The organism is Micrococcus sp. iso_229 (assembly GCF_058072725.1).
Genome location: NZ_CM176514.1, coordinates 2,153,259 through 2,374,225 on the forward strand (window position 1 = coordinate 2,153,259; position 220,967 = coordinate 2,374,225).

At 72.6% G+C, this 220,967-nt stretch carries 214 protein-coding genes and 2 pseudogenes (1 of these 216 only partly in view); 87 read left to right on the forward strand and 129 right to left on the reverse strand.

The genetic code is table 11. The features are described 5' to 3' along the window. Window positions 1–15 precede the first annotated feature (15 nt). Both AC3RKA_RS09945 and AC3RKA_RS09950 read left to right on the forward strand, forming a co-directional pair. Window positions 16–1,029: a trimeric intracellular cation channel family protein gene (locus tag AC3RKA_RS09945; protein ID WP_489727207.1), complete on the forward strand. Its 1,014-nt coding sequence runs from the start codon at window positions 16–18 to the stop codon at window positions 1,027–1,029. Between the two features lie 66 nt (window positions 1,030–1,095). After that, window positions 1,096–2,652: a DUF1846 domain-containing protein gene (locus AC3RKA_RS09950; RefSeq protein WP_002858124.1), complete on the forward strand. Its 1,557-nt coding sequence runs from the start codon at window positions 1,096–1,098 to the stop codon at window positions 2,650–2,652. Window positions 2,653–2,795: 143 nt separating this feature from the next. Here the strand turns inward: AC3RKA_RS09950 and AC3RKA_RS09955 are convergent, their stop codons facing one another. The 3 genes from AC3RKA_RS09955 to AC3RKA_RS09965 form a co-directional block, all read right to left on the reverse strand. Beyond that, complete coding sequence (locus tag AC3RKA_RS09955; RefSeq protein ID WP_260840822.1) at window positions 2,796–5,975, reverse strand: DEAD/DEAH box helicase; 3,180 nt, start codon at window positions 5,973–5,975, stop codon at window positions 2,796–2,798. Continuing rightward, window positions 5,965–6,876, reverse strand: coding sequence for an LD-carboxypeptidase (locus AC3RKA_RS09960; protein WP_050773895.1), 912 nt, complete (start codon window positions 6,874–6,876; stop codon window positions 5,965–5,967). Before AC3RKA_RS09960 ends, AC3RKA_RS09955 begins: the two co-directional genes overlap by 11 nt. Window positions 6,877–6,961: 85 nt before the next feature. Continuing rightward, entirely contained in the window at window positions 6,962–8,194 is a 1,233-nt protein-coding gene (locus AC3RKA_RS09965; RefSeq protein WP_100069128.1) for an AMP-binding protein, read from the reverse strand. Window positions 8,195–8,497: 303 nt separating this feature from the next. Here AC3RKA_RS09965 and AC3RKA_RS09970 point away from each other — a divergent pair, with 303 nt between their 5' ends. Both AC3RKA_RS09970 and AC3RKA_RS09975 read left to right on the forward strand, forming a co-directional pair. Further along, complete coding sequence (locus AC3RKA_RS09970) at window positions 8,498–9,064, forward strand: DinB family protein (RefSeq protein WP_049159338.1); 567 nt, start codon at window positions 8,498–8,500, stop codon at window positions 9,062–9,064. 93 nt (window positions 9,065–9,157) lie between these two features. After that, a complete protein-coding gene (locus AC3RKA_RS09975) occupies window positions 9,158–11,689 on the forward strand; it encodes an HAD-IC family P-type ATPase (RefSeq protein ID WP_489727208.1) in 2,532 nt (843 codons plus the stop codon). A 5-nt stretch (window positions 11,690–11,694) separates the two neighbouring features. On the opposite strand, the gene AC3RKA_RS09980 is transcribed toward AC3RKA_RS09975, so the two are convergent. After that, window positions 11,695–12,516, reverse strand: coding sequence for a hypothetical protein (locus tag AC3RKA_RS09980; RefSeq protein ID WP_098470883.1), 822 nt, complete (start codon window positions 12,514–12,516; stop codon window positions 11,695–11,697). A gap of 125 nt (window positions 12,517–12,641) precedes the next feature. Here AC3RKA_RS09980 and AC3RKA_RS09985 point away from each other — a divergent pair, with 125 nt between their 5' ends. After that, window positions 12,642–13,094 carry an acyl-CoA thioesterase gene (locus AC3RKA_RS09985; protein ID WP_049147545.1) on the forward strand — a complete coding sequence of 151 codons (453 nt, stop codon included), beginning with the start codon at window positions 12,642–12,644 and terminating at the stop codon, window positions 13,092–13,094. A gap of 41 nt (window positions 13,095–13,135) precedes the next feature. On the opposite strand, the gene AC3RKA_RS09990 is transcribed toward AC3RKA_RS09985, so the two are convergent. From AC3RKA_RS09990 to AC3RKA_RS10000, 3 genes are read right to left on the reverse strand one after another with little or no spacing between them, the layout of a single operon-like run. Further along, on the reverse strand, window positions 13,136–13,771 hold the full coding sequence (locus AC3RKA_RS09990; protein WP_489727209.1) for an energy-coupling factor transporter transmembrane component T family protein: 636 nt from the start codon (window positions 13,769–13,771) through the stop codon (window positions 13,136–13,138). Further along, window positions 13,771–14,532, reverse strand: coding sequence for an energy-coupling factor ABC transporter ATP-binding protein (locus tag AC3RKA_RS09995; protein WP_489727210.1), 762 nt, complete (start codon window positions 14,530–14,532; stop codon window positions 13,771–13,773). The genes AC3RKA_RS09990 and AC3RKA_RS09995 overlap by 1 nt, the downstream gene beginning before the upstream one ends. Further along, window positions 14,529–15,194, reverse strand: coding sequence for a biotin transporter BioY (locus tag AC3RKA_RS10000; RefSeq protein ID WP_489727211.1), 666 nt, complete (start codon window positions 15,192–15,194; stop codon window positions 14,529–14,531). The genes AC3RKA_RS09995 and AC3RKA_RS10000 overlap by 4 nt, the downstream gene beginning before the upstream one ends. A gap of 289 nt (window positions 15,195–15,483) precedes the next feature. Between AC3RKA_RS10000 and AC3RKA_RS10005 the strand changes: the two genes are divergently transcribed. The 5 genes from AC3RKA_RS10005 (at window position 15,484) to AC3RKA_RS10025 (ending at window position 20,217) form a co-directional block, all read left to right on the forward strand. Continuing rightward, window positions 15,484–15,900: an SUMF1/EgtB/PvdO family nonheme iron enzyme gene (locus AC3RKA_RS10005; protein ID WP_227448837.1), complete on the forward strand. Its 417-nt coding sequence runs from the start codon at window positions 15,484–15,486 to the stop codon at window positions 15,898–15,900. Window positions 15,901–16,012: 112 nt separating this feature from the next. Continuing rightward, window positions 16,013–17,449, forward strand: coding sequence for a mercury(II) reductase (gene merA, locus AC3RKA_RS10010; protein WP_020624860.1), 1,437 nt, complete (start codon window positions 16,013–16,015; stop codon window positions 17,447–17,449). A 59-nt stretch (window positions 17,450–17,508) separates the two neighbouring features. Continuing rightward, the gene (gene merB / locus AC3RKA_RS10015; protein ID WP_036336638.1) at window positions 17,509–18,171 is read left to right on the forward strand and encodes an organomercurial lyase MerB; all 663 of its coding nucleotides are present in this window, start codon (window positions 17,509–17,511) and stop codon (window positions 18,169–18,171) included. Between the two features lie 163 nt (window positions 18,172–18,334). After that, a complete protein-coding gene (locus AC3RKA_RS10020; protein WP_098470886.1) occupies window positions 18,335–19,705 on the forward strand; it encodes a dihydrolipoyl dehydrogenase family protein in 1,371 nt (456 codons plus the stop codon). Between the two features lie 122 nt (window positions 19,706–19,827). Further along, window positions 19,828–20,217 carry a heavy metal-responsive transcriptional regulator gene (locus tag AC3RKA_RS10025; protein ID WP_036334145.1) on the forward strand — a complete coding sequence of 130 codons (390 nt, stop codon included), beginning with the start codon at window positions 19,828–19,830 and terminating at the stop codon, window positions 20,215–20,217. Window positions 20,218–20,835: 618 nt separating this feature from the next. Here AC3RKA_RS10025 and AC3RKA_RS10030 read toward each other — a convergent pair. From AC3RKA_RS10030 to AC3RKA_RS10060, 7 genes are all read right to left on the reverse strand, one after another. Continuing rightward, the gene (locus tag AC3RKA_RS10030) at window positions 20,836–21,438 is read right to left on the reverse strand and encodes a cadmium resistance transporter (RefSeq protein ID WP_036381382.1); all 603 of its coding nucleotides are present in this window, start codon (window positions 21,436–21,438) and stop codon (window positions 20,836–20,838) included. Then, window positions 21,435–21,794: a Cd(II)/Pb(II)-sensing metalloregulatory transcriptional regulator CmtR gene (gene cmtR / locus AC3RKA_RS10035; protein WP_017488126.1), complete on the reverse strand. Its 360-nt coding sequence runs from the start codon at window positions 21,792–21,794 to the stop codon at window positions 21,435–21,437. The genes AC3RKA_RS10030 and cmtR (AC3RKA_RS10035) overlap by 4 nt, the downstream gene beginning before the upstream one ends. Before the next feature lie 199 nt (window positions 21,795–21,993). Continuing rightward, complete coding sequence (locus AC3RKA_RS10040; RefSeq protein ID WP_036313825.1) at window positions 21,994–22,902, reverse strand: cation diffusion facilitator family transporter; 909 nt, start codon at window positions 22,900–22,902, stop codon at window positions 21,994–21,996. A 30-nt stretch (window positions 22,903–22,932) separates the two neighbouring features. Then, on the reverse strand, window positions 22,933–23,292 hold the full coding sequence (locus AC3RKA_RS10045; protein WP_246418674.1) for an ArsR/SmtB family transcription factor: 360 nt from the start codon (window positions 23,290–23,292) through the stop codon (window positions 22,933–22,935). A gap of 54 nt (window positions 23,293–23,346) precedes the next feature. After that, the gene (locus AC3RKA_RS10050; RefSeq protein WP_036313831.1) at window positions 23,347–24,006 is read right to left on the reverse strand and encodes a vitamin K epoxide reductase family protein; all 660 of its coding nucleotides are present in this window, start codon (window positions 24,004–24,006) and stop codon (window positions 23,347–23,349) included. 61 nt (window positions 24,007–24,067) lie between these two features. Then, window positions 24,068–24,808, reverse strand: a complete 741-nt coding sequence (locus AC3RKA_RS10055; protein WP_036313834.1) for a DsbA family protein — start codon at window positions 24,806–24,808, stop codon at window positions 24,068–24,070. Between the two features lie 42 nt (window positions 24,809–24,850). Continuing rightward, window positions 24,851–25,600: a cytochrome c biogenesis CcdA family protein gene (locus AC3RKA_RS10060; RefSeq protein WP_036313837.1), complete on the reverse strand. Its 750-nt coding sequence runs from the start codon at window positions 25,598–25,600 to the stop codon at window positions 24,851–24,853. Window positions 25,601–25,752: 152 nt separating this feature from the next. Here AC3RKA_RS10060 and cmtR (AC3RKA_RS10065) point away from each other — a divergent pair, with 152 nt between their 5' ends. The 3 genes from cmtR (AC3RKA_RS10065) to AC3RKA_RS10075 all read left to right on the forward strand — a co-directional run bounded on the left by cmtR (AC3RKA_RS10065) (window position 25,753) and on the right by AC3RKA_RS10075 (window position 28,721). After that, window positions 25,753–26,115 (forward strand): Cd(II)/Pb(II)-sensing metalloregulatory transcriptional regulator CmtR, encoded by a 363-nt coding sequence (gene cmtR, locus AC3RKA_RS10065; protein WP_060775722.1) that lies wholly within the window; start codon window positions 25,753–25,755, stop codon window positions 26,113–26,115. Then, window positions 26,112–28,067 (forward strand): heavy metal translocating P-type ATPase, encoded by a 1,956-nt coding sequence (locus tag AC3RKA_RS10070; RefSeq protein ID WP_186321706.1) that lies wholly within the window; start codon window positions 26,112–26,114, stop codon window positions 28,065–28,067. The genes cmtR (AC3RKA_RS10065) and AC3RKA_RS10070 overlap by 4 nt, the downstream gene beginning before the upstream one ends. A gap of 180 nt (window positions 28,068–28,247) precedes the next feature. Further along, on the forward strand, window positions 28,248–28,721 hold the full coding sequence (locus AC3RKA_RS10075) for a signal peptidase II (protein ID WP_227718746.1): 474 nt from the start codon (window positions 28,248–28,250) through the stop codon (window positions 28,719–28,721). 318 nt (window positions 28,722–29,039) lie between these two features. Here the strand turns inward: AC3RKA_RS10075 and AC3RKA_RS10080 are convergent, their stop codons facing one another. After that, entirely contained in the window at window positions 29,040–30,305 is a 1,266-nt protein-coding gene (locus tag AC3RKA_RS10080; protein WP_396831604.1) for a phenylacetate--CoA ligase family protein, read from the reverse strand. Window positions 30,306–30,673: 368 nt separating this feature from the next. On the opposite strand from AC3RKA_RS10080, the gene AC3RKA_RS10085 reads away from it, so the two are divergent. Further along, window positions 30,674–31,255 (forward strand): class I SAM-dependent methyltransferase, encoded by a 582-nt coding sequence (locus AC3RKA_RS10085; RefSeq protein ID WP_049161458.1) that lies wholly within the window; start codon window positions 30,674–30,676, stop codon window positions 31,253–31,255. A 212-nt stretch (window positions 31,256–31,467) separates the two neighbouring features. Here the strand turns inward: AC3RKA_RS10085 and AC3RKA_RS10090 are convergent, their stop codons facing one another. From AC3RKA_RS10090 to cmtR (AC3RKA_RS10100), 3 genes are all read right to left on the reverse strand, one after another. Continuing rightward, window positions 31,468–32,088 carry a TlpA family protein disulfide reductase gene (locus AC3RKA_RS10090; protein WP_396831605.1) on the reverse strand — a complete coding sequence of 207 codons (621 nt, stop codon included), beginning with the start codon at window positions 32,086–32,088 and terminating at the stop codon, window positions 31,468–31,470. A gap of 258 nt (window positions 32,089–32,346) precedes the next feature. Next, on the reverse strand, window positions 32,347–32,946 hold the full coding sequence (locus AC3RKA_RS10095; protein ID WP_060775716.1) for a cadmium resistance transporter: 600 nt from the start codon (window positions 32,944–32,946) through the stop codon (window positions 32,347–32,349). Further along, window positions 32,943–33,302 (reverse strand): Cd(II)/Pb(II)-sensing metalloregulatory transcriptional regulator CmtR, encoded by a 360-nt coding sequence (gene cmtR / locus AC3RKA_RS10100; RefSeq protein ID WP_049161028.1) that lies wholly within the window; start codon window positions 33,300–33,302, stop codon window positions 32,943–32,945. The genes AC3RKA_RS10095 and cmtR (AC3RKA_RS10100) overlap by 4 nt, the downstream gene beginning before the upstream one ends. 452 nt (window positions 33,303–33,754) lie before the next feature. Between cmtR (AC3RKA_RS10100) and AC3RKA_RS10105 the strand changes: the two are divergent. Next, a pseudogene (locus AC3RKA_RS10105) lies at window positions 33,755–34,324 on the forward strand (recombinase family protein); the annotation flags it as partial. A 278-nt stretch (window positions 34,325–34,602) separates the two neighbouring features. Here the strand turns inward: AC3RKA_RS10105 and AC3RKA_RS10110 are convergent. The 3 genes from AC3RKA_RS10110 to AC3RKA_RS10120 form a co-directional block, all read right to left on the reverse strand. After that, window positions 34,603–35,340 carry a hypothetical protein gene (locus tag AC3RKA_RS10110; protein WP_143741595.1) on the reverse strand — a complete coding sequence of 246 codons (738 nt, stop codon included), beginning with the start codon at window positions 35,338–35,340 and terminating at the stop codon, window positions 34,603–34,605. 284 nt (window positions 35,341–35,624) lie between these two features. Next, window positions 35,625–35,798, reverse strand: coding sequence for a hypothetical protein (locus AC3RKA_RS10115; protein ID WP_179891580.1), 174 nt, complete (start codon window positions 35,796–35,798; stop codon window positions 35,625–35,627). 265 nt (window positions 35,799–36,063) lie between these two features. After that, window positions 36,064–36,732, reverse strand: a complete 669-nt coding sequence (locus tag AC3RKA_RS10120) for a S41 family peptidase (RefSeq protein WP_396831608.1) — start codon at window positions 36,730–36,732, stop codon at window positions 36,064–36,066. 798 nt (window positions 36,733–37,530) lie between these two features. Between AC3RKA_RS10120 and AC3RKA_RS10125 the strand changes: the two genes are divergently transcribed. Together AC3RKA_RS10125 and AC3RKA_RS10130 are read left to right on the forward strand one after the other, a co-directional pair. Then, window positions 37,531–37,935 carry a GNAT family N-acetyltransferase gene (locus AC3RKA_RS10125; protein ID WP_206397498.1) on the forward strand — a complete coding sequence of 135 codons (405 nt, stop codon included), beginning with the start codon at window positions 37,531–37,533 and terminating at the stop codon, window positions 37,933–37,935. A gap of 417 nt (window positions 37,936–38,352) precedes the next feature. Beyond that, window positions 38,353–39,423, forward strand: coding sequence for a GNAT family N-acetyltransferase (locus AC3RKA_RS10130; RefSeq protein ID WP_489727212.1), 1,071 nt, complete (start codon window positions 38,353–38,355; stop codon window positions 39,421–39,423). Window positions 39,424–39,446: 23 nt separating this feature from the next. Here the strand turns inward: AC3RKA_RS10130 and AC3RKA_RS10135 are convergent, their stop codons facing one another. Beyond that, entirely contained in the window at window positions 39,447–40,322 is an 876-nt protein-coding gene (locus AC3RKA_RS10135; protein ID WP_250162072.1) for an ArgP/LysG family DNA-binding transcriptional regulator, read from the reverse strand. Window positions 40,323–40,393: 71 nt separating this feature from the next. On the opposite strand from AC3RKA_RS10135, the gene lysE reads away from it, so the two are divergent. Next, a complete protein-coding gene (gene lysE, locus AC3RKA_RS10140) occupies window positions 40,394–41,008 on the forward strand; it encodes an L-lysine exporter (RefSeq protein WP_250162071.1) in 615 nt (204 codons plus the stop codon). 15 nt (window positions 41,009–41,023) lie between these two features. Here the strand turns inward: lysE and AC3RKA_RS10145 are convergent, their stop codons facing one another. The 4 genes from AC3RKA_RS10145 to AC3RKA_RS10160 are packed head-to-tail and all read right to left on the reverse strand — an operon-like array spanning window position 41,024 to window position 45,756. Continuing rightward, window positions 41,024–42,055 carry a methionine synthase gene (locus tag AC3RKA_RS10145; protein WP_489727213.1) on the reverse strand — a complete coding sequence of 344 codons (1,032 nt, stop codon included), beginning with the start codon at window positions 42,053–42,055 and terminating at the stop codon, window positions 41,024–41,026. Further along, a complete protein-coding gene (locus AC3RKA_RS10150; protein ID WP_484679637.1) occupies window positions 42,052–43,098 on the reverse strand; it encodes a putative oxygenase MesX in 1,047 nt (348 codons plus the stop codon). The genes AC3RKA_RS10145 and AC3RKA_RS10150 overlap by 4 nt, the downstream gene beginning before the upstream one ends. Further along, complete coding sequence (locus AC3RKA_RS10155) at window positions 43,095–44,405, reverse strand: cystathionine gamma-synthase (protein WP_192593745.1); 1,311 nt, start codon at window positions 44,403–44,405, stop codon at window positions 43,095–43,097. The genes AC3RKA_RS10150 and AC3RKA_RS10155 overlap by 4 nt, the downstream gene beginning before the upstream one ends. Before the next feature lies 1 nt (window position 44,406). Continuing rightward, the gene (locus AC3RKA_RS10160; RefSeq protein ID WP_489727214.1) at window positions 44,407–45,756 is read right to left on the reverse strand and encodes an O-acetylhomoserine aminocarboxypropyltransferase/cysteine synthase family protein; all 1,350 of its coding nucleotides are present in this window, start codon (window positions 45,754–45,756) and stop codon (window positions 44,407–44,409) included. Window positions 45,757–46,049: 293 nt separating this feature from the next. Between AC3RKA_RS10160 and AC3RKA_RS10165 the strand changes: the two genes are divergently transcribed. The 7 genes from AC3RKA_RS10165 to AC3RKA_RS10195 all read left to right on the forward strand — a co-directional run bounded on the left by AC3RKA_RS10165 (window position 46,050) and on the right by AC3RKA_RS10195 (window position 51,189). Further along, complete coding sequence (locus AC3RKA_RS10165) at window positions 46,050–46,778, forward strand: class I SAM-dependent methyltransferase (RefSeq protein WP_134377369.1); 729 nt, start codon at window positions 46,050–46,052, stop codon at window positions 46,776–46,778. Next, entirely contained in the window at window positions 46,775–48,100 is a 1,326-nt protein-coding gene (locus AC3RKA_RS10170; protein WP_489727215.1) for an MFS transporter, read from the forward strand. Before AC3RKA_RS10165 ends, AC3RKA_RS10170 begins: the two co-directional genes overlap by 4 nt. Before the next feature lie 45 nt (window positions 48,101–48,145). Further along, the gene (locus AC3RKA_RS10175; protein ID WP_396745648.1) at window positions 48,146–48,559 is read left to right on the forward strand and encodes a VOC family protein; all 414 of its coding nucleotides are present in this window, start codon (window positions 48,146–48,148) and stop codon (window positions 48,557–48,559) included. A 79-nt stretch (window positions 48,560–48,638) separates the two neighbouring features. Then, window positions 48,639–49,151 (forward strand): GNAT family N-acetyltransferase, encoded by a 513-nt coding sequence (locus tag AC3RKA_RS10180; RefSeq protein WP_410992964.1) that lies wholly within the window; start codon window positions 48,639–48,641, stop codon window positions 49,149–49,151. A 190-nt stretch (window positions 49,152–49,341) separates the two neighbouring features. Continuing rightward, the gene (locus AC3RKA_RS10185) at window positions 49,342–50,103 is read left to right on the forward strand and encodes a class I SAM-dependent methyltransferase (protein WP_410992962.1); all 762 of its coding nucleotides are present in this window, start codon (window positions 49,342–49,344) and stop codon (window positions 50,101–50,103) included. A 56-nt stretch (window positions 50,104–50,159) separates the two neighbouring features. Then, window positions 50,160–50,765 carry a hypothetical protein gene (locus tag AC3RKA_RS10190; protein WP_489727216.1) on the forward strand — a complete coding sequence of 202 codons (606 nt, stop codon included), beginning with the start codon at window positions 50,160–50,162 and terminating at the stop codon, window positions 50,763–50,765. Window positions 50,766–50,775: 10 nt separating this feature from the next. Next, on the forward strand, window positions 50,776–51,189 hold the full coding sequence (locus AC3RKA_RS10195) for a DUF805 domain-containing protein (RefSeq protein ID WP_002857377.1): 414 nt from the start codon (window positions 50,776–50,778) through the stop codon (window positions 51,187–51,189). Window positions 51,190–51,213: 24 nt separating this feature from the next. Here AC3RKA_RS10195 and AC3RKA_RS10200 read toward each other — a convergent pair whose 3' ends face one another. Continuing rightward, on the reverse strand, window positions 51,214–52,650 hold the full coding sequence (locus AC3RKA_RS10200; protein ID WP_489727217.1) for an outer membrane protein assembly factor BamB family protein: 1,437 nt from the start codon (window positions 52,648–52,650) through the stop codon (window positions 51,214–51,216). A 219-nt stretch (window positions 52,651–52,869) separates the two neighbouring features. Between AC3RKA_RS10200 and AC3RKA_RS10205 the strand changes: the two genes are divergently transcribed. Then, the gene (locus tag AC3RKA_RS10205; RefSeq protein WP_489727218.1) at window positions 52,870–54,237 is read left to right on the forward strand and encodes an acyl-CoA dehydrogenase family protein; all 1,368 of its coding nucleotides are present in this window, start codon (window positions 52,870–52,872) and stop codon (window positions 54,235–54,237) included. A gap of 1 nt (window position 54,238) precedes the next feature. Beyond that, window positions 54,239–55,534 carry an acyl-CoA dehydrogenase family protein gene (locus tag AC3RKA_RS10210; RefSeq protein ID WP_489727219.1) on the forward strand — a complete coding sequence of 432 codons (1,296 nt, stop codon included), beginning with the start codon at window positions 54,239–54,241 and terminating at the stop codon, window positions 55,532–55,534. 33 nt (window positions 55,535–55,567) lie between these two features. On the opposite strand, the gene AC3RKA_RS10215 is transcribed toward AC3RKA_RS10210, so the two are convergent. Both AC3RKA_RS10215 and AC3RKA_RS10220 read right to left on the reverse strand, forming a co-directional pair. After that, window positions 55,568–56,818 (reverse strand): aminotransferase class I/II-fold pyridoxal phosphate-dependent enzyme, encoded by a 1,251-nt coding sequence (locus tag AC3RKA_RS10215; RefSeq protein ID WP_489727220.1) that lies wholly within the window; start codon window positions 56,816–56,818, stop codon window positions 55,568–55,570. 156 nt (window positions 56,819–56,974) lie between these two features. Then, complete coding sequence (locus AC3RKA_RS10220) at window positions 56,975–60,406, reverse strand: DEAD/DEAH box helicase (protein ID WP_489727221.1); 3,432 nt, start codon at window positions 60,404–60,406, stop codon at window positions 56,975–56,977. Between the two features lie 134 nt (window positions 60,407–60,540). Here AC3RKA_RS10220 and AC3RKA_RS10225 point away from each other — a divergent pair, with 134 nt between their 5' ends. Then, entirely contained in the window at window positions 60,541–62,226 is a 1,686-nt protein-coding gene (locus AC3RKA_RS10225; protein ID WP_489727222.1) for an SDR family oxidoreductase, read from the forward strand. Here the strand turns inward: AC3RKA_RS10225 and crtX are convergent. The 9 genes from crtX to AC3RKA_RS10270 form a co-directional block, all read right to left on the reverse strand. Continuing rightward, the gene (crtX, locus tag AC3RKA_RS10230; protein ID WP_489727223.1) at window positions 62,211–63,002 is read right to left on the reverse strand and encodes a C50 carotenoid glucosyltransferase CrtX; all 792 of its coding nucleotides are present in this window, start codon (window positions 63,000–63,002) and stop codon (window positions 62,211–62,213) included. The genes AC3RKA_RS10225 and crtX overlap by 16 nt on opposite strands. Beyond that, a complete protein-coding gene (locus AC3RKA_RS10235; protein WP_489727224.1) occupies window positions 62,999–63,550 on the reverse strand; it encodes a DUF2238 domain-containing protein in 552 nt (183 codons plus the stop codon). Before AC3RKA_RS10235 ends, crtX begins: the two co-directional genes overlap by 4 nt. A gap of 1 nt (window position 63,551) precedes the next feature. Further along, the gene (crtYh, locus tag AC3RKA_RS10240; protein ID WP_073117244.1) at window positions 63,552–63,908 is read right to left on the reverse strand and encodes a C50 carotenoid gamma-cyclase subunit beta CrtYh; all 357 of its coding nucleotides are present in this window, start codon (window positions 63,906–63,908) and stop codon (window positions 63,552–63,554) included. Then, a complete protein-coding gene (gene crtYg, locus AC3RKA_RS10245) occupies window positions 63,905–64,294 on the reverse strand; it encodes a C50 carotenoid gamma-cyclase subunit alpha CrtYg (RefSeq protein WP_036314902.1) in 390 nt (129 codons plus the stop codon). Before crtYg ends, crtYh begins: the two co-directional genes overlap by 4 nt. After that, on the reverse strand, window positions 64,264–65,148 hold the full coding sequence (locus AC3RKA_RS10250; RefSeq protein ID WP_036384345.1) for a prenyltransferase: 885 nt from the start codon (window positions 65,146–65,148) through the stop codon (window positions 64,264–64,266). Before AC3RKA_RS10250 ends, crtYg begins: the two co-directional genes overlap by 31 nt. Then, the gene (gene crtI, locus AC3RKA_RS10255) at window positions 65,145–66,845 is read right to left on the reverse strand and encodes a phytoene desaturase family protein (protein WP_489727225.1); all 1,701 of its coding nucleotides are present in this window, start codon (window positions 66,843–66,845) and stop codon (window positions 65,145–65,147) included. Before crtI ends, AC3RKA_RS10250 begins: the two co-directional genes overlap by 4 nt. After that, the gene (locus AC3RKA_RS10260) at window positions 66,842–67,738 is read right to left on the reverse strand and encodes a phytoene/squalene synthase family protein (protein WP_489727226.1); all 897 of its coding nucleotides are present in this window, start codon (window positions 67,736–67,738) and stop codon (window positions 66,842–66,844) included. Before AC3RKA_RS10260 ends, crtI begins: the two co-directional genes overlap by 4 nt. Before the next feature lies 1 nt (window position 67,739). After that, entirely contained in the window at window positions 67,740–68,816 is a 1,077-nt protein-coding gene (locus tag AC3RKA_RS10265; protein ID WP_489727227.1) for a polyprenyl synthetase family protein, read from the reverse strand. A 161-nt stretch (window positions 68,817–68,977) separates the two neighbouring features. Then, entirely contained in the window at window positions 68,978–69,526 is a 549-nt protein-coding gene (locus tag AC3RKA_RS10270; RefSeq protein WP_002857352.1) for a hypothetical protein, read from the reverse strand. Window positions 69,527–69,671: 145 nt separating this feature from the next. Here AC3RKA_RS10270 and idi point away from each other — a divergent pair, with 145 nt between their 5' ends. Next, on the forward strand, window positions 69,672–70,301 hold the full coding sequence (idi, locus tag AC3RKA_RS10275; protein WP_049158410.1) for an isopentenyl-diphosphate Delta-isomerase: 630 nt from the start codon (window positions 69,672–69,674) through the stop codon (window positions 70,299–70,301). 30 nt (window positions 70,302–70,331) lie between these two features. Here idi and trxA read toward each other — a convergent pair whose 3' ends face one another. Beyond that, on the reverse strand, window positions 70,332–70,772 hold the full coding sequence (gene trxA / locus AC3RKA_RS10280) for a thioredoxin (protein ID WP_049158411.1): 441 nt from the start codon (window positions 70,770–70,772) through the stop codon (window positions 70,332–70,334). A gap of 212 nt (window positions 70,773–70,984) precedes the next feature. Between trxA and aroQ the strand changes: the two genes are divergently transcribed. Then, complete coding sequence (gene aroQ, locus AC3RKA_RS10285; RefSeq protein WP_002857344.1) at window positions 70,985–71,437, forward strand: type II 3-dehydroquinate dehydratase; 453 nt, start codon at window positions 70,985–70,987, stop codon at window positions 71,435–71,437. Window positions 71,438–71,533: 96 nt separating this feature from the next. Beyond that, complete coding sequence (locus tag AC3RKA_RS10290) at window positions 71,534–72,016, forward strand: pyridoxamine 5'-phosphate oxidase family protein (protein WP_002857343.1); 483 nt, start codon at window positions 71,534–71,536, stop codon at window positions 72,014–72,016. Between the two features lie 175 nt (window positions 72,017–72,191). On the opposite strand, the gene rlmN is transcribed toward AC3RKA_RS10290, so the two are convergent. Both rlmN and AC3RKA_RS10300 read right to left on the reverse strand, forming a co-directional pair. After that, entirely contained in the window at window positions 72,192–73,364 is a 1,173-nt protein-coding gene (gene rlmN / locus AC3RKA_RS10295; protein ID WP_462138198.1) for a dual-specificity RNA methyltransferase RlmN, read from the reverse strand. A 217-nt stretch (window positions 73,365–73,581) separates the two neighbouring features. After that, on the reverse strand, window positions 73,582–74,454 hold the full coding sequence (locus AC3RKA_RS10300; RefSeq protein WP_206480747.1) for an oxygenase MpaB family protein: 873 nt from the start codon (window positions 74,452–74,454) through the stop codon (window positions 73,582–73,584). A gap of 345 nt (window positions 74,455–74,799) precedes the next feature. Between AC3RKA_RS10300 and AC3RKA_RS10305 the strand changes: the two genes are divergently transcribed. After that, window positions 74,800–75,072 carry a three-helix bundle dimerization domain-containing protein gene (locus AC3RKA_RS10305; RefSeq protein ID WP_002856873.1) on the forward strand — a complete coding sequence of 91 codons (273 nt, stop codon included), beginning with the start codon at window positions 74,800–74,802 and terminating at the stop codon, window positions 75,070–75,072. A gap of 242 nt (window positions 75,073–75,314) precedes the next feature. Here the strand turns inward: AC3RKA_RS10305 and AC3RKA_RS10310 are convergent, their stop codons facing one another. Then, window positions 75,315–76,559 carry an isochorismate synthase gene (locus AC3RKA_RS10310; protein WP_002856865.1) on the reverse strand — a complete coding sequence of 415 codons (1,245 nt, stop codon included), beginning with the start codon at window positions 76,557–76,559 and terminating at the stop codon, window positions 75,315–75,317. A gap of 197 nt (window positions 76,560–76,756) precedes the next feature. Between AC3RKA_RS10310 and AC3RKA_RS10315 the strand changes: the two genes are divergently transcribed. Genes AC3RKA_RS10315 through AC3RKA_RS10330 form a run of 4 tightly spaced genes read left to right on the forward strand, consistent with a single transcriptional unit; the run spans window position 76,757 to window position 80,684 of the window. Beyond that, window positions 76,757–77,527 (forward strand): arsenate-mycothiol transferase ArsC, encoded by a 771-nt coding sequence (locus AC3RKA_RS10315; RefSeq protein ID WP_002856862.1) that lies wholly within the window; start codon window positions 76,757–76,759, stop codon window positions 77,525–77,527. A gap of 39 nt (window positions 77,528–77,566) precedes the next feature. Further along, entirely contained in the window at window positions 77,567–77,947 is a 381-nt protein-coding gene (locus AC3RKA_RS10320) for a metal-sensitive transcriptional regulator (RefSeq protein WP_002856860.1), read from the forward strand. 41 nt (window positions 77,948–77,988) lie between these two features. Beyond that, a complete protein-coding gene (locus AC3RKA_RS10325; RefSeq protein WP_002856857.1) occupies window positions 77,989–78,207 on the forward strand; it encodes a heavy-metal-associated domain-containing protein in 219 nt (72 codons plus the stop codon). Window positions 78,208–78,212: 5 nt separating this feature from the next. Beyond that, window positions 78,213–80,684, forward strand: coding sequence for a heavy metal translocating P-type ATPase (locus AC3RKA_RS10330; RefSeq protein ID WP_002856852.1), 2,472 nt, complete (start codon window positions 78,213–78,215; stop codon window positions 80,682–80,684). A 49-nt stretch (window positions 80,685–80,733) separates the two neighbouring features. Here the strand turns inward: AC3RKA_RS10330 and AC3RKA_RS10335 are convergent, their stop codons facing one another. Then, window positions 80,734–81,147 (reverse strand): DUF4259 domain-containing protein, encoded by a 414-nt coding sequence (locus AC3RKA_RS10335; RefSeq protein WP_002856803.1) that lies wholly within the window; start codon window positions 81,145–81,147, stop codon window positions 80,734–80,736. A gap of 111 nt (window positions 81,148–81,258) precedes the next feature. On the opposite strand from AC3RKA_RS10335, the gene AC3RKA_RS10340 reads away from it, so the two are divergent. Beyond that, a complete protein-coding gene (locus AC3RKA_RS10340; RefSeq protein ID WP_002856801.1) occupies window positions 81,259–81,816 on the forward strand; it encodes an SRPBCC family protein in 558 nt (185 codons plus the stop codon). A 145-nt stretch (window positions 81,817–81,961) separates the two neighbouring features. Here AC3RKA_RS10340 and AC3RKA_RS10345 read toward each other — a convergent pair whose 3' ends face one another. Continuing rightward, a complete protein-coding gene (locus AC3RKA_RS10345; protein WP_002856799.1) occupies window positions 81,962–82,279 on the reverse strand; it encodes an antibiotic biosynthesis monooxygenase in 318 nt (105 codons plus the stop codon). Continuing rightward, window positions 82,276–82,716: a hotdog fold thioesterase gene (locus AC3RKA_RS10350; protein WP_002856793.1), complete on the reverse strand. Its 441-nt coding sequence runs from the start codon at window positions 82,714–82,716 to the stop codon at window positions 82,276–82,278. The genes AC3RKA_RS10345 and AC3RKA_RS10350 overlap by 4 nt, the downstream gene beginning before the upstream one ends. Before the next feature lie 48 nt (window positions 82,717–82,764). Between AC3RKA_RS10350 and AC3RKA_RS10355 the strand changes: the two genes are divergently transcribed. Further along, a complete protein-coding gene (locus AC3RKA_RS10355; protein WP_002856792.1) occupies window positions 82,765–83,670 on the forward strand; it encodes an alpha/beta hydrolase family protein in 906 nt (301 codons plus the stop codon). A gap of 154 nt (window positions 83,671–83,824) precedes the next feature. On the opposite strand, the gene adhP is transcribed toward AC3RKA_RS10355, so the two are convergent. The 4 genes from adhP to AC3RKA_RS10375 all read right to left on the reverse strand — a co-directional run bounded on the left by adhP (window position 83,825) and on the right by AC3RKA_RS10375 (window position 88,458). After that, window positions 83,825–84,856 (reverse strand): alcohol dehydrogenase AdhP, encoded by a 1,032-nt coding sequence (gene adhP, locus AC3RKA_RS10360; protein WP_002856791.1) that lies wholly within the window; start codon window positions 84,854–84,856, stop codon window positions 83,825–83,827. A gap of 52 nt (window positions 84,857–84,908) precedes the next feature. After that, window positions 84,909–86,432, reverse strand: a complete 1,524-nt coding sequence (gene exaC, locus AC3RKA_RS10365; RefSeq protein WP_002856790.1) for an acetaldehyde dehydrogenase ExaC — start codon at window positions 86,430–86,432, stop codon at window positions 84,909–84,911. Between the two features lie 122 nt (window positions 86,433–86,554). Beyond that, a complete protein-coding gene (locus AC3RKA_RS10370) occupies window positions 86,555–88,024 on the reverse strand; it encodes a helix-turn-helix domain-containing protein (protein ID WP_489727228.1) in 1,470 nt (489 codons plus the stop codon). After that, a complete protein-coding gene (locus AC3RKA_RS10375) occupies window positions 88,021–88,458 on the reverse strand; it encodes a DUF779 domain-containing protein (protein WP_095695078.1) in 438 nt (145 codons plus the stop codon). The genes AC3RKA_RS10370 and AC3RKA_RS10375 overlap by 4 nt, the downstream gene beginning before the upstream one ends. Window positions 88,459–88,753: 295 nt before the next feature. Here AC3RKA_RS10375 and AC3RKA_RS10380 point away from each other — a divergent pair, with 295 nt between their 5' ends. Continuing rightward, the gene (locus AC3RKA_RS10380) at window positions 88,754–89,317 is read left to right on the forward strand and encodes a GNAT family N-acetyltransferase (protein ID WP_002856783.1); all 564 of its coding nucleotides are present in this window, start codon (window positions 88,754–88,756) and stop codon (window positions 89,315–89,317) included. Between the two features lie 37 nt (window positions 89,318–89,354). On the opposite strand, the gene AC3RKA_RS10385 is transcribed toward AC3RKA_RS10380, so the two are convergent. Further along, window positions 89,355–91,010, reverse strand: a complete 1,656-nt coding sequence (locus tag AC3RKA_RS10385) for a thiamine pyrophosphate-dependent enzyme (RefSeq protein WP_002856782.1) — start codon at window positions 91,008–91,010, stop codon at window positions 89,355–89,357. A 167-nt stretch (window positions 91,011–91,177) separates the two neighbouring features. Between AC3RKA_RS10385 and AC3RKA_RS10390 the strand changes: the two genes are divergently transcribed. Further along, entirely contained in the window at window positions 91,178–91,942 is a 765-nt protein-coding gene (locus AC3RKA_RS10390) for a CGNR zinc finger domain-containing protein (protein ID WP_002856781.1), read from the forward strand. A gap of 95 nt (window positions 91,943–92,037) precedes the next feature. After that, on the forward strand, window positions 92,038–93,021 hold the full coding sequence (locus AC3RKA_RS10395) for an L-lactate dehydrogenase (RefSeq protein ID WP_002856780.1): 984 nt from the start codon (window positions 92,038–92,040) through the stop codon (window positions 93,019–93,021). Between the two features lie 10 nt (window positions 93,022–93,031). Here the strand turns inward: AC3RKA_RS10395 and AC3RKA_RS10400 are convergent, their stop codons facing one another. The 4 genes from AC3RKA_RS10400 to AC3RKA_RS10415 form a co-directional block, all read right to left on the reverse strand. Then, the gene (locus AC3RKA_RS10400; protein ID WP_002856779.1) at window positions 93,032–93,433 is read right to left on the reverse strand and encodes a hypothetical protein; all 402 of its coding nucleotides are present in this window, start codon (window positions 93,431–93,433) and stop codon (window positions 93,032–93,034) included. A 190-nt stretch (window positions 93,434–93,623) separates the two neighbouring features. Continuing rightward, complete coding sequence (locus tag AC3RKA_RS10405) at window positions 93,624–94,205, reverse strand: hypothetical protein (RefSeq protein ID WP_036334843.1); 582 nt, start codon at window positions 94,203–94,205, stop codon at window positions 93,624–93,626. 60 nt (window positions 94,206–94,265) lie between these two features. Further along, complete coding sequence (locus tag AC3RKA_RS10410; RefSeq protein ID WP_002856777.1) at window positions 94,266–95,678, reverse strand: MATE family efflux transporter; 1,413 nt, start codon at window positions 95,676–95,678, stop codon at window positions 94,266–94,268. Between the two features lies 1 nt (window position 95,679). Beyond that, window positions 95,680–96,633: a CPBP family intramembrane glutamic endopeptidase gene (locus AC3RKA_RS10415; RefSeq protein WP_036334841.1), complete on the reverse strand. Its 954-nt coding sequence runs from the start codon at window positions 96,631–96,633 to the stop codon at window positions 95,680–95,682. 143 nt (window positions 96,634–96,776) lie between these two features. Here AC3RKA_RS10415 and AC3RKA_RS10420 point away from each other — a divergent pair, with 143 nt between their 5' ends. Next, on the forward strand, window positions 96,777–97,190 hold the full coding sequence (locus AC3RKA_RS10420; RefSeq protein ID WP_002856773.1) for a VOC family protein: 414 nt from the start codon (window positions 96,777–96,779) through the stop codon (window positions 97,188–97,190). Window positions 97,191–97,200: 10 nt separating this feature from the next. On the opposite strand, the gene AC3RKA_RS10425 is transcribed toward AC3RKA_RS10420, so the two are convergent. The 10 genes from AC3RKA_RS10425 to AC3RKA_RS10470 form a co-directional block, all read right to left on the reverse strand. Beyond that, window positions 97,201–98,718, reverse strand: a complete 1,518-nt coding sequence (locus AC3RKA_RS10425) for a SulP family inorganic anion transporter (protein WP_002856771.1) — start codon at window positions 98,716–98,718, stop codon at window positions 97,201–97,203. 54 nt (window positions 98,719–98,772) lie between these two features. Further along, window positions 98,773–99,867: a hypothetical protein gene (locus AC3RKA_RS10430; RefSeq protein ID WP_002856769.1), complete on the reverse strand. Its 1,095-nt coding sequence runs from the start codon at window positions 99,865–99,867 to the stop codon at window positions 98,773–98,775. A 16-nt stretch (window positions 99,868–99,883) separates the two neighbouring features. After that, the gene (locus tag AC3RKA_RS10435) at window positions 99,884–100,570 is read right to left on the reverse strand and encodes an ABC transporter ATP-binding protein (RefSeq protein ID WP_002856767.1); all 687 of its coding nucleotides are present in this window, start codon (window positions 100,568–100,570) and stop codon (window positions 99,884–99,886) included. Then, a complete protein-coding gene (locus tag AC3RKA_RS10440; RefSeq protein WP_036334839.1) occupies window positions 100,567–101,622 on the reverse strand; it encodes a hypothetical protein in 1,056 nt (351 codons plus the stop codon). The genes AC3RKA_RS10435 and AC3RKA_RS10440 overlap by 4 nt, the downstream gene beginning before the upstream one ends. Beyond that, window positions 101,619–102,365: a hypothetical protein gene (locus tag AC3RKA_RS10445; RefSeq protein WP_489727229.1), complete on the reverse strand. Its 747-nt coding sequence runs from the start codon at window positions 102,363–102,365 to the stop codon at window positions 101,619–101,621. Before AC3RKA_RS10445 ends, AC3RKA_RS10440 begins: the two co-directional genes overlap by 4 nt. Window positions 102,366–102,378: 13 nt before the next feature. Continuing rightward, entirely contained in the window at window positions 102,379–102,549 is a 171-nt protein-coding gene (locus tag AC3RKA_RS10450) for a hypothetical protein (protein ID WP_157757317.1), read from the reverse strand. A gap of 372 nt (window positions 102,550–102,921) precedes the next feature. After that, window positions 102,922–105,015, reverse strand: a complete 2,094-nt coding sequence (locus AC3RKA_RS10455; RefSeq protein WP_369998191.1) for an ABC transporter ATP-binding protein — start codon at window positions 105,013–105,015, stop codon at window positions 102,922–102,924. Continuing rightward, window positions 105,012–106,769, reverse strand: coding sequence for an ABC transporter ATP-binding protein (locus AC3RKA_RS10460; RefSeq protein WP_489727230.1), 1,758 nt, complete (start codon window positions 106,767–106,769; stop codon window positions 105,012–105,014). Before AC3RKA_RS10460 ends, AC3RKA_RS10455 begins: the two co-directional genes overlap by 4 nt. 202 nt (window positions 106,770–106,971) lie before the next feature. Next, window positions 106,972–108,240, reverse strand: coding sequence for a phospholipase D-like domain-containing protein (locus AC3RKA_RS10465; protein ID WP_489727231.1), 1,269 nt, complete (start codon window positions 108,238–108,240; stop codon window positions 106,972–106,974). Window positions 108,241–108,264: 24 nt separating this feature from the next. Next, window positions 108,265–109,239: an acyl-CoA thioesterase gene (locus AC3RKA_RS10470; RefSeq protein WP_115165688.1), complete on the reverse strand. Its 975-nt coding sequence runs from the start codon at window positions 109,237–109,239 to the stop codon at window positions 108,265–108,267. A 120-nt stretch (window positions 109,240–109,359) separates the two neighbouring features. On the opposite strand from AC3RKA_RS10470, the gene AC3RKA_RS10475 reads away from it, so the two are divergent. Both AC3RKA_RS10475 and rlmC read left to right on the forward strand, forming a co-directional pair. Continuing rightward, complete coding sequence (locus AC3RKA_RS10475) at window positions 109,360–109,968, forward strand: HEAT repeat domain-containing protein (protein ID WP_489727232.1); 609 nt, start codon at window positions 109,360–109,362, stop codon at window positions 109,966–109,968. Window positions 109,969–109,978: 10 nt separating this feature from the next. Next, window positions 109,979–111,223 (forward strand): 23S rRNA (uracil(747)-C(5))-methyltransferase RlmC, encoded by a 1,245-nt coding sequence (gene rlmC / locus AC3RKA_RS10480; protein ID WP_369022688.1) that lies wholly within the window; start codon window positions 109,979–109,981, stop codon window positions 111,221–111,223. A gap of 16 nt (window positions 111,224–111,239) precedes the next feature. Here the strand turns inward: rlmC and AC3RKA_RS10485 are convergent, their stop codons facing one another. Continuing rightward, window positions 111,240–111,830, reverse strand: coding sequence for a hypothetical protein (locus tag AC3RKA_RS10485; protein ID WP_065572664.1), 591 nt, complete (start codon window positions 111,828–111,830; stop codon window positions 111,240–111,242). A 291-nt stretch (window positions 111,831–112,121) separates the two neighbouring features. Here AC3RKA_RS10485 and AC3RKA_RS10490 point away from each other — a divergent pair, with 291 nt between their 5' ends. Next, window positions 112,122–115,499, forward strand: a complete 3,378-nt coding sequence (locus AC3RKA_RS10490; RefSeq protein ID WP_136940556.1) for a beta-phosphoglucomutase family hydrolase — start codon at window positions 112,122–112,124, stop codon at window positions 115,497–115,499. Window positions 115,500–115,527: 28 nt separating this feature from the next. On the opposite strand, the gene AC3RKA_RS10495 is transcribed toward AC3RKA_RS10490, so the two are convergent. Together AC3RKA_RS10495 and AC3RKA_RS10500 are read right to left on the reverse strand one after the other, a co-directional pair. Beyond that, complete coding sequence (locus AC3RKA_RS10495; RefSeq protein ID WP_136940557.1) at window positions 115,528–116,874, reverse strand: sensor histidine kinase; 1,347 nt, start codon at window positions 116,872–116,874, stop codon at window positions 115,528–115,530. Then, window positions 116,871–117,536 (reverse strand): response regulator transcription factor, encoded by a 666-nt coding sequence (locus tag AC3RKA_RS10500; protein ID WP_002855366.1) that lies wholly within the window; start codon window positions 117,534–117,536, stop codon window positions 116,871–116,873. Before AC3RKA_RS10500 ends, AC3RKA_RS10495 begins: the two co-directional genes overlap by 4 nt. A 206-nt stretch (window positions 117,537–117,742) precedes the next feature. On the opposite strand from AC3RKA_RS10500, the gene AC3RKA_RS10505 reads away from it, so the two are divergent. Further along, window positions 117,743–117,973 (forward strand): hypothetical protein, encoded by a 231-nt coding sequence (locus tag AC3RKA_RS10505; RefSeq protein ID WP_136940558.1) that lies wholly within the window; start codon window positions 117,743–117,745, stop codon window positions 117,971–117,973. A gap of 23 nt (window positions 117,974–117,996) precedes the next feature. On the opposite strand, the gene AC3RKA_RS10510 is transcribed toward AC3RKA_RS10505, so the two are convergent. After that, window positions 117,997–119,451 (reverse strand): L-lactate permease, encoded by a 1,455-nt coding sequence (locus AC3RKA_RS10510; protein ID WP_136940559.1) that lies wholly within the window; start codon window positions 119,449–119,451, stop codon window positions 117,997–117,999. An 83-nt stretch (window positions 119,452–119,534) separates the two neighbouring features. Here AC3RKA_RS10510 and AC3RKA_RS10515 point away from each other — a divergent pair, with 83 nt between their 5' ends. The 4 genes from AC3RKA_RS10515 (at window position 119,535) to AC3RKA_RS10530 (ending at window position 123,548) form a co-directional block, all read left to right on the forward strand. After that, window positions 119,535–120,689, forward strand: coding sequence for an NAD(P)H-dependent flavin oxidoreductase (locus AC3RKA_RS10515; RefSeq protein WP_222958702.1), 1,155 nt, complete (start codon window positions 119,535–119,537; stop codon window positions 120,687–120,689). A 65-nt stretch (window positions 120,690–120,754) separates the two neighbouring features. Next, window positions 120,755–122,164: a DUF7134 domain-containing protein gene (locus tag AC3RKA_RS10520; protein ID WP_206399765.1), complete on the forward strand. Its 1,410-nt coding sequence runs from the start codon at window positions 120,755–120,757 to the stop codon at window positions 122,162–122,164. Window positions 122,165–122,220: 56 nt separating this feature from the next. Beyond that, a complete protein-coding gene (locus AC3RKA_RS10525; RefSeq protein ID WP_145033298.1) occupies window positions 122,221–122,913 on the forward strand; it encodes a response regulator in 693 nt (230 codons plus the stop codon). Between the two features lie 368 nt (window positions 122,914–123,281). After that, on the forward strand, window positions 123,282–123,548 hold the full coding sequence (locus tag AC3RKA_RS10530) for a hypothetical protein (protein WP_060775145.1): 267 nt from the start codon (window positions 123,282–123,284) through the stop codon (window positions 123,546–123,548). Between the two features lie 13 nt (window positions 123,549–123,561). Here the strand turns inward: AC3RKA_RS10530 and AC3RKA_RS10535 are convergent, their stop codons facing one another. Beyond that, window positions 123,562–124,134, reverse strand: coding sequence for a TetR/AcrR family transcriptional regulator (locus tag AC3RKA_RS10535; RefSeq protein ID WP_489727233.1), 573 nt, complete (start codon window positions 124,132–124,134; stop codon window positions 123,562–123,564). A 165-nt stretch (window positions 124,135–124,299) separates the two neighbouring features. Between AC3RKA_RS10535 and AC3RKA_RS10540 the strand changes: the two genes are divergently transcribed. Together AC3RKA_RS10540 and AC3RKA_RS10545 are read left to right on the forward strand one after the other, a co-directional pair. Beyond that, window positions 124,300–125,133: an ABC transporter ATP-binding protein gene (locus AC3RKA_RS10540; RefSeq protein ID WP_145033300.1), complete on the forward strand. Its 834-nt coding sequence runs from the start codon at window positions 124,300–124,302 to the stop codon at window positions 125,131–125,133. Then, a complete protein-coding gene (locus AC3RKA_RS10545; RefSeq protein ID WP_260979621.1) occupies window positions 125,130–127,724 on the forward strand; it encodes an ABC transporter permease in 2,595 nt (864 codons plus the stop codon). The genes AC3RKA_RS10540 and AC3RKA_RS10545 overlap by 4 nt, the downstream gene beginning before the upstream one ends. 124 nt (window positions 127,725–127,848) lie before the next feature. On the opposite strand, the gene AC3RKA_RS10550 is transcribed toward AC3RKA_RS10545, so the two are convergent. The 5 genes from AC3RKA_RS10550 to AC3RKA_RS10570 form a co-directional block, all read right to left on the reverse strand. After that, window positions 127,849–128,850, reverse strand: a complete 1,002-nt coding sequence (locus tag AC3RKA_RS10550; protein WP_489727234.1) for a bile acid:sodium symporter family protein — start codon at window positions 128,848–128,850, stop codon at window positions 127,849–127,851. Window positions 128,851–128,968: 118 nt separating this feature from the next. Beyond that, entirely contained in the window at window positions 128,969–129,964 is a 996-nt protein-coding gene (locus AC3RKA_RS10555; protein WP_489727235.1) for a hypothetical protein, read from the reverse strand. A gap of 178 nt (window positions 129,965–130,142) precedes the next feature. Further along, window positions 130,143–132,026: an ABC transporter ATP-binding protein gene (locus AC3RKA_RS10560; RefSeq protein ID WP_489727236.1), complete on the reverse strand. Its 1,884-nt coding sequence runs from the start codon at window positions 132,024–132,026 to the stop codon at window positions 130,143–130,145. 58 nt (window positions 132,027–132,084) lie between these two features. Beyond that, entirely contained in the window at window positions 132,085–132,555 is a 471-nt protein-coding gene (locus AC3RKA_RS10565) for an NUDIX hydrolase (protein WP_060775137.1), read from the reverse strand. A 25-nt stretch (window positions 132,556–132,580) separates the two neighbouring features. Beyond that, on the reverse strand, window positions 132,581–133,411 hold the full coding sequence (locus tag AC3RKA_RS10570; protein WP_489727237.1) for a LysE/ArgO family amino acid transporter: 831 nt from the start codon (window positions 133,409–133,411) through the stop codon (window positions 132,581–132,583). A 69-nt stretch (window positions 133,412–133,480) separates the two neighbouring features. Here AC3RKA_RS10570 and AC3RKA_RS10575 point away from each other — a divergent pair, with 69 nt between their 5' ends. Further along, window positions 133,481–134,404: an ArgP/LysG family DNA-binding transcriptional regulator gene (locus AC3RKA_RS10575; RefSeq protein WP_081304920.1), complete on the forward strand. Its 924-nt coding sequence runs from the start codon at window positions 133,481–133,483 to the stop codon at window positions 134,402–134,404. A 94-nt stretch (window positions 134,405–134,498) separates the two neighbouring features. Here the strand turns inward: AC3RKA_RS10575 and AC3RKA_RS10580 are convergent, their stop codons facing one another. The 4 genes from AC3RKA_RS10580 to AC3RKA_RS10595 form a co-directional block, all read right to left on the reverse strand. Then, window positions 134,499–134,924 (reverse strand): WGxxGxxG family protein, encoded by a 426-nt coding sequence (locus tag AC3RKA_RS10580; RefSeq protein ID WP_049158221.1) that lies wholly within the window; start codon window positions 134,922–134,924, stop codon window positions 134,499–134,501. Window positions 134,925–135,064: 140 nt separating this feature from the next. Then, window positions 135,065–136,642, reverse strand: coding sequence for a HAMP domain-containing sensor histidine kinase (locus AC3RKA_RS10585; RefSeq protein ID WP_400268701.1), 1,578 nt, complete (start codon window positions 136,640–136,642; stop codon window positions 135,065–135,067). 94 nt (window positions 136,643–136,736) lie between these two features. Continuing rightward, window positions 136,737–137,465 carry a response regulator transcription factor gene (locus AC3RKA_RS10590; protein WP_065572949.1) on the reverse strand — a complete coding sequence of 243 codons (729 nt, stop codon included), beginning with the start codon at window positions 137,463–137,465 and terminating at the stop codon, window positions 136,737–136,739. A 334-nt stretch (window positions 137,466–137,799) separates the two neighbouring features. Continuing rightward, window positions 137,800–138,543, reverse strand: coding sequence for a ubiquinone/menaquinone biosynthesis methyltransferase (locus tag AC3RKA_RS10595; protein ID WP_065572675.1), 744 nt, complete (start codon window positions 138,541–138,543; stop codon window positions 137,800–137,802). A 201-nt stretch (window positions 138,544–138,744) separates the two neighbouring features. Between AC3RKA_RS10595 and AC3RKA_RS10600 the strand changes: the two genes are divergently transcribed. From AC3RKA_RS10600 to AC3RKA_RS10625, 6 genes are all read left to right on the forward strand, one after another. Continuing rightward, a complete protein-coding gene (locus tag AC3RKA_RS10600) occupies window positions 138,745–139,821 on the forward strand; it encodes an iron-siderophore ABC transporter substrate-binding protein (protein WP_489727238.1) in 1,077 nt (358 codons plus the stop codon). Window positions 139,822–139,830: 9 nt separating this feature from the next. Then, the gene (locus tag AC3RKA_RS10605) at window positions 139,831–140,886 is read left to right on the forward strand and encodes a FecCD family ABC transporter permease (protein ID WP_065572677.1); all 1,056 of its coding nucleotides are present in this window, start codon (window positions 139,831–139,833) and stop codon (window positions 140,884–140,886) included. Continuing rightward, complete coding sequence (locus AC3RKA_RS10610) at window positions 140,883–141,953, forward strand: FecCD family ABC transporter permease (RefSeq protein WP_311795791.1); 1,071 nt, start codon at window positions 140,883–140,885, stop codon at window positions 141,951–141,953. The genes AC3RKA_RS10605 and AC3RKA_RS10610 overlap by 4 nt, the downstream gene beginning before the upstream one ends. After that, on the forward strand, window positions 141,950–142,819 hold the full coding sequence (locus AC3RKA_RS10615) for an ABC transporter ATP-binding protein (RefSeq protein WP_002855410.1): 870 nt from the start codon (window positions 141,950–141,952) through the stop codon (window positions 142,817–142,819). The genes AC3RKA_RS10610 and AC3RKA_RS10615 overlap by 4 nt, the downstream gene beginning before the upstream one ends. Further along, window positions 142,816–143,871, forward strand: a complete 1,056-nt coding sequence (locus AC3RKA_RS10620; protein WP_065572678.1) for a siderophore-interacting protein — start codon at window positions 142,816–142,818, stop codon at window positions 143,869–143,871. Before AC3RKA_RS10615 ends, AC3RKA_RS10620 begins: the two co-directional genes overlap by 4 nt. 101 nt (window positions 143,872–143,972) lie before the next feature. After that, complete coding sequence (locus AC3RKA_RS10625; RefSeq protein WP_065572679.1) at window positions 143,973–144,638, forward strand: SDR family oxidoreductase; 666 nt, start codon at window positions 143,973–143,975, stop codon at window positions 144,636–144,638. A gap of 143 nt (window positions 144,639–144,781) precedes the next feature. Here the strand turns inward: AC3RKA_RS10625 and AC3RKA_RS10630 are convergent, their stop codons facing one another. From AC3RKA_RS10630 to AC3RKA_RS10640, 3 genes are all read right to left on the reverse strand, one after another. Continuing rightward, a complete protein-coding gene (locus AC3RKA_RS10630) occupies window positions 144,782–145,561 on the reverse strand; it encodes a Pr6Pr family membrane protein (protein WP_002855416.1) in 780 nt (259 codons plus the stop codon). Between the two features lie 124 nt (window positions 145,562–145,685). Then, window positions 145,686–147,056 (reverse strand): glutaminase A, encoded by a 1,371-nt coding sequence (gene glsA, locus AC3RKA_RS10635; protein ID WP_136940569.1) that lies wholly within the window; start codon window positions 147,054–147,056, stop codon window positions 145,686–145,688. A 1-nt stretch (window position 147,057) separates the two neighbouring features. Beyond that, window positions 147,058–147,720, reverse strand: a complete 663-nt coding sequence (locus AC3RKA_RS10640; RefSeq protein WP_136940570.1) for a GNAT family N-acetyltransferase — start codon at window positions 147,718–147,720, stop codon at window positions 147,058–147,060. Window positions 147,721–147,806: 86 nt separating this feature from the next. Here AC3RKA_RS10640 and AC3RKA_RS10645 point away from each other — a divergent pair, with 86 nt between their 5' ends. From AC3RKA_RS10645 to AC3RKA_RS10660, 4 genes are all read left to right on the forward strand, one after another. Next, on the forward strand, window positions 147,807–149,267 hold the full coding sequence (locus tag AC3RKA_RS10645; protein WP_489727239.1) for an FAD-binding oxidoreductase: 1,461 nt from the start codon (window positions 147,807–147,809) through the stop codon (window positions 149,265–149,267). After that, on the forward strand, window positions 149,264–149,719 hold the full coding sequence (locus AC3RKA_RS10650) for an acyl-CoA thioesterase (protein ID WP_002855424.1): 456 nt from the start codon (window positions 149,264–149,266) through the stop codon (window positions 149,717–149,719). The genes AC3RKA_RS10645 and AC3RKA_RS10650 overlap by 4 nt, the downstream gene beginning before the upstream one ends. A gap of 65 nt (window positions 149,720–149,784) precedes the next feature. Then, the gene (locus tag AC3RKA_RS10655) at window positions 149,785–150,627 is read left to right on the forward strand and encodes a GTP pyrophosphokinase (RefSeq protein ID WP_227448881.1); all 843 of its coding nucleotides are present in this window, start codon (window positions 149,785–149,787) and stop codon (window positions 150,625–150,627) included. Between the two features lie 149 nt (window positions 150,628–150,776). Further along, on the forward strand, window positions 150,777–151,619 hold the full coding sequence (locus AC3RKA_RS10660) for a TVP38/TMEM64 family protein (RefSeq protein ID WP_489727240.1): 843 nt from the start codon (window positions 150,777–150,779) through the stop codon (window positions 151,617–151,619). On the opposite strand, the gene AC3RKA_RS10665 is transcribed toward AC3RKA_RS10660, so the two are convergent. From AC3RKA_RS10665 to AC3RKA_RS10680, 4 genes are all read right to left on the reverse strand, one after another. Continuing rightward, window positions 151,501–151,926 carry an iron chaperone gene (locus tag AC3RKA_RS10665; protein WP_060774812.1) on the reverse strand — a complete coding sequence of 142 codons (426 nt, stop codon included), beginning with the start codon at window positions 151,924–151,926 and terminating at the stop codon, window positions 151,501–151,503. The genes AC3RKA_RS10660 and AC3RKA_RS10665 overlap by 119 nt on opposite strands. 32 nt (window positions 151,927–151,958) lie before the next feature. Beyond that, window positions 151,959–152,513, reverse strand: a complete 555-nt coding sequence (locus tag AC3RKA_RS10670; RefSeq protein WP_049158233.1) for a TIGR03086 family metal-binding protein — start codon at window positions 152,511–152,513, stop codon at window positions 151,959–151,961. Between the two features lie 10 nt (window positions 152,514–152,523). Then, window positions 152,524–153,777: a polysaccharide deacetylase family protein gene (locus AC3RKA_RS10675; RefSeq protein ID WP_489727241.1), complete on the reverse strand. Its 1,254-nt coding sequence runs from the start codon at window positions 153,775–153,777 to the stop codon at window positions 152,524–152,526. Window positions 153,778–153,884: 107 nt separating this feature from the next. Then, entirely contained in the window at window positions 153,885–154,367 is a 483-nt protein-coding gene (locus AC3RKA_RS10680; protein ID WP_060774814.1) for a MarR family winged helix-turn-helix transcriptional regulator, read from the reverse strand. Window positions 154,368–154,482: 115 nt separating this feature from the next. Here AC3RKA_RS10680 and AC3RKA_RS10685 point away from each other — a divergent pair, with 115 nt between their 5' ends. The 4 genes from AC3RKA_RS10685 to AC3RKA_RS10700 all read left to right on the forward strand — a co-directional run bounded on the left by AC3RKA_RS10685 (window position 154,483) and on the right by AC3RKA_RS10700 (window position 157,663). Continuing rightward, window positions 154,483–155,361, forward strand: coding sequence for a DODA-type extradiol aromatic ring-opening family dioxygenase (locus AC3RKA_RS10685; RefSeq protein ID WP_489727242.1), 879 nt, complete (start codon window positions 154,483–154,485; stop codon window positions 155,359–155,361). Between the two features lie 77 nt (window positions 155,362–155,438). Beyond that, entirely contained in the window at window positions 155,439–155,579 is a 141-nt protein-coding gene (locus AC3RKA_RS10690) for a hypothetical protein (protein WP_002855432.1), read from the forward strand. Window positions 155,580–155,608: 29 nt separating this feature from the next. Beyond that, window positions 155,609–156,139 carry an SgcJ/EcaC family oxidoreductase gene (locus AC3RKA_RS10695; RefSeq protein WP_206396149.1) on the forward strand — a complete coding sequence of 177 codons (531 nt, stop codon included), beginning with the start codon at window positions 155,609–155,611 and terminating at the stop codon, window positions 156,137–156,139. 69 nt (window positions 156,140–156,208) lie between these two features. After that, window positions 156,209–157,663 (forward strand): FAD-binding oxidoreductase, encoded by a 1,455-nt coding sequence (locus AC3RKA_RS10700; RefSeq protein WP_409480453.1) that lies wholly within the window; start codon window positions 156,209–156,211, stop codon window positions 157,661–157,663. Between the two features lie 36 nt (window positions 157,664–157,699). On the opposite strand, the gene AC3RKA_RS10705 is transcribed toward AC3RKA_RS10700, so the two are convergent. The 4 genes from AC3RKA_RS10705 to AC3RKA_RS10720 form a co-directional block, all read right to left on the reverse strand. Beyond that, a complete protein-coding gene (locus AC3RKA_RS10705; protein ID WP_489727243.1) occupies window positions 157,700–158,719 on the reverse strand; it encodes a bile acid:sodium symporter family protein in 1,020 nt (339 codons plus the stop codon). A gap of 232 nt (window positions 158,720–158,951) precedes the next feature. Further along, on the reverse strand, window positions 158,952–159,512 hold the full coding sequence (locus tag AC3RKA_RS10710) for a GNAT family N-acetyltransferase (protein WP_409480455.1): 561 nt from the start codon (window positions 159,510–159,512) through the stop codon (window positions 158,952–158,954). Window positions 159,513–159,609: 97 nt separating this feature from the next. After that, the gene (locus tag AC3RKA_RS10715) at window positions 159,610–162,069 is read right to left on the reverse strand and encodes a YhgE/Pip family protein (RefSeq protein WP_065572684.1); all 2,460 of its coding nucleotides are present in this window, start codon (window positions 162,067–162,069) and stop codon (window positions 159,610–159,612) included. After that, complete coding sequence (locus AC3RKA_RS10720; RefSeq protein WP_049158240.1) at window positions 162,069–162,854, reverse strand: ATP-binding cassette domain-containing protein; 786 nt, start codon at window positions 162,852–162,854, stop codon at window positions 162,069–162,071. Before AC3RKA_RS10720 ends, AC3RKA_RS10715 begins: the two co-directional genes overlap by 1 nt. 72 nt (window positions 162,855–162,926) lie before the next feature. Here AC3RKA_RS10720 and AC3RKA_RS10725 point away from each other — a divergent pair, with 72 nt between their 5' ends. Then, window positions 162,927–163,535, forward strand: coding sequence for a TetR/AcrR family transcriptional regulator (locus AC3RKA_RS10725; RefSeq protein ID WP_020624715.1), 609 nt, complete (start codon window positions 162,927–162,929; stop codon window positions 163,533–163,535). A 21-nt stretch (window positions 163,536–163,556) separates the two neighbouring features. On the opposite strand, the gene AC3RKA_RS10730 is transcribed toward AC3RKA_RS10725, so the two are convergent. After that, window positions 163,557–164,324, reverse strand: a complete 768-nt coding sequence (locus AC3RKA_RS10730; protein ID WP_049158242.1) for a sulfite exporter TauE/SafE family protein — start codon at window positions 164,322–164,324, stop codon at window positions 163,557–163,559. Between the two features lie 72 nt (window positions 164,325–164,396). Between AC3RKA_RS10730 and AC3RKA_RS10735 the strand changes: the two genes are divergently transcribed. Then, window positions 164,397–165,677 (forward strand): NAD(P)/FAD-dependent oxidoreductase, encoded by a 1,281-nt coding sequence (locus AC3RKA_RS10735; protein WP_363739572.1) that lies wholly within the window; start codon window positions 164,397–164,399, stop codon window positions 165,675–165,677. 27 nt (window positions 165,678–165,704) lie between these two features. Here the strand turns inward: AC3RKA_RS10735 and AC3RKA_RS10740 are convergent, their stop codons facing one another. The 4 genes from AC3RKA_RS10740 to AC3RKA_RS10755 form a co-directional block, all read right to left on the reverse strand. Then, on the reverse strand, window positions 165,705–166,121 hold the full coding sequence (locus AC3RKA_RS10740; protein WP_489727244.1) for a sortase domain-containing protein: 417 nt from the start codon (window positions 166,119–166,121) through the stop codon (window positions 165,705–165,707). Further along, window positions 166,121–167,236 carry a type I restriction endonuclease gene (locus AC3RKA_RS10745; protein ID WP_060774824.1) on the reverse strand — a complete coding sequence of 372 codons (1,116 nt, stop codon included), beginning with the start codon at window positions 167,234–167,236 and terminating at the stop codon, window positions 166,121–166,123. Before AC3RKA_RS10745 ends, AC3RKA_RS10740 begins: the two co-directional genes overlap by 1 nt. Window positions 167,237–167,474: 238 nt before the next feature. Next, complete coding sequence (locus tag AC3RKA_RS10750; RefSeq protein ID WP_065572688.1) at window positions 167,475–167,687, reverse strand: hypothetical protein; 213 nt, start codon at window positions 167,685–167,687, stop codon at window positions 167,475–167,477. Continuing rightward, window positions 167,684–167,992 carry an RsbRD N-terminal domain-containing protein gene (locus AC3RKA_RS10755; protein WP_489727604.1) on the reverse strand — a complete coding sequence of 103 codons (309 nt, stop codon included), beginning with the start codon at window positions 167,990–167,992 and terminating at the stop codon, window positions 167,684–167,686. The genes AC3RKA_RS10750 and AC3RKA_RS10755 overlap by 4 nt, the downstream gene beginning before the upstream one ends. On the opposite strand from AC3RKA_RS10755, the pseudogene AC3RKA_RS10760 reads away from it, so the two are divergent. Then, a pseudogene (locus tag AC3RKA_RS10760) lies at window positions 167,929–168,158 on the forward strand (acyl-CoA desaturase); the annotation flags it as partial. The gene AC3RKA_RS10755 and the pseudogene AC3RKA_RS10760 sit on opposite strands and share 64 nt — an antisense overlap. Before the next feature lie 43 nt (window positions 168,159–168,201). Here AC3RKA_RS10760 and AC3RKA_RS10765 read toward each other — a convergent pair. The 3 genes from AC3RKA_RS10765 to AC3RKA_RS10775 all read right to left on the reverse strand — a co-directional run bounded on the left by AC3RKA_RS10765 (window position 168,202) and on the right by AC3RKA_RS10775 (window position 172,277). Further along, a complete protein-coding gene (locus AC3RKA_RS10765; RefSeq protein WP_049158252.1) occupies window positions 168,202–169,122 on the reverse strand; it encodes a sugar ABC transporter permease in 921 nt (306 codons plus the stop codon). Window positions 169,123–169,199: 77 nt separating this feature from the next. Further along, the gene (locus AC3RKA_RS10770) at window positions 169,200–170,837 is read right to left on the reverse strand and encodes an ABC transporter permease subunit (protein WP_489727245.1); all 1,638 of its coding nucleotides are present in this window, start codon (window positions 170,835–170,837) and stop codon (window positions 169,200–169,202) included. Window positions 170,838–170,951: 114 nt separating this feature from the next. After that, entirely contained in the window at window positions 170,952–172,277 is a 1,326-nt protein-coding gene (locus AC3RKA_RS10775) for a sugar ABC transporter substrate-binding protein (protein WP_387101327.1), read from the reverse strand. Between the two features lie 339 nt (window positions 172,278–172,616). Between AC3RKA_RS10775 and AC3RKA_RS10780 the strand changes: the two genes are divergently transcribed. Continuing rightward, a complete protein-coding gene (locus AC3RKA_RS10780; RefSeq protein WP_489727246.1) occupies window positions 172,617–173,636 on the forward strand; it encodes a LacI family DNA-binding transcriptional regulator in 1,020 nt (339 codons plus the stop codon). Between the two features lie 82 nt (window positions 173,637–173,718). Beyond that, the gene (locus tag AC3RKA_RS10785) at window positions 173,719–174,798 is read left to right on the forward strand and encodes an ABC transporter ATP-binding protein (RefSeq protein ID WP_020624545.1); all 1,080 of its coding nucleotides are present in this window, start codon (window positions 173,719–173,721) and stop codon (window positions 174,796–174,798) included. 42 nt (window positions 174,799–174,840) lie between these two features. On the opposite strand, the gene AC3RKA_RS10790 is transcribed toward AC3RKA_RS10785, so the two are convergent. After that, window positions 174,841–175,320, reverse strand: coding sequence for an SRPBCC family protein (locus AC3RKA_RS10790; protein WP_049158918.1), 480 nt, complete (start codon window positions 175,318–175,320; stop codon window positions 174,841–174,843). 79 nt (window positions 175,321–175,399) lie between these two features. Beyond that, a complete protein-coding gene (locus AC3RKA_RS10795; protein WP_098470991.1) occupies window positions 175,400–176,284 on the reverse strand; it encodes an Ltp family lipoprotein in 885 nt (294 codons plus the stop codon). A gap of 424 nt (window positions 176,285–176,708) precedes the next feature. On the opposite strand from AC3RKA_RS10795, the gene AC3RKA_RS10800 reads away from it, so the two are divergent. Continuing rightward, window positions 176,709–177,527, forward strand: coding sequence for a spermidine synthase (locus tag AC3RKA_RS10800; protein ID WP_002855478.1), 819 nt, complete (start codon window positions 176,709–176,711; stop codon window positions 177,525–177,527). Window positions 177,528–177,542: 15 nt separating this feature from the next. Here AC3RKA_RS10800 and AC3RKA_RS10805 read toward each other — a convergent pair whose 3' ends face one another. Then, window positions 177,543–178,052 carry a MarR family winged helix-turn-helix transcriptional regulator gene (locus tag AC3RKA_RS10805; protein WP_002855479.1) on the reverse strand — a complete coding sequence of 170 codons (510 nt, stop codon included), beginning with the start codon at window positions 178,050–178,052 and terminating at the stop codon, window positions 177,543–177,545. A gap of 24 nt (window positions 178,053–178,076) precedes the next feature. On the opposite strand from AC3RKA_RS10805, the gene AC3RKA_RS10810 reads away from it, so the two are divergent. Next, window positions 178,077–179,312, forward strand: a complete 1,236-nt coding sequence (locus AC3RKA_RS10810; protein WP_489727247.1) for an MFS transporter — start codon at window positions 178,077–178,079, stop codon at window positions 179,310–179,312. 40 nt (window positions 179,313–179,352) lie between these two features. On the opposite strand, the gene AC3RKA_RS10815 is transcribed toward AC3RKA_RS10810, so the two are convergent. Continuing rightward, a complete protein-coding gene (locus AC3RKA_RS10815; RefSeq protein ID WP_489727248.1) occupies window positions 179,353–180,417 on the reverse strand; it encodes a DMT family transporter in 1,065 nt (354 codons plus the stop codon). 83 nt (window positions 180,418–180,500) lie between these two features. Beyond that, a complete protein-coding gene (locus AC3RKA_RS10820; RefSeq protein WP_489727249.1) occupies window positions 180,501–180,998 on the reverse strand; it encodes a GNAT family N-acetyltransferase in 498 nt (165 codons plus the stop codon). Between the two features lie 26 nt (window positions 180,999–181,024). Between AC3RKA_RS10820 and AC3RKA_RS10825 the strand changes: the two genes are divergently transcribed. After that, window positions 181,025–181,216, forward strand: a complete 192-nt coding sequence (locus AC3RKA_RS10825; RefSeq protein WP_489727250.1) for a hypothetical protein — start codon at window positions 181,025–181,027, stop codon at window positions 181,214–181,216. Between the two features lie 627 nt (window positions 181,217–181,843). On the opposite strand, the gene AC3RKA_RS10830 is transcribed toward AC3RKA_RS10825, so the two are convergent. Together AC3RKA_RS10830 and AC3RKA_RS10835 are read right to left on the reverse strand one after the other, a co-directional pair. Further along, window positions 181,844–182,224 (reverse strand): hypothetical protein, encoded by a 381-nt coding sequence (locus AC3RKA_RS10830; RefSeq protein WP_489727251.1) that lies wholly within the window; start codon window positions 182,222–182,224, stop codon window positions 181,844–181,846. A 245-nt stretch (window positions 182,225–182,469) separates the two neighbouring features. Next, a complete protein-coding gene (locus tag AC3RKA_RS10835) occupies window positions 182,470–183,045 on the reverse strand; it encodes a hypothetical protein (RefSeq protein WP_489727252.1) in 576 nt (191 codons plus the stop codon). Between the two features lie 248 nt (window positions 183,046–183,293). Between AC3RKA_RS10835 and AC3RKA_RS10840 the strand changes: the two genes are divergently transcribed. Both AC3RKA_RS10840 and trpB read left to right on the forward strand, forming a co-directional pair. Continuing rightward, a complete protein-coding gene (locus tag AC3RKA_RS10840) occupies window positions 183,294–183,563 on the forward strand; it encodes a hypothetical protein (RefSeq protein WP_489727253.1) in 270 nt (89 codons plus the stop codon). Between the two features lie 44 nt (window positions 183,564–183,607). After that, complete coding sequence (gene trpB, locus AC3RKA_RS10845; RefSeq protein WP_489727254.1) at window positions 183,608–184,594, forward strand: tryptophan synthase subunit beta; 987 nt, start codon at window positions 183,608–183,610, stop codon at window positions 184,592–184,594. A gap of 30 nt (window positions 184,595–184,624) precedes the next feature. Here the strand turns inward: trpB and AC3RKA_RS10850 are convergent, their stop codons facing one another. Continuing rightward, on the reverse strand, window positions 184,625–184,885 hold the full coding sequence (locus AC3RKA_RS10850; RefSeq protein WP_489727255.1) for a cold-shock protein: 261 nt from the start codon (window positions 184,883–184,885) through the stop codon (window positions 184,625–184,627). 123 nt (window positions 184,886–185,008) lie between these two features. On the opposite strand from AC3RKA_RS10850, the gene AC3RKA_RS10855 reads away from it, so the two are divergent. Together AC3RKA_RS10855 and AC3RKA_RS10860 are read left to right on the forward strand one after the other, a co-directional pair. Next, window positions 185,009–185,903 (forward strand): IS5 family transposase gene (locus AC3RKA_RS10855; RefSeq protein ID WP_489727095.1). Its coding sequence is split into 2 segments (ribosomal slippage): window positions 185,009–185,365 and window positions 185,367–185,903, totalling 894 coding nucleotides; the frame shifts between segments, so codons are not numbered across the junction. Between the two features lie 65 nt (window positions 185,904–185,968). Beyond that, window positions 185,969–186,670: a ZIP family metal transporter gene (locus AC3RKA_RS10860; RefSeq protein ID WP_489727605.1), complete on the forward strand. Its 702-nt coding sequence runs from the start codon at window positions 185,969–185,971 to the stop codon at window positions 186,668–186,670. A gap of 30 nt (window positions 186,671–186,700) precedes the next feature. On the opposite strand, the gene AC3RKA_RS10865 is transcribed toward AC3RKA_RS10860, so the two are convergent. The 3 genes from AC3RKA_RS10865 to AC3RKA_RS10875 form a co-directional block, all read right to left on the reverse strand. Next, window positions 186,701–187,621 (reverse strand): SDR family oxidoreductase, encoded by a 921-nt coding sequence (locus tag AC3RKA_RS10865; protein ID WP_489727256.1) that lies wholly within the window; start codon window positions 187,619–187,621, stop codon window positions 186,701–186,703. Window positions 187,622–187,830: 209 nt separating this feature from the next. After that, a complete protein-coding gene (locus AC3RKA_RS10870; RefSeq protein WP_489727257.1) occupies window positions 187,831–189,462 on the reverse strand; it encodes an amidohydrolase in 1,632 nt (543 codons plus the stop codon). Between the two features lie 80 nt (window positions 189,463–189,542). Beyond that, complete coding sequence (locus AC3RKA_RS10875) at window positions 189,543–190,712, reverse strand: cystathionine gamma-lyase (protein ID WP_489727258.1); 1,170 nt, start codon at window positions 190,710–190,712, stop codon at window positions 189,543–189,545. A 303-nt stretch (window positions 190,713–191,015) separates the two neighbouring features. Here AC3RKA_RS10875 and AC3RKA_RS10880 point away from each other — a divergent pair, with 303 nt between their 5' ends. Both AC3RKA_RS10880 and AC3RKA_RS10885 read left to right on the forward strand, forming a co-directional pair. Continuing rightward, window positions 191,016–192,563 carry an alkaline phosphatase D family protein gene (locus AC3RKA_RS10880; protein ID WP_489727259.1) on the forward strand — a complete coding sequence of 516 codons (1,548 nt, stop codon included), beginning with the start codon at window positions 191,016–191,018 and terminating at the stop codon, window positions 192,561–192,563. An 11-nt stretch (window positions 192,564–192,574) separates the two neighbouring features. Next, window positions 192,575–193,423, forward strand: coding sequence for a polysaccharide lyase family protein (locus AC3RKA_RS10885; protein ID WP_489727260.1), 849 nt, complete (start codon window positions 192,575–192,577; stop codon window positions 193,421–193,423). Window positions 193,424–193,486: 63 nt separating this feature from the next. Here the strand turns inward: AC3RKA_RS10885 and AC3RKA_RS10890 are convergent, their stop codons facing one another. The 7 genes from AC3RKA_RS10890 to AC3RKA_RS10920 form a co-directional block, all read right to left on the reverse strand. Next, window positions 193,487–195,043, reverse strand: coding sequence for an alanine/glycine:cation symporter family protein (locus tag AC3RKA_RS10890; RefSeq protein WP_227448904.1), 1,557 nt, complete (start codon window positions 195,041–195,043; stop codon window positions 193,487–193,489). A 221-nt stretch (window positions 195,044–195,264) separates the two neighbouring features. Further along, window positions 195,265–196,269, reverse strand: coding sequence for an ABC transporter substrate-binding protein (locus AC3RKA_RS10895; RefSeq protein ID WP_081304925.1), 1,005 nt, complete (start codon window positions 196,267–196,269; stop codon window positions 195,265–195,267). A gap of 20 nt (window positions 196,270–196,289) precedes the next feature. After that, entirely contained in the window at window positions 196,290–196,964 is a 675-nt protein-coding gene (locus tag AC3RKA_RS10900; RefSeq protein WP_049159725.1) for an ABC transporter permease, read from the reverse strand. Beyond that, a complete protein-coding gene (locus AC3RKA_RS10905; RefSeq protein ID WP_049159722.1) occupies window positions 196,961–197,695 on the reverse strand; it encodes an ABC transporter permease in 735 nt (244 codons plus the stop codon). The genes AC3RKA_RS10900 and AC3RKA_RS10905 overlap by 4 nt, the downstream gene beginning before the upstream one ends. Beyond that, on the reverse strand, window positions 197,692–198,501 hold the full coding sequence (locus tag AC3RKA_RS10910; protein ID WP_098471003.1) for an ABC transporter ATP-binding protein: 810 nt from the start codon (window positions 198,499–198,501) through the stop codon (window positions 197,692–197,694). The genes AC3RKA_RS10905 and AC3RKA_RS10910 overlap by 4 nt, the downstream gene beginning before the upstream one ends. A 443-nt stretch (window positions 198,502–198,944) precedes the next feature. Continuing rightward, a complete protein-coding gene (locus AC3RKA_RS10915) occupies window positions 198,945–199,802 on the reverse strand; it encodes a MerR family transcriptional regulator (protein WP_489727261.1) in 858 nt (285 codons plus the stop codon). Between the two features lie 89 nt (window positions 199,803–199,891). After that, window positions 199,892–200,953, reverse strand: a complete 1,062-nt coding sequence (locus AC3RKA_RS10920; protein ID WP_489727262.1) for a zinc-binding dehydrogenase — start codon at window positions 200,951–200,953, stop codon at window positions 199,892–199,894. 261 nt (window positions 200,954–201,214) lie between these two features. Between AC3RKA_RS10920 and AC3RKA_RS10925 the strand changes: the two genes are divergently transcribed. Both AC3RKA_RS10925 and AC3RKA_RS10930 read left to right on the forward strand, forming a co-directional pair. Beyond that, a complete protein-coding gene (locus AC3RKA_RS10925; RefSeq protein ID WP_489727263.1) occupies window positions 201,215–202,717 on the forward strand; it encodes a long-chain-fatty-acid--CoA ligase in 1,503 nt (500 codons plus the stop codon). Window positions 202,718–202,724: 7 nt separating this feature from the next. Then, a complete protein-coding gene (locus tag AC3RKA_RS10930) occupies window positions 202,725–203,303 on the forward strand; it encodes a DUF6226 family protein (protein ID WP_489727264.1) in 579 nt (192 codons plus the stop codon). Window positions 203,304–203,331: 28 nt separating this feature from the next. On the opposite strand, the gene AC3RKA_RS10935 is transcribed toward AC3RKA_RS10930, so the two are convergent. The 12 genes from AC3RKA_RS10935 to AC3RKA_RS10990 all read right to left on the reverse strand — a co-directional run bounded on the left by AC3RKA_RS10935 (window position 203,332) and on the right by AC3RKA_RS10990 (window position 213,123). Beyond that, window positions 203,332–204,084 carry a metal-dependent hydrolase gene (locus AC3RKA_RS10935; protein ID WP_489727265.1) on the reverse strand — a complete coding sequence of 251 codons (753 nt, stop codon included), beginning with the start codon at window positions 204,082–204,084 and terminating at the stop codon, window positions 203,332–203,334. 177 nt (window positions 204,085–204,261) lie between these two features. Next, window positions 204,262–204,996, reverse strand: coding sequence for an LrgB family protein (locus tag AC3RKA_RS10940; protein WP_248074208.1), 735 nt, complete (start codon window positions 204,994–204,996; stop codon window positions 204,262–204,264). Beyond that, a complete protein-coding gene (locus AC3RKA_RS10945) occupies window positions 204,993–205,355 on the reverse strand; it encodes a CidA/LrgA family protein (protein WP_002855541.1) in 363 nt (120 codons plus the stop codon). Before AC3RKA_RS10945 ends, AC3RKA_RS10940 begins: the two co-directional genes overlap by 4 nt. Beyond that, window positions 205,352–206,059, reverse strand: coding sequence for a GntR family transcriptional regulator (locus tag AC3RKA_RS10950; protein WP_012751151.1), 708 nt, complete (start codon window positions 206,057–206,059; stop codon window positions 205,352–205,354). Before AC3RKA_RS10950 ends, AC3RKA_RS10945 begins: the two co-directional genes overlap by 4 nt. 179 nt (window positions 206,060–206,238) lie before the next feature. Beyond that, complete coding sequence (locus tag AC3RKA_RS10955; protein WP_336265210.1) at window positions 206,239–207,246, reverse strand: GIY-YIG nuclease family protein; 1,008 nt, start codon at window positions 207,244–207,246, stop codon at window positions 206,239–206,241. Between the two features lie 102 nt (window positions 207,247–207,348). Next, window positions 207,349–207,504 (reverse strand): hypothetical protein, encoded by a 156-nt coding sequence (locus AC3RKA_RS10960; protein WP_155643064.1) that lies wholly within the window; start codon window positions 207,502–207,504, stop codon window positions 207,349–207,351. 33 nt (window positions 207,505–207,537) lie between these two features. Next, window positions 207,538–208,404: an 8-oxoguanine DNA glycosylase OGG fold protein gene (locus AC3RKA_RS10965; RefSeq protein ID WP_336265209.1), complete on the reverse strand. Its 867-nt coding sequence runs from the start codon at window positions 208,402–208,404 to the stop codon at window positions 207,538–207,540. Between the two features lie 43 nt (window positions 208,405–208,447). Then, window positions 208,448–209,044 carry a DinB family protein gene (locus AC3RKA_RS10970; protein WP_489727266.1) on the reverse strand — a complete coding sequence of 199 codons (597 nt, stop codon included), beginning with the start codon at window positions 209,042–209,044 and terminating at the stop codon, window positions 208,448–208,450. Window positions 209,045–209,067: 23 nt separating this feature from the next. After that, window positions 209,068–209,559 carry an alpha/beta fold hydrolase gene (locus tag AC3RKA_RS10975; protein WP_489727267.1) on the reverse strand — a complete coding sequence of 164 codons (492 nt, stop codon included), beginning with the start codon at window positions 209,557–209,559 and terminating at the stop codon, window positions 209,068–209,070. A gap of 307 nt (window positions 209,560–209,866) precedes the next feature. Then, window positions 209,867–211,078: a Fic family protein gene (locus tag AC3RKA_RS10980; RefSeq protein ID WP_489727268.1), complete on the reverse strand. Its 1,212-nt coding sequence runs from the start codon at window positions 211,076–211,078 to the stop codon at window positions 209,867–209,869. A 115-nt stretch (window positions 211,079–211,193) separates the two neighbouring features. Continuing rightward, the gene (locus tag AC3RKA_RS10985; protein WP_489727269.1) at window positions 211,194–212,882 is read right to left on the reverse strand and encodes an RNA/DNA-binding domain-containing protein; all 1,689 of its coding nucleotides are present in this window, start codon (window positions 212,880–212,882) and stop codon (window positions 211,194–211,196) included. Window positions 212,883–212,949: 67 nt separating this feature from the next. Continuing rightward, the gene (locus AC3RKA_RS10990; RefSeq protein ID WP_489727606.1) at window positions 212,950–213,123 is read right to left on the reverse strand and encodes an LrgB family protein; all 174 of its coding nucleotides are present in this window, start codon (window positions 213,121–213,123) and stop codon (window positions 212,950–212,952) included. A gap of 521 nt (window positions 213,124–213,644) precedes the next feature. Between AC3RKA_RS10990 and AC3RKA_RS10995 the strand changes: the two genes are divergently transcribed. Continuing rightward, window positions 213,645–214,652 (forward strand): IS481 family transposase, encoded by a 1,008-nt coding sequence (locus AC3RKA_RS10995; protein WP_489727270.1) that lies wholly within the window; start codon window positions 213,645–213,647, stop codon window positions 214,650–214,652. A 488-nt stretch (window positions 214,653–215,140) separates the two neighbouring features. Beyond that, the gene (locus tag AC3RKA_RS11000; protein ID WP_489727271.1) at window positions 215,141–216,094 is read left to right on the forward strand and encodes a hypothetical protein; all 954 of its coding nucleotides are present in this window, start codon (window positions 215,141–215,143) and stop codon (window positions 216,092–216,094) included. A 237-nt stretch (window positions 216,095–216,331) separates the two neighbouring features. Here the strand turns inward: AC3RKA_RS11000 and AC3RKA_RS11005 are convergent, their stop codons facing one another. Continuing rightward, entirely contained in the window at window positions 216,332–217,183 is an 852-nt protein-coding gene (locus AC3RKA_RS11005; RefSeq protein WP_489727272.1) for a pentapeptide repeat-containing protein, read from the reverse strand. Window positions 217,184–217,422: 239 nt separating this feature from the next. Continuing rightward, window positions 217,423–218,808, reverse strand: coding sequence for a replicative DNA helicase (gene dnaB, locus AC3RKA_RS11010; protein ID WP_041102462.1), 1,386 nt, complete (start codon window positions 218,806–218,808; stop codon window positions 217,423–217,425). 732 nt (window positions 218,809–219,540) lie between these two features. On the opposite strand from dnaB, the gene AC3RKA_RS11015 reads away from it, so the two are divergent. Both AC3RKA_RS11015 and AC3RKA_RS11020 read left to right on the forward strand, forming a co-directional pair. After that, on the forward strand, window positions 219,541–220,716 hold the full coding sequence (locus AC3RKA_RS11015) for a CaiB/BaiF CoA transferase family protein (RefSeq protein WP_489727273.1): 1,176 nt from the start codon (window positions 219,541–219,543) through the stop codon (window positions 220,714–220,716). Window positions 220,717–220,741: 25 nt separating this feature from the next. Then, window positions 220,742–220,967, forward strand: the 5' end (the start) of a protein-coding gene (locus tag AC3RKA_RS11020; protein WP_489727274.1) for an acyl-CoA dehydrogenase family protein. It continues 1,001 nt past the right edge of the window; the window shows 226 of its 1,227 coding nt (coding positions 1–226); it begins with the start codon at window positions 220,742–220,744; the stop codon falls past the right edge of the window.

Below are 220,967 nucleotides of genomic sequence, written 5' to 3' on the forward strand. Positions count from 1 at the left end.
ACGGAAGGAGCCGCCGTGGACGTGCAGCAGTTCTTCGCCACCCTCACCGACGTCCCGTGGCTGCTCACGACCCTGGACCTGATCGGGATCTTCTTCTTCGCCACGTCGGGGGCGCTGCTGGCGGCACGCAAGCAGTTCGACCTGGTGGGCTCGCTGGCGCTGTCCCTGCTGGCGGGCCTGGGCGGCGGCTTCACGCGGGACATCCTGCTGGACCGCGGCCTGCCCGCGTCCCTGGAGAACCCGGTCTACCTGGCTCCGCCCGTGCTGGTGTCCCTGCTCGTGTACGTCAAGGTGATCCACCCGAATCGGCTGAACCTGACCATCACCCTGTTCGACGCCGCCGGGCTCGCCCTGTTCACGGTGTCCGGCGTGCTGCTGGCGCACTCGATGGGCGTGCACCCGGTGTCCACGGTGGTGATCGCGATGGTCACGGCGCTGGGCGGCGGCGTGCTGCGGGACATCGTCGCCAACGAGGTCCCGTCCATCTTCGACCCCCGCGGCGTCTACGTGCTCCCCACGTTCCTGGGCGCGGTGCTGGCGACCGTGGTGGCGATGAACGGCGCGCTCAACGCGTTCACGGGCTTCCTCATCGCGTTCCTGATCTTCGCGGTGCGGATGATCGCCTACCGCTACCAGTGGCGGTTCTTCGGCGCGGAGATCTCCCAGGACAAGGAGTCCCTCGAACGTCTGCGGCGCCTGGCCACGCAGGCGCAGGAGGCGGCCGCGCGCCGGGTGGAGCGCACCCTCGAACGCCGGCTTCGCTCCCCCGGCGCCCCCGCCTTCCCCGACGACGACACGCACGGGTCCTACGGCCCGCGGCAGGAGTACGAGGACCAGGTGCGGGTGGACGACTATGACCCGCAGACCCAGACGATCACCGTCGTCGACCCCGCCTCACACCAGCAGGTGCGCCTGGACCGCGGCACCGGCGTCATGGACGTCACCGACCTGCGCACCGGGCGCACGCGCAGCTTCGACGACCCCGAACACGACTGGATCGCGGACGACCCGGAGGACCCGAGGAACTGAGGGATGCGGGGGCTCGACGCCGGGCCGCGCACGCGCACCCCGCGGACAGGTCTATGCTGAGAGTCCATGACCGGCACGCATGAGACCGCCCGCCCCGCCAGCACGACCACGGAGGCCGCGGCCTCCGGCCCCCTCCACCGCGTCGGATTCGACCGCGCGAAGTACATCGAACTCCAGTCCCAGCACATCCAGGAACGCCGCCGCCAGATCGGCGGGAAGCTGTACCTCGAGATGGGCGGCAAGCTCTTCGACGACCTGCACGCCTCCCGCGTCCTGCCCGGCTTCACCCCGGACAACAAGATCGCGATGCTGGACCGCATCAAGGACGAGACCGAGATCCTGGTGTGCTTCAACGCCAAGGACCTCGAGCGGAACAAGGTCCGCGCGGACCTGGGCATCACGTACGAGGACGACGTCCTGCGCCTCGTGGACGTGTTCCGGGAGCGCGGGTTCCTGGTGGAGCACGTGGTGGTCACGCAGCTGGAGGACGCCAACCACCGTGCGCTGGCGTTCCTCGAGAAGCTCGAGCGCCTCGGCCTGAAGGTGGCCCGCCACCGCGTGATCCCCGGCTACCCGCACGCCATGTCCACGATCGTCTCGGAGCAGGGCTTCGGCGCCAACGAGTGGTCCGAGACCACGCGGGACCTCGTCGTCGTGACGGCCCCCGGCCCGGGCTCCGGCAAGCTGGCGACGTGCCTGAGCCAGGTGTACAACGATCGGCAGCGGGGCATCCCGGCCGGCTACGCGAAGTTCGAGACGTTCCCCATCTGGAACCTGCCGCTCGAGCACCCGGTGAACGCCGCCTACGAGGCCGCCACCGTGGACCTGGACGACATCAACCTGATCGACCCGTTCCACCTGGCCGAGTACGGCGAGCGGGTGACGAGCTACAACCGCGACGTCGAGGTGTTCCCGCTGCTGTCCGCGCTGCTGGAGAAGGTCACGGGCACCACCCCGTACAAGTCCCCCACGGACATGGGCGTGAACATGGCCGGCGCGGCGATCGTGGACGACGAGGTGTGCCAGGAGGCCGCGAAGCAGGAGATCATCCGGCGCTACTACAAGGCTCAGGTCAACGAGGCCCTGGAGGGCGCGGACGACACCGAGTCCGAGCGCGTGGCCCTGGTGATGTCCAAGCTGGGCCTGAGCTCGGAGGACCGCCCGGTGGTGGGTGCCGCGCAGTTGGTGGCCGAGCGCACCGGCGAGCCCGGCGCGGCCGTGCAGCTGGCGGATGGGACCCTGGTGACCGGCAAGACCTCGGAGCTGCTGGGCTGCTCCGCCGCGGTGCTGCTCAACGCCCTCAAGGTGCTGGCCGGCATCGAGGACGACGTGCACCTGCTCTCCCCCGCCTCGATCGAGCCGATCCAGACGCTCAAGACCGTGCACCTGGGCTCCAAGAACCCGCGGCTGCACACGGACGAGGTGCTGATCGCGCTGTCCGTGTCCGCGGCGACCGACGAGAACGCGAAGGCGGCCGTCGAGCAGCTGGCGAGCCTCGAGGGCTGCGACGTGCACACGACGACGATCCTCGGCTCCGTGGACGAGGGCATCTTCCGGTCCCTGGGGATGCTCGTGACGAGCGAGCCGAAGTTCCAGAAGAAGGGGCTGTACCGGAAGCGGTGACGGTGGGCCCGGATCTCGAACGCCTCCGTTTGAGATCCGGGCGACTCCCGGGCCGTTTCCGTTCGGGATCCGGACACCTCCGGAAAACTCGCGCCCGCGCCTATCGCGCACGACGACCGTCACACTCGACGCCCACTCCCTCCCTAGCTAGCGGCCCTCGCTTCCTGGTACGCCGAGGTAGGCATCTCGCGATCCAGTGCCCAAGTGATCTGCATCGGCCGTTCTGTGCCCGACCAATCCGCGAACTGCACCGTTCCCAGACACAGATAGGCAGCACCCTCTCCAATCGCATCCCTACCCGACCCTCGAACAAACATTAGGGTGTGCGACTCGCCGTGCTCCTTGCTGAGGTAGCGCTGGCCCGTGGGGGAGCGAGCGGTCGTGACGTTCTGACTCTCCCAGTGGAATGCGGACCGGCTGACGGCAAAGTCGCGGTACATCGTGCTGGGTGAGAACTGCCGAGCATCCTTTTTAAGGGTCACGAGGAGAGCATCGGTGTTGTAGTCCGGGGAGAAGGCCACGCCTTCCCGGTGACTCGACTGCGTGCGCTCCCACGATGAGATGTCCAGGCCGGCCAGAATCTCCGTCCGTCGATAGTGTGCATGGCTACGGAGGGCCGTCGGCTTCCCCAACCGCAGGTGCTCGGGAGCGGTCCGGGCGCTCGACACGACGACGTCGAGCAACTGGTCGACCTCCTCCACGAATGCGGGCAACCCCCGAACCCAGTCGAAAGCTTCGTCGAAATCGGAAAATGGGGCTGGCCCCGCCCCATGCAAGAGGGTGAAATACAGCATGCGCGCGTACTGCTGATCCTGCGGAGTCAGCTCTTCATAGCGTGTATTATTTGTGAGCAACCGGCGGTACGCATCGGCCCGCTCGGCATCGTCCACGTGGCGCAGCGTGATAGCACGGAGGGTCATCCCACGGTCGTCGGGAGTCATGATGACCCCGAGGTGGTTACCCATCGCGAGGTCTTTGACGGTACTCCAGCTCCGTCCCGATTTTCCTGGCCGGTACACGTCCTCCAGCCCACGGCCGGCCTCCTCGAGGTACCGCGCCAGCGCATAGTCGGCAAGTCCGACGCGCGCCGCAGTGGCGTGGTCCCGCACATCCCTGACTAGGTCCGACAGTTTCAAACCCACCTGATTCTTGAGATTGGCCAGGATGTTTTCCTCCGCCACCCGGTCCAACACGATCTGCGATCCCGGCGGGAGGTAGGGGAATCCTGCCTCAACGTCGTCGATCAACTGGCGCCGACCACTGCCCGTCAGCGCGCGCAGTTTGAGGTCGAAACGGAATTCTTTGCGCTGATGGCCCACAAAATCTAGCGCTGTCAGCACGCTCTTGGTGGGAGAGCGGCGGAGCCCTCGTCCGAGCTGCTGGAGGAAGATCGTGGCACTCTGCGTCGGTCGAAGAAAAAGGACCGTGTTGACCTCAGGGATGTCGAGCCCCTCATTGAACACATCGACGCCGAAGAGCACCTTCAGGGTCCCAGCACGGAGGTCTCTGAAGGCAGCGGCTCGTTCTTCTGACCCGGTGTCCCCCACCACCACGGCCGCCGGGACCTTCGCGCGGTTGAACACCTCGGCCATAAAGTGAGCATGGTCCACCGTGGCACAGAACCCCAGGGCCTTCATGGCATCGAGGTCAGATACCTTGTCGCTGAGCGCCGCCAGAATCTTCCGAGCACGGGCCTCGTCGCCGGTGTAGATCCGACCCAGTGCACCCACGTCGTACTGGCCATTACGCCATTCGATTCCTCGAAGGTCGACGTCGTCGTTCACGGCGAAGTAGTGGAAGGGCACAAGAATGTCCGCCTCAAGCGCGTCCCAGAGGCGCATTTCGGAGGCAATGCGTCCTTCAAACAGGTCCTTGACGTTGACCCCATCGGCGCGTTCCGGTGTCGCCGTCAGACCGAGGACCTCGCGTGGCCTGAGATGGCGGAGGAGTGCCTCGTAGGAGCTCGCAGAGGCGTGATGAAACTCGTCGATGACGACGACATCGAACAGGTCCGGAGACAACGTGGCGACACCTAGCCGAGCCAAGGACTGAACGGACGCAAACACGTGCTTCCACTGCGACGGATGCTCTCCCCCGACGAACAGCTCCCCGAAGGTGCCGTCGTTCAAAATGGCGCGGTAGGTCTTCCGGGCCTGGCGCAAAATCTCTTCCCGGTGCGCCACAAAGAGAAGAGTTGGGGGCGAACCGGCACGCAGTGCCATGTCCCGGTAGTCAAGGCCAGCTATCACCGTCTTGCCCGTGCCGGTGGCCGCGACGAGCAGGTTGCGGTGATGACCACGCGCGCGCTCAGCGTTGAGGTCATCAAGCATCCTCGCCTGGTGCGGATACGGGTGTACGTCCAGACCGCTGAGGTCGATGCGGTCCCCGCGGTCTGTGAATGATCCCTGTCGCAGTTCGCGGTCGAGGCGCTCGGCGTCCCGCTCCGGGTCGTAGGGCTCAAACGCCGGGTCGGCCCAGTACGTGTCGAACGTGGCCTGGAACTTCCTGACTAGTGATGGAGTCGCGATGGAGGACAACCGGACATTCCACTCCAAACCGTCCAGCATCGCGGCCTTGGATAGGTTGGATGATCCAACGTAAGCCGTGCTCCAGCCACTCTCGCGGTGGAACAGCCATGCCTTTGCATGGAGGCGCGTCGAGGCGGTCGTATAGTTCACGCGCACCTCGCCGCCGAACTCACCCACGATGCGATCCAGTGCTGCCCGTTCGGTCGCCCCCACGTAGGTCGTCGTGATGACGCGGAACGGCACCTGGCGCTCAGCCAAAGAGGCCAACTGTTTCTCTAAAGTGCGCAGCCCGTGCCATTTCACGAACGCGCACAACAGATCGACGCGGTCGGCCGAGGCTAGTTCGTCGCGAATCTCAGCGCCGATGCTGGGTTCCCCCACCGCGTTCGTCAGCAAGGCAACCTCGGAGAGAGGCGTCGCCGGCCGGGCCAGTCGCTCCTTGACGGGCGATGCGGCAGGTCGGATCTCCTGGAGCGTCCGCAGTCGTCCCGGTCGTCCGGGCTCTGAGACCGGAAGATCAGGCGCATAGTCCGCCCCCAAGGCTGCGATGACGCGTTGTACCAGCTCGACCTGCTTCTCCGGCGTTTTCGCCTGCGTCAGCGCATGCCGAAGCAGACCGCCGACATGAACGGCAAGTTGATGGGGCAAAGCAGTGTCACTGAGTGGTTCAAACCCCGGCTCGAGATTCTGCGCGGCGGCCAGCTGCTGCCGCACGTGCAGGGTTTCTACCTGCTCATATGCTCCCGCGGGCAGCCTAAGAAGACGCCCTGCGACCGCTTCGTCGTTAGTGCTCACGGTGCTGATTCTGACACCCCACCCGGGCACGTGGAGGAGTTCCCAAAGACGACCGATGAGTACTGCCCAGTGGCCTGCGCCGCCGCGCGCGCTCGACCGCGCCGCGCGGCACCTCGAAGGAGCTCGTCGGCGGCCGGGCCGCCAGCACGGCGTGCACAGCGCGCTCCCCCAGGATGCGCAGCATCCGACGCACCTCCCCGACCCACAGCAGCACCTCGAGGCAGCCGCCCCATGTCCGGCCGGTCACCGCGCGCCGCGGCCCGGCCCAGCGCCAGGGTGAGGCGCCGCCGACGCCGCGCGCGCCGTCGTCGTGCGGGCCTGGCACCGGCTCGCGCGTCCCGAACTCGCTGAGCGCCCGCGGGTCCAGCCAGTCGACGCCGTGGTCCTCCGACTCCCCCGGCTCCGTGATCTCCAGCCGCCCTCCCGTCAGCAGGGCGGCCCGCAGGGACGCGGCGTGCACCTCATCCACAGCCGGTCCCGGCCCCAGGTGCACCTGGGTGGAGCCTCCGTAGAAGCTCGCCACGCCGTTCGCCCACAGCCACTGGTGCAGGTTGGTGTTGTCGCTGTGACCGAGGAACGGCTTGGGGTCCGCGCGCACGGCGTCCGCGTCCAGGTGACCGATCACGGTGATCTGGTCCTCCCCGCCCACCGTGGCGATCACCGCACGGATCTGGGGGTCCGCGAACGCCGCGTTCAGGTCCCGCGCCCGGTCCTCGGCGCTCGCCCCGAGCTGCCGGGTGGTGGGGTACTCGACCGGCACCAGTCCGGTCACCTCGGCCAGGCGGCGCATCGCCTGCTCGTGCACCGCGGGCGCGAAGCCGGGAGCCGCGAACGACGGCGAGACGACGGCGATCCTGTCGCCCGGCTGGGCCTTGGGCGGGTGGACGAGCGGCTGAGTCATACCGGGAGCGTAGCGAGAGGCCATCTGTCCGTCGTTCCTCTCACTCAGACCAGACCACCCGCGCCCAGACCGCCCGGCACGCCCCTCACCCCTGACGCAGCTCGCGGCGCAGGATCTTGCCCGTGGCGTTCTTCGGCAACCCGTCCAGGACGGTCACCTCCCGCGGCTGCTTGTAGCGGGCCAGCCGCTCGGCCGCGAACGCCTGGAGCTGCTCCCCCGTGACGGCGCTGCCCGGGGCCAGCGAGACGAAGGCGGCGATCTCCTCGCCCAGCCGCTCGTCCGGCATACCCACCACAGCCGCCTCGACCACGTCCGGGTGCTCGTAGAGGACCTCCTCCACCTCGCGGGGGTACACGTTCATGCCGCCGCGGATGATCACGTCCTTGAGCCGGTCCACGATCATCACGTACCCGGCCTCGTCCCGGCGGGCGATGTCCCCGGTGCGGAACCAGCCGTCCTCGTCGAACGCCGCCTCCGTGTCCTCCGGGCGGCCCCAGTAGCCGGCCATGATGCCCTCACCCCGGATGCGCAGCTCACCGGAGGTCTCGCGGTCCTCCTCCGGCACCTCGGTGCCGTCCATCGCCACGATCCGGAACTCGAAGCCGTCCACCGGCCGGCCCACGGTGCCCGGGCGGGTCGGCACGTCCACGGGGTTGAAGAAGCACGCACCCGCGTTCTCGGACAGCCCGTAGCCCTCCAACACGGGCACGCCGAACAGCTTCTCCGCCGCGCGCAGCGTCTCCACCGGCAGGCTCGCACCGCCGGAGAGGGGCATGCGCAGCCTCGAGAAGTCCGCCGGCACGAACCGCGGCATCAGGGACAGGGTGGACCCGGCGAACACCGCCCCGTTGAGCACCACCGAGAGCCCGAACACGTGGAACATCGGCAGCGCCGCGAACACGACGTCGTCCGGGCCGAGCCGGCCCAGGCCGGTCGCCGTCGCCATGGCGTTGGAACGCAGGTTCGTGTGCGTCAGCCGGGCACCCTTGGGCCGCCCCGTGGTGCCCGAGGTGTAGAGCAGGACGGCGTCGTCGTCGGGGTCCCGCGGGGTGATTTGCGTGACCGGGGCGATGCCCTCGGCGGCGCACTCCCGCCCGACCGCTTCGAGGTCCAGGGTGACCACCTCGACGTCGACGTTCCCGGCCACCTCGTCCACGGCCGGCAGCCCGGGCATGGCCCAGAGCATGCGCGCCCCAGAGTCCTCGAGGAAGTACTCCAGCTCACGGGCCGTGAACAGCGGGTTGAGCGGCACCATCACCGCGCTCAGACGCATGAGCGCCTCGTAGACCGCCACGAAGGCCGGGACCTTGGGCAGCATCTGGCGCCGGATCGCCTCCCAGCGCAGCCGCCGTCCGCGTACGCCTGCACAGCCCAGTCCTCGGGCGCCCCGAAGAGCTCCTCCGGGCCCTCCTGGGTGCCGACGACGCCGGCCCACCCCCTTCCGGGAACGCGTGCGGTCGGTATGGGCGCACTTTTCAGGCTCAGACCGACCACACGCGTTCCAGGTCCGCGGGCCCGCACCCCGCCCCCGCCTCCGCCCCCGCTCCCTCCCGCCAGCTCACCCGCCCCCGGACGCGCCGTTTCCCGAACGACAACGCGGGTGGGGCGTAGCCTGGCCGCCATGACCACCGTGTTCTACGACGACCAGGGCCGCCCCGAGCCGCCCTTCGCCGCGGGCGAGGCCGCCACCCTGCTGGGCTTCCTCGACTTCCTGCGCGCCACGATCGAGTGGAAGACGGCGGACCTGGACACGGCCGCGCTGCACCGCCGGCTGCCGGGCCACCCGTCCGCGATGACGCTCGGCGGCCTGCTCAAGCACCTCGCGTTCGTCGAGTTCTGGTGGTTCGAGGCCGTCGCCCTCGGCGAGCCCACCTCGGCGCCCTGGGTGGGAGCGGACTTCGACGCCGACCCCGACTGGGACTGGCACAGCGCGGCGCAGGACTCCGCGGCGGACCTGCGCGCCCTCTGGCAGGGCCAGGTGGAGCGGTCCCGGCAGATCGTGGTGGACCTGCTCGCGGCGGACGGCGACGACGGCGCCGCGGCCCTGGCCCGCATCCACCGGATCCGGGAGGGGCGGGACCCGGTCTCGCTGCGGTGGATCCTCACCCACATGATCGAGGAGTACGGCCGCCACGCCGGCCACGCCGACCTGCTGCGCGAGGGGATCGACGGCCAGACCGGCGAGTGAGCCCGCCCCACCCGCAGTCCCGCCTGCGGTCGCACCCGGGTTCATCCCCTCGTCGGATGCCCGGCCCCGCACTGGCTGGGTAGATTCTGTGCCATGGCCTCCCCCTCCCCTGCGTCCGCGCACCCGTCCGCCCCCGAGAGCGGGACGGGCCTGGGGTTCACCGGCGCGGCGGGGATCACCGGGCTCACCGCCGCCGAGGTCGCCGAGCGGGAGGCCGCGGGCCTGGTCAACGTCCAGTCCCGGGACACGTCCCGCTCGCTGGGGCAGATCCTGCGTGTGCACGTGTTCACGCTGTTCAACCTGGCGATCGCGCTGTGTGCCGTCGTCGTGATCCTGATGGGCCGCTGGCTGGACCTGCTGTTCTCGCTGGCGGCCGTGGCCAACGTGGTGATCGGGGTGGTCCAGGAGTACTCGGCCAAGCGGAAGCTGGACCGGATCGCGCTGCTGCACCAGGACGACGTCCTCGTCATCCGGGACGGGGCGCGCGTGCCCCTGCCGATGGCGCGGATCGTGCGGGACGACGTCGTGGTGCTGCGCCGCGGCGACCAGGTGCCCGTGGACGGCGAGGTCCTCGTCTCGGACGGCCTGGACATGGACGAGGCGCTGCTCACCGGGGAGAACGACCCCGTGCCCAAGACCCCCGGGGACGCCGTGCTCTCGGGCTCGGCCGTCGTGGCCGGCGCGGGCCTGGTGCGCGCGACGGCGGTGGGCTCGGCCTCGCACGCCGCCCGGCTCAGCGCCGAGGCCCGCCGCTACTCCGCCATCCGCTCGGAGCTGCGCGGCGCCCTGGAGACGGTGGCCCGCTGGCTGACGATCGCCCTGGTGCCGATCATCGCGGTGATCGTGCACGGGCAGATGACGGCGGTCGGCGGCTGGTCCCACGCCCTGTCCCAGCCGCGCGAGGCCGCCCTGGAGCCCGCACTGATCGCGTCCGTGGCGGCGGTGACCAGCATGATCCCGCAGGGCCTGGCGCTCATGACGACCATCGCGTTCGCCGTGTCCGCGCTCAAGCTGGCCCAGCAGGAGGTCCTCATCCAGGAGCAGCCCGCCGTGGAGGTCCTGGCCCGCGTGGACACCGTCTGCCTGGACAAGACCGGCACCCTCACCGAGGGCGGCGTCCGGTTCGACCGGCTCGCCGCGCCCGCCTCGGCGGACGCGTCCCCGGACACCCACGACGACGGCGCCCCGGCCGAGGTCGGCGACGGGGCTCGGGCCGTGCTCGCCTGGTTCGGCGCGGACCCGGACGTGAACCCCACCGCGGCGGCCCTGCGCGAGCCCTTCACGGCCGTCCCGGCCGCGGACCCCACGGCCCAGGTGGCGTTCTCCTCCGCGCGCCGGTGGTCGGCGGTCACCTTCGGCCCCGAGGCCGGGGCGTCGGCCGGCACGTGGCTGCTGGGCGCGCCCGAGGCCCTCGTGGACGAGCGGCTCCTCGGGCACGACGCCGCCGAGGCCGTCCGCGCCCAGGTCCACGCCGACGCGGACGCCGGCCGCCGCGTGCTGCTGCTGGCCCGCACGGACGAGCCCCTCATCGGGGATGCGCTGCCCGCCGGAGGCGTCCCGGTCGCCGTCGTGACGTTCCGCGAGAACGTGCGCCCGGACGCCGCCGAGACCCTCGGCTACTTCCACGCGCAGGGCGTGCGGACCGTGGTGATCTCCGGGGACAGCCCGCGCACCGTGGCCGCCGTGGCCCGCGAGGTGGGCCTCGAGGTGACGGGCCAGGCCTACGACGGGCGCACCCTGCCGGACGAGCCCGGGGAGCTCGCCGACGTGATGGCCGAGCACGACGTGTTCGGCCGCGTCAGCCCGGACCAGAAGAAGGCGATGGTCCAGGCGCTGCAGTCGCGCGGGCACGTGGTGGCCATGACCGGCGACGGCGTGAACGACGCCCTGGCCCTGAAGACCGCGGACCTGGGCATCGCCATGGGCAACGCCGCCCCGGCCACCAAGGCGGTGTCCCGGATGGTGCTGCTGGACGGGCGCTTCGACCGCCTGCCGCGCGTGCTCGGCGAGGGCCGCCAGGTGATCGCGAACATGGAGCGGCTCGCCCACATCTACCTGACGAAGACGACGTACGCGCTGCTGTTCGGCGTGGTGTTCTCCCTGTTCGCGTGGCAGTTCCCGCTGCTGCCGCGGCAGGCCTCCACCGTGGACTTCATCATGATCGGCGCGCCCACGTTCTTCCTCGCCCTGCTGCCGAACCCGCGCCGCTACGTGCCCGGGTTCCTGGGGCGGGCGCTGCGGTTCGCGATCCCCTGCGGCGCGGTGATCCTGCTGTCCATGGTGGCGTTGCATTCGTACGTGCGCCTCACCGCCGGCGACGTCGACCCGGCCCGGCAGCAGGCCGCGTTCATGATCACCCTGACCCTGTTGGGCCTGTGGGTGCTCAGTGTGATGTCCAGGCCGCTGAGCGCGCGCGTGGTGGTCCTCATCCTGGCGATGTACGCGACGCTGGCCGCCGTCGTGCTGGTGCCGGCCTCCCGCTGGTACCACCAGATGGAGGTCCCGCCCACGGACGTGCTCGTGGCCGCGCTGGTGATCGCCGCACTCGGGTGCGGGCTGATCGAGCTGATCCACCAGGTGCACCGCCGCGACGTGGCGCGGGTGCTGGCCGCCGCGGGGGCCTGAGACCCTCAGCCGCGGGCGCGACGCACGGCGGCCCGGTAGTCGCGCCACTCCCACACCAGCACGACGACGGCGAGCAGCAGGTACGCGACGTCCCACGCGCTGGGCCGCTCCCCGGCCACCACGCCCGGGAGACGGGTGGCCAGGATGAGCACCACGAGCGCGGTGACCGCCCAGGCCTGCCGGCGGGGCGCGACGACCCGGTCCTTCTGGAAGCCCGCGGCGTACGCCTCCGGGGAGCCGAGCTCCTCGGCCAGCGGGCGCCCGGCTGCGGCCCCGCGTGCCCGCGCGTCACGGACGATCTCGGCCACCCGCGCGTCGGGCAGGTCCTTGCGCAGCCGCAGGACGCCGGCGAGGCGGCGGGCCCAGGCGTCGTCGTCGAGGGCGGCGGGGGGCTCTTCCACGGGACGGCGGGCCGCCGGGAGCAGCCGGTGCGCGAGCCAGGCGAGGGCCGCGCAGACCGGGGCGACGGCGAGCAGCCAGAACGTGCTCCCGGTGAACAGGTGCGTCCGCGCGTTCACCTCGACGAGCCACCAGGCGAGCACCAGCACGAAGGCCGGGAGGGCGACGGCGGCGACCAGCGTGGCGGCCAGCCGCGGGACGCGGGCGAGGAGCCGCTCCCAGAGGACCATCACCGCCACCCCGGCCACACCCATGAGCACCGGAGCCAGCAGGAGCCCCCACGTGTAATCGGTGGTGAGCCCGTCCCGGAGCAGCCAGACCAGGCAGAACAGGACGGCGATGCCGGCGGCGACCGTGAAGCCGACCACCGGCACATCGCGCCAGGTGGCGTCGGGTGTGGCGGGGTCGGGGTGGGGGCGGATGGTCATCGGTCGGGTCCCTCCTGTGTGCTCCGTTGCGGATCCCTTTCGGCGACCCTACGGCCTGGTCGAGCACGTCTCCGCGTCGGGTGCCCTCCCTCGTGCCGGCGTCGGCGTCGCTCTACCGTGGAGCCATGGACTCCACGCTCTTCACCCGTTCGGCCGACCGCGCCGCCCACGACGACGTCAACTTCCGCACCCGCAAGTGGGTCAAGCCGGAGGACCTCAACGCGAACAACACCCTCTTCGGCGGCTCGCTGCTGCGCTGGGTCGACGAGGAGGCGGCCATCTACGCGACCCTGCAGCTGGGCAACCCGCGGTGCGTGACGAAGCTGATCTCGGAGATCAACTTCCTGGCCTCGGCGAAGCAGGGCGACATGATCGAGATGGGCCTGCGCGCCACCGAGTTCGGGCGCACGTCCCTGACCATGCGGGCGAAGGTGCGGAACATCGTGACCGGCGAGATGATCCTGACCATCGACAAGATCGTGTTCGTGTCCCTGGGCGAGGACGGCAAGCCCGTGCCCCACGGCTTCACCGAGATCACCTACGACCGCGACCGTCTGCCCCTGGACAACCCCCTCTGAACCGGCCCGCCACCCCACGCGGTCCGGGAGGGCGGGCGGCTCTAGTCGATGCCGCGGGCGGCCAGGGCGTCCCCGACGTCGTCGGCGTGCTTGAAGCTGAGCACCAGCAGCGGCAGCACCCAGGCCCACGGCGCCATCCGCACCCCGCGGGCGGCCTGCGCATGCCGGATCTGCTCGGCCAGCGCGCGCAGGTGGCCGATCGAGGAGAGCACCAGGCCCATCGCCAGGCCCACGCGGTCGGCGCGGAACCCCGCCCGCGCCAGGCGTGGCCCCGCCCACGGGATCCGCTCGACCGGCCGCAGCACCGCCTCGGCCACCCCGGTCATGTCCGCGATCCGGGTGGTGCGCGTCAACACCTGCGCGGTGAGCACGAGCCCGAGCACGCGCGCCACCATGAGTCCGGCGGCGAACGCGTCGGCGAAGATCCACTGCGCCGCGAACAGGACCACGTAGAACAGCCACAGAGCGCGCAGGTCGGAGGCGATCATCGCCGCACCGCGCCGCAGCCCGAAGCCCACGAGATACGCGGTCACGGCACCCACGACGGCGGCGCCCGCCGTCCACCGGGACAGCGGCAGCAGGGTCAGGGCCAGCACCCACACCGCGAAGAGGCCCGTCTTGAGGCCGGCGCGGGCGTGGTGCAGGGGCGAGTCGCCGTGGATGTACAGGGAGAGCATCAGCGCAGCTCCGCCGCCACGGCGTGGTCCAGGAAGCGCTCGTACGCCTCGACCACGTCCTCGGCCGGGCCGGTCCGCTCCACACGGCCGCCGTGGATCCACACGGCCTCGTCGCACGCACGGGCCAGCTCGAGGTCGTGCGTCACCAGCAGCAGCTGGAACCCGTCCGGGGCCGAGGGGTCGGCGGCCAGCAGCCGGTCGGCCACGATCCGCCGGTGCCGGCCGTCCAGCAGGGAGGTCGGCTCGTCGGCGATCACCAGGGACGGCCCGGCGGTCATCACCGAGCACATCGCCAGCCGCTGCGCCTGCCCCGAGGACAGGGACAGGCACGCCCGGTCCGCGAGCGCGGTGAGCCGGTGCTCCTGGAGCGCCGCGGCCACGCGCGCGGCGACGTCGTCCGTGGTCAGGCGACGGCCGGCGTCGTCCCGGAGCGACTTCACGGTCAGCTCCACGTCCTCCCGGACGGTGGGCATGACCATCTGCGCGGCCGGGTTCGCGAACACGAAGCCGACGGTGCGGCGCAGCGCCTTCACGTCCCGGACGGCGTCCACCCCGTGCACGGTCACCTCCCCGGCGACGACGTCGGCCAGGCCGGCGATCGCGCGGGCCAGCGTGGACTTGCCGGAGCCGTTCTCCCCGATCACCGCCACGCGCGGGGCCGTGAGGGTGAGGTCCACGCCGTCGAGGAGGACGACGACGCCCTCGGGGCCGTCGGCCTCGACGCGGACGCCCGTGAGGGTGACGGAACGGTCCGGGCTCATCGGAAGGCGCGGGGGTAGGCCTTCCACAGGCCGACGATGAGGATGACGGCCACGACGAGCTTGAGCAGGTCACCGGGCACGAACGGGGCCATGGAGAGGACGGCGGCGCCGAACTCCATCCCGGCGATCCCGACGAAGCCGAGCGCGCCGAAGACGTAGACCATCACGACGCCGCCGATCAGCCCGGCGACGGCCGCCCCGAGCGCGACCCGTCCGGCACCGAGGCCGGGACGGGCCCGGGAGGTGAGGGCCCAGAAGATCAGGCCGACGATCAGCGCGGACGGGATCCAGCCGAGGATGAAGCCGGCCGTCGGGCCGGCGAACACGCCCAGGCCGCCGCGGCCGCCGCTGAGCAGCGGCAGGCCGAGCGCCACGAGGCCGGCGAACAGCGCCATCGAGGCGGCCCCACGCCACGGGCCGAGGATCACACCGGCCAGGATCACGGCGATGTTCTGCAGCACGATCGGGGCGGGCACACCGGCGACGGCGATCGGCGGCACCAGACCGAGGACGGCCATCAACGCGGTCATGACGGCGATGCGCGCGAGGCTGCCGCCGGCGGAAGCGCGACGGGGGCGGCCGGCGTCGGCGGGGCGGTCCGCCGTCGTGGTGGCCGCGGGGCGGACGTGGCCGTCGTGGGACGAGGGCACGGAAGTGCTCATGGAGGGACTCCTGGTGCGGAAGCGAGTGCGAGGGGGCGCTGCCGAGGCGCGGGGCGCATGGCGAGTGCCCGACGGGCTGAACAGTGTTCAGGAGTCTACTGCAGGGCGAAGGTGCGGGCGGCCGGGGTGCGCTCCCGGGCGATGGTGCGTGGATGTCGAGATGCAGCGAAGATTTCACAAACGCGCAAATATGTTTCATGCGACCATGAGTCACTTAGGTATTGACATTTGAACCTTGATCGACTAGGGGTCATAGTTCTCCAGTCAGCCCGTGTGCGACGCTGACACCATGAACCAGCCCTCCATGGCCACCCTGTCTTCGGGAAAAATCACCCTGCGCGACGCCCGCCGCGGGACCACACGGGATGTGGAACTGGAGCCCTTCGAGATGGCAGTGCACCCCCTCCATGACCGGAGCACCGGACGCCCGCTCACGCCTCTGACATGGTTCGAGACCATCAACCTCTGCAACGAGCTATCCAATGCCGAAGAGCTGCAGCCGGCCTACACGCGTGCTGGGGACGGACGCTCCGTTACCTGGAACACGAGCGCTGACGGGTACCGATTGCCCACCGAGGCCGAGTGGGAGTACGCCTGCCGCGCCGGAACGACCTCGCCCGCCTACGGGCCGCTTGAAGACATCGCCTGGACCGGCCTCGACCACCTCGAGGGCCCCCAGCCCGTCGTCCGTTCAGAGAACCCTTGACCTTCCCCCGTAGGGGAAGGTGCAGACTGAAGATCAACCACTGGAAAACCAGCCATCAGCTTCTGCCGTCACGCAATGAACCGGTGCCCGATGGCAGTGTAGGGAGATTCGCATGAACGAGGCAGTACCGCATTTCGATCTGGCGATCATCGGTTCCGGTGGTGGCGCGTTCGCTGCCGCGATCAGGGCAACGAACCTCGACAAACGGGTCGTCATGATCGAACGCGGGACCGTGGGCGGGACCTGCGTGAACACCGGATGCATCCCCTCCAAGGCTCTGCTCGCCGCAGCCGAGGCACGCCACACCGCCCAGGACGCCGGCAGGTTCCCCGGCCTCACCGCCACCGCGGGACCCGTGGACATGGAAGCACTCATCGCGGGAAAGCGCGCCTTGGTGGAGAACGTGCGCTCCGATAAGTACGTGGACCTCGTCGCGGACTACGGGTGGGAGCTGCGCCACGGCAATGCTGTATTCACCGGCACCGCCGCGGACCCTGCGCTGGAGGTCACCGCGCAGGACGGGACCAGGGAGACGATCACGGCCGCCCACTATCTGGTCGCGACCGGCTCCACCCCGTGGGCCGCACCGATCAATGGTCTGGACACGGTCGATTACCTGACATCGACCACGGCCATGGAACTCGACGAGGTACCCGAGTCCTTGCTGGTCATCGGCGGCGGGTACGTCGCCCTGGAACAGGCCCAACTCTTCGCCCGCCTCGGCTCGAAGGTCACCATGCTGGTGCGCTCTCGCCTGGCATCGGGTGAGGAACCCGAAGCATCCAGGGCATTGATGAGCGTCTTCGCCAACGAGGGCATCCGGGTCATCCGCCGCTCCACCGTCTCCTCCATCACCCAGGACACGGACGGCGGCATTGCCGCCCAGGCCGACATCGCCGGCGGGCGCGAAACCCTCCGGGCCTCCAAGGTCCTCATCGCCACGGGTCGGCGCCCGGTCACCGACGGGCTAAACCTGGCCGGGGTGAGCGTGAAGACCGGGGACAAGGGGGAAGTCGTCGTCGAGGACACCCTGGTGAGCTCTAACCCACGCGTTTGGGCTGCGGGGGACGTGACCGGGCACCCCGAATACGTGTACGTCGCCGCATCCCACGGCACCCTGATGGTCGACAACGCCTTCAGCGACGCCGGCCGCGCCGTGGACTACAGCCACCTGCCCCGCGTCACGTTCACCAGCCCTAACCTCGCGGTTGTCGGCATGACCGACAAGCAGGCAAGAGACGCCGGGATCAGGTGCGAATGCCGGGTTGTACCGCTGGAATACATACCCCGCGCCGTGGTGAACCGGGACACCCGCGGATTCATCAAGATGGTCGCAGACGCCGACACCGGCAGGATCGTCGGTATCACCGCCGTCGCGAAGGAAGCCGGCGACCTCGCTGCAACAGGCGTGTACATCCTGCAGGCCGGGATGACCGTCGATCAGGTCGCGAACCTCTGGAGCCCGTACCTGACCATGGCCGAGGGCATCAAGATCGTTGCCCAGTCCTTCAAGACGGATGTCTCCAAACTTTCCTGCTGCGCCGCCTGAACACCTGAACCACCGATCGCCGAACACTGACACACCATGCCTTGAAAGGAACGACCGCGATGAACAACATCAGCGAGGTCACTGACCGGCTTGCGTCCAACGAGACGGGGATGGAGCCCTGGCTGTGGATGCCCCTACTGAAACTCCTCGCCCTGGGCGACCCGGTCGACGTGAGCGACCTCGCCGCGGCGACCGGCCGTGCCGGGGAGGAAGTCCGCACTGCCCTCAAGGCGATGGGCGACACGGAGTACGACGGGTCCGGGCGGATCATCGGGCAGGGCCTGACGCAGCGCCCCACGCAGCACCGGTTCGAGGTAAACGGTGAGCAACTCTACACCTGGTGCGCGCTGGACACCCTGATCTTCCCGACCCTGCTGGGCGCATCCGCGCGTATCGAATCCTCACATCAGGCCACAGGCACCCCGGTACGGGTGGCTGTCACAGCGATGGGTGTCACCAGCGTGGAGCCGGCCACCGCCGTGGTGTCCCTGGTGAACCCGGAGGACATCAGCTCCGTCCGCTCATCGTTCTGCAACCAGGTCCACTTCTTCGCCTCACCCGACGACGCAGCGCCCTGGCTCGAAACCCACCCCGGCGGCACCATCATGCCTGTCAAAGAGGCCTACGAACTCGGATCCTCCATGGCTGAGAAGATGCTCACCCACACACCAGGACCCGCCACCGACCAGGTAAGCAACGGCGTCCAAAGCTGCGCCTGCTGAACCAACCGACCACCCACCACTACCCGCCGGACCACCATTGGCAACTGGAGGGCTTGCACGGGTTCAGTACCGGTGCAGGAGGCGGGCCGGGGCCGGTGCGAGATGTTGACGAAGGACCGGAAAGAGCCGGGAAAGATCCGCTGAATCTGAAGGAGAAATTCTCATGAGTGAACATTTCGATGTTGCCGTCCTCGGTCTGGGCCCAGGCGGGGAGGTCGCGGCCGACCGGCTTCTGAAAGCCGGGAAGAACGTCGTGGTCTTCGAGCGGGAACTAATCGGCGGGGAATGCGCCTACTGGGCGTGTATCCCTTCCAAGACCGTCCTGCGGCCGCCGGAAGCGCGCACGGAAGTTCAACGGGCCGCCGGTGTCTCCGGCGCCGAACTGGACTGGGCTGCCACTGCAAAGTACCGGGACTACATGATCCGGAACCTCGATGACCAGGCACAGGTCGACGGGTACATCAAAGAGGGCGCCGTGGTGATCAAGGACGAAGCTCGGATTACCGGACCGGGCCGGATCCAGGCTGGAGACCGCGAGATCACAGCCGAGCACATCATTATCGCCACCGGCTCCGACGCCGTGATCCCACCGTTGGACGGCACCGACCAGATCACGGCCTGGACGAACCGTGAAACCTACACCACCAGCACGCTCCCCGAGCGGGCGGTCATCATCGGCGGCAGCGCCGTCGGCGTGGAAACCGCGACGTTCCTGGCCCGCTTCGGAGTGGCCATCACCCTGATCCACTGCGGCGAGAGGTTACTGGACCGCGAAGGGCCCCGGGTGGGGGAACTTGCCCACCAGTACCTGCAGGAGGCCGGCATCGACATCCGGCTGGCCACCTCCGCCGTCCAGGCGCGGCGCGAGGGAGCCGACAGCATCATCGAGCTTCAGACACGCGACGGCGATCCAGCCGGTGAGGTGGCAGCAGACGTCGTGATCTTCGGTACCGGCCGCACACCACGCACCGAAGGACTCGGCTTCGAACACGCTGGCGTAACCCTCGGCGACCACGGAGAAATCCAGATCGACGACCACTGCCGCGCCGGCGAAAACACGTGGGCCATCGGCGACGTCACCGGCATCATGCCTTTCACCCACGTCGCGAAGTACCAAGGCCGGATCGCCGCCGACGCCATCCTCGGCCGACCCCACCCGGCCACCTACGACGGCATACCGCGTGTCGTATTCACCGACCCCGAAATCGCCGGCGCCGGACTAACCCAGGAACAGGCAACGAAGCAGGGCATCCGCACCATCGCCACGGAACTGGACCTCGCCGACGCCATCGCCCGACCCTGGACCTACGAGCAGGACCCCCGCGGGCACCTCGGCCTACTCGCCGACGCCGACCGGAAGATCCTCATCGGAGCCTGGGCCGTCGGCCCCATGGCCGGAGAGTGGATCCACCACGCCTCCCTCGCCATCCGCACGCAACTGCCGATCGACACGCTCCTGGACCAGGTCGCCCAATTCCCGACCTACCACGAGGCCTACCAGGTCGCCCTCGAACAACTCGACCTCACCCCCTAACCGGGTCGAGAAACGTACAGGCGGGAGCACGAAGGAATTGGCACACCACAAAGACCCCCATCACCTTCGTGATCTTCCAGCAAAATGGAAGATTACGGAGTCTTTCGAGAACGAGGTGAAGCATGCGTATCGGTGAAGTAGCGGCGGCCTCCGGCGTGACGACCAAGGCCTTGAGGTTTTACGAGGAGCGAGGGCTCCTGCCGCAGGCCGACCGAGCCACCAACGGCTACCGCGACTATCCAGAGGACACGATCGTCAGGCTTGAATTCATCCGGCGCAGCCAAGTTGCCGGCCTCACTCTGGCCGAAATCCTCGACATCCTCCAAATCCGGGATGCTGGCACGGCGCCGTGCGGCCACGTGCGTGATCAGCTTGCCGAGCACCTGACGAACCTGGACAGGCACATCGCCGAACTCACCGCGCTCAGAGAAACCGTTGCCGGCCTTCACGGAACCGCCGCGGCCGGCGACCCCGCTCAGTGCAATGCCGAAGTCATCTGTAGCTACCTTTGATCATCGGCACATCCACAACCAGACGTTTCAACGGAATCACTCAGCGACGACGAGCCGCAATCCATAAGCCGCACCGCCGGCAGACGTAAGCCGCGCCATCCGCCAACGCGTGCAACCTGCTCAACGGCAGACGCCGCCCACAGCACGAACAGTGCGCACTGGTGTCGCTGGTTTGGACCATTGTCCATCGTAAGACCGACTCTTCAACCACAGGCCCTCTAGGGCGGGGTCTAGGATTTCACGACAAAACGTTTGTTGCGCCAGGGGTGCCTATGAAACCCGCCGTCAGCCGGACGTAGAACCTGTCGTCTGCGGAAAGCTCAGATCCGATCACCCACCTGATTAGCAGGCCTTAAAGCGTTACAAAAACCACGCCATTTAGCGCTGCGATTCACACCGTCTCTGACGTGATGGTCTCGTGGGCGGGCGGGGAGTGTAAAGGGGTATACCCCTTTACACGCCCTGCCCTGTGGCTTCGTTCGCTTGGTGGCGGGGTTTTTGCAGCGCTCCGTGGCGGTCTTGTTGCCGCGATCACGCAGGACTGGCTGCAGGTAGGTGTCGCGGTCTGAACCGAGAGGGGTGCGCCCGGTCGGGGCCGTTTGGATCGCTGCCGCTACGTCAGAGTCCGAAGGCCCCGCCGCTGACGAGGATCACGATGCCGAGGCCGATGAGAACGATGGGGAAGAGGACGTGCTCCCAGCGTTCGAGCACTTCGGCGATCGGGGGGCGGGTGGCGACGAACTTTGCCAGGGCCACCAGGACCGCGACGAGCGCGAGGAAGACGATGCAGTAGGCGACTACTGCGAGAGGTTCCACGCTGAGGAAGACAGGGGTGTAGACGCCGATGTTGTCGCCGCCGTTGGCAAGGGTGACGCCTGCGACTGTCCACACGCCGACCTTCTTGCCGGCAACCTTGGCCTCGTCGTCATCGTCGTCATCGTCTCCGCGCCAGGCCTGCCATGCGGCCCAGAGGCCGAGGCCCAGAGGGATGAGACCGAAGTACGGGATGGCTGCCGAGGGCAGGAATGCTCCGGCACCGATGGTCACCAGGACCGCGGCACCGAGGATGCCGGCGAATCCGAGGTACTGGCCGGCCAGAATGCGGGCGGTAGTGCCGCGCTGGCCTGCCCCTCGCGCGAAGAAGAGGGAGAGCACGATGATGTCGTCGATGTTGGTCGCTGCGAACAGGCCCATCGCCTGCAAGACCGAGGTGAGGATCATGCGCCCTCCCCAGCTGCGTCGCATCCGGGAAGCGAGCAGGCGGGATCGATGCACGGGGCGTCTTCGTCCACTGCCAGGGTGGCATCGACCAGTGCCGTCAGCGCCTGCGCCAGGTGCGAATCGGCGATCTCATATCGTGTCCGACGACCCTCGGGCTCGGAGACGACGATCCCGCAATCGCGCAGGCATGCCAGGTGGTTGGACACGTTCGGGCGCGTCAGGTCCAGATCTCGGGCCAGTTCCGCCGGGTAAGCGGGATGGTCGAGCAGGGTCAAGATGATCCGGGATCGAGTGGGGTCGGCCAGTGCACGACCCAGGCGGTTCATCACGTCGAGACGCGAAGCAATAGTCATCATGGACTGAACTATACAGCGCGAACTGAACACTCGGTCACAGGCGTCAGCCCAGATCGCATGCCCGTAAGGGGATCCAGGACCGGGCCCCGAAGGCGGCGGCCAGCCCGGCCAGGTACAGGGCCAGGGCGAGGGCGGCGGTGGTGGCGGTCATGCGGGTCCCCTCGGGATCGTGCGCTGTGCTCCCCGACCCCGACGGGGGTCAGTGGTGGGTGGGGTGTTCGTGATGGGCGTGGGCGGCGGGTTCGAGTTGGAAGGTGGAGTGGTCGATCGCCACGTCGAAGTGCTCGGCGACGCAGTGTTGGAGCTGGTCCAGGATCTGGGGGGCGTGCCCGTCGTGGAAGCAGTGGTCCTCGACGACGACGTGGGCGCTGAGCACGGGGACCCCGGTGGCGATCTGGGAGGCGTGCAGGTCGTGCACGGACACCACGTGCGGCACCGCTTCAAGGTGGTCCCGAACCTCGGCGAGGTCCAGGTCCCGGGGGGTGGATTCGAGCAGGATGTGCGCGGCCTCGGCCAGGATCTTCAGGGTGCGGGGCACAATCAACACGGCGATGAGCATCCCGGCCACGGCGTCGGCCTGCGCCCAGCCGGTGGTGGCGATGACCAGGGCGCTGGCGATCACGGCCACCGAGCCCAGCGCATCGTTGAGGACCTCCAGGAACGCGGCGCGCATGTTCAGGTTGGCCCCGCGGCCGGAGCCGAGGACGGCCAGCGAGGCGAGGTTACCGGCCAAGCCGAGGATCCCGAACAGCAGCAGAGGGCCGGAGGCTACCTCGGGCGGGGCGAACAGTCGCTGCAGGCCCTCGATGAAGGCGTAGAGACCCACGGCCAGCAGGATGGCGGCCTGGGCCAGGGCGGCCAACACCTCGGCGCGCAGGAACCCCCAGGTGCGCCGGGCCGTGGGCGGCCGGGCCATCAGGGTGGAGGCCAGCAGGGCCATCAGCAACCCGCCAGCGTCGGTGAGCATGTGCGCCGCGTCCACCAGTAGGGCCAGGCTGCCGGTGATCAGCGCCCCGGCCACCTCGGCCAGCAGCACCGCCGTGGTGATGGCGAAAGCGACCGCCAGCCGCCAGCGGTGCGCCGGCGAGGCGTGGTGGTGTGCACCCATTAACTGTGTCCTCCTTCTCCGGGACCGGGCTCAGGCCGCGGCGGGGCCGTCGGGGCCCGGGGTGCCGGAGTGTGGGCAGAGCTCGACCGCGTGCCCGGTGACCGTCAGCAGCCGCTCGGCGGCGGCCAGCACCTGAAGCAGCTCGGGCTCGGCGGCCAGGGCGTACAGCGAGGCCCGGCCCACCGGCCGGGAGGCCACCAACCCGCAGCCGGCCAGGCAGGCCAGGTGCGCACTGACCGTGGACTGGGCCAACCCGAGGTGCTCGGTCAGCTCGCGCACCTTGTGCTCCCCGGTGGCCAGGTGCCGCAGGATCGCCAACCGGGTGGGGTCGGAGAACCCGTGGAACAGCGCCGCCGCCGGGGACACCCCCGGCTCCTTAATCATCGTCATACGACGATGATAGCGCCTTCAGTCGATAATGGCGAGGTCGCGCCCCAGGACCGGTCAGAAGCCGGTGAAGGCGGGGAGGAACTGGACGAAGACCGAGCCGGCGACGGCGACGTAGGCGACGGCGATGAGGGTCCCGGCCCAGCCGGTGGCGAACCGGACCACCCCCGGCGGGGCGGGGATCACGCCGTGGGCGAGGTTGCGGGCGGTGAGCAGGAGGAACAGGGGGATCATGGCCGCCCAGACGATCATGCAGTACAGGCAGAGGATGTAGATCTCGTACAGGGCCTGGAACCACAGCCAGGCCACGAACCCTATCCCGAGGGTGACCCCGGCCTGCAGCCCGAGCCAGTACCCGCGGCCGGGCCGGGCCCCGGAGAGCACGACCATCGCGGTGGAGATCACCACGGCGAAGGCGACGATGCCGATCAGCGGGTTGGGGAAGCCGAACAGCTCGGACTGCCAGGTGCCCATGACCCGTCCGCAGGACACCCAGGGGTTGATGTCACAGCTGGTGGTGTGGCCGGGGTTCTCGTAGAGGGCGAGGCGTTCGAGGACCAGGGTCGCCGAGGCGATCCAGCCGACGGCGCCGGTGACGAGCAGCACCAGGCCGAAGGCCCGGCGCCCGGTGAACCACGCCGGGGCCGGCGCCGGGCCGGCTGCCGATACTGGGGAGGCGGCGCTCGGGGCGGTGGGCTCGGTGAGCCGGTCGGTCATGGGAAGTCCTTTGCTCTCGGTCCTCTGCTCTGGCCCGGGTGGCCGCGGATGGTCCGGGCGGTCAGTCCTGGGTGGCGGCCTCGACGGCGGCGGTGAACTCTTCCAGGCTGTTCACGGTGAGCGGCTCACCGTCGAGGTAGAAGGTCGGGGTCCCGGCCACGCCCAGGGCGGTGCCGTCGGCCACGTCCAGCTCGACCCGGTCCCGGGTGGCCGGGTCGGCCACCGCGGCATCGTAGGCGGCCATGTCCAGGCCCAACTCTTCGGCGTAGGCCCGGAAGACCGGGCTGCGGTCCTCCGTGGTGTGGCTCCACTCGGTCTGGGTCTCGAACATCTTCTGGTACATCGACTCGTAGGCGCCCTGCTGGGCAGCGGCCTCCACGGCGATGGCCGCGGTGACCGAGTTCGGGTGGCCCGGCAGCGGGAAGTACCGGTGCACGAAGGTCACGGTGTCCGCATACTCGGCGCGCAGGTCCTCCACGAAGGGGTAAGCCGCCGCGCAGGCCTCGCACTCGAAGTCCAGGAACTCCACCAGCACGGCCTTCTCATTGGGGGCCTGCGAGAGCACCCGGCTATTCTCCCGCACCAACTGACCGGCAGACCCAGTCGACTGCCCGGTGGACTGGGCGGTGGACTGGTTGGGGTCCTGCTGCTGGGCGGTGGCGGTCCCGCGGGCCACAAGGTAACCGATGAGGGCGGCGGCCACGACCAGGCCCAGCAGCACCCAGACCACGATCTTGGCCCGGCGCTGCCGGGACGGGGTGGGAGAAGACGGGGTGGAAGCGGTGGGGTCAGGGGAAGTCACGAGCGGTCCAATCCGTGAGGTGGGGGGCGTGTGCGGGCGGGGTTAGACGGGGGTGGTGAAGGTGCCGGCCAGGTTCTGCAGCTGGTAGATCCACAGGGTCCAGATCCCGGTGACCATCAGCACCCCGACGAGCACCAGCAGTACCCCGCCGATGATGTTGAAGGCGCGGATGTGGCGGCGGACGAAGCCCAGCGTTCGGGTGACCCAGTCCAGGCCCATCGCCACCAGCACGAAGGGGATGCCCAGGCCCAGACAGTAGAGGAAGCCCAGCAGGGCCCCGCGCCAGGGGTCCCCGGTGGTGGTGCTCAACGCCAGCACGGCGCTGAGGGTCGGGCCCATACACGGGGTCCAGCCCAGGCCGAAGACCACCCCGAGCAGCGGGGCCCCGGCGATCCCGGTCCTGGGCTGGAAGGACATCCGCCGGGTGTTCTGCAGGAACGGCAGCCAGCCGATGAGCACCAGGCCCATCAGGATCACGAACACCCCCAAGGCCCGGATCAGCGCGTCCTGCCACTGCAACAGCCACCCGCCGATCACCCCGAAGGCGGCCCCGTAGAGGGTGAACACCGCGGCGAAGCCCATAATGAACAGTCCCACCCCGGTCATCACCCGGCGCCGGTTGTCCGCCCGGCGCGGGTCGGCCAGCCCGGAGACATACCCCAGGTATCCGGGCACCAGCGGCAAGATGCACGGGGAGAGGAAGGACACCAGCCCGGCGACCACGGCCAGCGGCATCGCCACCAGCAGTGCCCCGGACTGGACCATCTCGGCGAAGAACCCACCCAGGCTCATGGCCGTCCTCCTCGGCCCCGGCAGCGGCGATGCGGGAAGGTGGGGCAGCAACGGGCAGTCACGGAGGGTCCTCACTGATTCAATCGATCGGGGTCGCCCGGCCCGGGCGAAACCCCGCAAGAGACTACAGCGCAGGCTGTATAGTTCACCACATGCTGACGATTGCGACACGGTTGGACGTGATGAACCGGCTGGGCCGGGCGATGGCCGACCCCACCCGATCCCGGATCCTGCTGTCCCTGCTGGAGGGCCCCGGGTATCCGGCCGAGCTGGCCCAGGCCCTGGGGCTGAGCCGGTCGAACGTGTCGAACCACCTGGCCTGCCTGCGGGACTGCGGGATCGTGGCCGTCGAGCACCAGGGCCGCCGCACCCGGTACGCGATCGTCGATGCGCACCTGGCCCGGGCGCTGAGCAGTCTGCTCGAGGTGACCCTCGCGGTGGATGCCTCCGCGCCCTGCCTGGACCCGGGCTGCCCGGTACCCGGGTGCTGCGACACGGCGGAGGTGGCCTCGTGAGCGCCGCCTGCGGCTGCGAGGCCCCGACCCCCACTCCCGGTGCACCCGAGGAGCACGAGGAGCACCGGCCGTGGTGGCGCGATGCAGCCATCCTGCTCCCGGCGCTCTCCGGGCTGGCGTTCCTCACCGGGCTGGTCCTGGAATGGTCCGGGGCCGGTCTCGTGGCCACGGTGGTGTTCTGGGTCGGGCTGGTGCTGGGCGCCTGGACCTTCGTGCCCGGGGCGCTGCGCGGATTGTTCACCCGGGGCCGGCTCGGGATCGGACTGCTGATGACGATCAGCGCCATCGGCGCGGTGATCCTGGGCTACATCGAGGAGGCCGCCGCCCTGGCGTTCCTGTACTCCATCGCCGAGGCCCTGGAAGACAAGGCCATGGACCGGGCCCGGGCGGGCCTGCGCGCCCTGCTGAAACTGGTGCCCGAGACCGCGACCATCCGGGCCGGCGGGGCCACGGTGGAGGTCGAGGCCAAGGACCTGCGACCCGGGCAGGTGCTCGTGGTCCGGCCCGGGGAACGGGTCGCCACCGACGGGATCGTGCGTACCGGGCGCAGTTCCCTGGACACCTCGGCGATCACCGGCGAGTCCATCCCGGTCGAGGTCGGCCCGGGAGACACCGTCTCGGCCGGGTCGATCAATACCGCCGGGGCCCTGGAGATTGACGCCACCGCCGCCGGCACCGACAACTCCCTGACCACCATCGTGCACCTGGTCGAACAGGCCCAGGCCGAGAAGGGGGACCGGGCCCGGCTGGCCGACCGGATCGCGAAGCCCCTGGTGCCCGGGGTGCTCATCCTGGCCGTGCTCGTCGCGGCCCTCGGGTCCCTGCTCGGGGACCCGGAACTGTGGATCACCCGCGCCCTGGTGGTGTTGGTGGCCGCCTCGCCCTGCGCGCTGGCCATCGCGGTGCCGGTCACCGTGGTCTCGGCGATCGGCGCGGCCAGCCGGTTCGGGGTGGTCATCAAATCCGGGGCCGCCTTCGAGCGCCTCGGCGGGATCCGCCACCTGGCGGTGGACAAGACCGGGACCCTGACCCGCAACCAGCCCACCGTCACCGCCGTGCTCGCCGCCCCCGGCATCACCGAGGACCAAGTGCTGGGCTGGGCCGCGGCACTGGAACAGCACAGCACCCACCCGTTGGCCGCGGCCATCACCGCCGCCACCCCGGACACGCCCGCGGCCGAGGGCGTCACCGAGACCGCCGGGCACGGGATCACCGGCCGCCTGGACGGGGCTACCGTCACCGTCGGCAGCCCCCGCTGGCTGGCCCCCGGCCCCCTGGCGGCCCAGGTCCAGGGGCTGGAGGACCAGGGCATGACCGTGGTCATCATCCACCGCGACGGGGCGGTCGCCGGGGCCATCGGGGTCCGTGACGAACTGCGCCCTGAGGTCCCCACCGTCGTGACCACCCTGACCGGCCAGGGCATCGGCCTGACCATGCTCACCGGGGACAACGCCCGCACCGCCCGGGCGATCGCCGACCAGGCCGGCATCGACGACGTGCGCGCCGAGTTGCGCCCCGAGGACAAGGCCACCGCCGTCCACCAGTTGACCGGCACCCGGCCCACCGCGATGATCGGTGACGGCATCAACGACTCTCCCGCCCTGGCCGCCGCCGAGGTCGGCATCGCCATGGGCGCCACCGGCTCGGACGCAGCCATCGAATCCGCCGATGTCGCCTTCACCGGCCACGACCTGCGCCTGATCCCCCAAGCTCTGGCCCACGCCCGCCGCGGCCGGGCCATCATCAATCAGAACATCATTCTCTCGCTGCTGATCATCGCCGTGCTGCTGCCGCTGGCCATCACCGGCGTCCTCGGCCTGGCCGCCGTGGTCCTGGTCCACGAGGTCGCCGAGGTCATCGTCATCGGCAACGGCCTGCGCGCCGCCACCACCCGACGCACCGCCCTGGAACCCCTCACCGACCGGCAAGCCCAACCCGCCACCACGGGATGAGCTCCTACCGTGCCTGCGGGACAGAGACGCCCAGGCCCGGTGAGACCCGACCTGTCCGGTCCATCCGGTACCTGCCAGCGATTTCACAGGTCGCGCCGGGGTCAGCAGATCCACTGAGGCGCCGGGAAACGGGCGCATCGCGAAAGGACACGAATGAACCACCGGCGCAGGTACCCCCTGGTGCTCTTGACCATTGCGATCGGGGCCGGCGTAGTGGTCCTGGACCAGGTGACCAAGTGGTGGGCGGAGAACAGCCTGTCCACGGGCGAGCGAGTCCCGCTCCTGGGTGAGCTGCTCGGGCTCCAGCTGGCCTACAACCCCGGGGCGGCCTTCTCGTTCGGGGCCAACTCGACCTGGATCTTCACCATCATCTCGGCGGTGGCGGTCGCCGCGGCGATCTGGTTCACCCTCCGGGTCCGTACCGTGTCCTGGGCGATCGTGATCGGGTGTCTCGGCGGCGCGGTGACTTCCCACCTGGGTGACCGGCTCCTGCGCCCACCGTCATTCGGGCAAGGCCACGTGGTGGACTTCCTCGCCTACGGGAACTGGTTCATCGGCAACATCGCGGACATCTTCATTGTCGGCGGGGCGCTGGCCGCGGTCCTCCTGACCGCCACGGTGCCCGACCGGGGCACCGTCGACGCCGCGCGATAACCACTACTAGGACTCCCCTCCGCGGCCCGCTGCAGTCGGTCCCCCCTAGGGAGTCAACCTGCCGGCGCCGTACGAGACCACACGGTGATCTTGGCGGGGTGGGGCGGTGCGACAGGTGGGTGGCACGCCTCGACGCCGGTCGGCGATGGAGCAGAAGCCCCGGCCCTGGGAACGACAGACCATATCCGCGTCCCGACCCCGGTGCTCCTGACCCCTGTGGTCAAGGGGCCGATCGTGCACAGGCCGACGGCCGAGGGATGACCCGGGTGGGGCGATGAGGGGCGCGCAGTTGCCAACGGAGCGGGCAACGACTGGCGGTCAAGGCAGCGGGATGACTGCGCGGAACTTGCCACCCGGGGTCAGCTGGGGCGGCCCGTCGCCGCGCGCCACGGTCACGTGGTCGAGTCCGTGGTCCACCAGCAGGCGCCGGACCTCGGTATGCACCGCCTGCCACACGCGCTCGGGGTCAGTTCCGGCGGAGGACTGCAGCCGGACCTCGAGGCGTGTGGGAGCGGTGTGCACGAACTGGACCAGTTCGACGCCGGGAACGCGTGTGACCCAGGCGGTGACGGTCAATGACGCGAGCACCACCGGCTCGCCGGCGGGGGTGTGGAAGGTGAGCAGGTCGGCGGTGCGGCCCCGCACCCGGATGGCGGGCAGTGGGTCCCCACAGGGGCAGGGATCGGGCCGGACAAAGACGGCGTCGCCGAGGTCATAGCGCAAGATCGGCTGGACCTTGTTCGCGAGGTTGCTGAGCAAGGCGGTGTGGGAGGGTTGGCCGGGTGGGACCGGGCGGTGCTCGGCGTCGACCGGTTCCAGAAGCACCCAGTCGCTGTTGACGTGAAGCCACCCGTGCTGGCAGCTGTAGGTGAGGAAGGGGCACTCGGTGGCGGCGTAGCCCTGGCGGACCTTGGCGTGGAACGTGGCGGCGATCCTGTCGTACTCGCCCTCCGGCAGCCCCTCGGCGGACAACACGACCAGCACCGGGTCGAGGTGCAGGCGGCCGGCGCGCTGCTCGGCGGCCAGTAGCGCGCCCATCGTGGCGTACGGGGCGAGGATGGCCGGGCGGAAGCCGTTGAGCCCGGCGACCAGCTGCGCCATGGGGGTGTGCACGCCGAACACCCCGATCCGGTCGCGGCGCCACCGGTTCTTGCGCAGCGCGGCAGCGGCGGCGGAGGCGTAGTGGCCCCCGGTAGCGTTGACCATGGCGACGCGCCCACCGCGGGTGAGCATCCGGAGCACATCGGCGGGAGTGAGCCACGCCCCGAGCAACCGCGCCAACAGGGCGGTGGTCACCGCGAGGGACCGCTGGTCCCACAGGAAGATGCCCCGGGTGCCCGTGGTGCCGGAGGTGGTTCCCACCATGTAGCGGCCGAGGAACTTCTCGCCCACCAGGGCGGGGTCCTCGACGAATGCCCGCGCGGCGGACAGGGTGACGGCCCGATCGGTCACCCACTCATCGAAGTGGCGCATCAGCTCGGCCTTGCTCGTGACCGGCAGCAGCACCGGATCCGTGACGTGCTCGGGCAGGTGCTGGTAGAGCCGGCGATAGAAGGGCGACCGGGCACGCGCGAAGGCGACCATCTCGGCAAAGCGCTCGTGCCGCCGCCGATCGAGCCCCTCCCTGCCCTGGCGGTGGGCGGCGCGCGCATCGCGCAACAGCCAAGCGGCTTTCAACCATGAGCACCCCTTAGCGCTTTCATCAGCGGGCCTACGGTGCGGGCTCGCCGACCTCAACCCCGGAGGCCGCTGCCAGCGCGGTGACGGCCCGGGTGATCGCGAGGACGACACACCACCAACCGCGCCCGGCGGACCCCACCGCCACTGACGAAGGCGCCCCCTGCAGGGCCTCTCCCCAACTCACCTGGCTGTACTGGCCTTCCTCCTGATTGCGAGGCCGGATAGTGTCGTGGGGCCCGGGCCCTGTAGATCGCCCATGCTGGAGATTGCCCATGCCCAAGATGTCCGGAATCGAAACGGCGTTCTGCCGCAGTGCCCTCTGGGGACGTTTTGCCCGCGACATCATCTTGCCGTGGAGCCTTGGAGGGCAAGACCTCAGCGGCGACGTGCTCGAGCTCGGTGCTGGCAGCGGCGAAATGGCAGCAGCCTTGCTGCAGCGGTCCCCGGGGATGCACTTGACGCTGACCGACATCGATGAACGCATGGTCGCCACGGCGCGCAGACGCTTCCCGACCAGCCCACGCCCCACGGTGCAGCAGGCAGATTCCACGGCCCTGCCCTTCGCGGAATCCTCGTTCGACGTTGTGCTCAGCTTCCTGATGCTGCATCACGTGGTGAACTGGAAGGCGGCGGTAGCCGAAGCCGCTCGGGTGCTAAAACCAGGCGGCATGCTGATCGGCTATGACCTGACGGCCTCCCCAACCGCCAGATTGCTTCACCTGGTCGATCGATCACCTCACCAGCTCGTGGCCCCTGCCGACCTGGCTGCCACCGCGCGGCAGGTAGGCCTCGACGTCTCCATCCGCACCGGTTGGGCCGGCCACGTCATGCGGTTCCGCGCGCACAAGCACTAACCCCTACCGAGACTCGACGGCGGCCGAGCGGCGCCGGTTGGGGCCGCAGTACAGGGAACACCCCTGGGACACCGGGTTGACGAACCTGGACTTCCTCGGGCTGGGCTTCTTCGTCATGGCCACGGCGCGCTGCTGACGTGACGGGGCCCTGCCGGCGCTGGAACTGGACTGGTTCGGCACCATGGGCCACCCCTGGGGGCCACCGGTCGTGCTTAGGCCTGCTCGTCTAGCACCGTGGTGATCAGGCTGCGCAGCGTCGAAGGCTCGGCGATCCCGAGGATCCGTGCCGAGACCCGGCCCTGGCGGTCCAGCACGATGGTGGTGGGCACGGCCTGCGGCGGCACGTAATCCGTCATGGCCAGCAGCACCTGCCCGCCGCGGTCCTCCACCGAGGGATAGGTGATGCCGAAGGTGCGCTCGAAGGCCTCGGCGGTGGCGATCGTGTCCCGGACGTTCACCCCCAGAAACTGCACCCCGGCGGGTTCGAACTGCTCGTGCAGGGCCTGCAGATCGGGGGCCTCCACCCGGCACGGGGCACAGGCGGCGTACCAGAAGTTCAACACCCCCAGGTTCCCGGCCAAGTCCTCGGTGCTGACTGGCTCCCCGGAAAACAGAGTCGAGCTGAACTGCACCGGCTCCCCGCGCTCGGTCGGGGCGATCTCCAACACGGAACCGTCCCCGGCGATGTAGTTCTTGCCATCAGCGTTGCCGGCCTGGGCAGCCAGCGGATCATCCGAACTGCAGGCCGCCAGCAGCGGCAAGGACACGACTCCGGCCAGCCCGGCCAGAACCTGACGGCGCGAGGGGGTGGGCAATCGCGGACGGGATGGCATACAGCGGGAACTTTTCTCAGAACTTGGTACAGGGACCACGGCAGGGATCAGGACGTCCCGAATTCTACCGGCTGTAGAAGAACGGGCCGAACTCAGGGCTACACCGCCAGCAAGACTGAGCCATGGCAGCCGACGGGGTCTTCCAGTCGGCGGAGTGGCGGCACGGGCACTCAGCCTTATGGTCAAGGCGTGCAACGCAATTTGCGGCACTGGGAAGGCGGGGCCGAGCCGCTCGGGGTTAATGCCCGGCCCCGCAACTCAGAGCCCGAAGGCTCCACCGCTGATGAGGATGAAGACGCCCACGCCGATCAGCACGATCGGGAACAGGATGTGCTCCCAGCGCTCCAACACCTCGGCGATCGGTCGGCGAGTGGCAACGAACTTGGCCAGGCCCACCAGCACCGCGACCAGCGCCAGGAACACGACGCAGTACGCGACCACCGCGCCCGGGCCCACGCTGAGGAAGACCGGGACGTAGACGCCGATATTGTCCCCGCCGTTGGCGAAGGTCACCCCGGCCACGGTCCAGGCGGCAACCTTCTTGCCTTCAAACCGGGACTCGTCGTCATCGTCCTCGTCCCCGCGCCACCCCTGCCAGGCGGCCCACAGCCCCAGGGCCAGCGGGATGAGTCCGAAGTAGGGGATGACCTCCGGGGGCAGGAATGCCCCCGCGCCCAGCGAGATCAGCACTGCCGCGCCTAGGATGCCGATGAACCCGAGGTACTGGCCGATCAGGATCCGGGCGGTGGTCCCGCGCTGGCCCGCGCCGCGGGCGAAGAACAGCGAGAGCACGATGATGTCGTCGATGTTGGTGACCAGGAACAGGCCGATCGCCTGCAGGACTGAAGACAGGATCATGCCGCTCCCTCCGCATCGCCGCAGCCGGGCACCAAGCAGGCCGAATCCAGGCAGGGAGCCTTCTCGTTGACCGCGAGACTCACCTCGATCAGGGAACTCAGCGCACGCGCCAGGTGCGCATCGGCGACCTCATACCGGGACTGCCGACCCTCGGACACCACGACCGCGATCCCGCAGTCCCGCAGGCACGCCAGGTGGTTCGACACGTTCGAGCGCGTCAGCCCCAGGTTCCCGGCCAGCTCGGCCGGGTAGGCCGGGCCCTGCAGCAGCGTGAGCAGTATTCGTGACCGGGTGGGGTCGGCCATGGCCCGGCCCAACCGGTTCATCACATCCAAACGAGAATCTAATGTCAGCACTCGCTGAACTATACAGTGCTCAATGGACAGTCGCGGCCAAGAAGGCCCGCAGCAGATTACGCTGCTCCAAGGCCACGACGAGCGTCGCGATGCCCTCTCAAAGATTGCGGCCGGCGATGAACCAGGCCAGCCGTCTCGATAACCCCGGTCAGCGCCTCGACAGAGACCCGCCGGTTCAACCCTGCCACGCGCCGGTGCCCGCCGGCGGCCCCTGCACAGGTAAACCCCTAAGGCGGCTCCGACCATGGGCTCAGGCGTGTCCGCAAGCGGATCCCCATACGGCGCAGCGTCGACGTCATCCGCCCGATCAGTGAAGCCCGCTTCTGACATCAGTGCCGTCGACTTCTGAAAGCGACATCCTCGACGACTTCTTGTGAGGGATCGTCATGTACGCAAGCCCCGTACGGTGACGTGGGCGGTGAGGGGAGGGTAACTGCAACAATGGGGGCAGGCATGTCGGCTACGCGCGCGTCTCGACTCTCGAGCAAGACCTCTCCGCCCAACGGGAAGCACTCGAGCGCCTCGGAGTCGAGAACAAGGACATCTACTTCGACCACGGCCTGACGGGAACGACCCGCGCCCGGCCCGGGCTGCGCGAAGCGCTGGCCGCGACCCGGGACGGCGACACCCTGGTGGTGACCAAGCTCGACCGGCTGGCCCGCTCGCTCCCGGACGCGAGGGACATCGCCGACGAGCTCACCACCAAGGGAGTGGCGCTCAGTCTCGGAGGCAGCGCCTACGACCCCAACGACGCCGTCGGCCGGTTGCTGTTCAACGTGCTCGGCATGGTGGCCGAGTTTGAGGCGGACCTCATCCGCCTGCGCACCCGCGAAGGCATGGCCATCGCCAGATCCAAGGGCAAACTCAAAGGCAAGAAGCCCAAGCTCTCGCCCTCTCAGCGCAAGCACCTGCTGACGTTGCACGCCGCCGGCGAGCACACCCAAGCCGAGCTGGCCGAGCTGTTCAACGTCTCCCGCACCACCATCTACCGCGAGCTGCGCCGCACCACGACCGACACCTGACCGCGCCTGCACCGCCACTGAGCGATCACAGAAACCCGCCACCAAGCCATCACATCCACACCGGTTTGGGACCGTCTCTGACGTGATGGTCTGGTGGGCGGACGGGGTGTGTAAAGGGGTATACCCGGCTCGACGGCCAATAGGACGAGCGCGGGCAGCGGAGCCACCCTGCGCGAGACATCGGGATCGGTGGCCAAGCGCGCTGACCAGGAGGGGAGTCGTCCTGGCGCGCCGGGGAGCACGGTGGCGCCATGCGGCGGGCACTGGTGGATATGTGGTTAGGCAGTGAGCGGCGGCAGCCCGAGCAGGACGTAGATCGTGCTGAGGACCGGGATGATGCGCTGTGCAGACTCGTCCGCGAGGGTCTCAACGGCCTTGTTTCGGAAGCGCTGGATCAGGCTGGCCGGGATCCTGCCGTCGCCGTCCTCCACCTGCTCCTCAAGCATGTTCACGCGCGTCAGCAGGTCACGTACGGCGTCAGAATCGCTGACGCCCTCCTCCGCGTGCAGCACCTCGCGCAGCTGGCCAAGCTGGTCCGCCAGCGCCGGGCGGTCCTGGCTCTGGACGGTGAGGGTGACGTTGCCCCTGTGGCCGGCTAGGGCCACATTCGACCCGTTGCCGGTCTGGACGTTCTGAGTGACGGAGTTGTCGTGGTGGTTGGTCACGGAGAATCCGCTTTCTGCCGGCGGCCACACGAAGGGCGTCTGGTAGGCGGCCACGAGATCGAGGCCGGCGGACGTGAGGATGGGCCGGTACGAGCTGGTGCTGCCGGGCTCGAGGTAGCCATGAGCCTCGAGGTCAGAAGACGCCTTCTGAATCTGGCGGTCGGTGAGGGCCCGGGCCTGGAGGTCGTCGTAGACGCCGGCGTCATTGGGACGTGCCTCGGCTGCTTCCAGAAGCAGCCACTGGGCCTCGACGCGTGGGTATGCCCGAGCGACCCGCTCGGCGTCGAAGGCACACCGGGGCCGGACAGCAATTGGGATACCGCCGGCCAAGGGGGTGTTCTTGGGGATCATCTCGAGCTGCATGAGCTCTCGGGCGACGACTTGGACACGGTGGGGTGGGCACACATCAGCGGGGATGTCCCTCACGTGCTGACCGACGAGGCCGTTGGTGTGGACGTAGTTCAGGACGCGGAGGGTGAAGATCGTGGGTCGCACAAGGCCTCGCTGTTCTGTCGTGGCGGGTCACTACCCCGCCGTGCTGTGCGCTGGAACCTTCACGCTAGCGGCAAGGGCCGACGCGATAGCCCCCGGTTCCTCTAAGGAGGCCGGGGGGTCACGGGGAAAGCGTGCGGCAGTCAGGCGGAGGGTCGCCCTAGGGCCTTCCACTGCTCCTCGAGCTCGGCGCGCCAGCCCTTCGGTGGCGGCCACGGCACGCCCCAGGCGGCCAGCTGGGCCTTGGTCCATCCGCCGGCCGGCGTGCGCGCGGCAGCGACCTCGTCGGGGCTGGGTGTGCTCGGCTCGTCAGACATGCGTGGGATCCTGCCAGTTCGAGGGTGGGATTGGTGGTGGGACGTGGCTCAATCAGGCTCTCTGATCCGCGAGATCATGCGGTCCCGTCAGTTCCCGAACTACCCTGAATGGACGGTGACATCGGCCACCCCGCGCGCACACGGTCGTTTACGGCGGAGCCGATTCGCGCCGCAACGCTTGCTACTGGAGCGACCTGCCAGCGCACGCACAATCCCTTTCGTGACGGCTGGACCACGCGCCGCGGGATGCGAGCGGGCCGGGCGCTTAGGGGCAGCCGCGTTCCTGCAGCCAGATTCTCGCCGCCGTCTGAGCCGCATCAGTGCCGCCGCCCCCGTCCCTACGGATCGGCACGTCCGGGTCGACCGGGCGATCGCCCAGAACCTCGCCTCCACGATCCACAAACTCCGCCGCCGTCAGGGTGATACGGCTGCCATCGGACAGCACATGTGTCGCGTTCCCGGACCCATACCCTGACGATGACTGCCCGAACGACCTTGCATTGGGCAACCCTCGGAAGGCGGCCAGCACCGCCTCCCCCGAGGACGACGTGGACCGGTCTTGAAGCACAGCAATCGGAGCGCCATCGCGTTGTGTCCGGGGCCCCACGCTGACGAACGTCATGCCCTCGGTGCCTGCCCCGTCCTCCTGCACGGTCACTGCCGTGTCCTCGCCCGCCCGATCCCGGAAGAACATCACCGGCCCCTCCGGCAACAACGCGGAGACCCCCGAGAGCATCGGCCACATGTTCCCACCCAGGTTTCCCTGCACGTCCACCACCCACCCGCAGGTCGCGGGCGCTGCGGCGTCGATTCCGTCCGCCAGGACCATCGCGTACTCGGACGCCTGGGGATCGTCACTGGCCACGGGCAGTGCTGGCAGGCTGAGGGTGCTGACGCCATCCGTCGTGGTGACGGTCGGCAACGTGACATTCATGCGCGGTGTCTCGGAAGCGCTGGAGGTCGACCTTTCACCCCTCTCGGCTGGGTCCGGGCCGGGAGTGAAGCTCGAATGCTTCCCTCCAGCCACCCCCGTGGCATAGCGCAGGACGCTGTCGAGGTCTCGAGGTGAGCGCGCCGTCCTGGCGGTCTCCTGCACCTGGGCTCGGGCCTGCTCCCACCGCTCGCCGGAGGCGTACAGCCCGGTATCAAGGACGTCGAGGGCCCGATCTGCGTACGCCAGGGTGTCTTGATCTCCACTTGACGATCCTCCACCAGGGGTCGGCGTCCCTGGTGGAGCGGACGACGACGTGGGTGGCGATCCATCCCCGTGGGAGGCTCCACACCCGGTCAGCAGTACCGCCAGCACCACGCCCATGCAGACGACTCGCGTCCTAGGCCGTCTGGTCCAAGCGATATTCATGCGGCCAGTGTCGCATCAGACGCACGCCGAGAGGCCCCTCGGAGAGAACTCCCGTGACGCATCTGCCCAGCCACTCTCCGTGTTCGGACTAAGGGCGTAAACGGTCGTTTGTGGCTGCGCCTCCACGAGCACGAGCACGAGCACGAGCACGAGACCAGCCCCTCACACTCCGAGCGCCTCGCCCTATCTCCACTGCGCCTCCGCACTGCTATCTTCCTAGCCATGTTCACTCTCTGACGGCATCGCACTGAACACCCCACCATCACGAGAGGAACAACTGTGCCCACTGACCTTCTGACTCTTCACTTGCCGCAGCTCTACCCTGCTGACCAGCTCCCTGGAGGACTCGACTTTCGAGGGTTGGACGTTGGGATGGCCGACGATCTGGCCCAGTGCTATCTCATGAGCTACCCACCCGACGTCGCTGCCTCCGATCTAGACGAGGCGCGCGAGGAGATGAACGCGACCTTCCGCGGTGACTACGGAAAGCTGCGCGCCGATGCGAGCACTACAGCGTGGGTGGGCGGCCGTCTCGCCGGAGCCATCATGGTGGTCACCCACTCGATCTGGGACGCACACCTCACGGGTCCGTTCGTCATCGACCTCTTCATTGATCCCCACGCACGCGGGAAGGGGATCGGGCGGGCTCTGGTCCAACACGCCATCGCAACCTGCTGCGACGCCGGTGACCACACTCTGAGTCTGCGCTTCGGACAGGGCACATCCGATGCAGCCATGCGGATCTACCAGCGGCTCGGATTCCGCCCCGTGGGATAGGCAAATTCGGTCGTTAGTGACGAGGGGCCCCGCCATGCGCCGTGTGCGCCACCTCCGGCCCTGCCCGCCCGCCGCACGGCTCGCCACAACCAACCCGCTAGAGCGGCAGCCGCCCGTACGTTTCGGGCGATCCCCGGGGCGCGCGGGGGCGCCCACCTGGACACCCGGTTTTCCCGCCGACCGGATCCCGCCCGATACGCGAAGAGTCCACCGCGCGTCGCGTGGAACCTTGCCTGCATCTCGACAGCGAAGGCCCTTGCCCACCGATCCGCGTCGTGACATAGTTCACCCCATGATGCAGCAGCAGTGACCCCGTGGGTCCGACGACCCACCACCGGCCCTCCCCGCGCGCCCGTCTCGAGCACGGCTCGACGGGTGCCTCTGCGCCCACCCCTTTCTGCAGAAAGCAGTCACCGCATGCCTGACATCATCGAATTCCCCCTGCCCGCCTCGTCGGACGACCCCCACTGGCGGGCCTACTGCCAGCTCGGAGACGAGTACAACCACGAGCTGATCGGCACGACCGAGTGGGACGAGACCCCCACGGACGCGCTCATCCAGGCCGCCGCCGAGACCGACCACACGCTGCGCCGCTACCTGGCGTACGTCGACGGCGAGGCGGTCGGCTACGCCCGTGTCCTGATCAACCACGTCGACGACCCTGACGCGGCCGCCCTCAACGTCTACGTCCACCCGCGGCACCGCGGACGCGGCCACGGCCGGGCACTGGCCGAGCGGCTCGTCCTGGACACCGCCGGCCTCACCCGTTTCGAGACCTGGCCGCTGACGCCGCGGCCGGTGGCCGGGCAACGCGCGCTCACCCCGCCCAACGGCGCTGGCGCGGTGCCCGCCGAGCATCCGGGTGTGCGTCTCGCCCAGTCCTACGGCTTCGCGCTCGTCCAGATCGAGCGGGTGAGCCGGTATGACTTCGCCGATCCGGGGATCGACCCCGCCGTCGCCCTGGCCGAGGCCGAACGCGCCTCGTCGGGCTACGAGCTCCACGCCTGGGAGGGCGCTGCCGACACGTCCCTGCAGGACGACCTCGCCGTCCTCAAGGCCCGCATGGCCACGGACGTGCCCTCCGGGGAACGCACCGTGGTGGAGCAGGTGTGGGACGCGGCCCGCGTGCGTCGCATGGACGAGCAGATCCTCACGACCGGGCGGCTCTTCCGCGCGGTGGCGCGGCACCGCGCCACCGGTCGGATCGTCGCCCTGAGCGAGCTGGTGGCGCCCCGCTCGCGCCCCGACGGGCTCATCGACCAGTGGGACACCATCGTGCTGCCCGAGCACCGCGGCCACCGCCTCGGCATGCGCGTGAAGGCGGCGAACCTCATCGCCGTGCGCGACGCGCTGCCCGAGGCCCGCGCGATCATCACGTGGAACGCCGAGGAGAACCGGCACATGCTCGACGTCAACGAGGCGCTGGGCTTCCGGCCTGTGCTGGCCGAGGCATCCATGGAGGCGTCGGCACCGCTGCGACGTCGCTGACGGCCCGCGACCTCGGTGCCGCCTCACCCCCGCTCGAGCGTCCGCTGGGCCGCCTCCCGCACTGCCCGTGTGAGCCGCACCAGGCGCGTCACGGGCAGTGTGGCCGCCTGCCAGTACAGGGGCACGAGGACGTCGTCGAGCCCGGGCACGCGAACCAGCCGGCCGGCGCGCACGTCCTCGACGGCCTGGGCGTCCACGAGCATCCCCCACCCCAGGCCGGCCCGGACGGACCGGTGGAACCCGTCGAACGACGGCGCCAGGTGCGTGGGCGGGGCGACGTCTAGCCCGGCGCCGCTCAGCGCGAGGCGCTGCAGGTCGTCCTTCGCGTTGTAGCGCATCATGGGCATCGCGCCGAGGTCGACGACGTCGCCCGCCGCATGCCGCGCGAGCAGGGCGGGCGCCACGAGCGGGACGTAGCGCATGCTCCCCAGCGACTCCGCCGCGCACCCCTGGACCGGCTGCGGCTCCGTGGTGACGGCGGCCAGCACCTCGCCGCGGCGCAGCAGCCGGGCGCTGTGGTCCTGGTCCTCGACGTGCAGGTCGAGGACCGTGTCGTCCCAGTCGGCGGCCTCCGCCAGGACGGGCCCGAACCACGTGCCCAGCACGTCGGCGGGCACGGCCAGAGAGGTGACGCTGCGCCCGGCCGCCGTGCGGCCCAGCCCGGCCCACGCCTCCTGTTCGAGCACCCGCATGTGCCGGGCCACGCGCACCAGGCCGACGCCGGCCTCGGTGGGCTCGCAGGGTGTGCCGCGCCGGAGCAGCACCTGGCCCACCTCCCGCTCCAGGGCGCGGATGCGCTGGCTGACCGCGGAGGCGCTGACGCCGAGCTCGTACGCGGCCGCCTCGAACGAGCCCTCGTCCGCGATCGCACGCAGCGCCTGCAGCTGATCCAGGTTCATGAAGCAGAGCTTAGGCGTCTGCAGTTCTCTTCGTTTGGCTCAGGCCTGACCGGGCCCTAGCGTCCTCACCCATGTGGACCCTCGCCGGCACCGGCCTGCTCACCGGACTCGCCCTCATCGTCGCCATCGGCGCCCAGAACGCCTTCGTGCTCCGCCAGGGCGTGCGCCGGGAGCATGTGGGCGCCGTCGTGCTGGTGTGCATGGCCTCGGACGCCGTGCTGATCCTGGCCGGCACCGCCGGGGTGGGCGCGCTCGTGCAGGCCGTGCCGTGGCTGCTCGAGGTGCTGCGCTGGGGCGGCGCCCTCTACCTGCTCTGGTTCGCGGTCTCCTCCCTGCGTGCCGCGCTGCGCCCGCAGGGGCTCGTGGCCGAGCAGGCACCGCGCACCGCGGGTTCGGTCATCGCCACCACGCTCGCGCTGACCTGGCTCAACCCGCACGTCTACCTGGACACCGTGGTGCTGCTGGGCAGCCTCGCCAACCAGCACGGTCCCGACGCGCGGTGGGTCTTCGCCGCCGGCGCCGTCGCCGCCTCGGTGCTGTGGTTCACGGCGCTCGGCTACGGCGCGCGTCTGCTGGCCCGGGTGCTCGCCGACCCGCAGGCGTGGCGCGTGGTGGATGTGGTGATCGCGGTGGTCATGGCGGTGCTCGCGGCCCGGCTCATCGCCGGTTCCGGCGTGTGGGGGTGAGCAGACACCGCCCCCTCACTCCCCGCCCAGCTCCTCCCGAAGGATCCGGGCGCCGGCCACGAGCGCCGCCGTCTTGTCCCGCGCCACCGAGCGAGCCAGCGGCGCCATGCCGCAGTTGGTGCTCGCGATCAGCTTGTCCGCGTCCACGAACTCGAGGGTCTCCCGGAGGGTCGCCGCGACCTCCTCGGGCGTCTCGACCTCGTCGCTCGCCACGTCGATCGCGCCGACCATCACCTTCTTGCCGCGCAGCAGACCGATGAGCTCCGCCGGCACCCGGGAGTGGTGCCGCTCCAGGGCGATCGTGTCGATCGTGGACTCGCGCAGCAGCGGGAACGACGTCTCGTACTGGCGCCACTCCTCCCCGAGCGTGGCCTTCCAGTCGTTGTTCGCCTTGATCCCGTAGCCGTAGCAGATGTGGACGGCCGTCTCACACGTCAGGCCCTCGGCCGCACGCTCGAGCGTCGCCACGCCCCAGTCGCGGACGTCGTCGAAGAACACGTTGAACGCGGGCTCGTCGAACTGCACGACGTCGACGCCCACCGCCGCCAGCTCCCGCGCCTCCTCGTTGAGGATGCGCGCGAACTCCCACGCGAGCTTCTCGCGGCTGCCGTAGTGGCGGTCGGCGAGGGTGTCGATCATGGTCATCGGCCCGGGCAGGGTCCACTTGATGGGCCGGTCCGTCCGCGCGCGCAGGGCCTTCGCGTCGTCCACGAACACCGGCGCCGGCCGGCCCACCTCCCCGACGACGGTCGGCACGCTCGCGTCGTATCGGTCGCGGATCCGCACCGTCTCGCGCCGGTCGAAGTCCACGCCGCCGAGGTGCTCGATGAACGTGGTGACGAAGTGCTGGCGGGTCTGCTCGCCGTCGCAGACGATGTCGATGCCCGCGCGCTCCTGGTCGGCCACGGCGAGGGCGAGCGCGTCGAGCTGGCCTTCGCGCAGCTGCTCCCCCTCGAGCTTCCAGGGCGACCAGAGCGTCTCCTCCTCGGCGAGCCAGCCGGGCTTGGGCAGGCTGCCGACGAGGGTGGTGGGGATCAGGGTGGTCATCGGGTCTCCTCGGTGTCTCGTGCGGCGTGGGCGGCGGCCCAGCGCTCCAGCAGGTCGCGGTGCGGGCCCACGAAGTGCTCCTGCGTGTACTCCCCCTGCTCCCGGCCGAGGCGGGCCCGCTCCTCGCGGTCGTAGGCGATCCGGGTCTGCGAGAAGTCGCCGTGGTCCAGGCGCGGCCGGTAGAGCTCGCCGGCCCCGGCGTTCGCGTTGTAGATCTCCGGCCGGTAGATCCGCTGGAAGGTCTCCATGGTGGCGATCAGCCCGGCCAGGGAGAGGTTCGCGTGGTCGTTGAGCAGGTCGCCCCGCGAGTAGAACGCCAGCGGCGCCACGGCCCCGCACGGCAGGAAGCACCGGATCCCCAGGCCCATCCGGCCGAAGTAGCGGTCCGTGCGGGAGGGCGCGTCCTGGCGGTACTCGACTCCGAGCACCGGGTGCTCGTTCGTCAGCCGCCGGTAGGTGCGGCTCGTGGACACGCTGATGCAGATCACGGGCGGCTGCGGGAACCGCTCCCGGTATGCCTGTGAGTCGAGCAGGTGCCGGAACAGCCGCCCGTGCAGGTCGCCGAAGCCGTCGGGCTCCTCGGTCCCCGGCGACGTCGCCGCGTGCGCGGGCAGCACCACGGAGAAGTCGTGGTCGCGGACGTAGGAGGAGAAGTTGTTCCCCACACTGCGGCCGAGCACGGCGCCCGTCGCGCGCTCGACCACCCGCACGTCGAGCATCTCCATGAGCGGGAAGTCGACGTCCGCGCCGTCGTCGGCGGTGAAGTGCACGTCGATCGAGACGATCTCGATCCGCGCCGTGTAGCGGTCCCGCTCCGGGTTGTCCCAGGGGGCGAGGTCGTTGAGGCGCCCGTCGATCATGGCCAGGGCGGCGCGCAGGTTCTCCCGCCGGTCGGCGCCGCGGGCGAGGTTCGCGAAGTTCGTGGTGGCGCGCGTGCTGGCGGCGGGCGTGTAGTCCTCGTCGAACGGCGTGGTGTGGATGGTGAACGTCAGGTCGTCCACGCGGGTGGGCGCGGTGCTCGGGACAAGGGTGGCGTGGCTCATCGGGTCCTCTCCGGGGTGCGGGCGCGGGTGGTGCGGTGGTGGGCGGGGGCGGGACGGGGCACCGCGGACGACGACGGCGCCCCGCGGCCGGCGGCGACGCGTGCGGCGCACTCGAGGCCGGCCTCGAGGTCCGCCTGCAGGTCGGCCACGTCCTCGATGCCGACGGAGAGTCGGACCAGGTCCGTGGGGACGGCCAGGGGCGTGCCCCGCACGGAGGCGTGGGTCATCTCGGAGGAGTAGCAGAGCAGCGATTCGACCCCGCCGAGGCTGACCGAGAGCGCGAACAGCTCGGTGGCCTCGGCGAACGCGCGGGCAGCGGCCTCTCCCCCGGCCAGCCGCACGGAGACGATGCCGCCGAAGCCGTCCATCTGCCGCGCGGCGAGCGCGTGGCCCGGGTGGTCGGGCAGCCCGGGGTAGAAGACCTGGGCGACCTCGGGGCGGCCCTGCAGCCAGCCCGCGAGCGCGGCGGCGTTGGCGCCGTGCCGGTCCATGCGCAGGCCGAGCGTCTTGAGGCCGCGGGCGGCGAGGTAGGAGTCCTGCGGGCCGGCGACCGCGCCGGCGGCGAACTGCTGGTAGGCCACCGCCTCGGCCAGCGCCCGGCCGCGGAACTCGCGGTCGGCCACCACCACGGCGCCGCCGAGCACGTCCGAGTGCCCGCCGATGTACTTGGTGGTGGAGTGCACCACCACGTCCGCGCCGAGGTCGAGGGGCCGCTGGAGGTAGGGCGAGGCGAACGTGTTGTCCACGACCAGCAGCGCGCCGGCGTCGTGGGCGATCTGCGCCCAGGCGGCCAGGTCCGCGATGCCGAGCAGCGGGTTGGACGGCGTCTCCACCCACAGCAGCGCGGTGCGGCCGGGACGGACGGCCGCGGCGACCGCCGTCGGGTCGGTGATGTCCACGGGGGTGTTGGACACGCCCCACGGCTCGAGGACGGTGGTGATGAGGCGGTGGGTGCCGCCGTAGCCGTCGCCGCCCAGCACGATGTGGTCGCCGGGGCGCAGCACGGCCCGCAGGAGGGCGTCCTCGGCGGCGAGCCCGGAGGCGAACGCGAACGCCCGGTCGCCGTGCTCGAGGGCGGCGAGCTGGGTCTCGAAGCCGTTCCGGGTCGGGTTGGAGCCGCGGCTGTACTCGTGCCCGGCGCGCAGCACGTTGATGCCGTCCTGCACGAAGGTGCTGGTCTGGTAGATCGGCGGCACCACGGCGCCGGTCAGCGGGTCGGGCTCCTGGCCGGCGTGCACGGCGGTGGTGGTGAAGCCGCGGACAGCGGGACGGGAGACGGAGCGGGTGGTGTGGTGGACGGCGGTCATCTCAGCGCACCTCCTGGGTGACGGCGGCGGTCTCGGGGACGGCGGGTGTGGCGGCGGGGACGGTCGGCCCGGCGGCGGACACCACGGCCAGGGCACGGTCCAGGTCCGCGATCAGGTCGTCGGGACACTCCAGCCCGATGGAGAGCCGGACGGTGGTCTCGGCGATCCCGGCGGCCTCGCGCTGCTGCCGCGTCAGGCGGCAGTGCGTCATGGTCGCCGGGTGCGAGACGAGGGACCGGGCGTCGCCGACGTTGACCACCAGCTGGAACAGCTCGAGCGCGTCGAGGAACGGGGCCACGGCCTCGGGGCCGCAGGCCAGGTCGAAGGAGAACACCGAGCCGACGCCGTCCGGGAAGTCGCGGGCGGCCAGCGCCGCGCTGGGATGCCCGGCCACGCCGGGGTGGTGCACCCGCGCGACGGCGGGGTGCCCGGCCAGGTGTTCGGCCACGGCCAGCGCGGTGGCGGTGTGGCGGGCCACGCGCAGGTCGAGCGTCTCGAGCCCCTGGATGAACTGCGCCGCGCTCGCGGGGGCGAGGGTGGGGCCGAGGTCGTGCAGGAACTTGCTGCGGGCCAGCGTCAGGTAGGCGCCGCGGCCGTGCCGCTCGACCAGCGTCTGCCCGCCGTAGCGGGCCTTGGGCCGGGCCAGCTGCGGCCACCGGTCCGGCGCCGCGCCGTAGTCGAACGTGCCGCCGTCCACGATCGCGCCGCCGAGCACCGCGCCGTGCCCGCCGAGGAACTTGGTGGCCGAGTGCACGACGACGTCGGCGCCGTGCTCCAGCGGCCGGTAGAGGGCCGGCGTCGCGAGGGTGCTGTCCACCACCACCGGCACACCGGCCGCGTGGGCGAGGTCCGCGAGCGCGGGCAGGTCCGGGAGGGTGGCGAGCGGGTTGGTGATGGCCTCGAGGAAGAACGCGCGGGTGTCGGGCCGGACCGCGGCGGCCCACGCGGGCGGGTCCGCCGGGTCCGCGAAGGTGACCTCGATGCCGAAGTCCGCGAACGTGTCCGTCAGCAGGTCGACGGTGCCGCCGTAGAGCTGGCTGGAGGCGACCAGGTGCTTGCCGCCCTGCAGCAGCGCCAGCAGGGACAGCGCGACGGCGGCCTGGCCGGTGGCCGTGGCGATCGCGCCGATGCCGCCCTCCAGCGCGGCGAGGCGGTTCTCGAACACCGCGACGGTCGGGTTGCCCGTGCGGCTGTAGGTGAAGCCGGGGGTCTCGAGCCGGAACATCGATGCCGCCGTGGCGTGGTCCGGGAAACGGAACGCCGTGGTCTGGTGGATGGGCGGGACGACCGGCCGGTGGGGTGCGGCGGGCTCGTAGCCGGCGTGGACTTGCTGTGTGGCGTGACGGGGCATCTGCTCTCCTCCATCGGTCCTGGCGGTAGCACCGGGCCTGCCGTTCCCGGGGGTCCGGGTCCGTCGGGCGGGTTGCTGCGGCGTCGTCGAGCCAGATCTCTCGGCCGCTCTGGATGGGTGGTGAGCCCATCCCACGCGGTGGGCCGCCGCGAGTCCAGCGGACGGCCGGCTCGAGCGTCACATGAGCCGCCGCCACGCCATCCAGGACCGGCCGGAGCCTCTCCGGGGCGCGGCGGGCCGAGGCAGACCCGTGTGACGGACCGGCGTGGAGGGGGCGTGTCAGACTCCCGGGCATGACACAGAGCACACCGGGCGGACCGGCCACGGGCCTGCCCGACTTCCGTCCCTCGGGCAACCAGGGCGTGGACCCGGCGCTGTACGAGATCGAGAACGCGGCCATGGACCGTGAGGGCGCCCTCTGGGCGGCGCTGCAGGAGGCGGCGCCTTGGGCCGGGCGGACGCTGCTCGACCTCGGTGCGGGCACCGGCTTCTGGCTGCCCCGCTACGCCGACGCGGCCGAGACGATCGCCGTCGAGCCGGACGTGCGCCTGCTGGGGGCCGCCCGCGCCCGCCCCGGCGGGGCGCGCGTGCTGTACGGCTCGGCCGAGCAGATCCCGCTGCCGGAGGCGAGCGTCGACGTCGTGCATGCCCGGTTCGCGTACTTCTTCCCGCACCCGCGCTGGGACGTCCGACCCGGCCTGGACGAGGTCGCCCGGGTGCTGCGGCCCGGCGGCGCGCTCGTGGTGATCGACAACGACACCGAGCGCGGCCAGTTCGCCGAGCTGCTGCGGGCGAGCACGAACGCCGCGGCGCAGGGCCAGGACACGTACGCCCGCGAGTGGTGGGCCGGCGTCGGGGCCCAGACCCGCGAGGTCATGAGCTCGTGGACCTTCGACTCCCGCGCCGACCTCGAGGCCGTCCTGCGGCTGGAGTTCGAGCGAGGGGTCGCCGACGCGTGGCTCGCCGAGCACCCCGCAGCGACGTCGCTGAGCTACGGCTACCTGCTCCACGTGTGGCGGTGAGCACGGACCCGCGTCGTCAGACGCCTGCCCCCCGCGCCCCAGACACTGGGACGCCCCCGCCGCCGGGAGGACGGGCGCGGTGGCTGGTCGCCTCCAACGCCCTCGACGCGGGTGGCCGGTCCGCCACGGACGTCGCCCTGGATGTCCTGGCGGTGCTCCTGCTCGGCGTGGGCGCCGACGGCATGGGCGTGCTGATGACGCTCTCCGGGTTGGGATTCCTCCTGCTCGGCGTGCCCATCGGCATCGTGGTGGACCGACACCTCAGCCCGCGGCTGCTCGCGGCCACCGGCCTCGCCAAGGCGGCGGTGCTCGGCTCGCTCGTCGTGGCGTGGGCGCTCGACGCGCTCACGTTCGGTCACCTCGCCGCTGTCATGGCCCTGCTGGGCGTGCTCACGGTGCTGGCCGAGACCACCCAGACCGCGCTCGTGCCGCGCGTCGTGCCGGCCACCGCCGTCGCCCGCCTGACGGCGCGGCTCGAGTCCGCCGACGCCGCCCTCGTGCTGATCGTGCCCGCCGCGGCGGGCCTCCTCGTCGGGTCGCTGGGCGCAGGGCCCGTGCTCGGCATCGCGACGGCATTCCTCTTCGCGGCGGCGATCGTCGCGCTCCGGGTACGGCTGCGGCCCTCCGCCGCGGCGGACGTCCCGGACGACGACGGGGACCCCGGCGTCGCGGACGTCCTCTCCCGCTGGGCCCGGTTCGGGAAGGACGCCGCGGAGGGGTGGACGGTCCTGCGGCGCACCCCGGTCCTGTGGCTGCTGACGATGGGGTCGGTGGCCGCCAACGTGGGCATGGCCCTCTTCGCCCCGGTCGAGGCGGTCTGGATCCTGACCGACCTGCGGCTCGGGCCGGAGTTCCTGGGCGTCCAGATCACCGCGGGCGCGGTCGGGGCACTGGCGGCCTCGTCCCTGGCGGGCCGGGCCATCGACCGGCTGGGCGAGCGCCGGTGCATCCTCCTCGGCTCGGTCGGCTGCGCCGTGGCCGTGGGGCTGCACCTGCTGGCCTACGCCGACCGCGCTCATGCCGGGCCGTGGCTGCTGGCCGGCGCCGCCCTCTGGGGGTTCATGGTCCTGCTCGGGAACATCACCCAGGCCGCCGTGACCGCCCGCGCCTGCCCCGAGGGCACGCTCGGGCGGGTCACCGCGATGCGCCGCACCCTCACCCGGGGCTCCGTGCCGCTGGCGACCCTCGCGGGAGGTGCGCTCGGGGCGACGCTCGGGGTCGGCTGGGCGCTCGCGGGGTGGCAGGTCCTGGCGGTGGTCTCGCTGGCCGCCGTCGTGCCGGCCGCTCGGTGGGTGGATCCGGGGCGCGACGACGTCGACTGAGGCCGAGACGCTGACGCGGACGCCGAGGTCGCTTAATGTGTGGCCATGGTCAGCCTCCCCGTGCTCCAGCAGCCGGTGATCGACGCCGTCGACATCCGTTCCGTCGCGGAGTTCTACCGCGAGCTCCTCGGCCTCCACTACCGCGCGGGCGACGAGCTCGCGGACGGCCGCGAGCCGGACAGCGCGGACTGGCTCGTGCTGCTGGACGACGACGGCCGCCGCGTCCTGACATTCCAACGCACCGATGAACTGCAGCCCAGCACGTGGCCGTCACCCGAGGTGCCGATGCAGCTGCACCTGGATTTCACCGTGCCGGACCGCGATTCCCTCGACGCGGCCCACGACCACGCCCTGCGCCTGGGCGGTCGCCTCGTCCTGGACCGCTCCGACGACGAGGACGAGCCCCTGTATGTGTTCGCGGACCCGGCCGGCCACCCCTTCTGCGTCTTCGTGGGGTGAGCGCGGCAGACCGCGGGGGCGGTTTCATGCACCTGTCGAAGACAAGAAGCCGGTTCGGTGCCGTCAGTAAGGTCGTCGGGTGATCCCGCAATCCACAGATCGACTCACGTTCCGGTGCATGACCGACGCTGACCTCGACGACATGTGCAGGCTCCTCGGAGACGCGGAGGTCATGCGCTACTACCCGCGGGCCAAGTCGCGCAACGAGGTGCAGCGGTGGATCAACTGGTCGAAGGACAACTACGCCAAGCATGGGTTCGGCCTGTGGGTCATCGAACACCGGACCACCGGCGACTTCATCGGTGACTGCGGCCTGACCTGGCAGAACGTCGACGGCCAAGAGGTCCTCGAGGTCGGCTACCACGTCCTGCCAGAACGCCAGGGACAAGGGCTGGCAACCGAGGGGGCCTCTGCCTGCCTGCGATACGGGTTCGAGACCCTCGACGCAACGACGGTCACCGCGATCATCAACCCCGACAACATGGCTTCCCGTCGCGTGGCCGAACGAATCGGCATGACCGTGTGGAAGAGCACGCGTGATCCCCGTGGGGCGCCGATCGTGGTCTACAGCAGCCACGGCCAAGAGGCATGACGCACTGAACTGCCGCCATGGGTGCGCGCCCATTGAGAAGACACGCCCTGCGCCCAGCCGGCCAGGCGCTGCTGCGTCTTCGTGGCGTGGGCGCGGCAGACCGCGGCGGCTCAGCCCTCGAGCCGCTGGCCGAACTCCTCGTGGTCCAGCTGGCGGTGCATGCGGTCATCTTCACGATACGGTGCCGTCCATGCATCCGGACCCGGCCGAGACGAACCGCCGCGCCTACGACGACGCCCGCGTCGCCGCCCTCTATGACCTCGACAACCCGCCCGGAGAGGACCACGCGTACTTCCGCCGAGCGGCCGAGGAGTCCGGCGCCCGGCGGATCGTCGATCTCGGCTGCGGCACCGGATCGCTCACGGTGACGCTGACCGGCGACGACCGCGCCGTCGTCGGGATCGACCCGGCCGAGGCCATGCTGCGCGTCGCCCGGGCGCGCCCCGGCGGTGACCGCGTCGAGTGGCGGCGGGGCACCGCGGAGCTGATCGAGCCGGCGTCGGCGGACCTGGTGATCATGAGCGGGAACGTGGCGATGCACCTGATCGGCCAGGACTGGCATGACGCCCTGCGGCGCATCGCCGCCGGCCTGGTCCCCGGCGGCCGGCTGCTGTTCGAGACCCGCAACCCCGTCCGTCGCGCCTGGGAGGACTGGCAGCAGGAGCCCACGGAACGGACGACCGCGGCCGGTCGCCTCGTCGAGTCCGAGGCGACGAGCACGCCGGACGGGGACGGCGTCGTCGTGCACCGATGGCGCACCGAGTACTCGGACGAGGGCGTGGTCCGCGAGGGTGAGGAGCACCTGCAGTTCCGCTCCGTGGAGCAGGTGACCGAGGACCTCACGGCGGCGGGGCTGGCGGTGGACCGCGTCTGGAGCGACTGGCACGGCCGCCCGTTCGACGCGGCGGAGCACCCGTTGATGATCATCGAGGCCTGTCCACAGGGGGCCTGACCCGTCCACCCGCCATGGCAGGATGACGCATGTCACACGTGATGCGAGGGGGAACCATGACGGACACGACCACGGCCCGCCCCATGCGGCCGACCCACCACGACGACGACCCGCCCGTCCGCGGGATCGGCCACCTCCGGCACCCGGTGGTGTCGGGCGGGCTGATCGGGGTGATCGGCGGCGGCGCCTTCCTGTTCGGCGGGATCGCGGGGCTGCCGGCCGAGCACCAGGGCATGCTGCGCGGCGGCGCGATCGCGCTGATCGGCTTCACGTTGGTGGTGGTGCTGCTGCGCCGGCGGGTGCTGCCCGCCGTGCAGGCGCCCGCCCGCGGCGCGCTGCGCGTCTACGGGATCGCCGTCGTCGCGATGCTGGCGCTGTTCCCCGTGACACGCCTGGTGGCGCTCGCGCTCGACGCCCCGACGGCGCAGATCGCCCTGGTGGCCGCCGTGGTGGGCGGGCACTTCCTTCCCTTCGCCCGGGCGTTCCGGGCCCCGGTGTTCTGGTGGATCGGCGGGGCGATGGCGGTGCTGGGGCTCGCCGGTGCCGCGTTCGCGGCTCTCGGCATGCCCGCGGCCGGACCGGCCGGGGCCGCCGCGGCGGGGGCTGCGATGCTCGTGATCGTGGCGGCGCAGGCGCTGCTGGGGTCCCCTCGGCAGGACTGAGGGCCGGACCATGACCATGCTTCAGGCCATCCGCCGCTACTACGCCGGCTACGCGCAGTTCAGCGGGCGCGCCTCCCGCGCCGACTTCTGGCTCGCGGCGCTCTACGTATGGCTCCTGCAGACCGCCGTTCGCTTCGTGTCCACCGCCCTGGACGTGTTCATCCTCGGCTCCCCGGACCTGTCCCTCCGCGACGCGGCCGTCCTCCTCGTGGGGATCGCGCACGCACTCCCCTCGCTCGCCCTGCTCGCCCGGCGCCTCCACGACGCCGGCTTCAGCCGCGCGTGGCTGTTCCTCGGGCTGGTGCCGTTCGTCGGCCCGCTCACGCTCCTCGTGTTCGCGCTCCAGCCGTCCGCCCCGCGCCTCGGACACCCCGCCGATGCGTCGGACCCGGTTCCGGCGGGGGCCACGGCCGCGCGGCGCTGACCCCCGCCGCCCTGTCCGGACCGATCAGTGATCGTGGCCGGCGTGCTCGTCGTGGCCGGACTCGGCGTCCGCGGCCTCCCCGGGCTTCACGGACTCCGGCTGGCCGGTGACCACGGCCATCTCGACCGGGGCGAACTCCAGGTCCTTCTCCAGGACGGTCTCACCGGTCTCCAGGTCCACGGCCACGAGCCTCCGGTTCTCCGCGTCCGTCACGTAGGCGGTGTTCCCGGCGACCTTCAGGATCGGACCGGGCTCCTGCCACTCGTCCTTCTCCTTCCACGGCTCGATCACCGGGTGCTCGGCGGTGACCTCACCGGTCTCCTCGTCGATCACGGTGACCTCGCCGTCGTAGGTCAGCACGACCGCGGAGCCGTCCTCGGCGCGGCCGAGCGAGCGGAACCAGTAGGAGGAGCCGAGGTCCACGGTGGTGAGCTCATCGGTGCGGGTGTCGATGAGGGCGATCGCCGTGGGCCGCTCGACGGCCTCCTCCGGCTCCTCCTCGACCTTGTGATCACCCAGGACAATGGGCGAGTCATGCAGCCCGAACAGGTTCCCGGAGCGCTGATACTCGGTCTCGACGTCCACCTTGTGGAACTCGCCGTCCCGGTACACGACGGGCCCGTTCTCGCAGCCCATCACGACGACGTCGCCCGCCTCCGTCGGCTGGGCCGCGGCCTCGCCGTGACTGCCGGGGCAGTCGTCGGTCTCGGCCGTGACCTCGCCGGTCTTCGGGTCGATCACCTGGAGCGTGTTCCGGGAGTCCTCGGTGCCCTGCGTGGTGAAGAGGGCGCCGTCGGAGAGCTCGAGCGCCACGCCGTGGTGCGGGTCCTCGGTCTCGGCCTCCGTCATGACGGGCATGAGGTCCGGGGTCGCCTTGTCCAGGTGGGCCGAGTCGAAGGTCCGGATCGCGCCCGTGCCGTCCGCGAAGAGGGTGGTCCTGCCGTTGTGGGTGACGACGTGGCCGGGGTGCTCACCCGGGAACGTCACGCCGGTCATGCCGGGCGCGGACTCGTAGTTGTGGACGTGATCGCCGTGGGCCTTGGCCTGGATGCCGGTGGAGAACACCTCCCAGCCGTTCCCGGTGGTCACCAGGACGTCCTTGCCGTTGCCGGCGTTGCTCAGCCGCGTGAAGCCCGTGACCTCCTGCTCCTTCACCACCTCGCCGGACTCGGCGTCGAGCAGCGTGAGCCCGCCCTCGTGCGAGAGCAGGATGCGCGGGGTCACCGCGGAGACCTCGGTGGTCTGGGTCGGGTCGACGCGGTCCTCCTCGGAGACGGAGGAGGCCGCCCTCGCCTCACCCGCCGGTGACTCGGAGCCGCCCGAGGCGGAGGCGGGTGCCGACGTCGGGCCGGACGGGGCGGCGTCCGCGCCGCACGCCGTGAGTGCGATGGCCGCGGCGGCGAGGGTGGCGGAGAAGGCGGCGGTGCGCGTGGAACGGCGCTGCGGGGTGGAGTGGGACACGGGGAGCCTTTCACGAGAGCGAGAAGATGCGACTGATTCACAATAAAGACTGTTGCAGATGGTTCGCAATACGGCGGTGGGCGTCTGCCCGTCATCCCGGCACAGCCGACGGCGCGCCCCCGTCGCGGGAACCGGCACGTGACGCCACCCGTCCGCGGGCTGGGCCGGGCGCGGCGCGGATGCCTACGGTCGGCCCACCTGCCCACGGAAGGACCGCCCATGACCACTCCCGTCCTCGACCGTCCCGCACCGACCTCCGCCGCCGACACCCCCGACACCGCAGAACTCCGAGCCCGCTTCGCCCCCGTCTTCGCCCGGATCGCCGCGAACGAGGCCAGGCGGCGGGACACGGCCGTCGCGCCCCATGCGGCCGTGCGCCTGCTCGCCGAGACCGGCTTCACCGCCCTCCGGCTGCCGCGGGAGCGCGGCGGCTCCGGCGCGACCCTCACGCAGCTCCTCGACCTGCTCGTGGACCTCGCCGCGGCCGACGCGAACCTCCCCCAGGCCCTCCACGGGCACTTCATGTTCACGGAGCAGGTCGCCCGCGACGTCCACCCACGTCTGACCGACTGGTGGTTGGACGAGGTGGCCGCCGAGAAGGTCTTCGCCAACGCACTCGTGGACCCGCCGGCCGCGACCGGCCTGCCGGGCGTCACGGCCCGCCGGGACCCGCGCGACCCGGAGGCGTTCCTGCTGACCGGCACGAAGCAGTACTCCACGGGCACCCTGCTGGCGGACTGGACCCTGGTCGCCGCCCACGACGACGCCGGGGCCCTGCAGCCCCTCGTCGTCGAGGTGACCGGGCCGGGCGTCGAGGCCCGCAACGACTGGGACGGCATCGGCCAGCGCGGCACGGCCTCCGGCACCACCGTCTACACCGACGCGCCCGCCCCCGCCTGGCGCCGCGTCGACCTGGAGCGCCCCGCCGCCGCCCCCGGCTACCCGTTCCTGTGGCTCATCCTCGCGGCCACCCAGGCGGGCATCGCCCAGCGCGCGCTCGACGACTTCACCGAGATCCTCCGCCGCCGTTCCCGCTCCTACCAGCACGCCGCGAGCGCCAGCCCCGCCCACGACCCTGTCCTGCAGCACCAGCTCGGGGCCGCCGCCGCGCAGGTCCGCGCGCTGCGCTCCGTGGTCCTCGGCGCGGTCCCCGCCCTCGAGGCGGCGTACACCGCCGCGGCCGGTGCGGCACCCGCGCTCGGCGCGGCCGCGACCGAGTCCCCGGACGACGGCGCCGCGGAGGCCTTCGAGGCCGCCCACACGGAGGCCTGGGTCGCCGCGGCCTCGGCGTCCTCCGTGGCGGCCGACCTGACGCTGCGGCTGACCTCCGACCTGTTCGAGACGGCCGGGGCGTCGGCCGTCATCGCGGGCCCGGGACTCGACCGGCACTGGCGCAACGCCCGGGTGCTGGCCAGCCACACGCCCCTGCCGCACCGCCGCCGCCAGATCGGGGAGTGCCTGCTGCACGGCACCCCCGCCCCGCACAGCGCGGACGCGGTCGAGACCGCGTCGTCCACCGACGCCGATCCGTCCCGCGACAGCGCCTCCCCGTCCCCCTCGACCCCCGCCGCCCCGAAGGAGCAGTGAGATGACGACGACCACCGACCGCACCGACACGATCTCCCGTCCCGCCGACGTCGGGACCACCGACTCGGAGGTGCCGGCCACCGCGCACCCGGCCGACCGGCCCCAGTTCCTCGCCGCCCGCGCACGGCTGGCCCCCGTGTTCGCCTGGCTCGCCGAGACCGCCGCCGAGCGGGACCGTGAACGCGTGACCGATCGCGAGGCCACGGACCGCCTCGCCGCCGCCGGCTTCCCGGGCCTGCGCGTGCCCGAGGACGCGGGCGGGGCCGGACTGACGTTCCCGGAGGCCACGCGCCTGTACGTGGAGCTCGCCGAGGCCGACTCGAACGTGCTGCAGGCCCTGCGGGTGCACGTCGTGAACGTGGAGACGGTGCTCGGCTCGCCGGACGGACCGCGCCGCGAGCGGTGGCTGCACCGCTTCGCCACGGGTGAGACGGTCGCGAACGCGACCACGGAGATCGGCAACCGCACCGGCCACTACGAGACCCGCCTGACGACGCGTCCGGACGGCTCGGCGGTGATCAACGGTCGCAAGGCCTATTCCACCGGGACGCTGTACGCGGACTGGACGATCGTCGTCGTCGAGGACGAGGACGGTGCCGAGCGCGCGGCGACCGTGCGCTCGGACGCCCCCGGGGTGACCCTGCACGACGACTGGGACGGATTCGGTCAGCGGCTGTCTGCCTCGGGGACCACGGAGTTCACGGACGTGGTGGTGGATCCGGAGGAGCTCACGCCGGTGGGCCAGTCCCTGGACGACGGCTCGTCGATCTTCGCCTCGCAGGCGATCTTCCAGTTCGTCCACCTGGTGGGCCTGACGGGCATCGCCCGCGCCGTTGTTCGCGACGCGGCGGCCTACGTGGCCGGACGCACGCGCGGCTTCTCCCACGGTGCGGCCCCGCGGCCCGGTGACGATCCGCAGGTGCTGCAGGTGGTGGGCGAGCTGGAGGCCGCCGCGTTCGGGGCGCAGGCGGCGCTCGACGCCGTCGTCGGGCCCCTGGATCGGGCGCTGCGGGCCGAGGCGGCGGGCGCGCCCCTGGCCGAGGCCGAGGTGGACGCGGTGTACACCGCCGTCTACGCCGCCCAGCAGGTGATCGCCCGGGCCGCCCTCGACGCGGCGACCCGCCTGTTCGAAGTGGGCGGGGCCTCCGCGACGCTGCGCACGCGCGGGCTGGACCGGCACTGGCGCAACGCGCGGGTGCTCGCCAGCCACAACCCGCTGATCTACCGCGCCCGACTGCTCGGCGACCGGGCCGTCAACGGCACGCCGCTCGGACGCCACTACCGGCTGGGCGGCTGAGCCACCGGCCGGTGCGGCGCGCGGCGGAGCCCCTCAGGCCAGGCCGCGCGCCGCATGCCAGGCGGCGATCCGCTCGAGCGCCTCGTGGACGGCGTCCGGGCCGGCGGCGAAGGAGAGCCGGACGAACTCGGGCCCGTGGACGGCGTCGAAGTCGTCGCCCGGGGTCAGCGCGACGCCGGCCTCCTCCAGCAGGGCGGCGCAGTAGCCGACGGCGCTGCCGAACTCCGCCAGCATGCCCGGGGCGAGGCGGGCCCACAGGTAGAAGGCGCCGTCGGCGGGGGCGGCGTCGGCCCAGCCGAGCCGGGGCAGGGCGGCCAGCACGACGCCGCGCGTCGCCGTGAAGCCGCCGGCCTGCTCGGCACAGAACGCGTAGGACTCCTCACTGAACGCGTGGACGGCCGCCTCCTGGGCCGCGGCGGGCGGGCAGAGGGCGACCGAGCCGGCGAGGCCGTCGACCGTGGTGGCGAGGTCGTCCGGCAGGAGCATCCAGCCCAGCCGCCAGCCGGGCATGCCCCAGTACTTGGAGAACGAGCTGACCACGAGCGCGGTGCGGGAGGTGCGCCATGCGCAGGCGCCGGGTCCCTGCCCGTCCGTGTGCACGATGCCGTGGTAGATCTCGTCCGAGACGAGCCGCACACCGTGTTCTTCGCACCAGCGGGCGAGTTCGGCGAGCTCGTCGGCGCTGACCATCGTGCCCGTGGGATTGGCCGGGGAGGCGAGCACGAGCCCCGCGACCGGGCCCTCCGCGAGCGCCGCCTCCAGGTGGGCGACCGTGGGCTGGTAGCGGGTGCCGGCGTCGGCGTCCACGTCCACCACCTCCACCCCGAGCGCCGTGAGGATATTGCGGTACGCCGGATAGCCGGGGCGGGGCAGGAGCACGCGGTCCCCCGGGGAGAACGCCGCGAGGAAGCCGAGCATGAACGCCCCCGAGGAGCCCGTGGTGATCGCGACCTGCTCGGGGCGCACGTCGAGCCCGTACCAGCGGCGGTAGTGGCCGGCGACGGCGGCCCGCAGCTCCGGCAGGCCCAGCGCCGGGGTGTAGGTGAGGGCACGGCCGGAGGCGTGGACGGCGGCGGCCGCGGCGTCGACGGCGGGCGAGGCGCCCCCGCCCGGCTCCCCCGCGCACAGGCTGACGACGTCGTGGCCGGCGGCGCGCAGCTCGGCGACCCGGCCGAGGATGCTCATCACCGTGAACGGCGGCACCTGCGACCGGGCGGACGGCGCGAAGGCGGGGGCGGCGGTGAGTGCAGGGGCGGCGGTGCTGGAACGGGACGGGCGACGCATGGCCCGAGGCTACCCCCCGCTTTCGTTCGGGAAACGGCGCCCCGGGGACCACTTTCGTTGATGAAACGGGCAGGCAGGCCGCCGTTTCATCAACGAAAACGTCTCGACACGCCGCCGTTTCCCGAACGAAAACGTCCGGCCCGCCTCGCGCGGCCCTCACTCCTCGGCGCCGAGCAGCTCCCGGATGTCCTCGGCGGTGAGGGAGTCGGTGAAGGCACCGGCGCCGGAGTCGTCGGACTCGTCCATGAGCGCGCCGAACAGCTCGGCCTTGCGCCGCTGCAGCTCGAGCACCTTCTCCTCGATCGTCCCCTCGGACACGAGCCGGTAGACCATCACGGTCCGCTCCTGCCCGATCCGGTGCGCCCGGTCCACGGCCTGCGCCTCCGCGGCGGGGTTCCACCACGGATCCATGAGGAACACGTAGTCCGCCTCGGTCAGGGTCAGGCCGAAGCCGCCCGCCTTCAGGGAGATCAGGAACACCGGCGCCTCGCCCTCGCGGAAGCCGCGGATCACCTCGGCGCGCCCGCGCGTGGAGCCGTCGAGGTACGCGTGCTCGATCTCCAGGTGGTCCAGCTCCTCGGCGATCACCCGCAGGAAGCTCGTGAACTGGCTGAACACGATCACGCGGTGCCCCTCGCCGATCACCTCGGTGAGGTCGTCGAGGAACCGCTCGAGCTTCGAGCTGGGCACGGAGGCGTACTGGTCGTCGACGATCTGCGGCGCCAGCGCCAGCATCCGCAGCAGCGTGAGCGACTTGAAGATGGTGAACCGGTTGCCGTCCATGTCCCCGAGCAGCCCCAACACCTTGCGGCGCTCGCGCTGGAGCACGCGGTCGTAGAGCTTGCGGTGGGCCGGCTCGAGCTCCACCTGGAGGATCTGCTCCTGCTTGGGCGGCAGGTCCTTCGCCACGAGCTCCTTGGAGCGGCGCAGCATGAACGGGCGCACGCGGCGGCGCAGGGCCGCCATCCGCTCGGGGTCCTCCCCGGTCTCGATGGGGGTCACGTAGGTCTCGCGGAACCGGCGGTGGCTCGGGAACAGGCCCGGCACGACGACGCCCAGCAGCGCCCACAGGTCGCTGAGGGAGTTCTCCATCGGCGTGCCGGTGATGGCCAGCCGGAAGGGGGCGCGCAGGTCGCGGGCCACCGTGTGCACCTTCGCGGCGCGGTTCTTCAGGAACTGGGCCTCGTCGAAGACCACCCCGCCCCAGTCGAGTCCGCCGTACTGGCCGGCGTCGATCCTCAGGAGCGTGTAGCTGGTGACCACCACGTCCGCCCCCGCCACCTCGTCCGCCACGGCGGTGCCGCGCTTGCGGGTGGTGGTGTCCAGGACGCGCACGTCGAGGTCCGGGGTGAACTTCTCGGCCTCGGCCGCCCACACGGACACCACGGAGCTCGGCGCGACCACGAGGAACGGCGGCCGCTCGGGCCGGGCCTGGCGTGCGTGGGCGAAGAGCGCGAGGGTCTGGACGGTCTTGCCCAGGCCCATGTCGTCGGCCAGGATCCCGCCGAGGTCCTGCTCCCACAGGAACGCGAGCCAGCGCAGGCCCTCCTCCTGGTAGGGGCGCAGGTCGGCCTTCAGGCCGGCGGGGCGCGGGGCCTCGGGGAGGCGCTCGACGGCGGCCAGACGCCCGACGGCGGCGGTCCACTCCGGGTCCTCGTCCACCTCGTCCGCGAGCTCCTTGAGGTCCTCCCAGAAGCCGACCTGGTGGCGTGAGACGGGGGTGTGCTCCGGGGTCCACTCCTGCAGGGTGGCGGCCTCGGAGAGCAGGGCGCGCAGCCGGTCGAAGGCGGGGTGGTCGAGGCCCAGGTAGGAGCCGTCCGCGAGGATCAGCGTGGTCCTGCCCTGCACGAGCGCGGTGAACAGCTCCACGAACGGCAGCACGTGCCCGTCCACGGAGACCTGCACGCCCAGGTCGAACCAGTCGTTCTGCGTGGCCTTCGTGCCGACCTCGATGCGCGGGGCGGCCTTCAGCTCGCGGTAGTCGGGGCGATCGCCGGTGACGTCCACGCGCACGTGGTCGGCGCGCTGCAGCAGCGGCAGCACCTGCTCGGAGAACCGGGCGGCGCCCACGCCCTCGAGGACCTGCTCCTCGGCGCGGCCGGCGCGCGGCCAGAGCTCGGCCACGGCGCGCAGCACCGCGTCCTCGTGCCGGGTGTCCCGCAGCGGGTCGCCGCCGGCGTCGAGGCCGAGTTCGCGGGGCGGGTCGAAGTAGAGCCAGGACCAGCGCAGCACGAGCTCGTGGTCGGGCCGGAAGTCGGCGCGCAGCCGCAGCACGGGCGGCTCGAACTCGGGCAGCTCCACGGAGGCGTCGCCGCTGGTCACGGGCAGGGCGCCACGCAGCCGCGGGTAGATCCGGCCGAGGAACTCCTCGCGGTCCGCGGCGGGCACGCGCACGGGCCCGCCGGCGAGCACGAGCTGCTGCACGGCCTCGGGGACGGGGCGTTCGGCGGGGATCAGGTGGAGCACGGCCTCCTCGTCCGTGAGCTCCACGCGGTAGAAGCCGATGCCGCCCACGGCGTACACACCGCTCAGCCCGGGGCCGGGCGGGGCCGGGTCCAGGGCCGGGGCCACGTCCAGGCCGCCGTCGGGGGCGCCGGTGACGTCCAGCCCGACGGCGGCGGGCGCCTCCAGTACCACGTCCGTCAGCAACCCCAGCGGCACGAGCTCCACCCCGACCTCGCGGGCCTCCGCGAGCAGCTGCCAGATCCGCGGGGAGTCGAAGACGTGCAGACCGAACCAGGCGTCGCCCGGGTACGAGTCCTCGGCCTGGACCTGACGCCAGATCAGGCGCATCGCCCGCTCCTGGGCGGGGGCGAACTCGGCGCGCGGGAACTGGAACGCCTTCCACGTCAGCCCGCCCTTGATCCACGTCCCCTTGGCCCCGCGCTTGAGCGGGCGCACGGTCACGTACAGCGGACGGCCCTCGCGCACCTGCTCCTCCCCGGCCGTCGCCGGACCCCACTGCTGGAACGCGTTGCGGGAGGACTCGGCCACGAGCTCCACGCCGATCGCCAGCGCGGGCGGCGTGCCCAGCCGGCGCGGACCGTCGAGCCCGGCCAGCGGCTCCATGACCCGTCGCCAGTCCAGGCCGGCAGGGGGTGGGGGCGCCGCCCCGTCCGCGGCCGGGGCGTCGAGGCCGGCCGGGCCGCCGTCGTCGTGGCCCCGTCCGGCGGGCGCGGGCAGCGCGTCCGCCGTGGTGACCATCTCGGCGAGCTTGCGGCGGGCGTCGTCGAGGGCCTGGTCGGCGTCGAGGCGGACCACCTGGTAGAGCGCGGCGGCCACGTGCTTGCAGTCCGTCCCGACCGGGCACGTGCAACGCCCGTCCACCGGCTCCATGAGGGCGCCGACACCGTCCTCGGCGGCGTCGTCGTAGGCCTCCTGCAGCTGCACCTGCACCCGGTAGGGGCTGGGCGCGGTGCCCTGGACGGAGGCGCTCAGGCGGCCGGTGGCGGCGTCGTAGCGCAGGCGCCCCACGGCGCCCGACGCGGCCACGGCGAAGCCGCGGTCCGCACTGGTGGGCCCGACGACGGCGCGGATGGCCTCGGTGCGCAGGTGCGGCAGGACGTCTCCGGAATCTGCAGTGGCCATAGCGAGCAGTCTTTCACGGACCGTGCCGGGCCCGCTCCGACCGACGCCGACCCGGCGGCACGCCGACCACCCCGTTCCCGGGTCCAACACCCGAGACCTTCAGGCCGGCCCGCCCCGGACCCTAGAGTGCGCCTATGGCGTCCACACAGCCCTCCCCCGTCCCCGCCGGTGCCACGCCGGCGTCCCACACCTCCCCCCTCGGCCTGTCCCTGCCGGAAGGCCGGGGTCGCCGCGTCCTCGTCACCGGTGCCACCGGGTACGTGGGCGGGCGCCTCATCCCCGAGCTGCTCGCCGCCGGCTTCGACGTCCGGGCCGGCGCCCGGAACCCCTCCGACCTCGCGGACCGGCCGTGGTCGGACAGCATCGAGGCGGTGGAGCTCGACCTCACCGAGCCGGACCTCGTCGAAGCCGCCATGCAGGACGTGCACACCGTGCTCTACCTCGTGCACTCCATGGGCGGGGGCGGCGACTTCGTGGCCCAGGAGCAGCGGATCGCGGACATCGTGGGCACCGCCGCGGACACGGCCGGCGTGGCCCAGCTCGTCTATCTCTCCGGCCTGCACCCGGACACGGTCCCCGTCGCGGAGCTGTCCGACCACATGCGCTCCCGCGCCCTCGTGGCCGAGCGTCTCGAGCGGGCGGCGACCCCGGCGCTGACGTTCGAGGCCGGGGTGATCATCGGCTCGGGCTCCACCTCGTTCGAGATGATCCGCCACCTCGCCGAACGGCTGCCCGTGATGCCCGGCCCGTCCTGGCTGAGGAACCGGGTGGAGCCGCTGGCCATCCGCGACGTCCTGTACTACCTGCTGCAGGCCTGCGCCCTCCCGGAGCCCGTGCAGCTGAGGGCCCAGATCGGCAACGGACACCCCCAGTCGTTCGCGAGCGTGCTGGTGGACTACGCCAAGGCCGCCGGCCTGTCCCGACGCATCGTGATCCCCACCCCGTTGCCCTTGAAGACCCTGGCGGGCTTCTGGATCGGCATGGTGACCCCCATCCCGGTCGCGGTGGCCCTGCCCCTGGCCGCATCCCTCGCCGAGGAGGCGGTCGTGGAGGACCGCTCGGTCCGCGACCTCATCCCGGACCCGCCGGGCGGGCTGACCTCCTACATGGACGCCGTGCGGCTGGCGCTGAAGCGGGAGAAGGAGGGGCCCCTGGACGTCACCTTCGACGCGGACCTCCAGAGCTCCGCGGACCCGGCCGCCCCCCTGCCCTCGGATCCCGAGTGGGCCGGCACCACGGTCTACACGGACGAGCGCGAGCGCGAGTCCGACCTGCCCGCGCAGGAGGTGTGGCCGGTGATCGAGTCGGTGGGCGGCGCCAACGGTTGGTATTCGACCCCGCTGCTGTGGAAGATCCGCGGGCTGATGGACAAGCTGGCCGGCGGGCCCGGCCTGACCCGCGGCCGGCGGGACCCGGACCACCTGCGACGCGGCGACGCCGTGGACTGGTGGCGGGTGGAGGACGTGGAGCCGGGGCGGCGACTGACGCTGCGGGCGGAGATGAAGGCCGGCGGGCGGGCCTGGCTCCAGCTGGCCACCGAGCCGCGGGAGGGCGGAGGCTCCGTCTACCGCCAGCGGGCGGTCTTCATGCCGGACGGCCTGCTCGGACGCGCCTACTGGACCGCCATCCTGCCCTTCCACGCCGTGGTGTTCCCGGAGATGGCCGCGAACATCCTGGCCGAGGCCCAGCGCCGGCACGACGGCGGCGAGCGTCCCCGCACCCGCGGCCTGCTGCGGCCGCTGGTGGACCGCCTGCCCCTGCGTCGCAACCCCTTGGACAGGCGAGCCCGCGACGCCGGCGACGCTCAGTCCCGGGACTGACCGTCGGGGCCGCGCCCCCAGCGGGAGCGGGGGCGTGACCGGGCCGCCCGGCGCAGCCAGCGCCGCCCGGGGGACAGCCGGGCCCAGTTGACCTGCAGGGTGGTGACGGCCATCCGGCCCTGCCGCACCCGCTGGCGCAGGGAGTGGAAGATGCGCCCGGCGACCTCCACCCGCAGGTCCGGATCGAACCGGATCCGGCGGCCGGCCAGGGCCAGCTGGAAGGACAGGTCCAGGTCATCGTGCACGTCCCCGCGCTCGCGGTGGACCCGGGTCCGCACAGCCTGCCACGCCTCGGCGCGGAGGGCGCAGTTGGAGCCCCAGACGGGGGTGGCCGCCACCGCGGCGCCCGCCCCCCAGCGGTACGCACCGGTGTAGAGCGCCGCCCGCACCCGTCCCCGGAGGCCGGGCTGGTCGTGGAAGGTCCCCGGCCCGGTGAGGGCGTCGAGCCCGGGGTCGGCGTCGAACCGGGCCGCGATCCGTTCGAGCCAGTCCGCGGGCATCCGCGTGTCCGCGTCGCAGCGCACCAGCAGCTCCCCCACTGCGGCGTCCAGGCCGGCGGCTGCCGCGGCCGGGACCCCGCGGCGCGGCTCGTGCACCACCCGCGCGCCGGCGGCGCGGGCGAGCATCGCCGAGTCGTCCACGCAGCCGTTGTCCACCACCACCACCTCCAGCGCCGGCCGGCTCTGGGCGGCCAGCAGTGCGAGGCACACGCGCAGGTGGTCGGCGTCGTCGAGCACCGGGACGACCACGGAGACCGTGGGGCGGGCCGGGGTCACCGGGTGCGCTCCCGGCGCACGGCGAGGGCGGCGCCGACCCCGGCGCCGACGAGATCGGCGGCGAGGTCGCCGATGGTGTCCGTGTAGCCCACGCCGATCTCGGGGGTCACCGCCGTGTGCCCCCACCATTCGGCCAGCTCCCACACCACGCCCAGGGCCACGGCGGCGGCCGCGATCCCCATCCCGGCCAGGCCCGGGCCGAGCAGCGCCACGGCCTGCCCGGCCTCGGTCCCACGGCGCCGGAGCCACGCCCCCACCACCAGTGCCGTCAGACAGGCGACCACGGCGGAGGCGGCGGCGTGCACGAGCAGGTCCAGCCACGGCACCCGTGGGTAGAGGCCGATGACGCTCAGCCACCCGGCCAGCAGCAGGACCGCCTGCGCGGCCCAGTCCAGGGCGCCGCCCGGGGCGAGCCAGCGGGTGAGCCACTGGGAGCCGAACACGAGCAGCATCGCCGCCGCGGACGGCCATCCGGCGTGCACCGCCGCGACCGGGACGAGGATCAGGCCGAGCGCGCGCAACAGGTCTGCGGGGATCAGCGGCAGCATGTCAGCGATCGTCCGGGTGGGGGCGGCGTCCCGGCCGAGGGCCGCGCCGACCGGCACGACCACGGCTCGTCAGCAGCAGCCAGAGCGCCGGCAGCAGCAGGGCGGAGCCGAGCGGGTAGGCGAAGTCCTCCACGGGCGCCTGGCCCACGTAGGCACCCACCAGCAGCTCATGGCCGTAGTCGAAGAGCCCCGCGGCGATCATCACGTTGTCGAAGACCGCCGTGAGGGCCCACAGGGCCACCAGGGTGGCCGTCACGGCCCGCAGGTGCTCGCCCCGCACGCGGCCGACGAGGGCGGCGCCCACGAGCACGGCCAGGGCGAAGCCCACGAAGACGAGGACGAGGTCGAGGAAGGTCACCGGCTCCCCCCGTCGGTCGGATCGGCCGGCGTCGCGGCACGGGCGTCACCTCGCCGGCCGCGCAGCAGGCGCAGCGCCCCGGTGAACAGCACCATCGTGATCTGGCTGAGGAAGAGCAGGAAGAACCCCTCCTCCAGGGGCAGCTGGGGGGCGAGCATCACCCCGGTCATGTAGGGCGACTGCCGGTGCAGGAACACGCCTTCGGCGATCCCCCACAGGTCCCAGGCGAAGAAGTAGGCCACCCCGGCGGCCAGCACCAGCAGCGCCGGGAGCGGGCGATGCCACAGGAACAGCTCGAAGCGCCGGTCCACCAGCAGCATGCAGCCGATGACACCCAGCAGGGCCAGCAGGTAGATCATGCCGCCGCCCCCCGGGTCAGCGCCCACCCGATCAGCAGCAGGGTCACGAGGAAGCCGGTCACGTAGTTCAGGGGGAGGAACAGCTGCCAGCCGCGGTGGGCCGCGCCCGAGGTGGCGTCCGTGACACGGCGGAAGCGCAGGGTGTTCACCACGTAGGGCACGGCCAGCAGCGCCGCAAGCGGGCCCGGCGGGTCGGTGGCCAGCAGCAGCAGGCCCGCCGCCGCGTACAGGCCGGCGGCGAGCAGGACGGTGCGCCGAGCGCCCAGCACGGTGGCCACCGAGGCCAGGCCCCCCTCCCGGTCCGGCACCACGTCCTGCACCGCCCCGAACATCTGCGAGGCCATGCCCCACAGGAAGAACGCCCCCAGCAGCGCCGCCAGGGCGGGCGTGGGGGTCGCCCCGGCCAGCACGAGGCCGTAGACCGCGGGGGAGACGAAGTGGGTGGCGGAGGTCGCGGCGTCCAGGAAGGGCCGCTCCTTGAACCGCAGCCCCGCCCAGGAGTACGCCACCACCGCGAACAGGCTCACCGCCAGCACCAGCACGGCGGCCCACTCGCCCCGCACGGCGGACCAGCCCGCGAGCACGGCCACGAACGGCACGGGCAGCAGCACCGACCACGCCAGCACCCGGCGGCGCACCGCGGGGTCGCCCAGCACGGAGCCCTCCACGCCCCCCTTGCGGGGGTTGCGCAGGTCCGAGGCGAAGTCGAACACGTCATTGATGCCGTACATGGCCAGGTTGTAGGGCACGAGGAAGAACACGACGCCCAGGACCACCAGCCACGCGGGCAGCCCCCCGGTCAGGATCGCGGCGGCGGCGAACGGGTAGGCCGTGTTCACCCAGCTGACCGGCCGGGACGCCCAGAAGAGGGTGCGGATCATGCGCCGCTCCCCCCGGGGCCCGCGGGCCGGGCCCTGCGCGCGTCGTGGCGCAGTTCGTCCCGGACCACTTCGGCGGAGATCAGGCACATGGGCACCCCGATGCCCGGGCGCACCGAGGAGCCCGCGTACATCAGGCCGGCCACGTCCGCGTCCCGCACCGAGGGACGGAACATGGCCGACTGCGCCAGCGTGTGCCCGGGGCCCAGCAGCGAACCCCGCCAGGCGTGCACGTCCGCGGCGAAGTCACCGGGCCCGTAGGTGCGCCGCACCACGATGCGCTCGGCCAGGTCCGGGATCCCGGCCCATCGGGCCAGCTGGTCGAGGGCCCGGTCCGCCACGGCCTCCACCTGGGCGTCCCCGGCGCGGTCCACCCGCCAGCCCTGGCCGTCACGGACCCGGATGCCGCCACGCCCCCACCCCGGCTCGGCGGGGGCCGGGACGAGGATGAAGAGGTTCTCGTCGCCCTCCGGGGCCACGCCCGGGTCCGTGGCGGAGGTGCGCGAGACGTAGATCGACGTGTCCGCGGCGAGGTCCTCTCCCCGTTCGATGCGCCCGAAGTTGTCCTCCCAGTCCGCCGTGAACAGCAGGGTGTGGTGGGCCAGCTGGGGCAGGGATCCGCGCACGCCCACGCACACGAGCACGCCGGAGGGGCCGGGGTCGCGCCGGTCCCATGTGGACTCCGCGACGCGCCGGCCGGGAGGCAGCAGACGGGTCTGCACGTGGTGCAGGTCCGCGGCGGCCACCACCACATCGGCGTCGAGGCGTCCCGCGGCGCCGTCGTCGGACCGCCAGGCGACGCCGGTCACCCGGCCCGGGCGGCGACGTCGGCCCTCGTCCCCGCGGGCTGCTCCCGGCCTGGGCAGGCGGGCGGCCAGGCGTCCGAGGCGGCCGGCGGGGGCGGGACGGTCCACCACCTCTACGGCGGTCGCCTCGACCCCGGTGCGGATCTCCACGCCGGCCTCGCGCACGACCTCCGCCATGGCGTCCACGAGGGCCGCGAACCCGCCGAGGGGGTACTGCACGCCGTCGGCGAGGTCCAGATGGGACATCAGGTGGTACATGGCGGGGGCACGGTCGGGGGACGTGCCGAGGAAGACCGCCGGGTAGCCCAGGATCTGGCGCAGCCGGGGATCCTGGAAGCGGGCCGCCACGTGGGAGCGCAGGCCCCCCAGCAGCTGGGGCCCGAGGGCCGGCAGGGCGCGCAGGACGTCCGGGTGGGCCAGGGCGGCCGGCCGGCGGAAGTCCGTGTAGAGGAAGTGCTCCTTGGCGAGCCCGTAGATCCGGGACGCGGAGTCGAGGTAGGCCCGCAGCCGGCGCCCGGCGCCGGGCTCGAGGGACTCGAACAGCGCCTCCGCATGCCCGGTGCGCACGTCCACGGGAGGCTCGTGGAGGTGCCCCTCGAAGTACACCCGGTAGCCGGGGTCCAGACGGTGCAGGTCCAGCCGTTCGGCGGCGGAGGTCCCCATGAGGCGGAACCAGCGGTCGATCACCTCGGGCATCAGGTACCAGGAGGGCCCGGTGTCGAAGGTGAACCCCGCCTCGGACCAGCGTCCGGCACGGCCGCCCAGGACGGCGCCGCGCTCCAGCAGCGTCACCCGGTGCCCGTCGCGGGCCAGCAGGCCCGCCGTGGCCAGTCCGGCGAACCCGCCGCCCACCACCACGGTGCGCGGGCCGGGAGCGGTGTCCCGGGCGCTCATCGGCGGCCTCCCCGGCGGCCCCGTGCCAGGACGCGGGCGGCGATCCGGGCCTTCTGGCGGTCCGGCACCCGGACACGGCGGTGGGCCAGCTCGGCCGCCGGGGTCTTCTCGATCCGGTCCGCCAGGGCTGCGAACAGTCCGTGCGCCAGGGCCACGGCGCGCCCGGCCCCGGGGTCCAGGGCACGGATGCCGGGCAGGGCGGCGTCGAGGTCGGCGCGGACCTCGGCCACGAGTTCGGCCTTGCGCGCCTCGGTGAGCACGCCCGGTGCCGCACCGGGCAGGTAGGTGCGGCCCAGCTCGTGGTGGTCCGCGGCCAGGTCCCTGAGGAAGTTGACCTTCTGGAACGCCGCCCCCAGCCGGGAGGCCTGCGCGCGCAGCTCCTGCCGCTGGCCCGGAGTCCGGGCCCGCGTGCCGGGGAGGGAGAGGAAGACCTGCAGGCACATCAGTCCCACCACCTCGGCCGAGCCGTGGATGTAGGCGTCCAGGGACTCGGCGCCGTGCTCGCGGATCCCCAGGTCCGCACGCATGGAGGCGAAGAAGGGTCGGGTCAGCTCCGGGGTGATGCCGTGGCGACGGGCCACGTCGGCGAAGGCGTGCAGGACCGGGTCGGTGGCGAAGCCCGACGCCATCGCGGACTCACACGCCCGTTCGTAGTCGTCGAGGACGGCGCGGATCCCGGCCTCGTCGAGCCCGGCGGCCACCGCGACGCCGTCGACCACCTCGTCGGCGACGCGGACCATGGCGTAGATCGTCGCCACGTCCTGGCGGGCCTGCCGGGGCAGGGTGCGGCAGGCCCAGGAGAAGGACGTGGAGTAACGGCGGATCACCTGGGCCGCTGCGGCGTGGGCCGTCCGCGTGTACAGCGCGGCAGGGCTCGGGGCGGGCGCGGCCATCTCAGGACCTCCGGGTCAGCACGGCGTGGCAGGCGTCGGCGAACTCCGCCCGGACCGTCTCGTCCAGGGGCAGGGCCGCGATGCGCTCGCGGGCGCGGACGGTGAGCTCGGCGGCGACGTCGAGGGCGTGCTCCCGGGCGCCGGCCTCCTCCAGGGCGCGGCGGGCGGCCTCGATGTCCGCGGGGGTGGCCGGGCCCGCGTCGAGCAGGGCGCGGACGGCGGGGATGCGGCGGCCGTGGGCGGTGAGCACGGTGGCCTTGCCCTCGCGCAGGTCGCCGTCGGCGGACTTGCCGGTCTCCCCGGGATCGCCGAACACGCCGAGGACGTCGTCGATCACCTGGTAGGCGGCGCCGAGGTCGGCGCCGGCCTCGCCCATCGCCCGGGCGAGGCCGGGATCCGCCCCGGCCAGGAGGGCGCCGGCGCGCAGGGGCGCGCCGACCGTGTAGTGCGCCGTCTTGAGCCGTTGCATGGCGAGGATGCGGTCGGGATCGGGCTCCTCACCGGTGTGGCGGGACAGCCCCAGGAGCACGTCTTCGAGCTCGCCGGCCGCGGTCACGGCTGCGGCGTCGAAGACGACGGCGGCGGCCTCGGCGGCACGGGCGGTGTCGGCGGCACAGGTGGCGGCGAGCCGGAACGCCTGGGTGAGCAGGACGTCCCCCGCGATGAGGGCGACGGCGACCCCGGCGTGGGCGGCCTCCGCAGCGGGCACCCCGCGGGCCTCGAGGCGGTGCCGGGCGGAGGCGTGCACGGCGGGTTGGCCGCGCCGCAGCACGTCCCGGTCGATGACGTCGTCGTGGACGAGCAGCGCGGTGTGCAGCAGTTCGAAGGCGGCCCCGAGGCGGTCGACGGCAGCGCGGCCGGACGGAGGGACCGGGTCGGCGGTCGCCAGGCGCCAGCCGAGCTCGACGAGACGGGGGCGGATGAGCTTGCCGGCGCCCACATGGACGTGGAGCGAGTCGAGCAGCTCGGCGAAGGCGGCGGATCCGGGTGCCTGGGCCGCGGCATGTCGGAGCGCGGCGTCCAGCTCGGCGGTCACCCCGGAGAGCGCGGCCTCGCCGCCCGTCCTCGCTTCACCCATGGCGCCTCCTCGGTGGCGGACACGACGCGGCACCGACCGCCGCATCTGTTCGACCGTCTAACTTCTGGACGCAGAAGAGACTACGGCCCGCGCCGGTCCCGCGTCCATGCGCGGCGGTCCCGGGTGACGCGATCTCACGACGCACGGGGCCGCCGCCGGGATCAGGCATCGGCGGACGCCGTCTCCAGGGTGATCTCCGGGTCCACGATCTGACCCTCCCACTCACCGGAGACCCCGTACACGACGCAGTGCTTCTCGTCGGTGCCGTAGTTGCCCAGCTCGGAGGAGGTCAGGACGGCCCCGTTCAGCTGGTCCTCCTTCTCCTCGCTCAGGCGCTGGGCCTGGGCGGTGCAGGTCTGGGCGGCGGCCGGGTCGGCCTCCTCACCCTCGGCCACGGCCGGCACGGCCCAGAGGTACTCCGCGGTGTGGGCGCCCTCGCAGTCGGTGGTCTCGAAGGAGGACAGGTCACGGGCGCCGAGCGGGGCGGTGAAGCACGTGCCGGCCTCGTAGTCGGCCGGGGCCGCGGACAGCGACGACGCCGAGGCGGACGACGACTCCGAACCCTGCGCGGACGCGGAGGCGGGCGCCGACGTCGAGGCGGACGCGTCGGCGTCGGACGAGTCCTGACCGCCGCACGCGGTGAGGGCCAGCAGCGCGGCAGCGGACAGGCCGGCGAGACGGGCGGAACGGGACAGGGCGGCGAAGGCCATGGGGTGCTCTCCTCGAGTGACGTGGGACGCGCCGGGGTGTGGCGTCGACCTCAGCACTCTAGCCACGCCCGGCCGTCGAGATCGGGCGGAGGTGACGTGGCCCACATCTGATGGGCGGCCCGGCTCGCCTGCCACACTGAGAGGCATGCAGACCCCGGCCACGCCCTCCCCGCACGACCGCCCCTCCCCCGTCGCCCGACCGTGGATGGCGGTCTCGGACGTCCCGGTCGCAGGACCCGACGACGTCGAGCGCGTGGTCCTGCTGTCCCCGGCGGGCGAGGCCGTGGGCACGGAGGCCAAGGCCACGGTCCACCGCCGCACCGAGGACGGCGGCACGCCCCTGCACCTGGCCTTCTCCTGTCACGTGTACGACGAGGCCGGCCGGTTCCTGCTCACCCGCCGGGCGCTGGGCAAGGCGGCGTTCCCCGGGGTGTGGACCAACGGGTTCTGCGGGCACCCCGGCCCCGGCGAGTCCCCCGCGGAGGCCGTGCTGCGCCGCGCCCCGCAGGAGCTGGGCGTGGAGGTGTCCGACGTCGTCGAGGTGCTCCCCGACTTCCGCTACCGGGCCGCAGACGCCTCCGGCATGGAGGAGCACGAGATCTGCCCGGTGTTCCGGGCCCGGATGCACGGCGACCCCGCCCCGGAGCGGGACGAGGTCGCGGAGTGGTGCTGGGTGGAGCCGGCCGATCTGGCCGCCGCCCTGGCCGCCGTCCCCCGGGCGTTCAGCCCGTGGCTCGTGGAGCAGTGGCAGCAGGGGGCGTTCGACCCGCGGTGAGCGGCCGGAGCGGCGACGCCGTGCGGGCCGTCAGCGGGCGTTGACGTCGTCGAGGTGGGCGGCGGTGGACTGCACGGCCTCGTCCTGCGCCGGCTCGGCGTCGCCCTGCTGGCCCTGCTGCTCCTCGGCCAGGCGGCGGACCTCTGCGATGTCGAGGCCCTTGACCTGGTCGAGCAGCTGCTCGAGCGCGGTGCCCGGCAGGGCGCCGGCCTGGGAGAACACGAGCACGCCGCCGCGGAAGGCCATGAGCGTGGGGATGGAGGTGATGCCGGCCATCGCCGCCAGCTGCTGCTGGTCCTCCGTGTCGACCTTGGCGAACACGACGTCGTCGTGCTTCTCCGAGGCGGCCTCGAACACGGGGGCGAACTGGCGGCACGGGCCGCACCAGCCGGCCCAGAAGTCCACGAGCACGGTGTCGTTCTCGGCGACGGTGGAGCCGAACTCCTCGAGGGTCAGGTCCTTGGTGGCCACGGTGGGTCCTTTCGTCAGCGGGGCCGACGCGTTCACGTCGGCGATCGTCCTGCCGACCACAACGGACGCCCCGCCGCACCTATTCCGCCCCACCCCGCTTTCGTTCGGGAAACGGCGGCGTGTCCCGGCACTTTCGTTCGAGATACGGGCACCTTCCACGCACTGTCGTGGCCGAGACGGGAGCCGTCGTCGTCGCTTCCTAGACTGACCGCATGACCGCCACTCCCGCCCTGCCCCTGCTCGTGCTCAACGGCCCCAACCTGAATCTGCTCGGCACCCGCGAGCCCGAGGTCTACGGCACGGCCACCCTCGACGACGTCCGTGCGCTCACCGAGGCACGCGCGGCCGAGCACGGTCTGACCGTGGACTTCCGACAGTCCAACCACGAGGGCGAGCTCATCGACTGGATTCAGGAGGCCCGCACCTCCCACGCGGCCGTCCTCATCAACCCCGCCGCGTACTCGCACACCTCCATCGCGATCCGCGATGCCCTCGCCGCCGTCGACCGGCCGATCGCCGAGGTGCACATCTCCAACATCCACCGGCGCGAGGCGTTTCGACACCACTCGCACGTCTCCGCCGTCGCCGACGTCGTGATCGCCGGGGCGGGCGTCCAGGGCTACGCCCTCGCCGTCGACTGGCTCGCCGCGGCTGTGCGCCGCTGAGCGCTGGCCAGGACCCGCCTGGCCGTGCCTAGGGTCGGTAGTACGAGCCGGTGGCCGCATCAGGGCGCCGGCACCCGACGACGAAGGAGTCACGCCATGGGCACCCAGGATCCCCGCGCCCGTCTGCTCGAGAAGCTCGCGAAGGTGAACGTCTGCATGCTGACCACCGCTGAGCAGGACGGCACGCTCGTCACCCGCCCGATGGGCCTGCAGCAGGCCGAGGACGGTGGCACGCTCTGGTTCCTCACGCGTGCCACCTCCGACGTCGCCGCGGACGCTCCGCAGCGCCCGGTCAACGTCGCCGTGCAGGACAAGGACTTCTGGGCCTCCCTCGCGGGCCACGGCCAGCTCGTCCGCGACGACGCGCGCAAGAAGGAGTTCTGGAACCCGGCCACCGAGGCGTTCTTCGGTGAGGGCTCGAGCCCCGAGGATCCGCAGATCGTGCTCGTGCGCGTGGACGTGGACACCGCCCAGTTCTGGGAGTCCCCGGGCGCGGTGGCCACCGCCGTCGAGCTGGTGAAGGCCAAGGTCACCGGCGGGACCGCCGAGCCGGGCGACAGCGAGACCGTCCGGTTCTGACGGCGCCGCCCGACGCCGGCTCCGCGGCGTGCCCGCGGACGGGCCGGTGAGCGGACGGGACGAGGGGCGGCCCCGGCATCACGCCGGGGCCGCCCCTGTTCTCGTCAACGAAAGCACCGCTGGAGACGCCCGTTTCGTCAACGAAAGCGAGCGCCGCGCGCGGGGCTTCGGCGGGTCAGTCGACGTCCTCGGCCGCCAGCTGGCCGCATGCGCCGTCGATCTCCTTGCCGCGGGTGTCGCGCAGGGTGGTGGGGATGCCGGCGGCGTTGAGCCGGTCCACGAACTCGCGCGTCACGTCCTTCTCCGAGGCGGTCCAGATGGAGCCCGGCGTCGGGTTCAGCGGGATCGGGTTCACGTGCACCCAGCCCTTGCCCCGGGCGTTGAGCTTCTTGGCCAGCAGGTCGGCGCGCCACGCGTGGTCGTTCATGTCCTTGATGAGCGCGTACTCGATGGACACCCGGCGGCCGGTGGCCACGAAGTAGTCGTACGCGGCGTCGATCGCCTCGTCCGCCTTCCAGCGCGAGTTCACGGGGATCAGCTCGTCACGCAGCTCGTCGTCCGGCGCGTGCAGGGACAGCGCGAACGTCAGCGGCACCCCCTCCTCGGCCAGCTTCCGGATGGCCGGCACCAGGCCCACGGTGGACAGCGTGATGTTCCGCGCGGACATGCCCAGGCCCTCAGGCGAGGGGTCCACCATGCGGTGCACGGCGGCCATCACGCGCTTGTAGTTGGCCAGGGGCTCACCCATGCCCATGAACACGACGTTGGTGACGCGGTCGGCGTCGTGCCCGCCGTCCTTGCGCTTGCCGCCCAGTCCGCCGGCGGCGATCACCTGGTTGGCCAGCACGATCTGCTCCACGATCTCCGCCGTGGACATGTTGCGGGTCAGCCCGGCCTGGCCCGTGGCGCAGAACGGGCAGTTCATCCCGCAGCCGGCCTGGCTGGACACGCACAGCGTCACGCGGCCGGGGTACCGCATCAGCACGGACTCCACGAGCGCGCCGTCGAACAGCCGCCACAGGAACTTGACGGTGTCCCCGCGGTCGGTCTCCATGCGCCGGACCTCGGTGAGCAGCGGCGGGAAGAACGCCTCCGCGATCGCCTCCCGCTTGTCCCTGGGCAGGTCCGTCATCTGCTCCGGATCGGTGGTGTAGTGCTCGAAGTAGTGCACCGAGAGCTGCTTGGCGCGGAACGCCGGCAGCCCGATCTCCTTGGCCTTCTCCTGCCGCTCCTTCAGCGTGAGGTCGGCCAGGTGGGTGGGCGGCTGGGAGACGCGCGGCTGCTTGAACTGCAGCTGCGGTCGGCCGTCCGGGCCCATCGGCTGGGTCCAGCCCTCGGTCTTCGGCATCACCTGGGGGCGCTCGGCGGTGGCGGCCTCGCGGCGCTTGGGCGCGGAGAGCTGGTGGCCGACGCCGGCGCGGCGCATGCGCTCTCGGTCCTCGGCGAGCTGGCGCGCCTCGGACTCGTCGATCAGGCCGCGCTCGGGGCGGCCGAGGGCCGGCTTGCCGGCGCGGTCCCTCTGGCGGTTCGGGGTGGGCTTCGATCCGGGGCGGCGGGGCTGGTAGTCAGACATCGGCACCATTCTCCCAGACGGGGCGGACTTCGCGGCGGGTCGCCTCCACGTCGACGGCGCCGCGCGGCTCCGGCGTCCGGGGCAGCCCCCGCAGGACCCAGCGGACGACGACGCCGCGCACCGTCGCCGGCAGCGGCCGGTACAGGGTGCGCGCCAGCCCCCAGAAGCGTGCCTCCCGGACGGAGTCTCGCCCGGTCCAGGACCAGCCGAGGCCGGCGCGCACGCGCCCCGGGAGGAGGCCGGCGGTGACGAACCGGGCCAGGGGCAGGGCCGCGCGCAGTGGCAGGGGGACGCCCTGGCCGGAGAACAGGTCGGCGGCGATCCGCCGCGCGTCGTCCGTGACCTCGAGCCGGGCCACCCGGTCGTCCCAGTAGGCCGCGAACGCCGCGCGGTCGGCCGGCCAGGCGGAGGCGGGGACCTCGAGGCTCGTGGCGAGCGGGGCGTACCCGCGGTAGAGGCGGTCGGCGTCCTCGGCGTCGAGGGCCCCCCACACCCGGCGGCGCACCTGCTCTCCCATCGCGTAGAGGGTGGCGGCCACCCAGAGCTGGGCGTCCGGGTCGGCGGCGTCGTAGGGGTGGCCTCCGGCGTCGACCCCGCGGACCGGGCGGTGCGCCGCCCGCACCCGCTCGACGACCGCGTCGCGCACCGGCGCGGCCTCGGGGAGGGTGACCGCGTAGATGTAGGCGAGCGTGTGGCGGAGCCGGCGCATCGGGTCCTCGGTGAACCGGGAGTGGACGGCGACGCCGGCCCCCACCGGCTGGTGCGCCACCTGGAGCAGGATCGCCGCACCGGCGCCGGCGAGGATCACGGCCTCGCGGGCGAGGGCGGCCGCGGAGGTCGGGGCGGAGTGGCGGTCGGGGCGCATGGTCCCAGCCTCGCACCGGGTCGAGCGGAGGGGCAGGGGGCGAAGATGAACGGCGCTGTTCACCTTCTGTTCATCTTGCTGTCGGCCTGGCGCTCGTGGCACCTCGACACGAAAGCCGCGTGATTGCGCCGATTCAGCGCTGTGCAGACCTGCGCGACAGGGTGTTACAGGTCACGTCGGTGAACGCGGAGTTGCACGCCGGGAGAAAATCTGTAAACTTGTTCACAAGCAGTTCACCCAGCGTTTACTGAACGCGAGGTCGGGACTCCACCGAACCCACCACCCGCGGCCCCGCCGCGACGATCCGCCGGACTCGTGGTCCGGCAACCGAAGGAGGTGCTCACCGTGAGCATCAACACGACCAGCCACCACCTGCCCGCCGCACCGAGCGCCCTCATGCAGCGCCACGTGCTCCAGCGCGTCGAGGAGACCCTCCTCCGCCGTTTCGAGGGCACCGTCACCGCCGAGACCGTCCGCTCGGTCGTCCGCGAGGTCGTCGCCGACCTCAAGCGCGGCGCCCGTATCACCACCTTCCTGCCGGCCCTCGCCGAGCGCGAGGCCGCCCGCCGCCTCCAGGCCGCGACGCCGGCCCACGAGGCCATGGCCGTCGCCGCCTGATCCCTCACACCGACGCGACGACCCGTCGGCCCGCCCCGCGAGGGGCCGTGGCCGGCGGGTCTTCTCGCCTCCCAGGACGCTTTCGTCCGAGAAACGGCGTGAACGCTCCGGGGCGCCGTTCCATCGCCGCCCACACGACTCCGAGGTGCGGCGCCGTTTCTCACACGAAAGCACCGCGACACGCCGCCGTTTCCTACACGAAAGCGTGGGTGACGCGGACGGGGGGCACGGCGCGGGAGGCCTCAGTCCTCGGCGACGCCCAGCGCCCGGCGCATCGGCAGGAACTTGGCCCGGATCTCCGTGACCTCCTCCTCGGGCACCGCTCCCGGGACCATCCCGCCCCCGGCCTGCAGCCGCACCCCGCCGGGCACCTGCTGGCCGCAGCGCAGCGCCAGGGCGATCTCGCCGTCGCCGTCCTGGTCGAGCCACCCGACCGGCCCGGCGTAGCGGCCGCGGTCCACGGGCTCGACCTCCGCGATCACCCGCACCGCGTCCGGCGTCGGGGTCCCGCCGACGGCAGCCGTCGGATGCAGCGCGGCCACCACGTCCAGCACGGTCCCCCGCCCGTCCCGCAGCCGGCCGCGCACGGACGTGGCCAGGTGGTGCACGTTCGGCAGGGTCAGGACGGTGGGTGCGGGGTCGTCGTCGGCGAGGTCGACGACGGGCGCCAGCGCGTCCAGCACCGACCGCGCCGCCCAGCGATGCTCCTCCGCCAGCCGCGGATCAGAGGCCAGACGCTCCCGCAGCGCGGCGTCCTCCTCCGCGTCCACGCCGCGCGGCATGGACCCCGCCAGCACCCGCGAGCCCACGAGCCCCGCGTGCCGCGTGGCGAGGACCTCGGGCGTGGCGCCCAGCAGCCCGCCGACGGCGAACACCCAGGTCTGCGGGTACTCGCGGCGCAGCGCCCCCATCGCCCGCCACAGGTCGGCGTCGTCCGCGGGGACGGTCATCGTGCGGCTGATCACGACCTTCGCCAGCTCCCCGCCCGAGTCGGCCATCCGCGTCAGCAGCTCGCGCACCCCGGCCGCGTAGCCGGCGTCGTCCCAGGCACGGTCGGCGACGTCGGCGGGCAGGGGCACCGCACCGTCGGCCAGCAGCCGGGCTCCGCGGTCCGCGGCGACGGCGGCTGCGAGCGCGTCCACGTCCACGTGCTGGGCCACGTCCCGCACGCCGGACGGCGTGGCGCGGCGCAGATCCGCGGGGATGCGCAGGACCGCGGGCTCGGGCGAGTCATCGGCGAAGGTCGAGGAGATCCAGCCCCGCAGCGGGGCCGTCGGGTCCGGTCGCCCGGCGACGGCGGCCTGCCACAGCGCGGAGAGCCGGCGGAGCCGGTCGGTGCCGTCCAGGAGCACGGTCCAGCCGCCCTCGCCCCGCCACGCGTCGTCCCCGTGCGCCCACAGCACCGCCCGGGCGAACGGGGGGACGGCGGCCTCGGGGGTCCCGGTCGCGGGGGTGCCGAGGTCCGGGAGCAGGGAGCGGACAGACATGGCCCCCATTCTCTCCCACCTCGGCGGACCCCCGCTCCGGGCCCGGGCCTCGGCCGCCGCCCCGACGACCGCGGCGAGCGGCGTCTCGGGCGCGGAGGGATCCCGTCAAGGCTTGCGCCGGCACACCCCACGGCGCAGGGTGGGGGCACCCGTTCACCTCGCGCTCAACCGACCGCCTTCCCCGGAGGACTCGCATCATGGCCCCCATCCCCCCGGACCCCCACGCCGATCACGCCACAGCGGTGGACGACATGCCACTGGACACGACGGCCGCGCCGGACACCCCCGCCGCGGTGGGCCCCGTGCCGCACGGGATGGCCGCGCACGTGCTGGAGCGCGAGGTCGGGCCCCTGATGGCGCGCTTCCCCGGCGTGGCCGACGAGGCGACGGTGCGTCAGCTCCTGTTCGACTCCTACGCCGAGCTCGCCGCGACGAGCCGCCACCCGGAGATGCTGCCGACCACCTCGGTGCAGCATGCCGCCTCGCGCCTGCGCGCCAGGGCGATCAACCAGGGCAGCATCGAGTCCCGCCACCCGCGTGTGCTGTTCGTCTGCCACGGCAACGCCGGCCGCTCGCAGATGGCCGCGGCCCTGCTCGAGAACCGCACCCACGGCGAGGTCAGGGCCCGCTCGGCCGGCACGGAGCCCGCCGGCGAGGTCATCTCCACCGCGTTCGAGGCGATGAACGAGATCGGCATCCCGCTGCACCACACGTACACCAAGGGCCTGGACCCGGACGTGCTCCGGGCCGCCGAGATCGTGGTGCTCTTCGACGGCGCGGATCCGTTCGAGATCCCCGAGGGCGCACAGGTGCAGACGTGGTCCGTGCCGTCGATCCGCGGCATGAGCCTCGAGCAGGTGCGCGGCGTGCGCGACGCCCTGGACCTGCAGGTCCGCGGCCTGATCGCCGATCTGGGCGAAGCCGCCGCCGACGCCCCGCTGCCGGACGCGGACACCCGCGCCGGCTGACCCCTTGACCTATACCCCCCTGGGGTATAGAACGGGGGTATGAGCACGGACAGCACGACGACGGCGCCCGCCGCCGCCTCGCCCCTTCCCTCCGCCGCGGCGGACGCCTGCGATGGCCACCGGCCCCCGCACGAGGTCCACCGGGACAAGGCGAAGCACCTGGCGCGACTGCGCCGCATCGAGGGGCAGGTGCGCGGCCTCCACCGCATGGTGGACGAGGACGTGTACTGCATCGACGTCCTCACGCAGGTCGCCGCCGTCACGAAGGCGCTGCAGTCCCTCAGCCTGAACCTCACCTCGGAGCACCTGCGTCACTGCGTGGCGGAGGCCGCGGTGCAGGCCGAGGCAGAAGGCCGCACCGAGCTCATCGACGAGAAGGTCGCCGAGGCGACGGCCGCCCTCGGCCGCCTGCTGCGCTGACCGGCGCCGTCGCCCACCCACCACCGCACGAGGAGCATGAGATGACCACCACCGACCTGAAGATCACCGGCATCACCTGCGGCCACTGCGTCGCCTCCGTCCGAGAGGAGCTCGGTGAGATCGCCGGCGTCTCCGCCGTGGACGTGGACCTGAACGCCGGGGGCGTGTCCACCGCCACCGTCACCTCCGAGGGCCCCCTCGACCCCGCCGCCGCGCGCGCCGCCGTCGAGGAGGCCGGCTACACGCTGGTGGAGGGCTGAGCCCCATGACCCACCCCGCCTCCTCCGCACCGGCCGGCCCGCAGTCCGAGACCACCCGCCGCGTCGACCTGGACGTCACCGGCATGACCTGCGCCTCGTGCGTGGGTCGCGTCGAGCGCAAGCTGGGCAAGCTCGACGGCGTCACGGCGTCCGTGAACCTGCCGCTCGAACAGGCCACCGTCACCGCGCCCGCCGGCGTGTCGGACGAGGAGCTCGTGGCCGCCGTCGAGAAGGCCGGGTACGGCGCCACCGTGCGCCGTCCCGCCCCGCCGGCCGGGCACGCGGGACATGCCGGGCACGCGCACACCTCCGAGCACGGCGAGGGCCACGGCGAGGAGCATGCCGCGGACCATGACGGCGTGGACCACCACGACCACATGGCCCACGGTCCGAGTGAGGACGTGCTCAAGCCGCGCCTGATCGGCGCGGCGGTGCTGACGGTGCCGCTCGTGCTGATCTCCATGGTCCCGGCGCTGCAGTTCCCGCACTGGGGCTGGGTCGCGTTCGCCCTGGCGGCGCCCGTGGCGCTGTGGGCGGCGTGGCCGTTCCACTCAGCGGCGTTCCGCGCGGCCCGGCACGGCTCGTCCACGATGGACACCCTCGTGTCCCTGGGCGTGCTCGTCTCCTTCTTCTTCTCGGCCGTGGAGCTGATCCTGGCGCCGGACATGACCGCCCACGTGGGCGGGACCATGGCGGAGATGGCCCACCACAGCCTGTACTTCGAGGCGGCCGCGGTCATCACCACGTTCCTGCTGCTGGGCCGCTGGCTCGAGGCCCGCGCCAAGCGGGAGGCCGGCGCCGCGCTGCGCGCGCTCCTGGACCTGGGCGCGGCCCAGGCCACCCTCTACGACCCCGAGACCCACGACGAGCGCACGGTGCCCGCCGAGTCCCTCGCGCCGGGCGACGTCGTGCTGATCCGCCCCGGTGAGAAGGTGCCCACGGACGCCGAGGTGCTCGAGGGCACCTCCGCCGTGGACGCCTCCCTGCTCACGGGCGAGTCCGTGCCCGTGGAGGTCGGCCCCGGGGACGCCCTCACCGGCGCCACCCTGAACACCTCGGGCCGGCTCGTGGCCCGCGCGACCCGCGTCGGCTCGGACACGACGCTCGCCCAGATGGGGCGGCTCGTCTCCGAGGCGCAGACCGGCAAGGCGCGCGTGGCCCGGCTGGCCGACCGGATCTCCGCCGTGTTCGTGCCGATCGTGCTCGGGATCGCCGTACTGACCTTCGCGGTGTGGATGCTCGTGACCGGCGACCTGCCGTCCGCGCTGCGCGCCGGCCTGGCCGTGCTCGTGATCGCGTGCCCGTGCGCCCTCGGCCTGGCGACCCCGGTCGGCCTGCTGGCCGGCACCGGCCGCGCCTCGCAGCTGGGCATCCTCATCCGCGGCCCCGAGGTGCTCGAGGACTCGCGCACCGTGGACACGATCGTGCTGGACAAGACCGGCACCGTGACCGAGGGCCGCATGGCGCTCGCGGACGTCCTCGTCCTCGACCCCGCTTTCGTGGCCGAGACGGACGCTCCCCGGAGCGCTTTCGTGGCCGAAACGGCGCCGGACCGGGCCGCCGACGTCCTGCTGACCCTGGCGGCCGCCGTCGAGCGCGGGTCCGAGCACCCGATCGCCCGCGCGATCGTGACCGGCGCCGAGGAGCGCGGCCTGAGCGTGCCCGACGTGGCGGACTTCGCCTCCACGGCCGGCGGCGGCGTGTCCGGGCTGGTGGCCCTCCCCCACGACGACGGCGCCCTCGGCTCCGGCGCGCACGGCGCCGCGGGCCCGGCCCCGGTCCGCGTGGCCGTCGGCCGCGGCTCCGTCCTCGAGACAGCCCTCGACGGCGGCATCCCCGCCGAACACCGGGCCGCGTTCGAGGCGGCGGAGCAGGCCGGCGCCACGGCCGTGTGGGTCGCGGTCGGCGGCCGGGTGGCGGGCGTCCTGTCCGTGCGGGACACCGTGAAGGAGACCTCGGCGGATGCCATCGCCCGGCTCAAGGAGCTCGGCCTGCGCCCGCTGCTGGTGACCGGTGACAACGCCGCCGTCGCCACCCAGGTGGCGGACGCCGTCGGGATCCCGGCCGAGGACGTGGTGTCCGGCGTGCGCCCCGAGGACAAGGTGGACGTGGTGACGCGCCTGCAGTCCGAGGGGGCCGTGGTGGCCATGGTGGGCGACGGCGTCAACGACGCCCCGGCCCTGGCCGCGGCGGACATGGGCATCGCGATGGGCTCGGGGACGGATGTGGCCCGTGAGGCCGCGCAGATCACCGTGATGGGCGACGACCTGCACCAGGTGGTCCAGGCGCTCGACCTGAGCCGCCGCACCCTGGGGATCATCCGGATGAACCTGTTCTGGGCGTTCCTCTACAACGTGCTCGGCATCCCGGTCGCGGCCCTGGGCCTGCTGAACCCGATGATCGCCGGCGGCGCGATGGCGGCCTCGAGCGTGCTCGTGGTGCTGAACTCTCTGCGGCTCACCCGCTACGCGCGCTGAGCCGGGGCGGGGCCGGCCGGGCCGGGTCCACCCCGGCCCGGCCGGCCGGTCAGGGCAGGCATTCGCGGGAGTACTCGAGCCACTGCTCGAGTTCGCCGGACTCCTCCCAGAGCTGGTAGAGCTCGGAGCAGGAGGGCTCGCGGATGACCACGCCGATCAGCTCGCGCAGGGTCTCGATGTCCTCGTCCGAGAACTGGTCGATGAAGGCGGTGAGGTCGACCTCGTCCGTCTCCGCGTGCTCGAGCAGGGCCTCGAGGTCCGCGTGGTCCTCGTTCCGGGCGATCCGCACGAGCGCCCCGAGGGTGAGGAGTGCGGCGCCCTGGCTCGCGGTCAGGTAGCCCTCGTCCTCGTCGCGACGGAAGTTCCTGCGGAACTCGTCGAGGTCGAAGGTGCCGTCGAGGACCTCGTCCACGATGTCCAGCGCCGTGTCGTTCTGGAAGACGTTTCTGCCCCATGCGCCCATGACCTGACCCTAGGCCCGGGGCGGGCCCCCGGCAAGAGTGCTGTGGTGTCCCGCCGAGGGGTGCCGTCGCCTCCGCTTCCGGTGTCCGCGGCGGTTCCTAGACTGGGCGGCATGAGCACCGAGCCGACCCCCTCGTCCGCCACCCCCGAGACCGAACCCGCCGCCGCGCCGTCGTCGTCCAGGCTGCCGCAGGCCGCCCCGCAGGCGGCATGGCCCGAGCGCGTGGAGACCGGCGAGCACCAGGTGTCCTACCGGGTCACCGTGGCCGCTCCGGCGCATGAGCTGTGGGCGATGCTCGCGGACCCGCACCGCCATCACGAGGCGGACGGGTCCGGGACCGTGCGGCCGAAGGTGAGCGGGCCGCACCGACTGGCCGTGGGCGACCGGTTCCGCGTGGCCATGCGGAAGTACGGGGTGCCGTACACGATGCCGCTGACCGCCACCGCCGTGGACGAGGACGAGCTCGTGGAGTGGGCCCACCCGGGCGGACACCGGTGGCGCTGGGCGTTCCAGGACAACGGGGACGGCACCACCGAGGTCACCGAGACCTTCGACTACTCGTGGGCCCGGCCGGCCGTGCGCCGCGCGTACGAGCTGCTGCGGGTGCCGGCGGACAACGGGCGGGGCATCCAGTCGAGCCTCACGCGGTTGGCGGGCCGCCACCTCTGAACCGACCGCGTCTCCGCACTTTCGTTCGGGAAACGGCGGCGTGTCGGCGCACTTTCGTTCGGGAAACGGTCAGCCCTCGCGCCGTTTCCCGAACGAAAACGCGCTGACGACCGCCGTTTCCCGAACGAAAGCGGGGGGTGCGGGGTCAGACGGCGGACCAGTGGGTCGCGGCCGGCAGCTGCGTCAGGTGCGGGGTGACGAGCGCACGCCACGCGAGGAACGAGTCGGACCCGCGGAAGGCCACGGTGTGGTCCTCGAGCGTGCGCCAGCCGATCAGCAGCCGGTAGCGCGCCGGGTCCTCCACCTGCCGGGACAGCGCGAAGGACGTCGCGCCCCCGTCCCGGAACAGCGGCTCGGCCTCGGCGACGGCGGCCTCGAACGCCGCCTCCGCCCCCGCGGCCACGTGCAGCTCCACCGACTCGACGACCGGCCCGGCCGTCGTGGCGTCCTGCCCGGCGCTCACGCGTGCACCCGCGGGCTCGTGGAGTGGCCGGTGAACCAGGCGACGAGCTGGCCGTCCGCCTCGATGCCGACCTCGATCATGCGGTCGCGGCCGAACTCCACCGACTGGCGGGCGGTCGCCACGAGGTGCGTGCCGAGCCTGGCGGGCGCCACGTAGGTGATCTCGGCGCGCCGGGTGACGGGCGCGGCGCCGAAGGTCGCCACGCAGTACGCCAGCGCCGAGTCCGCAAGGTGGAACAGGAAGCCGCCGTGGCAGATCTCGTGGGAGTTCACCATGTCCGCGGTGACGTCGCGGTGCAGCACCACGTGCCCCTCGGCCACCTCGCCGAGGGTGACGCCGTGCTCGCGCACCGCGGGGTCGTTCGCGTAGATCTCCTCGAGGCGGGCGAGGACCTCGTCCCGGCGCTGGCCGGACGAGCTCTGGGGGGTCTCAGTCATGGGCCCATTGTGTCGCAGGTCGCGCCGCCCCGCGCCTAGGGTGGCGGCGTGACGCAGACCACCTCCACCCCCGTGCGCCTCCGCGCCCGCGACGGCTTCGAGCTCGCGGCCCACCACTTCGTCCCCACGACGACGACGCCCCCGGCCCGGCCCGCCGGCGCGGTGGTGATCGCCTCGGCGACCGGGGTGAAGACCACGTACTACCGGCGCTACGCCGAGTTCCTCGCCGGCCACGGGTTCCACGCGGTCACGTTCGACTACCGGGGTGTCGGGGAGTCCCGCGAGCCGTTCGCCGTGGCCCGGCGGGCGCGGTGGGCGGACTGGGGCGCTCTCGACGCGGACGCCGTGCTCGGCTGGGCCCGGACGCACCTGCCCGGCCCCCTCCTGACGGTGGGCCACAGCTACGGCGGGTTCGGCATCGGGCTCGCGGACGAGGCGCGTCACGTGGCCCGGCACGTGGCCGTGGGCGGGCAGCACGCCTACTGGCGGGACTACCGGGCGCGGCCGGGGAGGGCGCGGATGTGGGCGCGCTGGCACGCGGTGATGCCGGCGATCACGCTGGCCCGCGGTCACTTCCCGGGGCGGCGGCTCGGCTGGCTCGAGGACCTTCCGCGCGGGGTCGCCCTGGACTGGGCGCGCAGTCGCCGCGACTTCACCGCGAGCGCCCGCACCGCCGCCGGCCGGGACGAGCTGCGCCGTCGTCTGGCCGCGTTCACGGCGGACGCGCTGATCGTGGCGCCTGTCGACGACGACTTCGGCACCGACGCCGCCCTCGACCGCGTGGACGCCTACTCGCCGGGTCGGCGGACGGTGCGCTGGCGGGTGCGGCCGGAGGAGCTCGGTGTCGCGGAGATCGGGCACTTCGGCCTGTTCCACGCGCGGTTCGCGCCGACCTTCTGGCCGGCCACGCTGGAGTGGCTGCGCGACGGGGTCGCCCCGGACGCGGCCCGCTGAGGCTCGGGCGTCGGGCGCGCTGCGGCCCGCCCCGTCCCCGCGACGACGACGGCGGCCGCCCCGGCCCGGATCTCCGGGTGGGACGACCGCCGTCGCACTGGTGCGCGTGATGTGTCGATACTACCCCGCGCCCAGACGACGCCCAGGCGACACGTCAGTCCTGCATCGCGTAGTCGATCACGACGCGGCCCTCGATCTTGCCGTGGCGCATCTCGTCGAACACGTCGTTGATCTCGGTGAGCGGACGGGTGTGGAACGTCGGGTGGATCTTCCCGGCCGCGTAGAACTCGAGTGCCTCGACCATGTCCTGCCGGGTGCCCACGATCGAGCCGCGGATGGTCAGGCCCTTGAGGACGATGTCGAAGATCGGCGCGGGGAAGTCGCCCGGGGGCAGGCCGTTGAACACGATGGTGCCGCCGCGGCGGGTCATCGCGATGGCCTGGCCGAACGCCTGCGGGTGCACGGCCGTGACGAGCACGCCGTGGGCCCCGCCGATCTTCTCCTGGATCTCCACGGAGGGGTCCGCGACGTTCGCGTTCACGGTCAGCTCCGCGCCGTGCCGGGAGGCGAGCGCCAGCTTGTCGTCCGCGACGTCCACGGCCACCACGCGCATGCCCATCGCCACGGCGTACTGCACCGCGATGTGCCCCAGGCCGCCGATGCCGGAGATCACGACCCACTGCCCGGGACGCACCTCGGTCTGCTTCAGCCCCTTGTACACCGTGACGCCGGCGCACAGGACCGGGCCGACCTCCATCGGGTCCGCGCCCTCGGGGATCACGGGGGCGTAGCGGGCGTCCACGAGCATGTACTCACCGAAGGATCCGTTCATGGAGTAGCCGCCGTTGATCTGCTCCTCGCACAGGGTCTCCCACCCGGTACGGCAGTACTGGCAGTGGCCGCACGCGCCCCACAGCCACGCGTTGCCGACCATGTCCCCGACCTTGAGGTTCTCGACGTCGGGTCCGACCTCCTCGACGATGCCCACACCCTCGTGGCCCGGGATGAACGGCGGGGTCGGCTTCACCGGCCAGTCGCCCTCCATCGCGTGCAGGTCGGTGTGACAGACGCCCGAGGAGATGAGCTTCACGAGCGCTTGGTGCTGGCCGGGCGTCGGACGCTCGACTTCCTGGACGTCGGCCTCTGTGCCGAACTGGGTGACGACGGCTGCCTTCATCGTGGTCATGGGGGATCACCTTTCGTGGAGTGGGGAGGGGGCGTGCAGTGCCGGCGTCGGCTCAGAAGAACCCGAGCTTGTCCTCGGAGTAGGAGACGAGCAGGTTCTTGGTCTGCTGGTAGTGGTCGAGCATCATCAGGTGGTTCTCACGGCCGATGCCGGAGGACTTGTACCCGCCGAACGCGGCGTGGGCCGGGTAGGCGTGGTAGTTGTTCACCCACACGCGGCCGGCCTGGATCGCCCGGCCCGCGCGGTAGGCGATGTTGCCGTTCCGGGACCACACGCCGGCGCCGAGCCCGTAGAGCGTGTCGTTGGCGATCCGCATGGCGTCGTCGAAGTCGGTGAACGTGGTCGTCGAGACCACCGGCCCGAAGATCTCCTCCTGGAAGATGCGCATCGAGTTGTCCCCGCGGAAGATCGTGGGCTGCACGTAGTAGCCGCCGGCCAGCTCGCCCTCCATCTCGGCGCGGGCGCCGCCGATCAGCACCTCGGCGCCCTCCTGACGGCCGATGTCCAGGTAGGAGGTGATCTTCTCGAGCTGGTCGTTGGAGGCCTGGGCGCCCATCATCACGTCCGTGTCCAGCGGGTTGCCGGTCACGATGCGCGAGGTCCGCTCCACGACGGCGTCGAGGAACTTCTCCGCGATCGACTCCTGCACGAGCGCACGCGACGGGCACGTGCAGACCTCACCCTGGTTCAGCGCGAACAGGGTGAAGCCCTCCTGTGCCTTGTCCCAGTAGGCGTCGTCGTTCGCCATGACGTCCTCGAAGAAGACGTTGGGCGACTTGCCGCCCAGCTCCAGGGTCACCGGGATGATGTTCTCCGAGGCGTACTGCATGATCAGCCGGCCCGTCGTCGTCTCGCCCGTGAACGCGATCTTGCGGATGCGCGGCGACTGCGCGAGCGGCTTGCCGGCCTCGAGGCCGAAGCCGTTGACCACGTTGACGACGCCGGCCGGCAGCAGGTCCGCGATCAGCTCGATGAACACCATGATCGAGGCCGGGGTCTGCTCGGCGGGCTTGATCACGACGGCGTTGCCCGCAGCCAGCGCGGGCGCCAGCTTCCACACCCCCATCAGCAGCGGGAAGTTCCAGGGGATGATCTGGCCGACCACGCCGAGCGGCTCGTGGAAGTGGTAGGCGACGGTGTCCTCGTCCACCTGGGACAGGCCGCCCTCCTGCGCGCGGATCGCGCCCGCGAAGTACCGGAAGTGGTCGATGGCCAGCGGGAGGTCTGCGTTGAGGGTCTCCCGGACGGCCTTGCCGTTGTCCCACGTCTCCGCGACCGCCAGCATCTCGAGGTTCTCCTCCATGCGGTCCGCGATGCGGTGCAGCACGAGCGCCCGCTCGGCCGCCGAGGTGGCGCCCCAGGCCGGGGCGGCCTTCCAGGCGGCGTCGAGGGCGGCGTCGATGTCCTCGGCCGTGCCGCGGGCGACCTCGCAGAACACCTTGCCCGTCACGGGCGTGACGTTCTCGAAGTACTGGCCCTTGACCGGGGGTGTCCACTCTCCGCCGATGAAGTGCTCGTAGCGGGACTTGAACTCGACCTTGGCTCCCTCGGTGCCCGGGAATGCGTAGACGGTCATGGTGCTGGCTCCTTTGCCTGCGGTTGCCTCGGCGCCGGGTGGCGCCCTGCCGTGGCTGTGACCTTAGTCACAAGGAGGTTGCACGAAGGTTGCAGCCGGGCGCGGGTGAGGGGCGGGCCGGGTCAGGCCAGGTCCCGCTCGATCCGCTCGAGCGTGGCCACGGCGAGCGCACGCCGCGGCGAGTCCGTCGGCAGCAGACGCAGGGCGGCGCCCCAGAGCTCGACGTCGTCGCGGGCCTCAGGGCGGCCCAGGTAGGCCCAGAGCTGTTCGACATCCGCGTCCTGGGCGACGGCCTCGCGCAGCGCCTCCCCCAGCTCCGCCCGGATCGAGGCGACACCGGGGGACACCGACCGCGGCAGCACCGGCCCGGCCGCCGCGTGCAGCGCACGGTCCAGATCCCCGGCGCGCAGCGCCTCCCGCGCGCACAGCAGGTCCGCGTGCACCTCCCCCACGAGCCGGTACGGCCGGGACAGCAGCGCCACCGGCGCCCCCACGTCCTGCAGCGCCCGGCGGAGTCGATGCACCTCGGCGCGCAGCGAGATGGCGCGGGCGGGGGCGTCGCCCGGCGCGGGCCGGTGCCCGGCCGTCTCCTCCGGATACAGCGCGACCTCGAGCTCGGCGCCGGTCAGGCCCGGGTCGTGCCACGCGAGGAGGGTGAGGATCTCGGCGTGCCGGCCGGTGAGCTCGACCCCGTCCAGCGTGGGCGGCAGGTGGCCGGTGACGCGCAGCAGGCCCGCGGCGGCGTCGTGGCGGTGCGGCGCGGCGGCGGGGCTCGGCTCCGGCGAGGCGGACGGCGGGGCCGAGGGGCCCGGCGTCGGGACGGTGCCGCGGGGACGGCCCCGGGACGGGGCGGGCAGGTCCCGCCAGGCGGCGTGCACGGCGTCCACGGTGGCCTGGAGCAGCGGCAGGGCGAGGTGGCTGACGGCGTCCTCGCCGCCCGTGAGGTCCAGGACCCCGACGAGCCGCCCGGTGGCCGGGTCCGTGAGCGGGACGGCCGAACAGCTCCACGGGTGCACGCGCGGGCTCAGGTGCTCGCCGCGGCTGACCTGCGTGGGGGCGCCGGTCGCGAGGACGATGCCGGGGGCGGAGGTGCCCATGGACGCCCCGGACCAGTCGGCGCCGGCGACGAAGCCCATGGTCTCGGCGTGGCGCACCGCGGTCCGGTCGCCCTCGACCCACAGCAGGTGGCCGCGCGCGTTGCCGATCGCGGCGAGCATCCCGGCCTCGGCCGCGGGGTGGATGAGCATGCGGCGGACCACCGGCAGGGCCACGGCGAGACGCTGCTCGCGGCGGGCGGCGGCGAGGTCGTCGTCGGCGAGGGTGGCCGGGTCGGTCTGGCCGGGCACCGCGGGCGCGGTCGCGGACGCCCCGGCGTCGAGGGCCGACCCCGCGGGGGTGAGGGCGCCGAGGGAGCGCAGCCAGGACTCGCGGACCTCCCGCCGCAGCCCCTGAAGGGCGGCGCGCAGGCCTTGGTCCGCGCCGACCGGAGAGGTGGGCGACGACGGCACGAGCGACAGGCGGACCGAGGCGAGGGACTCGTGGGCCCGGTCCACGGCGCGTCGGTAGGCGCCGGTGGCGAGGGTCGAGCTCATCCCGAGCCGGCCATCAACCGCGAACGGATCAGGAACCGCTTGCCCTCGGGCGCCTCGACGGAGAAGCCGGAGCCGCGCCCGTCCACCACGTCCAGGGTGAGGTGGGTGTGCTTCCAGTACTCGAACTGGGCGGCGGACATCCAGAACGGGATCTCCACGGCGGCCTGGTCCCCCTCGGCCGGCAGCGCGAAGGTGCCCAGCAGGACGTCGGCGGCGCCGGTCGTGAAGTCGCCGGCGGGATAGCACATGGGCGCGGAGCCGTCGCAGCAGCCGCCGGACTGGTGGAACATGAGCGGGCCATGGATCGGGAGGAGTCGGCGGATCAGCTCGAGCGCCGCAGGAGTCATGGCGACGCGGGACACGGTCTCGCCCGGCAGCTCGGGGCGAGCCTCGAGCGCGGGCGCGTGCCCCGCCGACGAGGACGGCACGGTCATCGCGACCTCCTGGGGATGGGCGATCGTCGGTCCCCCCACCCTAGCCTCCAACGTGACGCACGTCACCCCAGCTGGCGTCGGGGGTGGACCGGAGGGTGCACCGAGAGCTGTGCCGTGGGCGGGGTCGCGCGCAGGGCCGCGTACGTGGCCGCGAGCCCGACGTTTCGGCTGCAATCAGGGGCTGATCACGACCGAAATGTCTGGCTCGCGGCGCGGGGGTGGGGAGGGGAGGAGGGCTGGGGCGGCGGGCGGCTCACGCGGCCGCGCCCGGCGTCCACCCTCGTACACTCGGCACATGCTCCCGGACCCCAGCCCCACCGTCACCGTGGACGGCCTCCTGCTGCGCCCGCTGCGCGCCGCGGACGAGATCGCGGCGCGCGAGGCGGACGCCGAGCTGCACCGCGAGGGATTCGACTTCCTCCTCGGCGGGGCCACCCGCTCCTTCCCCGCGATCCGCCGCGCGTTCGCCGCCGAGGCGCGCGGCGACGTCGAACCCGGCCGGGTGCCCGCGTCCTTCTACGTGGGCGTGGACGAGAACGGCGAGCTGGTGGGCCGGGTGTCCGTGCGGTGGGAGCTGAACGAGGCGCTGCGGCACGTCAACGGGCACGTGGGCTACGCGGTGCGCCCCGCGTTCCGACGGCGGGGGCACGCCGTGCGCCTGCTGCGCGGCGCCCTGACGCTGCTGGCCGCGCGCGGGGTGTCCACCGCCCTGCTCACGTGCGACGAGACGAACACGGCCTCCGTGGCCACGATCCGCGCGTGCGGCGGCGTGCTGCGGGACCGGGTCGAGGCGGACCTCGACGGTGCACCCTTCCCCGAACCTAAGCTGCGCTTCGACGTCCCCACGACGGCGGCCTGACCGAAGGGACGGCGCGGACCGGGCCGCACCGCCGGCCTCAGTAGGCCTTGACGCGCTGCTCCACGATCAGGTGGATGAGCGCGAACCGGCCCTCCTCCTGGACGGCCTTGAGCGCCGCGTCCACGGCCGCCGGCACGTCCGCGTCCCGCTCCACGCGCACGCCGAAGCCGCCGAACGCCTCGGCCATGGCGGCGAAGTCGGGGTTCTTCAGCTGGGTGCCGGAGACGCGCTCGGGGTACTGGCGCTCCTGATGGGTGCGGATGGTGCCGTACTCCTGGTTGTCCATGACGATCACGAGGGGCGTGGCGCCGTACTGCGCGGCGGTCGCCAGCTCCTGGCCGTTCATGAGGAACTCGCCGTCGCCGGCGATGGTCACCACGGTGCGGTCCGGGAAGTTCAGGGACGCGGCCACGGAGCCCGGCACCGAGTAGCCCATGGAGCCGTTGCGGGCCGAGATCATGGCGCGGTAGCCCTCGGTCGGGAAGTACCGGTGCGCCCAGTTGGTGTGCTCGCCCGCGCCGAGGGAGATCATCGAGTCCTTCGGCAGCTTCGGCACCAGGTTGGCCATGAGCGTGGCCATCTTCGCCTGGCCCTCGGACGGCTCGGCCGGGGGCAGGGCCGCGAACTTCTCCTGCTCGCCGCGCATGCGGGAGGTCCACTCCTCCCACTCCGGCTTGACCTCGAGCTCCATGCGGACGAGGTCGCGGATGAACACGTCCGGCTTGGCCACGATCTGGTGGGAGACGGGGCCGGAACGGCCGCGCAGGGACGGGTCGATGGTGACCAGGAAGTTTTTCTTGTCCCAGTTCTGGCGGATGGTGAAGCCGTTGGTCACGACGTCGCCCGGCACGGTGCCGACGAACACGATGAGGTCGGTCTCCTCGAGCATGTCGTAGGTCGGCTTCGGGCGGCCGTAGCCGATCGGGCCCACGTAGGACGGCGAGGAGAACGGCACGGTGCCCTCGGTGCGCCACTCGGCGGCGGCGGGGATCTTGTGCTCCTCCAGCCACGTCGTCAGGGCCTGCGCACCCTCGTCCGTCCAGTCGTTGCCACCGGTGATGAACAGCGGCTTGCGGGACTCCTTGAGCGCGGCGTGCAGGGACTTCCAGTCCTCCACGGTCATGCCGCCCGGGGCCACGGGGATCTGCGGGTGCAGGTGCGCGTCGATCTCCTGGCGGATCACGTCCTCCGGCAGGCCGACGACGACGGGCCCGGGCCGGCCCGAGCTCGCGGCGAACATGGCCTCGGCCACGATCTCGGAGGCGCGCTCCGGGTGGTCCAGGACCATCACGCGCTTCGCACCGGTGCCGAACCAGGCGTGCGGGTCGAACTCCTGGAAGGCCTCGCGGTCGCGGTGTTCGAACGGGATCAGGCCGACGAACAGCACGAGCGCCGTCGAGTCCTGCCACGCGGTGTGCAGGCCGACGTGGGCGTTCGCGGCGCCCGGGCCGCGCGTCACCATGGCGACGCCGGGGACCTCGTTCATCTTGCCGTCGGCCTCGGCCATGTACGTGGCGCCGCCCTCGTGGCGGCACACCACGTTCTCGATGCCCGAGTCGTGCAGGCCGTCCAGGACGTCCAGGTAGGACTCGCCCGGCACGGAGTAGACGCGCTTCACGCCGTGGGACTCGAGGGTCTTGACGATGACGTGCCCGGCGGAGAGGCGACCGGTCGCCTGGGAGGTCTGGGACATGGAGGTCTCCTGTGCTGGTTCGGGGGCCCCTCCGGCCCCGTGGGTGCACCCCGCCGCGCAGACGGGGTCCGTGGGGGTCAGGGTACTGGACGGGTCGGCGCCGGAGGCGGCCCGATACGCGGCATGAAGCCGGTGACGCGAGGGCAGGCCCGCCGTACGCTTTCCCCATGCTCTCCGCGCCGACGCTCTCCCGCCTCGCCTCCCTCGCCGCGTTCCTGAACACCGCCCCCGGCCTGCGGGGCGGTCAGCCGGCCGACGAGCGATTCACCGCCGCCACGCAGCTGCCCTCCCTCGTCCCTGAGCTCCAGGAGGACGAGGTCCGCCTCCGCCTGGCCGCCGCCGCGGCCGTGCGTGGCCGCGAGCTCCGCGGCCGTCTGGCCGAGGTCTGGGCCCTCGCCGCCGGGGACGAGGCGGCCGCCGTGGAGCGCGTGAACGCCCTCCTCGCCACGGCCGGCCCGCTGCGGCTGACGGCCGGGGGCGACGTCGTCGGGCTGGCCCCGGCACAGGTCCCCGCCGACGCGGTGGAGCGGCTGGCCGCGATGGCCACCCTCGCGCTGGCGGAGACCGCGATGGACGGCGAGCTGGCCCGCCTGCGCGTGTGCGAGGGCGAGGACTGCGAGAACGCGCTCGTGGACGCCAGCCGGAACCGGTCCAAGCGGTTCTGCGACGAGGCCAACTGCGCCAACCGCACCCACGTGCGCTCCTACCGGGCACGCTTGGCCGAGGCGGCGGAGGCCGCGCCCACGACGGATCCGGCCGGGCCGGAGGAGGCGGAGGCGCCGGAGGCCGTCGTGGGCTCCGAGGCGCCCGCCGACGAGCCCCGCCAGGAGACCGAGAAGGAGAAGAAGGAGCGCAGGAAGGCGGAGAAGAAGGCCCGCAAGAAGGCGGAGAAGAAGGCCGGCAAGAAGAAGTCGGACAAGAAGAAGGACTGACCCGGCCCTGCCCGCCGGTGACCCGGCGCTGAACATCGGGGGACGGGGCGGCCCCTGGTTCCGTCGGCCGACCGGACGCCCCTAGCCTGCGAGGCATGAGCGAGCACACCCCCGCCGCCCCCGCGTCCCTCGAACCCGCCCACCGCAAGGTCGGCGTCGTGGGGGCCGGCGGCGTCGGCACGGCGATCTGCTACGCGGCGCTGATCCGCGGCGTCGCCCGCGAGGTCGCCCTCTACGACATCGACGAGCCCAAGGTCCGCGCCGAGGTCCTCGACCTGGCCCACGGCACCCCGTTCACCTCCGCGTCGGCGATGACCGGCGGCGCGGACCCGGACGTCCTGGCCGGCTGCGAGGTCGTGGTGATCACGGCCGGCGCCAAGCAGAAGCCGGGGCAGACCCGCCTCGACCTCGGCGCGCACAACGTGGAGATCCTGCGCGGCCTGCTGCCCCAGGTGCAGGCGCACGCGCCGGAGGCGCTGATCGTGCTCGTCACCAATCCCGTGGACGTCCTCACGCTGGTGGCCCAGCGCCTCACCGGTCTGCCCGCCGCCCGGGTGATCGGCTCGGGCACCCTCCTGGACACGTCCCGCCTGCGGTGGCTGCTGGCGTCGCGCGCGCACGTCCACGCGTCGTCGGTGCACGCGGCCATCCTCGGCGAGCACGGGGACACGGAGTTCCCTGCGTGGAGCTCGGCGCGCATCGGCCCGACGCCCCTCCTCGAGTGGCCGACGCCGGCCGACCCGCTGTTCACCCGCGCCGACCTGGACGCGGTGGCGGACACCGTGGTGCACGCCGCGTACGAGGTGATCCAGGGCAAGGGCGCCACCACGTACGCGGTCGGCGTGGCCACGACCCGCCTGCTCGAGGCGATCCTGCGCGACCAGCACGCCATCCTGCCGGTCTCCACCGTGCTCGACGGCGTCCACGGGCTCTCCGACGTCGCCCTGTCCATGCCGTCCGTGGTGGGGCGCGACGGCGTCACCCGCGTGATCCAGCCCGAGCTGGACGACGCGGAGATGCGGGCGCTGCACGCCTCGGCGGACGCGCTGCGGCGGGAGGCACGCAGCCTCGGGTTCTGAGGCGCCGGCCTCAGGCGCGCGGGGCGTCGCCTCCGGTGCCGCCCTGCTCGCGGCGCTCCCGGGCGGCCTGGGCGCGGCGGTCGGCGGCGGCCTTGCGGAACATCTCCTCGGAGGACCGGTTCACGCCGGAGCCCTGGGAGAGGTGGTCCGGGTTCTCGCGCGCGGCGAGCTGCAGCATGGCCACCACCACGAGCGAGGTCATGAAGAAGACGCCGAAGGCGATCAGCGCGATGTCGATGCGCAGCGGATTCTGCGTGCCGCCGGAGGCCGTGATGCCGGCGATCACCCCACCGATCAGGCCGAGCACGGCGGAGAAGACGAGCGGGCCCTTGACCGTGGTGCGCAGACCGCCGCGTGCCGGGCGGCCGGATCCGGCGCGATCGGCGGACGGGCGGGGGGACGGTGCGCTCACGGCGGGACTCCTGACGGCTGGGGGCGGCTGGGGCGGCACGGCCCGCGCAGGCGCCCAGGGCTGAGGCCCTCGGGGCGCGGCGGACCGGAGCCAGTCTACGCGTCCGGCCGGCGGGTGGCCCCTCGGGGCCCCGAGGTCCTCCCCCGGCGAACGTCCGCCCCGCGGGTCAGGACGACGACGTCGGCCCGGTTCAGAGGCCCCTGGCCGTGCCGCGGTCGCGGCGCACCTCGTGGTGGAAGCCGAGCCCGGAGACCATCAGGAGCACCCCGATCAGGATCGCCCCGCCGCCGGCGATGCCGAGCAGGGCATGCGGGCCGAAGCCCTGCAGGGCCGCCACGACCACGCCACCCCCGGAGAGCAGGCCCACGAGACCGGTCCACAGCTGGTCCCGCGCGGGGATGAACGCGCGGCGGTGGCGGGCCCACGCCACGAGCTCGGCGACGCCGCCGAGCACGAGGGCGGCGCCGGCCGCCACGCCCACCGCGGCCGGGGACCCCAGGAACAGCAGCACGATCACGCCGAGCATCCACGCGGCCGCCGCCAGGGACAGCGGGGAGCGCATGGCCACGGGCACCGGGTCGCGGCGCAGGTACTCCCACATCGCCGAGCCGGAGAATGCCAGATACAGCGCGAACATGACCTTCATCCACGTCAGGCCCGGCTCGGCGACGAACACGGTGGTCAGGCCGAACGCCAGCGCCACCACGGCGCGGATCAGGATCGGCTTGAACACCACGGACGAGATCTCGAGGGGGGTCTGCACGGTAGCCACCGCCCCAGTCTAGGAGCCGTGCGGCCGCGGCCCGGCCCGCGCGTCACCGCCCGGACGCGCTCACACGACGCCGAGCCGCATCCAGTCGTCGCGCCGGGCCCGCCAGCCGAGGGTGAGGGCCCGCATCCCCATGTAGACCCCTGCGAACCCGAGCCAGAGCAGGCCCAGCTGCACACCGGCGTCGGGCACGGCGGCATTCGGTCCGGGCCAGGCCGCGGTCCAGCCGAGCCCGCCCGTGGCGAGCTGCGCGAGCACCCAGAGCGCCGGCGCGTAGACCACGAGGTTCACGAGGCCGGCGAGGGCGAGATAGCGGGCGTCGCCGGCGCCGATCAGCACGCCGTCCAGCACGAACACGTACCCGGCCACCGGCTGCCCGACGGCCAGCACCCACAGGCCCACGGTGGCGGCGGCCTGCACGGTCGGGTCCGTGGTGAACAGCCCCGGCAGCACCGGTGCCGCCAGGGCCAGCACGGCCCCGGTCACGACGCCGAAGCCCAGCCCCCAGCGCACCATCGTCCGGGTGAGGCGACGGGCGGCGTCGGGCCGGGCGGCCCCGAGCTCGGCGCCGATCAGGGCCTGCGCGGCGATCGCGAGGGCGTCGAGGGCGAACGCCAGCGTGGAGAACAGCGTGAAGACGAGCTGGTGCGCGGCGAGGGTGAGGTCGCCCGCGCCGGCGGCGGCCATGACGGTGATGAGGATGGCCGCGCGCAGGCTCGCGGTGCGCAGCAGCAGCCACGAGCCCACCTGGGCCGTGGCCCGCATGCCCGACGCGCGGGGCGCCCACGCCGTGCCCGAGCGGCGGAAGCGCGGGGCCAGCACGAACAGGTACGTCACGAGCATCGCCCACTGCACCACGGACGTGCCGACGGCCGAGCCGGCCACGCCCCAGCCCAGCCCGTACACCAGGGCCACGTTCAGCCCGATGTTCGCGCCGAAGCCCACACCCGCCACCACGAGCGGCGTCACGGTGTCCTGGAGGCCGCGGAGCACCCCGGTGGCCGCGAGCACGGCCAGCAGGGCCGGCAGCCCCGGCATGGACCAGCGCAGGTAGGCGACGGCGTGGGCCTGCACCTCGCCCGTCGCGCCGAGGGCCGCCGTCAGCGCGGGGGCCGCGAGCCAGCCGAGGACGGCCAGCACCGCGCCGAGCAGCAGGCCCAGCCAGATGCCGTCGCGGCCGCGGTCCATCGCGGCGGCCGGGTTCCCCGCCCCGATCAGCCGGGCCACCGCCGGGGTGGTGGCGTAGGCCAGGAAGATCATGAGGCCGGTGAGCGTGTGCAGGATGGTGGTGCCGATCCCGACGCCGGCCAGCTGGGCCGTGCCCAGGTGCCCGATGATCGCGGTGTCGGCCAGCAGGAACAGCGGCTCCGCGATGAGCGCGCCGAACGCGGGGACCGCGAGCGCGAGGATGCGCCGCGTGAGAGAGCGCGCGTCCTGCGGGGCGGGCGCCGCCGTCGAGCCGGAGGGTCCCGCCATCTCAGCCCAGCAGGGCCAGCAGCGGGGCCAGCGCCGTGGTCGGGGCCGTGGGCTCGGGCAGCGTGTCCGGCAGCAGGGGGGCCACGAGGTAGAGCATCGCGATGGCGATGCCGTTGTTCACCATGTGCAGCAGCACCGCGTACCCGAACGAGCGGCCCATCAGGATGTAGGACACCGTGATCGCCACCGCGAGGGTCAGGTACGGAATGGTCTCCACGAGCCGGAAGTCGCCGCCGGTGCCGAGGAAGTGCAGGAGCGTGAACGCGAGCACGGAGACCACGGCGCACACCCACACGTTGATCCAGCGGGAGAGCTTGCCGATCAGCAGGTGGCGGAACAGGTACTCCTCCACAAGCGGGGCGGCCACCACGGTCATGAGGATCATGAGCACGGGCGGGGCCTGCGTGGTCATCTCCTCGAGCGCGGCCTGGTTGGCGCTGGTCTGCGCCTCCCCGATGAGGCTCAGCACGATCACGTTCACGACGATGCATGCCAGCCACGTGGCGGGCAGCAGCAACAGCTTCCACCACGTGCCCGTGCGGAACACCCGCAGCGACGTCACGAGGGGTCGCCAGGCCACGGCCAGCACGAGCACCACGAGGATCGCGTAGCTGACGATGTTCACCGTGAACCCGTCGCGGACCAGGTCGAACGCCTCGAGGTCACCGGGGACCAGGCCGAGCGACACCGCCAGCCACAGCCCCAGCCCGAGCACCATGAGCGCCACGTACACGAGCACCACGACGGCGTCGCCCCAGTGGAACCGGCCCGGGGTCCAGTCCGACGCGGTGCGGGCCGCGGGCCGGCGGCCGGGCCAGCCGGCGGGGACGCCACCGGGGGCGCCGGGGTGTCCATCCAGGCTCGGGGCGACGGCGGCGCGGCGGTCGGACGGCCGGCCTGACGGCGGCCAGCCGGCGGGCGGACCGGCCGGCGGGCCGGAGGGAGGAACGCTCATGGCGGCCACGCTACCAACGGGGGCGGACGCGCCAGGCCGCGGGCGCCGCCGTCGGAAGCGGCCCCGTGGCCCACGCCACGCCCGCGCGCCCGCGACACGCGCGCGGTGGCGGCGGGCCGAACCCCTCGTCTACGGTGCTCCCCATGGCCTTGTTCTCCCAGCCGGTGTTCATCAACCTCCCGACGACGGACACCGAGCGGATCCGTGAGTTCTGGACGACCCTGGGCGCCACCGCGATGGACGACTACTCGGACGAGCACTCGGTGTGCATCGAGCTCACCGAGTCGACGTACGCGATGTACCTCAGCCCCGGCTACTACACCGACTTCATCGGCAACCGTGAGATCGCCGACTGCCTCACCACCAACTCCGCCCTCATGGCGCTGAGCGTCGGCGACGCGGCGGCGGTGGACGCCCTGGCGGACCGGGCGGTCGAGCTCGGCGCCGCCGAGGTGCCCCTGCCCGTGGACCTGCGCGAGGAGATGGCCGACTCCGGCATGCACTCCCGCGAGATCGTCGACCCGGACGGCCACCAGTGGGAGTTCGTCACCGCCTGAGCCCGCCGGCTCAGGTGCCGAGCCGCCCGGTGAGGCGCGCGTGCATCGCTGCGGAGGCCTCGTTCAGCCCCGTCACCTCGGCGTGGATCCCGTGCTGGGCGTACTTGGTCAGCACCGAGTCGAGCGCGGCCACAGTGGAGGCGTCCCACACGTGCGCGGCACCCATGTCGATCACGACGCACGGCGGATCGAGGGCGTACTCGAACTGCGAGTAGAGGTCGTTCGAGGACGCGAAGAACAGGGCGCCGTGCACGCGATACGTGACGGCGTCGCCGTCGTCGTGGACCTCGCGGACCACCGTGACCAGACGCGAGACGCGCTGGGCGAAGAGCACCAGCGCGGCGAGCACGCCCACACCCACGCCGATCGCGAGGTTGTGGGTGAGCACCGTGGCCGCGACGGTCACGGCCATGACGGCGGTCTCCGAGCGCGGCATCGCGCGCAGGGTGGCGGGGCGCACCGAATGCCAGTCGAAGGTGGCGGCGGCCACGAACATCATCACGCCCACGAGCGCGGCCATGGGGATCTGCGCCACGAACCCCCCGAGGGCCACCACGAGGACCAACAGGAACACGCCCGCGAGGAAGGTGGAGATCCGGGTGCGGGCGCCGTTCGCCTTGACGTTCATCATGGTCTGCCCCACCACGGCGCAGCCGCCCATGCCGCCGAACAGCCCCGAGACCACGTTCGCGACACCCTGCCCCCAGGACTCGCGCGTCTTGTCCGAGCGGGTGTCGGTGATGTCGTCCACGAGCTTCGCGGTGAGCAGGGACTCGAGCAGCCCCACGAATGCCATGCCGATGCTGAACGGCAGGATCAACCGGAGGGTCTCCCACGTCAGCGGGACGTCCGGCAGGCCGAGCACGGGCAGCGCATCCGGCAGCGCGCCACGGTCCCCCACGCGCGGCACGGCCAGGCCGGCGGCCATCACCAGGGCGGTGACCACGACGACGGCCACGAGCGTCGCAGGCACCGCGGTGGTGAGCCGCGGCAACAGCACCACGATCACCAGGGCCAACGCCGTGAGCGGGTACACGAGCCACGGGACGCCGATCAGCTCGGGCAGCTGCGAGGTGAACACGAGGATGGCCAGCGCGTTGACGAACCCCACCATCACCGAGCGCGGGACGAACCGCATGAGCCGGGCCACCCCGAACACGCCGAGCAGGATCTGGATGACGCCGCCGAGGATGATCGCGGCCAGGAGGTGCCCCACCCCGTGCGCGTGGGACAGCGGTGCGACGACGAGCGCCACCGCCCCCGTGGCCGCGGAGATCATGGCGGGCCGGCCGCCCACGATCGCCGTGGTCACCGCCATGGTGAAGGAGGCGAACAGGCCGACGCGCGGGTCCACGCCCGCGATGATCGAGAACGCGATGGCCTCCGGGATGAGCGCCAGCGCCACCACGAGGCCCGCGAGGACCTCGGTGCGCAGCCAGCGCGGGGTGCGGAGCGTGCGCATCACGGACTGGCGTTCCAGGGGCGTGGGCGCGCGGTCGGGCGCGGCCACGGAGGCGGAGGAGGGCATGCGTCGAGGGTAGCGGCGCGTGGGGTGGGCGCGCGTTGAGGCCACCCGACGGGCTCATGCGGTCCGCATCACCCGCACGGGGTCGCGGAACGCGGCGAACGCCGCCGGGGCGAGGCTGGCCAGCAGCGCGGTGAGGGCGGCCAGCACGGCCACCGCCGCCACGAAGTCCACCCCCAGCGTCCCGCCCTGGCCGGCGACGACGGCGTACCCGGCTCCGGAGCCCAGCACGGCGCCCAGCAGCGCAGGCACGGCGGTGCGCACGGCCACGAGCAGGATCAGGTCTCCGCGGCCGATGCCGAGGGTGCGGCGGCGGCCGAGGTCGCGGCGGCGGATGAGGACGTCGGCGAGCACCACGATGGACACGAAGAACGCGCCGGCTCCGAGGATCAGCAGCAGCAGGGAGCGTCCGAGCCCGGCGAGCTCGCCGGTGACCACCTGGTTGCCGGCGGAGAGGGCACGGGCGGTCTGGATGGAGGAGGCGCGCGGGTCGGGGTCGATCACGGCGAGCGCGGCCTCCTGCATGGCGCGGGTGCCGGCGGTGTCGGCGGCGAGGACGCGGACCTGCTGCATCACGAGGGCGTCCGCGGCGGCGGGGACGGTGAGGGCGTAGCCGTCGAGGTCCTGGAAGGGGTCCTGGGCCTGGAACGCCCCGACGACGGCCCACTGGCGGCCGTCCGTGGCCTCGATCGCTCCGGAGGGCTGGGCGAGGCCGAGCTCGGCGAGCTTGGCCTCGGGGACCACCACCTCGCCGGGGGCGGGCAGGCGGCCGCGGGTCAGCTCGATGCCACGGTCCAGGGTGCCGACCACGTTCGTCACGGCCACGCGGGCGCCGCCCCGGCCGATCCCGGTGTTCACGGCGTCCATGGGCGAGTCCCGGGCGAGGGCGGCCTCGGCGGTGTCGAGTCCGGCGAGGGTGGCCGCGGTGGCGCCGGTGAGGAAACCGGTGCCGCCGGTGTCGGTGACGGTGAGCACGCGGGCGCCGGGGCCGGAGAGCTCTGCGGCGACGGCCGCCTCGGTGGCGGCCTGCCTGCCCACGGTGGCCACGGCGGCGAAGCACATGGCGGCCACCACGAGCAGCACGAGGGCGGAGGGCACGGGAGAGGTGCGTGCGGCGGTGACGGCTTCACGCAGCAGGGTGCGCAGGTTCATGGGCGGTCCTCCCGGTTCACAGCCGCACCACCTCGTCGGCGCGGGCGACGACGGCGGGGTCGTGGGTGGCGACCACCACGGTGCGCCCCTCGGCGGCGGCATCGGCGAGGGCGGCCATGACGAGGCCGGCGTTGTCCGGGTCGAGGTTGCCCGTGGGCTCGTCCGCGAGGACGACGGCGGGCGCGTTCACGAGGGCGCGGCACACGGCCACCCGCTGCGCCTGCCCGCCGGAGACCTGCCCGGGCCGGTGGTCGGCGCGGTGGGCGAGGCCGAAGCGCTCGAGCAGCGCCCGTGCCCGGTCCTCGAGCGTCTGGCGCTCCAGCCCGGCGTAGAGGCCGGGCTCCACCACGGAGTCCAGGATGGGGCGGGACGGGTCCAGCTCCGAGTCCTGGAACACGAATCCCACGGAGGTGGCGCGCAGGCGGGAGCGCTCCCGGTCCGGGCGGGTGGAGGCGTCGACGTCGCCGAGGCGCACCACTCCGGAGGTGGGCGTGAGCATGAGCCCGAGCACGTACAGGAGGGTGGACTTGCCGCGCCCGGAGGGTCCGGTGAGGGCGGTGACGGCGCCCGGCGTGAACACGTGGGTGAGGCCGTCGAACAGCTCCTCGGCGGCGCGGGTGTAGGCGAAGCGCAGGTCCTCGACGGCGAAGGCGGCGGGGACGACGGGGGCGGCGGGCGTGCCCGGGGTGGCGGGCCCCGTCATCGGGTGCCGTTCAGCACGCGCACCTGCTCGCCGGCGTCCACGCCGTCCACGACGGCGAGGCCGTCGGCGGAGCCGAGGACGGTGACGGCGCGGTCCTCCGCGGCGCCGTCCCGGACCACCGTGACCGTCGCGGCGCCGTCTGGCTGGGTGCGCAGGGCGGACACGGGGACCACGGGCCCGGAGACGGGCGGGACCACGCTGACCTGGGAGAGCAGGGAGGTGGTGGCGTCGGCGGGCAGGGCGTCGCAGTCCTCGCCGCAGACCACGCCGCCGTCCGGGGCGGTGAGGGTGATGCGGATCAGGCCCTGCTCGTCGGAGGTGGACTCGCCGGCGACGGCCTTCCATTCGTGTTCGCCGTGGGGCACGGTGACCTGGGTGCCGGCCGGGATGAGGGCGGCCTGCTCCTGGTTGACCTCGAGGGCGAAGTCCGGTTGGTCGCCGGGGCGGGCCACCACGTTCTCGCCGCCGGCGAGGGTGGTGCCGACGGCGGTGGTCTTCGCGTCCACGCTGAGGGGCGCGGGGAGGGCTTCGAGGACCACGAGCTGGCCGAGCTCCACGGTGTCCGCGGCGGGGTAGCCGCGTTCGGTGAGCCAGTCGTCCCAGGCGCCCGCGGTGGCCTCGTCCCACGTGCCGGCGGCCTCCACCTTCGCGCCGGTGGCGGCGAGCATGCGCTGGAACGCGGCGACGTCGTCGCCGGAAGTGCCCTCCCCGAGAGGGCGCCACTGGGGAAGCTCGCCCTGGAGGACGAGCACGGGCTTCTGGGCGACGGCGTACAGCACCTCCCCGGCAGCCACCTCGCCGGACTCTCCGGCCCGGGTGACGACGCCGGTCAGCGCGTTCACCGCCGCCGGCGTCTGCTCGCGCGACACGGAGACGCCGAGGGTGATGACGCGGCCGAGCTCTTGCTCGGCGACGGTGACGAGGGCGCTCGCGGCCGGACGCTGCTCGGTCTGAGCCGGAGGGGTGAGCGTGACCCGGCCGGCCCAGAAGGCGAGCGCGGCGACGGCCACGAGCGCAAGGACGAGGGCGGCCCAGCGGGCGGGGCGATTCATCCGGATGACCCCCAGAAGACATCCTGCGGCGGAAGCTCCGGGCATGTCTGCGCGACCTCGGCCTGGCGTTCTGCCGACACGCCCCTCATGCTGTCCGCGAAGGGCCACCACTGGTGGCGGCCTGGAGTGTAGAACGCGGAGACGAATGCCTCTTTGGAGGGGCGCGCGGAGGTGTCGACCGTGTAGCCGTAGGCCTCGAGACACGGGATGAGGTATTGGTCCCAGTAGTCATAGACGAGGCGGAGCTGCGGATCGGTCCAGTCCTGGGTGTAGCTCGGATCCACCGGGTGCTGTGCGTAGCAGGTCACGTGGGCCGCCTCGAAAGCAGACCTCTGGGACTCAGATGGGGTGTCGATCTGAATTCCCCCGGTCGGACCGACCGAGTTCGGCCACCCGGCCTCGGCCAGGCATGTGGACACCATGCGGTCCGACTCGAGGGACGTGGCGTACCACCCGGAGCGCTCCACCTGAGGCGGCGCGGGCATTCCCGCCCCCTGAGCGTGCCGCGCGACTTGCTCACGGTAGGCGCGCTCCTTCTCCGCTTCCGTCGTCAGGAGGGGTTCGATCCTCTCGGTGGGAACCCACTGCGAGGCGTCCCAGGTCTTCTCGGCCGTCGCGGTGGGGCGAGCGGCGACCGTGGATGAACCGCCGAGGCCCGCAGACTCCCGACCGACGCAGCCGGTGAGGGTCAGGGCGACGGCCGCCACCAGGGCGGCCGTCGCAGGAATGCGTAATGAAGTCATCGGTGCCGGCGAGTCAGTACGGGTAGTAGCAGTAGCCGTAGGTGCCCGACAGGAGGAGTCCTGCGCTGCAGTCCTGCCGACCGGAGTCCGTCAGCGCCTGCGCTGGCACCGCACCGGAGACGGCCAACAGTCCAGCGACGGGCACGCCGGCACCGACCTTAGAACTCCGCTGCTTCATACCCATGTCGCCCCTCCTTATGGTTCACGCTCAGTCATGATATACATCACACTCTATGAAGGCGCTCGCCCTGTGTCCAGAGAATTCTCGGTCGGTCCACAGACGTGATCCACCAGCGAGTCAAGAGGGTCCTGCGCGTGACGGATGCGCAATCTCAGGGGACGAATGAGCGCGGCCACACCGGCAGGGGTGGCCCGACGATCGGGCTTCGATACTCCCGTCACCGCCGCGCGTCCTAGCCTCGTACACCTCCGGCTCCGGAGAGGTGCGGGCTCGTGAAACTCACCGGCGCCTGGATCGAGAAGGTCATGGGGTGGTCCCGTGTCGCAGCGACGCCAGCGGCCAGTGGCTGGGCGCCGGCGCCATCCCGCCCCGGCCTCAGCGGGCGTCCTCGCGCGCGGCGGGCGCGCCGTCGTCGTCCTGCTCCTCCGCCTGTTCCCCGCCCTGGAACTGGCTCATGTAGAGCCGGTGATAGGCGCCCTTCGCGGCGAGCAGCTCGTCATGGGAGCCCTGCTCCACGATGTCGCCGTCCTCCATCACGAGGATGACGTCCGCGTCCCGGATGGTGCTCAGGCGGTGGGCGATCACGAAGCTCGTGCGGTCGCTGCGCAGCGCCGCCATGGCCCCCTGGACCAGCACCTCGGTGCGGGTGTCCACGGAGGAGGTGGCCTCGTCCAGGATCAGGATGGACGGCTGGGCCAGGAACGCGCGGGCGATCGTGATGAGCTGCCGCTCGCCCGCGGACACGTTGGCGGCGTCCTGCTCGATCACGGTGTCGTAGCCGTCGGGCAGGGTGTGCACGAACCGGTCCACGTAGGTGGCCTTCGCCGCCGCCACGACCTCCTCGTCCGTGGCGTCGAGCCGGCCGTAGCGGATGTTCTCCCGGATGGTCCCGCCGAACAGCACCGCGTCCTGGAGCACCATGCCGGTGGCGGCGCGCAGCTCGCCGCGGCTGACCGTGCGGGTGTCCACGCCGTCCAGCAGGATCCGCCCGCCGTCCACCTCGTAGAACCGCATGATCAGGTTGACCAGGGTGGTCTTGCCGGCCCCGGTCGGCCCGACGATCGCGACCGTCTGCCCCGGCTCCGCCACGAGGTTCAGGTCCGTGATGAGCGGCTTCTCCGGCGTGTAGGAGAAGCGCACGTGCTCGAACTCCACGCGACCGCGCAGCGGGCGCGGGAGGTGGGCGACGCCGTCGGGCCCGGAGGCGGCGGAGGGCGCCGTTTCCCGAACGAAAGCGCTCTCGGAGGGCGCCGTTTCCCGAACGAAAGTGCGGGCGGGGGTGCCGTCGGGGGTCTCCTCCGGCTCGTCGAGGAGCTCGAAGATGCGCTCGGCCGACGCCACGCCGGAGATCAGCATGTTGGACATGCCGGCGATCTGCCCGAGCGGCTGGTTGAACTCGCGCGAGTACTGGATGAACGCGGTCACGGCGCCGAGGGTCATCTGCCCGTTGGCCACGCGCAGCCCGCCGACCACGGCGATGCCCACGTAGCCCAGCCAGTTCACCCACTGCATGATCGGCATGATCATCCCCGAGTAGAACTGCGCCTTGAACGCGGCCTCGTACAGCTCCTCATTGCGCTCGTCGAAGCGCGCGGCCATGTCCCGCTGACGGCCGAACACGGTCACCAGCTCGTGCCCGGTGAACGACTCCTCGATGTGCCCGTTGAGCCGGCCCGTCTCCCGCCACTGCGCGGAGAACAGCGCCTGGGACTTCTTGCCGATCACGCCCACCACCACGCCGGCCACCGGCAGCGCGACCAGGGCGATGAGCGCGAGCTGCCAGGACAGCCAGAACATCATGCCGACGATGCCGATCACGGTCAGCGCCGAGTACACGAGCGAGGCGAACGCCTGCTGGAGGGCCTGCTGGACGTTGTCCACGTCGTTGGTGGTGCGGGAGAGCAGATCTCCGCGCTGCCCACGGTCGAAGTAGCTCAGCGGCAGCCGGTTGATCTTGGCCTCGATGTCCTCGCGCAGGCGGAACACGAGGCGCATCACGAGGTCGTTGAGGACACGCCCCTGGAGCCACATGAAGGTCTGCGCCACCAGGTACATGGCCAGCACGATCAGGATCAGCCGGCCCAGCTCGGTGAAGTCGATCCCCTCGCCCGGCGTGAACGCCATGCCGGAGAGCATCTCCGCGGCCTGATCCTCGCCCTGGGCGCGCAGCCCGTCGATGACCTGCTCGCGGCTCAGCCCGCCGGGCATCTGCGCGGAGAGCACCCCGCCGAAGATCACGTCCATCGCCCGGCCGAGCACGCGCGGCGCCCACACGTTGAACACCACGGCGGCCAGCACCATGACGGCGACGACGGCCAGCCCCAGCTTCTCCGTGCGGAACAGGCTCATGAGCCGCTTCGCGGACGGCCAGAACGCCTTGGCCCTGCGGGCCGGGCCGCCGCCCCAGTCGTCGGTGGCGCCCTGCTCCTGGATCTCGAGGATCTCCTCGTCCGTCAGGTGCTCGCTCATGCCACGTCCTCCGCGGTCAGCTGGGAGTCCACGATCTCCCGGTAGGTCTGGTTGTCCGCCAGCAGCTCGGCGTGGGTGCCGCGGCCGACCACGCGGCCCTCGTCCAGCACGATGATCTGGTCGGCGTCGGTGATGGTGGCCACCCGCTGGGCGACGACGATCCGGGTCACCCCGGCCGCCGCGCGGTCGAGCGCCGACCGCAGCCGCGCGTCGGTGGTGACGTCCAGGGCGGAGAACGAGTCGTCGAACACGAGGATCCGCGGCTCGGCCACGAGGGCACGCGCGATGGACAGGCGCTGGCGCTGGCCGCCGGAGACGTCCGTGCCGCCCTGGGACAGGCGCGAGTCCAGACCGGAGGCCGCCGCCTCTCCCCTGCCCGTGGTGCGGGCGCGCACGAAGTCCGCGGCCTGGGCCGTCTCGAGGGCCGCCCAGATGCGCTCGTCCGAGGCGTCCGGGGCCCCGAACTGCATGTTCTCCCGCACGGTGCCGGAGAACAGGTACGGCTTCTGCGGCACGAGCGCCACGGCCTCGGTCAGCTCGGCCCGGGCCAGGTCGGTCACCGGCACGCCGTCCACGAGCACCTCGCCGGACGTCGCGTCGTACAGCCGCGGCAGCAGGCTGATCAGCGTGGACTTGCCGGAGCCGGTCGAGCCGATGATCGCCGTCGTGGTGCCGGGGGCGACGGCGAAGCTGACGTCGTCGAGCACCGGCGCCTCGGCGCCGGGGTACTGGAAGGTGACGTGGCGCAGCTCCAGGGCGCCGTCGCGACGCGCGGGGGTCACCGGGCGGGCCGGCTCGCCGAGCGTGGGGACGGTGTCCACGACCTCGCCGATGCGGCGGGCGGAGATCACGGCGCGCGGGAGCATCATCATCATGAAGGTGCCCATCATCACCGCCATGAGGATCTGCAGCAGGTACTGCATGAACGCGGTGAGCGCGCCGACCTGCACGAGCCCCGCGTCCACGCGCTCACCGCCGAACCACAGGACGGCGGCGGTGGCCAGGTGCAGGATCATCGTGATGACCGGGCCCAGCAGCACGAACAGCCGGCCGATCCGCACGGACGTCTCCGTCAGGGCGGCGTTCGCGTCCGTGAACCGGCGCGTCTCGTGGCGCTCGCGCACGAACGCGCGGACCACGCGGATGCCCTGGATCTGCTCGCGCATCACGCCGTTGACGTCGTCGATGTTGTCCTGCATCCGCTGGAACAGCGGCATGAGACGCGCGACGATCCACGCCACGATCACCAGCAGCACCGGCACGGAGACCCACACCAGCCAGGACAGGCCCGGGTCCTCGCGGATGGCCATGATGATGCCGCCGACCGCCATGATCGGCACGGCCACCATGAAGTTCAGGGCCATGAGGGTGAGCATCTGGACCTGGTTGACGTCGTTGGTGCCGCGCGTGATGAGGGTCGCGGCGCCGAAGCGGCCGAGCTCCTCCGCGGAGAACGCGTCCACGCGGGTGTAGACGGCACGGCGCAGGTCCCGGCCGACGCCCATCGAGGTCTGCGCGCCGAACCACACGGCGGCGATCGCGGCGACCACCTGCACCAGCGCGACGCCGAGCATCACGAGGCCGATGTCCCAGATGCGGGCGGTGTCGCCGCGGGCCACGCCCTCGTCGATGATGCGGGCGTTGAGGCTGGGCAGGTACAGCATGGCCAGCGTGCTGATCAGCTGCAGCACGACGACGGCCGCGACGGCGCCGCGATAGCGCCGCCCGTGACGGCGGAGCAGGGTCCAGAGCATGGGGCTCCCAGGGAGTCGGGATGGGCGCACGGCCGCGTGGGCCGCAGGGAGATGGGCCGATGGGGGCCGGGTTCATTGTGCCCCAGCCGCGGGCGGGCAGGTCGGCACGGCCAGGAGACGTCGCCAGGGGCGTGAGCCAGATGATTACGCTGCGAATCGGGCGTCAGAACGGCAGAAACGTCTGGCTCAGCGCCCGGGCTCCTCAGAGCAGGGGACGCAACGGGACCAGGAGGGCCTCGACCACGCGAGCGAGGCCGTGACGGTCCTCCCAGCGCGGGGTGTCGATCCGGACGGCCTGCTGGGCGTCGAGGGCGAAGATCTCCTCCATCCGGGCGGCGAAGTCGCGGTCCACGACCACCACGTTGGACTCGTAGTTGTAGCCCAGGGAGAGGCGGTCGATGTTGGCCGAGCCCACGGTGGACCAGATGCCGTCCACGGTGGCGGTCTTCGCGTGGATCATGCTGGCCTTGTACAGCAGGATCGTGATGCCGGCCTCGAGCATCTGCCCGAAGAAGCCGCGCGAGGCCCAGTCCGCCACGATGTGGTTGGAGTCCTCCGGCACCATCACCTGCACGTCCACCCCGCGCCGGGCCGCGTGCAGCAGCGCCTCGAGGACCTGCTGGTCCGGGATGAAGTACGGCGTGTTGATGAGGATGCGGTGCTGCGCCCGCTGGATGGCGTCGAGGTAGCTCAGCCGGATCGGGTAGACCAGCAGCGGCGGCTGGTTCGCGGCCACGGTGACGCGCGGGCCCCACGTGTCCGGGGGGCGCCAGGACATCTGCTCGCCCGCGCCGTGGTGGGCGTTCCACTTGATGGAGATCGACTGGTCCAGCGCCCACACCGCCGGGCCGCGCTCACGCACGTGGGTGTCCCGCCACAGGCGGGCGTAGTCGTCGCCGATGTTGAAGCCGCCGGCGAAGCCGACCTCGTCGTCCACCACCATGATCTTCGAGTGGTTGAACCCGCTGTGCCGGACCACGCCTCGCCAGATCGGGCGGGCGAAGGCCGGCAGCCGGAACACGTGGATGCGCGGGTCCAGCTGACGGTAGAAGCGGGGCGGGACCACGAGGTTCCCGAACCCGTCGTAGGAGACGTAGACCTCCACGCCGCGCGCGGCCGCCCGGTTGAAGGCGTCCATGAACCGCTGGCCCGTGGGGTCGCCCTTCCAGATGAAGGTCTCGAACTTGATGATCCGCTGCGCTCCGTCGATCGCGGCGATCATCTCCTCGTAGAGGTCCTCACCCGAGGTGAAGATGCGCAGCTCGGAGCCCTTCACGTGGGCGTCGAACACGCCGGGGTTCTGCGCCGGCCGGCGCACTCGGCCGCGGCGCTTGACCATGTCCACGCCGGTGAGCCCGGCGGCGACCGTCAGCGGCAGCCCCACGAGACCGACGCCCGCGGCCACGGCCGCTCCCCGGAGGAGACGACGGACCGGCAGGCGGGACAGGGACGGCAGGGACGGTCGACGCATTCGCTCAGTCTACTCAGGGCCCCGTCAGCGCGGATCGGTCGAGCGGCGCATCTCGGTCCAGGCCGCGCTCACCTCGGAGCGCATGCGCACGAGTTCGATCGCCGTCTCCTGCAGCCGCCGGGCGCTCTCGCTCTCGGGGACGTACTGCCGCACCCGCTGGGCCTGGTCCTCCGCGGAGACGTCCACCATGACGGCGATCGAGTGCGCCACCAGGCGGGACTCCGCCCCGGTGCGTCGGCTCGCGTAGACGCGCAGCGCCACATGCATGGACCGCTCCGTGGTGTTCACCAGGAGGGCCTCCACGCGCACGAGGTCGCCCACGTGGATGTTCCGCACGAAGCGCACACCACCGCCGAACACCGCGACCACGGATTCATGGCCGGTCCAGCGGGCGGCGCAGACGGCGGCCGCCTCGTCCACCCAGCGCAGGATCGCGCCCGCGTTGATGGTGCCGCCCACGGTGGCCTCCGCGTTGGGGGCCAGGAACGCGAGGGTGCTCATCTCCTCGGGGGCCTCCCCGGGCGCGGGGAACGGCAGTCGGGCCATGCCACGCTCGACGGCGCGGCGGGCCACGGTGGAGCGGCGGGCCTGTTCGTCGCGCTCGATCTGGCCGGGGGTCGAGGGCTCCCAGACCGGCACGGTCACGCGCACCCCGTCCTCCTCCGCGGCGTAGACCACGAGGGACGAGGTGGCGACCACGGGGTCGCCGTCGTCGTCGCGGATCTCCGGCAGCAGCAGGCGGGTCTGGACGTGCACCTCGGCGCCGTCCGTGTGGACCACGCGCGCCTGCACCACGGCACGGCGGTCCACCGGCACGGGGTGGCGGAACTGGGTGTGCCCCATGTAGCGGGCACGCACGAACGTCCCGGCCCAGCTCGCCGCGACGGCGTAGCCGGCCTTCTCGATCCAGGAGATGACGGTGCCGGCGTCCACCAGGCCGGTGGGATGGTCGAAGCTGTCCGCCCGGAATTCGAGGGCGAGGGCTCCGGGTGGTCTCATGCCGTCGAACGTATCACCCGAGTCCGGGCCCTGTGCGGCCGGTCACGCCCCATCCAGGAGTCTGCGGGGAACCTCCCGGCCGCGCCTCAGGCGGGTCCGCGCACGGGGGACAATGGACCCATGACCGCCTTCGACCGTCTCCCCCTGCCCGCGGAGCCCCAGACCCCGCACGACCGCCTGCGCCGCCGCACCGAGGCCGCCGTCGCCGAGCGCGGGGAGGCCGCCGTCGCCGGGCTGGCGGTGCGCCTGATGACCGGCGCGGCCACTCCCGATGACGTCACCTCGGGCGCCGCCCGCGCCCTCACCGGCGACGACGGCGACCTCAGCCCCGCCGCGACCGGCGCGCTGGCCCTGATGCACGCGTGGCACCGCAGCGCGCTGCCCGCCCTGACCGGGGCGCTCACCGCCCCCGAGGCGGACGTCCGCTCGGCGGCCCACCTCGTGCTCGCCTCCCGGGCCGGCTCGCTGCGCCGCGACGCCGCCGTCGACCGCGCCCTCGTGGACGCGGTGCGGGCCGGCTGTGCCGACCCGGACCCGGAGGTCCGCGCGTCGGCCGCGTCCGCGCTGGGCGCCCTCGCCCGCCCCGAGGACCTCGAGGCCGCCCTGCCCGTGCTCACCGGCATGGTGATGGACGTGGATGCGGACCTGGCCACGGCCGCCGAGCTGGCCCTCGAGCAGCTCGCGATCCGCCTGGACCGGCCCGGCCTGCGGGTCAGCCTCGAGGGCTGAGGCGACGCCCGTGCAGTGCCCCCACTTCGACGTCGGCGAGTGCCGTTCCTGCCCGCTGATGGGCGTGCCGTACGCCCGGCAGCTCGCGGACAAGCAGGCCGCGGTCCTGGCCGCGCTGGCGGACGCGGTCGATGCGGACACGGTCGTGGCCGAGCCGTTCGCCTCCGCGGAGGCGGGGTTCCGGAACAAGGCGAAGCTCGTGGTGACGGGGTCGGCGGCGGCGCCGCGGCTGGGCATCCTGGACCCGCGGCAGCACCCCCGCCATCACGACGGCGCCGGCGTGGACCTGCGCGACTGCGGCCTGTACGAGGCCGGCATGGAGGGCGTGTTCGACGCGTGCGCGGCGGCGGTGACGGCGGCCGGGCTGGAGCCCTACGACGTCGCCGCCCGCACGGGCGAGCTGAAGAACGTGATCGTGACGCTCTCCCCCGACCGGGAGGCGATGGTCCGGTTCGTGCTGCGCTCCGCCGACCGGCTGGACGCGCTGCGCGCGGCGGTGCCGGGGCTGCTGGATGACCTCGCGGCGCGCGGGACACCCGCCGCCGTGGTGAGCGCGAACCTGCTGCCGGAGCACGTGGCCCTGCCCGAGGGCGACGAGGAGATCATGCTCGCCGGCGGGCCGACGCTGACCATGCGGCTCAACGGGGTGGGCCTGCGGCTGCGCCCGCAGGGGTTCTTCCAGACGAACACCGCGGTGACCGAGGGGCTGTACGCGACGGCGGCGGCGTGGGTCGCCGAGGGCGGTGTGCCGGCGTCGGCGTGGGACCTGTACTGCGGGGTGGGCGGGTTCGCGTTCCACCTGGCCCGGGCCGGCGTGCGGGACGTGTGGGGCATGGAGTCCTCCGCCGAGGCGGTGGCCGCGGCCCGGGAGACGGCCGCGGAGCTCGGCCTGGCCGACCGGGTGCGCTTCTCCGCCGGCGACGCCACCTCCGCGCTTTCGTTCGAGAAACGGCGGGCTCCGGAGGCGCTTTCGTTCGAGAAACGGCGGGCTCCGGAGGCGCTTTCGTTCGAGAAACGGCGGGCCCGCCCGGACGCCGTCGTCGTGAATCCGCCGCGGCGGGGCATCGGCGCCGAGCTGGCCGACGCGCTGGAGGACTCGGGCGTGCCCACCGTGCTGTACTCGAGCTGCAACCCGACGACGCTCGCACAGGACCTGGCCAGGATGCCCTCCTACCGGGTGGCGCGGGTGCAGGTGTTCGACATGTTCCCGCAGACCCGGCACGCGGAGGTGCTCACGCTGCTGACCCGGCGGTGACGGGGGCCGGGGCGCGTCACCGCGGGCTCCCCGCCCGACGGTTCCGCTTCTTCAACTCGACGAAGACCTGCAGCAGCGTCAGAGCCGACGGCGTGAGCGCGGGTTGCGTGAGCACGAGCGGTTGCGCACGGGTCAACCCGCCACCCTGCAACGGCCGTCCCGAGTCCCACCGGTTGGCCTTGCGCAGACCACCCTCGTTCCACAGCCGCTCGTCCACCTTGAGCGCCACCTTCATCGTGTGCTCCGACTCTGGCGCCACAGCACGGACTTCCTTCACGTCCGCCCAGTCCACGGACCAGTCCCGCGTCCACACCCGTCGCTCATCGAACGTGACATGCCGAGGCCGGAACAGACCCATCGTCGCGGAGGGAAGCACCGCCAACGCCAGCGCCAACCCGATGAACGACGCCACACGCCACACCCCGAACCCGGCCGAGACATCCTCCGGCGGCCGGAAGATCACCCAGATGAACACCGCCGTGCACACCACGACGATCAGCCACAGGAACAGCCACCGCGCCGGACGCACCCGCGCCTGCACCGGCAGACAAGCCAGGATCTCCTCCTGCGTCGCCTTCTTCCGCAACCGCGTCGGCTTCGCATCCATCACTTGCTCCTCATCCAGTTCATGAGCCCTGCGCCCCCCGGCCATCTCCGCCGAGTCTGTCCTTCTCGTTCCCGGGCCACGCTTCCGGCGCGCGGGGGCACACCTCCGCCCCCGTCGGCACGACCCTATTCATTCCCGGAACCCACCGCACCGGAACGACATCAGCGCAGCTGAGAACCGCTGTGATGTCGCTGCGGTGCGGTCGGCCGGAACGACGGCGCGCTCGCTGCGGTGAACATCGCCGCGGCACTCCCCGTGCGGCCCCACTTCCCCGCCCGTAGGCTGGTTCCCATGTCCCAGACGCTCACCCCCGCTGCTCCGCAGGACCTGAACGCCCGCCGCCACCGGCTCCGCCGCTACCGCGCCGTCATCTTCGACATGGACGGGGTCATCACGGACACCGCCGGCGTGCACGCGCAGGCGTGGAAGGAGCTCTTCGACGGGGCGCTGCCCGCCGTGGGCGCGCTGCCCGCCAACGCCGCCGTCGTCGCCGCGGACCCGGACGTGCTGCGCCCCTTCGACGCCGCCGCCGACTACCTGCACCACGTGGACGGGCGTCCCCGTGAGGACGGGGTCCGCACGTTCTTCGCCTCCCGCGGCCTGCACGTCCCCGAGGCCGACTCCCCCGAGGCGGACGCGGCCCCGGAGCTGACGGTCCTCGCCCTCGCCGAGCGCAAGCAGGGCTACTTCGAGCAGGTGCTCGAGCGCGACGGCGTCCGCGTGTTCCCTGAGGCCCAGGACCTCCTCGAGCGGCTGCGGGCCAAGGGCGTGCCGGTCGCACTGGTCACCAGCTCCAAGAACTCCCGCGCCGTGCTCACGGCCGGCGGCGTGCTGGACTTCTTCCCCGTGATCGTGGACGGGAACACCGCCGTCGAGCGCGGGCTGCCGGGCAAGCCGGACCCGGCGATGTTCTGGGAGGCCGCCCGCGAGCTGGGCGTCGACGTCGCGGACGCGATGGTCCTCGAGGACGCCGTCTCCGGTGTGAAGGCCGCCGCGGACGGCCGCTTCGGCCTCGTGATCGGCGTGGACCGCGAACCCGAGCTCGGCAAGGGCCGACTCAAGGCGGCCGGCGCCCACCTGGTGGTCCAGGACTACGGGACCCTGCATCTGGAGGACCGCACCACCACCCCGTTCGACCCCGCGTGGGTGCTGCGCTGGGACCACTTCGACCCGGCCTCCGAGGGCACCCGCGAGGTGCTGTGCACCCTGGCCAACGGGTACTGGGGCACCCGCGGCGCCGTGCCCGGCACGCGCATCTCCTCCGTCCACTACCCCGGCACCTACATGGCCGGGGTGTTCAACCGGCTGACCTCGATGGTCCAGGGCCGGGTCGTGGACACCGAGCACATGGTCAACATCCAGGACTGGACCCCGCTCGTGGTGACCCCGCGCCACGGCCGCCCGCTGCTGCCGGGTGAGGAGAACCTCGTGGAGTACGGCCAGGAGATGGACCTGCGCCGCGGCGTGCTCTCCCGCACCATGACCTTCGAGGACGAGCAGGGCCGGCGCACCACGGTCCACACCCGGCAGTTCACCTCGCTGGCCAACCGGCACCTCGCCGCGCTCGAGCTGACCGTCGTGGCGGAGAACTGGTCCGGGGACCTCACGGTGCGATCGAAGATCGAGGGCCGCGTGGCCAACCTCAACGTCTCCGACGACCGCACCCTCGCCAACCAGCACCTCGAGCCGGTCCAGGCCCGGGAGATCGACGGCGAGACCGTCCTGCTCGAGACCGCCACCAACCAGTCCGGCATCCACGTGGCCGTGGCCACCCGCACCCGCCAGGTAGCGCCGGTGGGCCACCACGAGCCCATCCGCCGCCCCGTGGACGGCTCGGACCTGGTGGTCGGCCAGGACATCCTCCTCCACGTGGACGAGGGCGTGCCGCTCGTGCTGGAGAAGGTCGCCGCCGTCGCCACGAGCCACGACCACGCCAGCGCCTCCGTGTGGGAGTCGGCGGTGAAGGACGCCCAGCGCGCCCAGAACTTCCGCAACCTGCTGACTCTGCACGAGCAGCGCTGGGGCACCAACTGGGACCGGTTCTCCGTGCGCATCGACCTGGCCGAGCCGTACCGGCACCACCGCCGCTCCACGGCGGCGGAGACCGGCGGCGAGTACGCGCCGCCCGTCGTCGCCGCCGGCCACTCGGCCCCGGTGGGGTCGGCGGTCCCGATGGGCAAGGACGGCGCGTCGCTGCGCCAGCAGCTCGCGCTGAACCTGCACACGTTCCACGTGCTCCAGACGGCCTACGGCCGCCGCCGGGACCTGGACGCCTCCGTGGGGGCGCGCGGCCTGCACGGCGAGGGCTACCGCGGCCACATCTTCTGGGACGAGATCTACGTCTACCCCATGCTCACGCTGCGCCGCCCCGAGATCACCCGCGGCCTGCTGATGTACCGCTACCGGCGTCTCAACGAGGCCCGCGCCAACGCCCAGGCCGCGGGCTGGGCCGGCGCCATGTACCCGTGGCAGTCCGGCGCGGACGGCTCCGAGGAGACGCCCACCGAGCTGTGGAACCCGCGCTCGCGCATGTGGATGCCGGACAACTCCCACAACCAGCGGCACGTCTCCCTGGACATCGCCTACTCCGTGCTGCGGTACATCGAGATCACGAAGGACACGTCCTTCATCTCGGACTACGGCGCGGAGATGCTCGTGGAGATCTCCCGGTTCTTCATGTCCATGACCCTGCACAACGCCGTCACGGACCGCTACGAGATCCACGGCGTCATGGGCCCGGACGAGTTCCACGACGGCTACCCCGAGGCCCCCGGCTCCGGCCTGCGCAACAACGCGTACACGAACGTGCTGACCTCGTGGGTGCTCGCGGAGACCGCCCGCCTGGTCCGCTGGCTGGACACGATCGACGACGGCCTGCCCGAGCTCATGGAGATCTCCGAGGAGGAGATCGAGCGCTGGGAGGAGGTCAGCGCCCGTCTGACCGTGCCGTTCTTCGAGGAGGGCGAGGAGGCCGGCATCCTCGCCCAGTTCGAGGGCTACCAGGACCTGCTCGAGTTCGACTGGGAGGCCTACCGCGCCAAGTACGGGAACATCGGCCGCATGGACCTGATCCTGCAGGCCGAGGGCGACGCCACCAACCGCTACAAGCTCTCCAAGCAGGCCGACACCCTCATGCTCGGCTACCTGTTCTCCGCCGAGGAGCTGGACCGGATCCTGCGCCGCATGGGCTACGAGCTGCCGCAGGAGGCGTTCGAGCGGATGGTCACCTACTACGAGGCCCGCTCGACGCACGGCTCCACGCTCTCCCGCCTGGTGCACGCGTGGGTGGCGGCCCGCACGGACCCGGACCGCTCGTGGGACCTGTTCACGGAGGCCCTCGAGTCGGACCTCTCGGACACGCAGGGCGGCACCACGAAGGAGGGCATCCACCTGGGCCTGATGGCGGGCACCGTGGACACGGTGATCCGCTGCTACGCGGGCCTCGAGACGCGCGACGACGTCGTCCGGCTGCACCCCCGCATGCCCGCCCAGCTGCCCGGCGCCCGGTTCACCATCCGGTTCCGCCAGCAGCCCGTGGTCATCCACATGACCCAGCGGGAGGTGACGGTGTCCGCGGGCGAGGGCATGTGGCACGACGTGCCGATGGTCATCGCCGGCCGCGAGCACATCCTCTCCCCCGGCGAGAGGCTGACGGTCCCGCTGGACTGAGGGCCGCCATCGTCGGCCCCGCCCCGGCTCAACGCAGCGGCAGCTCGGCCCGGACCACCCAGCATCCGCCCAGCGGGCCGGCCATGAGGGTGCCGCCGAACACGGCCACGCGCTCGCGCATGCCGGCCAGGCCGAAGCCGCTGGCCATCGCGACCACCACGCGGTCCCGGCGGGGCTCGCCCTCGTCCATGGGGCTGGCGATGCACAGCACGAGGCGGTCCGCGCCCTCGAGCTCCGAGGTCAGGCGCACCGTGCCGCGGCGCGGGGCGTGCTTGAGGATGTTCGTCACCGACTCCTGCACCACGCGCAGCACGGTCAGCTCCAGGGAGCGCGGCAGCTCCTCCAGCTCGGTCAGCGAGCGCTCCACCGCGAACCCGGCCGCGTGCAGGCGGGCCTCGAACTCGTCGAGGCGGGCCGGCAGGTCCACGACGGCGTCCCCCTCCGCCGTCTGCGCGTTGCGGGAGGAGCCGCGCAGCGCGGTGAGCATGCGGCGCAGGTCCACGAGGGACTGCCGGGCGGCCTGCTCGATGGCCTTCTCCGCGGCGGCCCGCTTCTCCGGGTCCTTCTGGGTGGGCAGCATGGCGGCCTGCATCGAGATCACGGTGAGCCCGTGCGCGACGACGTCGTGCAGCTCCGCCGCGATCCGCTGCCGCTCGGCCTCCGCGGCGCAGGCGGCGGCCTCCTCGGCCCGGCGCAGGGCCGCCTCGCGGTCCCGGGTCCGATGCCGGGACCGGCGGATCATTAAGGCCGGCACCGCCACGCACAGCGCGAGGATGAGCGTGACGACCATGACGCCCTTGAGGCCGTCCTCGTCCGACCACGTGCCGTCCGTGAGGAGCTCGCCCGCGACGGTGAGCAGGATGAGGGCGCCCAGGGCGGACCAGACGAACGCCCGGTGCGAGTACCGCGTCACCATGGCGGCGCCGAGGATGACCCCGCCGGTGAAGGCCTGCGGGGTGAGGTGCGCGTGGTCCGCCTCCACGAGGCCCACCAGACCGAACGTGCTCCCGAGCAGCACGAGCACCGCCGCCAGGGTGGGCTGCCACCCGAACAGCAGCGTGACCAGCACGCTCGCCAGGAACAGGACCCAGCGCAGGAGCGGCTCCCGCCCCTCACCCGTCAGCCCGCCGTCCTCCTCGAGGAGGGCCACGAGTTCGGGATCGGCGCTCAGCCCGGCCGCCACCATGGGCCCCAGCACCAGGGTGAGGATCTCCCCCAGCACCATGAGCCCGACGATCACGTAGAGGACGATCCGCATGTGCCGGGAGACGGGCTCCGCGCGCAGGATCGCCGGCAGGCGGGAGTCCAGGGGCGAATCGGCGGGCGGGCGCGACGCCGTCGTGGGTCGGGCGGGGGCGGGCGCCGCGGTGCTCATCCGATGTCCACGAGGCCCGCGCGGGCGGCGCGGATGAGGATCTGCACACGGTCGCGGACCTGCCACTTGTCCAGGACCTTGCCGATGTGGGACTTCACCGTGGCCTCGGCGAGGAACAGGGCACCGGCGATCTCCGCGTTGGAGGCGCCCTTGGCGAGCTCGCGGACCACGTCCAGCTCGCGCTCCGTGAGGCGCTCGTGCGGGGCGAGCGGCTCGGCCGGGCACGGGGCGGCGTGCTCGGGGGCGGCGGTGACGGCCTCCACGAGATCGGCGGCCACGGGGGCGGAGAACACGGCGTCCCCGGCGTGGACTCGGCGGATGGCGTCCACGACCTCGGCCGGCGGGGCGTCCTTCACGAGGTAGCCGGCGGCGCCGGCGCGCAGGGCGGGGACGAGGTACTGCTCGGAGGAGAAGGTGGTGATCGCCAGGACGCGCACGCCCGGGGCCTCGGCGGAGATGCGCGCAGTGGCCTCGACGCCGTCCATGCGGGGCATCTGCATGTCCATCAGCACGACGTCGGGGGCCAGCGTGCGGGCCGCTTCGAGGGCCTGGACCCCGTCCTCGGCGGAGCCGACCACCTCGAGGTCCTCCGCCTGGGCCACGAAGTGCTCGAGGGCGGTGCGCATCAACGTCTGGTCGTCGGCCACGACTACTCGGATCATGGCGTCCAGCCTAGGCGGCGCACAGGCCGCCGCGCGTCCGCCGAAGGTCGACGTCGGCCCCCGCCTCGGGGCGGACCGGGCCGGCTCCCGGGGGCGGGGCGGAGGGCGACCGGAGACGGTGTCGGCGGGCCGGCCCGGCGGCCGAGGATGAGGGCAGCCGGCCGGCGCCGGCCCGATCGTCCGTTCACCCTGCCGAGGAGACCGCCTTGACCGCCCAGCACGCCCCCTGCCCCACCTGCTCCGCCGCCCCCGCCGAGGAGCGCCCCGGCTTCCTCGTGACCCTCGGAGGCGTGCTCGCGACGGTCGCGACGCTGATGCTCACGTCCCGGCACACCGAGCTCGCGGACGTGTGGCGGATGCTGCTGGCCGCGGGCGTGGGCGGGGTGACGGCCACGGCGCTCGCGACGCTGCAGGCCGCCCTGCGCCGACGGGGGTGAGGGGGGCCACGGGGCGCCGCGCGTCACCGAGGCAGCAGGAACCAGCCCATGACAGCCATGCCGAGGATGCCGGCGAGCATGGCCGGCAGCAGCACCACGAACAGGTTCCGCCGCGTCACGGTCCAGCCGGGCATCTGCGGCGACTGCGCCCCCGCGGCCATGCCGTGGGCCACCTGGATGCGGGCGGGTCCGGCGACGATGCCCCAGCCGGCGGCCGCGTTGTGCAGGCCGTTGGACCAGGGCGGGGGGACGCCCAACGCGGCGCCCGTGTCCATCTGCAGGGGGCCGATCAGGGCCATGGCCCCGGTGTTGGAAGCCGTGATGAAGCCGGCGAATGCGCCGAGGAACGGCATCGCCACCAGGTAGGACTCCCCCATCCCGCTGAGCGCGCCCGCGAGCGCCTGCGAGACCCCGCCGGCGGAGAGGATGAGCCCGAACGCCACGTAGAGCGCGTTGGGGATGGCGGTGCCCACCCACAGCTTCCCGGCCTCGCGGGGGACGCGGCGGCGGGCGGCGGCGTCGAGGGGGAGCAGCCACACGCCCACGCCCACCGCCACGAACGCCCACAGCGCCGGCGTCCCCACGAGGGCCGCCGTTCCCTCGAGTCCGAAGGCTCCCTTCACGGTGGTGCCCAGCACGGTGCCGGCCATGAGCGTCAGGTACGGCACCACGTCCCGCCCCGGTCCGGGCAGCAGCCGGCCGCCGCGGATCACGAGCAGCCAGGCCACGGTGAGCACGAAGGTGGCGACGGCGCCCGCCGGCGCGGTGCCGACCACGAGGTTCGCCCCCAGGATCAGCGCCCACTGGGCGACCCCGGAGAGCACGGCGACGCCGAGCCAGGGCAGCGTGCGGGCCGGGCCGGCGTCGACCCGCATGCCGCGCGCCCCGCGCAGCAGCAGCACCGTGGCCACGCCCGCCACCAGGCAGGCCGGCAGGTTGAACACCGCGGCGGTGACCCCGATCTCCCGGAAGTCCAGGCCGAACAGGCGCGCGCCCATGAGCGTGCCCGGCGCCATGGACCCCCACGGCCCGATGGTGAGCGCGAGGATGGAGATCAGCGCGGACCGGAACGCCGTGTAGCCCAGTCCCAGCAGCAGCGGCACGCCCACGATCAGGGAGACGCCGAACCCGGTCACGGTCTCGAGGAACGGGATGACGCCGTGCACCATGAGCAGCGCGGTCGCGATCGTGGGGCCGTTGCCCGCCGACAGCCACGCGGCCAGGCGCGCGTGCCCGCCCGAGTACTCCATGACGCGGGACAGGGTGATGCCGCCGGCGATGATCGCCAGGATCTCGAGCAGCGTGGGCACGCCGGCGCCGATCGCGCCGCCCAGGTCGCCCGGGGCTACGCCGGAGGCCGTGAGGGCCAGCAGCACGGCCACGGCCGTCCCGGCGGCCGGGGCCACCCACGCGGGCAGCCGGGTGAGCAGCAGCACGAGGGTGAGCAGGATGGGCGAGAGCGCGAGCAGCACCTCCACGCCGCACCTCCCTCTCCTCGTGTACCCCGCCCCACTGTAGGCGCGGGGTGGGGCCGACACCCCTCCCCCCTACGCTGGGGGTCATGACGCAGCCATTCCCCCGCGACGACGTCACCCGCGCCCGCCTGATCCCGCCCGTGCCCGTGGCGGTGGCCCCGATGGCCGGCGGGCCCTCGACCCCGGAGCTGGTGGCCGCCGTCGTGGGCGCCGGCGGCGGCGGGTTCCTCGCCGGCGGCATGCGGACGGCCACGCAGATGCGCGAGCAGGTGGACGCGCTGCGCGCGCTGCTCGGCGCGGAGGGGCCGGACCGCTGGGGCGTGAACCTGTTCGTCCCGGACGCGGTGAACACGGCGATCCCCGCCGCCGCACGCACGGAGGCGGCACGGGCAGCGCGGGCGGCGGCGGTCGCCGCGTACCGGGCGGACCTGACGGCCGACGGCGCCGCCGACCTGCCCACCGCCGCGGACGTGGTCCCGGACCCGGACGCCGAACGGGTCGACTTCGACGCCCTGCTCACCGCCGCCGAGGAGCAGGCGTGGCCGCTGGTCTCCTTCACGTTCGGCCTGCCGGCCGCCGACGTGTTCGCCCGGCTGGCCGCCGCGGGCATCCCGGCCGGAGCCACCGTGACGGACGCCACCGAGGCGCGGGCGGCCCTCGAGCACGGCGCCGCGTTCCTCGTGGTGCAGGGCCACCGCGCCGGCGGGCACCGGGGCACGTCGGACCCGGCCGCGGAGCCGACCCGCGCCGAGCTGCCGGCGGTGCTGGCGGCGGTGCGGGACGCCGTCGGGACGGGGGCCGCGAGCGCCGTGCCCGTGGTGGCCGCGGGCGGCGTGGGCACCGCCCAGGACGTGCGGGCCCTGCTGACCGCCGGTGCGGACGCCGTCGCGGCCGGCACCGCGTTCCTCCTCACCCCGGAGGCAGGCACCTCGGCGGCGCACCGTGCCGCCGTCACGGCGTGTGCGGCCGGGACACGCTTCTCCGCCGACGACGGCCGGGCCCGCACCGCCCTGACCCGCGCCTACACGGGACGGTGGGCGCGGTCGCTGGCCACCGCGTTCATGGCGGAGCACCCGGACGCCCCCGCCGCATACCCCGAGGTCAACGTCCTGACCAAGGGGCTGCGCGCCGCCGCCGCGGCCGCCGGCGACCTCGAGCGCGTCCACCTGTGGGCCGGCACCGAGGCGCACCGGGTCCGTGAGGCGCCGGCCGCCGACGTCCTCGCCTCTCTCGCGCCCTGAGGACCGCCCCGGATCATCCCGCGGACTGACGCCGGCTCCTCGGCCTGCTGCCTAGGCTGGCCCGCGTGAACCCCCTGCGCCGCCTCGACCAGTGGACGCGCCTGCACCCCGTGCGCACGGACGTGATGGCCGCCGCGGCCCTGTTCACCGTGCTCGTGGCGCTGCCGTGGATCGCGCTCGGGCCGATGGTCGCCCCCGACCCCCAGGGCCGGCAGACGGCCGTCTCCCTCCTGGCCGGGGCCGGCATGGTCCTGCCGTGGGCCGTGCGTCGGGTGCGCCCGGTGGCCTCGGCCGCCGTCGTGACGGCCGCGGCCGTCCTGCACCTGCTCGCCGGGCCCGAGTTCAGCCTGTCCCTGCTGATGGTGCCGCTCACCGTCTACAACCTCGCCGCGAACGCGCCCCGGAGCATCTCCGTGGCCGGGCTCCTCATGGGGCTCGTCGGCGGCGTGGCCAACGGGGTGAAGGTGTGGCTGTTCCCGGCGCAGTTCGTCACCCCGGACGGCCTCACCGTCCGCTCCCCCGCGGAGCCGCTGGCCATGGTCATCATGGCGATCGGCTGCGGGCTCATGGTGCTCACCGCGTGGGCGTTCGGCGACGTCGTGCGCAACCGCCGCCTCACCGTGCGCGCCCTCGAGGACCGCGCCCACCGCCTCGAGGTGCAGTCCCGGCAGGAGCGCGAGCTCGCCGCCGCCGACGAGCGCAGCCACATCGCCCGGGAGATGCACGACATCGTCGCCCACTCCCTGCAGGTGATCATCTCCCAGGCCGACGGCGCCCGGTACGCCGCCGCCGCCAAACCCGCACTCGCGGTCACCGCGCTCGAGACCATCGGCCAGACCGGCCGCTCCGCGCTCGCGGACATGCGCCAGCTACTCGGTGTGCTCCGCGAGACCGGCGAGACCGTGGCCGGGGTGCCCGGCGTGGCCGACGACGACGCCCGGCGGCCCGCCGCCGACGGCGTCCCCGCGCGGCCTGCCGACCCCGCACCGGACCGCGCGGACCCCGCCGGGACGCGTCCCGACGTCGTCGCCGCCCCCGACGGCCGCGGCGCCCGCCTGCCCCCGGGCCGCCGGCCCCAGCCGCGGCTCGCGGACCTGCCCGCGCTCGTGGAGACGATGCGCCTGTCCGGACTCGAGGTGTCCCTGCTGGAGACCGGCACGCCCCGCCGTGCGCTGCCGGCGGGAGGCGAGTTGGCCGCGTACCGGATCGTGCAGGAGGCGCTGACCAACACGCTGCGCCACGGCGGGCCGGACGCGGACGCGTTCGTCACGCTCGCCTGGACGGCGCGCGGCCTGGACCTGCAGATCGACGACGACGGCTGCGGCGCCGCCGCCGACCCCGCCACCCGGGGCAGCGGCCAGGGTCTGCGGGGGGCCGCCGAGCGGGCGGCCCTGTTCGGCGGGACGCTCGAGACGGGGCCGCGCGTCGGGGCCGGGTACCGCGTGTCCGCCCACCTGCCGTACTCGGCAGTGTGAGGGGTGGCCGCCCCCGTCCCACCCGCTCACCCCGCCCGACTTGAGAGGATGACCCCATGAGCTCCGACGAGACCGTCCCCGTCCGCGTGGCCCTGGTGGACGACCAGGCACTGATCCGCTCCGGGCTGGCCATGCTCGTGGACTCGCAGCCGGACCTGACGGTCGTGGCGGAGGCAGGCAGCGGGCGCGAGGCGGTGGCGTCGGTGTCCGTGGCGGGCGCCGACGTCGTGCTGATGGACGTGCGCATGCCGGAGATGGACGGCATCGAGGCCACCCGCGCCCTGCTGCGCCGGCCGGACGCCCCGCGCGTCGTGGTGCTGACCACCTTCGACCTGGACGAGTACGCGTTCGACGCGATCGAGGCGGGCGCCAGCGGCTTCCTGCTCAAGGACGCCCCGCCCGAGGAGCTGCTCGCCGCGATCCGCACGGTGCACCGGGGCGACGCCGTGATCGCCCCGTCCACGACGCGCCGGCTCCTGACGCACATGGCCCCGCGCCTGCGCTCGGACCAGGTCCGCAGCGCGGAGTGCGAGGAGCAGCAGGCGGCCGTGGCGTCGCTGACCCCGCGCGAGCGCGAGGTGCTGGTGCTGATGGCCCAGGGCGCCGCGAATCTGGAGATCGCCGCCGAGCTCGTGCTCTCCGAGGCCACGGTGAAGACGCACGTGGGCCGGGTGCTGGCCAAGCTCTGCGCCCGCGACCGGGTGCAGGCCGTGCTCATCGCCCACCGCGCGGGCCTCGTGCAGTTCTGACCCGCCGTTCCGGCACGCCCCGCTTCAGTCCCTACCCCGCCCCACCCCTGCCCCGCTCCTGCCCCTGCCCCACCCCTCGTCGAGGCCCGCAGACACGCCGCTACGCCGTCGTCGTAGCGGCGTGTCTGCGGGCCTCGACGGTCGGCCTGGGCGGCGGGGCCCTTGCCTGAGGCCTTCCCCAGGCACCTGTCAGCACAATCACAGGTCATACCTGGGTATGAGTCGGGCGCCCCGAGGTTCATCCTCATGGCCCTGCCGGTGCGCCCACCCGCTCCGCGATGCTGGACGCAGGCCCCGCAACGGGTCCGCCGCCGGGGTGCACGCGCCGACGGCCGCCCCGGCCCGACGCGCACTGGAGGAGAGGCACCATGACCGGCAGCATCCTGGACCACCCCACCCCGACGGCGTCCCGCGCCTCCGACGCGGCCGCCGAGCAGGCGCAGCGGGACAGCGAATGCGTGGCCTTCTTCGTCGCGCTGGTGACGGCCGCCGTCGTGATGCTGGGCCTGAGCCTGTTCACGGGGGTCGAGGGGCTGCTGCGCCTGGCGCTCACCGCGGGCGCCGGCCTGCTCGCCGGCGCCGTCGCGTGGGCCACCGCCCGCCCCGTCCTGGAGGACGACGCCTCCGGCGACTGACCGTGCCGCGCCCTCAGGGCCGCAGACCGCGCAGGTACGTGTCCAGGAGCCAGGTCTGCTGGTCCGGGCCGTGGCCCGGCAGCTCGCACTCCGGCGACCGGGTGACCATGAGCAGGCCGAACAGGTAGTCCGCCCCGGTCACGCCCGGGCCCACGAGCCCGGAGCGCTGCGCTTCGGCCACCACCTGGTCCGCGAGCTCGAGGATCACACGCTCGGCCTCGGCGATGAGGGCCTCGGGCGGCCGGTCGGCGGGGTCGAAGTCGTCCCGGGCCGCCGCGAGCGAGGCCAGGTTCACGGCCCCCAGGTCCTCGGCGAGCCGCCACCGCGCCTCGGCGCCGCCGCCGTGCTCGTCCCCGCCTGTCCCGTCGAGGAAGGCCTGCAGGATCCCCCCGATGCCGGCCACGACGTCCTCGAGCACGGCGTCCAGCAGGTCCCGACGCGTGGGGAAGTGCCGGTACAGCGTGCCCACGCCGACCCCGGCCTCCTGCGCCACCCCGCGGAGGGACATCGCCGCCCCCTGGGTGGCGATGAGACGGCCGGCGGCCGCCAGCAGGTCCTGGCGGTTGGCGCGGGCGTCGGCTCTCATGTCCCCATCATCCCACTCCGCCCCGCACCGCCCGGCGGCGGGGACCCGACGCCCGCGGGCCCACGCCCCGGCGGCCCGCCTCATCCCCGGGCATGACCCGCCGCCCGCGGAGGTGGTCCCCTCCTCCGATCCGCTCCGCCGGGTCCGCGCGGGAGGGTGGCCGTCATGGACACCCCACGCACCTCGCACCCCGCCTCCCCCACAACCCCCGGCCCCGTCGCGCCGGGGCCGGGCACGCCGTCGTCGTCCGCCACCACGACGACGGCGCCCGCCGTCTGCGCCCGCGGTCTCACCCGCGCCTACGGACGCGGTGACGCGCAGGTGCACGCCCTGCGCGGGGTGGACGTGGACTTCGCCCCGGGCGCGTTCACCGCGATCATGGGGCCCTCGGGCTCGGGCAAGTCGACGCTCATGCACTGCCTGGCCGGGCTGGACGCGCCGACCTCGGGCTCCGTGAGGATCGGCGGCACCGAGATCACCGGGCTGGACGACACCGCCCTGACCCGCCTGCGCCGCGACCGCGTGGGCTTCGTGTTCCAGGCCTTCAACCTGGTGCCCACGCTCACGGCCGAGCAGAACATCGTGCTGCCGCTCGAGCTGGCCGGCCGCACCCCGGACCGTGCGTGGCTGGAGGAGATCACCCGAGCCCTGGGTCTCGCGGACCGGTTGGGCCACCGACCGCACGAGCTCTCGGGCGGTCAGCAGCAGCGCGTCGCCGTCGCCCGCGCCCTGCTCACCCGACCGGACGTCGTGTTCGGGGACGAGCCCACCGGCAACCTGGACACCGCCACCTCCGCCGAGGTGCTCGGCCTGCTGCGCCGGTCCGCGCGGGAGATGGGCCAGACCGTCATCATGGTCACCCACGACCCCGTGGCCGCCTCCGCCGCGGACCGCGTGCTCATGCTCGCCGACGGCGCGCTCGTGGGGCAGCTGCACCAGCCCACCGCCGAGGCCGTGGCCGAGGCCCTCACGCGCGTGAGCGCGGGTGAGTCGCTGTGAGCGCCCCCATGCGGAGGCTGGCCCTGTCCCAGTTGAGGACCCAGCCGCGCCGGTACGTCTCCCTCGTGCTGGCGATCCTGATCGGCACGGCGTTCCTGGCCGCCTCGTTCCTGGTCAGCGCGTCGAGCCAGGCGACCATGACGCATTCGATGGGCTCGGCGTACGCGAATGCGGACCTCGTCGTGCTGCCCGACGACGAGGCGGCCGCCCCCGACGAGGACGTCTCCGAGCAGGACCTGCCGGCCGCGATGCGCCTGCCGCAGCTCGCCGGCACCCCGGACGAGCCCGGGCCGATCGGGGCGGTCGACGGCGTGGCCGAGGCCTACGCCGGGACTCGGGATTACGTGGAGATCGGCCCGAAGGACGAGGTCGGCATGCTGCTGCCGACGCCCCAGCACACCGAGCTGACCGGCGTCGAGACCCAGGTCGGCCGATTCCCCGCGTGGGACGCCGACGACGAGGTCGCCCTCGACGAGGCGACTGCCGACCGTCTGGGCGTGCGAGTCGGCGACGCGCTGCGCCTCGGACTGCCGGACGGAGTGACCTCGGAGGTCCGCGTGGTCGGCCTGAGCACACAGACCTCGAACCCGCTGCTCTCCGCCATGCCGCAGGTGTGGGCCGGACGCGGGGTCGTCGACCCCATGACGGGGGCCGGCGCCGGCACGGGCGAGAACGCGGCGTCCGCCGCCCAGGAGCTGCAGATCGCCCTGGCCGACGGCGCGGACGCCTCCCGGGTCCGGGCGGATGTCGAGGCGGTGCTCGCGGACGCGTCCGTCTCGGCGACCGTCTCGACCCCGGACGAAGCCGTGCGGCAACGTGTCACCGACCTGGCCGGGGCGAACGTCATGGGCTGGGTGCTCGGCGGGTTCGCCGCGCTGGCCCTGCTGGTGACCGGCCTGGTCATCGCCAACACGTTCCAGGTGCTCGTCGCGCAGCGCACCCGCGAGTCCGCGCTGCTGCGCACCCTCGGCGCCACCGCGGCCCAGGTGCGGCGCGGTGTGCTGGCCGAGGCGGCGGTCGTGGGACTGATCGGCTCGGTGCTCGGCGCGGGCCTCGCGGTCGGGCTGACGGCCGGGCTGATCGCCGTCGTGCGGACGCTGCCCGAGAGCGGGGCCGCCCGGTTCGGCATGTCGTGGCCGGGGCTCGGCGTCGCCGTGGCCGTCGGCGTGCTCGTCACGGTGCTCGCCGCCCTGCGCCCCGCCCTGGCCGCGACCCGCGTCAGCCCCCTGCAGGCCATGCAGCCGCGGCAGGAGGTCACCGCGGACTCGCGCGTCGGCCTGCTGCGCCTGGTGCTCGGTCTCGTGCTGGCCCTGGGCGGCGGCGCCCTCATGCTGGCCGGAGCACTGAACCAGTGGCCGCTCCCGGCCATCGGCGGCGGCGCCGTGAGCTTCCTCGGCGTGCTGCTGCTGGCCGGACTCTTCGTGCCCGCCGCGGTGAAGGCCGCCTCGGTGCTCGCCCGTCCCGCCGGGGTGCCGGGCAGGCTGGCCGGGCTGAACGCGGTCCGCCAGCGCTCGCGCACGGCGGCGACGGCGTCGGCCCTGCTGATCGGCACGACGCTCGTCACCCTGTTCCTGGTGGGCGGCCGCACCGCCCAGGACCAGCTGGACACCCTCCTCGACGAGCAGTACCCCGTCGACCTCACCGTGCAGGCGCAGGAGGGCGCGGACCTGCCCGAGCTCGTGCGTCAGGTGCGGGATGTCGCGGGCGTGGAGACGGCCGCCGCCGCGTGGGCGGTCGGCGAGACCGACGACGAGATGCCGGTGTACGCGGTCGAGCCCGACGGCCTGCGGGACGTCGTGGGCGCGGTCGCCGCCGAGGACCGGGACCGGCTCGGCACGGCCGGCACCGTGCTCTCGGCGCGGCCCAGCGGGGAGCCGGTGGGCGTCGACGTCGGCGGCCGGGCGCGCGAGTTCGCGTCGGTCTCGGCCGGGTCGTTCGGGGACGCCGGGTACATGACGGTCGCGGACGCCGAGGCGCTGGGCTGGGACCGCGCCGGCGGGGGCGAGGAGGCCGCGACGACGTCGCAGGTGATGCTCTCCCTCGAGGACTCCGTGGCGGGCGCCCAGCTGCGCACCCTCGTCGACGAGGTGGGCGCGATCGACGGGCTGCAGGCCGAGGCCCTCGGCGGCGGCGCGCCGGAGCGGTCGGTGTACGCGCAGATGGTCGACCTGGTCATGTGGATCGTCGTGGCGCTGCTCGCGGTGTCCGTGCTCATCGCTCTGATCGGCGTGGCGAACACGCTGAGCCTGTCCACGATCGAGCGCACCCGGGAGAACGCCCTGCTGCGGGCGCTCGGGCTGAGCCGGGGCGGGCTGCGCCGGATGATCGCCATCGAGGCGGTGCTGATCGCCGGCGTGGCCGCGCTGCTGGGCGTCGGACTCGGCGGGCTCTACGGCTGGGCAGGATCGCAGCTGGTGCTCGGCGACATCACCGGGCAGCTGCAGGGCACGGCCCTCGTGCCGGTGTCCGTGCCGTGGCTCGAGCTCGGGCTGGTGGTGGCCGTGGCGGCGCTGGCCGGGCTGGCGGCGTCGCTGCTGCCCGCGCATCGAGCGGCCCGGCTGAGCCCGGTGGCGGGGCTGGCCGCGGTGTGAGGGGGCGGAGCGCGAGCCGGGCCACCCCGCACAGCTCCGCCCCGCGGCCCCGGCGCCGTCGTCGACCGTCCGGAATCGTCTGCGGATCTGTCCCTTCTGAACGTCCGATCCCGCCTCAGAAGGGTCAGTTCCGCAGACGATCCGTCGCGCCCTGGCCGCTGGCACGCCGGCCGTCGGAGCGGCGGTAGGCCATGGCGAGCACGGCCCCGGAGAGGTTGTGCCAGATCGAGAACACGGCGCCCGGCAGGGCCGCCGCCGGCGAGATGTACTGCGCCGCGAGGCCCGCGGCGAGGCCCGAGTTCTGCATGCCGACCTCGATCGAGACCGTGCGCGCCACGGGCGTGGGCAGCCGGAACAGCTTCGCCGCGCCGTAGCCGAGCAGGTAGCCGAGCCCGTTGTGCAGCACCACCGCGGCGAACACCAGCAGGCCCGCCGACAGCACGCGCGAGGCGCTGTTGCCGACGACGGCGGCCACCACCAGCGCGATGAACACCACCGAGACCCACGGCAGGGCGGGCAGCACGCGGTCGACGACGCGGCGCAGCAGCAGGCGCACGACGAGTCCGCCCAGGACCGGCAGGAGCACGATGTTCACGATGGACTTGGCCATGGCGCCGCCGTCGACGGCCATGTACTGGCCGGCCAGCCACAGGGTGAGCAGCGGCGTGAGCAGCGGGGCCAGGAGCGTGGACACGGAGGTCATGGCCACGGAGAGGGCGGTGTCGGCGCGGGCGAGGTAGCTGACCACGTTCGAGGACGTGCCGCCCGGGGCCGAGCCCACGAGGATCACGCCCGCCGCGAGCTCGGGCGGCAGCTGGAGCACGACGGCGACGCCGAGCCCCAGCAGCGGCATGATCGCGTACTGCGCCACCACGCCCAGCAGCACGGGCAGCGGCCGGCGGGCGACGAGGCCGAAGTCCGGAGGGGTCAGCGTCAGGCCCATGCCGAACATGATGATCCCGAGGAACAGGTTCACCTGAGGCAGCAGCGTCGTCGCGGCGGTCGGGGCGAGGAAGCCCACGAGCGCGGCGGCGAGCACCAGCAGCGGGAAGACGGTGACGGCGATGCGTGCGGAGCGGTCTTCCGCGCGGCGGGCGTCGGTGGGGGCGGGATCCGGTGCGGTCATCCCGTCATGGTAGGAGCGGGACCGCGGTGCGTCGTCGCGTGACGCGGCGCCGTCGTCGGCCTTCCGGAATCTTCTGCGCCCCTGACCCTTCTGGACGTCCGCTCCCGCCCCAGAAGGGTCAGTTCCGCAGACGATCCTCCGCGCCACCGGCGTCGGGACCGCCACGCTCCGCGATTGCGGCCCGCACCAGCGCCGCCGTCTCGACGAATCCCCGCCACCGGTCCGTCCCCGCCACCCGGATGTTGAGCCAGCCCTGACGCAGGAACACCGCGCCCCGGCGGGTGTCCTTGCCGACCTGCGCGGCGCCGTCGTGGGTCTTGCCCTCGTAGTGGATCGCGATCCGCCACCGCCGGTAGCCGAGGTCCGCGCTCGCGGGGTGCCACAGCGAGTAGTCGGGGTCCCAGAGCTCGATCTGCAGGTCCGGCTCGGGCAGCCCCGCGGCCATCAGCGCCAGGCGCAGCTCGGTCTCGGCCGGGGAGTCGGACCCGGTGCGCACGAGTGCCAGCGCCTCCCGCGCCCGCACGATCCCGGCCTCTCCCGTGTGCCGCTCGAGCGCGGCGTCGAGCTCGCGGCGGGTGGCCAGCGCGACCTTCCCCCGCCGCTCGTCCTCCCGTGCCAGGCGATCTCCGACCGCCACGAGCGCGTCCCGGTCCAGGACGGTGGCCAGGTGGAACCAGGTGTCGGCGTGCGAGGTCCACCGCAGCCCGTGCAGCCGGTCCCGCCGCACGATGAGGCGGTCCAGGTCCACGAGCCGGGTGCGCACGCCGGGCTCCCGCAGCACCCGGCGGGTGCGGGACCGCAGGACGGTGGGGCGCGTCCGGGCCTGGACGTCGTCCGGGAGGGGCCAGCCCAGCAGCCGGGCCACGGACTCTCCGGTCACCACGACGTCGGGACGCATCGCCGCCAGGTCCTGCAGCCGGGACAGCTCGGTGGCGAGGGGACGCGCGGGCGGCGTCACCCCGGTGACGGGACCGATCCAGCGGTAGTGGCCGTGCGCGACGCGTTCGACGTCCCGGCTGCGCAGCCGCGACCCCGACACCCCGGCGGCCAGCGCCTCCGCCCGCGTGAACGGGGCGTCCTGGAGGTGGGCGGGGAAGGGTCCGGGCACGCGCATGGCCCCGATCCTGCTCGCTCCCGACGCCGGCGGGCCCGGTTGTCCACAGGCCGTGCGGCGGCGCCGGGCCGACGTCGTCGTGGGCGTGCTGCCGAGTGCGGGGAATCCGTTGCACATCTGACCCTTCTGAGCCGCCGCGCAGCGCCCGGAAGGGTCAGATCCGCAGAAGATTCCGGCCTCAGCCGCTGAGCCCGTACTCCTTCAGCATCTTCCGGGCCTCCTTGGTGCCGGCCCTCTGCAGCTCGAGCAGCTGCGCGTAGATCCCGCCGGACTCGGCCAGCTCGGCCGGGGTCCCGATCTCCTGCACCTGCCCGCCGCGCAGCGTGACGATCCGGTCGACGGACGCGATCGTGCTCAACCGGTGCGCCACGATCAGGCTCGACCGTCCCACCATCAGGTCCTCGAGGGCCGCCTGCACGAGCCGTTCGGACTTCGTGTCCAGCGCGGAGGTGGCCTCGTCCAGCACGAGGATCGGCGCGTCCTTCAGCACGGCCCGCGCCACCGCGATCCGCTGCTTCTGCCCGCCGGACAGCCGCAGCCCGCGCTCGCCGATCACCTGTTCGTAGCCGTCGTCGAACGCCTCCACGAACCGGTGCGCGTACGCGGCCTCGGCGGCGGCCCGGACGCGTTCGTCGGAGGCGTCGGGGTCCGCGTAGGCGATGTTCTCGCGCACCGTCCCGGAGAACAGGCTCGGCTCCTGGAACACGGTGGCGATCCGCCCGCGCAGCGTGGCCAGGTCCAGCCCGGCGACGTCCTGTCCGAACACCTCGATGCGTCCGCTCGTCACCGGGTACAGCCCCAGCAGCAGGTGCGCGATGGTCGACTTCCCGCCGCCCGACTCGCCCACGAGCGCCACCCTGGCACCCCGCGGGATGTCGAAGGACACGCGGTCCAGCACGGGGCGGGAGGCGTCGGCGTCGTAGGCGAAGGAGACGTCGTCGAAGCGCACGGCCGGCACGTCCGCGGGGACGTCCGGCGCACCCGGCACGACGTCGGCCCGCGGCTCCGCCGGCGCGCGCGGCGCCTCCGCACCCGCCGACTCCGCACTCGCGCTCGCCACCGCGAGTGCCGCACCGCCGGCCCGCTCACGCTCCTCGGCGAGCACCTCGAAGTAGTCCTTCGACCCGGCGACGGCGCGCTGGGCGGAGTCCACGAGGAAGCTCATGGAGAAGATCGGCTGCCGGGCCATGTTCATCAGCTGCAGGAGGATCACCATGTCGCCCACGGAGAACAGGCCCTGCGCGGTGCGGACGAACACGATCAGGTACATCGCGCCGAAGGCCACGTTGAGGGCGAGCCGGCGCCCGGCGTCCATGCCGTGCCAGAACCGGGACTGCTGGCGGGTGATCCCCACGGTCCGCAGGAACCGGTCGCGGAACCCGGCGAGCTCGTGGTCCTGCCGGTTGTAGGCCCGCACGACGGACATCTGCGAGACCACCTCGGCGAACCGCCCCGAGGCGATGTCCACCTCCGTGTTCTTCTCCCCCTCCCACACCTGCCACTTCGCGGAGGTCCGCGCGGTGAGCCACATGTACACGGGGAAGACGACGGCCAGCAGGATCGCCAGCGGCCACCAGTAGAACGCCGTGATCACGAGCACCGCGGCGGTGGTGATGAGCATGGTGAACGCGTTGTTCGCGAAGAACTGCAGGAACTGGGTGAGCTCGTTGATGGTGCGGTTCAACCGGTTGACGACCCGCCCGGTGATCGCGGTGTCGAAGTACCGCTGGGGCAGGTGCAGCAGCTGCTCGAAGTACCGCGTGGAGAGGATGGTGCGCATGCGCGCGGCCATCACGTCGCCCCAGTAGCCGCCCACGCTCACCACCAGGGTGGTCGCCACCTCGACGGCGAGGAACGCGACCGCCAGCCAGGTCACCGCGGTGACGGCCTCGGCCACGTCGGTCTCCCCCGCGACGGCGGCGACGATCCGGTCCGTGGCCGCGCCGATGAGGAACGGGGTGGCCAGGGCCAGCACCGCGGCCAGCACGGAGCTGACGGCGATGCCGAGGTAGAGGCGGTGGAGCTGGGGCGCGAAGCGCAGGATGCGGAGCAGCGACGTCACCGGGCCAGGCTAGTGGCCGGTGCGGACATCAGCGCGGGCCGGTCGGCCCGCCTGGAGGTCAGAACGGGGGCGCTGCGGCGACGGCGGCCAGCACGGGGTGCAGCAGCGGGGCCACGCCGTGCCCGCCCGGTGCGGCCGGGGCGGCGGGGTCCATCCAGTGCAGCTCGACGATCTCATCCGTCGGCTCGGGGACCTCGTGCCGGGCGACGGGCCGCCACAGCGCGAACACCTCCGAGTGCAGGGCGGCGCCGGGCTCGTTGGCGGCGGCGGTGTCCCACGCGCCGAGGCGGGTCAGCTCGTCCGGGCGCAGGCGCAGCCCGGTCTCCTCGGCCACCTCGCGGACGGCGGTGTCCACGGGGGCCTCGCCGGGCAGGTGCTTGCCGCCGGGGAACATGAACATGGCGGTGCCGGCCTTGCGGACGGTCAGCACGCGGCGGTCCGGGCGGGCCAGCACGACGGCGGAGACGCGGATGACCTCCCCGGCCGCGACGGTCGGTGTGCGGGCGGAGTCGGAGGGGGAAGGACTCATGCTCCCATCATCCTCCCCGCGCGGCTCAGAGGAGCGTGAGCCCCACCTTCACGGCGATTCCCAGCATGAGCACGCCCACCACGGCGTCCACGATCCGCCACGTCCGCGCCGAGTCCATGGACGGGGCGAGCTTCGTGCCGCCCCAGCCGAGCGCGGTGAACCACACGAGGGAGGCCGCCACCGCACCGCCCACGTACGCCCACTTCGCCGCCCCGAACGTCTGCGCGAAGGTGCCCATCATGACCACGGTGTCGAGGATGGCGTGCGGGTTCACCAGGGAGACGGACAGCGCCAGCAGGATGATCCGCGGCAGCGGCGTCTGCGCGCGGTCCAGCGCCACGCGGCGCGGCTGCACGCGCTGCCGCACCGCCACCGACCCGCTGCCCGAGGGGGCGCCGACGCCGGGCGCGCCGTCGTCGTGATGCCCGACGCCGGCCCCGGCCGGCTCGCGATCGGCCAGGCGGCCGGTCGCCGGGTCGATCAGCGGCAGCTCGCCGGTGAGGACCGCGAGGTCGATGCGGTCAGGGCCGTGCCCGGTCCCCTCGACGTCCGCGGCCGCGGTGGTGAGGGTCCGGTCCCCGCGCCAGGCGGAGCGCAGCGCGCCCACGGCGAACGCGAGGAGGTAGACCACGCCGGCCACGGTCAGCGCGGGAACGAGCCACGGCCAGCGTTCGGCCACCACGCCCACGCCGCCGGCGCCGAGCACGAGCAGCGCCACATCGGCCACGAAGCACACCGTCAGGACGGTCCACACGCGGTCGCGCCGGACGATCTGGCGCAGCAGGAACAGGGTCTGCGCGCCGATGGCGACGATGAGGGCGAGGTAGGTCAGGAATCCGGTGGCGAAGATGGTCACCGAGCGAGGATAGGAGCCGTCCCACGTCCGTGCCATCGCGACCTTCTTCAAGATCTGAAGACATCCTTCATGACCACCCCTACCCTGGACCGCATGAACTCCGACCACCTGCGCGCCCTCGTCGCGGCCGTCGACCACGGCACCTTCGACGCCGCCGCGGACTCCCTGCGGATCTCCGGCTCGGCCTTCTCGCAGCGGATCAAGGCCCTCGAGCGGCAGGTGGGCCAGGTGCTCCTGGCCCGCACCGTCCCCGTCCGGCCGACCGCGGCGGGAGAGCGCCTGCTCCGTCTCGCCCGGCAGACCCTCGCACTCGAGGACGAGGCGCTCGCCGCGCTCGGCCGCGGCGACGGAGGACGCGTGCCGCTGCGCGTGGCCCTCAACGCGGACTCCCTCGACACGTGGTGGGAGCCCGTGCTGCGCGAGGCGGCGACGTGGGACGACGTCGTCCTGCAGATGCAGTCCGAGGACCAGGAGCACACCGCCGTCCTGCTGCGGGACGGCGCAGTCGTGGCCGCCGTGACGGACGACCCCACGCCCGTGGCCGGGTGCAGCTCCACCCCGCTGGGCACGATGCGCTATCACGCGGTGTGCGCGTCCTTCCTGCTGGAGCTGCACCGCGACGCGCGGGGCCGGGTCGACTTCGGCACGCTGCCGATCGTGGACTACGGCCCCCGCGACGGCCTGCAGCACACGGTGCTGCGCCGCGTCACCCGCGGCCGGCCCGTGGCCGACCCGCCGACCCACCTCGTGCCCTCCGTGCACTCCTATCTGCGGGCGGTGGAGCTCGGGCTGGGCTGGGGCATGCTCCCCTCGGTGCAGATCCCGCCGGGCGTGCTCGAGGGCCGCCACCCCGATCTCGAGCCGATCCCGGCCCTCGGCGCGGTCGACGTGGACCTGCACTGGCAGCGCTGGACGGCCGGGACCGCAGCCCTGGACCGGCTCACCGACGCGGTGCTTCGTGCTGCGCCCTCGGCGGGGGACGCCGCGGACTGAGGAGCGCATTCGAGACCCGCTCCGAACGCGCCGCGACCCCCGCCTCAGGGGCGGGGGTCGCGGTCACGGGCCGCTCGGGGCGGCCGGGGTCGGGTCAGCGGGCGTCGCCGGTGCCCGGGCGGCGGGTGGCGTCGCCCAGGGTGCCGTCGGCCTCGTGGCGGCGGGCGTCCACGCCCTCGGTGCGCACGTCGCCGGCGCGGTCGTCCACGCGGTGCACGTCATGGTCACGGTGCGCGCCGGCCACGTGGTGGTCGCGGCGCACGGGCTCGGCGTGCACCTCACGCTTGCGGCGACCGGCCAGGCCCGCCAGGCCCAGCAGACCGGCCAGGCCCCACAGGCCCCAGTTGCCGTTGTCGTCCCTCTCCTCCTCCTGGGGGGCGGGCGACTGAGAGGCCGGCGCCGTGGTGGCGGTCTCGGTGGCCGGGGCCGTGGTCTGCGCGACGGCGGCGGGGGCGCCGAGGCCGGTGACGACGGCGGCGCCGAGGGTCAGGGCGGTGGCGGTGCGGCGGATGTCAGTCATGATCGTGCTCCTCTCACCGGTGGCCTGCGCCGACCGGCGTCGGGGGATCGACCGGAGGTCCCGGACGACCCTTTCTGGGTCATGCACGAGCACCGTACGCACAGGAGGGTGGGGGCCCGTCAACGGTTGCCGTCCCGGGGTCAGGGCCGGTCGGCTCGGGCGGGGCCGCAGCAGGAGCCCGCAGCCCCCGGCCCGGCGCGCCCCGGGGTGCAGGGCACGACGACGTCGAAGCGCGTCCATCCGTCCTCGGACGCCACGGTCACGTCCCCGCCATGGCTGCGCGCGATCGAGCGCACGATGGCCAGACCCAGACCCGTGGACGGCTCCGTGCCCGGGGCGCTCGACCGGCCTTTCCCGGGGCCGCGGACGAAGCGGTGGAAGAGGCTGGCGTGCCGGTCGGCCGGGATGCCGCCGCCGTCGTCGTGGACGCTGACGAGCATGAAGCCGGGCCGGGGCTGGTCCTGCCGCACGGAGGCCGTGACGGTGGTCCCGACGGGGGTGTGCTTGGCCGCGTTGGAGAGCAGGTTGCCGACCACGCGGGCCAGCTGCGACCGGTCGCCGGTGACGGACCGCTGGGTGCCCGGCTCCGCCCCCTCGGGCAGGTCCACCACCCACGTGTGGTCCGGCCACGCCGCGCGGGCGTCCATCACGCCCTCGAGGACCACCTCGGACAGGTCCACCTGTTCGGCCAGCGCCACCTCCCCGGAGGGCTCCAGGCCCATGGCCCGGCCGCGCGAGACGGACTCGAGCCGTTCGAGCAGGAGCATGTCGTCCACGAGGGCGGCCATCCGGTCGGCCTGGAACAGCACCCGGCCGAGCGACCGCCGGCCGGTCGCGGAGAGCTCCTCCGTCATCGCGATCATCTCGGCGTAACCGCGCACCGAGGCGAGCGGCGTGCGCAGCTCGTGGGAGGCGTCCGCCATGAACCGGCGCATGTGCTGCTCCTGCACGCGGCGCTGCTCCAGGGCCGCCTCGACCGAGCCGGTGAAACGGTCGAGCGCCTGGGCGACGACGGCCACCTCGTCCGGCCCCTGCAGGAGCCGAGGCGGCATGCGTGAGTCCTCCGGATCGAGCCCGGCGTGGGCCATGTCCGCCTGGGCGACCCGCTCGGCGACGGCGGCGACCTCGCGCAGCGGGGCCAGGCCCCGACGCAGCCACAGGGTCACCAGGATCGCGGTGGTGAGGACGGTGACGGACAGTCCGACGGCGACCGCGACCAGCGCCTGGCGCGCGACGTCGGACATGGCGCCCGTCGGCGCCCCCACCACGAGCACCTGGTCCGCGGCCACCCAGGGGCCCGGCGCGCTCAGCAGTTGGGCCTGGACGCGATAGCCGACACCGCCGACGACGGCGTCGAGCATCGGCCCACCCGGCCGGTCCCGGACGGCGCGCAGAAGGTCGTGGGCCTCCCGCGCCGTGAGCGGCACGGACTGCCCGGCGTCACCGACCCGGTGCCCGGTGAGGGCGTCCTGCCGATGCTCCTCCAGACCGGAGAGCGGGACGAGCGCGACCACCGTGCCCTCGGGCTGGCCGAGGGTGCCTGGCGCGCGCAGGTACCCCTCCCCGGGGCCGACGTCGTCCCCTCCGCCCGGCGAGGGGGCCGTCAGCTGCTCCGAGGCGCGGATCCACGCTTCGGAGGCGTCCCGGGAGGCGGATTCGGCCAGCAGGGCCTTCGTGATGCCGGCCGCGAAGAACGAGTAGGCCAGGATGGTGGCCACCAGGATCAGAAGGACGCCGGCGCCGATGCGTCGGGCCAGCGACGTGGGTCGCGTGCGGCGGGTGCTGCCGTGCCCCGACGGGACCGCGACGGTCTCAGGCGGGCCGGATGACATACCCGGCGCCGCGGATGGTGTGGATCATGGGATCCCGGTCCGCGTCGATCTTCTTCCGCAGGTAGGAGATGTACAGCTCGACGATGTTCGCGCGGCCGCCGAAGTCGTAGCCCCAGACGTCCTGCAGGATGCGCTCCTTGGAGAGCACCGTGCGGACGTTGGCCATGAGGAACTTCAGCAGGTTGTACTGCGTGGCCGTCAGCTCGATCTCGTCGCCGCCGCGGGTCACCTCGTGGGTGCGGGTGTTCATCACCAGGTCGCCGACCACGAGCACCTCGGAGCCGCCCGAGACCACACCGGAGCGCTGCACGAGCCGGTGGGCGCGGATGAGCACCTCCTCCATCGAGAAGGGCTTGGTCACGTAGTCGTCGCCGCCGGCGGCCAGGCCCGCCACACGGTCCTCCGTCGCGTCCTTGGCGGTGAGGAACATGGCGGGCATCTCCGACCAGTGGGCGCGCAGGCGCTCCAGGACGTCCAGGCCGTCCATGTCCGGCAGCATGACGTCCAGGATCGCCAGGTCCGGCCGGCCGGCGGTGCCCAGCTCGACGGCGGTCGCGCCGTCGTGGGCCACGATCACCTCCCAGCCGCAGAGGGTGAAGCCCATGGAGAGCAGGTCGGCGATCATCGGCTCGTCGTCCACGACGAGCACCCGCACCGGTGCGCCGTCCGGGTGCGAGAGCTCGGGCAGGACCTCCTTCAGCTCTGCCATGGATGACGGGCCGGTGGTGCTCTGGATGGGGCTCACAAAGTTCCTCTACGTTCGGGAGACGGTTCACGGTGCCCACGCGGACGTCGCGGGCTGCGGGGGACGAGCGCCTCGCGACGGAGGGGCGACGCCGTTCCGGGGGATGGCGGACGGGCGGCGACCGGAGGCCGGGGGGTGCGCGGATCCCCCCTCGACGGAGCCCCATGCTACGCGGATCAGCCGGGTCGGCCCAGAGTCTTCTCGGATTGCGGACATCAGCGTGACTCGTCACAGCCCTGACGCATCCGGCGGCGCCACCGGGGCCGCCCTGTGCTGACGCCGCGCCGCGTGGCCGGCGTCAGTCGACCGGCTTCATGGCCCAGTGCGTGGCCAGGGTGCCGAACATGTGGGTCTCGTGGCCGATGTTCACGAAGCCGGCCTCGGCGAAGAGGTCCGCGACCTCGTCCGGCGTGTGGAACGCCTTCGTCGAGGAGGACAGGTACGCGTAGGCCTCGGGCCGGTCGGCGATCAGCTTCGCGAGCTGCGGCATCACCCGGTGGATGTAGAAGGAGGAGAACGGCTTGAGCACGTTGTCCGGCGCCGGCGACGTCTCGAGGGCCGCGACCCAGCCGCCGGGGCGCAGCACGCGGAACTGCTCGGCGAGAGTCGCCGGGATGTCCGCGACGTTGCGCAGCAGGTAGCCGTGGGTCACGGCGTCGAACGAGCCGGCCTCGAACGGCAGGTCCGTCGCGTCCGCGACGACCCACTCGATGCGGTCCCCGCCCGCGCGGGCACGGCCGACCTCCATCATCTCGGCGGCGATGTCCGCGCCCACCACCTGTGCGTCGGGGTGCTGCTTGAGCACCTCGAACGCGAGGTCGCCGGTGCCGGTGGCCAGGTCGAGCACGCGGGCCTGCGCCGGGATGTCGGCCCGCGCCACCGTGTGGCGCACCAGGCGCGGCTCCTGACCCCAGGTCATGACGGCGTTCATCAGGTCGTAGCGGCCGGCGATGGCGTCGAACATCGCGGAGACCCGGTCGTGGTGGTCGGCGGCGCCGCGCTGGGCGTCGCCGCGTGGGGCGGGGAGGGGGTTCTGGCTCACCAGACCACCGTATCCCGCCCACCTCCCCCGACGACGCCCCTCCCCGGGATTGCACAGGGGCGTTAGGTTGCCCTAACCTTCCAGAGTTACCTCACGTCGATGTTCGCTAATGTCGGCCCCCAGGGCCGCCGCCCTCCCCGACCGCAGACCCGACCCCCTCCGCCCGGCGCCCGCGCGTCGCGACCGTGAAAGGCCACCGCCATGGCACCGTCCTCCCTGTCCCGCCGCTCCCTCCTCGCCGGCGGGGGAGTCGGCCTCACCCTCCTGCTCGCCGCGTGCTCCACCGGCCCGGCCGGAGGCTCGGCCTCGTCCTCGTCGGCCGGTGCGTCGTCGTCGGACGCCGCGGGCGGGGACGCCGCGTTCCCCCGCAGCATCGAGCACGTCTACGGCACCACCGAGATCCCGCAGCGCCCGACCCGCGTGGCCACCGTGTCCTGGGTGAACCAGGACGTGGCCCTCGCCCTCGGGGTGGTGCCGGTGGGCATGGCCGCCGTGGAGTTCGGGGGGAACGCGGAGAAGTCCACCGACTGGTTCGACGCGAAGCTCGCCGAGACCGAGGGCGCCCAGAAGCCCGTGCAGTGGTCCGAGGCCTCCGGCATCGACGCCGAGGCGATCGCCGCCGTGAAGCCGGACGTCATCCTCGCCGTCTACTCCGGCATCACGCAGGAGGACTACGACCGCCTCTCGAAGATCGCCCCCACCGTGGCCTACCCGAAGGACGTCCCCGCCTACGGCACCTCGTGGCAGCAGTCCACGGAGGTCATCGGCCGCGTGCTCGGCAAGGAGCAGGAGGCGGAGGAGCTCATCGCGGACCTCGAGCAGCAGATCAAGGACGCCGGCGAGAAGCACGCGGACCTCCAGGGCGCGTCCTTCGTCTACGGCACCATCGACCCCGCCGCCGCGGACCAGATCAGCATCTACACGGACGTGGACAACCGCCCGAAGTTCCTCGAGCTGCTCGGCATGGAGCAGGCGCCGGTGGTGACGGAGAACTCCCCGGAGGACCAGGCGTTCTTCTTCACGTGGTCGCCCGAGCGCGCGGACGAGCTGGAATCGGACGTGTTCGTCTCCTGGGCCGCCCAGGACTCGGTCCGCGAGGCCATCGAGTCCGACCCCCTGCTGGGCTCGATCCCGGCCGTGAAGGCCGGCGCCCTCGTCCTGCAGACGGACGAGCAGGAGGTCCTCTCCGTCTCCGCGATCTCCCCGCTGTCCATCCCGTTCGCGCTCGAGAAGGTCGTCCCGCCGATCGCCGAGGCCGCGAAGACCGCGCAGGGCTGATCCCTCCCCATGCCGTCCACGGCCCTGGCCTCCCCGGCCCGCGTCCGCGCGGGCGTGCTGATGGGCGCCCTGCCCGCGGCGCTGCTGCTGGCGGCGCTCGTGGCCGGCGTCGCCCTCGGCGCGCGCACCGTGCCGGCGACGACGGCGCTCGACACCCTGGGCGCGGTCCTCACCGGGCACCCCGTGCCGGAGGGCATCGAGGCGGCGGCCGTGGCCTCCCGCGTGCCCCGCGTGGTGACGGGGGCGCTGGTGGGGGCGGCGCTGGCCGTGGCCGGCGCGGCCCTGCAGGGGGCCACCCGCAACCCGCTCGGCGACCCGGGACTGCTCGGGCTCTCCGCCGGCGCGGGGCTGGCCGTGGCGGCGGGCATGGCGCTGGGCGTCGCCGGGTCCACGTTCGGGGTGCTGGCGCTGGCCGCCGTCGGGACGCTGATCGCGGCGGCGCTCGGCTACGCGGTGGCGGCGGCCGCCACGCGGAGGGGACGGACGCCCGGCGCCCCCTCCCCCATGGCGCTCGTGCTGGCCGGTGCGGCGCTCACCGCCGGCGCCACCGCCGGCACCACGGCGCTGCTCGTGCTCTCCCCCACGGTCCAGGACCGACTGCGGTTCTGGGCCGTGGGCACGGTGGCCCGCGCCGACCTCGGCGAGGCGCTGGCCCTGACGCCCGTGATCGCCGTCGGGCTGCTGGCCGCCGTCGCCGTGGCCCCCGGGCTCGACGCCCTCGCCCTGGGCGACGACCTCGCGCACGGCCTGGGCGGGCGCCCGGAGCGGGTGCGCGCGGTGCTGCTGGGCGCGGTCGTGCTGCTCACGGCCACGGCGGTGGCGCTGGCCGGGCCGGTCGGGTTCGTGGGACTGCTCGTGCCCCACGCGCTGCGCCGTCTGCGGCCGCCGAGCACGCGGGCCCTGATGGTCGGCTGCGCCCTGTGGGGCGCCGTCCTCGTGATCCTCGCGGACCTCGCCGGGCGGCTCGTCGTGGCACCCGGGGAGATCCACCTCGGGGTGACCACCGTCCTGCTCGGCGTGCCCGTGCTGCTGGCGCTGCTGCGCCGCCCGGGGGTGGCCGCATGAGCCTCCAGCGCACCGCCGCGGCCGACGTCGTCGCCCGCCTGCGCCGCTCCGACCGGCGCCGCCTCGGATGGGCCTGTGCGGGCCTCGCCGTGGCCGTGCTGGTCCTCGCACTGCTGCGCGTGGTGTGGGGCACGTACCAGGTGACCGTCCCGGACCTCGTGCGGATCCTGGGCGGGGAGACGATCCCGGGGGCGAGCTTCATCGTGCTCGAGGAGAAGCTGCCGCGCGCCGTGGCCGCAGTGCTCACCGGCGCCGCCCTGGGTGCGGCCGGCGCACTCTACCGGCGCACCCTGCGCAACCCGCTGGCCTCGCCGGACATCCTGGGCGTCACCCAGGGCGCCGCGGCGGCGGTCGTGCTGGGGATGCTGGCGACCGCCGGGCAGACCGGCGGCGGATCGGACCTGACGCGCGCCGCCACGGCGCTGGTCGGCGGCCTCGCGGCGGTGGCCGCGGTGTTCGCCACGGCCCGCTCGGTGGGCGGCGAACGATTCGTGGTGGCCGGCATCGCGGTCGCGGCGGCGGGCCAGGCCGTGGTGGCCGGGGCCATGCTCTCGCTGGCCCAGCACGACCTGCAGTCGGCCACCGTCTGGATCGCCGGCTCGCTCAACGGTGTCACGTGGGGCCGCATCGCGCTGCTCGCGTGCGTGCTCGTGGTCGCCCTGCCGCTGGCGGGGGTGCTCCACGCGCGACTGGCCCCCGCCGACGTCGGCCCGGACCTCGCGCACGCCCTCGGCGCCCGGCCGCGCCCCACCTCGGCCGCGGCGCTGGGGCTCGGCGCGGTGCTCGCCGCCGTGGCGACCGCCGTCGTCGGGCCGCTGGCGTTCGTGGCGCTGCTGGCCACCCCGGTGGCGCGCGGGCTCACCCGCGGCCTGCCCTCCCTGCCCGCGGCGGCGCTCACGGGCGCCGCGCTCGTGCTGCTCGCGGACCTCGTGGCCGGCGAGGCCGTCCCCCTGCTCACCGGCGCCGCCCTGCCCACCGGTGTGCTCACCGGCGCCGCCGGCGCCCCGCTCATGCTCTGGCTGCTGCTGCGCCAGGGCCGGACCCCAGGAGGCGTGCGCTCCACATGACCGCTCCCCCGCTCACCGTCCCGTCCCCCGCCGCACCGCGCGCCGGGGCCGCCGACGACGTCGCGATCCGCCTGCGCGGCCTGACGCTCGGCTACGGCCCGGCCTCGGCACCGCCGATCGTCCAGGGCCTCGACCTGGACGTGCCCGCCGGACGCGTCACCGCGATCATCGGCGCCAACGGCTGCGGCAAGTCCACGCTGCTGCGCGGCCTGACCCGCCAGCTCGCCCCGCGCACCGGGAGCATCGAGGTGCTCGGCCGGGACGCCGCCCGCGTGTCCGCACGCGACTACGCCCGCACCGTGGCGCTGCTGCCCCAGCATCCCGTGGCACCCGAGGGCATGACGGTGGCGCAGCTCGTGGCGCGCGGCCGTCACCCGCACCGCGGGCTCCTCGGCGGCCGGGCCGCCGGCGACGACGCCGCGATCGCCTCGGCGCTCGAGCGCACCGACCTCGTGGAGCTCGCCGAGCGCGAGGCCGGCACGCTCTCCGGCGGGCAGCGGCAGCGGGCGTGGCTCGCCCTCGTGCTCGCCCAGCAGACCCCGGTGGTGCTCCTCGACGAGCCCACGAGCTACCTCGACCTCAGCCATCAGGTGGAGGTGCTCGACCTGGTGCGGGCGCTCCCGGACCCGCGCGGCGGGGGCCGGGCGACCGTCGTCGCGGTGCTGCACGAGCTGAACCTGGCGGCGCGCAGCGCGGACCACATCGTGGCGATGGCCGCGGGCCGGGTGGTGGCGCAGGGCACGCCGGGCGAGGTGATCGTGCCGGAGGTGCTGACCGAGGTGTTCGGCCTGGACGCGGACGTGGTGGCCGACCCGCTGCTGGGCCACCCCGTGGTGCTGCCGCGCGGGAACGGGGACCGCCGATGAGCGCCGACGGCATGATCGTGGCGCACACGCGCGTGGTGTCCGTGGAGCAGCCGTGCCGCGGGTTCCGGCGGATCGTGCTGGCGGGCCCGGACCTGGAGGCCGCCAGCGGGGACCTGCTGGGACTGCTGCCGCCCGGCGTCGCCGACCTGCACGCCCTGTACCGGGGCGCGCGGCCGCGCCGGGACGCCTACGTGAAGCTGCTGATCCCCCCGCCGGGCGGGGCGTCGGCGGACCCGGACCTGTCCGCCGGGTTCCGCGCCGGGTTCCTGGCCATCCCCGAGGAGGAGCGCGGCTGGATGCGCACGTACACGGTGCGCTCGGCCGGGCTCGTGCGGCTCGACGGGCGGCAGGTGCCCTCGCTGACCGTGGACGTGGTGCTGCACGGCGACCCGGACGACCCCGCCGACCCGCATCAGGGGCCGGGCCTGCGCTGGGCGCGCGCCGTCCAGGCGGGGGACGCGGTGAACGTGCTGGTGCCCTCGGCGGAGGCGCCGGCGTGGTCCGGCTGGCGGCAGACGGGGGCGCACCGTGTGCTGGCCGTGGGCGACGAGACCGCCGTCCCCGCCCTGGTGTCCGTGGCGGAGGAGCTCGCGGACCCCTTCGGCGGGTTCGACGGCGAGGCGGACCTCGTGCTCGAGCTGCCCCACGACGGGCAGGCCGCCGACCTCATCGCCGAGCGCCTGGCCGTCCCCGAACCGTGGGACTGGCGGGCCGTGACGGAGCTGGCGGACCGGGGACGCGTGCGCCTGCACGTGGGCCGCCGGGCACCGGGGGCGCCGTCGGGGTCCTGGGCGCACGCCCGCCTCGCCGCCCTGCTGGGCGTGGACCCCGACGACGCCGGCGGTCCGGTCGCGCCGCCCGCGGCCTCCGTCGAACGCGAGTGGACCGTCGCCGCCCTCGAGGCCGACGAACGGCCCGAGGCCTACGTGTTCCTCGCCGGGGAGTCCGCGATGGTGCGCGCCCTGCGCCGGCTCAGCGTGGGCCCCGGCGGCGTGCCGAAGAAGCACGTCTCCTTCATGGGCTACTGGCGGGAGGGCCAGGCGGAGAGCTGAGGAGTGGGGTGGCGGTCGCGCGCCGCTCCACCCTCGCACCGGCGTCGGGCTCTCCCTACTGTGGAAGTCCAGCACCCGATCGAACCGAAGGAGAGATCCCCATGACCCGCACCGTGATCATCGGCGGCCACGGCAAGGTGGCCCTGCTCGCCGCACCCCTGCTGGCGGAGGCCGGCCACGACGTCGTCTCGCTCATCCGCAACCCCGACCACGCCGAGGACGTCCGCGCCGCCGGCGCCGAACCGCTCGTCCTGGACATCGAGAAGGCGGACCAGGAGGAGCTGGTCCACGCGCTGCGCGACGCGGACAACGTCGTGTTCTCCGCGGGCGCCGGCGGCGGGGACGCCCAGCGCACCCGGGCCGTGGACCACGACGCCGCCGTCGCCAGCATGCGCGCCGCCGAGGCCGCGGGTGTGCGGCGCTACGTCATGGTGTCCTACCTCGGAGCGTCCCTGCACCACGACGTGCCCGAGGACGACCCCTTCTACACCTACGCGCAGGCCAAGGCCGAGGCGGACGAGGCGCTGCGGGACTCCGGGCTGGCCTGGACCATCCTCGGCCCCGGCGCCCTGACCGAGGAGGAGGCGTCCGGCCGCATCACCGTGGACCCGGACCTCTCCGACTCCGACGCCTCGCAGCGTGAGGCCAGCCGCGGCAACGTCGCCCGGGCGATCGTGGCCGTGCTCAGCGAGCCGGGCACGGTGGGCCGGAAGATCGACTTCGTGGACGGCGACGTGCCCGTGGCCGAGGCCGTCCGCGGCGACTGACGCGCCGCCGTCGTCGCCGGCCCTCCCCACCCACGCTTTCGAACGTGAAAGGGGGCGAATGGGGGCTTTCGAACGTGAGATAGGCCCTCTCTCACGTTCGAAAGCCCCGGCCGCCGGCTGCCAGCGCGGGGCGCCGCCCCTGCTCAGGCCAGGCCGAGGCGGCGGTCCACGGTGCCGAGCACGCCCATGAGCCCGGTGAAGCCGGCCAGGATCCCGGCGAGCACGACGCCCACGCTGCGGCGGCCGAGCCGCGGCACGTCGAGGAACGGGTACGGGTACCAGTCGATGCGGGGTCCGCGCGCCATGGTCACCGCCGCCCACATCAGCGGGATGACCGAGGCCAGCCCGGCGCGCCGCGGCGTGATCTGCCCGCGCGGGTCGAACAGCGCCCACACCGCCGGGGCGAGCACGGGGTTGACGATGTGCTGCAGCGCGTCGTTGAACCGGTAGAGGACGGTGTCCTGTTCGCGGCCGCGCAGCACCGCGTTGTAGACGATCCCCGTGACCATCACCGAGCCGAGGCCGGCGGTGCGCACGGCCCAGAACGTGTCCGACGTGGGCGCCTCACGACGCGCGGCCAATGTCAGCGACGTGCCCGCGACCAGCGCGTTGGACAGCCACGTGAAGTACGCCGGCTGGTTGAGGGCGTGGGACCAGCCCGCGGGGAAACCGCCCTGATAGCCGACGCCCGGGATCACCATGGAGTCCTTGGACATCCCGATGGGGAACGAGGTCAGGCACCCGATCAGCGGCAGAGCCCCCGAGACCTGCCACGCCAGGCGGGTCCGACGGTCCACCGGCGGCACGGGACGCGGGCGTAGCCGGGACACGACGGCGTGCGCGATCCGCCCCCGGACCCCCTGCGGGGCGGGGCGGGTGCGGCGGAGGGAGGGCAGGCTGACGCGGAGGGTGGAAAGGGGCATGGGGGTCGTCCTCGAACGGCGGGGTCAAGGGATGAGACCGCCCATTCTCACATGAACAGCAGTTGAACGAAAGGGAGCGAGACGGAGAACACCGCCGCGCCCCCCTCCTGCCCGCCCCGCCGCCTCAGTGGGCGCCGGCCTCCTCCAGCGGCAGGATGCGCTCCGGATCCTCGACCTCCACGCGCACGCCGTCGGCCTGCAGCCGGCGCACGCCCTCGGCGATCAGCCGTCGGCCGACGTCGTCGATCCGGTCCACCCGCGCGAGGTTGAGCACCACGGTGCGGATGGGCCCGTCGTTCTCGTCTCGGGCGGCCGCGGCGGCGGCCTCGTGCACCGCCCCGCCGCCGGTCGCGGCCGAGAGCGCCGCCCTGTCCGCCGCGGCCTCCTGCCACCGCGGGTAGACGGCGGCGTCCCACCCGGTGCCGGGCTTCTCCGCACCGGTGCGCAGGTCCGTGAGCGCGTCCAGCACCGCCTCGGCGCCGCCGAACCGGATCACGCCCTGCAGGTGCAGGAACACGCGGTCACCCTCGCGCTCCACGAAGCGCACGGCGGTGCCTCCCAGGCTGTCCCCGTCCATGAGGTGCAGCCGGAAGTCCTCGGAGAGGCGACGGCACGCCAGCACGCCGCGCGCCGAGTTGCCCACCTCGTCCAGGCGCGGGGAGAACACGCCGATCCCCACGCGGCCCGGCAACGCGCCGAGCACACCGCCGGCCACGCCGGACTTGGCCGGGATCCCGACGTCGGCGAGCCACTGGCCGGCGGCGTCGTACATGCCGGAGGAGGTCATCACGGACACCACGCGCCGCGCCACGATGGACGGCAGCACGCGCTCGCCCGTCATCGGGTGGATGCCCCCGGTGGCCAGGCACGCGCCCATCACCGCGAGGTCCTTGGCGGTGACGAGCACGGCGCACTGCGCCACGTACCCGGCCACGATCTCCTCGGCGGAGTCCTGCAGCACCCCGTAGCTGCGGAGCATGTGCCCCAGGGAGAGGTTGCGGTCCGCGACCGCCATCTCGGACTCGTACGTCTCCCGGTCCACCGAGAGCCGACGCCCGGCGAGCAGGGACATGATCTCCACGGCCCGGTCCAGCCGCTCCTGCCGGCTCGCCTCCGGTCCCACCAGCAGCTGGTGCACCGCGAGCGCGCCGGCGTTGATCATGGCGTTGTCCGGGCGGTGCGACTCCACCTCGAGGGAGAGCTCGTTGAAGGCCTCGCCCGAGGGGTTCAGCCCCACCTGCCGGTCCACGGCGGCGAAGCCCCGGTCCACGAGCGCGGCCGCGTACGTGAACGGCTTGGACGCGGACTGGATGGTGAACTCCACGTCCGCGTCCCCCGCGAAGTGCAGCCGCCCGGTGGGGGTGGCCAGCGCGATGCCGAAGCGGTCCGGGTCCGCCTCCGCGAGCACGGGGATGTACTGGGCCGTCTCGCCCGGGTTCACGGCGCCGAGCTCGGTGACCAGGCTCGCCAGGTAGTCGGGGATCGGGTGTCTCATCTCAGGCCTCCCAGCGCAGGCAGGTCAGGGGCTCGCCCCCGGGCACGGGCACGTGGCCGGTGGCACGGAAGCCGAGCCGCTCATAGAACGGGACGGTGGCGGGCACGGACGCCTCGAGGTGCACGGGCAGCCCCGCCGCGCGGCGCTGGCCGTGGCGCACCAGCGCGCTCGCCGCCCCGCGCCCGCGGGCGGACGGGACGGTGCCGACCTCCTCGAGGTACCAGTGCCGGCCTGCCGGGCGGGCCCGCTCGCAGGCGGCCTGGACGCGCTTCAGGGTCAGGGTGTGGCGGCCGTGGACGGCGACGGCGGTGGGCAGCCCCGCCAGCAGGCCCGGCACGTCGACCCCGCGGGGGGCGGCGGGGGAGGTCCACACGGCGGCGCCGAGCAGCGTGCCGTGGTCGGCGTCCACGGCGACGTCCACGGCGCCGAGCGGGACGCCGTCGGCCCCCGCGCGCAGCCCGTGGCGCACGGCGGCGGTGAACTTGCGCTCGAGGCGGGCCTCGCGCCGGTCCTCGGGCACCAGCCCGAGCGTGTAGGGGTCCGTGGCGAAGGCCTCGGCGAGGACCGCGCCCACGCGGCGGGCGGTGTCCTCGCGGGCCCCATCCGGGCGCAGGGTGAGCACGTGGACGCGGGGGCGCGGGGGCGCGGGGTCCGGGGAGGTCATGGCCGCCAGTCTAGGGACGGGGCCGGGCGCGTCATCGGACCGGCCGACGCACGTTCCGCCCCGTGTGATCGGCGACACTGGTGGGCATGGACTTCTCCGCACCGCTCGCCCCGGCCGCCCCGGCCCCCGCCGCCGACGCCCCGCCCGCCGACGTCGTCGCCCGCCTGCAGGCGGAGCTGCCCGGCCGCGTGGACGTCTCCGTCGCCGCACTCGAGGCCGCCCGGGCGGACCGCTCGGGACACCGCTCCCCGGCCGCGCCGCTGGCCGTGGTCCGCGCGCGGACGGTGGATGACGTGCAGGCCGCGTGCCGGATCGCGCACGGGACCCGCACTCCGCTGGTCACCCGCGGAGCGGGCACGGGGCTGGCCGGCGGCGCCGTCGCGGGGGCGGGCGAGATCGTCCTGGACATGACCGCGATGGACCGGATCCTGGAGGTCTCCCCCGCGGACCGCGTGGCCGTCGTCGAGCCGGGGATCCTCAACGGGGCGCTGAACGCCGCGCTCGCCGAGCACGGGCTGTGGTGGGCCCCGGACCCCGCGTCGAAGGACATCTCCACGGTGGGCGGCAACATCGCGATGAACGCCGGCGGGCTGCTGTGCGCCAAGTACGGCGTCACGCGCGAGGCCGTGCTGGGCCTGGACGTGGTGCTCGCGGACGGCACCCTGCTGCGGCTGGGCCACCGCACCGTCAAGGGGGTGACCGGCTACGACCTGGTCGCGCTGATGATCGGCTCGGAGGGCACGCTCGGCGTGATCGTGGGCGCGACGCTGGCGCTGCGGCCGGCCGTGCGCGGCGTGCCGGTGACGCTCGGCGGGTTCTTCCCGGACGTCGTCGCGGGCGCCGCCGCGGCCGAGGCGATCACCGGGGCCGGTCACGTGCCCGCCCTGATGGAGCTGATGGACGAGGCGACGCTCGCCGCGGTGCGCGCGCACGCGGGGCCCGAACGCGGGGCCGCCCTGCCCGAGTCCGGCGCGTTCCTGCTGGTGCAGGCCGACGGCGCCGGCGCCGAGGCGGACGGGGAGGCCATGGCCGCCCTCATGCGCGCCCACGGCGGGGACGTCACCGTGACCGTGGACCCCGCCGAGGGGGAGGCCCTCATGGCCCTGCGCCGCACCGCGTTCCCCGCGCTCGAGCGCCTCGGCACCCCGCTCGTGGAGGACGTGGCCGTCCCCCGCAGCCGCATGGCCGAGATGTTCGCGCGGATCCGTGAGATCGAGGCACGCACCGGCGTCGCCATCCCCACCACGGCCCACGCCGGGGACGGCAACCTGCACCCGATCCTGCTGTTCGGCGCGGCGGCGCAGGTGGGCGGCGCGGCCGAGGACGCCGCGTCGATCCCGGCGGACGTGTGGGAGGCCGCCGGCGAGCTGTTCCGCGCGGGTCTGGAACTCGGCGGCACGCTCACCGGCGAGCACGGCGTGGGCCTGCTCAAGCGCGCGTTCCTGCGGGACGAGCTCGGCGACGCCCAGCACGACCTGCAGCAGCGCATCAAGGCCGTGTTCGACCCGCACGGCATCCTCAACCCAGGAAAGGTGTTCACCCCGTGACGCAGCCGACCACCCCCGAGACCCCCGCCGACGCCGGCACGCCCACCCCGTTCGAGGTCGGGCTGCAGCTGCGCTGGTCCGACGAGGACCGCTACGGCCACGTCAACAACGCCCGCCTGCTCACCCTCGCCGAGGAGGCGCGCGTGCGCGCCCTGGCCGCGTGGGCCACGACGACGGCGTCCCCGGACGTCCAGCGCGTCGTGCGGTCCATGGAGGTCCAGTACGAGGCGCCCGTGGTCTACGCCGGGCCCGAGGTGACGGCGCGGGTGTGGATCCTGCGGATCGGCCGGACGTCCTTCACGCTGCGCCACGAGCTGTGGCAGGACGGGCGGCGCTGCGTGCTGTGCGACGCCGTGTTCGTGCAGGTGGACCCGGCGGCCGGGCGGCCCGTGGCCGTCTCCGACGAGGAGCGCGCCGTCTTCGAACGCGTGCTGATCCCCGCCGAGGACTGACGGGCCGCCGTCGGGCCTGTGGACGGCCAGCCGTCTCGCAGGATCCCGCCGTAGGCTCTGAGGCCATGGAGCAGGACCCTTCCCCGGACGCGCCCGTGCCCTCGGCGGACGTCGAGGCGCTGCGCGGCACCCCCGTGTCCGAGCTGACGCAGCTCTCCCCCGTGATGTCCGTGGCGTTGGATCGGCTGCGCAAGGACGTCGAGCGTTTCGACCTCGAGTACCGCTCGGCCCTGCTCCAGGTGGAGGCGCGGCTCGAGGTGCTGCGGGACGAGTTCACGCACCTGCACGACTACAACCCCATCGAGCACATCGTCACGCGGGTGAAGTCGCCGGAGTCGATCCTGCGCAAGGCCTCCGCCCGCGGGCTGTCCCTGGACCTGGACGCGCTGCGCACCAACGTCACGGACATCGCCGGGGCGCGCGTGATCGTCAGCTTCGCCCGGGACGTGTACCGCGTGTTCCGCCAGTTCACGCAGCAGCCGGACATCCGGGTGCTCGAGGTGGAGGACTACATCTCCCGGCCCAAGCCCTCGGGCTACCGCAGCCTGCACTGCCTCGTGCAGGTGCCGATCCACCTGTCCACCGGCACGATCCCGGTGACCGTGGAGATGCAGTTCCGCACGAGCGCCATGGACTTCTGGGCCACGCTCGAGCACAAGATCAACTACAAGTTCGACGGCGGCGTGCCCCCGGACATCGCGACCGAGCTCGTGGCCGCCGCCCGCGTGGCCGCGGACCTGGACACCCGCATGGAGCGCCTGCACGACCAGGTGCAGGAGACCGACAGGGACGACGACGCCGCCGCGGCCTGGGAGGACGACGGCGGTCCCGCCTTCGAGGACGAGCCGGCGGCGGGGCCGGGCGACGCGGAGCCGCGCGACGACGCGCCCGGCGCGTCCACCGGCTGAGCCCCTCCGTCCACACCTGGCGGGCCGCGTGCACAGGGTTCTCCACAGAGTTGTCCACAGGTGTGGATGAGTCACACGCGTGTGATCCACCGAAGCCGAGCAGGGCGTGACCGCGGAGCGGGCAGGGTGGCCGCCGGTAGCCTGGTCCGATGCCCTCCACCGCCGTGCCGCCGGGCGACTCCGGCGCCGCCTCCACCCCGCCCGCCCGCACCGGGCACCGCGGGGTGTCGATCCTGCGCACCGCCGCCCTCGTCCTCGTGGTGGCGGCGTTCGTGTGGCTCGCGCTCACCGTGCGCCTGCCCGGCGTGGACGAGCTGCGCACCCGGCTGGACGGCTTCGGCTGGTGGAGCTGGCTCGCGTTCACCGTGCTGTACGCGGCGGTGGCGCTCACCCCCATCCCCGTGACGATCATGGCGGTCACCGCCGGTGTGCTCTTCGGGACGATCGAGGGGACGGTGCTGTCCGTGGTCGGGGCCCTGCTGGGCTCGCTCGGGGCCTACGGCGTCGCGCGGGCAGTCGGGCGGGAGGTGGTCCTGCGCTGGCTCGGCCGCCACGCCGAGACCGTGGAGCGGCGGCTCGAGGACACCGGGTTCCTCGCCCTGCTGACCCTGCGCGTCGCCCCGGGGCTGCCGTACTGGCCCGTGAACTACGGAGCGGGCGCGCTCGCCGTGCCGCTGGGGATCTTCGCCGGCTCCACCGCGGTCGGCGTGATCCCCGGACAGCTCTCCCTCGTGGCGATGGGGGCCTTCGCGGTGCGCCCGGGCGTCGTGAACGGCGTGCTGCTCGGGGTGGGCTGGCTGACCGTGGGCGGTCTGACCCTGTGGGCGGTGCGCCACTGGCGACGGGCGGCCCGGTCCGCGGAGGGGCCGGACGTCAGCCGACGGCGCGGCGCACCAGATCGGCGATCCGGGCCCGGACGTCGTCGTCGAGGGCGGTCAGGGCGAACGACGTCGGCCACATGGCGCCGTCGTCGAGCTTCGCCCCCTCGTTGAAGCCGAGGGTCGTGTACCGCACGCCGAACTTGCTGCTGACCTGCAGGAACACGAGCACGTCCGTGCCGCGCGCGTAGGCGGGCATGCCGTACCACGTGCGGGGGGCGAGCTCCGGGGCCACCTCCGTGACGATCCGGTGCACCGCCACCGCCAGGGCGCGGTCCGGCTCGGGCATCTCCTCGATCTTCGCCAGCAGGTCCTGCAGGGCGTCGGCCCTCTTCCTGCCGCCGCGCTGGGCGCGCAGCTCCTCCGCGCGCTCGGCCATCGCGGCCTTCTCCGCGGCGCTGAAACCGGTGGACTCGCTCACGGTGCCTCCTCGGGTTCGGGGACGGGCCCGGCTCAGCCCCGACGGCCCAGGCGGCCGAGCAGGCGGGTCTGCGGGTCGGCGTCGTCGGCCACGGGGACGGGCTCGCCCAGGATGCCGGGCGTGTAGGCGGCGTCGCCGAACAGCTCCAGCGACTCCTCCACGCAGTCGATCTCCGCGTCCGTGAACCGCGCGTCCACGCCCTGCGAGCGGGCCAGGTCCCAACGGTGCACGATCAGGTCGAACGCGTGGAAGCGGATCAACGCCTCGCCCACGGGCATCTCCCCGAGCGCGGTCTTCATGGGCCGCATGATGAACTCCTCGTCACCGGCGAGGGCGGACATGGCGGCGGCGTGCTTGGCCCACTGGGTGGCCATCTGCTGGCGGGAGCCGTCGAAGAGGGGCACCTCCCGGCCCTGACGGGCGGCGAAGTCGCGCTGGCCGGCGATCACGTGGTCCAGCAGGTCCAGCGCGTCCCAGCCCTCGCACGGGGTGGCCGCGTCCCAGTCCCGCACCTCCCGGACGACGGCGGTGAACGGCTCGGCGGCCGCGTTCCAGCGGGCCTCGACCTCGGTGGCGGGGATGGACATGGTGCTCTCCTCAGGGTCGCGGGGTGCTCGGGGCCGCGGCGGACGACGACGGCGCCGGGCTCGGCTTCTTCGGGCCGCGGATGGACTCGGGACGGGCCGGGTCCAGGACGGACCGGGGGTCGAAGAACTCCTCCAGCACGGGCCGCTCACCCGAGACGGCCGCGGCGAGGCTGATGCCGTCCACGTTGATGCGCGAGCCGCGGTAGTAGCCGGGCTCGAGCTGGCCCCACGCCTTGGAGGTGCCGTCCACGAGGAAGAAGGAGCGGTAGCCGAGCTCGCGGAAGTAGCGGTACCGCTCGTTGTCCGCGGTGTACTTGCCGGGACCGGTCACGTCCGCGCCGAAGGGGTAGATGAGCATGTCCGTGGGGCCGAGGATCGGCTCGACCTCCTGGTGCCAGTGCCCCATGTCGAACTCGAGCTCCTCCATGGTCAGCTTCGGCACGGTCCGGTGGCCCCACGTGTGGGAGGCGAACTCCCAGCCGCTGTCCTTGAGCGCGTCGGCGACCTCGGTGGCGGCCGCGACGTCGGCGTCGAACGTGGGGCTGTCCCCGAACTCGCGGGCCGAGGTGCGGTAGCCGAACACGCCGTCGTAGCCGGTCATGGCCAGCACGCCGCGGGCGCCGTTGAGGCTGAAGTCCGGGTGCTCGTCGAGGAAGTCGTCCAGACGCGGGACGACGTCGAACGCCCCGACGTGCGTGGTGCCCTCGGCGTCCGTGTACTCGTTGCGGACGCGGCCGTCCTCGGCCACGATCAGGCGGTCCGCGAAGCCGTCGCCGTCCATGTAGAGGTAGTACGAGCAGTCGTCCAGGGAGAGGATCAGCGGGGTGCGGCCCTCGGGGACCATGAGGGTCTTCGGGCGGACGACGTCGTCCTCGCCCACCTCGTACAGCTCGTGCGGGGAGACCAGCACGTAGCCGCGCTCGTAGACCTGCCGGATGACGGCGTCGAACTCGTCCACCGTGACCATGAAGTCCAGGTAGCCGCCGGCCTTGTCGTCGCCGTCGAAGGCGCGCGCCGGGTCCACCACGAGGGAGTGGAAGAACAGGTGCGGCACCCGCGCCACGTCCGACCAGGCCACCGGGTCGCCGGCGGGGGGCGGTCCAGCGGGGGCGGCGGAGGGGGGCGCGGACGAGGCGGGCTCGGACGACGACGGCGCCGCGTCCTCCCCGTCCTGCCCGCAGGCGGCCAGCAGTCCCGATCCGAGCAGGGCGGATCCGGCCAGGAGCATCTGTCGACGGGTCGGCTGCGGCACAGGCAGGGGCATCGGGCACCTTTCTCCGGGGGCACCCATCATGCCAAGGCCGCCCGGCTCGAGACCACCCCTGCCGGGCGGGCGGCGGGGACGGCGCGGGCGCGCGCACCCGGTGGGCCTCAGCCCTCGAGGCAGCGGTCCTCGGGGTCGATCGCCCCCATGACACGCCGGCCGATGGCCGCCAGCTGCCGGACCTGCGCCCGCGTGAGCGGATCCAGGACCACGCGGCGCACCTCGGCCACGTGGCCGGGGGCGGCCTCCTCGACCGCTGACCGGCCCGCCGCGGTGAGGACCGCGCGGGTGGAGCGACCGTCGTCCGGGTCCGGCTCCCGGCGCACGAGCCCCCGCTTCTCCAGGCGGGTCACCACCTGGGACAGCCGCGGCAGGGAGCCCGACGAGAGCCAGGCGAGCTCGCTCATCCGCCGCGTGCCGCCGTCGGCCTCGGAGAGGTTGGCGAGCACGGAGTACTCGAAGTGGGTGAGCCCGGCGTCGCGGCGCAGCTGGGCGTCCAGGGTCGGCTCCAGGCGCATGGCCATGCTCATCAGGGCGAGGAACGCGCGGCGCTCCTCCGCGTCCAGCCAGGGGGCGGCGTCGTGGTCCATGGCCGCCACCCTACCCGAGGACACCACGCGATTCAGTTGCACTGTGAACCGAATAGCCCTACTGTTCACTTCACGCGTGAAGTCACCAGACGCCGTCGTGAGCCAGGAGGACACCATGACCGCCACCATCCAGGACCCGTGGGCGCAGCCCACCCCCGCCGGCGCGTACGACGACCTGCTCGTGCGCGCGCTGCCCCTCACCCGCGCCCAGCGTCGCTGGGAGCCCGCCGACGGACCCCTGCCGGCCCTGTTCGTCAGCCACGGCGCCCCGCCCACCCTGGACGAACCGCAGTGGCTGCAGGACCTGTTCGCCTGGGCCCAGAGCATGCCGAAGCCGCGCGCGATCGTGATCGTGTCCGCGCACTGGGAGGACGCCCCCGTGGCCATCTCCTCCGCGGCCGCCGGCACGCCGCTGGTCTATGACTTCGGCGGCTTCCACCCGCGCTACTACGAGCTGACGTACGCCACCCCGGACGCCACGGACCTCGCCGCCCGCGTGGCCGGCGTCCTCGGCCAGGGCCGGCCCGGCGCGGTCCACCAGACCGGCCGCGGGCTCGACCACGGCGCCTACATCCCGCTCATGGCCATGTACCCGGACGCGGACGTCCCCGTGGTCCAGGTGTCCATGCCCTCCCAGGATCCGGCCGCGCTGCTGCGGCTCGGCACCCGGCTCCGCGCCCTGCGGGAGGAGGGCGTGCTCGTGATCGGCTCCGGGTTCATGACGCACTCGTTCGCCGCCATGCGCGACCCGCGCCTCTTCGGGCACGTCGACGCCTTCGACCGGTGGGCGGCCGAGATGACCCACGCGGGCGACGTCGACGCCCTGGTCGGCTATCGGGACACGGCGCCGGGCGCGCTGATCGCCCACCCGACGGCGGACCACTTCGTGCCGCTGCTGCTCACCATGGGCGCCGCGGACGACCCGAGCTCGGCGCGGACCGTGTTCGACTGCTTCGTGTTCAGCAACCACATCCGCAGCTTCAGCGTCGACTGAGCCCCGGCTGGGAGGCGCCTTCGACGCGGGCCGACGCATGCGCCCCTCGCGCCGTGCCGCGTGCCACACTGGCGAGCGTGACCCGACGTCCGGATGCACCACCCCCGGCCGACCCGCGCACGCGTGCGGCCCTGCGCGCCGTGCTCACGGTCCTGGCCGTGATGGCGGTGCTGTTCGCCGCCGTCGTGCTGATGCTGGCCTACGGGCCCGCCCGCTGAACCCGTCCTTCCCCGATCCAGGAGCAGCCATGTCCCCCGCGGACCCCACCGCCGACGTCGCGACCCGACCGGCCGGCCCCGCCGCGGTGGCCGAGGCCTTCGCGGCCGCCTGGAACGCCGCCGACGCCGACGCGCTCGCCGAGCTGTTCGCCGAGGACGCGGACTTCGTGAACGTGGTGGGCATGTGGTGGACGCGGCGACGGCAGATCCGGGTGAACCACGCGCTCGGCTTCCGCTGGATGTTCCCGGCCTCCCGGCTCGTGCTCGGGCAGGTGCGCGTGCGCGAGCTCGGGGACGTGGCGGTGGTGCACGCGCCGTGGACCATGACGGGGCAGACCGCGCCCGACGGCGACGAGGCCGGCGAGCGCACCGGCGTCCTGCTGCTCGTGGTGCGCCGCACCGAGGCGGGGACGTGGGAGGCGGTGGCCGGGCAGAACACGGACTCCGTGCCCGAGGCGCAGACGCATCTGGCCGACGACGACGGGCTCGCCGCGGTGCACTACCACCCGTCGGCGTGGATCGATCCCGACGAGGACCCCGACGGCCCGGAGGCCTGCTGAGCGGCGGCGACCGGCCGCACCCGGCGACACACCCCGAATTCCTGTGACTCAGATCTCTAGACTGCGGCCATGACCGCTCCTTCCCCTCTTCCGTCCCATCCCGGCTCCCCGGCCCCCGCGCTCAGCGACACCGACGTCGTCGCGCGCCTTGCGGCGGCACTGCCCGGCCAGGTGGACGACTCCGCGCAGTCGCGCGATGCGATGCGCGTGGACCGCTCGGGCTTCGCCGCACCCGACGGACCCCTCTGCGTGGTCCGGGCTCGCTCGGTCGAGGACGTCCAGGCGGTGTGCCGCATCGCCACGGACACCGCCACACCGATCGTGCCGCGCGGGGCGGGCACGGGCATCTCGGGCGGTGCCGTGGCCGGCGCCGGGAGCATCTGCCTCGATCTGATGGGCATGAACCGGATCCTCGAGGTCTCGGCGGCGGACCGCGTGGCCGTCGTCGAACCGGGGATCCTCAACGGCGACCTGAACCGGGCGTTGGCCCCCCATGGCCTGTGGTGGGCGCCCGATCCGGCCTCGAAGGACATCTCGAGCGTCGGCGGGAACATCGCCCTGAACGCGGGCGGCCTGCTGTGCGCCAAGTACGGCGTCACGCGGGAGGCCGTGCTGGGCCTGTCGGTCGTGCTCGCCGACGGCACGCTCATGGAACTCGGTCACCGGACCGTTAAGGGCGTCACGGGGTACGACCTGACGGCACTGATGATCGGCTCCGAGGGCACCCTGGGCATCATCGTCGGCGCCACGCTCTCGCTCCGCCCGCTCGCCACCGACCCCGTGGCGACCATCGGCGGTTTCTTCCCCGACGTCGTGGCCGCGGCGCGGGCGTCCGCTGCGATCACCGCCGACGGCGGGGTGCCGGCCATCATGGAACTCCTCGACGAGGCGAGCCTGGACGCGATCCGTCGCTACACACTCCACCTGGGTGAGGACGCCTCGGCCCTGCCCGAATCCGGGGCGTATCTGCTCGTGCAGGCGGACGGCCCGGGCGCCGCGCGGGAGGGTGAGCGGTTCGCGGAGCTCATGCGAGGGGCCGGCGGCGACGTCGTCCTCACATTGGACCCGGAGCACGCGGACAGGCTCGTCGCTCTGCGCCGGCGCGTGTTCCCGGCGCTGGAGCACCTGGGGACGCCGCTGGTGGAGGACGTGGCCGTCCCGCGCTCCCGGATGCCGGAGATGTTCGCCCGCATCCGGGAGATCGAGGCCGAGACGGGGGTGTTCATCCCCACCTCAGCCCACGCCGGCGACGGCAACCTGCATCCCATTCCCGTGTTCGGGCAGGCCGGTGCGGTCGGGGCCACCGAGGGCATCCCCGACGACGTCTGGGATGCCGTGGCCCGCGTGTTCCGCGCCGCCCTCGAGCTGGGCGGCACGCTCACCGGTGAGCACGGGGTCGGTCTGCTCAAGCGCGCCTTCCTGCGGGAGGAGCTGGGAGACGACCAGTACGCGCTGCAGCAGCGCATCAAGGCCGCCTTCGACCCGCAGGGGCTGCTCAACCCCGGAAAGGTCTTCACCGCCTGAGCCGGGAAGGCGGCCGCCTCGGCCACCCGCCCCGGCTCAGCGCGGGACGGGGTCGGCCGACGCGGCCGCCTGGACAGGGGCGTCGTCCACCGGAACCGCGGGTTCGGTGTCGCCGCGAGTGAACAGCAGGGCGAGGATCGGGCCGCCGATGTTGTGCCATGCCGCCGCGACGGCACCGGGCAACGCGGCGAGCGGGCCGAAGTGGGCCCCGCCCAGGGTGGCGGCCAGCGCGGAGTTCTGCATACCCACCTCCAGTGAGATGGCTCTACGCTCCCGGGGCCCCAGCCGGGCCGCCCGCGCACCGAGCCAGCCCAGTCCGAAGCCCACGAGGTTGTGAAGGATGACTGCCACGTAGACAGCGACGCCGGCACCGAGGACCACCGCCGAGGACTTCGCCATCACGCCGGACAGCACGAGGGCCACCCCTGCGATGGACAGCCAGGGGACGATCCCGGCCACCCGGGCGACAAAGTTCCGGGCGAGGAGCTGGACCAGGATCCCGAGCACCACGGGGATGAGGACGATCTGCAGGATCTGCTGCACGAGCGCCCCTGCGTCCACCGGCAGGTAGCTGCCTGCGAGCCACATGATCAGCAGCGGGCTCAGCAGCGGAGAGACCAGTGTGGACAGCGAGGTCATGGCCACCGACAGCGCGACGTTGCCTCGCGCGAGGTACGTGACGATGTTGGACGCCGTCCCACCCGGGACCGAGCCCAACAGGACCATGCCGACGATCAGCATCGGGTCGAGGCCGAAGAGCACGCCCAGGGCCCAGCCGGAGAGGGGCATCACCGTGTACTGCAGGATCAGGCCGACGAACACCGCGTGCGGCGCCGTCCGGAGGACCTTCAGGTCAGGAAGGGTGAGCGTCATCCCCATCGTGAACATGATGAATCCCAGCAGGATCGGCACATAGGGCCCGATGGGGGCGGCCAATTCAGGCATCAGGGCACTGAGGACGGCACACACGATGATCACCAGGGGGAAGGCGATCACGGCGGCTGAGGCACGAGGCCGGCCCGGGATGGGTGGGTTGGGCATGGGGGATCCCGTCATCTGGACGCTCAAGAAGTGATGTGCGCCACCCTAGGCTCCCTTCTGCATGGAACCCCATCCGTGGACGTCCATGTCCGACATGTGGACCCTCCCGGTGCGCACTCATCCTTCCGCTACCCGGTCACTTTCTGTTGTCAGAGCGGCCCTGCGACGTCGGAACATGGCCGGGGAACCGAGATCGGGACGCAGGCCGCAGCCGCCGACCGCAGAGCGGTCACCGCCGGGGTTCCCGTCACTCCAGGCTCTTCAGCCGCACCCAGTCGTCCTCGACGCGCTCCCCGCCGACCACGAACTGCCGCGCCCCGATCGTCGCGAAGCCGAGTCGCTCGTAGAACCGGTTGGCCCGTGTGTTCTGCGCGTTCGTGCCGAGCCACACGTGCCGGAACCCCAGCCGCCGCAGCCGCTCCACGCCGTCGTGCACGAGGGCCTCGGCCAGCCCGGTGCCGCGCCCCTCGGCGAGCACGTACAGCTTCGAGAGGTGGCCGGCCGGCACGTCGCCGAGCCGCTCCGTGACGGGTGCCTCGGGGGTCGCGGCGGTCTCGTACATGGCGTAGCCGAGCAGGGTCTCCGGGGCGTCGGCCGCGGCGCCCACGAGCACGATCCGCTCCGGGTCCGCGATCCACGCGGCCACGGCCGCCTCGCTCAGGTGCAGCGCGATGTGCGCGTCCACCGCGGCACGCGGCAGCGAGGCCGGGGAGGCGTCCGGGAAGGTGGCCGCGGCGATCGCGGCGATCGCGGGCGCGTCCTCGGGGCGGGCCGGGCGGACGACGGCGGCGCGGGGTGCGGAGGTCATCCCCGGACGGTACCGCCGCGGCGGGACCGCGGGGCGGCGCGCGTCGCGGGGTGACCGGGCGTTCTCCCGCCCGGCCCCCACCCGCGGCCGCCCCCGCTCAGGCCTGCAGCGCGGGGTGCAGGTCCTTCATGCGGAACCGGCGCCGACGCCGCACCACGAGCACGTCCAGGGCGAGCGCCGCCGCCCCGACACCCATCAGCACGACCACCGGCACCCAGAAGCGCTGGTCCAGGCCGCCGGAGATCGCGTTGCGGAACGCCTCGATGGAGTAGCTCATCGGCATGAACGGGTGCAGCGCCTGGAAGAAGCCGGGCAGCACCTCGGCCGGGTAGGTGCCGCCGGTGGAGGCCAGCTGCAGGATCAGCAGGACCAGCAGCACCGCCGAACCGGGGGTGCCGAGCGCCGTCTGCACCAGGTGCGCGATGAGGGAGAACACCACGGCCACGAGCACCGTCAGGGCCACGGCCCGCACCGGGTGCACGGGGGCCAGGCCCAGCGGCAGCGTCGCGGCGAGCATGAGCAGGCCGCCGCCCACGGCCACGATGCCCACGGGCAGCCACGCGGCCAGCGCGATCGCCACCGGGTTGCGGCGCCCGGCCAGCAGCCGCCCGCTGATGGGCCGCATGATGTTGAACGCGGCGATGCCGAACACCCACAGCGCGATGGAGAAGAACATCGGCGCCATGCCGCGCCCGTAGACCTCCGCGGAGTTGTCCACCTGCATCACGGCCTCCACCGGCCGGGACATCACCAGGGCGGCCTCGTCCCGCTCGTCCTCGGTCAGGGCGGGGACGCGGTCGACGCCGTCGGAGAGCCCGGAGGCGAGCTCGTGGGCGCCGTCGTCGAGGGTGCCGAGGCCGGTGTGCAGCTCCCCGGCGCCGTCCTGGAGCTGGGCCAGGCCGTCGTCGAGCTCGGTGGCGCCGGACTCCAGCTGGCCCGCACCGTCCTGCAGGGTCAGCGCCCCGTCGTGGAGCGCGGCGTTGGCCTCGGCGAGGGTGGTCGCCCCGTCCGTCAGCTCGCCGAGGCCGGACTGCAGCTCCCCGGCGCCGTCCTGGAGCTGGGCCAGGCCGCCGTCGAGCTCGGTCGCGCCGGAGCCCAGCTGCTCGAGGCCGTCCGCGAACCTCCCGGCGCCGTCGGCGAGGGAGTCGGCCCCGTCCTTCGCCTCGCCGATCCCGCCCTGCAGCTTCTCGGCGCCCGCGGCCACGGCGTGGGCGCCGTCGTTGAGGTCCGTCAGATCCGCCTTGGCGGAGGCGGCGACGTCGTCCTCGACGAAGCCCTGGACGCGCTCGTTGGCGGCCGCGGAGGTCGCGGCGGCCTCCTCGGCGCGGCCGGCGACGGCGGTCACCCGCTCGTCCGCGCCGGTGAGCGCCTCCTGGAGCGCGGCGTACTGCTCGGACTCGGCGAGCGTCGGGTCCTCTTCGGCGAGCTCGGCCAGGGCGGCCTGCGCGTCGGCGATGCGGGCGCCCGCGCCGTCCTCGGCCGTGCCGGCCACCTCGGCGACCCGCTGGACGTCCTCGTCCACCGCGGCGACGTCGGCGGCCACCGCGTCCTGCCGCTCGATCACCTGGTCCAGGCCGGGGATCACCGTGTCGTAGAGCTGCTGGGTGCCGTCGGCCACCTGCGTGGCGCCGTCGGTGAGCTCGGCCGATCCGGTCTGCAGCTGGGCCAGCCCGTCGGAGAGGTCCGTGGCGCCCTGGCGCAGGGCGGGGGCGTTCTCGGCGAGCTGCCCGGCGCCGTCAGCGAGGGCCTGGGAGCCCTCGCGCGCCTGGTCGAGCCCGTCGGCCAGGCGCCCGGCCCCGTCCTGCGCGGACGCGGCGCCCTCGGCGAGTCGCTGGGCGCCGTCGTCGGCCTGGGCGGCGCCGTCTGCGAGGTCACCCGCACCCGTGGCGAGCTGGCCCGCGCCCTCGGCCAGCTTGCCCGAGCCGTCGTGGGCCTGGACGATCCCGTCCTCCAGCTGGCTCGCGCCGTCCTCCGCGGAGGCCGTGCCGTCGGCCAGCTGCGCGGCACCGTCGGCGGCGTCCACCATGCCCGACCGCAGCTCGCCGAGGCTGGAGAAGACGGCCTCGAAGTACGCCTCGATCGCGGACCGGTTCACGGCGGCCTCGACCTTGGCCTGGCTCGCGTTCGTGACGGAGCCGATCACGAAGCCGTTGGCGTCGTCTCGGCGCAGGGTGATCTGCGCCTGCTGCGGTGTCCCGCCGCCCTCGGGGCTGACGAGGTCGCGGCTGAGCTCGGCGGGGATCTCCAGGACGAGGTAGTACCGGCCCTCCCGCAGCCCCTCCTCGGCCTCTTCGCGCGTGGTCTCGCGCCAGTCGAAGGCGCGGTCGTCCTTGAGACGTTCGGTCATATCCGCGCCGGTGCGCAGCGTGGTGTCGCCGCGCTGGACGGGCTCGTCCTCGTTGACGATCGCCACCGGCAGACGGTCCATGGCCCCGTAGGGGTCCCAGTTCGCGGACAGGTACAGGGCGCCGTAGATGGCGGGGACGAGGAAGATGAACAGCAGGGCGAGCAGGGGCAGGCCACGGCGGAAGCGTCGCAGCTCGTAGCGGAACAGCATCAGTTCTCCCGGACGGGGGGCAGGGTGAGGACGACGGCGTCGCGCGGCACGGGCGCGGAGGCCACGGCGCTCACCGCGAACGGGTGGCCGTGGTCCTTGAGGACGTCCAGGGCCGCGTGGAGCGCGACCAGCTCATCGAGGGTCAGGGTGGCGTCCACGTCGTCGAAGGTGACGAGGCGGGCCGGGCGCAGGCAGGCGACGACGGCGGCCAGCAGCGCGCGCTCGGGTGCGGACAGCTCCCCGACGACGGCCTCCGGCGCCACGCTCAGCCTCACCGCGTCCGCGAGGAGGGCGAAGCGCGCGCGGCCGGCGCGGCGGCGCACGCCGTCGGCGAGGCAGCGCTCGTCCACGACCTCGGCCGCGGTCAGCGCCGGCTCGAGCTCCACCAGGTCGGTGGTGTGGGCGACGGCGGTGCGGGCGCGGAGGGCGTACGGGTGGCGCGCGGCGTCGATCGGGGGCCGGTACGCACGGGCGGCGGGCCGCTCCGGGCCGTCCAGGGCGACGTCCACGGGGCCGCCGGTGAGCACGAGCTCGCCCCGCACGCCCTGCAGGCGCCCCGTGAGGGCGAACAGCAGGGCCGAGCGGCCCGAGCCCTGGGTGCCGAGCACGGCCAGGTGGGTCTGCGGGGGCAGCACGAGGTCGAGGGGACCGAACACCGGCCCACGACCGCCGCGCAGGGTCAGACCGCGCGCCACGAGGGTGGCGGGCGGGAGGTCGTCGAGGTGCGCCGGGACGGGGGCGGGCCCGGGGCCATGGTGATCGGCGTCGGTGGGAGTGGAAGACATGGGCCCTCTTTGCCGAGTCGAGGCGGATTCAATACCATCGGTATTCAATACCATCGGCATCGAGAGGGCAACATGGCGACCCGACCCCGCCGCGAGGATGTCCGCGCGGCCATCCTCGACCACGCGGCTCGGGTGTTCGGACGGGAGGGTTACGCGCGCTCCTCCCTCGCCCGCATCGCGGCGGAGGCCGGCTACACGAAGGGCGCCGTCTATTCCGGCTTCGCGGGGAAGCCGGACCTCTTCGCCGCCGCCTGCACCGTCCAGTTCGAGCGGGCGACCACCCGAGCCATGGACGGCGTCGCCGACGCCCTGGACGACCCCGACCTGCCGCGCGAGGACCTGGTGGCCCGCGTGGCGGAGGCCCTGGCCGACGTCGTGCTCGAGACCACGGGCTCCTGGCCCCTGCTCCTCCACGAGTTCCAGGCCGTGGGCCTGCGCGAGCCCGCCGTGGGGAGAGCCTACCGGACGCTCACCGTCCGGCGGCGGGACTTCCTGGCCGGCCTGCTGCGCGAGCACCGCGTGCTGGCCGACGTCCCGGACGAGCAGGTCACGCACACCGCGGCCATGCTCCTGATGCTCGTGCACACGCTGTCGGTCGAGCGGCACCTGGCCCCGGAGGACCTGACGGTGGACGACGTGCGGGACACGCTGGCCGCGGCCGTGCGCTCCCTCCTGCCCTGACGCCTGCGCGCCGGCCCCGCCTCAGCCCAGGGTGCCGGCCACACCGCGCACCAGCGCCACCGTGCCCCCGACGCCGGCGAGGCAGATCGCGAGGACGCGCGCCTTCGCGGGGTCCACCCGGCGGGCCACCACCGAACCGAGCAGGACACCCAGCGGACCGCCCGCCACCACGGCGACCCACACCGGCCACGGCACGTGCAGCCCCGCGGGCACGGCCGCGCCGAACAGCGACTTGGTGGCCAGCGAGGTGAGGTTGGCCAGCAGGAACACGGGCTGGAGGGTGGCCGCCCACGACCGCTGGTCCCACCGGCTCGCCACCGCGTAGACCGCGAGCGCCGGCCCGGCGATGCCCGCGGTGGTGTTCATGAACCCGGCCACGGCGCCGGAGGCGAACACGGCCCCGTTCCCCTGGGCGGTGAAGCGCTGCTGCAGGCCCAGGACGGCGGCGACGGCCACCAGCACGGAGGACCCCAGGAGGATCTCGAGCGCGTGGGCGTCCAGGACCCGCACAGCCCACGCCCCCGCGAACGAGCCGGCCACGAGCAACGGCGCGAGGCGGACGAAGCGCGGCCAGTCCACATGCCTGTGCAGCAACGCGAACAGCAGCACCGCGGACACCGAGGCGGCCACGTTGGACAGCGTCACCCCCGCCACCGGGCCCAGGAGCAGGGACAGCGTGGGTGCGGCGATCATGCCCACACCCATTCCGCTCACCCGCTGGAGCGTGCCGCCCAGGGTGATCGCGGCCAGCGCGACGACGGCCGGCAGCCACACCAGGGAGGGGTCCATGCGGGCAGTATGCCGGAGCCGGGGGCCCGTCGGCCCTGGTGCCCGCCCGTGACGGGTGCGCATGCTGGCCGCATGGCCCAGCACAGCTCCACCCCGTACCCGCTCGTGATCGTGGGCAGCGGCCCCGCCGGCGTCAGCGCTGCCCGCGCCTACGTCGACGCCGGGGGAGCCGGCCCCGTCCTCATGCTCACCTCGGACGTGGACCACCCCTACGAGCGTCCGCCGCTGTCCAAGGAGCTGCTGCGCGGCACCGCCGAACCCGAGCCGACGGTGCTGGACGAGCTGCCGGACGCCGTCGAGCTGCGCCGGGGCGTGACCGTCACCCGCGCGGACCTGGGTGCGCGGACGCTGTGGGCCGCCGAGGAGCCGATCCGCTTCGAGCGGCTCATCCTGGCCCTGGGCGCCCGTCCGGTCCCCCTGCCGGACGTCGAGGCCGGCGCCGAGGTGCACCTGCTGCGCTCCTTCGCCGACGCCCGCCGCCTGGTGACGTCGGCCGGACACGCGCGCTCCGCCGTCGTGGTGGGGTCCGGGTTCATCGGCTGCGAGGCGGCGGCCTCGCTGGCGCTGCGCGGGGTGGAGACCACCCTGGTCACCCCGGACGAGGTGCCGCAGCAGAGGCGGCTGGGCCGCGTCGCCGGCGAGCGGATCGCCGAGTGGCTGACGGGCGCGGGCGTCACGCTGCGCACGGGCGTGCGGGTGAGCGGCATCGAGGCGCCCCGGACCATCCACCTGGACGACGGCGTCACCCTCGCCCCGGACCTCATCCTCGCCGCGGTGGGCATGGAGCCCGGCGGCGGTCTGCTCGAGGGCACGGAGCTGACCGTCCACGAGGGACGGATCGTGGCGGACGAGCACCTGGCCGCGGCTCCGGGCGTGTGGGTGGCCGGGGACGTCTCCCGGGCCCGGCACACGGTGGCGGACCGGCCGATCGTCGTCGAGCACTGGGGCGACGCCCTGGCGATGGGCGAGGTGGCCGGCGCGAACGCCGCGGTCACGACGGTGTCCGTCCCGGACGCCGCGGCCGGGCAGAGCTCGGCGCTCGCGCACGAGGCCGACGCCGACGAGGGCGCGCTGCGGAGCTGGGACCAGGTGCCCGGGTTCTGGAGCACCATCGGCGAGCACCTCCTCAAGCACAGCGCCTGGGGCGACGGCCACGCCACGGCTCGCCTCGTCGAGCGCCCCGGCTCCTTCACGGTCTGGTACACGGACGAGGAGGACCGCCTGGTGGGTGTGCTCACCTACAACGCGGACGACGACGCGGCGCGCGGCCGGGAGCTCGTGGCCGCCGGGGCGGCGTGGTCCGAGGTGAGCGGGGACCTGCGCGGCGAGCTGCGGACGGACGCGGACGCCTGAGCGGGCGGTGCCCGGTGCCGCAGCCGGTCAGTAGACGTCCACGAGGGTCGCGTAGACGATGTGGTTCTCCTCGAACTCGCGCGTGAAGGCGTTGTAGCCGTCACACGTGATCAGGCGCAGCTCGGGGGCCTCGGTGTCCCCGTAGACCTCGTCCGTGGGGAACTCGTCCTTGCCGTACGTGACGCCGCGGTCCACCGCGAACACGGCCACGGCCCCGTCCTCGCGCTCCACCTCGACCGTGTCCCCCGGCGCGAGGTCGGTCAGGTGGGCGAAGACGCCCGCGGAGCCGTCCGTGGCGTTGACGTGGCCGAGCAGCACCGCCGGGCCCCTGACCTGGGGCGATCCACATCCCCCGATACACGACGCGCCGCCTCCCCCACCGGAGAGGCGGCGCGTCGGTGACTGTGAAGGCCGCCAGCGTGGCCCTCGGGCGAGTGCATTCATCAGCCGCCGAGGTAAGCGGTGACCACGTCGCGCAGCACTTCGGCGGAGTCGTAGATGTCCTCGACGTCCTCGATGTCAACCCGCATCCGATTCTTCTCGGCGTCGAACAGGGTCAAGAACTTCGCCCTTCCATCGAAATGCAGCCGGGCGATCGGTTTGCGGTTGTTGTCGTCCAGGATGATGCTGCAGTACGAGGCCGCGTCGCGCATGTAGACGCGATTCATCGGGACTATGCCAGCGAGGATCGCCTTGATGATCCTGAATCCCTCGATCTCCTCTTCCGTCGTCACCACGCTGGGCTTGAGCTGCGCCTCATCCAATCCCTCATCCTCTGGCGGGACCACCTGGCTGTCCGCGGACTGAGGTTCAGCAGAGACGGTCACGACGGGGAGGGCTTGGTCTCCCAGCGCGGTCTTCAAGCGTGAATTGACCCGATCATTGATGTACTGGCGGGCGGCTTCCGCCGTCAGGCGAGTGAAGGTCTCGACCGCCTTGGCGTTCATGTAACCGGAGTAGACGCGCTTGGCGAGAATTTTCACCAGTTCATCACTCGGATCCCCCAATTCCGTAGCGATCTCGCGCTTGATGGCCGAGACGTACTTCAGTTCCTCCGCCGCCGCGATGACTGAGTCGATATCGAAAGACCCCTTGGCCATTTGTTCCAGCTTAGGAATCGTCACGGGGTCGATATCCAGTAAGTCGAGTACAAGGAAAGGGCGCTCATCCAAGATGTTTGCCTTATCCAGGTCGGTGTAGAAGTTCCACAGACGGCCGTTGGTGAGCACGCCGATGCGTGCCTCGCTCGTGTGGAAATAGCGCACTAGCTGACTGGCATGGGCCAAGGACAACTCCGCTCCGACCTTCTTCACCTCGATGAGGATATTGACACGACCTTCGCGCATGATCGCATAGTCGATCTTCTCGCCCTTCTTCAACCCCAGGTCAGCCACGAACTCCGGAACGACCTCCTCCGGATCAAAGACGTCATAGCCGAGAACCTGAGAGATGAACGGCATCACGAGGGCGTTTTTCGTGGCCTCCTCCGTTTCGAGGGAGCCCATGTAATCTCGCACTCGCCGCGCAACCTGCCCAAGTTTGTCTTCGAATTCCGTCATGCCACCGCACCCCTTTATGGTCAGGCGCCGAGACACCTGATCCCGGCACGCCCACGTCACTGCGGCAATTGGATGCCGCTGACTTTGACGCAATATAGCCCAGCCTGGGACTCGTCAGGACGCACGCCCGCTTCGAACGTCGGAGGGTGGCTGGCTTGCGAGTCCCGCCGACGAGCTTTGCCTTCCTAGTCGCAGGAGCCGCCTCCCCCGGAGGGAAGACGACACGCCGTCCGCGCGCTCACTTCGCGTGACGGGCGAGCAGGTCACGGGCGACGTCGATGCCGGCGGCCTCGACGTCGTAGGAGCCGGTGGCCTCATGGTGGGCCTCCACGGCGTCGGTGATCCGGTAGTGGTCCGGGTTGCCGGGCGGGTCCGAGGTCTCCAGGACGTGGATCAGATAGGTCTCCCCGGCGGCCAGGTCCTGGCGGTCGTGGTTCTCGTGATGGGTCATGTCGTCCTCTCGGGCGGAATCCGGACGGGGCTGATCCCCGCCGCTCGTACGGCCCAGCGTGGACCGCATGCCACGTCACGGCCAGGCTTGCCCGCCCCCGGTCCCCGGAGGCGTCGAGGACGCCCGCGTGCCGCCTGGGCCTCCGCGTGGGCCTGGGCGCTCACCGCGGAGAGCTCGTCGATGTAGGCCCAGATGGACTCGCCGAGGTCGATCACCACGGACATGCCCATGCCGAGGCGGGCGCAACATCTGGGCGCACGCGGTGATCTTCTGCGGCCACTTCCCCGAGGGCACGGAGAAGACATTCTCCGAGGAGATGGTGGAGGGCCAGACCCGCGGCGACTGGTACGTGCGCCAGATGATCGACTCCGCGAGATCTGCGCCCGCTACGGCCTGCCGTACACGACCGGCCCGCTGCTGCGGCAGGTGGGCTCCGCGTGGAAGAGGGTGTCCCGGCTGGCGCTGCCGTGAGGCGGGAGGGGCGGGCGCCCCTCCCGCCGCCGTCGTCGTCGGCTCAGCCCTTCACGCCGCCGGCCGTGAGGCCGGAGACGATGTACCGCTGCAGGAACAGGAACAGCGCCATCACGGGCAGGGCCGCCAGCACGGCGCCGGCCGCGAACACGCCCCAGTTTTCAGAGCGGGTCTCCGAGACGTAGCCGTAGAGGCCCACCGCGAGCGTCTGCGCGGACGGGTCCGTGAGCACCACGGAGGCGATCACGAACTCCGAGACCGTGGTGATGAAGGACAGCAGGGCCACCACCGCGAGGATGGGGGTCACCAGGCGCAGGATGATCGAGAAGAAGATCCGCGCGTGCGAGGCGCCGTCGAGCTTGGCGGCCTCGTCCAGCGACGGCGGGATGGTGTTGAAGAACCCGTACATCAGGTACGTGTTCACCCCGAGCGCGCCGCCCAAATACACGAGGATGAGGCCGAGCTGCGAGCCGATGCCCAGGACGGGCACCAGGTTGCCGATGTAGGTCAGCAGCAGGAAGATCGCCACCACCGCGAGCAGCTGCGGGAACATCTGCACCAGCAGCAGGGTCAGCAGCCCCACGCGGCGGCCCGTGAACCGCATCCGGGAGAACGCGTAGGCGGCCAGGGCGCCGAGGAACACCGTCATCACGGACGTGATGACGCCGATCACCATCGTGTTGAGGAACCAGCGGCCGAAGGGCCGGTTCGGGTCGCTGAACAGGTCCACGTAGTTCTGCCCGCTCAACGAGGAGAACAGCCGGTTCGAGCTTGCCATCGTGCCAGTCGGGTCGAGCGACGCGGACAGCACGTACAGCAGCGGGAACAGTGCGAACGCGCTGGCCAGCACGCCCACCGCATGGCGCCAGCCCAGCTCCCGCATCCACCGGCCGAACGAGCGGCGGCGTCGTGGCGGGGCCGGGTCCTCCTCCCAGCGCAGCGGGTCCGTCTCCTGCTGCGCCAGGGCGGCGGCAAGGGGCGAGGTCGGGACGCCCGCCTCGGGGGCGTCCGGCCGGGGCCGGCCGGAATCCTGGGGGATGCTCACTTGTCGATCTCCTCGAGCGCCTTGGTCTGCCGGAAGCTGATCGCCGAGATGGTCGCCACGATCAGGAAGATCACGATGGACAGGGCGGAGGCCAGGCCGTAGTCGCGCCCCACCCCGCTGAACGCCGTCTTGTAGACGACCGTGATCAGCAGGTCCGTGGCGCCGATGTTCGAGCCCGCGTCGGGGAACCGCGGTCCGCCGCCGGTCAGCATGTAGATGATGTTGAAGTTGTTGAAGTTGAACGCGAACGAGGAGATCAGCAGCGGCGCCACCGAGACCAGCAGCAGGGGCAGCTTGATGGAGCGGAAGATGCGCCACGGGCCGGCGCCGTCCATGCGGGCCGCCTCGTCCACGTCCTCGGGCAGGGACTGCAGGGCGCCCGTGGTCACCAGGAACATGTAGGGGAAGCCCAGCCACAGGTTCACCACGAGCACCGACAGCCGGGCCAGCCACGGGTCGGTGAGCCACGGGATGTCCGCGCCGCCGAAGAGCACGGTGTTGACGAAGCCGAACTCCGGGTTGAGCAGGCCGGCCCACACGAGGCCGGACAGGAACGCCGGGAACGCGTACGGCAGGATCATCATCACCCGGTAGACCTTCTTGCCGCGCATGTCCGAGCGGTTGAAGGCGATCGCCAGCAGCAGCCCGACGGCGAACGTCGTGGCCACGCTCAGGAACGCGAAGGCGAAGGTCCACACGGTGACCCGCACGAGCGGGTCGCGCAGCTCGGGGTCGGTGAACGCGCGCGTGAAGTTGTCCAGGCCTACGAACACCCGCCAGCCGGTCTGCAGCGTGCTGCCGTCGTCCGCCTGGAACTGGCCCTCGCCGTTGTCCCGGTACTCCACGCCGCTCTCGAGGTCCGTGAAGGTGTCCCGGGCCTCGTCGTACTCCAGACGTGGCGCGTACACGTACCCGCGGGAGCCGTCGCGCGTCTCCAGGGTGCCGTCCGCGGCGTCGTCGCTCAGCGGGACCTTCAGGCGGGTGACCTGGTCCTGACGCTGCAGCAGGTCGCCGAACCGCAGGGTGGTGTACCCCTCCACCCCCACCGGCTCCCCGTCCTGCATCTGGGCCTCGACCGGCTCCAGCGCCTGGTCCGCGCCGCCGAGGACGGGCTCCCCGTCCCGCAGGGTCAGCAGGTAGAGGTCGCCGCCCTCCTCCAGCACCGTGATGTCGTACACCGGGGAGTCCGGCACGCGGATGGAGGAGGAGCGCTGGATGATCTCGATCGCCGCGGCCTTGTCCGAGTTGTGCCCGGCGCCGTAGTTCGTGAAGGCGACGTAGGAGGAGTAGACCACCACGAACACCTGGAACAGCATCAGGAAGAACAGGCCGGGGGCGAGGTACTTGGCCGGCAGGCCGCCGCGGCGCAGGTAGATCCAGTTGATGCCGATCGTGACCGCCAGGGTCAGCGCGAACACCACCCAGTCCCCCGCGGCCGCGAGCTGGAACAGCAGGAACGCCGCGAAGGCGTCCACGAGGCCCAGCAGGACGATCTTGGCCAGCGTGCCACCGAGGCCGTCGGTACCCCGGGCGTCCGCACGACGACGGCGGCCCGGGCCGGTGCGGCGCGCGGCGTCGTCGAGGGCGGCGGTGGCGGCGTCGGACCGGTCCGACGCGGTGGAAGAAGGGCTCATGGTTCCTCATCCGGCCCGAGGGCCTGCCGTGGAAGGGGGGTGCGCCCCGAGGGCGCGGGGCCACGGTCCGCCTCCGGCGTCCCCGCGGGGACGCCGGAGGCGGACCGCGCCGGATCACTGGCCGATGCGGCCCTCGATGTCGGAGATCATCTTCTGCCAGGTCTGGACCGGGTCGCCCTCGCCCTTGATGATGCTCATCTCGGCGCCGCCCCAGAACTCGAACACCGCGCCCATCTCGGGGGCCGCCGGCATGGGGACGCCGTTCTCGCCGATCTCGCCGAACGCCTTCACGGTCTCGTCCGAGGCCGCCTTGTCGAAGGAGGCGGTCAGCGCCGGGGGACGCTTGCCCTCGGCGAAGAGCGCGTCCTGGGCCGCCTCGGTGGAGAGGTAGTTGACCACGAACTCATTCGCGGCCAGCTGGTTCTCGGACTCTGAGGAGACGAAGAAGGCGTTGACGCCCACGAACGGCTGCGCCGGCTGGTCGCCCATGGACGGGATGGCCTCGACCTCGAAGTCGACGCCGGCCGCCTCGGCCTCCTCGATGTTCCACGGGCCGGTGATGAAGTAGGCCGCGTTGCCGGAGTTGAACTGCTCCTTGGCGATGTCCGCGGTCATGTTCGGGTTCAGCACCCCGGACTCGCCGTACTCGGCCAGCTTCTCGGCGAAGGCCTCACCCTCGGGCCCGCCCATGGCCAGCGAGCCGGTGTCGTACGAGCCGTCCTCGGCCTGCTTGAACACGGGGGCGCCCATGGAGGTCTGGAACGGGTACAAGTGGTACGGGTCGCCGTTGACGGCGTCCAGGCCCACCACGAACGGGTACTCGGCCTCGCCGGCGTCGACGGCCTTCCGGCCCTCCGCGATCATCTCGTCGAAGGAGGCCGGGGTGGACTCGGCCAGCTCGGTGTTGCGCAGGATGGCGATGTTCTCCACGGAGTACGGCACGCCCCAGGTCTGACCCTCATAGGTGACGGCCTGCACGGAGGACTCCACGAAGTCGCCGGCTCTCTCGCCCAGCTCAAGGGGCTCGATGGTGCCGTTCTGCACGAGCGAGCCGATCCAGTCGTGGGCGCCGACGATCACGTCCGGGCCCTCGCCCGTGGGGTTCTGGGTGATGAAGTCGTCCTTCATCGTGGAGTTGTCCTTGACCACGAGCTCCACCGTGATCCCGGTGTCCTCCTTGAAGTCCTCCGCCACGGCCTGCAGCGGCTCCTGGCGGTTCTGGTCCACCCACATGGTGATGGTGCTGGCGCCGGCCTCGGAGAGGTCCTGGCTCGGGGACGCGGTGGCCGTGCCCTGCTCGGTGGCGCCGGCCGGGGAGGAGGACGCCGGGGCGGAGGAGCCGCCGCCGCACGCGGTGAGCGCGAGGGCGGAGAACGCCGCGGTGAGGGTCAGGCTGAGCGGGCGGCGGAGGAGGCCGCCGGTCGTCGTCGTCGACTGCATGGTGTGCCTTTCACGAGGGGTGGCCCGCGGCATGCGCCGGCCGTTGCGTCGCCGACGTGGGCCCGTGGTGAGACGGCGCCTGCCCCCGTCGGCTGAAGGAGTCAGTCCCCAGGAGTGTAAACGCTTCCACTGTGATGCGCCACACAGAGGTGCACTCCCGCATGAACACGGGCATGCGGGAGTGGGGGCGGAGGTCAGGACCGGCTGAAACCGGAATGGAAGCGCTTCCACCACCGCGCCTGCCGTGCCGTACTCTGGTGCCACGCATCGACCCCCGGCCCGCCGCCGTCGTGCACCCGCCCCGCCGCAGAACCCCATGAACCGGGAGGAGGACCGCCGATGGTCGGCATCAAGGACGTCGCCCGCATGGCCGGGGTCTCCACCGCCACCGCCTCCCGCGCCCTCACCGGCTCCGGCCCCGTGGCGGCCGCCACGCGCACCCGAGTCCAGGAGGCCGTCGCCACGCTCGGCTACGTGGCGGACTCCGCCGCTTCTTCGCTCGCCTCGGGCCGCACCCGCAACATCGGGCTGGTGACCCCCTCCGTCCACCGGTGGTTCTTCGCCGCCGTGCTCGAGGGCGCCGCGGACGAGCTCGTGCGGCACGGGTACGACCTCACGCTCTACGACGTAGGCCAGGACCCGGAACGTCGATCCACGGTCATCTCCGAACTGCTGCCCCGGCGGCGGCTGGACGCCCTGATCACCCTCTCGTTCCGGCTGAGCGTGTTCGAGTTCGCCGGACTCGAACGCCTCGGCCGGCCCGTGATCGCCATCGGCGGCCGCCTGCCGGCGGGCGAGACCCTGCCCGACTGGTTCACCGCGGTCCAGGTGGACCACGCCCGCGCCGCCCGGATGGCCACCGAGCACCTGCTGGAGCTCGGACACCGGGACATCGCCTACGTGGGCCGCGTGGACGAGGACATCGAGTTCCAGGTCAGCACCGAGCGCACCCGCGGGTTCCTGCACGCCCTCGCCGCCACCGGGGTGCGCACGCCGGCCGACTGGATGGTGCCCGCGGACTTCACCATCGGCGGCACCTACCACCAGGCGCGCGCCCTCCTCGCCGACCCGCGGCGCCGGCCGACGGCGGTCATGTGCATCTCGGACGAGATGGCCATGGGCACCTGGATGGCAGCCCACTCCCTGGGGCTGCGTGTGCCCGAGGACGTGTCCGTGATGGGCCTGGACGGCCACCCCGAGGCCGCCCGCCTGGGCATCAGCACCGTGGACCAGAACCCGCTCGAGCAGGGCCGCCGCGCCGTCCGCCTGGCGCTCGGCGCCCTCGACGGCGCCGCCCACCCCCACCGGATCATGCACCACCTGGCCCTGCGGCCGAGGGCGAGCACCGCGCCGCCGTAGACCGTCAGCCCCGACCCTCACCCACCCCTCTCCTTCACCTCGGACCGTCGGGCACGTACCTGCCCGTGAAAGGAACCCCACCATGGCCTCCGTGACCTTCCGCTCCGCCAGCCGCCAGTACCCCGGCTCCCCCCGCCCCGCCGTCGACTCCCTCGACCTGGAGATCGCCGACGGCGAGTTCCTCGTGCTCGTGGGCCCCTCCGGCTGCGGCAAGTCCACCTCCCTGCGCATGCTCGCCGGTCTCGAGGAGCTCTCCCACGGCAGCATCCTGATCGGCGACCGGGACGTCACCGACGTGGACCCCAAGGACCGGGACATCGCGATGGTGTTCCAGAACTACGCCCTGTACCCGCACATGACCGTGGCGGACAACATGGGCTTCGCCCTGAAGATCGCCGGCGTCCCCGCAGACGAGCGGCGCCGCCGCGTCGAGGACGCCGCGAAGCTGCTGGACCTGACCGAGTACCTGGACCGCAAGCCGAAGGCCCTCTCCGGAGGTCAGCGTCAGCGCGTGGCCATGGGCCGGGCGATCGTGCGCGACCCGCAGGTGTTCCTCATGGACGAGCCGCTCTCCAACCTGGACGCGAAGCTGCGCGTGCAGACCCGCGCCCAGATCGCCAACCTGACCCGCCGTCTGGGCACCACCACCGTGTACGTGACCCATGACCAGACCGAGGCCATGACCATGGGCGACCGGGTGGCGGTCCTCAAGGAGGGCCGCCTCCAGCAGGTGGACACGCCGCGCAACCTCTACGAGCGCCCGATGAACGTGTTCGTCGCCGGGTTCATCGGCTCCCCCGCCATGAACATCTTCCGCATGCCCGCCACGCACGAGGGCGTGCACTGGGGCGAGACGGTCATCCCCGTGCCGCGGGAGGATCTGGCCGACGCCGGCACGGCGGTGGACCTCGGCGTACGCCCCGAGAACCTGGTGGTCAGCGACGACGCCGCCGGCCTGCCCGTGGAGGTGGACACCGTGGAGGAGCTCGGCGCGGACGCGTACGTGTACGGTCACGCGACGATCGGCGGCGAGGAGCGGCTCATCACCCTGCGGACGGTGGGCTACACGGCGCCGGAGAAGGGGTCCGTGGTGCACGTGGTCCCGGACCCGGAGCGCGTGCACCTGTTCCACGCCGAGACCGGCGAGCGACTCAACCGCTGACGGCGGCGCGGGGCGCACGACGGCGGCGGGCGTCGCCTGCCCTCAGCCCTGGCGCTCTGCCAGCTCCGCGAGCCGGTCGATCGACGCGCGGAGCTGCTCTTCACCGGTCCGCAGCGCCTTCTGGACGCGCTTCGGGTCGGTGAGGGCGGTCCAGTCATAGGTGTGGGTGACGCGGCAGCCGCCCTCGTCGTCGCCCTCGACCTCCCACCGCCACAGCTGGCCGAACGGCTCCCCGCCGACCTCGGAGGGCTTCCAGGCGATGCGGCGGCCCTCCTCGAACTCGACCACGTGGTTCGCGCGGTCCACGCCCTTCTGCAGGGTCATGACGAACACGTCCCCGACGGCGGTCACCCGCTGCCCGGGGGCGGCCTCGGCCAGGTTGTCGTTGCCGTCCCACTCGGGCTGGCGGGAGGGGTCCGCGATCAGCTCGAAGACGACGCCGGCCGGCGCGTCGACGTGACGGGTCGCGGACACGACGCGGTCCTCAGGGGCGGGCAGGGCGGTCTCGTCGATGTGCTCCATGCCGTCACGCTAGACCTTCCCACACCGTCGTCGAGAGGGTCGGCGGACCGGGCCGGGTGCCCGGCCCGCCGACCCGGACTCACAGTCCGGCGGCATCGACGCCGTACTCGGCCTGGGAGGCGGAGTAGCCCTCGAACATGAGCTGGTCGATGAGACCGGCACGGGAGAACGCGGAGTGGCTCAGGTACGACTGGGCCTGCTTCGCGGCCTGCTCGTTGTAGTCGATGCCCAGGCCGTCGACGGCGGCCGTCGCGTCAGCATTCGAGTAGCCCTCGAACTCGAGCTGGTCGATCAGACCGGTCCGTGAGAACGCCGTGTGAGTCAGGTACGACTGGGCTTGCTTCACAGCCTGCGCCGCGTAGTCCACGTCCAGGCTGTCCACGGCCGCTGTGGCGTCGGCGTTCGAGAAACCCTCGAACTCGAGCTGATCGATCAGGCCGCTCCGGGAGAAGGCGGTGAAGCTCAGATACGACTGCGCCTGTCGCACGGCCTGCTGTCCCTCCGCTGACAGCCCGTCGCCACCCGCCGACGCGGCCGACTCCTCCTCGGCGGCCGCCACTTCGACTTCGGCCGATGCCTCCGCCTCACGCTCCGCTTCCGCCACGGCCTCGGCCTCGGCCTCGGCGGATCGGGACGCCTCGGCTGCGGCGGCCGCGGCGGACTTCTCGGCCTCCCTCGAGGCGGCAGCGGCACGGCTGGCCTCGGCCGCCTGCGAGGACTCCACGGCACGGCTGGCGCTCGCAACCGCAGACGACGAGCCGGCCGCGCGGGACGAGGAGGGCGCCGCGCCGTCGGAGACCCGGCCAGACGAGGACGCCCCACTCGAGGACGATGCGGCGGAGGGCGAGCCGGCGGACGACCCGGCTGCGGCGTCCCCATCGACGGAGCATCCGGTGAGCAGGGCGAGCGCGGCAAGGCCAGCGGTCAGGAGTGCGGTGGGGCGGGCAAGACGAGGACGGAGCATGGCGCTCTCCTTCGACGAGGGGAGGCGGTCGGCCTCCAGCGATAGGAAGCGAACACTCGGCGAGTGTTCACCATCCTCACAGTAACGACCCAGCGGACACGATAACGGTGTCCGCCCCGCGCAGGACATGGGCGCGGCCGTGATCCTGTGCGGTCTGGTCCTGGGTCTGGCGTCCACGCCGCGGTTCCTGTGCCGGGGCCGCGTGGCCCCTGACCTCAGATCAGGCCCGATGCGGTGAGCTTGGCCGCGGTCTCCTCGTTGGTCGGCTCCACCTGGTGGTCGCCGTCGGGGAACACGAGCACGGGGATGTCCTTCTGGCGCCGGGTGCGCAGGCAGTCGCGGCACCGGTCGGCGCCGTCGACGGTGAGAGCGGGGGCGGCCTGACTGATCCGGCCGTCGTGCTCAGGGGTGCGATGCTGGGGGCATGCCCGCCCAGCCCTCCCCCTCCGGCCACACCGTCCACCTGTCCACGTCGGGCGTGGACGCCCGCATCACCCCCGACGAGTTCGGCGGGTTCGTCCTGGAGATCGGCGGGGCCGTCCAGTCCCACGTGGACCTGGCCGACCCCGCGCGCATCCGCTACGAGTACCTGCGCCGCATGGCCCACGTGCTCGACGCGGCCTCCCCGACGGGCGCGCCGGTGCGGGTCCTGCACCTCGGTGCGGGCGCGCTGACCCTGCCGCGCTACCTCCAGGCGACCCGGCCCGGCTCGGAGCAGACGGTGGTCGACCTGGACCGGGAGCTCGTGTCCTTCGTGCTCGCCGAGCTGCCCCTGCCGGCGGGCACGGACCTCGTCTCCGTGGTCGCGGACGCGCGCCTGGCCGCCGTCGACCTCGCGATGGACGGGGAGCGGTTCGACGCCGTCGTGCTGGACATCGGCACCGGCGAGGAGGGCGCCGAGCACCTGCGCGGCGCCGTGTTCTACGGGGAGCTGCTCGAGCTGCTGACGGCGGGCGGGGTGCTGCTGGTGAACATCGGCGACGACGCCGGCCTGCGCTTCCTGGGCGCCGAGCTGGGCGCCCTCGAGGAGGCGGCCGCCGAGGCCGGGGTGCCCGGCCCGTGGACGCTCGCGGACCGGGGGATGCTGGAGCGCCTGGACTGGGGCAACGTCGTGCTGGCCGCGGGGGCGCCGCTGGGAGAGGCCGGTTGCACGGAACGCCTCGCCGCGGCGGGGCCGCATCCGGCGGCTGTGCTGGACCCGGCGGAGTCGGCCGCGCTGGCCTCCCGCATCCGTCGCGCCTGAGGGCGGGCGCGGTGCTCAGGGCCGGGGGTCCTCCGCACCGGGGCCCGTCTGCGGCCGGGGCCACGGGTGGCCCCGGCGCTCCTCCGCCCCCTCGTTGAATCGACGCAGGAGCCTGCTGAACTCGACGACGTCCTCGGCGGGCCAGGAGGCGACGATCTGCGCCACGTTGTCCGCGCGGGAGCTCAGCTCCGCGGCGAGGCGGGCGCGCCCCTCCTCCGTGGGGCGGTGCAGCCGGGCGGAGCCGCCGTCGGGGTCCGCCACCCGCTCGACGAGGCCGGCCTTCATGGCGGCGGCCACCTGCCGGTGGACGGTGGAGACGTCGAGGTCGAAGGCGTCGGCCAGCTCGGCGACGCTCATGGCCCCGCCCGCCTCCAGGCGGGCGAGCAGCACGGTGGCGCTGCGCTCCAGCGCGCTCGACCGGCCGTAGGGGGCCACCCCCTGCGTGGCCACCCGCAGCAGGAGCATGTGCTCGTACATGATCCCGCGGACCGGGTCGGCCCACGCCCCCTCAGATGATTGCATCATGCAAACGATGCTACCTTTTGCATCATGCAAATCGCCGAGCAGGAACGCATCGCCTCCCCCACCTTCGTCCTCGCCTGGGTGGTCTCCTTCCTCCAGTTCCTCGCGTTCTACGCCCTCGTCACCACCATGGCCGTGTACGCGGTCCGGCAGTTCGCCGCCTCGGACGCTGGGGCGGGGCTGGCCTCGAGCGCCTTCGTCATCGGTGCCACCCTCAGCCGCGTGGTCACCGGCCACGTGGTGGACCGCTTCGGCAAGCGCCGCGTCCTGGTGGTGGCCCTGGTCGCCGTCGCGCTGTCCTGCACGCTCTACCTCGTCGCCTCCTCGCTGCCGGCCCTCGTGGCGGTGCGCATGCTCCACGGCGCCAGCTACGCCTTCGCGAGCACCGCCGTCATGGCCCTGGCCCAGGCGGCCATTCCCGACGGGCGACGCGCGGAGGCCACCGGCCACCTCGCGCTGGGCACCACCCTGGCCACCGCGATCGGACCCGCCCTGGGGCTGTTCCTCGCCGGCTCCATCGGCTACGCGTGGCTGTTCCGGGTGACTCTGGGGATCACGGTGGTCAGCCTCGTGCTGGGCCTGCTGGTGCGCGAGGCACCCGCCGCTGCGGGTGTCGACGGCGAGCGCGCCGCCGGCGAGGTCCCCCTGGAGCACCCCGCCCCCGCGGTGGGCTTCCGCCTGCGCTCCGTGCTGCACCCGGCGGTGCTGCCGATCAGCGGCTTCATGCTGCTGGTGGGCCTGAGCTACGCCGGGATCCTCACCTACCTGAACGCCTACTCGGTGGAGCGCGGGCTCGCAGCCGGCGCCGGCCTCTTCTTCCTGGCCTACGCCGCGGCGATGCTCGTCATGCGCCTCACCCTGGGCACCCTGCAGGACCGCCGGGGGGACGACGCCGTCGTCTACCCCGCCCTCCTCTGCTTCACGGCCGCGCTCCTGGTGCTGGCCTTCGCCACGCGCGACTGGCAGGTGGTGCTGGCCGGGGCGCTGAGCGGCCTCGGCTACGGCACGCTCATGCCCGCGGCCCAGGCGATCGCCGTGAACGCGGTGCCCTCCCACCAGCTCGGCGCCGGCATCTCCACCCTCATGCTGTTCGCGGACGTGGGGCTGGGCCTGGGCCCCGTGCTCCTCGGCGGGCTCGTGGCCTCGGCCGGCTACGGCGCCATGTACGCGGCCCTGGCGGGTGTGCTGGTGATCGCCGCCGGGTACTACTTCGTGATGCACGGACGCCGACACGGACGGCGGGGGGCCGCGGCCCGCGCCTGAGGTCCCGCGCGGTGACGGCGGCCTGCCGCCGCGGGCGACGCTACCGGCGCCGCGCCGGCCACGACGCGAGCGTGACGGCGGCGAGGGCGCCCAGGGTGCCCAGCACCGTCGTCGTGGTGACCGTGGATCCGTCAGTGGGGGCCACCAGGTCCACCACGAGGGAGCCCAGGAGGTTGCCCGAGACCAGGCCGAGGGTGGCGGCGAAGACGCCCAGGCGCGGGACGACCATGGCGCCCACCCCGATGAACACGCACCCCAGCGGGCCGCCGAGGTAGAGCCGCCAGTCGTGCGGCAGCGCGGGCATGCCGTGGCCGGAGGCCAGGGCGATCCCGCCCCACACGATCCCGAGGAAGAGGACGCCGGCGGTGAAGTTGACCAGGGTCGCCGGGATGGCGGTGCCGTAGGCCGTGGTCTGACGGGCGTTGAACACCTGCTGCCCGGCGGTGGCCAGGCCGGCCAGCAGGGGCAGCAGGGCCAGCAGCGCCCAGCCGGGCCCGCCGCCGGCCTCGCCGAGCTTGGGCCACACCACGAGGGCGACCGCGGCCAGGGCCAGCGCCGCCCCCGTGAGGCGCCGCGGCGTCAGGCGCTGCACCCCGGCGGGGCTGAGCCCGAGCCGGTCCACGACCATCCCGCCGACCACCTGCCCGGTGACCACGGCGACCGTGAACACGGCCACGCCGAGGGGACCGATCGTCGCGGACTGGGTGAGCACCAGGAGCCCGCCGATCACGCCCGCCACCGCGTACCACGGGCGCACGGACCCCGCGGCGAGGGCCGGGCGGATGCGGGCCAGGCCCCGGCGGCCCCGCGGCGTCAGCACGCTCACGAGCACCATGACGACCAGGCCCGCCGCGAAGGAGCACAGGGCGGCGAGGACGGGGTCGCCCGTCAGGTGGGCGAGGCGGGAGTTGATGCGGCCCTGCAGCGGCATCACGGAGCCGGCGGCCACCGCGAGCGCGAACAGCAGGGCGGTCGCCCGCGGAGAAGGGGCGTCCGGGCGGGCGGCGACGTCGGCCGGGCGGGGGCGGGCGGGTCCGCGCTCGGCGGGCGGGCGGGGGCGGGCGGGTCCGCGCTCGGCGGGCGGGGCAGTGGATTCGGGTGGCATCCCCCCGTTGTACACCCCTAGGCGGCCAGGCGCGCCTCGAGCCCGGCGCACACCGCGGGCCACTCCTCGCGCACCACGCTGAATTAGTCGACGTCGGCGATCGTGCCGTCCGCCGCCGGGCGGAAGCGGCGCAGAGTGCCCTCGAACGTCGCCCCCAGGCGGGCGATGGCGGCGTGCGAACGGGCGTTGCGGTGGTCGCAGCGCAGGGCCACCCGCTCCAGCGCCCATTCCTCGAACGCGTGCCCGAACAGCAGCAGCTTGCAGCCGGGGTTCACGGAGGTACCCCACACCCGACGGGCGTAGACCGTGTGCCCCACCTCCACCCGCAGCCCCGGCACCAAGTCATAGAGGCTCGTGCGCCCCACCAGCTCCCCGCCCTGCTCGACGGCGAACGCGACGGTGCCCTCCCGCTCGATCAGCTCGGCGAGGTGTGCGGACATGGCCGCGCCGTCCACCGGCAGGGGCGCGCTGTTCCCCGCCCACATGGCCGCGTCCACGAGCTCGCGCAGGGCGGGGCCGTCGTCGGGGGTGAGGGGGCGCAGGGTGAGGTCCCCGCGGGTGAGGACGATCTCGTGCTTCATGCACCCATCCTGTCAGCGGCCGCGGGGTGATCCCCACCCAGGAGGACTTCCGCCTCGAGACCATGACCCTCCCGGAGCTGGAGGAGGGCCAGGTGCTCGTCGCCAACACCTTCATGTCCGTGGGCCCGTGCATGCGTGGCCACATGAACGACGTCGCGTCCGACATGGCCCCGATCGAGGTGGGCGCCCCCTCGACGGCGGCGGGGTCGGCACCGTGACCGAATCCCGCGCCTCGGACATCGCTGTGGGCGCCTCCGTGCCTGACCTCGCCTGCCTCGGCGTGGCGGACCCGCGCACGGAGGCGGCCCCGGACGGCCTCGACGTCTACTTCGACAAGGTGGGCGGCGACCAAGACCCTCACGCTGCAGGGCTTTCTCCTCCCGCAACATCTGGACCCAGCTGGCGAGTGCTGGGAGAAAGCCCGAGAAGGCCATCGGCCGGCTCAAGGACGGCCCCTTGCAGTATGACCAGACCGAGCGCCCCGACGCTCCCCCGCCGCCGATGCGGGCGAAACCCTGCGAGCCCAGCAGGACGTCACACTGATGCTCAGCGCCGCGGAGTGACGAGCCCTTGCCCGCACGCCCCGGGCCTTACCAGTCCCGAAAAACATCCCCGTCGCATCTGTGGGCTTCGCAAAGGGACAAGGAAAGCACCTGCACCTTAGTCACGTTTGCCCCCTGGGAGCTCATTGGGCGACAGTGAGGGAGGACGCTATGCAGTCGGCTCTCCCCTCTACGTTTTATGTCCTAGAAGTGCCCTTCGAGTGACCAGGGGTGCTCGCACGCCGCCTCCTGCTGGAACCGCCAGAGATCAGGGCGCCCTGCCATGGTGAGCAGAACTGAGCTTCAGCTCCCCTTGCCTTCCCGAAAGGCCTCTGCATTACGCAGCACCAGGTCCCCCAGGAGACCAAGCCCCAGGAAGAAGACAAGTGCCGTAAGACGATGGGACTGATCGCGTTGGTCCCCGGCGATTTTTCCTTGGATGCTCAAGAGATCATTCGTGTACCAGCCGTTCAATACGGCCTGCTGAGGCGCGCTGTTCGCATCATTCGCCTGAAAGGAATACTTAATCTCGGTAGCGCTCAAGTCCTTCGACCAGTCCCCCGCGGCCCCGCTTGGAATAGTCGCGATGAAGGATAGAAAGAATCCGATGAGCATAGCCAAAGCCCACCAGAAACGAGCGACCGGCCAATTCACCCGCAACTTCCCCCCGCGGGGCTTCTTCACCTTTCCCTTCTTCGACGCAGACCCGGGGGCTCCCCCGGGCTGGAAGCCGTGCCCCCACTGATGAGGGGCAGTTGCAGGCTCCGCCGAGGTGTCGGAAGATCCCTCTGGGACAGACGCGGACTGAGTCATAGTGGTCCATTCTCGAAGAAGAAACGGGAAGCGATGAACGCGTAAGGAACTCTAAACGAGAAAGGGGCACTCCAGCCCCCGATCCCACTCCCTTGAGGCCGAGGCGACCGGCCGGCTCAGAGGGTGGCGGACCGGCGGGCGGAGGCCCGCATGGCCGCGACCCGCTGCGCCACGGGGGCCTCCAGGGCGCCCGGCTGCAGGACCGGGGCGAGGTCGGCGGCCACCTCTCGGGCGACCCCCTCGAGGGCGGAGGCGTCCTGGGCGACCCAGGCGCGCAGCGTCAGGTGCTCCCGCATCCACGCCGTGAGCGTCTCCTCGGACTCCGGGGTGAGGGCGAAGCCCGTCCCCGCCGCACCCGGGCTGGTGCGCTCCACGTCCAGGCCGAGCTCGCCCGCCAGCAGGGCGGCGAACGCCTGGCGCAGCGGTGAGACGCCGGTACGACCGGACTGGAAGGCGGCGCGCACCTCGCGGCACTGCAGGCTCTCGTCGGCCGCGTCGACGGCGAGGACGTCGCCGGCGGCGGAGGTGAGGCCCAGGGCGGCACGGGCTGACTCCTCGGCCACCACGGCCACGATGCCGGGCACTGCGGGGGCGGCGGTGAGGAACTCGGCGTACCGCATGCCCGGAGTGTCGGCAAGCACAGCGGCGGCCTCGGCGGTCAGGGACGGGGTGTCGACGGCGGCGATGGTCATGGACCCAGCGTGAATCGCGATTCACTGAGACGGGGAGCAGTGTCCATATTCTGAGATGTGCAGCCACATGGTGAGACGCAGGCCAGCCCCGACGTGCAGTACGCTGGCCCCATGCAGATGCACGCGCAGCAGTGGTGGACCGCCTGAGGGCGGCCCCCGGTCATGCGCATCTGACACGACGAGCCGCTCGCCTGCCGGGCGGCTCGGTCATGAGCGGCTCGGCGGGCCCCATCCCAGGAGGACCCCCGATGACCCACCGCAACCCCGAGGACAACGCCCTGAGAGGCGCCACCGAACCCCGCACCCTCGCCGAGGCCTGCGACCTCGTCACCACCCCGGACCTGGACGTCTCCGCGGACGGCATGTTCGGCCAGTACGGCGGCGCCCACCTGCCCCCGCAGCTGGCCGGCCCCATGGCCGAGGTCGCCCGCGCGTACGCCGAGGCGCGCCAGGACCCCGAGTTCTACGCCGAATACCGACGCCTGCTGCGCGACGCCGTCGGGCGCCCCTCCCCCTGACCCCGCTGGACCGCCTCTCCGACGAGCTCGGCGGCGCACGGATCGTGCTCAAGCGCGAGGACCTGAACCACACGGGCGCCCACAAGATCAACCACACGATCGGCGAGGCGCTGCTCGCCAAGCGCATGGGCAAGCGCAGCCTGATCGCGGAGACCGGCGCCGGCCAGCACGGCGTGGCCCTGGCGACGGCGGCCGCGATGGTCGGCCTCGACTGCGAGATCCACATGGGCGCGATCGACGTGGCCAAGCAGCACCCCAACGTGGTGCGCATGCGCCTGCTCGGCACGAAGGTGGTCTCGGTGGAGCGCGAGGGCCGCTCCCTGAAGGAGGCCGTGGACTCCGCGTTCGAGGTGTACGCGGCGGACCCGGAGAAGTACCTGTTCGCGATCGGCTCCGTGGTGGGACCGCACCCGTTCCCCACGATGATCCGCGACTTCCAGTCCGTGGTCGGCCGTGAGGCCCGCGCCCAGTTCCAGGAGCGGTTCGGGGCGCTGCCGAGCGCCGTCGTCGCCGCGGTGGGCGGCGGCTCCAACGCGATCGGCGCGTTCACCGCGTTCCTCGACGACGCCGACGTCGCGCTCGTGGGCGTCGAGCCCGGCGGTCGCTCCTCGGCCAAGGGCGAGCACGCGATGACCATGACCCAGGGCCGCGACGGCGTCCTCCACGGCATGGCCACCCTCGTCCTCGCCGACGACGACGGCACCCCGGACCCCGTGCACTCGATCGCCTCGGGCCTGGACTACCCGGGCGTCGGCCCGCAGCACGCCCACTTCGCGCGCGTCGGCCGCGTCCGGTACGTGGCCGAGGACGACGCGGCCGTGCTCGACGCGTTCCAGCGGCTCACGAGGCTCGAGGGCGTCATCCCCGCGCTCGAGTCCGCGCACGCCGTGGCGCACGCGATCCGCCTCGCCCCGCAGATGGGCCGGGACGAGCGGATCCTGGTCAACCTCTCCGGCCGCGGGGACAAGGACGTGGACTACGTGGCCGAGAAGCTCGGTCTCACGGGCGAGGCGGACGAGGTCGTGCGGTGAGCTGAGGCGGCGGCCCGGCGGCGTGCCCGGTCAGCGCGGCAGTCCCCCGTCCAGGGGGTGCACGGCAACGGCCCGGTAGAGAAACCCGTCCTGATCGTTGTGGGCCTCCAGTGCCTCGAACAAGAACTCCACTTCCTCGCCGACCGTGAGGCTGGATGGGACGGAACCGAGGATGGGCAGGTGACTGAAATGGACCCAGCACCCCCCGGGCGTCGCCTCGCTGTCGATCACGCCCCAGCCGCCATCACGATCCCACGTGACCACTCGTCCGAGACGTGCATTGCGGTTCATCGGTCATCTCCGTCAGTGGGCAGGGAGCGGGAGGGCGGCAGGGCTCGCCGTGGATGCTGGAGTCAAGAGTGACCTAGGGCGTGTCTGAGAATAGATGCACGAGTCAGCTGAGACCCTGGGGACATGTCCCGGTTCCAGATGCTCTCCGACGCCCAATGGGAGTTGATCGCCCCGATGCTCCCGACCCGGACCGGCCGCGCCGGCAGGCCGTTCGCCGACGCCCGCACCATGGTGGAGGCGATCATCTACCGGTACCGGTGCGGAATCGCTTGGAGGGATCTGCCCGAGGTCTACGGGCCCTGGCAGACCGTGTGGACCTGGCATCGGCGCTTGGCTGAAGAGGGCACCTGGGACACGGTGCTGGCCACGCTGACCGCCGCCGCTGACGCCGAAGGCCTGATCGATTGGTCGGTCTCGGTGGACTCCACGATCGCCCGCGCCCACCAGCACGCGACGAACATCACCCGCCACACAGGGGGATGGATCGAACTACAAGAATCCGCGTGAGGAGCCGGCCGATCACGGCATCGGGCGCTCCCGTGGCGGGCTGAGCACGAAGATCCATCAGCTCGTCGATGGGACCGGGCTGCCGCTGGTCAGCCTGATCACCCCCGGCCAGGCAGGGGACTCCCCGATGCTGCTTCCTCTTCTGGAGCAGCTGCGCGTGACCCGGCCAGTAGGGCGGCCCCGGACCCGCCCCGAGGCCGTGCTGGGCGATAAGGCGTACTCCTCCCGGGCGATCCGCACCCACCTACGTGCCCGTGGGATCAAAGCGGTCATCCCCGAACCGGCCGACCAGCAGGGCCACCGCAGACGGCGCGGTGCCCGCGGCGGGCGCCCCGTCAGCCTCGACGCGGACGCCTACAAGGGCCGCAACGTCATCGAGCGTCAGTACGCTCACCTGAAGCAGTGGCGGGGTCTGGCGACCCGGTATGACAAGTACGCGATCATCTACAGGGCCGCTCTGGTCCTGAATGCTGTGCTCGCATGGTCAAAACGATTGTCAGACATGCCCTAGGCAGGCACGTTGCCGCGAGTCCGGCCCGGCGGCGTGCCCGGCCAGCGCGTAGCCTGGCTGCCGTGATGACCCTGATGTGGGGCGCCGTCGCCGCGTCCTCCCTGCTCGTGGGCGCCGTCCTGGCGACCGTGCGCCGCTGGCACATGGGCACGATCGGACTCGTGCTCGCCTTCGGCGCCGGCGCCCTGATCGCGTCCGTGTCCTTCGAGCTCGCGGAGGCGGGCGTGCAGGCGGCCGGGCCTGCCGCCGTCGGCATCGGGCTGACGCTCGGCGCGGCCGCCTACTTCCTCGGCGACCGTGCGGTGGAGCGCTCCGCCGCGAGGTCCGGCGGCTCGTCCTCGGGCGCGGCGCTGACCGTGGGCGCGCTGCTGGACGGCATCCCGGAGCAGCTCGTGCTGGGCATCGGGCTGGCCGCGGGCGAGGGCGTGTCCCTCGCGCTGCTCGTGGCGATCTTCATGTCCAACCTGCCTGAGTCCATCGCCGCCACGGCCGACTCCCTCGACGGCGGCAAGACGCGTCGCCACCTGCTGATCCAGTGGTCGCTCGTGGCGGTGGTCTGCGCCCTGGCGACGTGGGGCGGCGGGCTGATCGCCGACGTCGCCTCCCCCGCCCTGACCGGCGGCATCCAGGGGTTCGCGGCCGGCGCCCTGCTGGTCATGCTGATCGACACGATGATCCCCGAGGCCCGCGAGAAGGGCGGGGAGAAGGCCGGGCTGCTCACCGTGGTCGGCTTCGCGCTCGGCGCGTTCCTGTCTCTGGTGGTGTGACCGCCCAGGGACAGGAACGCCCGGCTGCGGTCACGGGGTGGGCATGCCGCCGGTCACCGGGATGGTCGCGCCCACCACATAGGAGGACTCCGGCGAGGCCAGGAACACGTACGCCGGGGCGAGCTCGGTGGGCTGCCCGGCGCGGCCCAGCGGGGTGGACTGGCCGAACTCCGGCAGGGCCTCCGGCTTCTGGCCGCCGGAGGGCTGCAGCGGGGTCCAGATCGGACCGGGCGCCACGGCGTTCACGCGGATGCCCTTCGGGGCCAGCTGCTGGCCCAGGGCCTTCGTGAAGGTGTTGATGGCGGCCTTGGTGGCGGAGTAGTCCACCAGCTGCTCCGGGGCCATGTAGGCGACCACGGAGGTGGTGTTGATGATCGTGGAGCCCGGCTTCAGGTGCGGCAGGGCGGCCTTGACCAGGCGGAACTGGGCCAGGATGTTGATGTCGAAGGTGGCCTCGAGCTGCTCGTCGTCGATGTCCTCGATCGAGTCCTGCGCCACCTGCTTGCCGCCGTTGTTCACCAGCACGTCCAGCCCGCCGAGCTTCTCGACCGCCTGGGCCACGAGATCGGCGCAGAACGTCTTGTCCCGCAGGTCGCCGGGGATCCCGGCGGCGGTGCGCCCCTCCGCCTGCAGGACCTCGAGGACGTGCTGGGCGTCCTTCTCCTCCTCGGGCAGGTAGCTGATCACGACGTCGGCGCCCTCGCGAGCGAACGCGATCGCCGTGGCCGCGCCGATGCCGGAGTCGCCGCCGGTGATGAGTGCCTTGCGGCCCTCGAGACGGCCGGTGCCGCGGTAGGACTTCTCACCCAGGTCGGCCTTCGGCGTCATCTCCGCGTCCAGGCCGGTGCCGGGCAGCGTCTCCTCCGGCGGGCTGATCACGGGGTAGCGCTTCGTGGGGTCCTGCAGGGTGAGCTGGTCGGTGGTGGTGGTGTTCGCGTCGTCGTGCGCCACGGGGTGCTCCTCATGGTCTCGGGGCGACGCGCGGTCTGCGCGCCGTCCTCCGAGCGTAGGGAGCAGCCCCCCAGCAGAGCCACGGCTGACCGCCGGGCCACCGGACATGCCCCACCCCCCCTTCCGGGACGAGCCCTGCGATATGGCCCCCAAACGCGTGGTTTAGGGGCCATATCGCAGGGCTCGTCGCGGGGCGCCGGGGCCGGGCGTCACAGCCCGCCGTGCACGAACTCCCCGCCCACGGCGGTGGCGACGACGTCGATCGCCGCGATCTGGTCGCTCGGCACCGCGCGCGGGTCCTCGCCGAGCACCGTGAAGTCCGCGAGCTGGCCTGCGGCGAGCCGTCCCTTGCGGCCGCCCCAGCCGGTCGCCTCCGCGGAGCCGACCGTGTAGGCGTGCAGGGCCTCGGCCACCGTGAGCCGCTCCGCGTCCGGGCCGTACTGCTCGCCGGTCTCGGTGCGGCGCAGCACGAAGTCCTGGATGACCTCCAGTGGGCGGCCACCGGCCACGGGGCGGTCCGAGCTGCCGGGCAGCACCAGGCCCGCGCGCAGCAGCCGCCCGGCCGGGTACGACAGCGCGGCCCGCTCCGGCCCGATCCGCTCCCGCACCGACCCGCCGAACGCGCTGATGAAGTTCGGCTGGGTGGCCATCACGACCTCCAGCTCGGCCATGCGGGCCACCTGATCGTCGCGGACCACCCCGCCGTGCTCCACGCGGTGCGGCATCACGGGGCGCCCGAACCGGCCCCGCGCCTCGGCGATCACGTCGAGGGCGAAGTCGAGGGCGGCGTCGCCGATCGCGTGCAGGGCCAGGGCCCAGCCGGCGGCCGCGGCACCGAGGCACGCCCGGCGCATCTCCCCCGCGTCCTGCTGCAGATACCCGCGGCCGTGGCCGTGGCCGCAGTAGTCCTCGGTCATCGCGGCGGTCTGGCCCAGCATCGACCCGTCCGTGAACACCTTCGCCGGCCCGATCTGCAGCCACTCGTCGCCCACCCCCGTGCGCACGCCGGCGTCGAGGGTGAGGTGCGTGCCGTCGTCGGGATGGCCGTCCACCGGGCGCAGCGCGTCCAGGGTGACCATCGTCTGGAAGCGGGTGCGCAGCAGCCCCGCGTCCCGGGCGCGCTGATACGCGCCGAACTCGAGCGGGCTGTGCCCGATCCACCCGCCGGCCACCCCCGCATCCGTCACCGAGGTGATGCCCTCCGCCGCGTACTCCTGCGAGGCCCGCGCCAGGCACGCGCCGGTGTGCTCGTGGGACTCCGGCTGCAGCAGCCGGGTCACCAGGCTCATGGCGGTCTCCTCCAACAGACCGGTGGGCCGGCCCTCGGCGTCCGTGAGGATCCGCCCGCCCTCGGGCTGCTGCAGCACCTGCTCCCCCACACCGGCCAGGACCAGCACCACCCCGGACACCGTGACGGCGTGGCCCGTGTTGTGGCGGATGAGCACGGGGCGCCCGGAGGCGGCGGCATCGAGGCTGTCCCGGTCGGGCTGGGGTCCGGTGAGGTGGCCGGGGTCGAAGCCGGTGCACGTCACCCAGGCGCCGGGGTCGAGCTCGGCGGCGCGGGCGCGGACCCGGCGGTGGACCTCCTCCGCGGTGCGCGCGCCCTCGAGGTCCACGTCCAGCCGGGACTGGCCGAACCAGACGCTGTGCGCGTGGGCGTCGTTGAACCCGGCGAGGACGGTGCGCCCCCGCGCGTCGAGGCGTTCGCGCGTCGCGAGGCCGTCCAGCTCCTCGTCCACCCCGACGACGACGCCCCGCCACACCCCCAGCCGTGAGGCCGACGGGCGGGCGGGGTCGCCGGTGATGAGGCGGGCGTTCTCCACGATCAGGTCGAGCTGCATGGGGCGGGTCTCCTGGGGCGGGTCGGCGGGGGATGGTTCGCGAGCGTAGCCGGGCCCGGCTCAGGCGGGCAGGGCCGGGCTCAGGCGGGTCCGGCCGCCGCGTCCAGCGCCCGGGTGAGATCGGCGAGCAGCTCCGCCGTCGGCTCGACGCCCACGGACAGGCGCACGAAGCCGGCCGGGACGTCGTCGCCCCAGCGGGCGCGGCGCTCCGCCGCGGTGTGGGTGCCCCCGAAGCTCGTCTGCGCCACCACGTACGCGGCCGCCCCGATGAACCGCTCCGCCGCGGCCGCGTCCGCGAACTCCAGCCCGACGACGCCGCCGGCCGCCGTCATCTGGCGCGCGACGACCGCCGCGTCCGGGTGGTCCGGCAGCCCCGGGTAGGCCACCGCGCGCACGGCCGGGTGCCCGGTCGCGAGCTCGGCGACCGCGAGCGCCGTCGCGCACATGCGGGCGAAGCGGACCTCGAGGGTCTCCAGACCGCGGTGGATCAGCCAGGCCTCGTGGGTGCCGAGGATCCCGCCGGCCAGGGTGCGCCAGCCGCGCACGCGCGCCATCAGCCCGGGGTCGCGGGACGCGACGTGCCCGCCGAGGGCGTCGGTGTGCCCGTTGAGGGCCTTCGTGTCCGAGGCGACGACGAGGTCCGCCCCCAGGTCCAGCGGCCGCTGCCCCAGCGGGGTCAGGGAGGTGTTGTCCACGACGACGAGCGCCCCCTTCCCGTCCCGACGCCCGTTCGCGTGGGCGCGGGCGGCGACGTCGGCCAGGTCCGCGACGCGCAGCCCGGGGTTGGAGGGGGTCTCGACGAACACGAGGTCGTAGACGGAGAGGTCGGCGTCCGCGAGGCCCGGCGTGGACACGAAGTCCACGTGGACGCCGGCGGGCACGAGGTGCTCGGCGGCGAGGGCGCGGGTGGCGCCGTAGCCGTCCGAGGGCAGCAGGGCGCGGTCGCCGGGGCGGAGCACGGGCAGCAGGGCGGCGGCGATGGCCGCCATGCCGGAGGGGACGACGGCGACGTCCGCGTCCTCGAGCGCGCCGAGGGCGGCCTCGAGCGCGGCCCAGGTGGGGGTGCCCCAGCGGGCGTACTGGAAGGCGACGTCCGCACCGGGGGTCACGGGGGCGCCGTCGGGACCGGACCCGGGCAGGTGGAACGCGGAGGCGTGCACCAGCGGCGGGGAGATGGCGTCGCCGGGGGCCATGCCGTGGGCGCGGTGGTGGAGGACGGGGCCGAAGGCGGGGGGCTGCGGGGATGCCATCAAGCCATTCTGCCGGGGCGCCGGGCGCGGATTCACCAAAGGAGCTGGCGACCCCGGATCTGCCGCCCGAAGCAACGCTGGTTGACTTATCGCGGGTCCTGGGCGCGAAGACCCGTGACAACTCAACCGGCGTTGCTCAGGACAGGGCGGATCAGCGTGAGGTCGGTGTCCGCGGAACGCACCGGCCGACCCCGTCCCGTTCCCGGGCGGCCACCGCACGCTCGCTCGCCGTTCACACCGCGCCCCTACGGTGCGACACGCCGGTCCCCCCGGGCCGACGAGCCGCACGGATGAAAGGCCACGATGTCCTACCCCTCCCCGACCCTCAGCCGCCGCCGCCTGCTCGGCCTCAGCGGAGCGAGCGCCGCCGTCCTCGCCCTCGGGGTGAACGCCCCCGCCGCGGCACACGCCGAGCCGCTGCCGCAGCGGGACGGCCTCTTCGGACTCGGGGTGGCCAGCGGCTATCCGCGGCCGGACGGCGCGGTCCTGTGGACCCGGCTCGCACCGGAGCCGTTGGCGGAGGACGGGCACGGCGGCATGCCTCTGCGCTCGGTGCCCGTGAAGTGGGAGGTGGCCCGCACCGCCGACTTCCGCCGCATCGTGGCCCGCGGCACCGCGCTGGCCCAGCCGGAGCTCGCGCACTCCGTCCACCCGCGCGTCGAGGGCCTGGCGCCCGGCACGGAGCACTTCTACCGCTTCGTGGTGGGCCCGCAGACGAGCCCCGTCGGCCGTTTCGTCACCCTGCCAGCCGCCGGCTCCGCCGCGGACGACTTCACCGTGGGGCTGATCTCCTGCCAGGCCTGGTACCACGGCCATTTCGCCGCTCACCGCCACCTGGCGCAGGAGGAGGACCTGGACCTCACCGTCTTCCTCGGCGACTACATCTACGAGTACGGCATCACCGCCGCGAACCTGTGGCGTCAGGGGGCCGAGGTCACGCCCGCGCACGCCGTGGAGATCGAGACTCTCGAGCAGTACCGGCTGCGGTACGCCCTGACGAAGTCGGACCCGCACCTGCAGGCGCTGCACGCCCGAGCGGCCGCCGTCGCCATCTGGGACGACCACGAGGTGCAGAACAACTACGTGGGCGCCGCCTCCTCCACCGGCATCCCCGAGGAGCTGTTCGCGCACCGCATCGCCGTCGCCTACCGGGCCTTCTACGAGAACCTGCCCGTGGACATCGACGCCCTGCCGGAGGGGCCGGAGTCGGACATCGTGGCGGGGCTCGACGTCGGCGCGCTGGCCCGCATCTCCCTGCTGGACACCCGCCAGTTCCGAGACGCCCCGCCGGCCGACGCCACCGACCGCGAGCGCGAGGACCGCACCATGCTGGGCGCGGCTCAGGAGCGGTGGGTCACCGAGCGGCTGCGCACGTCGCAGAGTCAGTGGAACGTGCTGGCCGGCGGCGTCGTGCTCGCGCCGATCTCGGACAACCGCAGCGACCAGTGGGACGGCTACCCGGCCGCCCGCCGTCGCCTGCTGACGGAGATGAAGCGCGCGGGCAACGCCGTGATGCTCACCGGCGACATCCACAAGCACGTGGCCGCCGAGCTCCGCGGCGAGTCGGCGGGCCTGCCGGCCGGGCCGGCCGGCGTCGAACTGGTGACGACGTCCGCGGCCTCCGACGGCGACGGCGCGAAGACGGACAAGTACACGCCGGACTGGGTGCGGCACGACTACGTGCGCCACTACGACGGGCGGCGCGGCTACCTGCACCTGCGGTTCACACCGGCGCAGCTGACGTCCTCGTTCTGGGTGGTGCCCTGGGTGGAGTCGGACGACACCGCGCCCAAGGAGCTCAGCGCCCGCTTCACCACCCCCGCCGGCAGCAGCCGCCTGATCGAGGCCTGAGGAGAGCACCGATGAGCAAGAACCCGCAGACCGTCACCGGCGTGGCCGCCACCGGCGCCATCTCCCGCGTCGAGCTGACCTGGACGCCCTTGCCGTGGGAGCCGCTGATCGACCACTATCGCGTGTACGCCCTGCCGACGTCCGGCAGGGGCGCGACGCCCGACGAGACGCACCTGGTGGGCAAGACCGTGTATCCGCGCTTCGTGCACCACGGCCTCGACCCCGCCGGGGAGGACTTCTGGTACGTCGTCGTCGCGGTGTCCGACGCGGGCCGGCGCAGCCGTCCGTCCTCGGCGGTGGTGGGCGGATCCCAGGCGTCCGTGACCGCGACCGGTCGTGAGCTGGCGCGGATCGGCGAGTTCGACGGGAAGTCCCTCGAGCTGCGCTTCTCCCCCGCCCAGTACGGGCAGATCCCGAAGGCCCACCCGACGGCCGTGATCGACTACGTCCAGGGCGTGGACACCCCCGCCGAGGCCTGGCCGTACCTACTGCCGGGTCCGGGCGACGCCTGGGCCGGTCGGAAGGCCTACCGCGCCCGCTGGGCGGTGACCCTCGACGCCGCCCCGCAGCGCGACGTCGACCTGGCGCTGTGGTTCGTGGACACCACGCGCCTGGGCGGGCGTCTCGACGTGGCGGTGAACGGGCGGGACGTGCAGTCCGTGGAGCTGGCGAAGGGGGCGACACGCGGCTCCCGCGAGGGCGACGCGACGCTGGCCGGGTCCACGCTGCTGCGCTCGTACCACGAGTTCACCCTGCCGACCGGGGCGCTGGCCGCAGGCGAGAACGTCGTGGAGTTCACCCTCGCCGAGGGCGGCTGGGTGGCCTGGGACGCGCTGGGCCTGTACGAGCGGGCGCGCTGAGGCGGCGGCCAGGGGGCCGGCCGGACGGCCTCGGATCGTCGCGGGCCCAGGGCTGAGCCCCGCTCACCCCTCCCCGCGCTCCGGGCCCCCGCGCACCACGGTGATCGCGCGGGTGTCCGGGGCGGTGTCGGCCACGTGCTCCATGGCGCGGTCGAGGTCGCCGGTCTGCTGGTACGCCGCGTGGATCTGCTCCCACAGGCGGGCGTTGCGGACGCCGATGGCGGCCGGGTCCAGGACGGGGTCCTGGCCGGCGCGGCGCTGGCGGTCGTAGTCCTTGAACAGCCGGATGGCCACGGGGCTCAGCAGGATGAGCGCCACGATGTTCACCCACGTGTAGAGGCCCACGCCGAAGTCCGCGAGGGACCACACGAACGCGGAGGTCTGCACGGACCCGAACACCATGGAGCCGGCCAGCAGCAGCCGGGCGATCGCGATGACCGCGCGCTGCGCCGTCTTGTTCGGGATGAGGTAGGCGACGTTCGTCTCCGCGTAGAACGCGAAGGAGAGCAGAGTGGTGAAGGAGAACAGGAAGACGGCGATCGCCACGAAGGACGGGCCGAAGGCGGGCAGTGCCTCGTCGATGGCGATCTGGACCCACGCCGGGCCTTCCTCGACGCCGGGCACGTGCTCGGCGAGGAGGCTCTCCCCGTCCGGCCCCAGCACGTTGAAGCTGTTCGTGGCGAGGATCATCAGGCCGGTCATTGTGCAGACGAACAGGGTGTCCACGTAGGCGGAGAACGCCTGGGCCAGGCCCTGCTTCACGGGGTGGGAGACGTGGGCGGCCGCCGAGGCCTGGGCCCCCGAACCGGTGCCGATCTCGGTGGAGTACACGGCACGGCGCACGCCCCACGCGACGGCGGCGCCGAGGATGCCGCCGTAGACCGAGTCCAGGCCCAGCGCGCTGGAGAAGATCAGCCCGAACATCGCAGGGACCTGCTGCCACATCAGCCCGACGACGAGCAGCCCCACCAGGATGTACGCGCCGGCCATGAACGGGACCACGAGGCCCACCGTGCGGCCCAGGCGGTGCATGCCGCCGAACACGATCACGCAGAACAGCACGGCCATCCCGAGTCCCACCCACAGCGGGTCCCAGCCCCACGCCTCGGTCGTGGCGGCGGTGACGGCGTTGGCCTGGATCTGCGGGCCGGTGAAGACCGTGGCGAATACGGTGGCCGCGGCATACGCGACCGCCAGCCACCGCCAGTTCCGGCCGAGCCCCTCGAGGATGTAGTACGCGGGCCCGCCGCGGTACTCCCCGCGGACCTTGTGCTTGTAGAGCTGTGCGAGCGAGCTCTCCACGAGCGCCACGGGGGCGCCGAGGATCGCCGTCACCCACATCCAGAACAGCGCGCCCGGGCCGCCCAGGTAGATCGCGGCCGCGACGCCCGCGATGTTGCCGACCCCGATGCGCCCGCCCAGGGCCATGGCGAACGACTGGAACGAGCTGATCCCCGCCGACGACGATCCTCCCCTGGCCAGCTGACCCACCATGTCCGTGAGCAGCCGCACCTGGGGAGCCGCCATGCGGATCGTGAAGTACAGGCCCAGGGCGAGGAGTCCGACGACCATGGGCAGGCTCCACATGATCGAGTTGGCGGCGGTGACGAACTGCTCCATGGTCACTTCCCAGGTCGTGGACAGGATCCGTGCACTCCATCACATTCGGGCCACCCCGGGCACCCCTGAGCCCCCGGGGGGTCTGCGCGGGACCGGCAGGGTCGGCCGGCCAGACACGCCGCGCCGTCCCTGCACCCCCGCCTCCCTCGAACCAGGAGAAAGTGGTCGCCTCACGAGGCGTGAGGCGACCACTTCCTCTGATTCGGCGTCGAGGGCAGTCCTCAGACCAGGCCCTTCTCCTTCAGCCACTCCCCCGCGACCTCTCGCGGCTGCTTCTTCTGCTCGCCCGAGTTCTCGGCGTTCATGGCCATGAGGTCCTCGGTGGTGAGGACCTTCTGCACGGACTCCACGGCCTCGCGGATCTGGTCCGTGACCCTGTCCTTGGCCATGAGCGGGACGATGTTCTGCGGGGTCACCATGCCCTCGGGGTCCTCGAGCATCACGAAGCCGTTCTCCTCGATGGCCGGGGTGGTGGAGAAGATGTTCGCCAGGTCCACGTCCCCGTCCTTGAGGGCCTTGACGGTCAGCGGGCCGCCGCCGTCGCTGATGGGGGTGAACTCCATCCTGTCCGCGGGCACGCCATAGACGGACTCCACGCGGGCGAGGCCGGCGCCGTAGTCGCGCTGGCTCATCTCCGGCGGGCCGCCCACGCGGAGGGTGCCGTCGTAGTCCTTCAGGTCCGCGTAGGAGGAGATACCGTGCTGCTTGGCCCAGTCGCCGGCCGCGCACCAGGCGTCCTTGTTCTCCGCCTTCGCCTCGGCCAGGACCTCGAGGTCGTCCGGGAGGGCCTTCTGCAGGGCGGCGAACACCTCTTCGGACGTCTTCGCCTTCGCCTGCTTGTCATAGAAGGCCAGGAGGTTGCCGGTGTACTCGCCGATCAGGTCGATGGACCCGTCCTTGAGGGCACCGAGGTAGACCTCGCGGGAGCCGATCTGCATCTTCCGCTCCACGGTGAGGCCCTTGGCCTCGAGGACCTGGGCGTAGAGCTCGCCGATGATCTCGGACTCCGGGAAGTTCGCCGAGCCCACGCGGACGGTCCCGCCGGAGCCGGAGCCTCCCGAGCCCTGCCCGCCGCCGTCGGAGGAGAGCGGGTCCCCGCCGCAGGCGGCCAGCAGGGGCGCGCCGGCGAGCAGGCCGATCACGGCGCGGCGCCGCACCAGCCGGTTCGGGGCGGCGGACGGGTTCGCTCCCGCCCGGGGATTCAAGGTGTGGTCGGTGGCAGCCATGGCAGCCGTCCTTTCGTGGGTCAGCCGCGGGCCCTCAGCCCAGCGGGGGTCAGGATGCGCTGCACCAGCAGCAGGAGGCCGTCGCACAGCAGGGCGAGCACGGCGATCAGCACGGCGCCGGCGAGCATGGTCACGTAGTCCTGCACGGCGAGCGCGTCGAAGAGGTAGCGGCCGAGCCCGCCGAGGCCGAGGTAGGAGGCCACGGAGGTCGTGGCGATCACCTGCAGGGTGGCGGACCGCAGTCCGCCGACGGCCATGGGCAGGGCGATCGGCAGCTCCACCTGGCCGATGAGCTGGCCGGTGGAGTGGCCGTTGGCGCGGGCAGCGTGGACCACCTCGCGGGGCACGGCCTGCAGTCCGGCGTAGGTGCCGGCCAGCAGGGGCGGGATCGCGAGGATCACCAGCACCATCACGGTGGGGATCAGCGCCTCCCGCAGCCTGATGTCCAGGACGATCGCGAGGAAGGTCAGCAGGCCGAGGGTCGGCAGGGCGCGCAGGGCGGAGGACAGCGCCACCACCACGCGCCGGCCCCGTCCGGTGTGGCCGATCCACACGCCCACCGGGAACGCGATGGCCGCGGCGATCGCCAGGGCGAGCACCGAGTAGCCGAGATGCTCGAGCACGCGGGCGGGCACGCCGTTCGGGCCCGCCCAGTGGGCGGGGTCGGCGAACCAGGAGAAGAGGGAGCTGATCATCGGCGACCCTCCTGCACCGCGAGGTCGGGCACGGTGGCGAGTGCCGTCGTCGTGGTGTCCTGTGAGGAACGACGACGGCCGCTCGCCTTCCGGACCTTCGCGCGCCTCGTCCACGGCATGAGGAGAGCGGCGAGGGCTACCAGGACGAGGTCGAAGACGACGGCGAGGATCACCGTGCCGACGATGCCGACGACGATCTCGGTGACGAAGCTGCGGGCGTACCCCTCGGTGAAGAGGGTGCCGAGGGACTGCACGCCGATCAGCGCACCGACAGAGACGAGGGACAGGGTGGAGGCGCTGACCACGCGGGTGCCGGCCAGGAGGGACTCGCCGGCCAGCGGCAGCTCCACCCGCCAGAACCGCTGCCAGGCGCTGTGGCCCTGGGCGGTGGCGGCGGTGAGGAGTTCGTCGTCCACGGCGTCGAAGGCCTCGGAGGCGCTTCGGGTCAGCAGGGCCACCCCGTAGAGGGTGAGGGCGATGACCACGTTGAGCGGGTCTAGGATCTTGGTGCCCACCAGGCCCGGGAGGATCACGAACACGGCGAGCGAGGGGATGGCGTAGAGCAGGCTGGAGCCGCCCACGATCAGCCTCCGACCCCAGCCGGTGGCGTTGGCCAGGCGGCCCAGGGGCACGGAGATCAGGAGGCTGAGCAGGACCACCGGGGAGGCGAGGGCGATGTGCCGCCAGGTCAGGGACAGGATGAAGTCCAGGTTGGCGCTGATCCAGGTCACGGCTGCACCAGCGTCCCGGCGACGCGGCCGGAGGCGTCCACCACGATGGGGGTGCCGGTGCGGTCCTCCACGTGGAGCTCGCGGCGGGCGCCGCCCACGAAGGAGCGGACGAAGTCGTCGGCGGGGCGCAGCAGGATGTCATCGCCGGTGCCGTGCTGGGCCACGCGGGCGCCCTCGCGGAGGACCAGGACCTCGTCTCCAAGGAGGACGGCCTCGTCCACATCGTGGGTGACGAACAGGACGGTCTTGGACAGCTCGCGCTGGATGCGCAGCATCTCGGCCTGCAGGTCCGCGCGGACCACCGGGTCCACGGCGGAGAACGGCTCGTCCATGAGCAGGACGTCCGGGTCCGGGGCGAGGGCGCGGGCCACGCCCACACGCTGGCGCTGGCCGCCGGAGAGCTGGGAGGGGTATCGGGAGGCGACGGCCGCGGGCAGGCCGACGAGCTCGAGCAGCTCGTGCGCGTGGTCCCGGTCCTGGCGGGAGATCCGGCCGGTCAGGCGCGGCACGGTGAGCACGTTGTCCAGCACGGTGCGGTGCGGCAGCAGGCCGGCGTTCTGCATGACGTAGCCGATGCCGCGGCGCAGCTTCACGGGGTCCAGGGAGGCGACGTCACGGCCCTCGATGAGCACGCGGCCACCGGTGGGGTCTACCATCCGGTTCACCATCTGCAGGAGCGTGGTCTTGCCGCAGCCGGAGGAGCCCAGCAGCACGGTGGTGGTGTGCGGGGGGACCTCGAGGGAGAAGTCCTCCACGGCACGGGTACCGTCCGGGAAGGTCTTCTCCACATGCTCGAAGCGGATCATGCGGTGGTGCTCCCTGAGGACTCGACAGGCGTGGACGCAGACGCCGCGCTCTTCGGGTGCGAGGCCTGATCGGCCAGCGTAGACCCCAGGTCAGGCCGGGTCGAGGGGCCGGGGCCGCAGAGGTGCGGAAAAGGTCATGGAGCCGGTGCGGAGGGTCGTCGGCATCGGGGTTTCCCGACGACGGCACTCGCCTCCGCATGTCAGGCCGTCGGGTCGAGGACGGAGATGTCAACAAGAACTCATCCGCACTCACACCTGGACAACGGTTTCGGCGACGGCACTCCCACTTCGACGTATGCACCGAGCGCGAGCCGCCGGGCCACCCCGCGCACCCCTGAGCCCCCCGGGGGTCTGCGCGGGACCGACAGGGTCGGCCGGCCAGACACGCCGTGCCGTCCCCGCACCGGCTCACCCCTGCCCCGCTCCCGCCTCCTCCCGCACCGTCACCGCCAGCTCGATGTGTCCGGCCTCCGGTCCGCGAGGATCTGGCGGAACTCCGGCGCGACGCCGGCGTCCTCCACGTCGAACGCGTCCATGAGCCCCAGCAGATCCGGATGGGGCAGCGCGCCGCCGGGGGCGTCGTCGAGGAGGTCGACGTCGCCCGCATCGGCCCGCACGTCCACGTACCGCTCCACGCGGCGCGGCAGCGTCCCGGTCACCACCTCGTGCCCGTCGACCCTGAGGCCCGTGGGAGCCGGGCCGCTCAGCGGGACGGCCCGGACGGTCTCCACGACGTCGGCGGAGCCCGGCACCGGACGCAGCGCCGTCCACGGCGGCCCGGCCGGTGCCGACCCCGCCTCCGCGAGCGCCTGGAACAGCGTCGCGAAGGCGGCGTTCGCGCGCTCGGTGGTCGCCTCCTCACCGGCCTCGTCCAGGGCCACCCGCTGCACGACGCCGGCCCACGGTGTCGGCCCGACCGTGCGCTCCGCCACGGGGCCGGGACGGGCGGGGCCGCCGTCGTCGGGATCCGGGGCCGCGTAGACACCGGCGGCCGCGAGCGCGAGCGCGCGGTCCTCGAGGTCGCGGCGGCGTCGCAGCTCGGCCGCGTGCGCCTCGAGCCGCGCCGGCAGGGAGGCGGGGTCCGCGAGGACGGACCGGACGTCGTCGACCGTGAGGCCCGCTGCCCGCAGGACGCGGATCTGCGCGGCCGTCCGGATCTGACCGGGCGCGTAGCGGCGGTAGCCGGAGCGGGCGTCGACGTCGGCGGGGGCGAGGAGACCGCGCTCGTCGTAGAAGCGCAGCGCCTTCGCGCTCAGTCCGGTGGCGAGGGCGAACTCGCCGACGGTCATCAGGGGGCTCATGGGACGACCTCTCTCTCAGGTGATCCCAGCGTGGGCGTTCCCCCAAGGGGAGGGTCAAGCGTCGCCCAGCCTGCTCGAGACCGACGGCCTCAGACCTCCAGCAGCACCTTGATCTCGCGGCGCTCGTCCATGGCCCGGTACGCCTCGGCGGCGTCGTCGAGCGGCATGCGCGCGGTGAACACCCGGCCGGGCTGGATCTCACCGGACTGGATGCGCTCGATCAGCTCGGGCAGGAAGCGACGGACGGGCGCGGGCCCGCCCTCGAGGTGGATCTCACGGGCGAAGAGGTCGGAGCCGTCGAGGGTCTGATCGTGGGAGACGCCCACGAACCCGACGTACCCGCCGGGGCGGACCGAGGCCAGAGCCTGGTCCATGGAACCCTGCGTGCCGACGGCCTCGCACACCCCGTGCGCGCCGTAGCCGCCGGTGAGCTCGCGCACCTGGGCGGCGCCCTCCTCGCCGCGCTCGGCGATCACGACGTCGGCGCCGAACTCACGGGCGAGCGCGGCCCGATCCTCATGGCGGGAGAACACGATGACCTTCTCCGCGCCGAGGGTCTTGGCGGCCAGGACGGCGCACAGGCCGACGGCGCCGTCGCCGACCACGGCGATGGTCTTGCCGGGGCCGGCCTGCGCGGCGACGGCGGCGTACCAGCCGGTGCCGAGCACATCCGAGGCGGCGAGGTAGTCGGCCAGGCGGTCCGGGTCAGAGGGCTCACCCCCGGGCACCTTCACGAGGGAGCCGTCCGCGAGCTCGACGCGCATGTACTGCGCCTGGCTGCCCGTGTACTCACCGGCGTTGACGCAGCGGGACTGGTAGCCGGCCTGGCAGATCTCGCACGTGTTGTCTGAGAGCATGAAGGAACCGATCACGAAGTCGCCGACCTCGAGGGTGGCGACGTCCTCGCCCTTCTCCACGATCGTGCCGACGTACTCGTGGCCCATGCGCCGGTGGTCGACGTCGTTGTGGCCGCGGTAGGGCCACAGGTCCGAGCCGCACACGCACGCGGCGGCCAGCTTCAGGACCACGTCCGTGGGCTGGGCGACGCGCGGGGTGTCCACCTCCTCCACGACGACGTCACCCGGCGCGCGCATGACGACGGCCTTCATCGTCTCGGGGATGGCCGGGGTGGCGGGGGTCTGTGCGGTCATGGTCTGTCCTCCGGTCTGGCCCGGCGGTCCGGGCGGTGTGCGGGGACCAGTCTTGCGCCCCTGAGCCGTGGAGACGACACATCGGCGACGCAGGCGGGGCCGTGGATGGCCGCGCGCCAGCGACATCACCGCCGGGCAGAACCGCGGTGATGTCGCTGGCGTGAGGTCGGCCGACACACCCCGCTCGGCTCACAGCGAACGAGCACCGCCGGGCGTTACGCTGTGGTTCCCATCACATCCGACTCCCCTCGGAGGCCCGTCGTGACCCTCACCCTGCCCGCCCGCCTCGCGCGCACCGCCGCCGAGCACCCGAACTCCACCGCCCTGATCCTCGGCGAGAACCGCATGACATACGCCGAGCTGCAGGACCAGTCCCAGCGTCTGGCCGGCCTCATGCGGCAAGAGGGCATCGGCCCCGGGGACCGCGTGGCGCTCATGGTGCCGAACATCCCGGCGTTCCCGGTGGTGTTCTTCGCGGCCCTGCAGCTGGGCGCCGTCGTCGTTCCGATGAACCCGCTGTTCAAGCGCCGCGAGATCGAGTACTACCTGGAGGACTCGGGCGCGTCGATGCTGTGGTCCGTGCCGTCCGAGGAAGCCGTGGAGGGCGCCCGCGAGCGCGGTGTGCCGCTGCGCACCCTCGGCGAGGACGGCCTCGCCCCGCACCTCGCGGAGAGCCCCGGCCCGGTGACCGAGACCGTCGAGCGGGGCCTCGAGGACGACGCCGTCATCCTCTACACCTCCGGCACCACCGGCCGCCCCAAGGGGGCCCAGCTGACCCACCGGAACATGGGCACCAACGCGGACACCGCGGCGGAGACGCTGATCCAGCTCCAGCACGGGGAGACCGTGCTCGGCTGCCTGCCGCTGTTCCACGTCTTCGGCCTCACGTGCGCGCTCATGACGCCCGTGACGATGGGCGCCAGCCTGGCGTTGATCCCCCGCTTCGATCCCGCCGTGGCAGCGCAGACCGTCCGGGAGCGCGCGGTGGACGTGTTCATCGGCGTGCCCACCATGTACGGGGCCGTGCTGGCCGCGGCCAAGGACCATCCGGAGGACCTGGCCAGCCTGCGCCTGGGCGTCTCCGGCGGATCCGCCCTGCCCGTGGAGCTGCTGCGACGCTTCGAGGCCACCTTCGACTGCGAGATCCTCGAGGGCTACGGCCTGTCCGAGACCTCCCCGGTGGCGTGCTTCAACCATCCGGGTGAGGAGCATCAGCCGGGCTCGATCGGACGCGCCGTCCGCGGGTGCGAACTGCAGCTGGTGACGCCGGACGGGGCCGTCGTGCCCGAGGGCGACGAGGAGACCCTGGGCGAGGTGTGGATCCGCGGGGAGAACGTGATGAAGGGCTACTGGGGCAAGCCGGAGGCGACTGCCCAGGCCATCACCGAGGACGGCTGGTTCCGCTCCGGCGACCTCGCCCGGCGCGATGCCGCGGGCAACTACTACATCGTGGACCGCACGAAGGACATGATCCTGCGCGGCGGGCTCAACGTGTACCCGCGCGAGATCGAGGAGGTGCTCTACGAGCACCCGGCCGTCGCGGAGGCCGCCGTCGTGGGAGTGCCCCACCCGGAGCTCGGCCAGGAGGTCGCCGCGCACGTGGTGCTCGCCCCCGGCGCGCACGCCACGGAGGAGGAGCTGATCCAGCACGTGAAGTCCCAGGTGGCCCCCTACAAGTACCCGCGCACCGTGTCCGTGCGGGACGGGCTGCCCAAGACCGCCACCGGCAAGATCCTCAAGCGGGAACTGACGCCGGCGGAGTGATCTCGGGATGACCGCCCGGGCCGGCGTGTGGGCCGAGGTGCTCGCGGAGGCGGGCGCCGTCGTCGCGCCGGACCCGGTGCGTGGCATCCCGTTCGACGAGGCCGGGCACGCAGACCTGGCGGTCCCCGTGGACCGGGCGCTGCGGGTGGCGCCGCCGGCCGGCGTCGACGGCGCCTCCCCCTGGTGGCTGCTGGAGACGGACGTGCCCCAGGACGACGACGACGGCGGCGTCCTGCCGGTGATCCGGGTGGCGGTCGGCGCCCCGGGGCAGGTGCACGCGCTGCTGCCGGACTGCGAATGCGACGCCTGCGACCCCGGGTCGGACGAGCTGCTCGAGGCCGTGGACCAGGCGGTCGTGCGCGCGGTCGGGACGGGGGTGAGCCTGCGGGGCCGTCATGGGCTGCGACGCCGGGACTGGCATGTGCACTGGCGCGCGGACGGCACGGCCGAGGGGCAGGCCCGGGTCCCGGGGTGGTCGTTCGAGGCGCTCACGGACGCGTGCCGGGACCTGGCCGCCGGCGGCCGTCCGCGGCTGCCGCGCGGAACCGAGGCGACCGTGCGGGCGGGGTGGTTCCCGGAGACGTGAGGGGACAGCGGTGGCCGGGTGCCGCCGCTCAGAACAGTGCCGCCACCCCCCGAGCGGCGAGCGGGACGAGCCGCACGGCCCGCACCACGGTGAACGCGGTGACCACCGAGACGAGCACCCACTCCCGCCAGGACCCGGTCCGGCCGAGCAGCGGAAGCCGGAACCGTCCGGAGGACTGCCACCACCACAGGCGCGCGGGAGGCTCCGGGCTGAGCGGCCAGAGCAGGGCCACCCCGTTGTTGGTGAAGGCGTCGCCGAGGATGTGCACGCTCACGCCGACGGCCACGGAGGCGGGGATCCACCACAGCCCGTCGCTGAGGACGGTCGCCGACACCGCGACCAGGATGCCGAGTGCCCACGCGGCCCTCCATCCCCGGTTCGGGAGCAGTCGGAGGGCCTTGGCGGCCACGGCCGCCAGGAACGCGGCGATGACCCCCTGCCCCGGCGTGTAGACGTGCCCCGCGATCGGCACCTGGATGGAGGCGGCCGCCGTCGCGATGGCGGTGAACGCCGCGACCCCCACCAGCGAGTGTGTGCCGCGTCGATGCCCGCCGGCCACGCGGCGGATGCTGCGGCTCATCCACTCGGTCACGGGCGGCAGGGCGTGGACGACGGTGGCGCGGGGGTGGTCCCAGTCGCTGATCATGGCCGCGCCGGCGGTGGTCACGGCGCCGAGCAGCTGGAGTTCGGCGGGCAGGTGCAGCACGGCGATCGGCGACTGCCAGTGCGTGAGCGCCAGCCAGGCCGCGGCGCCGGTGGCCGCGTGGGACGGACCCATCATGGGTGAGGTCCTCTCGTTCGCAGGACCGGGCCGCATCACTGCGCCTGCGAGGGCCGGCGGGCGGCCCGCGGGGAAGGAAGAGGACCAGGGTGGCAGGCGGGGCGGACACGGTAAGGAGGCCGCCGCGGCCGGAGCGGGTCGAGGCGGCTGCCCGGCCGGGGGCGGCCGCCCGGCCCCTCACCCCGTCATCGCCAGCACCAGCGGGGCCAGCAGGGCGGTGAGCACGCCGGAGCAGGCCATGGCGAGGGCGGAGAACGCGCCGGTCTTCGGGCCTTCGGCGAGGGCGCGGGCGGTGCCGATGCCGTGGGAGCTCACGCCGATGGCCAGGCCGCGCACGCGGGGGTCGCGCACGCGCAGCCGGTCGAGCACCCAGGGGGCGAGCACGGCGCCGAGCACGCCGGTGAGCACGGGGAGCACGGCGGCGAGGGAGACGATCCCGCCGCCGGCGTCGGCCACCGCCATGGCGATCGGCGTCGTCGCGGACTTGGGGGCGAACGTGGCGGCCAGCGCGGCGTCCCCGCCCATCATCCGCACGATCAGCACGGCGCTCACCATGGCGGTCAGCGAGCCGACGGTGACCCCGACGGCGACCGGCAGCAACAGCTTCCGGATGTCAGGGCCGGCCCGGTACAGGGGGACGGCGAGGGCCACGGTGGCGGGGCCCAGCAGGAAGGTGAGGTAGCTGCCGCCGATCATGTAGGTCTCATAGTCGATGCCGGTCAGGGCCAGGAACGCGGCCACCAGCACGATCGTCACGAGCACGGGCGTGAGCAGGGCGGTCTGCCGGGCGGCGAGCCACAGGCGGCGGGCGAGCACGGCGACGGCGAGGGTCAGCGCGATGCCGAACAGCGGTGTGTGCAGGAGCGCGTCCCAGGCCTCCGCGAGGGAGTCGGTGAGTTCGGCGGCGTTCACTGTGCGTCCTCCTTGTCCGTGAGGCGGCGGGCGAGCGGGGCGGCGACGCCGGCGGTGACCACCAGCCCCAGCAGCCAGGGCACCACGAAGCCGACCAGCATCAGCGCCCGGTGTTCCCCGATGAGGCCCAGCACCGCGACGACGCCGACGCCCGCCGGGACGAACAGCAGCGGCAGGTGCTGGAGCAGGTGATGGCTCGCCGTCATCACCGGCGCGTCCTCGGCCGGCCGGCGCCACGCGAGCAGGCCGAGCAGCAGGAGCATGCCCAGCACGGCCCCGGGGATCGGCAGGTGCAGCGTGTCGGCCACGAGCGTGCCCGCCAGCTGGCAGAGCAGCAGGATCAGCAGGCCTTCGATCATCGGGGTTCACCTGCCTCGGACGGGCCCACGGGCGGCAGGCCGGGGACGACGCCGGTCCCCGCGGCGTCGAGGTGCGCCTGCAGGGCGCGCTGGGCGTCCGCGGCGCGCCCGGCGGCCAGCTGGGCGCAGATCTCGGCGTGCCCATCGAGGAGGCGGCGGGCGGCGTCGACGGATCCGCCGGTGGCGGCGTGGATGAGGCGGGCCAGGCGGGGGGCGAAGGTGCGCACGACCTCGTCGAAGGCGGCGTTGCCGCACGTGGCGATCACGTCCCGGTGGAAGCGCACGTCCAGCGCGGAGAACGCAGCGAGGTCGCCGGCGTCCAGGGCGGCGCGCTGCTGCTCCAGGTTGGCGGTGAGCGTGGCGACGAGGGGCCCGACGGCGTCGGGCCGCGCGGCGACCGTGGCGAGGGCGGTGGACTCGAGGAGGCCGCGCAGGGCCGTGAGGTCGGCCACGCTCTGCGGCGTGAGGGCCTGCACGGCCGCGCCCTTCTTGGGGAGGAGCCGCACCAGGCCCCAGCGCTCGAGCTGGAGGAGGGCCTCCCGGGCCGGCGTCCGGGAGATGCCGGCCTCCGTGGAGAGCTGGACCTCGGTGAGCATCTCCCCCGCGGCGATCTCACCGCGGACGATGCGCCAGGCGACGTCGTGGGCCAGGCGGCCGGCAGCCGTGGCACGACTGCCCCATAAGGGGTCGGAGAGTGGAGTCATGCGGGCCAGACTAATCGGATGCATGCATGGATGTATGCATTGTGTCGGACTCAGAAGAGGTCCGGGTGGGGAGGGGCCCATGATGCCGGCGCCCACCCTCGCCCCATGACTGTCGCCATCACCCGGCCGGTGGCGAAGGAGGCCATCGAGGACGGCGGCAGGCACCACGCACTGTCGGGTCACCAGCTCTCGATGTAGTCCTCCGGGCCGAGGAGACCCTGGGTGTCCGCCCAGGCTCCCCAGCGGTCGAGGAGGAGGGGGATGGCCTGGTCCTCCCACCAGGGCAGGTGGACGAGGCCCTGACTCATGCCTCCGCGGTTGAACCGCTCCACGTTGACCTTGTCCTCCTCGTAAGGCTCGGCCCCCTCGAGGGAGCGTTCGAGCGCATCGTGCAGGAGCCGGCCGAGTTCATGCTCACTGGTGGGCATGGGGGTGTCGTCGAGCCGTTCAGCGAGCTCCTCCCAGAGACCGACGCTTCCCCGCAACCCGTACTGGCGGGGGCGGCGGCGGAACAAGTTGCCGACGGTCGCGCGCGCCGACGAGTCGGCCTCCACCGCGTCCACACCACGCTTCGCCTGCTCCGCCATGGCCGTGCGGGCCTTCCGGATGCGCTGGCGGAGCAGCTGTGCTTCGGGGCTGGTGCCGCCGTAGGTGAGGTTCAACGGCGGGGTGTGCATGTCAATCACAGGCTTCTCAATGCCCCCGAGCGGTGTCACTTCCGCGAACCCGGCGGGTGCCTGCCACACGCGGACGGCGAGGTGACGCCGCATCCAGGTGGTCAGCCGCTCGCCGCTCTCCGGGGTGAGGGTGAATCGACCCGCGGAGGCGACGGCGACCGGCTCCAGGTTCAGCCGATCCACCAGGAGTGCGGCCAGGGTGCGGCGCAGAGTGGAGTGCGCGGTACCGCCGTCCGCGAAATGCTTGCGTTCCAGGCGGGCCCGCAGGCTGCCCTCGGCCTTGCCGATGTAAAGCACGTCGCCTCGACTGACAGACGTGTCCAATCGGAGCTCGGCTCGCACTGCGTCAGGATCCTGCGCGGCAACCGCGTACAGCCCGGTCGAATCCGGCACGACCTCGCCGCCACGCCCACCGATGACCACACCGCCGTCCTCGACGCGTGCGAACAGCTGGGGACCGTTCTGCAGAGCATGGGAAGCGGCCGCGATGAGCCCCGCCTTGGTGGTCATGCCAATGTCCTCTCTTCGTCCGGGACATCCACCCCGGCTGCGCCTCGAGCCTACGGAGGGTCCTGGACACGGTAGGCGCCCTTGCGATGGATCGCTGAGCCCTCACCGCGCCAGGATCCACCGGCCCTCGGGGCCGAAGACGCGGAGGCCGTCGCACGCGAAGTCGCGCAGCCACGGGACGTGGTCCACGACGCGCAGGTATAGACCGCGGTGCACGCCGGACTCGTCGCCGATCAGCTGCCCAGCGGACACGTTCATCTCGACTCCAAGCGCGCGCAGGAGGGCGGGGCTTCACGCCTCGTCGGGCGCCCGGTCCTCCGCGCCGGCGATGACGTCCTCCAGAGCCTGCAGGTGGGGCTCGGCGTCATCCTCGGCGCCCAGGTCGGCCAGCGCGAGGCGGAGGGCTTCGAGCAGCTCGCCGGCCTCCGGGTCCGCGGTGGCGGAACTCCAGCTCTCCCGCCAGGGCTCCTGGGTGGCGTCCTGCTGCTGGAGGAAGATGAGCCGCTCGACGTCGTCGGCCGGGATCTTGAGTTCCTTACCCCACGCCTGCATGGTCTCCACGTAGGTGGCGTACTTGCGGGGGTAGGTCCAGCCGCCGCCGATCCGGACGTCGACGTCCTTCACGTGCTCGGCGAACCAGGCACGCACCACGGAGTCGAGGATGGGGGCGATGTCGGACTCCCGGTGGGCCTTGGTGAGGAAGTAGAGGTACTTGGTGCCGAAGGCCGCGCCGAGGTGCTTGAGGCAGCCGGCCCCGCTCTTGCGCTGCTGCCGGATGTGCTCGAAGGCCGCGGGCCCGCCCTGCTCGAGGGTGATGCGGGTGACGTCGGCGAGCTGCTCCTCGAACCCGGGCTGCGCCATGATGCGCTCCACCCGGGAGGGGCCGTAGCCGACCCGTCCGTATCCCCACACCATCGCGGCGATGAAGGCGTCCCGCTGCACGGCGCGGTCCTCGGCGGTCACCTTCGCGGCGTAGCCGGTGACGACGGCGCGGGTCAGCGGCTCGCGCTCGAGGCAGGCGGGCAGGTCGGGCACGTGGGCCGTCCAGTGGTCAATGGACCAGCGGGTGGGGTCGTCAGCGGGCCTGCCGGCGGCAGCCCACGCGTCGAATGAGCGCTGGAGGGCAGGGGGTATGGCGGCAGCGGGAGTACTCGTCATGGCCACAGCGTAGGCCCAGGACCGGCACGGGAGGCATGTGCCTTCAGTTCCGGCCCGGCCCGCCGCCCCCCTCCGCGATGGCGGTCAGACGGTCCACGTGGGCGGCCCAGCGGTCGGCGTCCCACGGGGGCAGGTTGTTCCCCGGGGCGCGCAGGCCGGCCTGCCCGTCGATCTGCTCCCGCAGGATGTCCGCGTGGCCGGCGTGCCGGGCCTCGTCCAGGGCGACGTGCGCGATGATCTGCGCGAGCGTGACCTCCGCCTTGTCGTCGGGCCACCACGCCACCCGCCCGGGGGCGTCGGCGTCGAGGGCCGTGATGGTCGCGTCCGCGTGGTCGAAGCAGCGGCGGGCGAACTCGAGGACGTCCTCGAGGGACTCACCCTCGGCGGCGAACATGTCCACGTTGTCCTCCTCCGGCTGCCCCGCCGCCGTCCAGGGCAGCTGCACCTCGGCGGGGCGACCGAACGTCTCACCGAAGTACTCCAGCTCGATGACGGCGGCGTGCTTGACCAGTCCCAGCAGGTTGGTGCCGGTGGGGGTGCGCGGCAGGCGGGCGTCGCGCTCGCTGAGGCCCTCGAGCTTCTGGAGGAGGGCCGCACGCTGGCGGCGCAGCCCGTCGTGGAGGATCTGCTTGTGGTCCATGGGGTGATCCTGCCCCAGATCAATCAGGCTGCGAACCCCCGCACGAGCTCAGCCACCCGCTCCGGCGCGTCCAGGTGCACGTCGTGCCCCGCGCCGGGCACCTGCACGTGCCGCACGTCCGGGCGCCGCCGCCGCATCTCGTCCAGCTCTCCGGCGGGCACGTACCCGTTCTCCCCGGTGATCAGCAGGGTGGGCGCGGCGATCTGCCCCCATTCCTCCCACCGGGGCCGCTCGTGGACGGGCCGCAGGGTGGCCGCCAGCACGTCGACGTCGAAGCGTGGCGCCCAGCCGGCGTCCGTTTCCTCGAGCCCCTCGGCCCACACCCGGGCGGCAGGTCCGCCGCCAAGGTGGGCGAGGGCGTCGTCCGCGGTGGCGAAGGGGACGGGCCAAGCACGGAACCAGTCGATGACACCGGCAGTGGCCTCGGGCCCCTCCCCGCCGACGCCGACGTCCCGGGTGAAGCGCAGGGAGGGCGCGGTTGCGGGCGGCCCCGCCCCTGACTGGCCATTGCGCACCGCGCGGCTGACGCCGCGCCCGCACCGGGAGGACGACCTCGGCTGGCCCTGCCGGATCGGTGTCCCTGGTGGAAGGGAACGCGGGCCACCGTGGGGGACGTGATCCTGTGGCTGACGGCCCGCGAGCCGGCCCGCGGGCCACACTTCGTGTGTTCGCCTGACCAGGGCCCGCACACGTTGGAGCGGGGTAGAGCCGGCGGGGCCACCGCCGTCATGGTGGGCGCGGACGACGGTACCGGCGGTGACGCCCATGGCCGGGGCACTACACACAGCACTGAGGCTGGTCAGCCCGGTAGTCCACACCCGGTCAACCCCGCCGGCCCGCACGCGCGGCGAACTCGTCCAGACAGGCGAGCACCTCGGTGGCCAGCCACACCCGGTTCCGCCGCTGGCTGGAGGCCGGCTCCAGCGCACCGGCCTCGACGAGCTGGTCCACGGCGCGCTGGGCCGCCGGGCGCGAGACCCCCAGCACCTGAGCCAGGTGGTCCACGGTCACGGCAGGCTGAGCGATGATCACCGCGAGCGCCCGCCAGACCGCCGCGTCCCGCCGGGCGGTGAGCCGCTCGCGCCAGCCCGTGAGGGCCTCGTCCAGGTCCGCGACGAGCTCCCGGCCGTTGCCGACGGCGGCCAGGGCGGCCATCGCGAAGCGGCGCACGATGGGCTCGGGGTCGCCGTCGCGGTAGGCGGTGAGGGCGTCGAAGTATCCGGCCGTGTCTGTGAGGAGTCCCGCGGAGAGGGGCACCCCCATACGGGTGATCGCGCCGGCCCGGTGTAACACGGCGTGCACGAGGACGCGCCCCGTGCGGCCGTTGCCGTCCGCGAACGGGTGGATGGTCTCGAACTGGGCGTGCGCGATGGCGGCCTGCACGAGGGCGGGTACATCCGCGCGACGCAGGTAGGCGAAGAGATCGTCCATCCCGGCACGCAGGCGCTCCGGGTGGGGCGGGACGAACTGCGCCGTGTGCGGCGTGGGCGCCCCACCCCCGATCCACCCCTGCGCATCGCGGTACGCGCCCGGCCGGGCATGCTCCTGGCCGTCCATGAGGGCACGATGGGCGGCCAGCAGGGCGGGCTCGTCGAGGTCGGCGGCCAGCAGGGAAGCAGCGCCCATGGCCCTCACGTTCGCCGCCACGAGCGCTGCGTTCGGGCGGGTGCGTTCGCCAAGAGTCGCCAGGGCGAGGGCCCGCGCGCCCGCGGTGATGTGCTCGATCTGCGAGGAGGACGCGGACTCAGTGCGCAGGAGCACCGCGTCGATCGGCGCGATCTCTCCAGTGAGCCCCGGGAGGGCGTGGCTGATCTCGGCGTCGAAGCGCACGACGGCGGCCGTCGCCTCCTCGACCTCGGTCGCCAGATCAGAGGGCAGGTCGAGCACGAGTCGGGCGATACGGGCTGGGAGCGCGGCTCGATACGGGCCTGCTGCACGCACGCGAGCGCGGCGGGTGAGGGCGCCAGCGTCGTCGGGGTCCGCGGTCCAGGGGCGTTCTTCCCAGCCGACGGCCGTGCTGGTGGTCTGATCCATGCCCATAAGGGCACCCTACGCAATGATATGGATCGATCGTTGCGTAAGAGCCATCGTTGTGCACGGACACTGCTGAGCCGCGCGATCGCCTCGGCGCGCTCGGCCGGGCACACCGCTAGGAGTCCGGGAGCACGTAGTGCGCTGCGCGACGCTCCCCCCGCAGTTCGAGGAGGCCCTCCTCCGTCATGTCTTTGAGCACCGCCCGCGCGGCCGTGGGAGCGATCTGGCACAGTTCCGCGGCTTTGCTACGGGTGATGGATCCGTATTCGCGGACGTAATCGGCGATCAACCGCCGCTGTTGGATTCGGTCGACCGGACGCAGGCGCAGGTAGGCGGCTCGGTCTTCGGCCAGCTCGTAGAACCGCGCGGTCAGCATGTACCGCTGCGCCCGGCCGTTCCCCCGCGATTCCAGGACGCCGGCCTCGACGAGTGCGGTGGCAGCTCCGCGCACGTCCGCCACGGGCAGTCGAAGGCGTTCCGCTGCCTCCGCCGCCCCCGCAGGCCCCCCGTGCTTGATCTCGTGGACCACCCGCAGCTCGGTCAGGGTGAGTGCACGCTGGCCCTCGTTCTGCCGGCGGGCCAGAAAGATCAGCAGTTCCCTGTCCTCGTCACCCAAGGGGATGTCGACGATCACGGACCGCTGCGTGGAGCGGCCGTAGTCCGGCGCACCCCGGCCGGCTCGGAGCTGCGAGGCGAACATGTCCTGAACCCCCTTGCCCCGACGCTCGACGAGACCGGCGCGCTTGAACACGTTCGCCAGGGCAGGGCTGCGGGGAGCCGAGCGGTTCAGGATGTTGGCCGGCGAAACGTCACGGGGGAACCCGCCAGGGCTTGCGACGGAGAACGTGGACCCGGTGAGGGTCACCTGGATCGGCCCCACCTCGGCGTAATCACGGTGCACAAGGGCATTGGCGATCGACTCGCGCCGCACACTCTCGGACAGCAGAGGTACATCCACACGGACGAGACCCACCTCCACGGGTGTGACGGAGTTCCGCAGAGCCAAGCGGGCCTCGATCTCCTCGAATGCGTTCAACAGGGGAAGCAGCAGGTCCTCATTCGCTTCCACACCGTGGGGTCGGGAGTCCTGGAAGAGGACTTCCGCAGTGGGGGCCCACCTGCGCAGCGCATCCGACGTGCCGAAGACCAGTACCGCGCCGAGGCTGATGCCGCCGTCCGGAGTGAGGAGGTCCAGCGTCCGCAGCAGTTCCGCATCCGTGAGCTCCGCAAGACCGCTGTCACCAGCCGACTGGCCGGCCAGTCGCCGGAACCGGTCGAACTCAGTCGGATCGAGGTGCCCCCACTCGGCCCCGCGCGCCTCCGCCCGGGCATAGTCCAGGCCGACGCCGTCGAACCCAGCCCGCAGGACGTCCATGGGTGTCATGGGCATGCACGCGGGGCGACCGTCCGGCCCCACGACACGCTTGACGAATAACCCCTTGCGCGTGCCGATGAACGACGACCTCGCCTGGGGGACGGTGATGACCGCCACGTCTTTGCCCTCCCAGGGGACCACCTCGACGTCCACGCTCAACGGTGGCTCGATGCCGTTCTGGATGCGTCCAGCCAAGAGGTCTGCGTCCACAGCACCGCCATGCTCGGTCGTCGTCCCGACGACGGTGCCGTCGTCGTCGACTCCGACGAGGATCCGGCCTCCCATGCCGTTGGCCATGCAGACGACGGCTTGGTAGAGGTCGTCCTTCCCCAGCCGACGTTTGAACTCGACGTCCAGGGTCTCGCCCGCAGCGAGGAGGGGTCCAAGGTCCATCTCATAAGTATCCATAGTTATGATGGCGGCGGCCATGGCCACCCTCATGCCACCATAACTTTGAGAAGTTATGCAGACTTAGCGGCCACTTTGCACCACACCGTTACCCCATCACCCTGAGCCCCACAGGCGTCAGCAACGCGGTGAGCACGCCGGGGCAGGCCGCGGCGAGGGCGGAAAACGCGCCCGTCGACAGGCCCTCGGCGAGCACCCGCGACGTGCAGGCGCCGTGCGCGCTGACGCCCATGGCCAGGCTGCGGACGCGGGGCTCGCACATGTGCAGCGGACGAGCACCCAGGGGCCGGCAATGGCGCCGAGCACCTCCGCCGCCCCCGTCGACGACGGGCACCAGTAGCCGCCGTATGTACGGACCGGCACGATATAGGGGGACGGCAAGGGCCCCAGTGGGACCACCGAGCAGGAAGAAGGCACGTCGCCCACGACCACGTAGGTCTCGTAGTCGATACTAGTGAGCCAGAGGAACGCGGCCACGAACACGACCGCCACCAGCACCGACGTGAGCGGGACAGTGCGTCCTCGACAGGCCGGCGCCACGCGAGCAGGCGGAGCACGGCCTCAGGGCTGGTCGGTGCAGTCTGGTCGAGACAAGCGACCCCTAAGCTGGCACAACAGCAGGATCAAGGGGCCCTCGATGACCGGGCGGCCTCCACAGTGCCCGCCTAGCTGTTGTGGGTCATGAGGTTCTTGGCACGAGGCCCGGGCTGAGATGAGACGAGCGGGCCCCGCCCGGCAGGATGGAAGTTCCTCAACAACCCATCCGCTGGAAAGAGCCCGCTCATGACCCACGCTAACGCACCCCTGACCCCCACCGGCCGTCTGCGCATGGTCCACCGCCACCTGAACGAGGGCATCCCGCAAGCCCATGTCGCCGCCGAGTTCCGCGTCAGCCGCCCCACGGTGGCCACCTGGGTGGCCCGCTACCGTGCCGAAGGCGAGGCAGGACTGCAAGACCGCTCCTGCCGGCCACGACGCTCTCCCGCCCAGCTCGACCCGGCCCTGGTCACCCAGATCCTCACCCTGCGGCGGGAGCGCAAGTGGTCCGCACGGCGCATCCATCACCACCTCGTCTCCGAGGGCCACCGGGTGTGTCTTCGTACCGTGGGACGGTGGCTGCACCGACTCGGGATCTCCCGCCTACGGGACCTGACCCCGGCCGGAGAAGACCTGCGCCAACGACCCCAGAAGATCACCGCGAGAGGGCCGGGGCACATGGTGCACCTGGATGTGAAGAAGATCGGGAAGATCCCAGACGGCGGCGGCTGGCGCACCCACGGACGTGAAAGTGAAGCAGGCCGTGCTTCCAAGCGTGGTGCAGGCCGGCGGGTCGGCTACACCTACCTGCACTCGGCGATCGACGGGTACACCCGCCTGGCCTACACCGAAGCGTTGGAGGACGAGCGGGCGGCCACGACCGTGAGCTTCTACTGCCGGGCGCGGGCGTTCTTCGCCGCCCACGGCATCACCGTGGACCGGGTGATCACGGACAACGGGAACAACTATCGGGCTGCGGACTTCACCGCGAAGGTGGTCTCGCTCGGGGGCCGGCATCACCGGATCCGACCCTACACCCCGCGCCACAACGGGAAGGTGGAGAGGTACAACCGGCTGATGGTCGATGAGGTCATCTACGCCCGCCCCTACACCTCAGAGCAAGCTCGGCGTGAGGCCCTGGCGGTGTGGGTGAACCACTACAACTACCATCGGCCTCATACCTCCTGCGGAGACGCTCCTCCGGCCTCGTTGGCACCGGCCCGAGTCAACAACGTCATGCCCTCCTACACCTAGCTCAACGGCGCTAGCCGCTGTGGTTTACGGTATACGTCCCCTACCCCTCCGTGAGGCTCTGCGTCCCTTCTCCCCATCGCCAGGCACGAAAGACAGGAGGGGACCCCACCTCCCGGCGGGATCCCCTCCGCATGCAAGGAAAGCCTTAACGCGGCGGCCCAGTCTTCCCTTCAAAGGGGCGGGATCCGCCTCAGCCTTCGAGAGGAGTCGGTCCCTTGATGAGTCGACTCCACATGCAGCTAGTCATCGGGACCTCGCCACCACCAACGGACACATATCCCGTAGACGGGAGGCTTGGCACCTTCTGACCTAGACTCCAGCATATGGCCTCAGCGGGTCCCGAACCAACGAAATCAAGCGGATCTGGAGAAGCTGCCCGTCTTCCCACGTCGCTAGTTGGAAGTACGGCAACCCCTCTGATCCCATCAAACCCATACACTAGACGGGAAGTCACCGACCCACTAGTTCCCACAAGTAAGGAGGACTCCATGGAGTCCCTTGACGCCTACGAAGGTTCGACGCTCCCAACTAGCCCTAAAGACATCCGCCCAGGGAGCCCCGCCGAGCCACAGGACACCGGCCTCGACCTAGGGACCGTCGGGCGATCCGGCATCACAGAGATCCATCCAGGCACCTCCAAGAGCGCACTCGAAGCAGCCCAAAGCATCGCCCGGGCGAACCCTCGCCGCCAGGGAACGCCCGTCCGTAGCTCATACATCCGCAACGACATCGACAACGTTGACAGCACACCCCCACTGATGCAGCTCGCTTCCACCCGGGGGCGCGGAGGTGACGTGGCAATCAAACTTCACCTGGCAGTCCTTTGGCGTGCCGCAGCAGAGCCCTTTGACATCAGCAAAGTCTCCGCGCGCCAATGGGCCCAAGTGCTCGACCTACCAGACCCTGCCAATAATGGACGCCGCCGGATAGTAGCCGCCCTCAAACGACTCTCCGAAGTCGGCTTGATCCGACTTGAGTACCACCGGGGAGATCCTTCGGACATCTACCTTCTAAACGAGTCCGGCAACGGCGCGGCATACACACTGCCCTATGAAGACATGCGGCAGAAGAAGTCTAAGAACGGTCCGACGCAGCAGGCGGGGCATTACTTCCGAATCCCCAATGAGCTCTGGACGGAAGGGCACCTTCAGCATATGAGCGCAGCCGCAATAGTCATGTTGCTGGCCCTCCTCTCCGAAGCTCAGGGAGACCCAAATCGCGACATCTGGTGGTCCACTAGGCGCTTCGCCGAACGGTTCTCGATTAGTTCGAATATGCGCGCCAGAGGAACCAAAGAGCTGGTCGGTCGAAGATTGCTTATCGTCACGCGAAAATTGGTTTCATCTCCCTCGCAACCGCTGTTCGCAAATGACCGAAAAAGGAATACCTATCAACTCATCAACGCGGCACGACCGCTGCCAGGTGCAGTGACACGGTCGTGATCCCGTAATGAACACAGCCACCCAGGCGTAATTACCCTGGGGGGTGACCCAGGTTGCGTGCAATAGTCGTAACAGTCGCACCCCTTTTGCTAGCAACGGCAATCGAATTCACTAGCAAGGAGTCACGCGGAGAATTACAAATATACACCCGCGTGGGGTTTGCTCACCTCCCAGTCAGTACCCCGTAACGCAATACGGCACGAATCCACAGGATCAAATTCTCCTCGACACGGCCTCTTACTGGTCATCGTATTTAAACCTGGGAGGCTTTTCCTCATGCCAGATCATCATGCTCTTCACGGATACATTGATCCCCGGTATATTCTCCATCAATGCGCCCGAGACAATGGTCCTCTCCATAAACACCCCGGTCATTTCCGAGCCCTTGAACCAGCTATTTGACAAGTCGCACTCGCTCATCTGCGCTTCCCGAAAGGAGCTATTTCGAAAGTCAATATTCCCAAAGTATCCTTTGTCAAAGTCGCATCTATTAAAATTCAGCCCTCTCAGGTTCACGCGAGGAGATTTATTATTTCTGATCCTCCCTAGAACCTGAAGCGCTAGTTCACGAGTCGTGCCCTTAATCTCGGTGTGCGCAGGATGGTCAAAACCCTTCCCTTTGGGATAGAGGGAATCTCTAGATTGGGCTTCACCCACGTCACCGTCATCCGCAACACGCTTTGATATAAAATAACCCAGGACCTTTACGCACCGATTCTCGTACTCGGGGGTCTTCTGGACCAGATACTCGAGATCCAACACTGCCCCAACCTGGGCAATCTCGTTACCTCCGCCCAATGCACTGACGGAGGTTGAGTACCTCAAAGCATCATCCGCACTTCTATTGCGCGCGCGCTGATACTTACTTTCCTGATCCGCCCTCGAAAAATCCCTCTCTCGCGCCTCCTTTTCTGCGAAAATCTCATCTTCACGCTGAGCGAATATCTTGTCTTTCTGGATTTTGTCCTTCTCGAAGGATTTCTTTGAATGCTTAATCTCGGCCAGACGAGTATTTTGACCATGAACTGCAATTACTGAACCGAAAACTGCCACAGCCAGGGCCACTAGAGAGGTTGCGATCTGGCCCATTGATCCCCGCAGGCTCCTCCAAACCTCTTCAGGCCAATTTCGAGGATTTGCGTCCGATGCTCCAACTGCGAGTAATACATACAATACCGCGGCCGAAACCAAGACTACAGCCAGCGCCGTTATCAACCCCTGCCCCATGGCGCCTATGCCTGACAAAAGTTTAAAGTGGTTACCTGACCTGAAATTCTTTCGCCTCGACGAACGGTCTCGGGCTGCCGACACCTTAATTATCCCCTCTTCTAGAACCCACCACCCCCGCCATCCTGTGCGAGGTTGCTGAAGCGACTGTAATGCCCCTGGAACCCCACCACAATCGTCTTCGTCGGACCATTGCGGTGCTTCGCCACGATCAGGTCCGCCTCGCCGGCCCGCGGGGACTCCTTGTCGTACACGTCCTCGCGGTGCAGCAGGATCACCATGTCCGCGTCCTGCTCGATGGACCCCGACTCGCGCAGATCGCTCACCTGCGGCCGCTTGTCCGTGCGCTGCTCGGACCCGCGGTTCAGCTGGGACAGCGCGATCACCGGCACGTCCAGCTCCTTGGCCAGCAGCTTCAGCGCACGGGAGAACTCGGCCACCTCCTGCTGGCGGCTCTCCACCTTCTTGCCGGAGCTCATCAGCTGCAGGTAGTCGAGCACCACCATCTTGAGGTTGTTCTTCTGCTTGAGCCGCCGGCACTTGGCGCGGATCTCCATCATGGTCATGTTCGGGGAGTCGTCGATGAAGAACGGCGCCTCGTTCAGCCGCCCCACCGTCGCCGCGATCTTGGACCACTGGTCGTCCCGGATGGTGCCCTTGCGCAGGTCCTGCAGCGCGATCGTCGCCTCCGCGCTCAACAGACGCATGGCGATCTCGTTCTTGCCCATCTCCAGCGAGAAGAACACGGTGGCCATGTTGTGGTGGATGGCCGCGGCCCGCGCGAAGTCCAGCGCGAGCGTGGACTTGCCGACGGCGGGGCGTGCCGCGATCACGATCATCTGGCCGCCGTGCAGACCCTGCGTCAGCTCGTCGAAGTCGTAGAAGTCGGTGGGGACGCCCGTCAGGCCCTCTCCCTGGTTGCCGGCCGCCTCGATCTCGTCGACGGCGTGCTCCATGATCTCCGCGAGGCGCACGTAGTCCTCGGACTGGCGGTTCTCCGCCACCTTGTAGATCTCGGACTGCGCCTCGTTGACGATCTCCTCGACCTCGCCGTCGCCCTGATACCCCAGCTGGGTGATCTTGGTGCCGGCGGTGACGAGGCGGCGCAGGACGGCCTTCTCCGCCACGATCTCCGCATAGAAGCTTGCGTTGGCGGCGGTGGGCACGGACTGGATGAGCTCGTGCAGCACGGCGGGGCCGCCCACGCGGCTGAGCTCCTGGCGCTTGTTCAGCAGGTCCGCGACGGTGACGGCGTCCGCGGGTTCACCGCGGCCGTAGAGGTCGATGATCGCCTCGTAGATCATCTCGTGGCTCGGCCGGTAGAAGTCGTGGCCGCGCAGCAGCTCCACCACGTCCGCGATCGCGTCCTTGGAGAGCATCATGCCGCCCAGCACCGAGCGCTCCGCCTCCAGGTCCTGGGGCGGCAGGAAGCGTTCAGAGGAACGGCCGCCGTCGTAGGAGCCCGAGTCTCCGTAGTTCTCAGTCAACGTCCGGAGACTCCCTTCCCACAGCCCGCACGACGGCGGCCCTCGCCGGTCTTCCCGGCCCTGATTCCTCTGTTGTCACCGCCCGTGCCGCCGCACCCTCCTGCAGGCGGACGGTGCGACGGTCCCCGGGGCGACGGTCCGAGCGGATGCGCGCCTGTCAGTGGTCACCTGCGGCCAATACCCGCCCTCGCGTTGGGGATACCACGCGACACTACGCGCGCCGTGGAGGCTGGGCAACCGCGTTTCCCACAGGCCTTGTGGACAACGTGTGGATTCGGCGGCGTGTCGTGTGGATCGCCTGGGGACCACGCTGGGGACAACTGCGCGACCACTCCCAGAATCCGGCTCTGACCTGGGACGATGCGATCCCCGGGTCTGTGGAGGAAGATTCTCCACCCCCCTTTCGGCCCCATCGGTACAACTTGACAGCACCCCCGTTTGCGCCCTCATCACACCGCCTGGTACATGCCTATCCACACCGTCGTCCACACCCTCCACAGCTGTGGACAACTCCTGTGGACAAGGTGCCCGGATCTGGGGACGGCGAAGTTGACAGCCTCTGCCCGCGGCCCCGGGACCTCCCCGCGCCCACCGCTCCCAGCCGCCCCGGACCGCCCGGCACCGATGACTCACGCACGCCAGTGACCCGCCCCAGAGTCAGTGGACGGAACGCGAGCACGGTGCTTGGCTGGAACCCGTCGTCGTGTCGTCCGCCACAGTGAGGAGTCCGCCGTGCCCCCGGCCACCACCGCCCCCTCCCCGGCCTCGCTCCCCCTCGACGGCGTCCTCGTCGCCGACTTCTCCCGCGTCCTCGCCGGCCCGCTCGCCACCATGACGCTGGCAGACCTCGGGGCGCGCGTCATCAAGGTGGAGCACCCCGAGCGCGGCGACGACACCCGCGGCTGGGCCCCGCCCCGCTCGGCGACGGGCGCCACCTACTTCGAGTCCGTGAACCGCAACAAGGAGTCGGTCGGCTGGGACCTGAAGGACCCCGAGGACCAGCGGCGGGCCGCCGCCCTGGCCGCCCGGGCCGACGTCGTGGTCCACAACCTCAAGCCCGGCACCATGGAACGCCTCGGCCTGGGCTACGACGACGTCGCGCGGGAGAACCCGTCCGTGGTCTATGCCGCCGTCTCCGGCTTCGGCGACCGCGAGGGCCGGGACCTGCCCGGCTACGACTTCATCGTCCAGGCCGCGGGCGGACTGATGAGCATCACCGGCGAACCGGACGCCCCGATGAAGGCGGGCGTCGCCCTCGTGGACGTGCTCACGGCCAAGGACCTCACCGCCGGCGTGCTCGCCGCCCTGCTGCGCCGCGAGCGCACCGGGGAGGGCGCGCACCTGCGGCTGAACCTGCTCTCCTCGCTGCAGGGGGCGCTCGCCAACCAGGGCCAGGCATGGCTCGGCGCCGGCGTCGTCCCGCGGCGGATGGGCAACGACCACCCCTCGATCGCCCCCTATCAGCTGCTGGCGTGCCGGGACGCGCCGCTCGCCGTCGCCATCGGCAACGACGCGCAGTTCCGCACCTTCGCCGCGGCCCTCGGCGTCCCCGAGCTCGCCGAGGACCCGCGCTTCACCACGAACACGGACCGGGTCGAGCACCGCGAGGAGCTGCGCACCGCCCTGGAGGACGCGCTCTCCGCCGAGACGGCCGCCCACTGGCGGGACGTGCTGCAGGCCGAGCGACTCCCGGCCAGCCTCGTGTCCACCGTCGCCGAGGGCGTCGAGCTGGCCGAGTCCCTCGGCCTCGAGCCGACCGTCGAGGTCCAGGACCGCTCCGGCGCCCCGGCCGGCCGGCAGTTCCGCCACCCGGTGCAGTGGGACCCGCCCGTCGCGCACCCGCGCCACGCGCCGCCCGCGCTCGGCGCGGACACGGCGGCCGTCAACACCTGGCTCGACGCCCGCTGACCACCCCGCAGAGAGGACCCCCGCCATGACCATCCCGTTCCACGCCGAGGCCGACTCGTTCCTCGGCCGCGCCGACGTCGTCGGCCTGGACTCCCTGTTCTCCGCCGAGGAGAAGGCCGTCGCACTGCAGGTGCGCGGCTTCGTGGACGAGCACATCCGCCCGCACATCGCCCGCTGGTACGACGACGCCGTGTTCCCCCGCGAGATCGTCCCCGAGCTGGGCCGCCTCGGCGTGCTCGGGATGCCCTACG

What these genes read in the sequence shown, in the direction of transcription:
- AC3RKA_RS09950 (WP_002858124.1), top strand. Translation starts at nt 1,096, where the DNA reads ATGACCGGCACGCATGAGACCGCCCGCCCCGCCAGCACGACCACGGAG.
- AC3RKA_RS09960 (WP_050773895.1), bottom strand. Translation starts at nt 6,876, where the DNA reads ATGACTCAGCCGCTCGTCCACCCGCCCAAGGCCCAGCCGGGCGACAGG.
- AC3RKA_RS09965 (WP_100069128.1), bottom strand. Translation starts at nt 8,194, where the DNA reads ATGCTGCCCAAGGTCCCGGCCTTCGTGGCGGTCTACGAGGCGCTCATG.
- AC3RKA_RS09970 (WP_049159338.1), top strand. Translation starts at nt 8,498, where the DNA reads ATGACCACCGTGTTCTACGACGACCAGGGCCGCCCCGAGCCGCCCTTC.
- AC3RKA_RS09975 (WP_489727208.1), top strand. Translation starts at nt 9,158, where the DNA reads ATGGCCTCCCCCTCCCCTGCGTCCGCGCACCCGTCCGCCCCCGAGAGC.
- AC3RKA_RS09980 (WP_098470883.1), bottom strand. Translation starts at nt 12,516, where the DNA reads ATGACCATCCGCCCCCACCCCGACCCCGCCACACCCGACGCCACCTGG.
- AC3RKA_RS09985 (WP_049147545.1), top strand. Translation starts at nt 12,642, where the DNA reads ATGGACTCCACGCTCTTCACCCGTTCGGCCGACCGCGCCGCCCACGAC.
- AC3RKA_RS09990 (WP_489727209.1), bottom strand. Translation starts at nt 13,771, where the DNA reads ATGCTCTCCCTGTACATCCACGGCGACTCGCCCCTGCACCACGCCCGC.
- AC3RKA_RS09995 (WP_489727210.1), bottom strand. Translation starts at nt 14,532, where the DNA reads ATGAGCCCGGACCGTTCCGTCACCCTCACGGGCGTCCGCGTCGAGGCC.
- AC3RKA_RS10000 (WP_489727211.1), bottom strand. Translation starts at nt 15,194, where the DNA reads ATGAGCACTTCCGTGCCCTCGTCCCACGACGGCCACGTCCGCCCCGCG.
- AC3RKA_RS10005 (WP_227448837.1), top strand. Translation starts at nt 15,484, where the DNA reads ATGAACCAGCCCTCCATGGCCACCCTGTCTTCGGGAAAAATCACCCTG.
- merA (WP_020624860.1), top strand. Translation starts at nt 16,013, where the DNA reads ATGAACGAGGCAGTACCGCATTTCGATCTGGCGATCATCGGTTCCGGT.
- merB (WP_036336638.1), top strand. Translation starts at nt 17,509, where the DNA reads ATGAACAACATCAGCGAGGTCACTGACCGGCTTGCGTCCAACGAGACG.
- AC3RKA_RS10020 (WP_098470886.1), top strand. Translation starts at nt 18,335, where the DNA reads ATGAGTGAACATTTCGATGTTGCCGTCCTCGGTCTGGGCCCAGGCGGG.
- AC3RKA_RS10025 (WP_036334145.1), top strand. Translation starts at nt 19,828, where the DNA reads ATGCGTATCGGTGAAGTAGCGGCGGCCTCCGGCGTGACGACCAAGGCC.
- AC3RKA_RS10030 (WP_036381382.1), bottom strand. Translation starts at nt 21,438, where the DNA reads ATGATCCTCACCTCGGTCTTGCAGGCGATGGGCCTGTTCGCAGCGACC.
- cmtR (WP_017488126.1), bottom strand. Translation starts at nt 21,794, where the DNA reads ATGATGACTATTGCTTCGCGTCTCGACGTGATGAACCGCCTGGGTCGT.
- AC3RKA_RS10040 (WP_036313825.1), bottom strand. Translation starts at nt 22,902, where the DNA reads ATGGGTGCACACCACCACGCCTCGCCGGCGCACCGCTGGCGGCTGGCG.
- AC3RKA_RS10045 (WP_246418674.1), bottom strand. Translation starts at nt 23,292, where the DNA reads ATGACGATGATTAAGGAGCCGGGGGTGTCCCCGGCGGCGGCGCTGTTC.
- AC3RKA_RS10050 (WP_036313831.1), bottom strand. Translation starts at nt 24,006, where the DNA reads ATGACCGACCGGCTCACCGAGCCCACCGCCCCGAGCGCCGCCTCCCCA.
- AC3RKA_RS10060 (WP_036313837.1), bottom strand. Translation starts at nt 25,600, where the DNA reads ATGAGCCTGGGTGGGTTCTTCGCCGAGATGGTCCAGTCCGGGGCACTG.
- cmtR (WP_060775722.1), top strand. Translation starts at nt 25,753, where the DNA reads ATGCTGACGATTGCGACACGGTTGGACGTGATGAACCGGCTGGGCCGG.
- AC3RKA_RS10080 (WP_396831604.1), bottom strand. Translation starts at nt 30,305, where the DNA reads ATGGTCGCCTTCGCGCGTGCCCGGTCGCCCTTCTATCGCCGGCTCTAC.
- AC3RKA_RS10085 (WP_049161458.1), top strand. Translation starts at nt 30,674, where the DNA reads ATGCCCAAGATGTCCGGAATCGAAACGGCGTTCTGCCGCAGTGCCCTC.
- AC3RKA_RS10090 (WP_396831605.1), bottom strand. Translation starts at nt 32,088, where the DNA reads ATGCCATCCCGTCCGCGATTGCCCACCCCCTCGCGCCGTCAGGTTCTG.
- AC3RKA_RS10095 (WP_060775716.1), bottom strand. Translation starts at nt 32,946, where the DNA reads ATGATCCTGTCTTCAGTCCTGCAGGCGATCGGCCTGTTCCTGGTCACC.
- AC3RKA_RS10110 (WP_143741595.1), bottom strand. Translation starts at nt 35,340, where the DNA reads ATGATCCCCAAGAACACCCCCTTGGCCGGCGGTATCCCAATTGCTGTC.
- AC3RKA_RS10115 (WP_179891580.1), bottom strand. Translation starts at nt 35,798, where the DNA reads ATGTCTGACGAGCCGAGCACACCCAGCCCCGACGAGGTCGCTGCCGCG.
- AC3RKA_RS10120 (WP_396831608.1), bottom strand. Translation starts at nt 36,732, where the DNA reads ATGAATGTCACGTTGCCGACCGTCACCACGACGGATGGCGTCAGCACC.
- AC3RKA_RS10125 (WP_206397498.1), top strand. Translation starts at nt 37,531, where the DNA reads ATGGCCGACGATCTGGCCCAGTGCTATCTCATGAGCTACCCACCCGAC.
- AC3RKA_RS10130 (WP_489727212.1), top strand. Translation starts at nt 38,353, where the DNA reads ATGCCTGACATCATCGAATTCCCCCTGCCCGCCTCGTCGGACGACCCC.
- AC3RKA_RS10135 (WP_250162072.1), bottom strand. Translation starts at nt 40,322, where the DNA reads ATGAACCTGGATCAGCTGCAGGCGCTGCGTGCGATCGCGGACGAGGGC.
- lysE (WP_250162071.1), top strand. Translation starts at nt 40,394, where the DNA reads ATGTGGACCCTCGCCGGCACCGGCCTGCTCACCGGACTCGCCCTCATC.
- AC3RKA_RS10145 (WP_489727213.1), bottom strand. Translation starts at nt 42,055, where the DNA reads ATGACCACCCTGATCCCCACCACCCTCGTCGGCAGCCTGCCCAAGCCC.
- AC3RKA_RS10150 (WP_484679637.1), bottom strand. Translation starts at nt 43,098, where the DNA reads ATGAGCCACGCCACCCTTGTCCCGAGCACCGCGCCCACCCGCGTGGAC.
- AC3RKA_RS10155 (WP_192593745.1), bottom strand. Translation starts at nt 44,405, where the DNA reads ATGACCGCCGTCCACCACACCACCCGCTCCGTCTCCCGTCCCGCTGTC.
- AC3RKA_RS10160 (WP_489727214.1), bottom strand. Translation starts at nt 45,756, where the DNA reads ATGCCCCGTCACGCCACACAGCAAGTCCACGCCGGCTACGAGCCCGCC.
- AC3RKA_RS10165 (WP_134377369.1), top strand. Translation starts at nt 46,050, where the DNA reads ATGACACAGAGCACACCGGGCGGACCGGCCACGGGCCTGCCCGACTTC.
- AC3RKA_RS10175 (WP_396745648.1), top strand. Translation starts at nt 48,146, where the DNA reads ATGGTCAGCCTCCCCGTGCTCCAGCAGCCGGTGATCGACGCCGTCGAC.
- AC3RKA_RS10185 (WP_410992962.1), top strand. Translation starts at nt 49,342, where the DNA reads ATGCATCCGGACCCGGCCGAGACGAACCGCCGCGCCTACGACGACGCC.
- AC3RKA_RS10190 (WP_489727216.1), top strand. Translation starts at nt 50,160, where the DNA reads ATGACGGACACGACCACGGCCCGCCCCATGCGGCCGACCCACCACGAC.
- AC3RKA_RS10195 (WP_002857377.1), top strand. Translation starts at nt 50,776, where the DNA reads ATGACCATGCTTCAGGCCATCCGCCGCTACTACGCCGGCTACGCGCAG.
- AC3RKA_RS10205 (WP_489727218.1), top strand. Translation starts at nt 52,870, where the DNA reads ATGACCACTCCCGTCCTCGACCGTCCCGCACCGACCTCCGCCGCCGAC.
- AC3RKA_RS10210 (WP_489727219.1), top strand. Translation starts at nt 54,239, where the DNA reads ATGACGACGACCACCGACCGCACCGACACGATCTCCCGTCCCGCCGAC.
- AC3RKA_RS10215 (WP_489727220.1), bottom strand. Translation starts at nt 56,818, where the DNA reads ATGCGTCGCCCGTCCCGTTCCAGCACCGCCGCCCCTGCACTCACCGCC.
- AC3RKA_RS10220 (WP_489727221.1), bottom strand. Translation starts at nt 60,406, where the DNA reads ATGGCCACTGCAGATTCCGGAGACGTCCTGCCGCACCTGCGCACCGAG.
- AC3RKA_RS10225 (WP_489727222.1), top strand. Translation starts at nt 60,541, where the DNA reads ATGGCGTCCACACAGCCCTCCCCCGTCCCCGCCGGTGCCACGCCGGCG.
- AC3RKA_RS10235 (WP_489727224.1), bottom strand. Translation starts at nt 63,550, where the DNA reads ATGCTGCCGCTGATCCCCGCAGACCTGTTGCGCGCGCTCGGCCTGATC.
- AC3RKA_RS10250 (WP_036384345.1), bottom strand. Translation starts at nt 65,148, where the DNA reads ATGATCCGCACCCTCTTCTGGGCGTCCCGGCCGGTCAGCTGGGTGAAC.
- crtI (WP_489727225.1), bottom strand. Translation starts at nt 66,845, where the DNA reads ATGAGCGCCCGGGACACCGCTCCCGGCCCGCGCACCGTGGTGGTGGGC.
- AC3RKA_RS10260 (WP_489727226.1), bottom strand. Translation starts at nt 67,738, where the DNA reads ATGGCCGCGCCCGCCCCGAGCCCTGCCGCGCTGTACACGCGGACGGCC.
- AC3RKA_RS10265 (WP_489727227.1), bottom strand. Translation starts at nt 68,816, where the DNA reads ATGGGTGAAGCGAGGACGGGCGGCGAGGCCGCGCTCTCCGGGGTGACC.
- AC3RKA_RS10270 (WP_002857352.1), bottom strand. Translation starts at nt 69,526, where the DNA reads ATGGCCTTCGCCGCCCTGTCCCGTTCCGCCCGTCTCGCCGGCCTGTCC.
- idi (WP_049158410.1), top strand. Translation starts at nt 69,672, where the DNA reads ATGCAGACCCCGGCCACGCCCTCCCCGCACGACCGCCCCTCCCCCGTC.
- aroQ (WP_002857344.1), top strand. Translation starts at nt 70,985, where the DNA reads ATGACCGCCACTCCCGCCCTGCCCCTGCTCGTGCTCAACGGCCCCAAC.
- AC3RKA_RS10290 (WP_002857343.1), top strand. Translation starts at nt 71,534, where the DNA reads ATGGGCACCCAGGATCCCCGCGCCCGTCTGCTCGAGAAGCTCGCGAAG.
- rlmN (WP_462138198.1), bottom strand. Translation starts at nt 73,364, where the DNA reads ATGCCGAAGACCGAGGGCTGGACCCAGCCGATGGGCCCGGACGGCCGA.
- AC3RKA_RS10300 (WP_206480747.1), bottom strand. Translation starts at nt 74,454, where the DNA reads ATGCGCCCCGACCGCCACTCCGCCCCGACCTCCGCGGCCGCCCTCGCC.
- AC3RKA_RS10310 (WP_002856865.1), bottom strand. Translation starts at nt 76,559, where the DNA reads ATGTCTGTCCGCTCCCTGCTCCCGGACCTCGGCACCCCCGCGACCGGG.
- AC3RKA_RS10315 (WP_002856862.1), top strand. Translation starts at nt 76,757, where the DNA reads ATGGCCCCCATCCCCCCGGACCCCCACGCCGATCACGCCACAGCGGTG.
- AC3RKA_RS10320 (WP_002856860.1), top strand. Translation starts at nt 77,567, where the DNA reads ATGAGCACGGACAGCACGACGACGGCGCCCGCCGCCGCCTCGCCCCTT.
- AC3RKA_RS10325 (WP_002856857.1), top strand. Translation starts at nt 77,989, where the DNA reads ATGACCACCACCGACCTGAAGATCACCGGCATCACCTGCGGCCACTGC.
- AC3RKA_RS10330 (WP_002856852.1), top strand. Translation starts at nt 78,213, where the DNA reads ATGACCCACCCCGCCTCCTCCGCACCGGCCGGCCCGCAGTCCGAGACC.
- AC3RKA_RS10335 (WP_002856803.1), bottom strand. Translation starts at nt 81,147, where the DNA reads ATGGGCGCATGGGGCAGAAACGTCTTCCAGAACGACACGGCGCTGGAC.
- AC3RKA_RS10340 (WP_002856801.1), top strand. Translation starts at nt 81,259, where the DNA reads ATGAGCACCGAGCCGACCCCCTCGTCCGCCACCCCCGAGACCGAACCC.
- AC3RKA_RS10350 (WP_002856793.1), bottom strand. Translation starts at nt 82,716, where the DNA reads ATGACTGAGACCCCCCAGAGCTCGTCCGGCCAGCGCCGGGACGAGGTC.
- adhP (WP_002856791.1), bottom strand. Translation starts at nt 84,856, where the DNA reads ATGACCACGATGAAGGCAGCCGTCGTCACCCAGTTCGGCACAGAGGCC.
- exaC (WP_002856790.1), bottom strand. Translation starts at nt 86,432, where the DNA reads ATGACCGTCTACGCATTCCCGGGCACCGAGGGAGCCAAGGTCGAGTTC.
- AC3RKA_RS10370 (WP_489727228.1), bottom strand. Translation starts at nt 88,024, where the DNA reads ATGAGCTCGACCCTCGCCACCGGCGCCTACCGACGCGCCGTGGACCGG.
- AC3RKA_RS10375 (WP_095695078.1), bottom strand. Translation starts at nt 88,458, where the DNA reads ATGACCGTGCCGTCCTCGTCGGCGGGGCACGCGCCCGCGCTCGAGGCT.
- AC3RKA_RS10380 (WP_002856783.1), top strand. Translation starts at nt 88,754, where the DNA reads ATGCTCCCGGACCCCAGCCCCACCGTCACCGTGGACGGCCTCCTGCTG.
- AC3RKA_RS10385 (WP_002856782.1), bottom strand. Translation starts at nt 91,010, where the DNA reads ATGTCCCAGACCTCCCAGGCGACCGGTCGCCTCTCCGCCGGGCACGTC.
- AC3RKA_RS10390 (WP_002856781.1), top strand. Translation starts at nt 91,178, where the DNA reads ATGCTCTCCGCGCCGACGCTCTCCCGCCTCGCCTCCCTCGCCGCGTTC.
- AC3RKA_RS10395 (WP_002856780.1), top strand. Translation starts at nt 92,038, where the DNA reads ATGAGCGAGCACACCCCCGCCGCCCCCGCGTCCCTCGAACCCGCCCAC.
- AC3RKA_RS10410 (WP_002856777.1), bottom strand. Translation starts at nt 95,678, where the DNA reads ATGGCGGGACCCTCCGGCTCGACGGCGGCGCCCGCCCCGCAGGACGCG.
- AC3RKA_RS10415 (WP_036334841.1), bottom strand. Translation starts at nt 96,633, where the DNA reads ATGAGCGTTCCTCCCTCCGGCCCGCCGGCCGGTCCGCCCGCCGGCTGG.
- AC3RKA_RS10420 (WP_002856773.1), top strand. Translation starts at nt 96,777, where the DNA reads ATGGCCTTGTTCTCCCAGCCGGTGTTCATCAACCTCCCGACGACGGAC.
- AC3RKA_RS10425 (WP_002856771.1), bottom strand. Translation starts at nt 98,718, where the DNA reads ATGCCCTCCTCCGCCTCCGTGGCCGCGCCCGACCGCGCGCCCACGCCC.
- AC3RKA_RS10430 (WP_002856769.1), bottom strand. Translation starts at nt 99,867, where the DNA reads ATGAACCTGCGCACCCTGCTGCGTGAAGCCGTCACCGCCGCACGCACC.
- AC3RKA_RS10435 (WP_002856767.1), bottom strand. Translation starts at nt 100,570, where the DNA reads ATGACGGGGCCCGCCACCCCGGGCACGCCCGCCGCCCCCGTCGTCCCC.
- AC3RKA_RS10440 (WP_036334839.1), bottom strand. Translation starts at nt 101,622, where the DNA reads ATGAATCGCCCCGCCCGCTGGGCCGCCCTCGTCCTTGCGCTCGTGGCC.
- AC3RKA_RS10445 (WP_489727229.1), bottom strand. Translation starts at nt 102,365, where the DNA reads ATGACTTCATTACGCATTCCTGCGACGGCCGCCCTGGTGGCGGCCGTC.
- AC3RKA_RS10450 (WP_157757317.1), bottom strand. Translation starts at nt 102,549, where the DNA reads ATGGGTATGAAGCAGCGGAGTTCTAAGGTCGGTGCCGGCGTGCCCGTC.
- AC3RKA_RS10455 (WP_369998191.1), bottom strand. Translation starts at nt 105,015, where the DNA reads ATGAGCGAGCACCTGACGGACGAGGAGATCCTCGAGATCCAGGAGCAG.
- AC3RKA_RS10460 (WP_489727230.1), bottom strand. Translation starts at nt 106,769, where the DNA reads ATGCTCTGGACCCTGCTCCGCCGTCACGGGCGGCGCTATCGCGGCGCC.
- AC3RKA_RS10465 (WP_489727231.1), bottom strand. Translation starts at nt 108,240, where the DNA reads ATGCGTCGACCGTCCCTGCCGTCCCTGTCCCGCCTGCCGGTCCGTCGT.
- AC3RKA_RS10470 (WP_115165688.1), bottom strand. Translation starts at nt 109,239, where the DNA reads ATGAGACCACCCGGAGCCCTCGCCCTCGAATTCCGGGCGGACAGCTTC.
- AC3RKA_RS10475 (WP_489727232.1), top strand. Translation starts at nt 109,360, where the DNA reads ATGACCGCCTTCGACCGTCTCCCCCTGCCCGCGGAGCCCCAGACCCCG.
- AC3RKA_RS10485 (WP_065572664.1), bottom strand. Translation starts at nt 111,830, where the DNA reads ATGGATGCGAAGCCGACGCGGTTGCGGAAGAAGGCGACGCAGGAGGAG.
- AC3RKA_RS10490 (WP_136940556.1), top strand. Translation starts at nt 112,122, where the DNA reads ATGTCCCAGACGCTCACCCCCGCTGCTCCGCAGGACCTGAACGCCCGC.
- AC3RKA_RS10495 (WP_136940557.1), bottom strand. Translation starts at nt 116,874, where the DNA reads ATGAGCACCGCGGCGCCCGCCCCCGCCCGACCCACGACGGCGTCGCGC.
- AC3RKA_RS10500 (WP_002855366.1), bottom strand. Translation starts at nt 117,536, where the DNA reads ATGATCCGAGTAGTCGTGGCCGACGACCAGACGTTGATGCGCACCGCC.
- AC3RKA_RS10515 (WP_222958702.1), top strand. Translation starts at nt 119,535, where the DNA reads ATGACGCAGCCATTCCCCCGCGACGACGTCACCCGCGCCCGCCTGATC.
- AC3RKA_RS10525 (WP_145033298.1), top strand. Translation starts at nt 122,221, where the DNA reads ATGAGCTCCGACGAGACCGTCCCCGTCCGCGTGGCCCTGGTGGACGAC.
- AC3RKA_RS10530 (WP_060775145.1), top strand. Translation starts at nt 123,282, where the DNA reads ATGACCGGCAGCATCCTGGACCACCCCACCCCGACGGCGTCCCGCGCC.
- AC3RKA_RS10535 (WP_489727233.1), bottom strand. Translation starts at nt 124,134, where the DNA reads ATGAGAGCCGACGCCCGCGCCAACCGCCAGGACCTGCTGGCGGCCGCC.
- AC3RKA_RS10540 (WP_145033300.1), top strand. Translation starts at nt 124,300, where the DNA reads ATGGACACCCCACGCACCTCGCACCCCGCCTCCCCCACAACCCCCGGC.
- AC3RKA_RS10550 (WP_489727234.1), bottom strand. Translation starts at nt 128,850, where the DNA reads ATGACCGCACCGGATCCCGCCCCCACCGACGCCCGCCGCGCGGAAGAC.
- AC3RKA_RS10555 (WP_489727235.1), bottom strand. Translation starts at nt 129,964, where the DNA reads ATGCGCGTGCCCGGACCCTTCCCCGCCCACCTCCAGGACGCCCCGTTC.
- AC3RKA_RS10565 (WP_060775137.1), bottom strand. Translation starts at nt 132,555, where the DNA reads ATGAGTCCTTCCCCCTCCGACTCCGCCCGCACACCGACCGTCGCGGCC.
- AC3RKA_RS10575 (WP_081304920.1), top strand. Translation starts at nt 133,481, where the DNA reads ATGACCACCCCTACCCTGGACCGCATGAACTCCGACCACCTGCGCGCC.
- AC3RKA_RS10580 (WP_049158221.1), bottom strand. Translation starts at nt 134,924, where the DNA reads ATGACTGACATCCGCCGCACCGCCACCGCCCTGACCCTCGGCGCCGCC.
- AC3RKA_RS10590 (WP_065572949.1), bottom strand. Translation starts at nt 137,465, where the DNA reads ATGGCAGAGCTGAAGGAGGTCCTGCCCGAGCTCTCGCACCCGGACGGC.
- AC3RKA_RS10600 (WP_489727238.1), top strand. Translation starts at nt 138,745, where the DNA reads ATGGCACCGTCCTCCCTGTCCCGCCGCTCCCTCCTCGCCGGCGGGGGA.
- AC3RKA_RS10605 (WP_065572677.1), top strand. Translation starts at nt 139,831, where the DNA reads ATGCCGTCCACGGCCCTGGCCTCCCCGGCCCGCGTCCGCGCGGGCGTG.
- AC3RKA_RS10610 (WP_311795791.1), top strand. Translation starts at nt 140,883, where the DNA reads ATGAGCCTCCAGCGCACCGCCGCGGCCGACGTCGTCGCCCGCCTGCGC.
- AC3RKA_RS10615 (WP_002855410.1), top strand. Translation starts at nt 141,950, where the DNA reads ATGACCGCTCCCCCGCTCACCGTCCCGTCCCCCGCCGCACCGCGCGCC.
- AC3RKA_RS10620 (WP_065572678.1), top strand. Translation starts at nt 142,816, where the DNA reads ATGAGCGCCGACGGCATGATCGTGGCGCACACGCGCGTGGTGTCCGTG.
- AC3RKA_RS10625 (WP_065572679.1), top strand. Translation starts at nt 143,973, where the DNA reads ATGACCCGCACCGTGATCATCGGCGGCCACGGCAAGGTGGCCCTGCTC.
- AC3RKA_RS10630 (WP_002855416.1), bottom strand. Translation starts at nt 145,561, where the DNA reads ATGCCCCTTTCCACCCTCCGCGTCAGCCTGCCCTCCCTCCGCCGCACC.
- glsA (WP_136940569.1), bottom strand. Translation starts at nt 147,056, where the DNA reads ATGAGACACCCGATCCCCGACTACCTGGCGAGCCTGGTCACCGAGCTC.
- AC3RKA_RS10640 (WP_136940570.1), bottom strand. Translation starts at nt 147,720, where the DNA reads ATGACCTCCCCGGACCCCGCGCCCCCGCGCCCCCGCGTCCACGTGCTC.
- AC3RKA_RS10645 (WP_489727239.1), top strand. Translation starts at nt 147,807, where the DNA reads ATGGACTTCTCCGCACCGCTCGCCCCGGCCGCCCCGGCCCCCGCCGCC.
- AC3RKA_RS10655 (WP_227448881.1), top strand. Translation starts at nt 149,785, where the DNA reads ATGGAGCAGGACCCTTCCCCGGACGCGCCCGTGCCCTCGGCGGACGTC.
- AC3RKA_RS10660 (WP_489727240.1), top strand. Translation starts at nt 150,777, where the DNA reads ATGCCCTCCACCGCCGTGCCGCCGGGCGACTCCGGCGCCGCCTCCACC.
- AC3RKA_RS10670 (WP_049158233.1), bottom strand. Translation starts at nt 152,513, where the DNA reads ATGTCCATCCCCGCCACCGAGGTCGAGGCCCGCTGGAACGCGGCCGCC.
- AC3RKA_RS10675 (WP_489727241.1), bottom strand. Translation starts at nt 153,777, where the DNA reads ATGCCCCTGCCTGTGCCGCAGCCGACCCGTCGACAGATGCTCCTGGCC.
- AC3RKA_RS10680 (WP_060774814.1), bottom strand. Translation starts at nt 154,367, where the DNA reads ATGGACCACGACGCCGCCCCCTGGCTGGACGCGGAGGAGCGCCGCGCG.
- AC3RKA_RS10685 (WP_489727242.1), top strand. Translation starts at nt 154,483, where the DNA reads ATGACCGCCACCATCCAGGACCCGTGGGCGCAGCCCACCCCCGCCGGC.
- AC3RKA_RS10695 (WP_206396149.1), top strand. Translation starts at nt 155,609, where the DNA reads ATGTCCCCCGCGGACCCCACCGCCGACGTCGCGACCCGACCGGCCGGC.
- AC3RKA_RS10700 (WP_409480453.1), top strand. Translation starts at nt 156,209, where the DNA reads ATGACCGCTCCTTCCCCTCTTCCGTCCCATCCCGGCTCCCCGGCCCCC.
- AC3RKA_RS10705 (WP_489727243.1), bottom strand. Translation starts at nt 158,719, where the DNA reads ATGACGGGATCCCCCATGCCCAACCCACCCATCCCGGGCCGGCCTCGT.
- AC3RKA_RS10710 (WP_409480455.1), bottom strand. Translation starts at nt 159,512, where the DNA reads ATGACCTCCGCACCCCGCGCCGCCGTCGTCCGCCCGGCCCGCCCCGAG.
- AC3RKA_RS10715 (WP_065572684.1), bottom strand. Translation starts at nt 162,069, where the DNA reads ATGCTGTTCCGCTACGAGCTGCGACGCTTCCGCCGTGGCCTGCCCCTG.
- AC3RKA_RS10720 (WP_049158240.1), bottom strand. Translation starts at nt 162,854, where the DNA reads ATGTCTTCCACTCCCACCGACGCCGATCACCATGGCCCCGGGCCCGCC.
- AC3RKA_RS10725 (WP_020624715.1), top strand. Translation starts at nt 162,927, where the DNA reads ATGGCGACCCGACCCCGCCGCGAGGATGTCCGCGCGGCCATCCTCGAC.
- AC3RKA_RS10730 (WP_049158242.1), bottom strand. Translation starts at nt 164,324, where the DNA reads ATGGACCCCTCCCTGGTGTGGCTGCCGGCCGTCGTCGCGCTGGCCGCG.
- AC3RKA_RS10735 (WP_363739572.1), top strand. Translation starts at nt 164,397, where the DNA reads ATGGCCCAGCACAGCTCCACCCCGTACCCGCTCGTGATCGTGGGCAGC.
- AC3RKA_RS10740 (WP_489727244.1), bottom strand. Translation starts at nt 166,121, where the DNA reads ATGAATGCACTCGCCCGAGGGCCACGCTGGCGGCCTTCACAGTCACCG.
- AC3RKA_RS10745 (WP_060774824.1), bottom strand. Translation starts at nt 167,236, where the DNA reads ATGACGGAATTCGAAGACAAACTTGGGCAGGTTGCGCGGCGAGTGCGA.
- AC3RKA_RS10750 (WP_065572688.1), bottom strand. Translation starts at nt 167,687, where the DNA reads ATGACCCATCACGAGAACCACGACCGCCAGGACCTGGCCGCCGGGGAG.
- AC3RKA_RS10755 (WP_489727604.1), bottom strand. Translation starts at nt 167,992, where the DNA reads ATGTCTTCTCCGTGCCCTCGGGGAAGTGGCCGCAGAAGATCACCGCGT.
- AC3RKA_RS10770 (WP_489727245.1), bottom strand. Translation starts at nt 170,837, where the DNA reads ATGAGCCCTTCTTCCACCGCGTCGGACCGGTCCGACGCCGCCACCGCC.
- AC3RKA_RS10775 (WP_387101327.1), bottom strand. Translation starts at nt 172,277, where the DNA reads ATGCAGTCGACGACGACGACCGGCGGCCTCCTCCGCCGCCCGCTCAGC.
- AC3RKA_RS10780 (WP_489727246.1), top strand. Translation starts at nt 172,617, where the DNA reads ATGGTCGGCATCAAGGACGTCGCCCGCATGGCCGGGGTCTCCACCGCC.
- AC3RKA_RS10785 (WP_020624545.1), top strand. Translation starts at nt 173,719, where the DNA reads ATGGCCTCCGTGACCTTCCGCTCCGCCAGCCGCCAGTACCCCGGCTCC.
- AC3RKA_RS10790 (WP_049158918.1), bottom strand. Translation starts at nt 175,320, where the DNA reads ATGGAGCACATCGACGAGACCGCCCTGCCCGCCCCTGAGGACCGCGTC.
- AC3RKA_RS10795 (WP_098470991.1), bottom strand. Translation starts at nt 176,284, where the DNA reads ATGCTCCGTCCTCGTCTTGCCCGCCCCACCGCACTCCTGACCGCTGGC.
- AC3RKA_RS10800 (WP_002855478.1), top strand. Translation starts at nt 176,709, where the DNA reads ATGCCCGCCCAGCCCTCCCCCTCCGGCCACACCGTCCACCTGTCCACG.
- AC3RKA_RS10805 (WP_002855479.1), bottom strand. Translation starts at nt 178,052, where the DNA reads ATGATGCAATCATCTGAGGGGGCGTGGGCCGACCCGGTCCGCGGGATC.
- AC3RKA_RS10810 (WP_489727247.1), top strand. Translation starts at nt 178,077, where the DNA reads ATGCAAATCGCCGAGCAGGAACGCATCGCCTCCCCCACCTTCGTCCTC.
- AC3RKA_RS10815 (WP_489727248.1), bottom strand. Translation starts at nt 180,417, where the DNA reads ATGCCACCCGAATCCACTGCCCCGCCCGCCGAGCGCGGACCCGCCCGC.
- AC3RKA_RS10820 (WP_489727249.1), bottom strand. Translation starts at nt 180,998, where the DNA reads ATGAAGCACGAGATCGTCCTCACCCGCGGGGACCTCACCCTGCGCCCC.
- AC3RKA_RS10835 (WP_489727252.1), bottom strand. Translation starts at nt 183,045, where the DNA reads ATGACCATCGCCGCCGTCGACACCCCGTCCCTGACCGCCGAGGCCGCC.
- AC3RKA_RS10840 (WP_489727253.1), top strand. Translation starts at nt 183,294, where the DNA reads ATGACCCACCGCAACCCCGAGGACAACGCCCTGAGAGGCGCCACCGAA.
- AC3RKA_RS10850 (WP_489727255.1), bottom strand. Translation starts at nt 184,885, where the DNA reads ATGAACCGCAATGCACGTCTCGGACGAGTGGTCACGTGGGATCGTGAT.
- AC3RKA_RS10860 (WP_489727605.1), top strand. Translation starts at nt 185,969, where the DNA reads ATGACCCTGATGTGGGGCGCCGTCGCCGCGTCCTCCCTGCTCGTGGGC.
- AC3RKA_RS10870 (WP_489727257.1), bottom strand. Translation starts at nt 189,462, where the DNA reads ATGCAGCTCGACCTGATCGTGGAGAACGCCCGCCTCATCACCGGCGAC.
- AC3RKA_RS10875 (WP_489727258.1), bottom strand. Translation starts at nt 190,712, where the DNA reads ATGGCATCCCCGCAGCCCCCCGCCTTCGGCCCCGTCCTCCACCACCGC.
- AC3RKA_RS10880 (WP_489727259.1), top strand. Translation starts at nt 191,016, where the DNA reads ATGTCCTACCCCTCCCCGACCCTCAGCCGCCGCCGCCTGCTCGGCCTC.
- AC3RKA_RS10885 (WP_489727260.1), top strand. Translation starts at nt 192,575, where the DNA reads ATGAGCAAGAACCCGCAGACCGTCACCGGCGTGGCCGCCACCGGCGCC.
- AC3RKA_RS10890 (WP_227448904.1), bottom strand. Translation starts at nt 195,043, where the DNA reads ATGGAGCAGTTCGTCACCGCCGCCAACTCGATCATGTGGAGCCTGCCC.
- AC3RKA_RS10895 (WP_081304925.1), bottom strand. Translation starts at nt 196,269, where the DNA reads ATGGCTGCCACCGACCACACCTTGAATCCCCGGGCGGGAGCGAACCCG.
- AC3RKA_RS10900 (WP_049159725.1), bottom strand. Translation starts at nt 196,964, where the DNA reads ATGATCAGCTCCCTCTTCTCCTGGTTCGCCGACCCCGCCCACTGGGCG.
- AC3RKA_RS10910 (WP_098471003.1), bottom strand. Translation starts at nt 198,501, where the DNA reads ATGATCCGCTTCGAGCATGTGGAGAAGACCTTCCCGGACGGTACCCGT.
- AC3RKA_RS10915 (WP_489727261.1), bottom strand. Translation starts at nt 199,802, where the DNA reads ATGAGCCCCCTGATGACCGTCGGCGAGTTCGCCCTCGCCACCGGACTG.
- AC3RKA_RS10920 (WP_489727262.1), bottom strand. Translation starts at nt 200,953, where the DNA reads ATGACCGCACAGACCCCCGCCACCCCGGCCATCCCCGAGACGATGAAG.
- AC3RKA_RS10930 (WP_489727264.1), top strand. Translation starts at nt 202,725, where the DNA reads ATGACCGCCCGGGCCGGCGTGTGGGCCGAGGTGCTCGCGGAGGCGGGC.
- AC3RKA_RS10935 (WP_489727265.1), bottom strand. Translation starts at nt 204,084, where the DNA reads ATGATGGGTCCGTCCCACGCGGCCACCGGCGCCGCGGCCTGGCTGGCG.
- AC3RKA_RS10945 (WP_002855541.1), bottom strand. Translation starts at nt 205,355, where the DNA reads ATGATCGAAGGCCTGCTGATCCTGCTGCTCTGCCAGCTGGCGGGCACG.
- AC3RKA_RS10950 (WP_012751151.1), bottom strand. Translation starts at nt 206,059, where the DNA reads ATGACTCCACTCTCCGACCCCTTATGGGGCAGTCGTGCCACGGCTGCC.
- AC3RKA_RS10955 (WP_336265210.1), bottom strand. Translation starts at nt 207,246, where the DNA reads ATGACCACCAAGGCGGGGCTCATCGCGGCCGCTTCCCATGCTCTGCAG.
- AC3RKA_RS10960 (WP_155643064.1), bottom strand. Translation starts at nt 207,504, where the DNA reads ATGAACGTGTCCGCTGGGCAGCTGATCGGCGACGAGTCCGGCGTGCAC.
- AC3RKA_RS10965 (WP_336265209.1), bottom strand. Translation starts at nt 208,404, where the DNA reads ATGACGAGTACTCCCGCTGCCGCCATACCCCCTGCCCTCCAGCGCTCA.
- AC3RKA_RS10970 (WP_489727266.1), bottom strand. Translation starts at nt 209,044, where the DNA reads ATGGACCACAAGCAGATCCTCCACGACGGGCTGCGCCGCCAGCGTGCG.
- AC3RKA_RS10980 (WP_489727268.1), bottom strand. Translation starts at nt 211,078, where the DNA reads ATGGATCAGACCACCAGCACGGCCGTCGGCTGGGAAGAACGCCCCTGG.
- AC3RKA_RS10985 (WP_489727269.1), bottom strand. Translation starts at nt 212,882, where the DNA reads ATGGCCGCCGCCATCATAACTATGGATACTTATGAGATGGACCTTGGA.
- AC3RKA_RS10990 (WP_489727606.1), bottom strand. Translation starts at nt 213,123, where the DNA reads ATGTGCGAGCCCCGCGTCCGCAGCCTGGCCATGGGCGTCAGCGCGCAC.
- AC3RKA_RS10995 (WP_489727270.1), top strand. Translation starts at nt 213,645, where the DNA reads ATGACCCACGCTAACGCACCCCTGACCCCCACCGGCCGTCTGCGCATG.
- AC3RKA_RS11000 (WP_489727271.1), top strand. Translation starts at nt 215,141, where the DNA reads ATGGAGTCCCTTGACGCCTACGAAGGTTCGACGCTCCCAACTAGCCCT.
- AC3RKA_RS11005 (WP_489727272.1), bottom strand. Translation starts at nt 217,183, where the DNA reads ATGGGCCAGATCGCAACCTCTCTAGTGGCCCTGGCTGTGGCAGTTTTC.